This window comes from Nocardioides caldifontis (genome assembly GCF_008087345.1).
Lineage (GTDB): Bacteria > Actinomycetota > Actinomycetes > Propionibacteriales > Nocardioidaceae > Marmoricola_A > Marmoricola_A caldifontis.
Map to the genome: position 1 here is coordinate 227,244 of NZ_VHIB01000008.1, position 226,091 is coordinate 453,334.

Here is a 226,091-nt window from a genome sequence, read left to right on the forward strand (position 1 = left end):
ACGGCCCTTCAGGGCCGAGAGGGAGGAGTCTCCTCGGCGGTCCCTGATACATCGGCCGGGTCGTGGAATTCCTGAGGGAGGGCGCCGCCCGGACCGTCGGAGCGGACGGCCTCCTCGATCGACCGTTCGGACAACGGGCTGATCAGGAAGACGAGGGCGCCAAGGACCGCGAACAGCGGCCACACCCACTGCACGACGTCCGTGGTGAGCACGAAGGCCGCCTCGGCGGTGGCGCCCTCGGCGGCGTCGGCGAGCACCCGGGACGGGTCGTCGGGGCCCAGGGCGAGCCCGAGCTCGGCGGAGATCCACGACGCGAGGAACGCACCGGCGACCACCGCGAGGAGCGTGGCGACCTCGTCGGCGCGCCGCCAGGCGATCATCCCGACGCCCAGCAGCAGCCCACCGGCGGCGGCCAGCACGGAGTACCACGCGTCGGCGTCGAACTGCTGCGCCAGCGCCGCCTCGTCGCGGACCAGACCGGCCCCGGTGCGGGTCACGGTGACCGGGTCGACCAGCTGGGGCCACGCCAGGCCGGCGACGACGCCGAGGAGGACGGCTCCCGCGAGGACGACGAGCACGTCGACGACCAGGCGCGAGGGGTCCCGTCGCCGGTCCGGCACTGGCGCGCCGCTCACACCTGGCTCAGGCAGTGCGGGCCCAACAACGCCTTGAGGTCGGCGAAGAGGGCCGGGGTGGCCGACACCCGGAGCCGGTCGTCGAGCCTCATCACGGTGGTGGAGGTCCTGGTCATCAGCCGCAACCGTACTTCGGTGACTCCAGGGTGGGTGCCGAGGACGTCGCGGAGCTGGTCGACCACCGGCGGGGTGCACCGGGTGGACGGCATCGAGATCACTACCGGGCCGCTCGGCCCCTCGGTGAGGTCGGGGAGGGTGACCTCCTGGCCGTGGAGCTCGGGCTGGTCCTTCGAGCGCGAGAGCCGCCCCTTGACGACGACGATCGCGTCCTCGGTGAGCAGCGTGCTCGCCAGCTGGTAGGCGCTCGGGAAGAGCAGCACGTCGATCGCGCCCTCGAGGTCCTCGACGGTGATCATCGCCCAGGAGTCGCCGCGCTTGGTGATCTTGCGCTGCACCGACGTGACCAGCCCGGCGATCGTGATCGTCGACCCGTCGGGACGGTCCTCGTCGGCGAGGAGGTGGCCGATCGTGCAGTCAGCGGCGTTGGCGAGGATGTGCTCGACGCCCTGGAGCGGGTGGTCGGAGACGTAGAGCCCGAGCATGTCGCGCTCGTGGGCGAGCAGCGTCTGCTTGTCCCACTCCTCGATGTCGGGGACGGTCACCGTCACTCCCCAGGCCGAACCGCCCTGGTCCTCCTCGTCGAAGGCGCCGAAGAGCGAGTCCTGGCCGATCGCCTCGTTGCGCTTGATCTCGACGTACTGCTCCACCGCGGTCTCGTGGACGGTGACGAGCGCGCGGCGGCGGTGGCCCAGCGAGTCGAACGCGCCGGCCTTGGCCAGCGACTCGATCACGCGCTTGTTGCAGACGATCGGCTCGACCTTGGTGAGGAAGTCGTTGAAGTCGGTGTAGCGCCCCTTCTCACGGCGCGCGGAGACGATCCCCTCGACCACGTTGCCGCCGACGTTGCGGATCGCGTTGAGCCCGAAGCGGATGTCGGTGCCGACCGGGGTGAAGTTCGACTCGGACTCGTTGACGTCGGGCGGGAGGACCTTGATCCCCATGCGTCGGCACTCGTTGAGGTAGATCGCGGACTTGTCCTTGTCGTCCTTGACCGAGGTGAGCAGGGCGGCCATGTACTCGGCCGGGTAGTTCGCCTTGAGGTAGGCCGTCCAGTAGGACACCAGTCCGTAGGCGGCCGAGTGGGCTTTGTTGAACGCGTAGTCGGAGAACGGCAGCAGGATGTCCCACAGCGTCTTGACGGCGTCCATGGAGTAGCCGCGTTCGGTCATCCCCGCCGAGAAGGTCTCGAACTGCTTGTCCAGCTCGGCCTTCTTCTTCTTGCCCATCGCGCGGCGGAGCAGGTCCGCTTGTCCGAGCGAGTAGCCGGCCAGCTTCTGCGCGATCGCCATGACCTGCTCCTGGTAGACGATCAACCCGTAGGTCTCGCCCAGGATGTCCTCGAGCGGCTCGGCCAGCTCGGGGTGGATCGGCACCACCTGCTCGCGGCCGGTCTTGCGGCGTGCGTACTTGTTGTGGGAGTCGGCACCCATCGGGCCGGGGCGGTAGAGGGCGCCGACCGCGGAGATGTCCTCGAAGGTGTCCGGCCGCATGCTGCGCAGCAGCGCGCGCATCGGCCCGCCGTCGAGCTGGAAGACCCCGAGGGTGTCGCCGCGCTGCAGCAGCGCGTAGGTGGCCGGGTCGTCGAGCTGGAGCTCCTCGAGGACGACCTTCTCTCCACGGTTGGCCTCGATGTTGCGGATGGCGTCGTCGAGGACCGTGAGGTTGCGCAGCCCCAGGAAGTCCATCTTGATGAGGCCGAGCCGCTCGCAGGTCGGGTAGTCGAACTGCGTGATGACCGCGCCGTCCTGCTCGCGGCGCATCACCGGGATCACGTCGAGCAGCGGCTCGCTCGACATGATCACGCCCGCGGCGTGCACGCCCCACTGGCGCTTCAGCCCCTCGAGCCCGATCGCGGTGTCCACGACGGTCTTGACGTCGGGCTCGTTGTCGTAGAGCTGCCGGAACTCACCGCCCTCGCCGTAGCGCGGGTGGTTGGGGTCGAAGATCTGCTTGAGCGGGACGTCCTTGCCCATCACGGAGGCGGGCATCGCCTTGGTGATCCGGTCTCCCATCACGAACGGGTAGCCGAGGATCCGGGAGGCGTCCTTGACGGCCTGCTTCGCCTTGATCGTGCCGTAGGTGACGATCATCGAGACCCGGTCGTCGCCGTACTTCTCGGTGACGTACTTGATGACCTCCCCGCGCCGGCGCTCGTCGAAGTCGATGTCGAAGTCCGGCATCGAGACGCGGTCGGGGTTGAGGAACCGCTCGAAGATCAGCCCGTGCTCGAGCGGGTCGAGGTCGGTGATCCGCATGGCGTACGCCGCGATGGAGCCGGCGCCGGAGCCACGGCCCGGGCCGACCCGGATGCCGTTGTCCTTCGCCCAGTTGATGAAGTCGGCGACCACGAGGAAGTACCCCGGGAACCCCATCTGGGTGATGACGCCGATCTCGAAGTCGGCCTGCTTGCGGACCTTGTCCGGGATGCCGTCGGGGTAGCGGTACCGCAGCCCCTTCTCGACCTCCTTGACGAACCAGGAGTCCTCGGTCTCCCCCTCGGGGACCGGGAAGCGGGGCATGTAGTTGGCCGAGGTGTCGAACTCGACCTCGCACCGCTCCGCGATCAGCAGGGTGTTGTCGCACGCCTCGCGGAGCCCGTAGCGGTGCTCCCACAGCTCGCGCATCTCCGCGGGCGACTTCACGTAGTAGCTGTCGCCGTCGAACTTGAACCGCTTCGGGTCCGACATCGTGCTGCCCGAGGAGACGCAGAGCAGGTGCTCGTGGGAGGCGGCGTCCTCGGGGCGGACGTAGTGGGAGTCGTTGGTGGCGATCATCGGCAACCCGAGGTCCTTGGCGAGCCGCAGCAGCCCGTCACGGACCCGGGTCTCGATCGAGAGCCCGTGGTCCATCAGCTCGAGGAAGTAGTTCTCCGGGCCGAGGATGTCGCGGAACTCGGCTGCCGCCTCGCGGGCCTTGTCGTAGTTCCCGATCCGCAGCCAGGTCTGCACCTCGCCCGAGGGACACCCCGTGGTGCCGATCAGCCCCTCGGCGTGCTCGGCCAGCAGCTCGCGGTCGGCGCGGGGCTTGTAGAACTGCCCCTCGAGGCTCGCCCGGGAGGAGAGCCGGAAGAGGTTGTGCATCCCCGCGGTGCTCTCCGAGAGCAGCGTCATGTGGGTGTAGGCGCCGCCACCCGACACGTCGTCGTCGCCGCCGTTGTTCCACCGGACGCGGCGTCGCTCGAAGCGGGAGGTGTTCGGCGTGAAGTAGGCCTCCATGCCGATGATCGGCTTGACGCCGTGGTCCTTCGCCTTGGACCAGAAGTCGAACGCCCCGAACACGTTGCCGTGGTCGGTCATCGCGATGGCGTCCATGCCGAGCTCGGCGGTGCGCGCGAACATGTCGTCGAGCCGGGCCGCGCCGTCGAGCATGGAGTACTCGGTGTGGACGTGCAGGTGCACGAACCCGTCAGCCTTGGCTCCACCTGACATCGGCGAACTGCGCCCCTTCCCTCGGTCGGTCGTGCTTCCCGCGCGCCCCGCCGAGCACGGCGGAGCGACCGGGCTGAGCGGGCAGCCCCACCCTTGGGGGAAGACGCTCAGCGTACGCGACCGAGCGTGGCACCCCGCACCGACATTCCGTGGTCAGGCCGGGTCGGGCCAGACCATGCGGACGTCGGGCGCGCGCTCCTCGTTGCCGGAGCCGTCGGTGCGCTCGACCTCGACGAGCCCGTGCCGCCGGTAGAACCGGCGGGCCCCCGCGTTCGACTCGAAGACCCACAGCCCGAAGCCGCCCGGACGCAGCCCCCGGACGAGCTCGAGGAGCGCCGAGCCGACCCCGCCGCCGGCGTGGTCGGGGTGGACGTAGAGGTCGTCCAGCCACTCGGCGGTGAACCGGGCGTAGCCCACGACGGCACCGTCCTGCTCGGCCACCCAGGTCTCGTCGGCCGCGGTCCGGGCGGCCAGCCAGGCACGGACCTCGTGGTCGGGGTGGACCGGGGGCGGCATCGCGCCGGAGGCGGCTGCGGCGCGGCGGGCGGCGAGGTACACCCCGGCGACCTCGTCGGCGTCGTCCGGCTCGGCCGGCCGCAGCACGAGCCTGCGGTCAGTAGAGCTCACGGATGAGGTCCAGGGCGTGCTGGAGGTCCTCGGGGTACTCCGACTCGTACTCGACGTACTCACCGGACTCCGGGTGCTCGAACCCGAGGCGTACGGCGTGCAGCCACTGCCGGACCAGGCCGAGGCGCTCCGCGAGCACCGGGTCGCCGCCGTACAGCGGGTCTCCGACGCAGGGGTGCTTGAGCGCCTGCATGTGCACCCGGATCTGGTGGGTGCGCCCCGTCTCGAGGGTGACCTCGAGCAGGCTGGCGAACCGGTGCGCCTCGAGGGTCTCGTAGTGGGTGACGCTGTGCTTGCCGTCGGGCATCACCGCGAACTTGTGGTCGAACTTCGGGTGCCGGCCGATCGGGGCGTCGATCGTGCCGCGGAGCGGGTCCGGGTGCCCCTGGACGAGGGCGTGGTAGACCTTGTCGACCGTGCGCCGCCGGAAGGCGTTCTTGAGCCGGGAGTAGCCGTACTCCGACTTGGCGATCACCATGACGCCCGAGGTGCCGACGTCGAGCCGCTGCACGATGCCCTGGCGCTCGGACGCCCCGCTGGTGGCGATCCGGAACCCCGCGGCGGCGAGGTGGCCGACGACCGTCGGCCCCGACCAGCCCGGGCTGGGGTGGACGGCGACGCCGACCGGCTTGTCGATCACGACGAGCGCGTCGTCGTCGTGGATGATCTTGATCCCCTCGACGATCTCCGGCACCACCGCGACCGGGTCGACCGCGGCCGGGATCGCGATGTCGAGCACCGCACCGCCCCCGACCCGCTCGGACTTCGCGACGGTGTGGCCGTCGAGGTGCACCAGCTCCTGGGCGATCAGCTCGGCCGCGCGGCTGCGGGAGAGGCCGAACAGCCGGGAGATGACCGCGTCGACCCGCTCCCCCGCCAGGCTGTCGGGCACGTGTAGGGTCCGCCGGTCGACCGCGGCCCCCTCGCTCACGACCGCTCCCGGTCCGCCACCGACGCGGCGTCGCGGTCGTCCTCGGCCCGCTCGCCGCCGAGCGTGATCCCGCGCAGCGCCTGGAGGATGATCACGCCCGCCGCGACGTTGATGCAGATGTCGGCGACGTTGAAGACCGGCCAGTTGGGCAGCGCCAGGAAGTCGACGACGTGGCCGTGCATGAAGCTCGGTTCCCGGAAGACCCGGTCGGTCAGGTTCCCGAGCACCCCGCCGAGGAGGCACCCGAGGCCGAACGCCCAGAACCGGTCACCGAGCCGCCGGGCCAGGACCAGCACCACGACGACGGCGACCACCGCGACGACGGTGAGCACCGCGGTGAACGAGGTGCCCATGCTGAAGGCCGCGCCGGGGTTCCGCACCAGCCGGAGCTCGAGGAGCTCGCCGACGAGCGGCACGGGGTCCTGCGGGTCGAGGTGGCGCAACGCCAGCGTCTTGGTCAGCAGGTCCACGCCGTAGGCGAGGAGAGCGACGACGACGAAGATCGTGAGGGCTCGACGGGACGCGCGTCTTCGATCAGGGTCGCTGGGGTTCAGCGACGCTCCTCGCGCTGCTTGCATGTCAGGCACAGTGTCGCACGGGGGAACGCCATCAGCCGATTCTTGCCGATCGGCTGGCCGCAGCTCTCGCAGATGCCGTAGGTGCCGTCGGCGATCCGCTCCAGCGCGTGCTCGGTCTGGGTGAGCATCGTCCGGGCGTTGTTCGCCAGGCTCATCTCGTGGTCGCGCTCGAAGGTCGTCGACCCCACGTCGGCCTGGTCGTTGCCGGCGCCGTCGCCGGCGTCCCGCATCAGGTCGTCGAGCTCGCGCTCGGCCAGGTCGAGCTCCTCCTTGAGCCGCTCGACGTCGGCGGTGAGCTCGGCGCGCACCTCGTCGAGCTCCGCCTCGGTCCACGGCGACTCGTCGGCCTTGACGGCCAGCGTGGCCGGCGACTGCCGGGCCGCCGAGGAGGCGGCCTTGCGGATCCGGCTCCCGCCGCCCGCCGCCTTCGCGGCATCCGCGGTCTTCTTCGCCGTGCTCTTCTTCGTCGGGGCGGCCTTCTTGGTGGCCTGCGCGGTCGCCTTCTTCGCGGCCGGCGACCCCTTCTTCGCCGGTGCCGCGGGGGCCTTGCTCGCGGCCTTCTTCGCGCTCGACGTCGCGCTCGACGTCGCGCTCGAGGCCGCGCTCGTCCGCTTCGCCGTCGCCTTCTTCGCCGTCGCCTTCTTCGCGGTGGCCTTCTTCGCGGTGGCCTTCTTCGCGGTGGCCTTCTTCGCGGTGGCCTTCTTCGCCGTGGCCTTCCTCGCCGTGGCCTTCGTGGCCGACGCGGCGCCCTTGGTCGCCGCCTTGCCGGCCGCCTTCGTCGCCTTCGTCGCCTTGGTCGCGGTCTTCTTCGCCGCCGTCGCCTTCTTCGCGGTCCCCTGCTGGACCGGGGGCGTGGACCGCGTGCCGGAGCGCTTCGCGGCGGTCCCGGCGGCTGCCGCCTTCGAAGCAGTCTTCGAGGCGGTCTTCTTGCCCGCAGCGCTGGTCGCCGCCGACCGCGTGACCTTCGCCGGCGGAGTGGACTTCGTGACCGGCTTCGCCTGCTTGGCGGCCTTCTTGGCCGAGGTGGTCGTCTTCGAGGAGGTCGCGCCCCGACCGGCCCTCTTCGCCACCCCGGCGGTCACCCGCTTGGCGGCTCCGGCGGTCTTGCTGGCGAGCTTCCCGGCTGTCGTCCGAGCCATCGCGCACTCCTGTCGACGTCGTACTCGGTCGCCGGCAGCTCGTTCCCCCGAGTCGAACAACCTGACGAATGTGCGTCCCGTGCCGCACTTGCGCCGTGAGGATATGGCGCTCGTCACGTCCGGGCAACCGGCCACGCCCGGGTGACCCGCAATCGCCGCGACGGCGGCGACCGGCCTCTGGCACACTGGACGGAGTCGCAAGGCGTCGACGGGACGAGTACCTCCGAGCACAGCCGGCAGCGACCTGGGGACGGTGGAAGCCCAGGGGTGTTGTCCGGAGGGAAGATCACCCTGAGCCGCCGGAAGAGCGGGCCCACGGGCGCGGGTAGAACCGGCAGCGACGGCCAAGGAAGCGGGTGCCCGTCCGGGCACCAAGGAGGGTGGTACCGCGGGGCCGGGACACCGGGCTCGTCCCTTCGTCAGGTTTCGACAGGCTTGACCAGCCGAGCGAGAAGACGAAGAGGCCCCGTGAGCGAGTACCCCGCCGTTCCCCCGCAGGTCGACCTGCCCGCCCTCGAGCGCGACGTCCTGGCCTACTGGGAGGCGAACGACACCTTCGCCAAGTCGATGGCCGCGCGTGAGGGCGCCGACCCCTGGACCTTCTACGAGGGGCCGCCGACGGCGAACGGCGTCCCCGGCACCCACCACGTCGAGGCACGCGTCTTCAAGGACGTCTTCCCACGGTTCCGCACCATGCAGGGGTACCGCGTGGAGCGCAAGGGCGGCTGGGACTGCCACGGCCTCCCGGTCGAGCTGGCCGTGGAGAAGGAGCTCGGCTTCTCCGGCAAGCAGGACATCGAGGCGTACGGCGTCGCCGAGTTCAACGCGAAGTGCCGCGAGTCGGTCCTCCGCAACGTCGACATGTTCGAGGCGATGACCGAGCGGATGGGCTACTGGGTCGACATGGACGACCCCTACGTCACGATGTCGCCGCAGTACGTCGAGTCGGTGTGGTGGGCCCTCCAGCAGATCCACGCCAAGGGGCTGCTCGTCGAGGACCACCGGGTGGCGCCGTACTGCCCCCGCTGCGGCACCGGGCTGTCCGACCACGAGCTGGCACAGGGCTACGAGACCGTCACCGACCCGAGCGTCTACGTCCGGTTCCCGCTCACCAGCGGCCCCCTGGCCGGCCGCGCGGCGCTGCTGGTGTGGACGACGACGCCGTGGACCCTGGTCTCCAACACCGCGGTGGCGGCCCACCCGGAGGTCGACTACGTCGTCGCGACGGACGGTCGGGAGACGCTGGTCGTCGCCGAGCCGCTCGTCGAGAAGGCGCTCGGCGAGGGCTGGGAGGTCACCGACAGGTTCCGCGGGGCCGACATGGAGCGGTGGGAGTACTCCCGCCCGTTCGAGCTGCTGGAGTTCCCGCCGGCCGCCGACGGGGGCAGGTCGCACTACGTGGTGCTCGCCGACTACGTCACCACCGAGGACGGCACCGGGCTGGTCCACCAGTCCCCCGCGTTCGGCGAGGACGACATGCGGGTCTGCCGCTCGTACGGCCTCCCGGTGGTGAACCCGGTCCAGCCGGACGGCCACTTCGCCGACGGGCTGCCCCTGGTGGGCGGCGACTTCTTCAAGCACGCCGACGCCGCGCTCGTCCGCGACCTCGAGGAGCGCGGGCTGATGTTCCGGCACGTGGCGTACGAGCACTCGTACCCGCACTGCTGGCGGTGCCACACGCCGCTCATGTACTACGCCCAGCCGTCCTGGTACGTCCGCACGACGCAGCGCAAGGCGGAGCTCCTGCGCGAGAACGAGCGGACCAACTGGTACCCCGAGAACGTCAAGTGGGGCCGCTACGGCGACTGGCTGAACAACAACATCGACTGGGCGCTGTCGCGGCGCCGCTACTGGGGCACCCCGCTGCCGATCTGGCGGTGCGCCGACGACCACCAGGTCTGCGTGGGCTCGCTGAAGGAGCTCTCGGAGCTGACCGGCACCGACCAGTCCGGGCTCGACCCGCACCGCCCGTTCGTCGACGAGGTCGTCTTCGACTGCCCCACCTGCGGGGCCGAGGCGCGCCGCGTGCCCGACGTGATCGACGCCTGGTTCGACTCCGGCTCCATGCCGTTCGCCCAGTGGGGCTACCCGCACGTCGAGGGGTCGGCGGAGCGGTTCGAGAAGGCGTTCCCGGCCGACTTCATCTGCGAGGCGATCGACCAGACCCGCGGCTGGTTCTACACGCTGATGGCGGTCAACACCCTGGTGTTCGACCGCAACAGCTACAAGAACGTCGTGTGCCTCGGCCACATCCTCGCCGAGGACGGCCGGAAGATGTCGAAGCACCTCGGCAACATCCTCGAGCCGATCCCGCTGATGGACGAGCACGGCGCGGACGCGGTGCGCTGGTTCATGGCGGCCTCCGGCTCGCCGTGGGTCGCGCGCCGGGTCGGCCACGCGACGATCCAGGAGACGGTCCGCAAGGTGCTGCTGACCTACTGGAACACGGTCGCGTTCCACGTCCTCTACGCCCGTACGGCCGGGTGGACGCCGGGCTCGGCCGAGGCGCCGCGGGTGGCCGAGCGGCCGGTCCTCGACCGGTGGCTGCACGCCGAGACGGCCCGGCTGGTCGGCGTCGTGACCGAGGCCCTGGAGCGGTTCGACACCCAGCGGGTGGGCGCGGAGGTCAGCCAGTTCGTCGACGACCTTTCGAACTGGTACGTGCGCCGCTCCCGCCGCCGGTTCTGGAACGGCGACGTGGCCGCACTGACCACGCTGCACGAGACCCTCGACACTCTTACCCGCGTGATGGCGCCGCTCACGCCGTTCGTCACCGAGCGGGTCTGGCAGGACGTCGTGCGGTCGGTCGACCCGTCGGCCGCCGAGTCGGTGCACCTGGCCTCGTGGCCGGTGGCCTCCGCGGGTGCCGACGCGGCGCTGTCGGACGGTGTCGCGCTGGCCCGCCGGCTGGTGGAGCTCGGCCGGGCGGCGCGGGCGGACGCCAAGGTGCGGACCCGCCAGCCGCTGGCCCGGGCCCTGGTCCCCACCGCGGCGTACGAGCGGCTGGGCGAGGAGCTCCGCGCCGAGGTTGCGGACGAGCTCAACGTCGGCTCGCTCGAGCCGCTGTCGTCGGCCGGCGACCTGGTGGACCACAGCGCGAAGGGGAACTTCCGGGCGCTCGGCAAGCGGTTCGCCAAGCGGACCCCGCTGGTGGCGGCCGCGATCGCGGCCGCCGATGCGTCGGCTTTCGCCGCCGCGCTCGCCGCGGACGGCCGGGCGACCGTGGACGTCGAGGGCGAGGCCGTCGAGGTGCTCCCGGACGAGGTGATCCTCAGCGAGCGGCCGCGTGAAGGCTGGTCGGTGGTCAACGAGCAGGGCGAGACGGTGGCGCTCGACCTCACGTTGACCCCGGAGCTGGTGCGGGCGGGGCTCGCCCGCGAGGTGGTCCGGCTGGTGCAGGAGGCGCGGAAGTCGAGCGGCTTCGACGTCAGCGATCGGATCACCCTCGTCTGGCAGGCCGACGACGCGTCGGGCGACCTCGCCGCAGCGCTGCGGGAGCACCAGGCCGCGGTGGCGGACGAGGTGCTCGCGACGACGGTGACCGAGACCGCCCCGGACGGCGACCTGCGCCGCGACGACGACCTCGGGCTGAGCTTCGCGGTGGCGCGGGTCTGAGGAGCCGTCAGAGCCGGTAGACCGACACCTCCCCCGCCTTCACGGTGAACGTCACCCGCGCGCCGGGCGCCAGGTCGAGCTCGGCCGCCGCCTGGGCGGTGACGTCGGCGCTGACCTCGCCGGCGCGGAGCCGGATCCGGTCGCCGTGCGGCTCGACGTCGGTGACGACGCTGGCCAGCGCGTTGCGCGGGCTGCCGCCCGGGGGCTCGCGGAAGACCGACACCGCGCTCGGCGAGAAGACCGCCACCGCGGGGTCGCCGTCCGCGGGGGCGGGGCCGGTCGCCCGGCCGTGCACGGCGAGCCCGTTCGCGGTGTGGACGGCGTCGCCGCGCCAGGTCCCCCGGAGCAGGTTGAGCCCGGCGACGCGGGCGGCGAAGTCGCTCCGCGGCCGCGCGAGCACCTCGGCGGCCGGCCCGCGCTCGACGACACGCCCGCCGTCGACGACGACGACGGTGTCGGCGAGCAGGAGCGCGTCGAGCGCGTCGTGGGTGACCAGGAGGACGCTGCGCCCGGCGAGCACCCGGCGGAGCGTCTGGCGCAGCGCCGGGGTGACGGCGACGTCGAGCGCGGCCATCGGCTCGTCGAGGAGGAGCAGCCTCGGTTCGGCAGCGAGCGCCCGCGCGACCGCCACCCGCTGCGCCTGGCCGCCGGAGAGCTGGGCCGGGCGCCGGTCCGCGAGCTCGGCCACTCCCACTTCCGCGAGCCAGTGGTGGGCAGCGTCCCGGGCCTCGGCGCGACCGGCACCCCTGCTCCGCGGCGCGAAGGCCACGTTGTCCCGCACGGTCAGGTGCGGGAACAGCAGAGGGTCCTGGGCCATCAGCGCGACGTGCCGGTCGTGGGGCGGCACCCAGGCGCGCGCCGCCCCGGGGCCCGACGCGGCGAGGACCCGGCCGTCCAGGGCGACCCGCCCCGTGTCCGGGCGCAGCAGTCCGGCGGCGAGGGAGAGCACCGTCGACTTCCCGGCGCCGTTCGGTCCCAGCAGGGCGACAGTCTCCCCCGGCGCCACGGTGAGCGCGACGTCGACCCCGCGGTCGGCGACCTGCGCCTCAAGCTCGAGCGCCCCAGCGCGCGTGGCCGTCACAGGGCTGTCCTCCCCTGCCGCGCGAACCCGATCACCACGACCGCCACGACGACGAGGACCAGCGAGAGCGCGACGGCCGCGTCGGCATCGGTCTCCCGCCGCAGGTAGATCTCGAGCGGGAGCGTCCGCGTCACGCCCTGCAGGCTGCCGGCGAAGGTGATCGTCGCCCCGAACTCCCCCAGCGCCCGGGCGAAGGACAGCACCGCCCCGGACACCAGCCCCGGCAGCACGAGCGGCAGGGTGACCCGGCGGAACACGGTCGTGGGACGGGCTCCCAGCGACGCGGCGACCACCTCGTAGCGACGTCCCGCGGTGCGGAGCGCGCCCTCGAGGCTGACCACGAGGAACGGCAGCGCGACGAAGGTCTGGGCCAGCACGACGGCGACGGTGGAGAAGGCGACCTGGAACCCGAGCGCCTCGACGGTCTCGCCCAGCAACCCCCGGCGGCCGAACGTGTACAACAGGGCGATCCCCCCGACGACCGGGGGCAGCACGAGCGGCAGCAGGACCAGGGAGCGGAGCACCCCGAGCCCGGGGAGCTCGGTGCGGGCCAGGACCACGGCCATCGGGACGCCGAGCAGCAGGCAGAGCACGGTGCTCGCCGCCGAGGTCTGCAGGCTGAGCACCAGGGCGTCCCGGGATGCCTCGGAGGTGACGAGCTCGAGGAAGCTGCCCCACTCGACCCGCGAGACGACCGCCACCAGCGGCAGCAGGACGAACGCAGCCCCGACGAGGGCGGGGACGTGGATCCACCCCGGCACTCCGGGCTCGGGGCGGGCGCGCCGCGCGGTCACGGCGTCCCGAACCCGGCGTCGGCCAGGACCCGCCGCCCCTCGTCGCCGAGCAGCAGGTCGACGAACTCCCGGGCCAGCTCCGGCTCGTCGGCCTCCTCCAGGACCGCGACGGGGTAGGCGTTCTCCGCCGCGCCGGACTCCGGGAAGTCGATCCCCCGCACGGCGTCGCCGGCGGCGAGGACGTCGGTGACGTAGACCAGCCCGGCATCGGCCTCGCCCGAGCTGACCTTCGCGAGCACGTCGGTCACCGACTGCTCCTCGCTGACCGGTGCCAGGGTCACCCCGGCGGTCTCGGCGACTTCCTGCGCCGCTGCGCCGCACGGGACCTGCGGCGCGCAGACGACGAGCGCGAGGTCGCCTGCCGCGAGGTCCTCCAGGCTTTCCACGCCCGCCGGGTTGTCCGGGGGTACGGCGATCCGCATCGTGTTCGTGGCGAAGACCCGGGGCCCGCCCGCCACCAGCCCGTCGTCGACCGCCTTCTGCATGGTCGTCTCGTCGGCGGAGGCGAGGACGTCGGCCGGCGCACCGCCCTGGAGCTGTGCGACGAGGTCGGACGAGCCGGCGAACGCGAGCTCGACGTCGACGCCCTCGTGCTCGGCCTCGAACCGCTCTCCCAGCTGCTCGAAGGTCGCGGTCAGCGACGCGGCCGCGTAGACCACGAGCGTCGTACGCCCGTCGTCGCGGCCGCCGGCCCCGCACCCCGCGAGCCCCAGGACGACGGCGGGCACGAGCACCGGCACCAGCCAGCGGCTCACGCCCCGCCCTCCGCCGTCTCCACCACGACGTTGGTCGACTTCACGACCGCGACGGCGACCGAGCCCGGCTCGAGGCCGAGCTCCTCGACCGCCTCGCTCGACATCAGCGAGACCACCCGGAACGGCCCGCACTGCAGCTCGACCTGGGCCATCACCGCGTCCTTGCGGACGTCGGTGACCAGCCCGACGAGCCGGTTGCGGGCCGAGCTGGCGAGCCCGCCGGGCAGCGGCGGCGGCGCGGCGTGGCGGCGAGCGACCTGGGCGACCTCGAACCCGTCCACCACCTTCCGCCCGGAGCCGTCGGTCGCCGCGGTCAGCAGCCCCTGGTCGATCCAGCGGCGCACCGTGTCGTCGCTGACGCCGAGGTAGGCGGCGGCGTCTCGGATCCTCATCTGCGGCATGAGCAGCAGGATAGAGCCGCAACCACGGACTGTCCCACCGTGATGGTTCGATGGTGCGGAGCCAGGTCAGACCACGAAGGCCGCCAGTGCGGTCAGGAACTCCGTGCGACCCGGCTGGTTCTTCACCGTCTTGCCGCGCTCGCGGTCCAGCCACTCCTTCCACAGCCGCTGGTGGTCGGGACCGAGGGTGGCGCGGTAGTCACGGAGCCGGGCCAGTGCCTCCCGCCGGACGGCCGGGTCGGCGTTGGACCAGGGGAACACCTTCCGGGTCTCGACGACGCCGAGCAGCTCGAAGAAGGAGAAGGTCGCGGCCGCCATCGTCGGGGCCCGGCGGTGGAAGTCCTGGCTGAACCCCTCGACGTAGGCGAGCACCTCGGTGTCGGAGACCGCGTCCTGCGCGCCTTTGCTGACCAGGGCGAGGTCGAGGTCGGTCATCGTCCCGCGCTCGACCTGGGTCTCGAGCCAGGCGTCGAGCCCGACCTTCGCTCGTGACGCCTGCCAGCCACGCACCGCCTCGAGCACCTTCACCTTGTGCCAGGCATGCACCATCTCGTGGCGGACCGTGCGCAGCGACAGCCCCTTGTCGGCGTCGAGCGCGAGGGGCCCGAGGAGGATCGCGATGCCGACGTCCGGCGGCTGCTTCCTCGTCGGGCGGAGCCGGACGCCGAACGTGCCGTTGCGGTCCACCCACGCCGTGTGACCGGTCTCCGCGGGCTCGAGGGTGAGGTTCAGCCCCGGCTTCGCGGTCTTGCCGTCGGAGACCGGGATCGTCGTCAGGTCGAAGCCCGGGAGCTGCCGCATCCCGGCGGTCACCGCGATGTCGCGGAAGAGCGCCTCGTAGGCCGCCACGGTCGGCTTCGCCACCGCCGCCCGGTAGGCAGTGGTCCACTGCGCGGGCGTCAGGGTCCCGCTCGGCGTGAGCGTCGTGACGGGCGGGTTCTCGGGCGCGCGCTGGACCAGCCGACGACCCGCGTGACCGGCACCGCCGAGCAGCCGGGTGACCGCCCGGTTCCCGGCCTCCCGCTGCAACCGCAGCACCGCCTCGTGGGCGCTGACCGTGCGACCCGGGACGGGGTGGCGGCGCCGGTCCGCGACACGGTCGCGCCGCACCGGGAGCGGGGCCCGCACCTGCACCATCGCCCCAGCATGGCCGCTCCGGCGCCGCGCCGGAACGGACCTGTGGTCAGAGGTCGCGCTCGTAGGCGAGCATCAGCGGCCCGCCCTCCCCCTCGGTGCGCCGGAAGCCGGCCGCCTCGTAGAGTCGCTGGGCGAGCCCGTCCTCCTCGCTGGTGACGAGGAACGCGTAGTCGGCGCCCTGCTCCCGCGCGAGCTCCAGCGCCTCGGTGATCAGCTCCCGGCCGTACCCCTGGCCGCGGCGGTCGGGCACGACGTAGAGCTCGGCGAGGTAGGCCTCGCTCGCCGGGGTGAAGATCGAGGGCTGCACGCGCAGCACCGCGACGCCGACCGGTGCGTTGGTCGCACGGTCGCGGGCGAGGAGCACCACCACCTGGTCGGCGCCGACGAGGTCGGTCAGCCGGGCCGCGACCTCGGCGGGCGGGGGCGACGGCTCGTCGTACTCCCGGTTGAAGTCGTGGAGCAGCTGGCCGGCGGCCGCGAAGGAGCCGGCCGGCGACCCGGGGGTGAGCGTCTCGGCCACGAGCGTCAGCCCTGGTGGTGCTCGCCCTCGCCGCCGGCGTCGGGCGTCTCGCCCGCGCTCTCCGGCGCGACGTTCGAGCCGGCCTCGGCGTCCTCGGCAGCGTCATCGGCGGGGGCGGCGTCGCGGTCGGGGTGGCTCAGGTGCCCGCCGGCGCCCTGACCCTCGAGCGCGGCGAGCTGGTCCTCGAAGTAGGTGCGGAGCTCGGCGCGGTACTCGCGCTCGAACGTGCGCAGCTCGTCGATCTGCCCGGTGAGCTCGGTCCGCTGCCGCTCGATCTCGCCGAGCAGCTGCTCCCGCCGCTGCTCGGTCTCGGCGTCGAGCTCCTCGGCACGCGTCCGGGCGCTGCCGACGATCTGCTCGGCCTGCTGCTCGGCCTCCTCGACCAGCTGGTCGGCGTTGCGGCCGGCGAGCTCGAGAAGCCGGGTCGCGGCGGCGGACGCCTCGGCGGTCGTCGTGACCGTGAGGGTCTCCCGGGTCGGGGTCGATGTCACGGCCGCGGTGGCGGGGGGCGTGCCCGGGGTGGCTGCAGGGGTGGGTGCGACCCCGCCCGCGGTGGGCGGGGCGACCTCCGCCGCCTCTGCCTTCGCGGGCTCCTCGACGGGCGCGTCTGTCGGACCGACCGCAGGAGTGGCGTCCTCAGCGGGCGCCGGGGCACCACCTCCCCCGCGCAGCGCCTCGAGCTCCTTGGTCAGCCGGCGCAGCTCGGTCTCGACCTCGTCGAGGAACTGGTCGACCTCCGTCATGTCGTAGCCCTCGCGGAGCCGGACGGTCGTGAAGCGCTTGTTGCTGACGTCCTCGGGCGTCAAGGGCATGGGAGGTCACCTCGGCTGGTCGGGAAGGGGCTGGTCGACGTGCGGGGACGACGCTAGTCGACCCGGTCAGAAGAAGACGACGCGGTTCAGCTCGAGCAGCAGGTAGCAGGAGATCAGCACGATGATGAAGCTCGTGTCGAGCATGATCGAGCCGAGCCGCAGCGGAGGCACGAAGCGCCGGATGAACTTGATGGGCGGGTCGGTCGCGCTGTAGATGATCTCGAGCACCACGAGCACCGCGCCGCGGGGCTGCCAGTTGCGGGCGAAAACCTGGACCCAGTCGACGACGAACCGGGCGAACAGCAGGATCAGGAAGATCCTGAGCACCAGGTTGATGATCCCGCCGACTATCTCCACGAGAGCGAACCCTAACGAGGTGGGGGAAGCGGCAAGGTCAGCGGGGCGTCAGGACTGGTTGAAGAAGCCGTCCTCGGCGATGCGCTGCTTGTCCTCCGCGGCGACCGAGACGTTGGGCGGCGACAGCAGGAACACCTTGTTGGTGATCCGCTCGATGGTGCCGTGGACGGCGAAGACCAGCCCGGCCGCGAAGTCCACGAGCCGCTTGGCGTCGGCGTCGCTCATCTCCGAGAGGTTCATGATCACCGGGATGCCGTCGCGGAAGTTCTCGCCGATGACGCGGGCCTCGTTGTACGTCGTCGGGTGCAACGTCGTGATCCGGGACAGCTCGGCCAGCCGAGGGCCGGGGACCACGGTCGGCTGCTGCGCCACGGCGGTCGCGCCCGTGGGGCCGCCCGCACGGCGCCGCTCCGCCAGCTGGCTCACCGGAGCAGGACGGCGCTCCTGCTCGGGGGTCTCGGGCTCGAGCTCGTCGTACTCCTCGTCGTAACGACCGGAGTCCTCGAGGAGGCCCAGGTAGACACCCATCTTGCGCATCGCGCCGCTCATGAATTCGCTCCTGCCACGTCTGTCGCTGCTGTCCCGTAAGTGCCCGGCAGTCACCGTGAGGCTACCGCCGGGATGGTCTGTTTCCGAGGACCGCGCTGCCGACACGGACGTGTGTCGCGCCCGCCTCGACAGCGGCCTCGAGGTCCCCGCTCATGCCGGCGGAGACCCACGTCGCCGCCGGTTCCACCGTTCGTACGTCGCCCGCCACCCGGGCCAGCAGGGCGAACGCCTCCGCCGGGTCACCGCCGAGCGGCGCCACGCCCATCACTCCCCGGAGCCTGAGCCCCTCCGCCCCCTGCACCGCCGCCGCGAGCGCACCCGCCCCCGCCGGGGCCACCCCGCTCCGGCCGGTGCCCGAGCCGGGCGGGTCCAGGCTGACCTGGAGGAGCACGTCGAGCGGACGGTCGCGCTCGTGGGCGGCGCGGGTGAGCCCCGGGAGGAGCTTCGGCCGGTCGACCGACTGGACCACGTCCGCCCACCCCCCGACCGCCGCGGCCTTGTTGCTCTGCAGCCCGCCCACGAAGTGCCACGTGAGCCCCAGGTCGGCGCACTCCTCGCGCTTGGCGACCGCCTCCTGGTGGCGGTTCTCCGCGACGTGGCGGACGCCGAGCTCGTGGAGGAGCCGGACGTCGGAGGCCGGGAAGAACTTGGTGACCACGACGAGCGTGACCTCCTCGGCCGGGCGCCCGGCGGTGGCGCAGCTGCGTGCGATGCGCTCGTGGACGGCCGCCAGTCCGCGCGCGAGCTCGTCGCGTCGGTCGTTCACGGCCGCACCCAGACCAGCCCGGCGTGCCGGCCGGACTCCTCGCCCTCGCGGCGGAAGGAGTAGAACCGCTCGTCCTCGATCGTGCACGGGGTGAATTCCACGACCTCGGCACCGGCCTCGACCAGCTGTGCCCGGACACCGGCGCCGAGGTCGACCGCCGGGGTCCCCCACGAGGTCTCCGAGAAGGCGGCGGGCACGACCTCGGCCACCGAGGCGCGCATCGCGGCCGGCACCTCGTAGCACCGACCGCACGCGTGCGGGCCGATCCACGCGACCAGCTCGGTGGCGCCCCGCTCCCGCAGCGCGGCGACCGCGTTCGGCACCACCCCCGCGACCAACCCCTGACGCCCGGCGTGGGCCGCGGCCACCAGCCCGCGGACCGGATCGGCGACCATCACCGGCACGCAGTCCGCGGCCCGCGCCGCGAGCAGCCAGCCGGGCTCGTCGGCGACGACCCCGTCGCACTCCGGCTCGCCGACCCCCGGGTCCACGACGACGGTCGCGCCGTGCACCTGGTGCATCACCACGATCCCCCGCAGCCCGTCGAACGCGTCCCTCGCGACCGCGGCGGCCACCAGGTCGAGGTTCGCCGCCACCTCGGCCGTCAGCCTCGTGTGCTCCGCGGTGCGCGCGGCCACGTGGGCCGGGACCTTGAGGCTGAGCTCGGCGTACGGCCCCGTGCTGACGCCCCCGAAGCGGTCGGTGAAGGCGACCTCGACCGAGCCGCGGCGGTCCTGGAAGGCGAGCACGGGGCCGAGGCACCTCCTACTTCAGGAAGTCGGGCACGTCGAGGTCGTCCTCGACCGCCGGGCGGGCAGGACGGACCGACGACGGCGTCCCGGCCGGCCGCTGCTGGTCGCCACGCGCGGGCGCCGGAGCGGACGGGGTCGACCCGAACGACGGGCGCGCCGCCGGGGCGCTGGAGTAGCCCGAGGTGGTCGCGGGCTCCCGGCGCAGCGACGCCGCTGCCTGGCGGGTCTCCGCCTGGCTCTGGGACGGCATCGGCTCGCGTCGCGCCTGGTGCACCTCGTTGCGCCGCTTCGGCATCCCGCCGTCGAACCCGGCGGCGATCACGGTCACCCGCACCTCGTCGCCGAGAGCGTCGTCGATGACCGCACCGAAGATGATGTTCGCCTCGGCGTGTGCGGCCTGGGAGACCAGCGCGGCTGCCTCGTTGATCTCGAAGAGCCCGAGGTCCGAGCCGCCCGCGATCGACAGCAGCACGCCGTGGGCGCCCTCGATGGAGGCCTCGAGCAGCGGGCTGGACACCGCCATCTCGGCCGCCGCCACCGCGCGGTCCTCCCCCCGGGCCGACCCGATCCCCATCAGCGCGGAGCCGGCGTTCTGCATCACCGACTTCACGTCGGCGAAGTCGAGGTTGATCAGCCCCGGGGTGGTGATCAGGTCGGTGATGCCCGAGACGCCCTGGAGGAGCACCTGGTCGGCCTGCTTGAAGGCGTCGAGGACCGAGACGTTGCGGTCGCTGATCGAGAGCAGCCGGTCGTTGGGGATCACGATGAGGGTGTCGACCTCCTCGCGGAGCCCGGCGATCCCCTCCTCGGCCTGGTTGGCGCGACGGCGCCCCTCGAAGGCGAACGGCCGGGTGACGACACCGATCGTGAGCGCTCCGAGCGAGCGGGCGATGCGGGCCACGACGGGCGCGCCGCCGGTGCCGGTGCCACCGCCCTCGCCGGCGGTCACGAAGACCATGTCGGCGCCCTTGAGCACCTCCTCGATCTCCTCGGCGTGGTCCTCGGCGGCCTTGCCGCCGACGTCGGGGTTGGCGCCGGCGCCGAGGCCGCGGGTGAGCTCGCGGCCGATGTCGAGCTTGACGTCGGCGTCGCTCATCAGCAACGCCTGGGCGTCGGTGTTGATCGCGATGAACTCGACACCCTTGAGCCCCACCTCGATCATCCGGTTCACGGCGTTGACGCCACCGCCACCGATCCCGACGACCTTGATGACGGCCAGGTAGTTCTGCGGTGCTGCCACGGCAGGGTCCCTCTCGTTGTCCGCCCCCGGTGCTCCGGCGGCTACGTGTTGATCTGGTCTGGGGAAGAGGCCCTTCGGTGTGTCGCAACCCTAACCCTGAAGTAGAGGGTTATAGTTATGTCAACCTCGTGCCTGCGGAAGAAACTAGGCGAGCGCCGACCTCTCGCCGTCCCGACACGCAGGCGTGTCGACAAATGGCCCGGAATTCCCGGCGCGTCGGCGCACCCGGGCGTGTCGCGAGGCTGGTGTCCCGGGGCTACTTGCGGAGCGTGGGCCGCCCGGGCGCGGTGACGTCGTACTCCCGCGCCTTCTCCTCGAGCAGGAGGGTCAGCACCTCGGCCTTCTCCGCGCTCAGGTCCGCGCTCCCCCAGTGCACGACCGCGCCGCTGCGCAGCGTCAGGTCGATGGTGTCGATGGTGGCGACACCGACGTGCTGGACCCGTCCGAGCAGCTCGTCAGGCAGGGAGGAGACGACAGCGGCGGCCTCGGCGAGCGCGTCGGAGGAGGTGGTGGGCCGGAGCATCCGGACCTCCGGGAGCCCTTCGGGCTGCTCGTCGTAGCTCCGGAAGAGCATCCCGGTGGAGTCCATCCCCTCCCACTGCCCCTCGCGGGAGACCGCGGCCACGGCGGTGCGCTCGGTGACCTCGATCGTCACCCGGTCGGGCCAGCCGCGCCCCACCTCCACCGACCGTACGGCGGCCAGCGACTCCACCCTCGCCTCGATCGCGTCGAGGTCGACCCGGGCCAGCGGCACCCCCTCGGGGACCTGCGCCACCTCGGTCACCTCGGCGTCGCTGAGGAACGACGTCCCCCGGACCTCGGCGCCCTTGACCGCGAGCACGCTGCTGAGGAAGACCAACCAGACCAGCCCCGCGACCAGCCCGACCCCGAGGACCGCCAGCAGCAGCCGGAACCACAGCCGGCGGCGCAGCGCGCGGCGCCGGCGTAGGAACCGGCGCCGGCTCGCCTCGACGGGCGGCTCGACCGCGGAGGCCGCGGGGTGGGTCTGGGTCTGGGTGGGGGTCACGGGCGGTCCTCCTCGGGTTCGCGGAGCTCACCACGGCGCAGCCGCTCCTCGAGCAGCAGCAGCACCTCAGGCGCGACGAGCGTGACGTCACCGGCACCGAGCGTCAGGACGAGGTCGCCGGGGCGGGCCAGGTCGGCGAGCAGCTCGGGCGTCCTGGACCACGACGGCTCGAACCGTACGTGGTCAGCGCCGAGCGGGACGTTCGAGGCGACCATCGCCCCGTTGATGCCGGGCTCGGGGTCCTCGCGCGCGACGTAGACGTCCATGACGACCACCTCGTCGGCCGCGCCGAGCGCCTCGCCCATCGCGGGGCCGAAGATACGGGTCCGGGAGACCAGGTGCGGCTGGAAGGCCACGACGACCCTCCCCTCCCCTGCCAGCGAACGGGCGGCCTGCAGGTCGCCGGCGATCTCGTTGGGGTGGTGGGCGTAGCTGTCGTAGACCCGCACTCCGCCGACCTCGCCCTTCAGCTCCATCCGCCGGCGGGTCCCGGTGAACGACTCGAGCCCGCGCCGGAGCACCTCGAAACCGAAGCCGAGCCGCAGCCCCGCGCCGAGCGCCGCCATCGCGTCCAGGACGTAGTGGCGGCCGGGGATCTGGAGCCGGACCGTGCCCAGCCGGCGCCCGCTGTCGACGACGGCGAAGCTGGAGAACCGCCCGGAGAAGGTCAGCCCGACCGCGCGCAGGTCGGCCTCCGACGACTCGCCGACGGTGACGACCTCGATGCCGCGGTCCGCGGCGACCCGGGCCAGCTCCGCCGCGCCGGGGTCGTCGACGCAGGCGACGAGGTAGCCGCCGGGGCGGATCCGGTCGAGGAACGTCCGGAACGCCTCGTGGTAGGCCTCCTCGGAGCCGTAGTTGTCGAGGTGGTCGGCCTCGACGTTGGTCACCAGCGCGACGTCGGGCGAGTAGACGAGGAAGGCGCCGTCGCTCTCGTCGGCCTCGGCGACGAACAGCTCGCCGCTGCCGTCGTGGGCGTTCGCCCCGAGCTCGTTGAGCTCCCCGCCGATCGCGAACGACGGGTCGGCCCCGCAGTGCTGCAGCGCAACGGTGAGCAACGAGGTGGTCGTGGTCTTGCCGTGGGTGCCGGCGACCGCGACGACGCGGCGGCCCTGCATGACCGACTCCAGCGCGGCCGACCGCGGCAGCAGCCGCAGCCCTTGGCGCCGCGCCTCGACCACCTCGGGGTTGTCCTCGCGGACCGCCGTGGAGACCACCACGGTGTCGGCGTCGCGGACCTGCTCGGCGCGGTGGCCGACGTGGACCCGGGCGCCGAGGGCGCGCAGGGCCTCCAGCGTCCGCGACTCCTTGGCGTCGCTGCCGCTCACCGTGATGCCGCGGGCCAGCATGATCCGCGCGATGCCGGAGAGCCCGGCGCCGCCGATGCCGACGAAGTGGACGCGGCCGAGCCGGTCGGCGGGCAGCAGCTCGTCGGGCACCTCGACCCTCATCCGTGCCACCCCCCGGCGGCGAGCACCATCCGGGCGAGCTGCTCGTCGGCGTGGCGGGGCACGAGGTCGGCGGCGGCCGCCGACATCGCGGCGAGCCGGTCGCGGTCGGCGAGCAGGTCCGGGACGGTCGCGGCCACCCACTCGGGGGTCAGCGCTGCGTCGTCGACGAGCAGCCCGCCTCCGGCGTCGACGACCGGTCGGGCGTTCAGGGCCTGCTCGCCGTTGCCGATCGGCAGCGGCACGAACACCGCCGGCAGCCCGACGGAGGCCACCTCGGTCACCGTGTTCGCGCCCGCCCGGCAGACCACCAGGTCGGCCGCGGCGTAGGCGAGGTCCATGCGGTCGACGTACGGCAACACGACGTACGGCGGGGCACCCGGCGCCGGGTCGACGGCCGCCTCACCCGCGGGGCCGACGACGTGCAGGACCTGGACCCCGGCCCCGGCGAGCGTGGGCTGGGCGGCGGCCACGGCCCCGTTGATGCGGCGGGCCCCCTGGGAGCCCCCGGTGACGAGGAGGGTCGGACGGTCGGGGTCGAGCCCGAACTGCTCCCGCGCCTCCGCGCGCCTGGCGGGGCGGTCGAGGGTCGAGACCAGCCGTCGGATCGGCAGCCCGAGGTAGCGGCCGTGGCGCAGCCGGGTGTCGGGGAAGCTGGTGGCGACGTGCTCGGTGAACCGCGCGCCGAGCTTGTTGGCGATGCCCGGGAGGGCGTTGCCCTCGTGGACGACCAGCGGGACCCGGCGACGCCGGCCCGCGAGGTAGGCCGGGACCGAGACGTAGCCGCCGAACCCGACGACGACGTCGGGGCGGAGCCGGTCGACGACGTCGAGCGCCGCCCGGTAGGCCCCGCGGAGCCGGCCCGGCACCTTGAGCAGGTCGACGGAGGGCTTCCTTGGCAGCGGCACCGGCGGGACGAGCTCCAGCGGGTAGCCGGCCTCCGGGACCACCCGCACCTCGAGACCGCGCGGCGTGCCGAGGGCGGTGACCTCCGCGTCCGGCGCCAGGCGGCGCACCGCATCGGCGGTGGCGAGCAGGGGCGAGGTGTGGCCGGCGGTGCCGCCTCCGGCCATCAGCACCCGCAACGGCTCAGCCACGGCTGCGACGGGAGACCCCGCCCGCGGTCACGCCGTTGACCCGGCGCCTCCGCTTGTCGCGCAGCGCCGCCTGCGCGCCCGGCTCGTGGCGGGCGAACGAGACGAGGAACCCGAGCGCGACCAGCGAGGGCACCAGCGCGCTGCCGCCGTAGGAGACCAGCGGGAGCGGGATGCCGATCACCGGCAGCAGGGTGAGCACCATGCCGACGTTGATCATCATCTGGGCGCTGATCCACAGCGTGATGCCGGCCGCCATGTAGCGGGCGAACGGGTCCCGGGTGCGCCGCGCGACGCGGAACCCGGCGTACGCCAGGGTCAGGAAGAGCCCGAGCACGAGCAGCGTGCCGACGAGCCCGAGCTCCTCGCCGAGCACGGCGAAGATGAAGTCGGTGTGGGCGGCCGGGAGGTCGCCCCACTTCTGCTGGCTGGCGCCGATCCCCTTGCCGAACAGGCCGCCGCTCGACATCGCGAAGATCCCGTGGGCCGCCTGCCAACCGGCGCCCTGGAACGACGCGAACGGGTCGGCGAAGCTGGTCAGCCGCTCCATCCGCTCCTCGGAGGTGGCCGCGAGCCCGAGGGCGGCGGCGCCGGCCACGAGGATCGAGCCGACGAAGAGCCGGGTCGGCGCGCCGACCACCCAGAGCAGCCCCAGCACGATCGCCATGAGGACCAGCGCGGTGCCGAGGTCGTGGCCGAGGACGACCAGCCCGATGACCAGCCCCATGACGGGGACCACGGGGAACAGCGTGTGCCGCCAGTCCCCCAGGATCCGCTCCTTGGTGGCATAGATGCTCGAGCACCAGAGGATCACCGCCAGCTTGGCGAGCTCGGCGGGCTGGATCTGCACCGGCCCGAGGGCCAGCCAGTTCTTGTTGCCGTTGACGGTCACGCCGAGCGAGGTCTGGGTCAGTGCCAGGAGCACCACCGAGACCAGCAGCGCCGGCCACGCCAGCGCCTTGAGGAGCTTGTGCGGCAGCCGGACGGCGACCAGCACGCACGGCGCCGCGATGATCACCCAGGTGAGCTGCTTGAGGAACGTCGAGTAGCTGTTGCCGTAGAGCTCGTAGGACCAGACGCTGGACGAGCTCAGCACCATCACGAGCCCGATGACGAGCAGCAGCCCGGCCGAGCCGAGGAGCAGGTAGTACGACGTCAGCGGCCGGTCGAGCGACTCGCGCACCGTGGCCGTCCAGGCCGCCACCGGCGTCCGCCCGGTCCCTGGTCGCGTGACCGGGGGCTTGTCCGCCGTCGTCGTCACGTGGAGCCTCTCCGTCGCCGGTCCACCGCCTCCGCGAAGGCGTCCCCGCGGGCGCCGTAGTTCGCGAACATGTCCATGGACGCGCACCCCGGGGCGAGCAGCACGGTGTCGCCCGGCTGGGCGAGGTCGGCGGCCGCCCGGACCACGCGGTCCATCGCCCCAGTCTCGTCGTCGCCCACGTCGATCACCGGGACATCGGGCGCGTGTCGCCGCAGCGCGGCGGCGATCACGTCGCGGTCGCGGCCGAGGAGCACCGCTCCGCGCAGCCGCGACCGGGCGGCCTCCACGAGGTCGTCGAACGAGGCGCCCTTGGCGAGCCCGCCGGCGACCCACACCACGGACTCGTAGGCCAGCAGCGACGCCTTCGCGGCGTGCGGGTTGGTCGCCTTGGAGTCGTCGACCCAGCCCACGCCCCCGACCTGGCCGAGGTCGGCGATCCGGTGCCCGTCGGGGCGGAACTCGCGCAACGCCTGGCGCACCGCGACCGGGGGGACCCCGTGGGCGCGCGCCAGCGCCGCGGCGGCGAGCGCGTTGGCGATGAAGTGCGGCGCGTCGGAGGCGAGGTCGCCGACCGTGCAGAGCTCGGCGGCGCTGGTCCGCCGCTCCTCCACGAAGGCCCGGTCGGCGAGGACGTCGTCGACCAGCCCGACCATGCCGACTCCGGGGACGCCGAGGGTGAAGCCGATCGCCCGCGCGCCCTCGACGACGTCGGCGTCGCGGACCAGCTGCTCGGTGACCGGGTCGGCGACGTTGTAGACGCAGGCCCGCTCGACGTCCTGGTAGATCCGGCCCTTGTCCGCGGCGTACTCCTCGAGCGAGGAGTACCAGTCGAGGTGGTCCTCGGCGACGTTGAGCACCGCCGCGGACTCGCACTGCATCGAGGAGGTGTAGTGCAGCTGGAAGCTCGAGAGCTCGACGGCGAGCACGTCGTGGGGGGTCGGGTCCATGACCGCCTCGACGATGGGCAGCCCGACGTTGCCACAGGCCTGCGACCGCAGCCCCGCGGCACGCAGCATCGCGTCGAGCATCTGCACGGTCGTGGTCTTGCCGTTGGTGCCGGTGACGGCGAGCCACGGCGCCGGGTTGTCGGGGTGGCGCAGCCGCCAGGCCAGCTCGACCTCGCCCCACACCGGCACCCCACGGGCGCCGGCCGCGGCGAGCAGCGGGGCGTCGGGCTGCCACCCCGGCGAGGTGACGACGACGTCGACGTCCTCCGGGAGCTCGGCGGTCGAGCCGGGTCCCAGCCGCAGGGTGGCGCCGAGGATCTCGAGCAGCGTCGCCTTCTCGGCGCGCTCCCCCTCCGCCTCCGCGTCGTCGAGCACCGTCACCGAGGCGCCGAGGTGGGTGAGGTTGTCGGCGGCGGCGAACCCGGAGACGCCGAGCCCGGCCACGACGGCGCGGACCCCCTCCCAGGAGTCGGTGCGCCCCAGGGCGTGCGGGTCCCTCATGCGCCTGCCACCCACTCGGCGTAGAAGATCCCGAGCCCGGCGGCGACGCAGAGCCCGGTGATGATCCAGAACCGGATGACGACGGTGATCTCGTCCCACCCGCGCAGCTCGAAGTGGTGGTGCAGAGGTGCCATGCGGAACAGCCGTTTCCCCTTCGTCGCCTTGAAGTACCCCACCTGCAGCACCACCGACAGGGTCTGCATCACGAACAGCCCGCCGAGCACCACCAGCAGCAGCTCGGTGCGCGTCATCACCGCGAGCCCGGCGAGGACGCCACCGAGGGCCAGCGACCCGGTGTCGCCCATGAAGATCTTCGCCGGCGAGGCGTTCCACCACAGGAAGCCGAAGCAGGCGCCGGTCAGCGCCGCGGAGATGATCGCGAGGTCGAGCGGGTCGCGGACCTCGTAGCAGGTGTTGCCCGGGGTCAGCTCGCAGGACTGGTTGTTCTGCCAGATGTTCATGACGGTGTAGGCGGCGAACACCATCGTGGACGCGCCGGTGGCCAGCCCGTCGAGCCCGTCGGTGAGGTTCACCGCGTTGGACGAGCCCGCGATCATCAGCAGGATCAGCAGCACGACGAGCACCGCCGGCAGCTCCCACCGCTCCCAGTCACGGGTGAACGACAGGAACCGCGACGCCGGCGTCTGACCACGGTCGTCGGGGAACCGGAGCGCGAGGACCGCGAAGACAACGGCGACGACGACCTGGCCGGTCATCTTCGCGCGGCTGCGGAGGCCGAGGCTGCGCTGCTTGGCGATCTTGATGTAGTCGTCGAGGAAGCCGACCAGCCCCAGCCCGACCAGCAGGAAGAGCAGCAGCAGCCCCGAGGCGGTCGGGGTGCGGGTGGTCAGGAGGTTGGCCAGGAAGTAGGCCAGCACCACCGAGATGATGATGACCGTGCCGCCCATCGTGGGCGTGCCGCGCTTGGTGTGGTGGGTCGTGGGGCCGTCGTCACGGATCAGCTGGCCGTAGCCCTTGGCGACGAGGACCCGGATCGCCAGCACCGTGCCGAGCAGGGTCAGCACCATGGCCAGCCCGCCCGAGAGGAGGATCGCTCTCAACGGCCGGCTCCGTCGTCGAGCCCCTGGTCGAGGACGGCCGCGGCCACGAGGTCGAGCCGGGCGCCGCGCGAGGCCTTGAGCAGGACGACGTCGCCGTCGCGCAGCTCCCCGCGGAGCAGCGCGACCGCCGCCTCGTTGTCGTCCACGAAGACCGCCCTCTCCTCTCCCGACCCGGCCTCGGCTCGGGCCCCCTCACCGATCGCCCGGGCCGGAGCACCGACGGCGACGACCCGGTCGACGCCGAGCCGCACGGCCAGTCTGCCCACCGCCTCGTGCTCCGCCTCGCCCGACTCGCCCAGCTCCTTCATCTCGCCGAGCACCGCGATGGTGCGCCGACGCCGCGCCCGCGCGCCCCCTCCGATCGCGACCAGCGCCTTGAGCGCCGCGGCCATCGAGTCCGGGTTGGCGTTGTAGGCGTCGTTGACCACGGTGACCCCGTCACCGCGCTCGTGGACCTCCATGCGCCACTGCGACAACGTGCGTACGGCGGACAGCGACCGCGCCGCGTCGGCGAGCGGCACCCCCACGGAGAGGGCCGCGGCCGCGGCAGCAGCGGCGTTGACCGCCATGTGCTCACCGACCAGCTGCAACGCGACCGGGACCCGCTCCCCCGCGTGCTGGAGCACGACCGAGGCGTGCCCCCGCTCGTCGAGCCGCACGTCGGACCAGCGCAGGTCGGCACCGGCCGTGGAGCCGAACCGGAGCACCCGCGCGTCGGTCCGCGACGCCATCGCGTCGACGAGCGGGTCGTCGCCGTTGAGCACCGCGACCCCGTCGCCGGGCAGCGCCTCGACCAGCTCGCCCTTGGCCCGGGCGATGTCGGCCTGGGTGCCGAACTCGCCGAGGTGCGCCTTGCCGACGTTGAGGACCATCGCGACGTCGGGGCGGGCGACCTCGCAGAGCGTGCGGATGTGGCCGATGCCGCGGGCGCCCATCTCCAGCAGCAGGAACCGGGTGCCGGGGTCGGCGCGGAGCACGGTGAGAGGGAGCCCGAGCTCGTTGTTGAACGATCCGCGGGTGGCCACCGTCGGCGCCGCGTCGGCGAGCACCGCGGCGAGCAGGTCCTTGGTCGACGTCTTGCCCTGGGAGCCGGTCACGGCGAGGACCTGCACGTCGGGGAGCCGGGCCAGCACGTGCCGGGCGAGGGCGGTGAGCGCGGCACCGGGGTCGTCCACCACGACGGAGGGGACACCGACCGGTCGTGAGCCCAGGACCGCGGCGGCACCGGCCTCCACGGCGGAGGCCGCGTAGTCGTGGCCGTCGACGTGCTCGCCGACGAAGGCGGCGAACAGCCCGCCCGGCTCCACCGCGCGGCTGTCGATCGTCGCGGGCCCGGTGACACGGAGCCCTGTGCCGCCGTCCTCCGCGTCGTGCACCGTGCCGCCGACGACCTCGGACAGCTGCGCCAGGGTCATCGGGGTCATCGCGCCACCAGCTCCTCGATCGCCTCGCGGAGGACGACGCGGTCGTCGAAGGGGTGCACCACGCCCTGCACCTCCTGGCCGGTCTCGTGGCCCTTGCCCGCGACCACCAGGGTGTCCCCCTCGGTGGCGAGCGACACCGCGAACCGGATCGCGTCCCGGCGGCCGCCGACCTCGTGCACCTCCGCGGTGCCGTCACGGGCGCCGGCGAGGAGCTCGGCGCGGATCGCCGCCGGCTCCTCGGTGCGCGGGTTGTCGTCGGTGACGACGAGGACGTCGGCGAGCCGGGCCGCGATCTCCCCCATGAGGGGCCGCTTGCCGCGGTCGCGGTCTCCCCCGGCACCGATCACGATCACCAGCCGCCCCGCGGTCCGCCCGCGCAGGCTGGTCAGCACCGCCTCGACGGCGTCGGGCTTGTGGGCGTAGTCCACCACCGCGAGGAACGGCTGGCCGGCCTCGACCGGCTCCAGCCGACCGGGGACGCCGGGGATCCGCCCCAGGGCCGCGGTCACCTCCTCGACCGGGTAGCCGAGCTCCGCGAGCCCGGCGACGGCGCAGAGCGCGTTGGCCACGTTGAACTCGCCGGGCAGCGTGACCTCCGTGCGGTGCTCGCCGTCGGGGCCGCGCACGGTGAACTCCGAGCCGGTGGCGGTGGGCGCCACGTCGAGCGCGAGCCAGTCGGCGTCACGCCCCGTGGTCGAGAACGTCGTCGTCGGGACCAGCGCCCGCTCGGCGAGGATCCGGCCGTAGGGGTCGTCGACGTTGACGAGCGCGCGGCGGGCACGGGCCGGGGTGAAGAGCTCCGCCTTGGCCGCGAAGTACTCCTCCACGTCGGCGTGGAAGTCGAGGTGGTCGCGGCCGAGGTTGGTGAAGGCGGCGAGGTCGAAGACCACCCCGTCGACCCGCCCCATCACCAGGGCGTGGCTCGAGACCTCCATCGCGCACGCCTCGACCTCGCGCTCCCGCATCACCGCGAAGAGCGCGTGCAGCTCCGGCGCCTCGGGGGTGGTGAGTGCGGAGTGCACGTCCACGCCGTCGACGCGGGTCCCGACGGTGCCCACCACGGCCGCGCGCCGGCCCGCGGCCTGCAGCGCCGCCTCGGCCAGTCGGGTCGTCGTCGTCTTCCCCTGGGTGCCGGTGACGCCGAGGAGCCGCAGGGACGCCGCGGGGGCGCCGTACACCTGCGCAGCGAGGGCGCCGAGCACCGAGCGGGGCCGCGGCACGACGAGCACCGGCACCGCCACACCGGCCCCGCGGCACCGGTCGGCGCCGTCGGCGTCGGTCAGCACCGCGACCGCGCCGGCGTCCACCGCCTGCCCGGCGAACCGGGCGCCGTGGGTCGTCGCGCCCGGCGAGGCGACGTAGAGGTCACCGGGCTGGACCGCCCGGCTGTCGAGGGTCAGGCCGGTCACCTCGGCGTCGGCGAGGGCTGTGGCGTCGGCTCCGACGGTCGCCGCGAGCGACCGGAGCGGGGTGCGCGGAGGCTGCGCGGGACGGGGTGTGGTGACGTGGGCCATCACGGCGTGAACCTACCCGAGGGGCACCGCCGCGACCGGTGGTGGATCACTCCTCCGAGGAGGGCTGGCGCCCCCACTCGACCGGCAGCTCCGGGGACTCGCTGCCGCTCGGCGGCACCGCGTACTTCTGCAGCAGGTAGGCCATGATCTTGCGGAACGCCTTGCCGCCGGTGGTGCCGCCGCCCTGGCCGTCGGTGGGCTCGTGGACCACCACGTAGACGGTGAACCGCGGGTCGTCGGCGGGCGCGAACCCGGCGAACGAGACGGTGAACTTGCCCCCGGAGTAGCAGCCGCAGGCCGGGTCGACCATCTGCGCGGTGCCGGTCTTGCCGGCCACCCGGTAGCCCTCGATGGCGGCGTCCGGCGCCGTCCCCTCCTCGGGGTCGAGCACCATCTCCATCATCTCGGCGGTCTGCCGGGCAGCGTCCTCACTGATGACCCGGCGCTGCTCGGCCACCGACGAGCCGGTGACCTCGCCGGAGTGCGTCGTCGCCTTGCCGAGCACGACGCTGGGCTGCACGTAGACCCCGCCGTTGGCCACGGTGTTGACCGCGGCCGCCATCTGGACGGCGTTGACCGCAAGCCCCTGGCCGAACGCGATGTTGTCGCGGTTGATCTCCAGCCAGTCCTGCCAGGGCGGGAGAAGCCCGGCGGACTCGCCGTAGCCGGGGATGCCGGTGCGGGAGCCGAGGCCGAACGCCTTGAGGTAGCGGTGGAGCACCCGGCCCGGCATCTTCCGGGCCGCCATCACCGTGCCGATGTTGGAGGACTTCGCGATCACGCCGGTGAGCGTCAGCCGCTCGAGCCCGTGCTCCCAGTGGTCGCTGATCTCCTTGTCGGAGGACTTCAGCGTGCCGGGCACCCGCAGCTTGGTGTCCGGCTCGACGATGCCGGCGTCGATCAGCGCCGCGGCGGTGAGCACCTTCTCGACCGAGCCCGGCTCGTAGACGTCGCGGAACGCCTTCGAGGCGAGGCGTCCGATCTTGCGCTGCACCGTCGTGTTCGGGTCGTACGTCGGGTGGTCGGCCAGCGCGAGCAGCTCGCCGGTGCGGCTGTCGAGGACCACCGCGACGCCGGACTTGCCGCCGGCGTCCTCGACGGTCTGGCGCAGGACCCGCTGGGTGTACCACTGCAGGTCGCGGTCGAGGGTCAACGTGAGGTCCTCGCCGTCGACGGGCTCCGTGGTGCTGTTGTCGCCGAGCGGGATGCGGTTGCCGCCGCCCACGTCGTAGGTGGCCGAGCCGTCCTCGCCGGAGAGCAGCGGGTTGAACAGCTGCTCCGCGCCGCCGGCCGCGTCACCGAGTCCGTTGACGTAGCCGACGATGTTCGCGCCCACGTCCTTGGCGGGGTAGCTGCGCACCGGGTCGCGGCGGATGTCGAGCCCCTTGTAGCCGAGGTCCGAGAGCTCCTCGACGACCTCGACGGCCTTGGTGGTCGGGACGCGCCGGGCGATGTAGCGGAACCTGGTGTCGGGCCAGCGGAGGTTCTCGACGGTGTCGATGTAGGAGACCCCGAGCCGCTCGGTGAGGATCGTCGCGATCGCCGCGGCGTCGTCGGCGGTCTTCGTCGGGTCGGCCACGATCATCGAGCCGTCGAGCGACTCGGCCAGGGGGGTGCCGTTGCGGTCGAGGATCGAGCCGCGGGTGGCCGGGAGGAGCTCCTGCACCGCCCCGACGGCGCGCGCCCGTTCGGCGTACGTCCTGGCGTCGAGCCCCTGCAGCTGGAACAGCCGTACGGCGAACACCGAGACGACCATCGCGATCAGCAGGAAGCCGACCTGGAGCCGCACGGTGGAGACGCCGGATCGGCGCGTCCTGCGAGGGGCTGACCGGCCCCCCGGTCGTCGCTGCGCTGGCGCCATCAGCCAGTTGTATCCCGCTCGGACGGCAGGTCGTCCGAGGGCACGCCGTCGTCGTTCATGTCGGGGGTCTCGTCCACCACACCGCCGGTCCTACGGGGCTTGAAACCCGGCGGCTCCTGCGTCGGGATCGGCTCCAGCCGCTGGGCGTCCATCGGCGTCGCGGTCTTCGCCTCGCCGAGCTGCTTGCCGTCGGAGAGGCGGAGGAACGCGGGGCTCACCATCGGCACCATCCCGAGCGCCTGGGCCCGCGTGGCCACCCGCTGCGGGTCGCGCAGCTCGTCGAGCTCCATCTGCAACGACTGCTGCGTGGCGTGGAGCCGGTCGGCCCGGGCCTGCAGCTCGGTGGCGGTGAACGACATCTGCTGCATGTGGGTGTTGAACATCAGCAGCCCGACCACGCCGCCGAGCAGGACGAGGAAGACCAGCACCACGAACGGCACCCGCGGCGCTCGGCTGCGCCGGGGCACCACGGTCAGCCGGGCCCGCTCCACCGCCTGCTCGGCGAGGCGGGGCATCCTGCTGCGGGCGTGGCCCATCCATGCGCTCATCGGCGACCGGTCCCTTCTGGTCCACGGGGGTGGGGGTGCTTGCTGGTGGGTCGCGGGCGGCCCGGGCGGACCCGCTCGGCGGCGCGGAGCCGCACGGGGCGGGCCCGGGGGTTGCGGGCCACCTCCTCGGGGGAGGCCTGCTCGGCGCCGCGGGTGAGGAGCCGGAGGGTCGGCTGGTGCTCCTCCGGCACGACCGGGAGGTCGGGCGGGGCGGTGGTGCGGGTGTGCTCGGCGAACGCCTGCTTGGTGAGCCGGTCCTCGAGGGAGTGGTACGACATCACCACCACGCGGCCGCCGACGCCGACCGCGTCGACGGCGGCGGGGAGCGCCCGGCGCAGGACCGACAGCTCGTCGTTGACCTCGATGCGCAGCGCCTGGAAGGTGCGCTTGGCCGGGTTGCCGCCGGTGCGCCGTGTGGCCGCCGGGATCGCCGCTCGGACCAGCTCGACGAGCCGCTCCGAGCGGGTGAACGGCTCGTCGGCGCGCGCCGCGACGATCCGGTCGGCGATCCGGCGCGCGAACCGCTCCTCGCCGTAGTCGCGGAGGATCCGGGCCAGCTCCGCGGCCGGGTAGGTGTTGAGCACCTCGGCAGCCGTGAGCCCCGAGGTGTCGTCCATCCGCATGTCGAGCGGGGCGTCCTCGGCGTAGGAGAAGCCGCGCTCACGGAGGTCGAGCTGCATGCTCGAGACGCCGAGGTCGAACAGCACCCCGTCCACGTGGTCGAGCCCCTGGTCGGCCAGGACGTCGCCGATCTCGTCGTACACGGCGTGGACGAAGGTGACCCGCTCGCCGAAGGCGGCGAGCCGCTCCCGGCTCTGCTCGAGGGCGTGCGGGTCGCGGTCGATGCCGATCACTCGCGCCTGCGGACAGCGGTCGAGGACCGCCTCGGTGTGGCCGCCGAGGCCGAGGGTGGCGTCGACGAGGACCGACCCCGGGTGCTCGAGCGCCGGGGCGACGAGCGCGACGACCCGGTCGAGGAGGACCGGGACGTGGGCGGGAGCGGGCATCGTCCGGACGGCCCTCAGCCGGCCAACGAGAGGACGAGGGTGAGGGTGACGGCGAGGAGCACCGATGCCGCCGCCGAGAACGCGACGACCGCGAGGGCGTCGCGGGCCTCCTGGCGGACCCGACGCAGTGGCCTGCCGTGCTGGCCCTGGGCGAGGCTCATGGTGTCGACCCTTCATGTGCTGCTCGGTGCCGGGTGTGCGGGCTGGGGTTGGGCTAGTGGTGGAGGAACGTGGAGCGCCGGTGTCGCCGGGCCAGGTCCCCGCCCGCTCCCCCTGGGAAGCGGCCTTCTGGCACCGGGGAAGGTGTGCCAGACGACCGGGTGGAGCGGGCGTGAGACCTCGTCCTGCGAAACCGGCTGTGGAGTTGTGGTGGGCGGGAGGTGGAGCGGAGTGGGGGCTCAGATGCCGGGGATGACCTCCTCGGACAGCTCGGCGAAGGCCTCCTCCTGCTCCTCGCTGTAGGCGTTCCAGGCGGCCTCGTCCCAGATCTCGAGCCGGTTCATCGCGCCGATGACCACGACGTCCTTGTGGAGCGAGGCCCACTCGCGCAGCTTCGGCGGGATCGTGATCCGGCCCTGCTTGTCGGGGCGCTCGTCGGAGGACGCCGAGGAGAACATCCGCACGAAGTCACGGGTCGCCTTGTTGGAGACCGGCGCCTCGCGGAGCCGCTCGGTGAGCCGGTCGACCTCGGCCTGGGGCCAGACGTAGAGGCAGTGCTCCTGGCCCCTCGTCACCATCAGCCCTCCTGCCAGCTGGTCCCTGAACTTCGCCGGGAGGATCAGCCGGCCCTTGTCGTCGAGCTTCGGGGTGTAGGTGCCGAAGAACATCCGACACCTCCCGTGAGCGTGGGAAGGGCTCCCTTTCCTCCACTGCCCCCCACTTTACTCCACTTCCCCCCACCGTCAACGACTTCGGGCTCCACCGGTCCCCATTTCTGTCCGGGTTTCCGCTGGTGAGGTTGACTAGGAGCAGTGACAGGGGCCGGTGCAGCGACGACACCGCCGGCGCGGGAAGGGACGACGTGACCGAGCAGCACCTCCACGGGACGACGACGGGCGACGCGGGCACGGGCTCCGTGGGGGTCGCTCCGGCCGAGATCGAGGAGATCGCCCGCACCACCTCCGCGATCGCGGGCAGCATCAGCCGGGTCATCGAGGGGAAGCCCGACGTGATCCGCACGGCCCTCGTGGTGCTGCTCGCCGAGGGCCACCTGCTCCTGGAGGACGTGCCGGGCGTCGGGAAGACGATGCTGAGCAAGGCGCTGGCCCGCTCCATCGACTGCACCGTGCGGCGCATCCAGTTCACCCCGGACCTGCTGCCCAGCGACGTCACGGGCGTCTCGGTGTTCAACCAGGACACCCGGACCTTCGAGTTCCGGCCGGGCGGGGTGTTCGCCAACATCGTGGTCGGCGACGAGATCAACCGCGCCTCGCCCAAGACCCAGTCCGCGCTGCTGGAGTGCATGGAGGAGCGCCAGGTCACGGTCGACGGCGTCACCTACGAGCTCGACGCGCCGTTCATGGTCGTCGCCACCCAGAACCCGCTCGAGATGGAGGGCACCTACGCGCTCCCGGAGGCGCAGCGCGACCGGTTCATGGCGCGCGTCTCGATGGGCTACCCGGTCGAGGCGGCGGAGATCGCGATGCTCGACCACCACACCCGCGCCAACCCGCTCGCCGACCTCGAGCCGGTCACCGACGCGGCGACGATCGCGAAGCTCGTCGAGATCGTCACCCGGATCCACGTGGCCCCCACCGTGCAGCGCTACGCGGTCGCCCTGGCCACCGCGACCCGCCACTCCCCCGAGCTGCTCCTCGGCGCATCGCCCCGGGCCTCGCTGCACCTGGTCCGGGCGGCGAAGGCGGCGGCCGCGCTCGACGGCCGCGACTACGTCGTCCCCGACGACCTGCGGGCCCTGGCGGTGCCGGTGCTGGCGCACCGGCTGCTGCTCACCGTGGAGGCGGCGATGAGCGGCCGCACCACCGCGTCCGCGCTCTCGGCGCTGGTCGCCTCGGTACCGATGCCCACCCCGCCGACGTCGCCGAGCCACCGGTGACGCCATGAGGGCGGCGATGGGGGCCCTGACGACGCGGGGTCGCGCGTTCCTGTCCTCCGGCGTGACCGCCCTGCTCTGCGCCGCCGTCCTCGGTCTCGACGACCTCGCCCGCGTGGGGCTGCTGCTGGTGGCGCTCCCCCTGATCAGCGCGGTCGTGGTCTCGCGCGGCCGGCTGCGGCTCGGGCTGACCCGCACGGTCACCCCCTCCCGCACCGGCGTCGGCCAGGACGCGGTCGTGCGGCTCGCGCTCACCAACGACGGGCGTACACCGGCAGGGACGGTGCTCCTGGAGGAGCAGGTCCCCTACGTGCTCGGGGCCCGCCCTCGGTTCACCCTCGACCGGATGGGACCCCGGTGGCGGCGGACCGTGGAGTACCGCGTCCGCTCGGAGGTCCGCGGACGCTACCTGCTCGGCCCGATGACCGTGCGGGTGGACGACCCGTTCGGGCTCGTCGAGCTCCGCCGTACCTTCCAGTCGACGACGCCGCTGGTCGTCACCCCGCCGGTGACCGTCCTCCCGCCGATACCCCTCGCCGGGCTGTGGGCCGGCACCGGCGACAACCGGCCACGGGACTTCGCCGGCGGCAGCGCCGAGGACGTCACCGTGCGTGAGTACCGCCGCGGCGACGACCTCCGCCGCGTGCACTGGCGCTCGAGCGCGCACGCCGGTGAGTTGATGGTGCGCCGCGAGGAGCAGCCGTGGCAGTCGCGTGCCACCGTCTTCGTCGACAACCGGCGCCACGTGCACCGCGGCTCCGGCCCCGGCTCGTCCCTGGAGTACGCCGTCGCGTTCGCCGCCTCGGTCTGCCTCCACCTCGCGCAGCGCGGGTTCCAGGTGCGGCTGGTGACCGCCGCCTCGGCGGGCGGGGGCGACCAGGCGCACGCCGGCGGCACCCCCGACCACGCCTGGCACCAGCACGCCGCGGTCGCCGACGCAGGCCCGCTGCTCGAGTCGCTCGCCGTGCTCGCCGACGCGCCCACGGTCCGGATGGACACCGCGTGGCTGGCGGACTCCGGCGCGAGCGGGCTGCTGGTCGCGATCACCGGCGCCCTCGACACCTCCGACCAGCCCGCGCTCGGCCGGCTCCGGCACGCCGCGAGCACCCCGATGGCGGTGGTCCTCGACGTGGAGCGGTGGAGCCGCGGCGGCGACGCCGACGGCGCCCGCGCGGCCGAGCTGCTCACCGCCCAGGGGTGGCGTGCCGTCACCGCGGCCCCGGGCGACGACCCCGCGCGGGTGTGGCAGCGGCTCGGGCTCACCACGCACCGGCGCCGCACCGCCACCGCTGCGGAAGGAGCCCGACGATGAACCGGCACCACGCCCCGGCCCCGGCCTCCGTGGCCGCGGCGCTCCTCGCCGCCGCCACCACCTTCCTCACGCTGCTCTCCTGGGACGGCCTCTCCGACGACGCCAGCGCCTTCCTGGTGCCGCTGTTCTGGGTCTGCGCGGGGGTCGCGGGGCTCGGGTTGGTGCTCCGGTGGGGCCGGGTGCCCGTCCCGGTCGTGCCGCTGGTCCAGCTGGCAGTCATCGGGCTCGCCCTCCACCGCGCCTGGGTGCCGGAGGCGCCGCTGGGCGGTTGGCTGCCCGACGGCGACTCCGTCCGGGCCATCGGCGACCTGTTCCGCGCCGGCGCCGACGCGGCCGCCAGCCACCCCGCGCCCATCCCCCAGGAGGAGACGCGCTTCGCACCGGTGATGCTCGGCGTCGGGGCGCTGGTCGCCGTCTGCGTCGACGCGCTGGCCTGCACCTTCCGCCGGGTGCCGCTCGCCGGACTGCCGCTGCTGGCGGTCTTCACGGTCCCGGTCGCGATCAACGACGGCGTCCCGTGGACCGTCTTCGCCGCCGCAGCCACGGCGTTCGTCCTGCTCCTCTGCGCCGACCACGCCGGGCGGTTGAGCGGGTGGGGGCGCAACATCAGCCGGATGTCCCCCCGCGCCGACGACCTCGGGCGCACGGCGGACCCCGAGGCGGTCCACCACGACGTGCGGCTCGCGACCCTCTGGTCGCGCGCCTCCCGCGTGGGGCTCGCGGGGGTCGGCCTCGCGGTGCTCGCACCGGTGCTGGTGCCGGCGAGCAGCGGCTGGTTCGACGGTGGCGGGTCCGGGATCGGCAGCGGCAACGGCGACGTCCGGGTCGACAACCCGTTCGTGGACATGCAGCGGGACCTCGAGCGGCAGAGCGAGCGTGACCTGGTCAGCGCCGAGACCGATGCGCAGGACCCGTCGTACCTGCGGCTGACGGTGCTCGACGAGTTCGACGGCGAGCGGTGGGTACGCGCCGACCGCGAGGTGACCCCGGAGGTGAACCAGGCGTCCGGCGACAGCTTCCCGCTCCCGAACGGGCTGGAGGAGGACACTCCGCGGAGCCGTGAGCACTGGGAGCTGCGGCTGCTCGACGACTTCGACACCTCGTGGCTGCCGATGCCCTACCCGGCGGCCGCGGTCGACGTCGAGGGCGACTGGCGGTGGGACTCGCGCGCGCTCGACGTGCAGCTCTTCGACGGCGACCTGGACACCGACTGGCTGCAGTACGAGGTCGAGGCCCTCCGGCTGGAGCCCCGCGTCGAGCAGCTGGTGAACGCCGGTCCTCCCCCGCTGAGCATCTCCACGCCGTACACCGAGCTCCCGGAGGAGTTCCCGGAGTGGGTCGAGCAGCAGGCGCTCGACGTCACCGAGGGGGCACAGAGCCCGTTCGAGCGCGCCGTCATGCTCCAGGACTTCTTCCGGCGGACCGGCGGCTTCGAGTACTCCCTGCGGCAGAGCCCGGGCAGCAGCATCGAGTCGCTCGAGCTCTTCCTCGGCACCGGCCCCGGGAGCCGCACCGGCTACTGCGAGCAGTTCGCCTCGGCGATGACGATGATGGCTCGCAGCGTCGGCATCCCGGCCCGGATCGCGATCGGCTTCCTGCGCCCGGACACCACGAACAACGACAGCGGCTACGTCTACAGCACCCACGACCTGCACGCCTGGCCCGAGCTGTACTTCGACGGCGTCGGCTGGGTCCGGTTCGAGCCGACGCCGCAGGACCGGGCCACCGGGGTGCCGTCGTACACCGAGGGCGAGATCCCGGCGCCGCCGCGGACGCCGACGACCGACCCGACCGCCTCGGCGGAGGCGACCCCGACCCCCACCCCGACCGAGGGCGTCGACCGCGGGACCGCGACCTCGTCCGAGGAGCAGGGGGTGCCGGTGTGGCTGGTCGCGGCGCCGGTCCTGCTCCTGCTGGTGGGGCTGGCGCTCGCCCCCCGCTGGCTGCGCGGTGCGCAGCGCCGTCGCCGTTACGCCGCCGCGGGGCCGGACGTCGCCGCCGAGGGGGCGTGGGCGGAGGTGCGGGCGACCGCGCTGGACCTGGGGCTCGGCTGGGACGACGGGGCGACGCTGCGGACCCGGGCGCTCGCGCTCGCCGGTTGGCTCAGGTCGGTGGCGACCCGCCGTCGCAACGACGGGGTCGACCTCGACGCCGAGGGGGCCGTGCGGGCGCTCGAGGCGCTGGTCCTCGCGGTGGAGCGGTCGCGGTACTCCCGGACCGGGCTCTCGCCGGAGGGTGCGACGGGGCTCGCCGACCTCGCGCGCACGGTCACCGCGGCGATGCGGGGAGCGGCGTCGAGCCGCACCCGGCGTCGGGCAGAGTGGCTGCCGGCGTCGCTGTGGCGCGGGCGGACGGCGGCCACCCGGGGTGGTCGGGCGGCGCAGCGCGAAGGGGTGGAAGAGGCCGAGCGGGACCGCGTGTCGGTCTGACGTGGGCGGTCAGCCCGCGACGGTCAACCCCGGAGGGTCAGAAGCCGCCGTTCTGCTCGCGGCGGCGGCGCCACCGCTCCTCGAACCGCTCCATCATCGAGCCCTGCGGCTTCGGCGGCTTGGCCGCCTTGGGCTGGCGGGGGGCACGACCGCGGCGCACCTTGCCGCCGTCGATGACCCGCAGCGGCTGGTCGCCGCCGGCGGGGTGCTGGGGCTCCTCGCCCTGGAGCGGGGCACGGCTCTGGCCACGCCACGTGACCAGGGTCAGGTAGGCGGAGCCGAGCATGACGACGAAGCCGAGGACGGCGACCGGGTAGGTCTTGTAGATCGCGCCGGCCATGAGCATCCCGATGCCGACCAGGAAGACGAGGACGCCGAGCACCATCTGGCGGCGAGCATGCTGCCGCATGCGGGTTCCCCGCAGCGTGGAGGCGAACTTCGGGTCTTCCGCGACGAGCGCGCGCTCCATCTGCTCCAGCAGACGCAGCTCCTCTTCTGAGAGCGGCACGGTTTCCTCCAGGGCACGGTTCCTACTCAAGAGTCTAGGCACGGGATATCGGAGCCGGTAGCCGAGGAGGGAAATTGCTCAGGCCGAGGCCCGGCCGGCGAGGAGCGACGCGGGCTGGACCGCTGCCGAACCGAACCGGGAGACCGCGCGGTCGACCGCCTGGTCCGCCTCCGGCCAGCCGTGGTCCCGGTCGCCGAGGACGAGCTGGCGGTAGACGGTCGTGCGCGCCACCAGCCCCTCGAGCCGGACCCCGACCAGCCGGATCCGGGCCCGCTGGAGCCCGAGCCCCCGGAACAGCGCGGCCGCGGTCGCGTAGATCTCCCGCGTGACGTCGGTGGGCTCGGTCCGGGTGCGGGACCGGGTGATCGTGGTGAAGTCGGCGAACCGCACCTTCACGGTCACCGTCCGGCCCGCCAGCCCGGCCGCACGGACCCGCGCGCCCACCTTCGCGGAGAGGCGCAGCAGCTCGCGCAGCACCACCTGCGGGTCGTCGGTGTCGCGGCCGAACGTCTCGTCGGCGCCGGTGCTGCGCTCCGGGTCCTCCTCCACCCCGCGCCGTGGCGTCACGCTCCGGCGGTCCTCCCCCCAGGCGAGCCGGTGGAGCTGGCTCCCGGCCGCCGGCCCGACGGCTCGCTGGAGGGTGGACAGCGGGGTGTGGGCCAGGTCGCCGACGGTGCGCAGCCCGAGCCGGTGCAGCTGCTCGGCGGTCCGCTCCCCCACGCCCCACAGCTCCTCGACCGCCAGCGGGTGGAGGAAGGCGGTGGTCTGGTGGGCAGGGACGACGAGCACCCCGTCCGGCTTCGCCAGCCGGCTCGCGATCTTCGCCACGCCGATGGTGGCCGCGACCCCGACCGAGCAGGTGATCCCCTGCTCGTCGGTCACCCGCGCCCGGATCGACTCGGCGATCTCCTCCGGCGGGCCGAGCCGGCGGACCGCCCCGCGGACGTCGAGGAACGCTTCGTCGAGCGAGACCGCCTCCACCAGCGGGGTGACCTGGCGGAAGATCTCCATCACCGAGGTGGAGACCGTCGAGAAGGTCGTGTAGTCCGGCGCGAGGACGACGGCGTGCGGGCACGCCCGGCGGGCCCGGGTCATCGGCATCCCGGAGCGGACCCCGCTGCGCCGGGCGAGGTAGCTCGCGGAGAGCACCACCCCCCGGTGGCCACCCCCGACGATCACCGGCACGCCGGCGAGGTCGGGCCGGTCGCGGGTCATCACGGAGGCGTAGAAGGCGTCCATGTCGACGTGCAGGAGCCCGGCTCCGAGCGCACCGGTCACCGTCGGCGCCCCGAGGGACGGGCGGGCTGTTGCGCGGGGCGGTCAGCCCAGCCGGGCGAGCGCGTGGAGCTGGGTCGCGAGCGGGAGGTACTCCGGGCGGTCCGCCACGGCGTGCTCGAGCTCGGCCAGCGCCTCCGCGGCCCCCGGCTCGAGGTCGACGAGGGCCCCGGGCACCAGGTCGGCAAACACGCGGACCGCGTGGAGGGTGATCCCGCCGAACCCGGCGTCGGTGAGCAGCGCGGTGACCTCGTCGGAGGTGAACCGGTGCGGCGCCTCGTCGGCCGCGGGCGAGGTCGCGGTGAGCAGCTCGAGCGCCTGGCCGAAGTGGCCGGCCATCGCCCGGGCCACCACCGCGGCGTGGCGCTGGCCGACCAGCAGGCTGAGCCCGCCCCCGGGACGGAGCACCTCGGTGATCCCGGCGACCGCCGTGGCGGGGTCGTCGACGACCTCGAGCACGCCGTGGCAGAGCACCACGTCGACGCTGTCCCGGCCGAGGAGCTCGGGGACGGTCGCGAGCTCGCCCTGGACGGCGGTGATCCGGTCGGCGACCGCCGACTCCTCCGAGCGGCGACCGAGGGTGGCGAGGGCGTCGGGGCTGGGGTCGACCACGGTGACCCGGTGCCCCTGCTCCGCGACCCGGACGGCGAACCCTCCGGTGCCCCCGCCGACGTCGAGGACCTCCAGCGGGGAGCTGTCCAGGAGCGCGCTGAGCGCCTCCCAGACCACGGCGGTGCGGATCGCACTGCGCTGGGTGGCGACGTTCGGGCGGCCCGGCATGGCGCCCACCCTAGTGCTCCGGCGAGGGGGCGCCTCATGCGCCCGAGCTCCCCGGCGAGGAGTGCCACAGCTTCCGCGGAGCGCTCTCCCCCGCCGGTTTGACGTCGGCGTACGGCGAGAGCCGGAACCCGGTCGAGTGGACGAGCACCCGGCGCGCCTCCGGCTCCTCGGCCGCCGCTGCGGTGACCGGCGGGGCCATCAGCGCGTGCACCGCGTCGATCCCCTCGGCGCGCCAGGCCTCGTGGAGGGCGGCCAGCTCCCAGCACCCCGTCGCCCGCAACGACACCCCGCGCCGGCCGGTGCGGCGCAGCTCGCCACGGACGACCAGCAGCCACGAGTGGAACACCGTCGAGGCGTAGGGCCCCAACGCGTCCTCGAAGAAGGTCGCGTCGACCGGCCCCGTGCCGTCGTCGAGGGTCAGGAACACCACGCGCCGTCCGGACCGGATCGGTGGTGTCTGGGTAGCCACCTTGACCCCGGCGACCAGCAGCTCGGCCCTGCTCCGCGCGGAGAGCAGCCCTGCGGAGCGGGTCACCCCGAGCGCGTCGAGGAACGGGTCGTAGAACTCCACGACGTGCCGGCTGGCGTCGAGGCCGAGCACCTCGAGCTCCGCCCGGACCCGCTCGGCGGCGTCCATCTCGGGAAGCCCGCTGACCTCGCCGGTGTGCAACGCGTCGGCCGGCGCGTCGCCCAGGTCGAGGGTGAGCTGCACCGAGGAGACCGGCGGCGGGGTCCGGGGGGCCCGCGACTGGGCGTGGGCCCGCTCCCAGACGCCCTCGCGTCGCCGCGGGTCGCTGCTGTTGCGACCGGCGGCCGCCTCGAGCCGCTCGGCGGCGGGGCGGGCGGGTGGCCGACCGGCCACCCCACGGCCCCGCGCCGCGCCCGCCCGGTCGACCGCGCGGGTGTAGCGGTCCAGGTCGGCGACCTGGAGCAGCAGGTCGCGGCGGGTGACGGTGCCCCGGCGGTGCACCGTGCCGGGCTCGCCGATGCCGTAGACGGAGTCGAAGGCCCCGGCGACCACCAGCCGCTCGGCGACGGGTCGGGAGACGCGCGCCCGGTGCCAGAAGTCGGTGAGCGACTGGTAAGGGCGGGCCGCGACGATCCGCGCCACCTCGGCACCGGAGATCCCCTTCACCTCGGCGAGCGCCACCCGGATGCCGTAACCCTCGCCGACCCGCTCGACGGTGTACGCCTGCTCGCTGGCGTTGATGTCGAGCCCGAGCACCGCGATGCCGAACTGGCGGGCGTCGTCGAGGATCAGCCGCTTGGGGTACATCCCAGGGTCGTGGGTGAGCACCCCGGCCAGGAAGTGGGCCGGGTAGTGGGTCTTCAGCCACGCGGACTGGTAGGTCGGCAGTGCGAACGCCGCGGCGTGCGCCTTGCAGAACCCGAAGGAGCCGAAGGCCTCGATCACCTTCCAGACCGCGTCGACGACCGCGGCGGCGTAGCCCCGGGCGCGTGCGGCACCCTTGAACCAGCGGCGGGTCGCCGCCATCCCCTCCACGTCGCCGAGGGAGCGGCGCGCCTCGTCGGCCTCGGCGAGGGTGCACCCGGTGAGCTGGGCGACCATCTCGATGACCTGCTCGTGGTAGACGACCACCCCCCGGGTGTCGCCGAGGATCGGCCGCAGGTCCTCGTGGAGGTAGAAGGGCATCGCCCACCCCTGCTTCGCCTCGAGGTAGGGCGTGATCATGTCGCTCTTCACCGGCCCCGGCCGGAACAACGAGATGTCGGCGACCACGTCGGCGAACGACTCGATCCCGGACTTGCCGACCAGCTCGCGCTGCCCCGGCGACTCGATCTGGAAACAGCCGAGGGTGCGCGAGGAGCTGATCAGCTCGAAGGTGGCCGGGTCGTCGAACGGGACCTGCGCCTCGTCGTCGAGGTCGACGCGCACCCCGTCGACGCGCTCGACCTCGGCGACCGCGTGCGCCATCGCCGACTGCATCCGGATGCCGAGCACGTCGAGCTTGAGGAGCCCGAGCTCCTCGACGTCCTCCTTGTCGAACTGGCTCATCGGGAACCCGGCGAAGCTCGCCTCGACCGGGGTGCGGTCGAGCAGCGTGGCGTCGGAGAGCAGCACCCCGCACGGGTGCAGGGCGATGTGGCGCGGCAGCCCGTCGAGCCGCTCGACGAGCCGGAACAGCAGCCCGAGCCGCTCCTCCCCCAGCCCTGAGGCGCGCAGCTCGGGGAGCTCGCGCAGCGCCATCCGGGCGTCGCGGGCACGGATGTGCGGGAACGCCTTGGCGATCGCGTCGATCTCGCCCGGCGGCATCCCGAGCGCCGCACCGACGTCGCGGATCGCGTGGCGGACCCGGTAGGTGTCCATCATCGAGACCGCGACGCACCGCTCCCCGCCGTAGCGGTCGAGGACCGCCTCGTAGATCTCCAGCCGGCGGGCGGACTCCACGTCGATGTCGATGTCGGGGAGCGCCCTGCGCAGCGGCGACAGGAACCGCTCCATCAGCAGTCCGTGGCGCAGCGGGTCGACGCCGGAGATGCCGAGCAGGTAGTTGACCAGGCTGCCCGCGCCGGAGCCGCGGGCCGCCGAGCGGACCCCCATCGCGCGGATCAGGTCGCAGACGTCGGTGACGGTCAGGAAGTAGGAGGCGTAGCCCAGCTGCTCGATCAGCACGAGCTCGTCGTCGAGCCGCTTCCAGATGCGCTGCCGCGGGGCGTTGCCGTAGCGCCGTCCGATCGCGGCCTCGCAGCGACCCCGCAGCACCTGGTCCGCGGTCCCGACGCTCCCCGACCCGGCGGCCGTCACCTCCAGCTCGGGGAAGTGCACCTCCCCGATCCCGAGGTCGTCGTGCGGGTCGACCGCGCAGCGGTCCGCGACCAGCCGGGTGCGGGCCAGGAGCTCGCGGGCGGCTCCGGCACCCAGCCCGGCGAGGGTGCACACCTCGTCGGCGACCTCCGCCATCTCCTCGCCGGTCTTGAGGTACCCCTCGGCGTTGCCGCGGTCGACGTGACGCAGGTCGAGGGGGACCAGCCGGCGGGCGGCGTCGAGGACGTCGACGACGACGGCGTCGGCACGGTCGGCGTAGCGGACCACGTTGGTGAGCACCGCCGCGGTGCCGGTCGCGCGGGCGAGCCCGGCCATCCGCGCCGCGTGGCCGGCGGAGCCCGGGCCGCGGCCGGCCACCCGGTGGTCGACCAGCTCGACGGCGAGGTCGGCAGGGCCGAGCAGCTCGCGCCACCGGTGCAGGACCGCCTCGCCGAGGTCGGGGCGGGTCAGCGTCGTGGCCGCGCCGACCTCGGAGCCGGGGCCGAGCAGCACCACCACGTCGCGACCGGCGGCGTGCTCGGCGACCAGGTCGAGGGTGCACACCGGCTCCCCGCGCTCTCCGGCGAGGTGGGTGGCCGAGACCAGCCGGCACACGGCCGCCCAGCCACGCCGGCTGCCGGCCAGGAACGTCGCCCGCGGGAGGCGGTGGTCGCGGAAGGCGCCGCCGCGGACCGGGGTGCGGCCGCTCTCCTGCTGTCCGAGCCAGGGCCCCGGCACCAGCCCGGTCGGCGCCATCGCGAGGTCGACGCCGAGGACCGGCCGGATCCCCGCCTCGGCACAGGCCGTGGCGAACCGGACCGCGCCGTAGGTGCCGTCGCGGTCGGTCAGCGCGAGGGTGTCCATCCCGTGGTCGGCGGCGCGGGCGACGAGGTCGCGCGGTTGGGTGGCACCGTGCTGGAGGGAGTAGCCGGAGGCGACGTGGAGGTGGACGAACGGGTCGTGCACCGGCCGGTCCCCCTACCCCACCTGGAGGTACGCCGGCACGGGCAGGTGCCGGGTCAGCCCGAGCGACTCCTCGACGAGCCCGAGGAACCGGTCGGCGTCGCGCACCAGGTCGTCGGCCTCCCGCTCGGTCACCGCACGGCGGGACCCGGCCTCGGCAGCCGCCCGCTTCGCCGCTCCCGCCGAGAAGAACTCCGCCCACTCGGCGAACTCGGGAGCGACCTCGGCGAGCAGGACCCAGGCGTTGCGCTGCACGGCCCGGCCTCGGCGCGGGAGGGCCGGCCGCGCGCGGGCCGCCAGCAGTGCGGCCGTCGCCCGGAGCGCGGAGACATGGGCGTGCGCGTAGCGCATCCCCACGTCGGTGGTGGTGATCGCCTCCTGCAGCGAGGCGGCCGCGCGCTCGAGGTAGGCGAACGTCGCCGCGGGGACGTCGAACCCCGTCGGGGTGCTCGGGTGCGTCATCACGTCCCCCTCAGTCCGCGCAGCGGGAGAGGAGCCAGTGGCCCTGCCCCCAGTCGAAGGTCAGGTCGAACACGCCGCGGCCGGTGCCGGCGGCCGCCAGCCCGCGGGCGGCCTCGACGCGCCAGACCTCGCGCTCGGCAAGGAGGTCGGTCTGCACGGCATCCGGCTCGTCGGCACCGAGCACGGAGGCCGCTGCGACCGACTGCCACCAGGGGCCGGTCTCGACCCAGTGGGCCACCACGTCGCACACCTTCCACAACCGGCCGCGCCACAGGAACTGCTCAGGTCCCTCGACCTGTCCCCCCGTCCCGGGCACCACCCCACGGCGCACCTCCACGGGGTCGTCGTACTGCCGCATCTCCACCTCCGAGCGTCTCGTCCACCTGACGTCCCGACCCCGCTCGACCCCGCTGCCACCTCCCCCGGATCCCGTGGGAGAGTGCTCGGCGGAGATGGGGGTCGAGGTCACCTCCGCCGAGCTTTGTTCGAACACCTGTTCGAACGAGCTCCACGGTACACCGCGCTTCCGACCGCCCGTCAACCCCTGCCCCGGGCTGTGGAGAAGGGCCCTGCCGCCCCCACGGTCCGGACCGACGCGAGACGAGGGAGGCCCCGATGACCACCGTCCCCGACGGCACCGACAACCCGACCGACAGCGCGACCGACAGCACGGTCGCCCGACACCCGAGCGTGCGCACCTTCCGTGCCGCCTGGGAGGAGGCCGGCGGCACCGGCCGAATCGTGGTCCTCCCCGACTCCGTGCACACCGCTGCGCTGGCGGCGGAGGCGCTCGGCTGCGAGGTCGGCGCGATCGCCAACAGCCTGCTGTTCGACGGGGGCGGCCGGCCCGTCCTCATCCTCACCAGCGGCGCGCACCGGGTCGACACCGCGAGGGTCGCCGAGCGGCTCGGCCTGGACGCCCTGCGGCGCGCGAAGCCGGAGTTCGTCCGCGAGCACACCGGCCAGGTCATCGGCGGCGTCTCGCCGCTCGGCCACCCGGCGCCGGTCCCGACGTACCTCGACCCGGCGCTCCGGCAGTACGACGAGATCTGGGCGGCCGCCGGCCACCCGGCCACCGTCTTCAGCACGACCTACGACGAGCTCCGGGCGATGACCGGTGCGACCGAGGTCGAGGTCGACTGAGAGGGGTGGACTGACGTGGAGATCTGGGTCAACCCGGCCTGCTCGAAGTGCCGAGCGGCGACGGCCGCCCTCGACGAGGCCGGCGTCGAGTACACGGTCCGCCGCTACCTCGACGACCCGCCGAGCCGCGAGGAGCTGGCCGCGGTGCTCGACCGGCTCGGCCTCGAGCCGTGGGACGTCGCCCGGCCGAAGGAGACGAAGGAGGCCGGGCTCGCCGGCACACCGAAGGACGCCGGGCACCGCGACGCCTGGCTCGACGCCCTCGCGGCGAACCCGCGCATCCTCCAGCGGCCGATCATCACCGCCGACGACGGCACCACCATTATCGCCCGCGACGCCGACTCGCTGGCCCGGGTCCTCCCCCAGGGCTGACCGTGGCGCGCGTGGTCGTGGTCGGCGGCGGGCTCGGCGGCGTCGCGAGCGCCGTCCGGCTCGCCAAGCTCGGCCACGACGTCACCCTCGTCGAGCGGCTCCCCCAGGTGGGCGGGGCGATCGGGGTCGTCGAGCAGGACGGGTTCCGGTGGGACGCCGGCCCCGGGTCGACCGCGGTGCCGGCCGTGCTGCGCGACCTGTTCCGCAAGTCCGGGCGGCCGCTCGAGCGCGAGGCCGAGCTGGTCCCGCTCGAGCCGCTGCGGGAGCACCGGTTCCCCGACGGCACCCGGCTGGCGCTCCCGGGCGGGAGCCGCGGCGCCCAGCTGGCGGCGGTCGACGAGGCGCTCGGCCAGGGCCTGGGCAAGCAGTGGGTCGACCACGTCCACTCGTTCGCGGAGCCGTGGGACCACCTGCGCCGCGACCTCTTCGAACGACCGTGGTCCCCCGAGCTCGCCGCCGACGCGACCCGCGACCTGCTGCGCAGCCGCACGATGATGCACCGCGTCGTCACCAAGCGGTTCAAGGACAAGCGGCTGCGGGCGCTCGCCGTCCACCACGCCGTGGCCGGGGGCCACGACCCACGCAACGTGCCGGCCTGGTTGGGGCTGGTCGACTACCTGGAGCAGAACTTCGGCGCCTGGACCTTCGCCGACGGCTTCGGCAGCACCCTGGTCGCCTTGATGGCCAAGCGGCTGCGCGAGCGGAAGGTGACGGTGCTGACCGGCACCACCGCGCTCGACGTGGAGTCGGGGCCCGCCGGGCCCGTGGCCGTGCGCACCGACGCGGGACAGCTGGACGCCGACCAGGTGGTCGTCGCGATCGACCCGCGCCGGCTCCCGGCGCTCGCCGGCCACGTCGCCCGCACCATGCCCGCCCTCCCCCCGACCGTCACCCACCTCGGCCTCGCCCCGGGCGCCCCCGAGCTGCCCCGCGAGCTGGTGATCCACGACGACTACGTGCTCACCGTCCGCACCGACCACGTCGCCGAGGACGGCCGGACCTCCTGGACGGTGCTCGGGCGCGGCACCGTGTCGGAGGACCTCGTCGTCGCCCTGGCCCGCAAGCGGATCGACGTGCGAGAGCTCGTCGAGACGAGGGTCGACCGCTCCCCCCGCGACCTCGTCGAGCACCTCGGCGGCTCGCCGGCCGGGGTGCTCTGGCAGGGGCGCGGCACCGTCAAGGAGCGGCTCGGGACGGTCACACCCCTCCCCGGGGTCTACCTGGCCGGCGCGCACACGGGGGGCGGTGGCTGGGTACCCTTCGTCGGGCTGACCGCCGCGCTGGTCGCGCAGGTGGTCGGACCGGCCTGAGCGGCCGGTCAGCCGACGGGCAGGCTGAGGTTCGCGTAGATCTCGCGCGTCGCCTTGGAGCGGTTGAGCGTGTAGAAGTGCAGCCCCGGGGCGCCGCCGTCGAGCAGCGTCTCGCACAGCTCGGAGGCCACCTGGACGCCCTCCTTGCGGACCGCCGCGGGGTCGCCCTCGTGGCGGGAGACCCGCTCGACCACCTCGGCCGGGACGTCACGCCCGGAGAGCTCCGCCATCCGCCTGATCTGCCCCAGATTCGTGATCGGCATGATCCCCGGCAGGATCGGGATGTCCACGCCGGCAGCCCGGGACCGCTCGAGCAGCCCGAAGTAGTCGGAGGCCCGGAAGAACATCTCGGTGACCGCGAACTGCGCACCGGCGTCCTGCTTCGCCTTCAGCACCCGCACGTCCTCGTCAAGGCTCGGCGCCTCGCGGTGCCCCTCGGGGAACGCCGCGACACCGACGTGGAACGACCCGAGCGACCGCACCAGGGCCACCAGCTCGCTGGCGTAGGTCAGCCCGCCCTCGGTCGCGGTCCACGGGGTGCCCGGCCCGCCCGGAGGGTCGCCCCTGAGCACCAGCACGTTGTGGATCCCGGCGTCGGCGTACGCCCCGACGACCGAGCGGAGCTCCTCACGGGTGTGGCCGACGCAGGTCAGGTGGGCCATCGGGACCATCGTGGTCTCGCGGGCGATGCGCTTGGTGATCTCGACGGTGCGGTCCCGGGTGGTGCCACCCGCGCCGTACGTGACCGAGACGAAGGTGGGGCGCAGCGGCTCGAGCTCGCGCAGCGAGCGCCAGAGCACCGCCTCGCCCTCGGCGTCCTTCGGCGGGAAGAACTCGAACGAGAACGACTTGCCTCCCGAGGCGACGAGCTCCGGGACGGAGCCGGCCCCTCGCGACCCGGAGGGGTCCTTGGCGGTGCGGACCATGCGGCCAGGATAGGCGCGCGGCACCGGTCCGACCGACGTGGTCCGGCAGCCAGACACGTCACGGTGGCGGCTACGCTCGCCGGGTGCCCTCCGCCGCCACCGCCCCGTGGGACGAGGCCGCCTTCCGCGACAGGCTCCACGGCGTCCTCGACACCTTCGTGGACGAGCAGGCCGCCCGGCTCGCCCCGCTCGGGGCCGACGCCGGACGGCTCGTGGCCGCAGCACGCGACGCCGTGACCGGCGGCAAGCGGCTGCGGGCGATGTTCTGCCACTGGGGCTTCCGCACGGTCCGGGTGCCGCGCGACGCGGCCGAGGAGCAGGCGCTGTTGCGCGCCTGCGGCGCGCTCGAGCTGCTGCACGCCTCCGCGCTCGTCCACGACGACTACATGGACGCCTCCGACACCCGCCGCGGGCGGCCGGCGGTGCACCGCGCGTTCGAGGAGGCGCACCGCTCCGCGGCGTGGCGCGGCAGCCCCGAGCAGTACGGCGCCGCGGCCGCGATCCTCCTCGGCGACCTGCTACTGGTGTGGGCCGACGAGCTGCTGCGCACCTGCGGGTTCCCCACGGACGTGGTCGGCGCCGCCCTGCGCTGGTTCGACACGACCCGCACCGAGGTGATCACCGGCCAGTTCCTGGACGTCTCGGTGCAGGCCCGCGGTGACGCGGACGTTGAGCAGGCCATGCGGGTGCTGCGCTACAAGTCCGCGAAGTACTCCGTCGAGCGGCCGCTGCACGTGGGCGCCGCCCTCGCCGGGGGCGAGCCCGCGGCGTTCACGGCGCTCTCGGGCTACGGCCTCCCGCTCGGCGAGGCGTTCCAGCTCCGCGACGACCTGCTCGGGGTGTTCGGCGACTCCTCGGTGACCGGCAAGCCGGCCGGCGACGACCTCGTCGAGGGCAAGCGCACCGTGCTGGTCGCGCTGGCGCTCGCCGGGCTCGACGCCGACGAGGCGAAGCTCCTCGACACCTCCCTGGGCGGCCCGCTGTCCGAGGACGAGGTCGAGCGGCTGCGCGGGCTCATCGAGCGCTCGGGGGCCCAGGCGGAGGTGGAGCGGCGGATCGGCGCCCTGACCGACGAGTGCCTCGAGGCGCTGTCCGCCCCCGCGGTCGCGGTCGAGGCCCGCGAGGCGCTGCGCTCGCTCGCCCTGGCCGCCACGCAGCGCTCGGTCTGAGCCGGCCGTGGCCCGCGGCTTCGACTACGACCTCGACTACGCGAACCTCGACCTGCGCACGCACCCCGAGCTCTACCGGGTCGGCCGGGGCGAGCAGGGGGTGCTCCTGGTCCAGCCCTACAAGGACGAGCTGTTGCCGCTGTGGCGGTTCCGCACGCCCGAGCTCGCCGAGGAGAGCAGCGCCGCGCTGCTCGAGCGGTTCCACCGCTACCTCGACGAGGGCGACTTCGTCGGCGCGGACATGGCGCGGAAGTTCCTGCAGATGGGGTACACCCGGTCGCGGCGCTACGCCCGGCACCGCAGCGGCACGAAGTACGACGGCCCGGTGCCCGCCGAGAGGCGCGGCCGCAGTGGCGCCCACGGCCGCGAGGAGCTCCCCGTCGACGAGGACCCGGTCAAGGCGGCGAGCGCCGCGGTCTTCAAGGCTGCCTGGGACGAGGCGCGCGCCGACGAGCGCTACCAGGCGATGCGCGCCGAGCACCGCCGGCGCTACGGGTGACCTCCCCGGTCAGTGCTTGATCGGGAGCTCCTCGAGGTCGATCTCCGGCCCCTCGCCGCGCAGGACCACCGCGAGCGGACCGCCCTCCGACGCCGTCGCCCGTCGTCGGAACACCTCGACGGCCTTGCGGAACGTGCCCTCGTCCTGCCGGCACAACGGGCTCCAGCCGTCCCAGAGCAGCACCATGCCGTGGTCACCGACCTCCAGCCCGCCGAGGCAGTCGGCGAGCGACTCCACGTCGGAGGGCGGGTCGGCGTCGAGGCACGCGGCGGCGGACTTCAGGAACGACTCCTGGTCCTCGAGGGTCCAGCCGTCGAGGTAGCGGAACGTCCACCCGGCGTGCTCGACGGCGTGCTGCACGTCGGCGGCCGGTGCGGCGTTGTGCCACTGGTAGACGCCCGGAGGGGTGTGGCCCGCCAGGAGTGCTGCGAGTCCGCTCATCGTCACTTCCGTTCCCGCCCCGCGCGGGGCCGTGTGTCGTCCCTGCGGACCGACGGGCGCCGGCCCTCATCGCGACCATAGCCCGGGCGGCGCGGGGCAGAAAGGGGTCGGACGGGCCGGGTTGGCGGGAGCGCCGGTGAGGTCAGAAGGCCATCGCCTGGGCGCGGCGCTTGACCTCGGAGCCGCGGTTCTCGCGCAGCGCGTCGATCGGCCGGCCCGGCAGCGTGTCGTCCTCGCTGAACAGCCACTGGATGCTCTCGCGGTCGTCGTAGCCGCCGTCGTGGAGGACGGTGAGCAGCCCGGGCAGACCCTTGACGATGACGCCGTCCTGGACGAACGCGGCCGGGACCTGCTGGCCGGTGCCCGGCGCGGGGACGGCGGCCGCGAGCTGGTGCTCCTTGATCAGCTGGCGCACCCGGCTGACGCTGATCCCCAGCGCCTCGCCGCAGGCGGCCCAGTCGAGCCAGTCCCCCACGAGCGACTGCAGGTCGTCCTGGTCGGGGGTGTGGGTCGTGTCGGTCACGGCTCCACTGTGCCACCCGCCTAGTATCGGTACCTGCAGCCGGGCCCTGTCCGGCGTCACCGATCCGTTGGGAGGACGCCGTCGTGCAGAGAGGTGCCGACCCCGTGATCGGCCGCGTCCTCGACGGTCGCTACCGCGTCGACGAGCGGATCGCCCGCGGCGGGATGGCCACCGTCTACCGCGCGCACGACCTCCGGCTCGACCGGGTGTGCGCGGTCAAGGTCATGCACTCCGACCTCGGCGACGACCACGACTTCGGCGCCCGCTTCGTCCGGGAGGCGCACTCGGCCGCCCGGCTCTCGCACCCCAACGTCGTCGCGGTCACCGACCAGGGTGACGACGACGGCCGGCTCTTCCTCGTGATGGAGCACGTGCCCGGGCGCACGCTGCGCGACGTGGTCCGCGAGGAGGCGCCGATGGCCCCCCAGCGGGCGCTGGCGCTCCTCGAGCCGGTGCTGCTGGCGCTGGCCGAGGCGCACCGCTCGGGGCTCGTGCACCGGGACGTGAAGCCCGAGAACGTGCTGATCTCCGACGACGGCCGGATCAAGGTCGCCGACTTCGGGCTCGCCCGCGCCTTCGACGCCGACAACCAGCACACCGCGACCGGCGGGCTCCTCATCGGGACGGTGTCGTACCTCGCCCCCGAGCTGATCGTCGAGGGCCGGGCCGACCCCCGCTCCGACGTGTACGCCGCCGGGGTGCTGCTCTTCGAGATGCTCACCGGCCGGAAGCCCCACGAGGGCGAGGCGGCCATCCAGATCGCCTTCAAGCACGTCAACGAGGACATCCCCGCTCCGTCGTCGGTGGTCGACCGGCCCGTCCCGGCGTACGTCGACGCGCTGGTGCTCCGGGCGACCGCGCGCGAGCGCGACCACCGGCCCGCGGACGCCAAGGTCCTCCTCCACCAGGTGCGGAGGGTGCGCGCGGCCCTCGAGGCGGGCGACCTGGACGACCCCGAGCTGACCGCCGACCTGATGCCGACGCTGCCGGTGGTGCTCGACGACGACATCGACTACCGCTCCGGCCCCGAGGACACGGGCGGGACCGCGCAGGAGGGCACCGACGGGGCCGAGGACGCCACCGAGGACTCGCTCGGCCTCGACCTGCCGACCGTGGACCGCGAGCCCACCACGGTGATCGCCGGCGCGGGGGCCTCCCGCTCGACGGCCACGCGCTCTGCCGGCACCCGGGTCGGCACCGCCCCGCCGCAGTCACGCGGCCGTCGGCTCCCCGAGCAGCCCGGCCCGGTGCGGAGCCCGCTGTCGCGTCCGTCCGACGGCACCAGGCCCCCCGGCGGCTCCGGCGCCACTCCGGCCCGCCGCCCCCGGCGCAACCGCCGCGGCCTCGTCCTGCTGCTCGCGGTCGTGCTGCTCACCGCCCTGGTGGCGTACGCCGGCTGGTGGTTCGGCATCGGGCGCTACACCTCCACTCCGGCGGTCATCAACCTCAGCCTCGCCGACGCCACCGACAAGCTGGAGGCGGCCGGGCTCGACGTCGACGTCGTCGAGCGCGAGTTCTCCGAGACCGTCGTCGCCGGGTCGGTGATCAGCAGCGACCCGAGCGCAGGCTCGAGGATCCTCGAGGACGGCACCGTCGAGCTCGTCGTCTCCAAGGGGCGGGAGCGCTACGCGGTCCCCAAGCTGCGCGGCGAGCCGCTGGCCACCGCCCAGGGGCTGATCACCGAGGGCAACCTCACCGTCGGCGAGGTCACCGAGATCTGGCACGAGAAGGTCGCCGAGGGGATGGTCGTCTCCGCCGACCCGGCCCCCGGCACCCAGCTCCGCAAGGACACCGCGATCAACCTCGAGGTCAGCAAGGGGCCGAAGCCGATCAAGATCCCTGACCTGACCGGCCGGCCCGGCGACGAGGCCCAGGAACGGCTCGAGGGGCTCGGCTTCGACGTCGAGGTGAGCGAGGAGCACAGCGACGCCGTCCGCAAGGGGCGGGTGATCTCCCAGGACCCCGACGAGGGCAAGGGCTACCGCGACGACGTCATCCAGATCGTCGTCTCCAAGGGACCGGTGCTCGTCGAGGTGCCGCGGCTCAACGCCAAGTCGGTCGACGAGGCGACCGCCGAGCTGGCGGCCGTCGGCTTGAACATCGCGGTGGAGCGCACCGAGTTCTACGTCGGGCTCGAGCGCGTGGTCCGGCAGAGCCAGTCGGCCGGCGACGCCATCCCCAAGGGGTCCACCGTCACCGTCTACATCGTCTGAGCCGATGCCGCTGCGCAACGGGGAGCACGGGTACGGCGCCGTCACCAAGCTCCTCCACTGGCTCACGGTCGCGCTGCTCCTCGCCCAGGTCGCCGTCGGGCTGACGATGGACCCGCATGCCCACGAGACGGCCGCGGACGCGGCCGCCGACCGGGCCGACGCGCGCGCCGACGCGTTCGAGGAGCGTGGGGAGGACCGCGCCGAGCGGCAGGGGGACGAAGCCGAGGAGCGGTTCGAGGCCGAGGTCGAGCGGCGCGAGGAGCGGGCCGACCGGCTCGGTGACGGCGGCGACCACCGCGACGTCGCCGAGGCGCTCCTCAGCGGCGACGGGTGGAGCGACGGGCTGCAAGGGCTGGAGGTGCACCTCGTGCTCGGGTCCTTGCTGCTGCTCGTCGGCGTCACCCGCCTGGTCTGGCGGCGCACGACGCCGCTCCCGCCCTGGGCCGAGCACCTCGACGAGCGGGAGCGCCAGCTGGAGGGCTGGCTGGAGAAGGTGATGCTGGCCCTCCTCCTCGTCGTGCCGCTGACCGGGCTGCTCCTCGTGGTCGTCGACGACGACCTGCTGGTGCTCCACGTCGCCGCCCAGCTCCTGCTGCTGTCGGTGGTGGTCATCCACGTCGGGCTCGTGCTGCGCCACACCGTCGTACGACGGCACCGGCACCTGTCCCGGATGGTGTGAGGCGCCCCGGTTAGCCTGGAGCGGTGCCCCCCACCCTCGCCTCGGTCGCTGCTGCCCGGAACCCGGTCGGCACCCACATCAAGGTCGGCAAGGGGCTCGTCGAGGAGGTGCTCCCGAAGGCCGCCACGATCGGCGCCGAGGTGCTCCAGATCTTCACCGGCAACCCCCGCGGCTGGGCTCCTTCGAAGCCGGACGCCGGCAAGGACGCGGCGTTCCGGGCGGGGTGCGAGGCCGCCGGGATCAGGGTGTTCGTGCACGCGCCGTACCTCGTCAACGTCGGCTCCCCGACCCCGCTCACCTTCGAGCGGTCGGTCGCGGCCGTCGCCCACAACCTGATGCGCGCGGCGCAGACTGGCGCCGAGGGTGTGGTCGTGCACACCGGCTCCTGCGTCGGCGAGGGCGGATACGACGCCGCGATGCGCCAGGTGCGCGAGGGGCTGCTGCCGGTGCTCGACGCGCTGGGCGACGACGGCCCGTTCCTGCTGCTGGAGTCCACCGCCGGCCAGGGCCGTTCTCTGTGCGCGACGGTCGAGGACCACGCGGCGTACCTCGAGGCGCTCGACCACCACCCGCGCCTCGGCCTCTGCCTCGACACCTGCCACGTGTTCGCCGCCGGCGAGCCGCTCGACGAGCCCGGCGGGGCCACCGCGACGCTGGACCGGTTGCTGGACATCGCCGGCGCCGACCGGCTCAAGCTGGTGCACGCCAACGACTCGATGGACGTCCGCGGAGCCTTCAAGGACCGCCACCAGAAGATCGGCGACGGACACCTCGGACTCACGCCGTTCCGCGAGCTGCTCGCGCACCCGGCGACCGACGGGGTCCCGTTCGTCCTCGAGACACCGGGGTCGCGCGAGCTCGACGACCCGCAGATCCCGCTGCTCAAGCTGCTCCGCGAGGAGGCGGCCCTCCACCGGGACACGGAGGCGCGCGCGTCGTGAAGGAGCGCCCCACCACCCTGCTCGCCACCCTGGCGCTGCTGGCCGTCACCGCGACCTGGGGAAGCACGTTCTTCCTCATCCACGACCTGCTCGACCGGGTCCCCGTCCTCGACTTCCTCGCGGTGCGGTTCGCGGTGGCCACGGTCACCGTGGTGCTGCTCTTCCCCAAGGCGCTCGGCCGGCTCTCGGCCCGGGCCCGGTGGCAGGCCGCCGCGCTCGGCCTGGTGTACGGCGTCGCGCAGATCCTGCAGACCGAGGGCATCGGCCACTCCTCGGCCAGCGTGGCCGGGTTCATCACGGGGATGTACGTCATCTGCACCCCGCTCCTCGCCGCCCCCCTGCTGCGGCAGCGGATCGGCGGGGCCACGTGGCTCGCGGTCGTCGTCGCCGTGGTCGGACTGGCAGTGCTGTCGCTGCGCGGCTTCAGCGTCGGGTACGGCGAGGGGCTGGTGCTGGTCTCCGCGGTGCTGTACGCCCTCCACATCGTCGGCCTCGGGGCGTGGAGCCGGGCCGAGGACGCGATCGGGATGACGATCGTCCAGCTGGCCATGGTGAGCCTGGTGGCCTTCGTGGTGACCGCGCCCGACGGGGTCACCCTCCCGGACCGGCCCGGCGACTGGGTCAGCGTGCTCTACATGGCGGTGTTCGCCGCCGGCTTCGCGATGTGGGCGCAGACCTGGGCGCAGGCCCACCTGCCGCCGACCCGGAGCGCGATCATCATGACGATGGAGCCGGTGTTCGCGGCGTTCTTCGCGGTCCTGCTCGGCGGGGAGGACCTGACGACCCGGATGCTCGTCGGCGGCGGGCTCGTGCTCAGCGCGATGGTCGTCGTCGAGCTCGCCCCGCGCCGCAAGGTCGAGGCCGAGGTGCCGCACATCGCGGTGTGATTCAGCCCTTCAGGTCGAGCAGCCCACGCAGGCTCGCCTGGAGGATCACTGCTTGGGTGACTGCGTCGGGGAGGCTGCCCTCCTCGAGCAGGCTGCGCACGGTGTCGACGGGGAGAACAGCCACCTCGACAGCCTCGTCATCGCGAGCACCCGCGAGTGCCGCGCCGCCATCGACCTTCGCCGCGAACAGCCGGACGTGCCCGGCGAGCAGCCCCGAGTTCAGGTAGATCTGCCCCAGGTCGATCAGCTCGATGGCACTCCAGCCGGTCTCCTCGAGGAGCTCGCGCCGAGCGTCTGCCTCGGGTTCACCCTCACCGAAGCCCCGCGGCACCTCCCAGAGCCGCATGCCAACCGGGTAGCGGTCGACCTGGACCAGACCCACGCCTCCACCGACGAGCGGGAGCACAGCGACGCCCGGGACCCCGGCGCCTTCCACCACGCGGTTGTAGCGTCCGCGCCTTCCGTCCGGCCACTCGACCTCGTCGTAGTAGACGCGGACGTAGGGATTCTCTTCGTCGGCGTACTGCAGCCGCGACCGGACGCGGCGGATCCGGCTCGGCTCAGGCGTCACGGTCGAGGGCCCTCCTCCTGGGGAGCGCGACGTCCGTCGTGATGATGGCGGGGTTGCCGAGCGTTCGCCGGGCCACACCTTGCATCGGCCTGGCGCTCAACGAGACGACCGACTGCAGCGTCCCCACCCCGGACAGGTTCGCAAGATCGGCGCCCACCCCGGCGCCCTCCGCGGCTGTGCCCAGGTGTCGCTTCACCAGCTGGGAGAAGCGCCCCCATCGGCTCTGGTTCAGAGCTTCAGGGACCCGGCCGAGCAGTTCGTACTCCACCACCTGTGGCGTGACATCGCTGGCGAGCAACTCTTCCAAGCCCTCCATGGCACGGCGCAGAGCGGGACCCTGGTCGCGGCTCTCGTCTCGCCAACGGGCTAGGGCGTCCCGCTGTTCAGCGGCCCAGAGCCTCAGCTTCGCGTCCGAGACCAATGCGAGGCGCGCCATGAAGTCACTCGGCAAGGTGATGTCGCACAAGCCCTGCTCTGCCAACTCCTCCAACACGGTGTGGGGCACCGCAGAACCCGGCGACCGGCTCGCGGCGGAGATGGGGCGTAGCGGCAGGTCCCAGCTCGCCGCGAAGTCCTCGCATCCGTGCTGAACGCCGAAAGCGATGGTGAAGATCCGGTCGATGGACCGCTTGGCGGCCAGCCGGTCGAACCCATCCTCCAGCTCGGCTCGTGCTTTGCCGTAGGCCGCAGTCCGAGATCCGCCCTCGACGAGCATCGCTTTGAGCTCGGCCAACACGGCACCGAGCCGGGTGTCATCGCCGTCCTCTGGCAGCGGATCGTCCGACTCATGGCGATCGACGGCGTCCTGCATGTCCAGCGAGCCCAGGGAGTAAGGCTCGAAGACGACGAAGTCCGACGAGCTGTCCGCGATGGCGCACCACCGGCGCCAATGGCGACGAAGCCGCTCGCACTCCTCCGGCGCAACGCCGGCGGCGACGATGTTCTCCAGGACCTCGCCGAGGGAGGTGGGCGCTCGCTTCCCCATGGCCGCGGCCTGTTCCAGATGGCCCATGACCCGTGCTCGGTCGTCCTTCGGCAGCAGGGAGAACTCGAACGGCTTGATGTGCCCCGTGCGCGGATCCGTGAGGAGACCCACCAGCGACTGCTCGAGATCGCTGCCTCGTGTCCGGACGACGACAGGAGCGCCGTCTCCCATGAACGACACGGCCTCACCCAGCCGTGACGGGTCGGCTCCGGCGAACAGTGCCCCGTCGAGAAGCTGAGCGTCCGTGAGGATGACCTGGCCCGAGAGGATCAGGTCGAGCCGGAGCGTCGAGACGAGCAGCGCTCGCAGGATCGATTCGTTGCCGCCTGCCGCCTGAGCCCGCTCCCGTTGGCGCACGGAGTCGTACGCGGACGAGAACAGCCGTCTCCGGCGCGGGTTCTCGGGAGGGGCCGGGCGCACCATCCCGGAAGGCTATAGCTCGGGACTCCGGGCTCAGGCCTCGACGACCACCGGGATGATCATCGGCCGACGGCGGTGGGTGTTGCTCACCCAGCGGCCGATGACCCGGCGGATCGTCTGCTGCAGCTGGTGGGTGTCGTCGACGCCGTCGCGGAGCGCGGTGTCGAGAGCCTCGACGATCGGCTGCTTGATCTCGTCGAAGATCGAGTCGTCCTCGGCGAACCCGCGGGCGTGGATCTCGGGGCCGCTGGACACCCGGCCGGTCACGCTGTCGACCACCACGATCACCGAGACGAACCCTTCCTCGCCGAGGATCCGCCGATCCTTCAGCGAGGCCTCGGTGATGTCGCCGACCGACTGGCCGTCGACGAAGACGTAGCCGCAGGGCACCTTGCCGGCGATCTCGACCTTGCCGTCGACGAGGTCGACGACCACGCCGTCCTCGGCGACCACGACGTGCTCGTCGGGGATGCCGGTTGCCCGGGCGAGCGCCGCGTTGGCGAGCATGTGCCGGATCTCGCCGTGCACCGGCAGCACGTTGCGCGGCTTGACGATGTTGTAGCAGTAGAGGAGCTCGCCGGCGCTCGCGTGGCCGGAGACGTGCACCAGCGCGTTGCCCTTGTGGACCACGGTGGCGCCGAGCCGGGAGAGCCCGTTGATCACCCGGTAGACGGCGTTCTCGTTGCCCGGGATCAGCGAGGAGGCGAGCACCACGGTGTCGCCCTCCTCGATCGTCACGAAGTGGTGGTTGCGCTGCGCGATGCGGCTGAGCGCCGACAGCGGCTCCCCCTGCGAGCCGGTCGAGATCAGCACGATCCGCTCGGGCGGGTAGTCGCCGATGTCCCGGCTGTCGACCAGCGTGTCCGCGGGGACCTTGAGGTAGCCCAGGTCGCGGGCGATGTTCATGTTCCGGATCATCGACCGGCCGACGTACGCCACCTTGCGGCCGTGCGCGACCGCGGCGTCGAGCACCTGCTGCACGCGGTGCACGTGGGAGGCGAAGCAGGCGACGATGAGCCGTCCCTGGCTGCGGTGGAACACCCGGTCGATGACCGGTCCGATCTCCACCTCGGAGGTCGTGAACCCCGGGACCTCGGCGTTCGTGGAGTCCACCATGAACAGGTCGACGCCCTCCTCGCCGAGCCGTGCGAACGCCCGGAGGTCGGTGATCCGGCGGTCCAGCGGCAGCTGGTCCATCTTGAAGTCACCGGTGTGCAGCACCGTGCCGGCGCGGGTGCGGATCACCACCGCGAGGGCGTCGGGGATGGAGTGGTTGACCGCGACGAACTCGAGGTCGAACGGGCCGAAGGAGATCCGGTCGCCCTCGGCGACGACGTGCTGCGCGGTCTCCTTGAGCCGGTGCTCCTGCAGCTTGGGGCGGAGCAGCGCCAGGGTCAGCTTCGACCCGACCAGCGGGATGTCGCCGCGCTCGCGAAGGAGGTACGGCGTCGCGCCGATGTGGTCCTCGTGGCCGTGGGTCAGCACCAGCGCCTCGACCGCGTCGAGCCGGTCCCGGATCGCCTCGAAGTCCGGGAGGATCAGGTCGACCCCCGGGTGGTGGTCCTCGGGGAACAGCACTCCGCAGTCGACGATCAGCAGCCGGCCGTCGTGCTCGAAGACGGTCATGTTGCGACCGACCTCGCCGAGGCCGCCGAGCGGGATGACGCGGAGCCCTTCCTTGGGCAGCGGTCCGGGGGGCGGGAGCTCGAGGTGCGGGTGGCTCAAAGGGAGGTTCCTTCCAGGAGCCCGGCGGAGGTGAGCACCGTGCGGAGCTCCTCGACCAGGGCGTCGGAGGCCGGCACCAGGGGGAGCCGGACGTTGCGGTTGTCGAGGACGCCGAGCAGCTGCATGGCGGCCTTCGCCGTCATCGCGCCCTGCGCCCGCTGCATGACGACCTCGACGACGGGGACGAGGCGCTGGTACGTCGTGAGGGCGGAGGCCAGGTCACCGCGGGCGACGGCGTCGTACATCTCGGCGTACTGGCGTGCCGCGACGTGGCCGACGACGGAGACCACACCGGCGCCCCCGTGGGTCAGCCAGCCGAGGTTGAGCACGTCGTCGCCGGAGTAGAACGCGAGGCCGGTCTCCTGCATGATCCGCACCCCGCGGTAGAGGTCGCCCACGGCGTCCTTCACCGCGACGATGCGCTCGTCCTCGGCGGCCCGCGCGAAGGTATCCGGCGCGATGGTGATGCCGGAGCGGCCCGGGATGTCGTAGAGCATCACCGGCAGGTCCGCGGCCGCGGCGACGGCGCGGAAGTGCGCCAGCACGCCGTCCTGCGTGGGCTTGTTGTAGTAGGGCGTGACGACCAGGACACCGTCGGCGCCGATCTTCTGCGCCTGCTCGGCGAGCTCGACGGAGTGCGCGGTGTTGTTGGTGCCGACGCCGGCGACCACGGTGGCCCGGTCCCCGACGGCCTCGACGACCGCCCGGAGGATCAGCCCGTCCTCCTCGGTCGTGGTGGTGGGCGCCTCGCCGGTGGTGCCGGAGACGACGACCCCGTCGTTGCCGTGGTCCACGAGGTGCGCGGCGATCCGCGCGGTCCCGTCGAGGTCGACGCTGCCGTCGTCGTGGAAGGCGGTCACCATCGCGGTGAGGACGCGGCCGAGGGGACCGGGGGGTGGGACCGGTGCAGTCATGGGTTCCAGGCTATCGCCCGCGTGGCCCCGCACCGGCACCCGCGCCGCTGGAGGTCGCGAGGGAGGGCTGACCAGGGTCAGTGCGGGGGTCAGAGCTGGGGGGCGACCTTCTCCGCGACCAGCTCGAGGTGGTCGAGGTCGGTGAGGTCCAGAACCTGGAGGTAGAACCGCTGCGCCCCGGCCTCGGCGTACTTCCCGATCCGGTCGACGACCTCGTCGGGCGATCCGGCGAGCCCGTTGGCGCGGAGCTGGTCGACCGGCTGGCCGATCGCCTCGGCCCGGCGTCGCACCTCATCCTCGGTGGCGCCGCAGCAGAGCACCAGCGCGTTGGACCAGACGAGGTCACCGGGGTCGCGGCCGGCCGCCTCGCAGGCGGCGCGGACCCGTGCGAACTGCTCGTGGGTGTCCTCGACCGATCCGAACGGGAGGTTGAACTCGGCGGCGTAGCGGGCGGTCAGCTCCGGGGTGCGTCGCTTGCCGTAGCCGCCGATGATCACCGGCGGGTGCGGGGACTGCACCGGCTTCGGCAGCGCCGGCGAGTCGGAGACCGGGTAGAACCGCCCCTCGTGGCTGAACCGCTTCCCTCCAGGAGTCCGCCACAGCCCGGTGACGACGGCCAGCTGCTCCTCGAACCGGTCGAACCGCTCACGGACGTCCGGGAACGGGATGCCGTAGGCGGTGTGCTCCGCCTCGAACCACCCCGCACCGATCCCGAGCTCGACCCTGCCGCCGCTCATCGCGTCGACCTGGGCGACGGTGATCGCCAGGGGACCTGGGAACCGGAAGGTCGCCGACGTCATCAGGGTGCCGAGCCGGATGCGGCTGGTCTCCCGGGCCAGCGCGGCGAGCGTCACCCACGCGTCGGTCGGCCCAGGGAGCCCCTCGGTGCCCATCCCCAGGTAGTGGTCGGAGCGGAAGAACGCGTCGAAGCCGAGCTCCTCGGTCGCCTTCGCGATGCGGAGGAGGTCGTCGTAGGTCGCCCCCTGCTGGGGCTCGGTGAACACGCGCAGGTCCATGGGCCACACCTTGGCACCCGCAACCAACAGCCTCGTCAGCGGCGTCTCAGCGGCGTCTCAGCGGCGTCGCCAGGTGACGACCGTGTAGCCGTCGCGGAGGTCGCGGCTCGCGACCTCCCACACCGTCTCGTCGACGTCGGGGTAGCGCACGTCGCCCTCGGCACGCAGCGGCACCTCGGAGACCACCTGCTCGTCGGCGACCGGCAGCAGGGCGGCGTAGACCTGGGCGCCCCCGGCGACCATCACGTCCCCGTCGAGTCCGTCGGCGAGCGCCAGCGCCTCGTCGACGGTGTGGGCGACGAGGACGCCGTCGGCCGACCAGGCACGGTCGCGGGTGAGCACGACGGTGGTGCGGCCGGGCAGCGGCCGGCCGATGGAGTCGTACGTCGTGCGCCCCATCAGCAGCACGTGGCCGAGGGTGAGCGCCTTGAAGTGCTGCTGCTCCCCCGGCACCCTCCACGGGATCTCGGTCCCGTTGCCGATCACGCCGTTCTCCGCCACGGCTGCGACCAGGACGACGCGCTTGCCTCCCGGTGTCATGCGTGCGTCATGCGGGCGTCATACGGCGATGGGGGCCTTGATCCCGGGGTGCGGGTCGTAACCCTTGACCTCGATGTGCTCGAGCTCGAAGGCGTCGATCTCGGTCACCGTCGGGTCGAGCACCAGCACGGGGAGCTGCCGCGGCTCGCGGGTCAGCTGGAGCCGAGCCTGCTCGAGGTGGTTGGAGTACAGGTGCGCGTCGCCGAGCGTGTGCACGAAGTCCCCGGCCTCGAGGCCGGTCACCTGCGCCACCATGTGCGTCAGCAGGGCGTACGACGCGATGTTGAACGGCACGCCCAGGAACACGTCCGCCGACCGCTGGTAGAGCTGGCAGCTGAGCCGCCCGTCCGCGACGTAGAACTGGAACAGGGCGTGGCACGGGGCCAGCGCCATCTGAGGGATGTCGGCGACGTTCCACGCCGAGACGATGTGGCGTCGCGAGTCGGGGTCGCGACGGATCCCTTCGACGACCTGGGCCAGCTGGTCGACGTGCTGCCCGTCCGGGGTCGGCCACGAGCGCCACTGCCGCCCGTACACCGGGCCGAGCTCGCCGTCCTCGTCAGCCCACTCGTCCCAGATCGTCACGCCGCGCTCCTGGAGCCAGCGCACGTTGGTGTCGCCGCGCAGGAACCAGAGCAGCTCGGCGAAGACCGAGCGGGTGTGGATCTTCTTGGTCGTGACGAGGGGGAACCCCTCGGTGAGGTCGAACCGCATCTGGTGGCCGAAGACGCTGCGCGTGCCGGTGCCGGTGCGGTCGCCCTTCTCGACGCCCTCGTCGAGGATCCGCCGGAGGAGGTCGAGGTACTGCTGCACGGGCTCAACGTACACCTGCCGGCCGGCGTGCTCGGGGATGACGGGCGGCGGCACAATGGGTCCGGTGACCGACCTCCCGCTGACCCCCGGCCCCGACGTCTCGGTGCGGGTCGCCTGGGCCGACGACGCCCCCGGCGTCGCCGCCGTGCAGGTCGCCGCGTGGCGCCAGGAGTACGCCGGGGTGCTTCCGCAGGAGGTCCTCGACTCGTTCGACGCCGAGCAGTTCGCGGCCGCGTGGCACCAGGCGATGGCCCGTCCCTCGGACGCCCGCAACCGGGTCCTGGTGGCGCTGGAGCGCAACACCGTCAGGGGGTTCGCGGTGACCTCCCCCTCCCCCGACCCGGACTCGGACCCGGTCGCCGACGGCGAGCTGGCCGAGCTCGTCGTGGACCCCGCGCACCGTCGTGCGGGCCACGGCTCGCGGCTGCTGCAGGCCGGCGTCGACACGCTGCGGGCCGACAAGTTCGTGCGGGCCACCTTCTGGGTGGCCACGACCGACGACGTGCGCCGGCAGTTCCTCACCGAGGCGGGCTGGGCCGCCGACGGGGCGCACCGCGAGCTCGACCTGCACGGCGACGGGTCGGTGCGGGTCCGGCAGGTCCGGCTGCACACCGACCTCCGGCAGGACTGAACGGACTGACAACACTGTCGTTTCGTCCCGGTGCCGGCGGGTACCAACTCCTCGGCCGTCATGGCGACGGCGTCGGAGCGGACGGGGGATCGACGTGCGCGGGCTTCCTGCGAGGTACCGGACGACCACGTGGCTGATCGGTGTGGTGCTGGGCGCCGCACTCGGGGCCTGGCTGGTGGCCGTGGTCAGCGGCCTGGTGCTCACCGGCGAGGGGCTCGCGCTCGGCGCGCTCGCCGGTGCCGCCGTGGGGGTCGTCGTGGTGCACGCCTTCCTGACGGTGCTGTTCCACCAGGCCGCCGCACCGGACACGCCCGCGGTCGACAGGCATCCGCGCGTGGGCTGACCGCCCGTCCCCCGGCTCAGACGAGGTCGACCGACAGCGCCCGGTGGTCGGACATCGGGAGCTCGTGCACCGCGGTCGCCTCCACCCGGCCGACGTCACCGCGGGCGAGCACGTGGTCGAGCTGCTCGCGCGGCGCCTCCGCCGGGAACGTGTCGTGCACGACCAGCGGGCGCAACCCGGTGATCGACGCGGCGGGGCGCAGCTCCATGTTCAGGTCGCCGACGAGCAGCAGCGGCTCGACCCGCTCGAGCGAGCGCACCACCGTGCGGAGCTGACGTCTCCCCCACCAGCTGACGAACGAGACGTGCGTGTTCACGACGGTCAGCTCGCCGCGCGGTGTCTCCACGGCGGCGGCGACGGCGACCCGCGGCTCGTCGCGGACCAGCTCCGGGAGCAGGCTGCCCTTGAACCGCACCGGGACCCGGGTCGGGGTGCTGGCCAGCCGCACGACGTTCCACGACGCCACGGGGAGCCGGCTCAGCAGCGCGATGCCGTACGCCGCCGCGTCGGGCTGCTCCTCGCCGGTGGCCGCCATCCAGGTGCCGGGGCTCCCCGACAGGGCCGCGACGAACCTGTGCTCCTGAGCTCCCATCGCCTCCGCGGCGACCGCCGTGAGGTCGGCGTTGGCCGAGCGCGGCTGGTTGCGGTCCACCTCCTGGAGCGCGAGGACGTCCGCGTCGAGCTGCTTCACCGCCGAGGCGAAGCGGTCGACGTCCACCCGGTCGTCCACGGGCGAACGGCCGTGCAGGATGTTGAAGGTGGCGACCCGCATGGGTCACCCGTTCCCGGGTCGCTGCGCGGTTACGCCTCCGACGGGGCGGGGTACGGGGTGGCCATGCCGGCGGAGGAGCAGGAGAACCTCAGGGAGGCGCTGAAGCGCGTCGCGGTGACGCTCAAGCGCAGCGACCTCCCCTTCGCGCTCATCGGCGGCTACGCGGTGTGGGCGCGTGGCGGCCCCGAGCCGGAGCACGACGTGGACTTCATGGTCGCCGACGAGGACGCCGGCGCGGCGGCCGCGCTGCTCGCGGACGAGGGGTTCCAGGTCGTCCAGCCGCCGGAGGACTGGCTGTTCAAGGTCTACACCGACGGCGCGATGGTCGACGTGATCCACCGCGACTCCGGGGAGCCCGCGACCCGGGCGGTGGTCGAGGACGCCGACGAGATGGAGGTCTTGTCGATCCTGATGCCGGTGCTCTCCGGCACCGAGCTCGTCGTGCAGCGGCTCAACGCCATGGACGAGCACTCCTGCGACTTCGGCCGGCAGCTCCCGGTCGCCCGCGCGCTCCGCGAGCAGGTGGACTGGCAGCGGGTGCGCAAGGAGACCGCCCACAACGACTTCGCGGCGGCGTTCGTGTTCCTCCTCGAGCGGCTCTCGATCGTCGACGTGGAGTGACCCGGGGAGCCGCAGCGGGGACACGGCGGCTCGCCCGGCAGGCGGGCCCCGGGTAGGTTGCGCACTCGAGCGTCGACGCGCCGACGACCGGAGGACGTCCGATGAGAGCGAGCCAGGGCTGACCACGTGGCGCATCCCCTGACGGTGACCTGCTCCGACGTCGGCATGCTGGTCCGCGGCCACGCCGACGACCGGCTCGACCTCCTCTTCGACGGCCGGCTGCTGTGGTCGTTCCTGCCGGGCCGTGAGGGGCGCCCCGGCGGGGACGGCGGCTACCTCGTCCCGTGGCCGAGGGCGATCCGGCCGCGGCTCCACGGCGTGGCCTCCGTCGTCGTGACCAGCCCCGGCACCGGGGCCCGTGTCGACTGCGGTGAGGTCACCTTCGGCCGCGGTGGCGGCCGCGTCGACCTCCGCGACGAGGACGGCTTCCCCCTCGTGGTCGACAAGGGCGGCAGGCTCGAGCGCGCGTTCGCCACCCTGGGGCCCGAGGAGAAGGCCCTCCTCCTCGACGGTGTCCGGCGGACCCTCGAGGTCCTCGACCGGCACGGCCTGCCGGCGTTCCTCGCCAAAGGGTGCCTGCTCGGCGCGGTGCGTCAGGGCAGGCTGATCGACCACGACGTCGACGCCGACGTCGCCTACCTCTCCGCCCGGCACCAGCCGTTCGACGTGATACTCGAGTCGCTCCGGCTCGAGCGCCGCTTCCAGCGGCTCGGGTGGCGGACCCGGCGGATGACCGCGGGGTTCTTCAAGGTCTTCCCTCCGCGGGCCGACGGAGTGGAGCCCGCCATCGACGTCTTCGCCGCGTTCCGTCACGACGGCCACCTCTACGTCCTCCCGAACGTGCGTGCTCCGCTCGACGAGGACGTGGTGCTGCCGCTGTCGACGGTGACCGTCGAGGGGGTCACGCTGCCGGCGCCGGCCGACGTCGGGGCGCTGCTCGAGGCGACGTACGGCCCGGGGTGGCGGGTGCCCGACCCGACGTTCAAGTTCCGGCCACCCGTGAAGACGAAGCGCACCCTCGGGGGCTGGATGCGGGGCACCCGTCGCAACCTGCGCTACTGGGACGAGACGTACGCGCTGCAGGCCGGCTCGTCTCCCCGGGACCCGGCTCGGTTCGCGGACTGGGTGGCCGAGCGGGAGGGCGGCGGCGCCGTGCTCGAGGTCGGCTGCGGGGACGGCCGTGACGCGGTCCACCTCGCGGCGCAGGGGTTCACCGTGCACGCCACGGACTACTCCGAATCCGCGCTGGCGCTAGCGCGCGAGCATGCCCTGGAAGCGGGGCTCGACACCGTCCGGTTCGAGCGGCTCAACCTCCACGACCTCCGCCATGTGCTCGTGAAGGGCGCCCTGGCCGTCCGGACCACGGCCCCGACGGTCGTCTACGCGCGCAACGTGGTGGACGCCGTCGACCGCGCGGCGCGGCGGAACCTCGTGCGGCTGGCGAGGACGGTGCTGCAGCCCTCGGGCGGCCGGCTCTACCTCGAGCACCACACCGAGCGGCCTCGTCCGGGGCTCGGTGGCCCCTGGGTGCACGTCCCCGCCGAGGAGCTGGTGGCCGAGGTGCAGGCGGCCGGCTTCGTCGTCGAGCACCTGGAGGTGGGCCGCGGGCTCCAGGAGGAGCCGCGGGCCGAGGCGTGCGGCCACCGCCTGGTCGCCGCCGTCCCCGCACGGTGACCCCCACCACGTCGGACTCGGTCTGCCCCCGGGGCCCTCCAGGAGTGATCGGCGCGTCATGGTGCGGGAAACGGCTTGGGTCACCTGGCTCACGGGTAGATTTCCGCTCGACCTACCGCCACCTGAACTCTGGGGGAACTCTCGATGACACGCATGCCCACGGCCGCGAGCCGTGAGAACGGTGCGTCCCCCGCGGTGGACGGGGACGACGACCACCGCGCCTACTGGGAGGAGTTCTACGCCCGCAAGGCCGACGCCGTCCCCGCCGACCCGTCCGCCTTCGCGCGCTGGGTCGTCGGACGGCTCCCCCGTTGCACGGTCCTGGAGATCGGGTCGGGCACCGGACGCGACTCGCTGTTCTTCGCCGCCGAGGGCTACACCGTCCTCGGCTGCGACTACGCCGTCCCGGGGCTGCGGTACGCCGAGGACCAGGCGCGCCGGCGTGGGCTGGACCGGGTGACCTTCCAGCAGCTCGACCTCTACGACGACGAGCACGTCCTCGAGCGCGCCGACGCGATCGCGGGCTCGACAGCACCGGACGCGGTCTACGCCCGGTTCATGGTCCATGCCGTCAGCGACGAGGGGCGCCACAACCTCTTCCGCCTCGCCGGCCACGTGCTCGGCGAACGCCGCGGCCAGCTGTTCCTGGAGTTCCGGACCGCCCGCGCCGACCACGAGTTCGGCGAGCACTTCCGGCAGTTCGTCCAGCCGGCGCAGGTCGAGGAGGAGCTCCGCTCGTACGGCCTGGAGGTGGAGCACTGCGAGGAGGGGTTCGGCCTCGCGGTCCACAAGAACGAGGACCCGAAGGTCTGCCGCATCGTCGCCCGGGCGAAGGGCTGACCTGGTGAGCACGGCGGCGAAGCGCGTCGCGGGGGCCCGCAGGAGGCTCGCGCGTGCCCTCGGTGGCGCCCCGGAGCCGGCCCCTGCCCCGCGACCGGCGCCCGTCGGGGGGCCGGCGGGTCAGCGGGCACTCCGCCAGGTCGCCGCCCTGCGCAAGCGGGTGGACCGGCTCGAGGCCGAGCTGCAGGAGACCCGACAGCTCAACCGGCGGCTGGCCGAGGTGACCGACGTGGTCGCGGAGCTGCTGCTGCCGGGCGAAGGGCGTGACGAGGAGCGGCTGCGCGCCGCCCTCGAGGACTACGACCGCGGGATCTGAGGTGACCGACTCGCTGTCGGTCAGGTGCTCCGACGCCGGGCTCGAGGTCCGCGGCCACGACGACGCCCGGCTCGACCTCCACTTCGACGGCCGCTACCTCTGGTCGTTCCTGCCCAGCCGTGACGGGCGTCCCCTCGACGGCGGCGGCTACCTGGTCCCCTGGCCCAAGGTGATCCGGCCGCAGCTGCACGGCGTCGTGGACGTCGTGGTCTCCGGCCCTGACACCGAGGAGCGGGTCGACCTCGGCGAGGTGACGTTGGGTCGCGGCGGCGGCCGCATCGACCTTCGCGACGAGGAGGGCATTCCGCTCACGGTCGACAAGGGCGGGCGGCTCGAGCGCTCGTTCGCCGCGCTCGGCCCGGAGGAGAAGCAGATCCTCCTCGAGGGAGCGCGGCGCACCATCGAGGTGCTCGCCGACCGGGGGCTGCCGGCGTTCCTGGCCTTCGGCTGCCTGCTCGGCGCGGTGCGCGAGGGAAAGCTGATCGGCCACGACAACGACGCCGACGTCTCGTACCTCTCGGCCCACCACCACCCCTTCGACGTGATCCTCGAGTCGCTCCGCCTCGAGCGGCACTTCCAGACGCTCGGCTGGCGGACCCGGCGGATGTGGGCGGCGTACTTCAAGGCCTACCCGCCGCGCGACGACGGCATCGAGCCCGCGATCGACGTCTTCGCCGCGTTCATCCACGCCGGCCAGCTCTACGTGCTGCCGACCGTGCGGGCGCCGCTGCCGGAGAGCGCGATCGTCCCGTTGACGACGGTCACCACCGAGGGGGTCACGCTGCCGGCCCCGGCGGACGCCCCGGCGCTGCTCGAGGCGACGTACGGTCCGGGGTGGCGGGTGCCCGACCCGACGTTCAAGTTCAAGCCGCCCGCGATCACCAAGCGCACCCTCGGCGGCTGGATGCGTGGCACGCGGCGCAACCAGCGCTACTGGGACGACACCTTCACCCTCCGCGCCGACTCGGCCCCGCGCGAGCCGGCGGCGTTCGCGCGCTGGGTGGCGGAACGGGAGCCCGCGGGAGCGTTGCTCGAGGTCGGTTGCGGGAGCGGCCGCGACGCCGTCCACCTTGCTGCGCAAGGGTTCCGCGTGCTCGCCACCGACTACTCGGTCCCGGGGCTCCGGCTCGGTCGCGAGCGGGCGCAGCAGGCGGGCGTCGAGGACATCCGCTTCGAGCCGCTCAACCTCTACGACCTCCGTCACGTGCTCGTGAAGGGCGCCCTGGCTGCGCGGACGAACGCGCCGACCACGGTCTACGCCCGCAACGTCGTCGACGCGGTGAGCCGACCCGCCCGGCGCAACCTCGTGCGGCTCGCACGCACCGTCCTGCAGGGCTCCGGCGGTCGGCTCTACCTCGAGTACCACACCGAGCGGCCGCGTCCGGGGCTCGGCGGCACCTTCTGGGAGCACGCTCCCCCGGAGGAGTTGGTGGCCGACCTCGAGGCCGCCGGCTTCGTCGTCGAGCACCTCGACGAGGGTCTCGGGCTCGAGGAGGAGCCGCGCGACCGGGCACGTGCGTGCCGCCTGGTCGCAGCGCTGTCGGAGCCATGAGGGACCATGCGGTCCCATGAGCTCTCGTCCCCCGGACGGCGGCATCGTCCGTGACGGTGTCGCCGTCGGCATCGCCACCGGCGCCTACGGCCTCTCCTTCGGCGCCATCGCCGTCACCTCCGGGCTGAGCGTCGCGCAGGCCTGCGCCCTGTCCCTGCTGACGTTCACGGGTGCGTCGCAGTTCGCGCTCGTCGGCGTGGTGGCCGCCGGAGGCGCCCCGATGTCGGGGGCCGCGACAGCGCTGCTGCTGGGGACACGCAACGCGTTGTACGGCCTGCGGCTCGCGCCCCTGCTCGCGTGGACCGGCTGGCGGCGGCTCGGAGCAGCGCACCTGGTGATCGACGAGTCGACCGCGATGTCGGTCACGCGCGGCACGACCGAGGAGGCGCGCGTCGGCTTCCTCAGCGCCGGGCTGTCGGTGTTCGTGCTCTGGAACCTCGCCACCCTCATCGGCGCCGTCGCCGGGGAGTCGCTCGGCGACCCCGCCGACCTCGGCCTGGACGCCGCCGTCGGCGCAGCCTTCCTCGCGCTCCTCTGGCCGCGGCTGCACACACGCACGAACCAGGTGGTCGCGGTGCTCGCCGCCGCGGTCGCGCTCGGCGTCGTGCCGTTCACCGCCGCGGGCGTGCCGGTCCTCGCCGCAGGTGCCGTCGCCCTGCTGGCCGGCGTGCTGAGGAGCTCCCGCTGATGTGGACCGCGGTCATCGTCTCCGGGATCGGTTGCTACCTGTTGAAGATCGCCGGCATGTCAGTGCCGCCGAAGATCCTGCAGAACCCGCTGGTCGAGCGCGTCGCGGACCTGCTGCCGGTCGCGCTGCTCTCCGCGCTCATCGCCGTCCAGGTCTTCGCCTCCGGTCACGAGCTCGTGGTCGACGCCCGGCTCGTAGGGCTCGGTGTCGCGGTGGGGGCGCTGCTGCTGCGAGCCCCGTTCCTCGTCGTGGTCATCGCCGCGGCAGGGGCGGCCGCCTTGACGAGGTTGTGGTTCGGCGGCTGACGTTGCCAGCGGGCGGCTGAGCCTGTCGAGACCACCGAATCTCCAACCCTGCTTGGGGAAAACCGGTCTGCACCACTCCCGGGAACTGTCGGTGGCCGTTCGTAGCGTCCTGCCCATGAAGACCACCACCGGCGAGCCGTTCGAGCTCTTGACCACCCCTGTCCCTGCAGCCGGTGGGTCGACGACGGCGGGCGCACGGCTCGGGTCGGTCGAGTCGGTCGATTCGGTGGAGCCCGACGTCCTCGGGCTGGGCGCTCCGGCAGCGTTGGCGTTCATCTGGTCCCGCCGGGTCGCGCAGGACGCCGCGGCGGCCGAGGAGCTGCGGGGGTTGTGCCACTGGGCCGACCCGCACCGGGTCACCCCGGGCCGGGAGCTCGACGAGGGCGCGATCGACCCCGTGCTGCTCGCCCAGCCTCCCGCCGAGCACGAGGCCCAGGTCGCCGCCGCCAAGGCCAGGATCCTCGGGCAACCGGTCCCCGACTGGGCCACCGAACGGCTCACCTCCACCCCTGGGGAGCTCGGCGCCGAAGGACAGCTCCGCCTCGACGGCCAGGGCTGCTTCATGGTCCACGAGTTCGCGATCACCCACCTGGCCACCGAACTCGGGTTGACCGAGGCCGCCGCGCGGGCCCAAGTCGGCCAGTCGGTGGAGCTCCGCGACCGGCTGCCCCGGCTCTACCGGCAGGTGATGGCCGGGGTGCTGCCGGCCTGGAAGGGCCGCAAGATCGCCCAGCACACCCTCCCGCTCTCCGACGAAGCCGCCGCGTACGTGGATGCCCATCTCGCACCGTTCGCGCACATGCTGTCGGTGTGGCGGATCCTCAAGGCCGTCGACACCGCGATCACCCGCCACGACCCCGACCGCGCCACGGCCTTGGCCGAGGCCGCCGCGGAAGAACGCGGCGTGTGGGTCGACCACGGCCCCCACGGCCCCGCCGACCTCCCCGTCGCCGACAGCACCAGCCGGATCGAGGCCACCGTGGACACCCCGGACGCCCTGGCGTTCGAGGACACGATCGCCGCGGTGGCCGCTGTGCTGGCAGATCTGGGTCACCAGGGGTCGCTCGACGCCCGCCGCGCCAAAGCCGTCGGGGTGCTCGCCGACCCCCAGCACGCGCTCGAGCTGACCGGAGCCGCTGCGGAGAACGCAGCCATGGGTGAGCCGGCCGAGCAGATGCGGCCGAAGGTGCGGCAGCGCAAGCGGCTCGGCGGCACCACCCTCCACCTCCACCTGCACACCGCCGCGCTCGGCCAGCTGAGCCCGGTCGCCCGGATCGACGGCCTCGGACCCCGACCCGCTGCCGCGGTCCGGCAGTGGCTGGCCGGCCTCGCGCCCGGGGCCCAGGTCACCGTCACCCCGGTGGTCGATTTGGCGGAACGGATCAGTGTCGACGCCCACGAAGCCCCACCCATCCTGCGGGCCCAGATCGACCACCTCGACACCGGTTGCGTGTTCCCGTGGTGCGGCCGGCAGGGCAGGTACGACCTCGACCACATCACCGAATACGCAGATCCTGCGGACGGCGGGCCGCCCGGCCAGACCAACAGCCAGAACCTCGCGAAGCTGTGTCGCTACCACCACCGAGTGAAGACCCATACGGCCTGGGCCTACCTACAAGAACCCGACCCGGTCAATCACCTGGACCTCACCCCTGGGCAAGCGCTACACCATCGACCACACCGGCACCCAACGCATCCCCGACCTGCCCTCACCAGGGCCAGCCCCAGGCGCCGACCAGCCCGACTAGCGCGACGGGCACCGACCCGAGCCGAGCCCCGCACTGCAGACGGGCAGTGCGGGCCACCGGCATGCCATGAACCCGGGTGACCAGCTACCGGACCACCAGGCAGAAGGCGTGGCCGTCCGGGTCGCGGTACACCCGCCACGGCACCGCCGTCCCGTCCTGTGCGGGGCGAGGCGACCACCGCTCTGTCTCGTAGCGGCCGCCGGCGGCGAGCACCCGCTCGTGCGCGGCCTCCAGGTCGTCGACGAGCACGTCGACGTGCACGCCGCCCGAGCCGGGGTCGGCCGACTGCTGGAACGAGAGCCGTTGCCCGTGCGGCGGCGGTTCGAGGGTCCACCACCCGTCGTACCAGCGCACCGGCTCACCGCCGAGCAACCCGGCCCAGAACCGCGCCAGCCGTTCCGGGTCCGGCGAGTCGAGCACGACCTCGCGGACCCACCCGATCGGCGTCCCGGCCCCGGCCACGTCAGCCCCCGACCAGCCGACGCCGGAGCGAGTCACGCACCGCCGGCCACTCCTCGGCGACGACGGAGAACATCGCGGTGTCCCGCACCGTCCCGTCCGCGCGCCGCTGGTAGCGCCGCAGCGTCCCCTCGTACGTCGCTCCCAGCCGGGCGATCGCGCGTTGCGACCGGATGTTCCGCACGTCGGTCTTCAGCTGCACCCGCCCCGCCCCCGACGACTCGAAGGCCTGGGTGAGGAGCAGCAGCTTCACCTCCGGGTTGACCACGCTCCCCCACACCGCCGGCGCGTAGGCGGTCGACCCGACCTCGAGCCGGGCATCCGCGACCGAGACGTCGAGGTACGACGAGGTCCCCACCACGGCCCCCTCGGGGAGCCCGCCGACCGGACGCCGCAACCGCACCACCCAGGGCACCTGACCCGCCGCGAGCGCGTCACGCAGCCGGTCCGCCCACGCCGACGGGCTGCCCCGCCGCCCCGCGACGTGCTCCCAGACCGCGTCGTGGTCGAGCGCCTCGAAGAGCGGTGCCGCGTCGCGCTCGGGGTCGGCGACGGACAACGAGACCCACGACCCGGTCAGGGTGGTGGTGGCCGGCGGGACCCGCATCGGCGGCCACGGGACGTCGTCCGGCCGCGCGTCGGTGACCGGCACGAAGGGGGTGGCCACGCCCGTCACCCGATCTCGATCCGTCCGTCGGCGTCGAGCGGAAAGGTCGGGTTGTAGCAGAGCTCCCACAGGTGCCCGTCGGGGTCGGCGAAGTAGGCGGAGTAGCCGCCCCACTCCATCCGCACCGGCGCCTTGACGATCCGGGCACCGAGCGCAGCGACCTCCTCGACCGCGGCGTCCACGTCGGCCTCGGACGGCAGGTTCACGGCGTACGTCGACCCGCGGAACTCCTGCGGCGGAGCCACGACGAGCCCGGCGTCCGCCGCGAGCTCGTGGGCCGGGAACAGCCCCACCCAGCTGCCGCTGGTGCGGAACCAGACGATCCCGTCCTCCCGGCGCCCGCGCATCTCCCAGCCGAGCCCGGAGTAGAACGCGATCGAGCGGTCGAGGTCGCTGACGCCGAGGGTGAGGATGACGAAGTTCGGGGCGACCATGGCTCCTCCTCAGGAACGGGTTCAGTCCAGCGGCAGGAAGTGCTCGAGCCCCACGGTGAGCCCGGGCCGGGACGCGATGGTGCGGAGCCCGAGGAGGACGCCGGGCGTGAAGCTGGCCCGGTCCATCGAGTCGTGACGGATCGTCAGGGTCTCTCCCAGCCCGCCGAGGACGACCTCCTGGTGGGCGACCATGCCGCGGATCCGCAACCCGTGCACGCGGATCCCGTCGACGTCCGCGCCGCGGGCTCCTTCGAGCGCGGTCGACGTCGCGTCCGGGACCGGTGGCAGCCCGGCCTCACGGCGGGCACGGGCGACCAGCTCCGCGGTCCGGCGGGCGGTGCCGCTGGGCGCGTCGGCCTTCTCGGGGTGGTGCAGCTCGACGATCTCGACCGACTCGAAGAACTGCGCCGCCTCGGCGGCGAACCGCATCATCAGGATCGCGCCGATCGAGAAGTTCGGGGCGACCAGCACCCCGGTCCCCGGCGAGCCCTCGAGCCAGGTGCGCACCTGCGCGAGCCGGTCCTCGTCGAACCCGGTGGTGCCGACCACGCAGTGGATCCCGTGGTCGATGCAGAACTCCAGGTTGTCCATCACCACGTCGGGGTGGGTGAAGTCGACGACGGCCTGGGCGCCGGTGGTCACCAGCGCGTCGATGTCGTCGTCCTTGTCGACCGCCGCGACGAGCTGGAGTTCCCCCGCGGCCTCGACGGCCTTGCAGACCTCGCGCCCGACCTTCCCCTGGGCACCCAGCACACCGATCTTCGTGATACTCACGGCCGCCAACCTACCGCCGCGCACGGAGGCGGGGGTCAGAGGCCGGCGGCGCTCCGGATCGTGCGGACGGCCCCGGCGACGTCGACCTGCGCGGTGTCGACCACGACCCGGTCACGCGACCACGGCTCGTACTCGCGGTCCTCGATCTCCTGCCAGGTCGGTCGGCGGAGCCCCGGGACGTCGATCGTGCGCCCCTCGGCACGGCGGCGGTGCTCGGCGGCGTCGGAGCAGACCACCTCGACCTCGACGAGCCGCGCGCCGGCACGAGAAGCGACGTCGCGCCAGCCCTCGCGCGATGAGGCAACCGGGTTCACCGAGTCCGCGCCCACGTGGAGCCCGTGGCGCAGCTGGTCGGCGGCCACGTCCTGGCCCACGGCGTACCCGGGCGGCAGCTCCCAGCCGTTGGTCGCCTCGAACCGCCCCTCCGAGCGGGCGATCGCCGTCTCGATCGTGTCGACGCGCACGTGGACGGCACGCACGGAGCGCGCCAGTGCCGCCGCGACGGTGCTCTTCCCGGTCGCCGGGAGCCCTCCCAGCACGACGAGGACGGCCCCGCCCGCCGGGGAGCTCAAGGCTGCTCGGGCCCGACCACGACCAGCGTCTCGGGCTGCCGGAAGAGCGACCGCGCGAGCGCGTGCACGTCGTCGAGGGTGACCGCGTCGATCCGCCCGATCACCTCGTCGATGCTCGGCAGGTCGTCGTACAGCAGCTCGGCCTTGGCGATGCGCGACATCCGCGACGCGGAGTCCTCGAGGCCGAGCACCAGCCCTCCGCGAAGCTGCCCCTGTCCGCGCACGAGCTCCTCCTCGGTGAGCCCCTCGTCGGCCACCGCGCGCAGCTCCTCGCGCACGACCGAGAGCACGTCGTCGAGCTTGCCCGGCAGGCAGCCGGCACCGACGCAGAACGAGCCCGCGTCGGTGTAGTGGTTGGCGTAGGAGTAGATCGAGTACGCCAGGCCGCGCTTCTCGCGCACCTCCTGGAACAGCCGCGACGACGGTCCCCCGCCGACGGCGGCGTTGAGGATGCCGAGCGCGTAACGGCGCTCGTCGGTGCGGTTGATCGCGTTGACGCCGAGCAGGACGTTGACCTGCTCGAAGGGACGGGTGGTGTGCGCGCTCCCGGCAGCCCCCCGCTTGAACCGGGCGGCGCGCCGCGGCGGCGCGGGCCTCGCGTGGCGGTCGGTGAGCAGCGGCGCGAACGCCTTCCGCACCTGCCGTACGACGGTCGTGTGGTCGACGTTGCCGGCGACCGCGACCACCATCTGCTCGGGGCGGTACCACTGCCGGTAGAACCGGTGGACCTGCGCGCGCGTCAGCCGGCTGATCGACGCCGCGGTCCCTGCGATCGGCCGCCCCAGCGGGGACGACGGCCACGCGGTCTCCGCGAAGAGGTTCGTCGCGACGTCCTCGGGGTCGTCGTCGTGCATGGCGATCTCGTCGAGGATCACCTCGCGCTCCGCCTCGACGTCGTCGGGGTGGATGGTGGAGCTGCTCAGCATGTCGCCGAGCACGTCGACCGCGAGCGGCAGGTCGACGTCGAGCACCCGCGCGTGGAAGCAGGTGTACTCCTTGGCGGTGAAGGCGTTGAACTCACCGCCGACCGCGTCGAGCGACGCGGAGATCTCCAGCGCGGAGCGCTGCGGAGTGCCCTTGAACAGCAGGTGCTCGAGGAAGTGGCACGCCCCGGACAACGTCGGGGTCTCGTCGCGCGAGCCGACGCCGATCCAGACGCCGATGCTCGCGGAACGCACCCCGGCCATCGCCTCGGTGACGACCCGCAGCCCTCCCGGCAGGACGGTCCGGCGGACCGTGGAGACCACGGATCCGCCGGCGTCCTTCTCGGTCAGGAGGGTGCGGGTCGTGCCGGGCTTCTGCTGGTCGGCCGTCAGCACGGCCGACCGGTCACGCTGGTGGTGCAGGTGACGGGGTTCGTCACTCGGCAGCCTCGTCGGACCCCTCGGACGCGCCCTCGGACTCGGACTCCTCGACCACCGGGACGAGCGACAGCTTGCCGCGGTCGTCGATCTCGGCGATCTGGACCTGGACCTTCTGGCCCACCGACAGCACGTCCTCGACGGCCTCGACCCGCTTGCCGCCGGCCAGCGAGCGGAGCTTGCTGATGTGCAGCAGCCCGTCCTTGCCCGGGAGCAGCGAGACGAACGCCCCGAAGTTCGTCGTCTTCACCACGGTGCCGAGGTAGCGCTCGCCGACCTCGGGCATCGTCGGGTTCGCGATCGCGTTGACGGCCTGGCGGGCGGCCTCGGCGGCCTCGCCGTTGGTGGCGCCGATGTAGATCGTGCCGTCGTCCTCGATGCTCAGCGACGCACCGGTGTCGTCCTGGATCTGGTTGATCACCTTGCCCTTGGGGCCGATGACCTCACCGATCTTGTCGACCGGGATCTTCACGGTGATGATCCGCGGCGCGTTGAGGCTCATCTCGGCGGGCTCGTCGATCGCCTCGGCCATGACGTCGAGGATCGCCATGCGGGCGTCGCGGGCCTGGGTCAGCGCGCCGGCCAGCACCTCGGCGGGGATGCCGTCGAGCTTGGTGTCGAGCTGCAGCGCGGTGACGAACTCGCGGGTGCCGGCGACCTTGAAGTCCATGTCGCCGAAGGCGTCCTCGGCGCCCAGGATGTCGGTCAGCGCGACGTACTCCGTCTTGCCGTCGACCTCGTCGGAGATCAGCCCCATCGCGATGCCCGCGACCGGCGCCTTCAGCGGCACACCGGCCTGGAGCAGCGACAGCGTCGAGGCGCAGACCGAGCCCATCGAGGTCGAGCCGTTGGAGCCCATCGCCTCGGAGAGCTGACGGATCGCGTAGGGGAACTCCTCGCGGCTCGGCAGCACCGGCAGCAGCGCCCGTCGGGCGAGCGCGCCGTGGCCGATCTCGCGCCGCTTCGGCGAGCCGACGCGGCCGGTCTCACCGGTGGAGAACGGCGGGAAGACGTACTTGTGCATGTAGCGACGCGTCTTCTCCGGGGAGAGCGTGTCGAGCTTCTGCTCCAGCGTCAGCATGTTCAGCGTGGTGACGCCCAGGATCTGGGTCTCGCCGCGCTCGAACAGCGCCGAGCCGTGCACCCGCGGGATCACGCCGACCTCGGCGGTCAGGGTACGGATGTCGGTCAGGCCGCGGCCGTCGATGCGGACCTTGTCGCGGATGACCCGCTGGCGGACCAGCTTCTTGGTGACCGAGCGGAACGCCGCGCCGATCTCCTTCTCGCGGCCCTCGAACTGCGGGCCGACCTGCGCCAGCACCGAGTCCTTGACCTCGTCGAGCTTCGACTCGCGCTCCTGCTTGCCGGCGATCTTCAGCGCCTCGGCGAGCGGGGTGGAGGCAGCGGCCTCGACGGCGTCGTAGACGTCGTCCTCGTAGTCGAGGAAGATCGGGAACTCCTGGACCGGCTTCGCGGCCTGCTTGGCGAGCTCCTGCTGGGCCTCGACGAGCTGCTTGATGAACGGCTTGGCAGCGTCGAGACCGCCGGCGACGACCTCCTCGGTCGGGGCCTGCGCGCCGCCGCGGACCAGCTCGATGGTCTCCTCGGTGGCCTCCGCCTCGACCATCATGATCGCGACGTCACCGGTGTCGGTGACCCGACCGGCGACGACCATGTCGAAGACGGCCCGCTCGAGCTGGCTGTGGCTCGGGAACGCGACCCACTGGCCGTCGATCAGCGCGACGCGGACGCCGCCGACCGGGCCGGAGAACGGGAGCCCCGAGAGCTGGGTGGACATCGACGCGGCGTTGATGGCGAGCACGTCGTAGGGCTGGTCGGGGTCGAGCGCCATCACGGTGATGACGACCTGGACTTCGTTGCGCAGCCCCTTCTTGAAGGTGGGGCGCAGCGGCCGGTCGATGAGCCGGCAGGTGAGGATCGCGTCCTCGCCCGGACGCCCCTCGCTGCGGAAGAACGAGCCGGGGATCTGGCCCACGGCGTACATCCGCTCCTCGACGTCGATCGTCAGGGGGAAGAAGTCGAAGTGGTCCTTGGGGTGCTTGCCGGCGGTCGTCGCCGACAGCAGCATCGTCTCGTCGTCGAGGTACGCCGTGACGGAGCCGGCGGCCTGCCGGGCGAGCAGCCCGGTCTCGAACTTGACGGTGCGGGTGCCGAACTGACCGTTGTCGATCACGGTCTCGACGGCGGAGATGACGGGTCCCTCCATGGGATGTCCCTTTCTGGTCGCCCAGTCCCTTGACATGGGCCGACCCGGTTCGCGGAGCGATCACGCGAGGGCGCCTGCGGCTGGTGTCGGGGACACCTGAGCCGGTCTTCGATCGAGGCCTGCGGGACCTGGCGGAACCAGGGGCCCGAGGGCCACTACCGAGGACCGGGCCGGACGTCCGCGGTCGCTCCTGAGTGGTGTGCTGTTGAGTTGTGGTTGGTGCGGTGGTGCTCGCCCGAAAATAGCCGGAAGCGGCCGCCTGGTGTCAGGCAGCCGCTCCGAGCCGTCCGGGACGACAGGTCATCGACGCAGTCCGAGCCGCTCCACGATCGAGCGGTAGCGGTTGATGTCCTGCTTCTGCATGTAGTTCAGCAGCCGACGACGGCGACCGACCAGGAGGAGCAGACCACGACGGGTGTGGTGGTCGTGCTTGTGCTCCTTGAGGTGCTCGGTCAGGTGCGAGATGCGGTGGCTCAGGAGGGCCACCTGGACCTCGGGAGAGCCGGTGTCGCCCTCGGACAGGCCGTACTCGGCGATGATCTGCTTCTTGGTCTCGGCGTCAGTACCGGTGGACACGGGTGATCGACGTTCCTCTCGAGGTCGTTGCGCGGCGCGCCGGGGCCTGTTCACCCGGGCACTCTGGGTCCGCGGCCGTTCTACGGCAACTTCACAAGACTACCAACGACCGCCCGAGATCCCGAATCGGCGACCTGCTCGCGACGACCGCCCCCGGCTCAGCCGTCGATCACGGCGCGCACCGCGGCCCGCGCCTCCTGCGGGTCCGCGGCCGCGAGGGCGGCCTCCGCTGCCCGCGCACACTGCTCCGAGGAGACCCGTTCCAGCTGCGCCCCCACCGCGCGTACGGCGGCCGAGGCCATCGACAGCGACGTGACGCCGAGCCCCACGAGCACGACCGCGAGCGCCGGGTCGGCCGCCGCCTCGCCGCAGACACCGACGGGCTTCCCGGCCGCCTTCCCCGCCTCGGCGGTCATCGCGACGAGCCGGAGCACCGCGGGCTGCCAGGGGTCGGTGAGGTGGGCGAGGTCGGTGGCCATCCGGTCCGCGGCCATGGCGTACTGCGTCAGGTCGTTGGTGCCGATCGACAGGAAGTCGACGACCTCGAGGATCCGGTCCGCGAGCAGGGCCGCGGAGGGCGTCTCGACCATCACCCCGGCCTTGAGCCCGTGCGCGCGCACCTTCGCCGCGAACTCCTCCGCCTCGGCGACGGTGGCCACCATGGGGGCCATCACCCAGGTGTTGGTGCCGGTCCGCTCGGCGGCCTTGGCGATCCCTTCGACCTGCCGGTCGAGGAGCCCCGGGTTGGAGAAGGAGAGCCGGAGGCCGCGGACGCCGAGGGCCGGGTTCTCCTCCCCCTTCAGCGTGGCGTAGGCGATCGGCTTGTCGGAGCCGGCGTCGAGGGTGCGGACCACGACGGTGCGGCCGTCGGCGAACGGCGCCAGCACCTCGGCGTACACCTGGGCCTGCGCCTCCGCGTCGGGCTCGTCGGGCCGGTCGAGGAAGCAGAGCTCGGTGCGGAACAGCCCGACGCCCTCGACGGGCCCCTCGGCAGCGGTACGCGCGGAGGAGCCGTCGGCGACGTTCGCCATCACCTTCACGGCGACGCCGTCCGCGGTGCGGGCCGGGCCGGACCACGAGGCGAGCGTCTCCTGCCAGGCCTTCGCGTCGGCCACCCGGCGCTGGGCCTCCTCCTCGTCCGGGGCCGCCTCGACGCTCCCGGTCGCGCCGTCGACGAGGACGCGCACGCCCGGCTGCAGCGCGGTGACGCCGGCGGCGCCGACCACGCACGGGATGCCGAGCTGACGGGCGATGATCGCGGTGTGGCTGGTCGGGCCGCCCTTCTCGGTGACGATCGCGACGACCGTCGAGGGGTCCAGCGCCGCGGTGTCGGCGGGTGCGAGGTCCTCGGCGACCAGCACCGACGGCTCCTCCGGAGTGGGCAGCCCGGGCTCGGGGGCGCCGACGATCCGCGCGGTGAGCCGGCGGCGGATGTCCTGCAGGTCGGTGACCCGCTCGGCCATCAGCCCGCCCATCTTCGTGAACAGGTCGGTGAACTGGTCGACCGCTCCGTCGAGCGCCGTGAGCAGCGGGTTCCCCGCCCGGAGCCGCTTGCGCACCTCGCCGCGGAGCCCCTTGTCCCGGACCAGACCGGCGGTGGCCACCAGCACCTCGGCGGCGGCCCCGGATGCGTTGCTCGACCGGGCGACGAGCGAGTCGGCGACGACGGTCACCGCGGCGTCGTACTCCTCGAGGGCCTGGTCCGGGTCGACCTCGCCACGCGCGGCGTACGCACGCACGGCCTCGGTGTCGACGTCGGTCCGGACGACCGCGACCGGACCGAGCCCGACGCCAGGCACGACAGGGGTGCCGGACAGCGGGCCGGAGGGGGTCGACGAGGTGGGGCGTTCGGCGGTGGTGGGACTGCTCATGGCGCGAATGTAACCTGGGTCACCCCTTGACAGTCAACACGTTCGGGCATAGAACAACAGAAACACAGACGCCGATCCGGCGTCGGCGACCGGGAAGGACCTGATGTACGCCGAGGAACGTCAGCAGGCCATCGCCGGGCTGGTCGCCCAGACCGGCCGGGTGTCGGTGAGCGAGCTCGCCGAGAGGTTCTCGGTGACCACCGAGACCGTCCGCCGCGACCTCTCCTCGCTCGAGCGTGCCGGACTGGTCCGCCGGGTGCACGGCGGGGTCGTCCCGGCCAACGCGCTGAGCCTCCTGGAGCTCGCGGTGAGCGACCGCGACCGGAGCAGCGCCGAGCAGAAGGACCGCATCGCGGCCGCCGCGGTCGAGCTGGTGCCCGAGCACGGCTCGGTCGTCCTCGACGCCGGCACCACCACCGCCCGGCTCGCCTCGCGGCTCCCCAGCGACCAGCGGCTCGACGTCCTCACCCACGCCGTCCCGATCGCCGCCAGGCTCGCCGGCCAGGCCAACCTGACGCTGCGGCTGCTGCCCGGCCGGGTCCGCACCACGACCCAGGCCGCGGTCGGCGCCGAGACCGTCGAGGCGATCGCCCGGCTCCGCACCGACGTCGCCTTCGTCGGCACCAACGGCATCTCGGTCGAGCACGGGCTCTCCACGCCGGACCACAGCGAGGCCGCCGTCAAGCGGGCGATCGTCGGCGGGGCCCGCCGGGTCGTGCTGCTCGCCGACGCCGACAAGATCGGCAAGGAGCACCTGGTGCGGTTCGCCGACGTCGGTGAGGTGCACGTCCTCGTGACCGACGACCGCGCGACGCGGGACCAGCTCGAGCCGTTCGAGAAGCTCGGGGTCGAGGTGCGGATCGCATGATCGTCACCCTCACCGCCAACCCGAGCTTCGACCGGACCATCGCGCTGTCGTCGGCGCTCGAGCGCGGCGGCGTGCTCCGCGCGGACTCCGTCCTCGAGCAGGCCGGCGGCAAGGGGGTCAACATCTCGCGGGTCGCCACGCTCGCCGGCGTCCCGTCGGTCGCCGTCTTCCCCGCCGCCGCCGACTCGCCGTTCACCGCCGAGCTCGAGAGCCAGGGCATCACCTGCCGGCCGGTCACGCCGACCGGACCGATCCGGGTGAACCTGACGCTCACCGAGCCCGACGGCACCACGACCAAGATCAACAGCTCCGGCTCCGACGCCGACGAGCACCTGCTGCAGCGGCTCCGCGACGCGCTCGGCCGGGCGGCGTCCACGGCGAGCTGGGTGGTGCTCGCCGGGTCGCTGCCGCCGGGGACCCCCGAGGAGTGGTACGCCGAGGTGGCTGCCGCTCTCGCCGACAGCCCCGCCTCGGTGGCGGTGGACACCTCCGAGCGGCCGCTGCTCGCCCTCGCCGAGCGGCTCCCGACCACCCGGCCGGCCGTCCTCAAGCCCAACGCCGGGGAGCTCTGCATGATCACCGGCGACGATCCCGCGACCGTCGAGGGCGACCCGCTCGCCGCCGCCACCGCGGCCCGCCGGCTGGTGGCCGACGGCGCGGGTGCCGTGCTGGTGACGCTCGGCGGGGCCGGCGCGGTCCTGGTCGACCGCGAGTCCGCGTGGCACGCCACCCCGCCGCCGGTCGACGTGGTGAGCACGGTCGGCGCGGGCGACTCGAGCCTGTTCGGCTACGTGCTCGGGGACCTCCGGGGGCTCGACCCGGCGGACCGGCTGCGGCTCGCCGTCGCCTACGGCACCGCGGCCGCCGGCCTACCCGGCACCACCATGCCGTCGCCCCGGCAGACCCGTCCCGACGCCGTGGCGGTCACCCCTCTCCCGCTCGAGCCCCTGCCCACCCCCGACCCGGGCCGCGCCGCGGCCGACGTCGCCACCCCGACTGCCTGAGGACCCCATGAACGCACCCATGATCGAGGCTGCCCTCGTGCGGCTCGACGCCGACCTCGGCGCCGACAAGGAGGCGGTGATCCGTTCCCTGGCCGGCATCGTGGCCGAGGCCGGACGCACCACCGACGCCGACGGCCTCGCCGCCGACGCTCTCGCCCGTGAGGCGACCTCCGCCACCGGGCTCCCCGGCGGCATCGCGATCCCGCACTGCCGCACCGAGCACGTCGCCGACCCCACGCTGGTCTTCACCCGGCTCTCCCCCTCGCGCGACTTCGGCGCCAAGGACGGGCCGGCCGACCTGGCCTTCCTCATCGCCGCGCCCGCCGGCGGCGATGCCACCCACCTGCAGCTGCTCACCAAGCTCGCGCGGGCCCTGGTGAAGAAGGAGTTCACCGACGCGCTGCGGGCGGCGACCACCGCGGACGAGGTGGTCCGGCTCGTCGGAGAGGTCGTCGACCCGGAGGGCGCAGTGTCACCGGCCCCGGCCCCGGCCCCGGCCCCGGCCCCGGCTCCGGCTCCGGCTGAGGCAGCGGAGCCCGCGGACGCCACGCCCGCACGGACCCGCCGGCTCGTCGCCGTCACGGCCTGCCCCACCGGCATCGCGCACACCTACATGGCCGCCGAGGCCCTCGAGGCCGCCGCCCAGCGCGCCGGCGTCGAGATCGCCGTCGAGACCCAGGGCTCCGCCGGCTCCACCCCGCTCCCCTCCTCGACCATCGCGGAGGCCGACGCGGTCATCTTCGCCACCGACGTCGGCGTGAAGGATCGCACCCGCTTCGCCGGCAAGCCCGTCGTGGCCTCCGGCGTCAAGCGCGCCATCGACGACTCCGACGCGATGGTGCGCGAGGCGCTCGCGCACGCCGACGCCCCCGACGCCCCGCGGGTCGAGGGGACCGCCGCGGCCGACGAGCCGCGCGGGAGCACGGGCACGGAGCCGTGGGGCGTGCGGATCCGCCGGATCCTGATGACCGGCGTCTCGTACATGATCCCGTTCGTCGCCGCCGGCGGTCTGCTCATCGCCCTGGGCTTCCTGTTCGGCGGCTACGAGATCACCGGCCCCGCCGGCGACATCGTCGCGGGCAACACCTTCCTCGACCTGCCGAGCGTGAGCGAGAACGGGCTCGACCACGCGCTGTTCGGCTCGTCCTTCTTCGCCTACCTGGGCGCGCTCTGCTTCGCGCTGGGGTCCACCGCGTTCAAGTTCCTGGTGCCCGCGCTCGCCGGCTACATCGCCTACGCGATCGCCGACCGTCCCGGCATCGCCCCGGGGTTCGTCATGGGCGCGCTCGCGGTCGACCTCGGCGGGTTCGGCACCCCGCAGACCGGCTTCCTCGGCGGCATCATCGGCGGCGTCCTCGCCGGGGTGATCGCGGCGTGGATCGGCGGGTGGCGGATCCCGGCCTGGATGCGCGGGCTGATGCCGGTGCTGGTCATCCCGCTGCTCACCACGCTGGTGGCCGGCTTCGTCATGGTCGTCGTCCTCGGCAAGCCGCTGGGCAACCTGATGGACGCCCTCAACGACGGGCTCACCAGCATGTCCGAGGGCGGCGCCGGCGTCGTGCTCGGCGTCGTGCTCGGCCTGATGATGGCCTTCGACATGGGCGGCCCGCTGAACAAGACCGCGTACCTGTTCGCCACCACCGGGCTCGCCGCCGCGGCCGAGGCCACCGGCGACGCACCGCAGCTGAAGGTGATGGCCGCGGTCATGCTCGCGGGGATGGTGCCGCCGCTGGCGCTCGCGCTGGCGACCGTCGTACGGCCGCGGTTGTTCACGCCGGTGGAGCGCGAGAACGGCAAGGCCGCCTGGCTGCTCGGCGCCTCGTTCATCACCGAGGGCGCGATCCCGTTCGCGGCCGCCGACCCGGTCCGCGTGATCCCGTCGATCATGGCCGGCAGCGCGGTGACCGGAGCCCTGTCGATGGCGTTCGACGTGACGCTGCGCGCCCCGCACGGCGGCATCTTCGTGCCGTTCGCCGTCGGCGGGATCGGGTGGTTCTTCGTCGCGCTCGTCGCCGGCGTGCTCGTCTCCGCCGCCTGCGTGCTCGCCCTCAAGCAGCTCTCCGGCGACGCCGCGGAGGTCGAGCGGCTCGCCGGCTCCACCGCCTGACCCCGTCCCTGCCCGACCCACCACCACAGGAGATCCAGATGCCCACCCAGACCGTGAACGTCGGTTCCGCCGTCGGGCTCCACGCCCGTCCCGCCGCCCTCATCGCCGAGGCGGCCTCCGAGCTCGACGCCGAGGTGACCCTCGCCGTCCCCGGTGGCGAGCCTGTCGACGCCAGCTCGGCGCTGCTGATCATGACCCTCGGCGCCGGCAAGGGCGACCCGGTCGAGGTCAGCAGCGACGACGAGGCGGCGCTCGCCAAGATCGCCGACATGGTGCAGCAGGACCTCGACGCCTGACCCGGTCCTAGCGGCCGTCGGTGCGCCACTCCGGCGGCGGGGGCACGTCGCCCGGAGCCTCGCGGGGCACCGCCGGGAAGGGCATGGTCGGCGTGGCGTCGACGGTCCCGTCACGGGGCGCCTCCGGCGGCGCCGCGGCACGCGCCCGCTCCGCCCGTACGGCGGTGTAGGCGGCGCGCACGCCGGCGGCTCGTTCGAGCTCCCGCAGGAACCCCACGTAGAACTGGCCGCGGTAGGCGTCGTCGGTGATCAGCGACACCGTGAAGTAGAGCCCGGAGAACGCCCCCAGGAACACCGACACCTGGATCAGCTCGGGCGTCACCGTCGGCAGCCACGAGAGCGCGTCGACGTCCTCCGCGGTCCACGCCTGCTGCACGTCGTGGGTCATGGTGAGCGCGCCGAACAGCACGAAGAAGACGAAGACCGTCGCCGCCAGCAGCAGCACCTGCACCGCCTGCGAGATCAGCAGCGCGGCCAGGAGGTTGGCCCGCTCGAACCGGCGCGGCACCACGTCGGCGCTGAGCGCCCCGGGGTGCTCGGCGGCGAGCCGGCGCGCCTCGTGCTCGATCGGCGTGCCGGTCGAGACCTCGAGGACCCGTGCGTCGTCGAGCTCGTCGTCGACCCGGTCGACCTCCTCGGGCAGCCGGGTCAGGAAGAACCCCAGCCCGATCGCGGTGAAGAGCAGCACGGTCAGCCACAGCACGCCACCGTCGAGGTGCGCGGCGACCTGCCACACCTCGGCGTTGATGAACAGGAACGTGACGAAGATCAGCAGCAGCGGCAGGGCGCGGCTGACCATCGGCAGCAGCCGGCGCAGCTGCCCCAGGGTGCGCCCCACCGCCCAGGTGACGATCGGCCGCGCCCGGAGCGCGGTCACCCCGTAGCCCAGGACGAAGAGGATCCCGACCGTCAGCCACAGGGCCGGACCGAGCGCGACGCTCTCCGCGGCCCACGCGAGCAGCACGCCGAGCACGACGGCGGCGAGCCCCCAGCCCGCGGCGTGCGGCAGGAGGCGGCGCGGCTCGAGGGCACGGCGGGCCGCCGCCCGCTCGGACGGCACGAAGTAGGGAAGCCCGTGGCGGACGAACCACACCTCGGTGGCGTGCAGGGGGTCGTCGGCCGGGCCGGCGACATGGCTCACGCGGTGCCCTCTCCTGCGCCCTCTCCTGCGCCCTCTCCCACGCGGAGGAGCTCCCGGGTGCGCTGCACGTCGTCGGCCATCGCCTCGAGCAGCGCGTCGACGCCGTCGAACCGGACCATCCCGCGCAGCCGCTTCACGAAGACCACCTCGACCTCACGGTCGTAGAGCTCGAGGTCGTCGCGGTCCAGCACGTAGGCCTCGACGCGACGCTCCCGCTCCCCCGCGAACGTGGGGTTGGTGCCGACGCTCACCGCCGCGGGCAGCGGGGTCCCGTCCCCGTCGGCGACGATGCGGAGCCAGCCGGCGTACACGCCGTCGGCGGGTGCGGCGGTCGACCCGGTGGCGATGTTCGCCGTGGGGTAGCCGAGCTCGTGGCCGCGGGCGTCGCCGCGTCGCACCGTGCCGCGCACCGTGACCGGACGGCCGAGCGCCTCGGCGGCTCCCTCGACGTCGCCGCCGGCGAGGCACATCCGGACGTAGGTCGAGGACCAGACCTGCGGTCCGCCGTCGAGCGGGATCCCCTCGGCGGTGAAGCCGTGCTGCTCGCCGAGCTCCCGCAGCGTGGCGACGTCGCCGGCGGCCCGGCTGCCGAAGCGGAAGTTCGCGCCGACAACGACCCCCGCGACGTGGAGCTTGTCGACCAGGACGTCGACGACGAAGCGCTCGGGTGACCACTGCGCGATCTCCCGGCTGAACGGCAGCACCAGCACGTCGTCGACGCCGGCGGCGCCGAGCAGCTCGACCCGCTGCTCGATGCTCGAGAGCATCACCGGTGCGTGCTCGGGGCGCAGGACCGCGATCGGGTGGGGGTCGAAGGTGACCGCGACGACGCTGTCGACGCCGAGCTGGTCGGCGACCTCACGGGCACGCGCGACCACGTGCCGGTGGCCGAGGTGCACGCCGTCGAAGTTGCCGACCGTGGCCACCGAGCGGCCCAGGTCGGCAGCCACGTCGTCCAGCGAGCGCCACACCCGCATCCGGTCCCCTCCTCGGGCTGGTCCGCCGTTCGGTCCGAGGGGAAGCCTGCCACATGGGCTCACCGCGCTCGGACGGGCGTCAGACGAAGACCGCGACCGGTCGCGCCGGCTGGCCCTCGCCGTCCCCGCGGCGGTAGAGCGCCAGGAACGCCCCGTCGGGGCCGAGCACCGCCACCGGCCGGCCGTCAACGGGCGCCTCGATCGGCAGCCCCTTCCCGTGGCCGACGGCGGTGGCCGAGGGTGCGTCGACTGTGACCGTGGGGAAGAACCGCGCGGCAGCGTCGGCCATCGGCAGCGGCTCCACGGCGCCGGCCTCCTGCAGCCGCGCCAGCGGCGTCGCCTCGTCGAGGCCGATCCCGCCCACGGCGGTCCGGCGCAGCGCGGTCAGGTGGCCGCCCACACCGAGCGCGGCGCCGAGGTCGCGGGCCAGCGCCCGGACGTAGGTGCCGGTCGTGCAGTGCACCGACACGTCGACGTCGAGGTGGTCGCCGGCGCGACGGACGTCGTGCACCAGCAGCTCGTGCACGGTGACCGACCGGGCCGCGAGCTCGACCTGCTCCCCCGCGCGGGCACGGGCGTAGGCCCGCCTCCCGCCGACCTTGACCGCCGACACCGACGACGGCACCTGCTGCAGCTCGCCGACGAACCCCGCGGCGCAGCGGCGGACCGCCTCCTCCTCGACCCCGTCGACCGGGGTGCTGGAGAGCAGCTCGCCCTCCGCGTCGTCGGTCGTGGTGGCGGCGCCGAGCCGGACGGTGGCGTCGTACCTCTTGTCGGCGAGCGCGAGGTGGCCGAGCAGCCGGGTGGCCTTCTCGACGCCGAGCAGCAGCACGCCGGTCGCCATCGGGTCGAGCGTGCCGGCGTGGCCGACCTTGCGGGTGCGGGCCAGCCGGCGCACGCGCGCGACGACGTCGTGCGAGGTGAGCCCCGCGGGCTTGTCGACGACGACCAGCCCCGAGACGGCGGTCACTCGTCCTCGTCGTCCTCGACGTGGGGCTTGCGGTAGGGGTCGGCGTCCCCGGCGTACGTCGCCCCGGCGGCCGCGGCCGCCACCTGTGCGTCGGACTCGCGCACCTTCTCGAGGAGCTCCTCGAGGTGGCGCGCGTTCTCGGGCAGCGCGTCGTGGATGAACTCCAGCGTCGGCACGTGGCGGGTGCCGAGCTGCTTGCCGACCTCGGACCGGATCAGCCCCTTGGCCGACTCGAGCGCGGCGGCCGAGGCCGCCACCTGCTCCTCCTCACCGAAGACGGTGTAGAAGATGCTGGCGTGCTGGGTGTCGCCGCTGACCCGCACGTCGGTCACCGTCACGAAGCCGAGCCGCGGGTCCTTGATCCGCCGCTCGAGCATCTCGGCCACGGTCACCTGGATGCGGTCCGCGATCTTGCGCACACGCGGGTTCGTCATGTCGTTCCTCTTCCACCGTCAGCACGTGCAGGGGCGGGGGGGGGGGGGGGGGCGGGGCCCCCCCCCCGACCGGTGGTCACGCCCGGGGGATCTCCCGCATCTCGAACGCCTCGACCACGTCACCGTGCTTGATGTCCTGGTAGTTGCGCAGGACAAGACCGCACTCGAAGCCCTCGCGGACCTCGGTGACGTCGTCCCTCTCCCGGCGCAGCGACGCCAGGTCGAGGTTGTCCGCCACGACGTTGCCGTCGCGGAGGAGCCGCACCTTGGCGTTGCGCCGGATGACACCGCTGGTGACCATGCAGCCGGCGATGTTGCCGATGCGGCTGGAGCGGAAGATCTCGCGGATCTCGGCCTGGCCGAGCGTGACCTCTTCGTACTCCGGCTTGAGCATCCCCTTGAGGGCCGCCTCGATCTCCTCGATGGCCTGGTAGATCACCGAGTAGTAGCGGATCTCGACACCCTCGCGGTCGGCCACCTCGGTCGCCTTGCCCTGCGGGCGGACGTTGAAGCCGATGATGATGGCGTCGGACGCGGCGGCCAGCATCACGTTGGTCTCGGTGATCGCACCGACACCGCGGTCGATGACGCGCAGCGACACCTCGTCGCCCACGTCGATCTTGGCCAACGAGTCCTCGAGGGCCTCGACCGAACCGGACACGTCGCCCTTGAGGATGAGGTTGAGCTCCTGGCGCTCGCCCTCCTCCATGGACTTCATGAAGTCCTCGAGGGTACGGCGGACGCGGCGCTGGGCCTGGAGGGCCGCACGCTCGCGGGCCTCCCGCTTCTCGGCGATCTGGCGGGCGATCCGGTCGTCCTCGACGACCAGGAAGTTCTGCCCCGCACCCGGCACCGCGGTGAGCCCGAGGACCATCGCGGGACGCGACGGGTCGGCCTCGTCGATGTTGTCGCCGTGCTCGTCGAGCATCGCGCGGACGCGGCCGTAGGCCGGCCCCGCCACGAGCGAGTCCCCGACCCGCAGGGTGCCGCGCTGCACCAGGACCGTCGCGACCGGACCACGGCCACGGTCGAGGTGCGCCTCGACCACGATGCCCTGGGCGTCCTGGTCGGGGTTGGCCCGGAGGTCCAGCGAGGCGTCGGCGGTGAGCACGATCGCCTCGAGCAGCCCCTCGAGGTTGATCCCGGCCTTCGCGGAGACGTCGACGAACATGGTGTCGCCGCCGTACTCCTCGGGGACCAGGCCGTACTCGGTGAGCTGGCCGCGGACCTTCGCCGGGTCGGCCTCGGGGAGGTCGACCTTGTTGACCGCGACCACGATCGGCACGCCGGCGGCCTTGGCGTGGTTGAGCGCCTCGACCGTCTGCGGCATCACGCCGTCGTTGGCCGCGACCACCAGCACCGCGATGTCGGTCGCCTGCGCACCACGGGCACGCATGGCGGTGAACGCCTCGTGACCCGGGGTGTCGATGAAGGTGATCCGACGCTCGTCGCCGTCGACCTCGGTGGCCACCTGGTAGGCACCGATGTGCTGGGTGATCCCGCCGGCCTCCTTCGCGACCACGTTGGCGTCGCGGAGGGCGTCGAGCAGCTTGGTCTTTCCGTGGTCGACGTGACCCATGACGGTGACGACCGGCGGCCGCACCGCGAGGTCGGCCTCGTCGCCCTCGTCGGAGCCGAACTCCAGGTCGAAGGACTCGAGCAGCTCGCGGTCCTCGTCCTCGGGCGAGACGACCTGCACGTTGTAGTTGAGCTCCTCGCCGAGCAGCTCCAGCGTGGCGTCGTTGACCGACTCGGTGGCGGTCACCATCTCGCCGAGGTGGAACAGCATCTGCACCAGCGAGGCGGGGTCGACGCCGACCTTCTCGGCGAAGTCGGTCAGCGACGCGCCGCGCGCGAGGCGAACGGTCTCACCGTTGCCCTTGCGGACGCGCATGCCGCCGATCGTCGGCGCCTCCATGTTGTCGAACTCTTGCCTGCGCTGCCGCTTCGACTTGCGACCGCGGCGCGAGGGGCCGCCGGGCCGACCGAACGCTCCCTGGGTGCTGCCGCGCTGACCGGGACGGCCACCGCCACCGGGACGGCCGGGAGCCCCACCGGGGCCACCACCGAAGCCGGGACGTGCACCGGGACCGCCGCCGGGGCGACCGGCACCGGCACCGGCACCTGCACCCGGACGACCCGGAGCGCCACCACGACCGCCGGGGCCGGGGCGACCGCCCGGGCCACCCTGACCACGGCCGGCCGGGCCGAAGGTGGAGGGGGACTTCGGCATCATCGCCGGGTTGGGGCGTGGCATGCCGGGACGCGCGCCCGGCAGGCCACCGGTGCGGCCCGGACCGCCGTCACGGGCCGCCGGCGGACGCGGGGCGCCTCCGGCGGGCGCGCCCGGAGCCGGCGCAGGACGTCGGCCCATGCCCTGGGTCGACGAGAACGGGTTGTTGCCCGGACGCGGGGCGCCGGGACGGGGACCACCGCCGGGGCGCGGCGCGGGACGGCCCTGGGCGCCACCGGGGCCGGGACGACCGGCGCCCGGCGAGACCGGACGGGCCGGCTGCTCGGGCGCGGGAGTCTCGGCACGCGCCGCCGGAGCCGCCGGCTGGGCCGGGGTCTCGGGCTGCGCGGATGCGGCCGGCTCGGCCGGCTGCGGGGTCGGCTGAGCGGTCGGCTGGGCGGTCGGCTGGGCGGTCGGCTGGGGAGCCGGACGCGGACCCGGCCGGGGGCCGGTCGGGCGGGTCGGCGCGGTGCCGGTCGAGGCCGGCGGAGCAGCCTCGACGGACGCCTCCTGCGCGGCTGCAGGGGCGGGGGCGGCGCTCGCGGAACCCGGGGCCGGTGCGGCCTGGGCTCCCGCGGAGGACGCCGCGGGCTTGGACGACTTCTTGGCCGCCTTGGCCTCGGCGGCGGCGCGGAGCTCCGCGCCGAACTTGTCGTTGAAACGCTTGACGACAGGGGGCTCGACCGTCGACGACGCCGACTTGACGAACTCGCCCATCTCTCCGAGCTTGGCCAGGACGACCTTGCTCTCGACTCCGAGCTCCTTGGCGAGCTCGTGGACTCGGACCTTAGCCACGCTTCTCCTTCTGGTCCGAGCCCCTGATGGATCGGACCGTTAGCTGGTGTGCACGCTCATCGGGAAGTACTCATCGAGTGCTCATGAGCTGCTGCTCCATCTTCTGTCGGTCAACGGTTGGTCGGGGCCACGGTTCAGTGCGGCTCCACGGCTGCCCACTCTTGCACATGCTCCTCGAGCCGCTTCGTCCCGAGCCCCTGTGACACCCGGAGGGCGCGTGGGAGGGCGCGGCGACGGAGGGCCAGCTCGAGACACTCGGGCGTCGGGTGCAGGTGCGCCCCACGGCCAGGTGCCCGCCGCCTCGGGTCGGGGATCGCCTCCCCGCCTTCGGCAACGACTCTCAGCAGGTCGGCCTTGGCCGCTCGGCGCCGGCACCCGACGCAGGTGCGGACAGGCTCGGAAACCATCGTCAGCACATCTCGTCGAGGTAGGGGTGGAGCGGCCAACGGCCAGTCTACTCCCGCGGACGCCACCCACCCAATCGACGCCCGCCCCGCCGGATCCCGCCGAGCCGTCGCATCTTCACCGCTGATCCATGCCGAGCCGTCGCATCTTCACCGCCGACCGGTTCCGAGTCGGCCCATCCGGCCGTCCGGTCGGCGAGGTCGGGTCCGCGGTCCGGCGTACCGGCGGACACGCCGACGTGAAGATGCGACGACTCGCGGGTCGAACGCGGTGAAGATGCGACGACTCGCGGGTCGAACGCGGTGAAGATGCGACGACTCGCGGGTCAGGGCTGGTCCGGGGCGACCTTGGGGGCCTCGTCGGAGCGGATGTCGATCCGCCACCCGGTGAGCCGGGCGGCGAGACGGGCGTTCTGCCCTTCCTTGCCGATCGCGAGGGACAGCTGGTAGTCCGGCACGACCACCCGCGCCGCGCGGGCGGCGGCGTCGACGACCTCGACGCTGCTGACCCGGGCCGGCGACAGGGCGTGGGCGACCAGCTCGGCGGGGTCGTCGGACCAGTCGACGATGTCGATCTTCTCGCCGTGCAGCTCGTGCATCACGTTGCGCACCCGCTGCCCCATCGGCCCGATGCAGGCGCCCTTGGCGTTGACGCCCGACACGGTGCTGCGGACCGCGATCTTGCTCCGGTGGCCCGCCTCGCGGGCGATCGCGCAGATCTCGACGGTGCCGTCGGCGATCTCGGGCACCTCGAGCGCGAAGAGCTTCTTCACCAGGTTGGGGTGGCTCCGCGAGAGGTGGACCTGCGGCCCGCGCATCCCGCGGCGCACGCTCACCACGATCGCCTTGATCCGGGTGCCGTGCTCGTAGCGCTCCCCCGGCACCCGCTCCGCCACCGGCAGCAGCGCCTCGAGCCGGCCGAGGTCGACGAGCACGTCGTTGGGGTCACGACCCTGCTGGATGGTGCCGCTGACCAGGTCGCCCTCGCGGCCGGAGAACTCGCCGAACTTCACGTCGTCCTCGGCGTCCCGCAGCCGCTGGAGGATGACCTGCTTGGCGGTGGTCGCGGCGATCCGGCCGAACCCTTCGGGGGTGTCGTCGTACTCCCGGACCACCTCGCCCTCGGCGTCCACCTCCGCGGCGTACACCGTCACGCGGCCGGTCTTGCGGTCCACGTGGGCGCGGGCGCGCTGCTGCGCGCCGGGCGTCTTGTGGTACGCCGTCAGCAGCGCCTGCTCGAGGGCGTCGATGAGGATGTCGAAGCCGATCTCCTTCTCGCGCTCGAGGGCGCGGAGCAGGGTGAGGTCGATGTCCATCGGCTCAGCTCTCCTTCCGGTTGAACTCGACCTCGACGTGCGCCTTCGCGACCTGGGACAGCGGCAGCTCCCGGGGGGCGCCGTCCACGTCGAGCAGCACGGAGTCGTCGTCGTTGGACTGGATGCGCCCGCGCACGGTCTCGCCGTCCTGCGTGCGGACCTTCACGAGCCGGCCGGCGTTGCGGCGCCAGTGCCGGGGCAGCGTCAGCGGGCGGTCGGTCCCCGGCGAGGTGACCTCCAGCGTGTAGGGCTGCTCCCCCATCACGTCGGAGGCGTCGAGGAGCCGCGAGACCTCCTTGGTCGCCTCGGCGACGTCGTCCATCGTGACGCCGCCGTCCTTGTCGACCGCGACCCGGAGGAGGCGGCGGCGCCCCGCGGGGGTGAGCTCCAGCCCCTCGAGGTCCAGCCCCATCTCGAGGAGCGGCGGTGTGAGCTCCGAGACGAGTCGGTCCTTGGTCTGGTCGGTGGCCACCGGACTTCCTCCTCTGCTGTTGTCGGGCCGACGATAGCCGATCGGGTCACGTCCGATCCTCTCGCTGCGTGCCGGACCGGGCCGCCCCGAGGGGACGGCCCGCGGGCGCGCTGGCTGGCGCGCTGGCGGGCGCGCTGGTGGGGGCGCTGGCTGGCGCGCTGGTGGGGGCGCTGGCGGGGGCGCTGGCGGGGCCCGAGCGTTGTACGGTGCGCCCATGCGGCCCTCCCGAGTCGCCGACCCGCAGACCGGCACCATCGCCGGCCGTGCCGTCGGCAGCACCCTCGTGGCCGCGCTGCTCCTGACCCTCGCTGCCTGCTCGGGCGACGACGCGGACGAGCCCGCGGCCGAGCCCCCGCCGTCCTCGTCTCCCCCGCCCGCCACGCCGGTCGACGGGAGCGCCGAGGAGGAGCCCGAGGAGCCGCCCACCCCGCCGGTGGCCGCGGACACCCGCCACGCGCGGGAGGCCTTCGTGCGGTTCGTCGTGGACGCGTGGGGCTACGCCCTCCGGCACAACGACCCCTCGGTGGTCACGGACCTGAGCCCGCGCCCGAAGCAGCCGTGCGCCGGCTGCCCCGAGCTGGCCCAGGAGCTCGCCCGGCGGAGCGAGGACGGGTGGCACGTCGACTTCCCCGGCGCCGAGGTCCGGCGGGTCCGGCTCGCCCCCGGCAGCGTCCCGGGCACGGTCCTCGGCACGGCGACGATCGACGTGCCGGCGTCGGTGTCGTACTTCGACGACGGGTCGGTGCGCAACACCAACGAGGAGCACCGGGGCACGACCTTCGAGGTGCTCACCCGCCGGGACGGCGAGGGCTTCGCCCTGCTCGGGTTCCAGGTCCGGTGAGCGCCGTACGACGCGCACCGGCCCTCGGCCGACGCGGGGTGACCGCCGGGCTGCTGGCCGCCGTGGCCGTGCCGCTCGTGGCCGCGTGCGACGACGGCGTCGACCTGCCGCGGCTCCCGGAGCTCGGTCCCGACCCCGACGAGCCGCTGCTCGCGGCCGCGCTACAGGCCGAGCGCGAGCTCGTCGCCACGGTCCGCCGCACCGTCCGGCGGCACCGCTCGCTGCGCCCCCTGCTGAGCCCCACCGCCGACGTGCACGACGCGCACGTCGCGCTGCTCGCGGAGGCGGCCGACGGCTCTCCCCCGCCGGCGGCGCCGGGGGCACGCGTCCCCGCCGCGCCCCGCGCCGCGCTCCATGCCCTGATGGACCGCGAGCGGACCCTCGCCGAGGCCCACGTGCAGCGCGCGCTGGCGGCCCGGAGCGGCCCCTTCGCCCGCATCGTCGGTGTCCTCGCCGCGGCGGCCACCCAGCAGTCGGTGGTGCTCGCCGAGGCCGCGAACGACCTGCGGGCAGGCCGCCGGTGAGACCGCTCGAGGCGCTCCAGGCCACGCTCGCGGCCGAGCACGCCGCCGTCCACGCGTACGGCGTCGTCGGCGGCCGGCTCCCCTCCGCCGACAACCCGGCGCTCGCCGAGCGGTTCCGGTCGGCCTACGAGGCGCACCGGGGCCGCCGCGACTGGCTGCGCTCCCGGATCGCGGACCGTGGCGCCGACCCCAGCCCGGCGGCCCTGGGCTACTCGGTCCCCGTCGAGGGCCGCGACCCGGTCGAGCTCACGTCGGTCGCGCGGGGCGTCGAGGAGCGGTGCGCCGCCGTCTACGCCCAGCTCGTCGCCTCCTCGACCGGTGAGGACCGGCGTTGGGGGCTGGACGCGCTCACCAGCACGTCGGTGCTGCTGCTGTCGCTGGGTGCGGAGCCGACCGCGTTCCCGGGCGCGCCCGAGCTCTGAGCGCCCGGTCACCACAGGCGCCGGCCGTCGCGCGTGGCGAGGCGCAGCCAGCGGTACCCGTACCCCTCCAGGCAGGCGGTCAGCCGGCCACCGGACTCGAGGCCGGCGGGCCCCGACCCGAGGACGTGCAGCAGCTCCAGCTCGTCCGAGTCGTCGACCGTCAGCCGCACCTCGCGCGGCTCCGGCCCGAGGTTGTGGAGCAGGAGCAGCCGGCGGTCGCCCCAGCGGCACTCGTGCGCCAGCACCTCCTTGTGGGGCTGGTCGTGCAGGTGCAGCTCCGCCCACCCCAGCTCGGGCGACTCCCGGTACACCCGCACCAGCGTCTGGAAGAACGCCAGCAGCGAGTCCGGGTCCTGCCGCTGCCCGGCCACGTTGACGTGCTCGGGCCCGAACCGGCCTGCGGTCGGACGGCGCGGGAGCCGGTCGGGGGACGCGCGCGAGAAGCCGCCGTTGGGTCCGTCGGCCCACTGCATCGGAGAGCGCACGGCCATCCGGCCGTCGAGCTCGAGGTTCTCCCCCATCCCGATCTCCTCGCCGTAGAAGAGCACCGGCGTCCCGGGGAGCGAGAACGTCAGGCTGTAGACGAGCCGCACCCGCCGGTCGTCACCGTCGACCATCGGCGGCACCCGCCGCCGCAGCCCGCGTCCGAACAGCTGGAGCTCGTCCTCGGGACCGAATGCGGCGAAGACCTCCGCTCGCTCGTCGTCGGACAGCCTGTCCAGCGTCAGCTCGTCGTGGTTGCGCGCGAACACGCCCCACTGCGAGTGGACGGGCAGCCGCGGCCGCCGGTCCAGCGCGTCGGCGAGGGGCCGGGCGTCCTCGCGCGCGAGCGAGAGGTACATCCGCTGCATCGCCGTGAAGTCGAAGATCATGTTCAGCTGGTCGCCGTCGCCCTCGCCGAAGAAGGAGACCTGGTCGTCGTACGGGAGGTTGACCTCGCCGAGCAGCATCGCGTCGCCGCGGCGGCGCCCGATGAAGGCGCGCAGGTCGCGCAGGTAGTCGTGCGGGTCGCGCCGGCCGCCGTCGGCGGGTTCGGCGGGTTCGGCGGCGGAGCCGTCGAGGAGCGACGGCACCGCGTCCACGCGGAAGCCGGACACCCCCAGCTCGAGCCAGAAGCCGAGGACCTTCGCGATCTCGTCGCGCACCCTGGGGTTCGCGATGTCGAGGTCCGGCTGCTGGCGGTAGAACGAGTGCAGGTAGTACTCGCCGGTGTGCTCGTCGAGCTCCCAGACGCTGTCCTCGGCGTCGGGGAAGACCACCTGGTCGCTGGTGTCCGGAGGCGGGTCCGACCGCCACACGTAGAAGTCGCGGTACGGCGACTCCTTGCTCGACCGTGCGTCGAGGAACCACGGGTGCTGGTCGGAGGTGTGGTTGACGACGAGGTCGATGATCACCCGCATCCCGCGGTCGCGGGCGGTCCGGACGAGCTCGACGAAGTCGCCGTGGTGGCCGAGCCGCGGGTCGACGCCGTAGTAGTCCGTGATGTCGTAGCCGTCGTCGCGCCCCGTCGTGGGGTGGAAGGGCATCAGCCACAGGCAGGTGACGCCGAGGCCGGCGAGGTAGTCGATGCGCTCGGTCAGCCCCTGGAAGTCACCGACCCCGTCGTCGTCCCAGTCCATGAAGGTCTGCACGTCGAGGCAGTAGACGACCGCCGTCTTCCACCACAGGTCGCTGGTCTCGCCGAAGTCCACGGCTCACCTGCCCAGCTGTGGGAGGACGTGAGCGCCGAAGGCGTCGAGGTACGCCGTCTGCTCCTGCCCGACGTGGTGCAGGAAGAGGTCGTCGAAACCGAGGTCGAGGTACTCCTGGAGCCATTCGGCGTGCTGCCCCAGGTCCGAGGAGACCCGCACCGCTTGTCGTACGGCGTCCACGGTCACGTGCTCGCTGACGGTGTCGAAGACCTCCGGGGTGTCGATGTCCCAGGTGGCGGGCGGACCGAAGACGTTGCTGCGCCACTGCTCGTGGGCGATCGCCTCCGCCTCCTCCTGCGTCGGCGCCCACGACAGGTGGACCTGTAGCCGCACGGGGCCGCGGCCGCCCGCCTCCCGGTAGGCGTCGACCATCCGCCGGAGGTGCTCGTGCGGCTGGTTCAGGGTGACCAGCCCGTCCGCCCACTCGGCGGACCGCCGGGCGGTCTCCACGCTCACCGCGGTCGCCACCAGCGCAGGCGAAGGGTCTGGCGGCGCCCACAGGCGGGCTCGGTCGACGACGACCAGCCCGTGGTGGGTCACCTCCTCGCCCGCCAGCAGCCGCCGGATCACCTCGACGCACTCGCGGAGCCGCCGGTTCCGGGTCTCCTTGTCCGGCCAGCCGTCGCCGGTGATGTGCTCGTTGACGGCCTCCCCCGAGCCGAGCGCCGTCCAGAACCGGCCCGGGAACATCGCGCCCAGGGTGCTGATCGCCTGCGCCACCACCGCCGGGTGGTAGCGCTGGCCCGGGGCGTTGACGACGCCGAACGGCAGCCCCGTGCTCGCCAGCGCGGCACCCAGCCACGCCCACGCGAACCCCGACTGGCCCTGACGGGCGCTCCACGGGTTGAAGTGGTCGGAGCACATCGCGGCCGTGAAGCCGACCTGCTCCGCGTGCTTCACGTCCTCGAGCAGCCGGCCGGGACCGACCTGCTCGTGGGACGCGTGGAACCCCAGCAACGGTGCGGGCATCGGGCCCTCCCTTCCCTCGCCAGCGCCTACCCGGCGCCGCCGGAGGGAAAACGGCCGCCACCCCCGAGGGACGGCCGGAAGGTCAGCGCCAGCGGCGGACGATCTCCTCCACCTCGGCGAGCCGGTGCGCGACGGCGTCCGGCTCCCCCTCCGTGTGGCCGAGCTGCTCCGCGGGGATGTCGGAGTGCGGCACCAGGACCGTCCGCATCCCCACCTGCGACGCGCCCCAGATGTCGTCGAAGGGCCGGTCGCCCACGAAGACGCACCGGGTCGGGTCGTCGACCCCGACGGCCTCCATGGCGGCGCGGAACGTCTGCGGCGCGGGCTTCGTCCACGGCACCTCGCTGGTGTAGACCGCCCCGTCGATCAGCTCGAGGACCCCGTCGCGCGCGAAGAAGCCGTCGTGCCAGGACCGCGGCCAGATGGTGTTCGACAGCACCCCGACCCGGATCCCGTCGGCGCGCAGCGCCTCGAAGAGCGGGCGGACGTCGGGGTCGGTGACCGTGTGCGGCTCCCAGAACTCCTGGTACGCCGTCAGCCGCGCCTCGTCGTGGGTGAGCCCGGCGTGGGCGAACACGTCGGCGATCGTCGCGCTCGTCTGGCTGTCCTTCGCCCGGCTCCACACCGCCTGGTTCGCGGCGTGCAGGGCGAGGTGCGCCTCGGGGTGCCCGTCGATCGCGGCCATCGCGAGCGCCTCGGCCTCGGAGTGGAAGTCGATCGAGTGCCAGGGGGTGAGGGTGCCGCCCCAGTCGAAGATGACCGCGTCGACACCGCGACGGGGCTCAGCCACCGGGGCCTCCCCGGACCACCTCCGCGACGTGCTCCACGGCGTCCTCGACGCGGACCTCGACCTTGCTCCCGGAGGCCCGGTCGCGGACCTCGACGACCCCGTCGGCCAGCCCCTTGCCGACCACGACGATGGTCGGGACCCCGACGAGCTCGGCGTCCTTGAACTTCACGCCCGGGGAGACCTTCGCGCGGTCGTCGTACAGCACGGTGACGCCGCGTCCGGCGAGCTCGTCGGCGATGCGCGCGGCGGCGTCGAAGACCGCGGTGTCCTTGCCGGTCGCCACGAGGTGGACGTCGGCGGGCGCGACCTCGCGCGGCCAGACCAGCCCGATGTCGTCGAGGGTGCTCTCCGCGATCGCCGCGACGAGCCGCGACGGGCCGATGCCGTAGGAGCCCATCGTGACCGTGACCAGCTTGCCGTTCTCGTCGAGCACCTTGAGGTCGAGCGCCTCGGCGTACTTCGTCCCGAGCTGGAAGATGTGGCCGATCTCGATGCCCCGGGCCGCCTCGAGGGTGCCGCCGCGCCCGGCGGCGGCGCACTCGGGGCAGATGTCGCCGGGCTTGACCTCCGCGGCCTCGATCGTGCCGTCGGGCGTGAAGTCACGTCCGGCGACGACGTCGATCGCGTGGCTCCCGTCGACGTCCGCACCGGTCACCCACCGGGTGCCCTCGACGATCCGCGGGTCGACGAGGTAGCGGATCCCGGACGGGCTCTCCTCGCCCAGCGCGGACGCGCCGATGTACCCCTTCACCAGCGTCGGGTGCGCCTCGAAGTCGGCCTCGGTGAAGGGCGCCACCTCGGCAGGCTCGACCTGCGCGGCGAGCCGCTTCTCGTCGACCTCCCGGTCGCCGGGGACGCCGATCGCCAGCGGCTCGCGGGTGCCGTCGGGGTGCACCAGCACCACGAGCACGTTCTTGAGCGTGTCCGCGGCAGTCCAGGGGCGGTCCTCGCGCGCGTGGTGGGCGTTGAGGAAGTCGACCAGCGTCTGGATCGTCGGCGTGTCAGGGGTGTCCTCGGCGTGCGCGGCGGGCACGCCGTCATGGGGCTGCGCGGGCGGCACCGGCACGCGCACCGCCTCGACGTTGGCGGCGTAGTCGCACGTCGTGCACCGCACGTAGGTGTCCTCGCCGACCTCGGCGTTGGCGAGGAACTCCTCGCTCGCCGAGCCGCCCATCGCGCCCGACATCGCGCGGACCACGACGTAGGAGAGGCCGAGGCGGTCGAAGATCCGGATGTACGCCGCACGGTGCCGGTCGTACGACGCCTGGAGCCCGGCCTGGTCGACGTCGAAGGAGTAGCTGTCCTTCATGACGAACTCGCGACCGCGGAGCAGCCCGGCCCGGGGACGCGCCTCGTCGCGGTACTTCGTCTGGATCTGGTAGAGCGCGAGCGGGAGGTCCTTGTAGGAGGAGTACAGGTCCTTCACCAGGAGGGTGAACATCTCCTCGTGGGTCGGCCCGAGGAGGTAGTCGCCGCCCTTGCGGTCCTTGAGCCGGAACAGGCTGTCGCCGTACTCCGTCCAGCGGTTGGTCGCCTCGTAGGGCTCCCTGGGCAGCAGCGCCGGGAAGTGCACCTCCTGCGCGCCGATCGCGTCCATCTCCTCGCGGATGACGTTCTCGACGTTGCGCAGGACCCGGTAGCCCAGCGGAAGCCAGCTGTAGATCCCGGGAGCGTTGCGGCGGATGTAGCCGGCCCGCACCAGCAGCCGGTGGCTCGGCACCTCGGCCTCGGCCGGGTCCTCACGCAGGGTCCGGAGGAACAGCGTGGACATCCGGAGGACCGACGACCGGTGGTGAGACATGCGGGTCAGGCTACCGAGCGCGACCGACGCCCCCCGAACCGGTTTCCCGCGGCTAGGCTCCCCGGGTGACCCGCACCCTCCCCCGAGACGTCGCCCTGCTCGCCGGCATCTTCACCGTGTCCGGCACCGTCCACCTCGTGAACCCCGACGTGTTCCGGCCGCTGATGCCCTCGTGGGTGCCGAAGCACCGCGAGGTGATCCTGGGTTCCGGCGTCGCCGAGCTCGCCTGCGCCGCGGGGCTGGTGCTCCCCGCGACCCGTCGACCGGCGGGGCTGGCGAGTGCGGTGCTGCTGGCCGCGGTGTTCCCCGGCAACGTGAAGATGGCGGTCGACGCGCAGCGCACCCGGAGCACGGCGTACAAGGCGGCGACGCTGGCGCGGCTCCCGCTGCAGCTGCCGATGATCCGGTCCGCGCTCAAGGCCTACCGCGGTTGAGTCGGCAGGGCGCGTCGGGTCGTCAGAACATGATGGTCGTGAACGTGGCGGTCTGCCGGAAGCCGACCCGTTCGTAGACCCTGCGCGCGGGGGTGTTGTGCTCGTTGACGTAGAGCGAGACCACCGGCGCGACGTGGCGCAGCGCGAGCTCGACGACCGCCGCCATCCCGACCACCCCGAGCCCCTGCCCGCGGAACTCCGGGTCGACGTAGACGCCCTGCACCTGGCAGGCGTGCGGTGACGCCGCGGCCACCTCGGCCTTGAAGAGCACCCGCCCGTTGTCGATCCGGGCGAAGGACCAGCCGCGCGAGACCAGCTGGGCGACCCGGGCCCTGTAGAGGGACGCGCCGCCGTGCTCCTCGGGGGAGACGCCGACCTCCTCGGTGTACATCGCCACGCACGCCGGGTAGAGCACGTCGAGGTCGGCCATCGTGCACCGGCGGACGGCGGGGTCGGGGCGGACCGCCGGCTCGCCGGCGATCTCGAGGTGCGGCTGGCCGCGGCGCACCTCACGCGGCGGCGCCCAGGTGTGGCGCAGCCGCTCCCACATCGTCTCGACCGCGTCCTCGGGGCCGAGGATCGTCGAGCAGCGGCGCCCCTGCGAGAGGGCCCGCCCGGCGAACTGCTCGGCGGCCGCGGTGTCGGCCATCGCCGGGATCAGGTTCGCCGCGGAGTGGCAGACGGAGAGCAGGGTGTCGCCCTCGTAGCAGCCCCAGACCTCGCCGTTGAGCCACCGCGGCTGGAGCTGGGTCGTGCGGGCGCGGTAGTCGGTGACGACGTTGACCACCGGGTCGCGCGCGAGCAGCCCGGTGACCTCGGGGAGGTCGTCGGGCCCGAGGACGCGCAGCGAGCGCTGCGTGCGGAGCACGTGCGCACCATAGCCCCCCGAGGGGGTCCCAAACGCAGGTCAGCCCACGGAGACCGAGGGCTCGGCGCCCTCGACGCTCTCCATCCCCTCGGCGATCCGCATGGCCTCCTCGATCAGCGTCTCGACGATCTGCGACTCGGGGACGGTCTTGACGACCTCGCCCTTGACGAAGATCTGTCCCTTGCCGTTGCCGGAGGCGACGCCGAGGTCGGCCTCGCGGGCCTCGCCGGGCCCGTTCACGACGCACCCCATGACCGCGACGCGGAGCGGCACCTCGAGCCCGTCGAGGCCGGAGGTGACCTCCTCGGCGAGCTTGTAGACGTCGACCTGCGCGCGGCCGCAGGAGGGGCAGGAGACGATCTCGAGGCGGCGCGGCCGCAGGTTCAGCGACTCCAGGATCTGCAGCCCGACCTTGACCTCCTCGACCGGCGGCGCCGACAGCGAGACCCGGATCGTGTCGCCGATCCCCTTCGACAGCAGGGCCCCGAAGGCCACCGAGGACTTGATGGTCCCCTGGAACGCGGGCCCGGCCTCGGTGACGCCGAGGTGCAGCGGCCAGTCGCCGGCCTCGGCGAGCATCTCGTAGGCGCGGACCATCACGACCGGGTCGTTGTGCTTGACCGAGATCTTGAAGTCGTGGAAGTCGTGCTCCTCGAAGAGGCTCGCCTCCCACTTCGCCGACTCGACGAGGGCCTCGGGGGTGGCCTTGCCGTACTTCTTCAGCAGCCGCGGGTCGAGCGAGCCCGCGTTGACGCCGATCCGGATCGAGGTGCCGCGGTCCTTCGCGGCGCGCGCGATCTCCTTGACCTGGTCGTCGAACTTCTTGATGTTCCCCGGGTTCACGCGTACGGCGGCGCAGCCGGCGTCGATCGCGGCGAACACGTAGCGGGGCTGGAAGTGGATGTCGGCGATCACCGGGATCTGCGACTTCTGGGCGATCGCGGGGAGCGCGTCGGCGTCGTCCTGGCTGGGGCAGGCGACCCGCACGATGTCGCAGCCGGAGGCGGTCAGCTCGGCGATCTGCTGGAGGGTGCTGTTGACGTCCGCGGTCAGCGTGGTGGTCATCGACTGCACCGAGATCGGGGCGTCCCCACCGACGAGCACGTTGCCGACCTTGATCTGCCGGCTCTTCCGCCGGGGGGCGAGCACCGGCGGCGGGGCGGCGGGCATGCCGAGGCTGACCGAGGTCACAGACTGCTCCTTCGAGGGGGTTGGCTCACCCCCGATCCTAGGCGGCGGGGCGTAGCGCGACGGCCGAGCGGCAGGTCAGGTGACCTGGATCGGCACGACGAGGTCGCCGACGATCAGCACGAACCCCATGACCAGCAGCACGCTGGCCACCACGTAGGCGACCGGCAGCAGCTTGGCGACGTCGACGAACCCGGGGTCGGGGCGGCGGCGGACCCGGGCCCAGCCGCGGCGGACGGCCTCGTAGAGCGCGCCGGCGATGTGCCCGCCGTCGAGCGGCAGCAGCGGGATGAAGTTGAACATCCCGACGAAGAGGTTCAGCCCCGCCAGCAGGCTGGCGAGGAAGACGACCCGCTCGACCGGGGTCGTCTCGGTGTTCGAGGTCACCTCGCCGGCGATCCGGCCGGCGCCGACGACGCTGACCGGGCTGTCCACGGAGCGCTCCTCGACGCCGACGATCGCCTTGGCCACCCCCCACACCCGCACCGGCAGCTCGCCGAGCGCCTCGAGGGTGTTCCAGGTCATCGCGCCCATCTGCTCGGTGGTGTAGAGCAGCCCGTGGGTCTCCCGCTCGGGGGTCGTGGTGACGCCGAGGAACCCGGCCTGGACGGTCTTCTCGAGGTCGTCGAGCGACCGCACGGTGTTGACCGTGGTGTCGGTGGTCGTGGTCAGCTCGCGACCGTCGCGCTCGTAGCCGATCACGGCCTCGCCGTCACGGTTCGCCCGGATCAGGTCGACGAGCTGGTCCCAGCTCTCGACGGTGGTGCCGTTGAAGGTGAGGATCCGGTCGCCCGGGCGGAGCCCCGCCTCGGCGGCAGGCGACGCGGGGTCGTCGGCGGTGCAGTCGCGGCCGGCCTCGTCGGAGGGGATCACGCAGGCGGAGACGGTGTTGACGGTGGTGGTCGGCTCCTGGACGCCGTACAGCCCGAAGATCGCAGCGAACAGCCCGAAGGCGATGACGAGGTTCACCGTCGGCCCGCCGGCCATCACGATGACCTTCTTCCACCAGGGCAGCCGGTAGAACAGCCGGTCCTCGTCGCCGGGCCCGACGAGCTCGTACTCCGCCGAGCGGGCGTCGGAGACCAGCTGGGAGAACATCCCGGTGTTGCTGGCCCGCGGGCGGCCGAGCTCGTCGTCGGGGTCGGGGGGCAGCATCCCGACGAGCTTCACGTAGCCGCCGAGCGGCAGCGCCTTGACGCCGTACTCGGTCTCGCCGCGGCGGGTGGACCACACGGTGCGTCCGAAGCCGACGAAGTACTGGGTGACCTTCACGCCGAACTTCTTGGCGGGGTACATGTGCCCCACCTCGTGGAGCCCGATCGAGACCGCGACGCCGACCACGAAGACGACCACGCCCAGCACGTACAGCAGCACGGTCACAGCCCGGTCTCCCTCGTCGCCTCACGCCTGGCCCAGGCGTCCGCGGCCAGCACGTCGTCGACGTCCAGCCCCTCGTTCGAGCGTACGTCGTGGCGACCGAGCACGGCATGGATCGTGGGGACTATGTCCGTGAACCGCAACGCACCGCGGCGGAAGGCGTCGACGCAGACCTCGTTGGCGGCGTTGTAGACCGCCGGGGCGGTGCCTCCGGCGGCGCCGGCCTCCTTGGCCAGCCGCACCGCGGGGAACGCCTCGTCGTCGAGCGGGAAGAACTCCCAGGTCTCCGGTCTCGTCCAGTCGACCGCGGGCGCCGCGTCGGGCACCCGGTCGGGCCAGGCCATGCCGAGCGCGATCGGGATCAGCATCGACGGCGGGCTGGCCTGCACGACCGTGGAGCCGTCGACGAACTCGACCATCGAGTGCACCACCGAGGTCGGGTGGACCACGACCTCGATGCGGTCGAACGGCACCCCGAAGAGCAGGTGCGCCTCGATCACCTCGAGCCCCTTGTTGACCAGCGTCGCGGAGTTGATCGTGACCACGGGCCCCATCGACCAGGTCGGGTGGGCCAGCGCCTGCTCGGGGGTCACGTCGTGCAGCTCGGCGGCGGTGCGGCCGCGGAAGGGCCCGCCCGACGCGGTGAGCACCAGCCGGCGGACCTCCTCGGGGCTCCCGGAACGGAGGCACTGGGCCAGCGCGCTGTGCTCGGAGTCGACCGGCACGATCTGCCCGGGGCGCGCCCGGCCGGTGACGACCGGGCCGCCGATGATCAGCGACTCCTTGTTCGCCAGCGCCAGCGTGGTGCCCGCCTCGAGGGCGGCAAGGGTCGGCCGCAGCCCGACGGCCCCCGTCATCCCGTTGAGCACGACGTCGCAGGGCAGCCCGGCGGCCTCGACGGAGGCCGCCTCACCGGTCCCGACGTACGCCGGAGCGAACTCCTCGGCCTGCTCGCGGAGCAGGTCGGGGCGGGTGCCCCCGGCGGTGAGCCCCACGACCCGGAACCGGTCGGGGTTGCGGCGCACCACGTCGAGGGCCTGGGTGCCGATCGACCCGGTGGAGCCCAGGACCACCACGTCGCGCCGCTCGCTCCTGGCTCGGGTCATCCGTTCGGCTCCTCCGGGTGGTCACTTCGCGTCTTCGGCCCCCGCGGGGCCCGGCGCGACCGTACCCTGACCGAAACGGACATCTCGGACAGTACGGCTTCCGTACGAGGGCGGCACCATGAGCGTCAGCACGATCGGTCAGCGCATGAGCGCTGCCGCGCTGCGCCACGTGCTGGCGACGGTCCTGGTGTTCCTGTCGATCTTCTACTACTTCTACGGCCCGCCGATCACCGACCGGCTCGCCCGCGCCGCCCACGACCGGTGCAACGAGCTCACCGGCAGCAGCTACCGCAACTACGTGCTCCAGTGGCGCACCACGACCTACCAGTCCCTCGACGTCCCGCACTGGCAGTGCCACAGCCTGAGCGAGCCTGGCAGGGCCTGGGACCTCGGCTGGTGGGTCAGCTTCTGACCTCGAGCCGACCCGTGTGGCGCTCCCCGGCGGTCAGTCGTCGCGCATCCCCCAGGGCGAGCCGTACTCGGTGAGCAGGTCGAGGAACGGCACCGCGTCGAACGCCTCCGGGCCGAGGACGCCCGCCCCGGACCAGGTGCCGCTGGCGAGCAGCTCCAGCGCCACGACCGGGTTGACCGCGGTCTGCCACACCACGCACTGGTGGCCGTACTCGCGCATCGACCACTCGTTGTCGACCACGTGGTAGAGGTACGTCGACCGTGGCCGGCCGTCCTTGCCCTTGCCGGTCACGTGCAGCCCGGCGCAGGTCTTGCCCCGCATCCGCTCCCCCAGGCCGGCCGGGTCGGGGAGGCAGGCCGCCACGACGTCGCGGGGTGCCACCTCCACCAGGGTTCCTGAGCTCGTCGACGGGACACGCACCTTGTCCGTGCGGTCGAGGCCGAGCTTGTGCAGCGTCTTGAGCACGCCGATGAACTCGTCGCCGAGGCCGTACTTGAACGTCGCCCGCTTGCAGTCGACCCACCTCGGCATGAGGAGCACCTCCTCGTGCTCCACGTTGACGCACTCGACGGGGCCGATGCCCTCGGGGAAGTCGAAGACCTCCGGCTCGCTGAACGGCGGCGTGGTGAACCAGCCCCGCTCCTTCTCCCACACCACCGGCGGGTTGAGGCACTCCTCGATCGTGGTCCAGATCGAGAAGCTCGGGGCGAAGATCGGCTCGCCGTCCTCGCCGAGCACCTCGAGGTTCGCCCCGTCGCGCGTGCCGAGCTCGTCGATCTCGGAGAACAGGTGGTCGGCGGCGTACCTCGCGAACACGTCGGAGAGCCCCGGCTCGACACCGATCCCGACGAGGGCGAGCCGGCCCGCCCGCTCCCACTCCTCGGCCTTCGCGAACTGCTCGTCGCCGAGCTTCACCCCCACCTCGGAGTACGGCGTGGTGGGGTGCGGCCTCGACAGGCTCATCGCCATGTCGAGGTAGTGAGCGCCCGCTGTCGCGGCCCCGTCGAAGATCGGCATCACGAACCGCGGGTCGACCGCGTTCATGACGTGGGTGATCCGGTGCTCCTCCACCAGCGCCTGCACCGACGCCGCGTCGGAGGCGTCGACCCGGGCGGCGGTGAACCGGGCGTCGGCGGCCGCCGCCTTCTGCGCCCGCGCCTCGTCGTAGTCGGCGACGACGAGCGTCTCGAAGAAGTCGCGGCGGGCGACGATGGCGGCGAACGCACCGCCGACACCGCCGGCACCCACGAGCAGGATCCGCACCGTCACTCCCCGATGAAGGACATCACGTGCTTGATGCGCGTGTAGTCCTCGAGGCTGTAGGCGGACAGGTCCTTGCCGTGGCCGGAGTACTTGAAGCCACCGTGCGGCATCTCGGACAGGAACGGGATGTGGGTGTTGATCCACACGCAGCCGAAGTCGAGCCGCTTGGCCATCCGCATCGCCCGGCCGTGGTCCTTGGTGAAGACCGAGGACGCGAGGCCGTACTTCACGCCGTTGGCGAAGCGCAGCGCCTCGGCCTCGTCGGTGAACTTCTGCACGGTGATCACGGGGCCGAAGATCTCCTCCTGGATCTGCGGGTCGTCCTGGTGGAGCCCGGAGAGCACGGTGGGCTCGAAGAAGTAGCCCTGCTCGCCCTGGCGGTGGCCGCCGGCCTCGACCTTCGCGTGGTCGGGCAGCGACTCGACCATGCCGGTGACCCGCTGGAGCTGGTTGGCGTTGTTGAGCGCGCCGTAGAGGATGTCCGGGTCGTCGGGCATCCCGGTGCGGGTGTTGCGGGCCTGCTCGGCGAGCGCAGCGACCACGTCGTCGTACACCCCGGGAGCGGCGAGCACGCGGGTGGCCGCGGTGCAGTCCTGGCCGGCGTTGAAGTAGCCGGCGGTCGCGATCGCCTCGGCCGCGGCGGCGACGTCGGCGTCGTCGAAGATGACGACCGGTGCCTTGCCGCCGAGCTCGAGGTGGGTCTGCTTCAGCTGGGTCGCCGCAGAGGCCGCGACCTCCATCCCCGCACGGACCGAGCCGGTGATCGCCACCATCTCGGGGATCTGGTGCTCGACGATCGCCCGGCCGGTGTCCCGGTCGCCGCAGACGACGTTGAAGACGCCCGGCGGCAGGAACTCCTGGGCCAGCTCGGCGAGCATCGTGGTCGTTGCCGGCGTGGTGTCCGACGGCTTGAGCACGATGGTGTTGCCGGCGGCAAGGGCCGGCGCGATCTTCCAGATCGCCATCATCAGCGGGTAGTTCCACGGCGTCACCTGGCCGACGACGCCGATCGGCTCGCGGCGCACGAAGGACGTGTGGTCCTTGAGGTACTCCCCTGCCGACTTGCCCTCGAGGAGCCGGGCGGCGCCGGCGAAGAAGCGCAGCTCGTCGACCGACGGCGGCAGCTCCTCCTCCTCGGTGAGGTGGATCGGCTTGCCGGTGTTCTCGCACTCGGCCTTCACGAACTCCGCCGAACGCTTCTCCAGCGCGTCGGCCATCTTCAGCAGCGCGACCTGGCGCTCCGCGGGAGTCGTCTCGCCCCAGCTCTCGAAGGCGGCCTGCGCGGCCTTCATCGCCCGGTCGACGTCCTCGGCCGAGGAAGCGGGGGCGGTCGCGTAGACCTGCCCCGTCGCGGGGTTGATCACGTCGTAGGTCTCGCCGGAGGCGGCGTCCACGAGCTCACCGTTCACCACGTTGCGGAAGTTCTGCGTCATGGCCGGAGCCTAGTCAGGATCGCCCTCGGAAGGGTAGGCCGCCCCGCCACCGATTCCGAAGGAAACTGCGGGCATCGACAGACGAGGACACACCGCGAGTGGCGCCAGGACGACTGATTCACTTGCTACTCCGACGCGGGCAGTCCAAGATGGGAGGACCCCCTTCACCCAGGAGCAGCTGTGTCGTCACACCCCCAGACCCCCGACCTGCAGGCCGCCGCGCGCGACAACCTGTGGATGCACTTCACCCGGATGTCGACCTACCAGGACCACGAGGTCCCGGTCATCGTCCGGGGCGAGGGCCCCTACGTGTACGACGCCCAGGGCCGGCGCTACCTCGACGGCCTCGCCGGGCTGTTCGTGAGCCAGCTCGGCCACGGCCGCACCGACATCGTCGAGGCGATGTCGAAGCAGGCCTCGGAGCTGGCGTTCTTCCCGCTGTGGTCCTACGCCCACCCCGCGGCGATCAAGCTCTCCGAGCGCATCGCCTCGATGACCCCGGGTGACCTCAACCGGGTCTTCTTCACCACCGGCGGCGGCGAGGCCGTCGAGTCCGCGTGGAAGCTGGCCAAGAACTACTTCAAGGTCACCGGCCGCCCCTACAAGCACAAGGTGATCAGCCGCGCGATCGCCTACCACGGCACCACCCAGGGCGCCCTGTCGATCACCGGGCTGCCGCCGCTGAAGGCGCCGTTCGAGCCGCTGGTCCCCTCGACGTTCCGGGTTCCGAACACCAACATCTACCGGGCACCGCTGCACGGCGACGACCCCGAGGCGTTCGGCCGCTGGGCCGCCGACCAGGTCGCGGTCGCGATCGAGAACGAGGGCCCGGAGACGGTGGCCGCGGTCTTCCTCGAGCCGGTGCAGAACTCCGGCGGCTGCTTCCCGCCACCGCCCGGGTACTTCCAGCGGGTCCGCGAGATCTGCGACGAGTACGACGTGCTCCTGGTCTCCGACGAGGTGATCTGCGCCTTCGGGCGGCTGGGTGAGTACTTCGGCGCAACCCGCTACGGCTACCAGCCCGACATCATCACCTGCGCCAAGGGGCTGACCTCCGGCTACGCCCCGCTCGGCGCGATGATCGCCTCCGACCGGCTGATGGAGCCGTTCCTCGAGGGTCACGAGACGTTCCTGCACGGCTACACCTTCGGCGGCCACCCGGTCTCCGCGGCGGCCGCGCTCGCGAACCTCGACGCCTTCGAGCGCGAGGGGATCAACGCCCACGTCCGCGACAACGAGGGCGCCTTCCGGGCCACCCTCGAGCGGCTGACCGACCTGCCGATCGTCGGTGACGTCCGTGGCGACGGGTACTTCTACGGCATCGAGCTGGTCAAGGACAAGGCGACCAAGGAGACCTTCTCCGACGACGAGGCCGAGCGGCTGCTCCGCGGATTCTTGTCGAAGGCACTGTTCGAGGGCGGCCTTTATTGTCGCGCTGACGACCGCGGCGACCCGGTCATCCAGCTCTCGCCGCCGCTGATCTGCGACCAGCAGCACTTCGACGAGATCGAGGAGATCCTCCGCAAGGTCCTGACCCAGGCGTGGCAGCTCCTCTGACGACTTGGACGTCCCGGCGAGGGGTGGGATGGCGGCGGCCCCGTGCAGAGCGAGAGCTCGGTGCGGGGCCGCTGCCCGTCGTCCTGCCCCTCAGACCGCCGGGCGGTCGACCGGGTGGCGCGTGACGCAGTAGGCGCGGCCCGTGGGGTCGAGGAGCACGACCCACTCGGGCGTCCGGCGTACCTCCGTGGCGCCGAGCACGACGTGGCGCCCGGCCTCGACCAGGTAGTCGTCGGCGCCGAGGTCGAGGTGGCCGGTGACCACGGACTGCTCGTCGTCGAGCCGCTGCAGCAGCACCTGGATCGAGAGGTTCCCCGGGCGGCGCAGCCGGCGGAACTCGTCGTCGGGGTCCTGGTCCACCAGCTCCCAGCCGGTGAGGTCGGCCCAGAACCGGCACTCGTCATCCCACCGCGACGGCGGGATGTCGAGGCAGACCTGGTCGACCTTGCTCCGCCCGCCGGGCCAGGTCGCCGGAGGGGCCGGCCGTGACGCGGGGTGCGGGACGACGCAGAACGTCATGCCGCCCGGTGACCCGCAGACGACGTACCCCTCGTCGAGGTAGCTCGCCGTCGCGCCCAGCTCCTCGGCATGCGCGGCGAGCCCGCGCACGTCGTCGCTGTGCAGGTCGAGGTGGAGCCCGCCCGGCGCCGACTGCACCACGGTCTGCAGCTTGAGGTGCGGGTCGCCCTCCCCCGGCACCAGCGAGGTGAACTCGCCGCGGGGCCCGCGCGGGTCCGATGGGTGGTAGCCGGTGACCCTGGACCAGAAGGTCTCCGCCTCCTCCGCGTGCTCCTCGGGGGTGTCGAGGAACCCGGTGACCCACCGGACCTGCCCGGTGCGGGGTGCGTGGGCTGGCTGCGTCATGGGCCGAGGCTACAAGCGGCGCACGCGACTCAGCTCATGCCCGCGAGCTCGGCCAGCCGCGCCATGCCCGGGCCGACCGCCTCGCGGAACCGCTCGACGGCCGTCGTGAGGGCCGGGGTGGGCGCCCTGCCGGGCGGGATCGCGGCGGGGTTGAGCGAGACGGTGTCGGCCCACGCCTTGACCTCCGGGGCGGCGCCGAAGGCGAGCGACGCGCGCCCGCCGAGCACCTGCATCCGTGCCCAGTCCTTCGGCGTGTTCGAGTACGGCGACGGTGGGCACAACGCGTTCTTCCGGTCGTCACCGCCGGTCGTCGCCTCGACGAACCCGATCAGGGAGGCCCCGAAACAGGGGAACCCCGTGCGGACCGGCTGGAGCGTGATCCCCCGGTCCTGCCAGATCGGCACCAGCGGCCGTTGCGGCAGCCCCGAGGCCGCGCAGTGCACGACGACCGAGCCCGGCGGCACCGCGACCTCCCCCTCGTCGAGCACCAGCCGTCCCGGCTCCACCCGGCGCAGGTGGCCGAGCCGGACCACGCGCTCGATCGTGCGCAGCAGGTCGAGCTCCCACCGCCCGAGGGTCGGGGTCTTCGCCATCGTGGGCGTCACGGAGCGGTCGACGCGGAGCATGATCCCGGCGTCCTCGAGCCTGAGGAAGAGGTCGTCGGGATCGCGTGCCGCGGTCGCGGCGGCCATCGTGTCGGCGGCCATCCCGATGAACACCGCGGGGTCCGGCTGCACCACCGCCCGGTCGAGCATCCACGGGTCGCGCGGGCGCACCCAGGTGATCGCGTCGGGGTCGACGCCGTTGCCGAGCAGCCACACGCACGCGTCCGTGGCGGTCTTCCCCGAGCCGACCACGACGTACGTCGGCGGCGGCGCGTCCAGCCGCACGAGGTCGTTGACGGCGACCACGTGGGCGTCTTCGCCGACCTCGAACGGCGGCGGCGTCGTGGCCGGGATCGAGGGCGCGAGGTAGTGCGCGTCGACGACCCGGCGGGCGCGGACCTCGCGTCGCTCGCCGGAGACCCGCGAGACGAGGACCCCGTCACCCAGGTGCTCGGTGGCGGGCAGGAACCGGACCTTGCCCGAGGCGATCAGCCGCTCGCGCAGCACCCGCTCGTAGTAGGCGCAGATCTCCGCGGCCGTGGCGCGCTCGTGCAGCCCGGCCTCCGGCCCCTCGTGCTGCACCCGCCCCCCGCCGAGGAGGGTGGAAGGGACGCCGTAGAAGGCCGACGCCTGGTGCAGCCGGACGAAGGGGTAGGCGTCCAGCCAGTGGCCGCCCACCCCGTGGCGCCGGTCGACCAGCACGACGTCGACGTCGGCGTGGTCGACGAGGGCGTCGGTGAAGGCCATCCCTGCCGCCCCTGCCCCGACCACCAGGTAGTCAGCCACCAGTGGGGCCATGTGCCGATGCTGACCCCGGCGCCAGGGGCGGTCAATCGCCCGTTCGGCTCAGCTCTTGGGCTGGGCGGGGTTGGTCGGGTCGCCGTGGGACGGCGGGTTCACCGGAGGGCCCTCGGTGACCGCGGGGCCGTCCTGCTCGTTCGGCGGGCCCTTGGTGGGGTCCTCGTCGTTCTGCTTGTCAGGGTCTGCGTTGAGCGGTCCGCCCATGACGACCTCCTCGTCTCGGGTGCGTGTCGGTCCCTTTCCGCGTACCCGCGGTCGGCGAGCCGGACACCTCCGGCGACCTCTCGTGGGAACCGACCATGGCCGTGCCACGCTGGCGCCATGACCGAATCCTCCCCCGTCGTCGTGGTGACCGGCGCCAACGGCTTCGTCGGCTCCCGGACGGTGACCGCGCTCGCCGGGCGGGGCGCCACCGTCCGCGCCGTCGTACGCCGCCCCGGGACCGCCCCCGAGCTCGCCGGCGTCGAGGAACGCGTCGGCGAGTTCTTCGACCCCCGGCTCGCCGAGGACGTCGTCCGCGGCGCGACCGCGGTGGTGACGACGGTGCACCCGATGGGGAGCGACCGCGACACCCAGCAGCGCATCGGCGTCGAGGGCACGCCGGTGCTCGCCCGGGCCGCCCGGGACGCCGGTGTCGGACGGCTCGTCCACCTGTCGACGGCGGCGGTCTACGACCGCTCCGCGTCGGCGGGTGACGTGGACGAGCACTCCCCGCTCGTCGGAGCGGACGCCAACGACTACGCGGCCACGAAGCGCGACACCGACGCCGCGCTCGGCGACGTCGACGGGATCACGCGGGTCCTGCTACGGCCGCCGGCCATCCTCGGCGCCGGGGAGCGGTCGGTGTGGAACACGCTGCGTCCCGCCGACATCCGCGCGGACGCGGAGGCCCGGCGTGCGAACCCCGACCGGTCGTTCGCCTGGGTGCACGTCGACGACCTGGTCACGCTCGCTGCGGACCTCGCCACCGGCAGGGTGGCGACCGCCGACGCCCCGGAAGCAGGACCGCTCGAGGGCGGGTGCACGCCCGTCAACGTGGCAGCCGGCCCGGCCACCGCGCGCGACTACTTCGGCACCGTCACGCAGGCGCTGGGGGTCGACCCGGTCTGGGAGGACGGACCCGCGTGGACCGGCCGTGTCGTGGCCGACCGGGCGCGCGGCTGGGGGTGGCGCCCGACCGTGGAGCTCGCGGAGGCGCTGGCGGAGCTCAGCCGGGGGCTCCGGGGTCCAGCCTGACCGTCATGGTCACCGTGAGCTCGTCGCCGGGCGCGAGGGCGTTCGGCCTGCGCACCGCGTCCTTGACCGGCAGCAGGTAGCCGCCGTCCTTCGGGAAGAGCGACGTCGTGAACGTGACGTCGCCGATGCGCGCCTCCACCGGCACCACGCCCCAGCCGTACGACGCCATCGCGGCGACCTCGCGCACGTCCTCGCACTCCTGTGCCGGCACCGGGACGAAGAAGTACGGCGCCGGCCCCCGCCACTCGACGAGGACGCCGGTGAACGAGAGCTCCATGCTCACTCCCCCCGCTCCTGGGCCGCCCGCCGCGCCCGGGCCCGGCGCTTCCCCTCGTGCATGGCCTGCACCCGCGCCACCGGGATCGCGCGGCCTTCCTCGACGAGCACGTCGGGGAGCGGCTGGGCGGCCGGCATCAGCTCCGCCCACGGGTCGGCGTCGCCGAGCCTCGCCCGCGCGGTCCGCAGCGTGAGCTCCGGCGGCGTGACGGAGGCGAGCTCCTCCCAGGCGAGCGGGAACGACACCGGCGTGCCGGGACGCACCCGCGGGCTGTAGGCCGCGACCACGGTCGCGCCACCCGCGCGGGTGGCGTCGAGGAACACCTTCCCGCCCCGGTCCTCCTTCAGGTAGGCCGTCGTGGCGAGCCCGGGGTCGAGCCGCTCGGCACGCGCGGCCAGGGCCCGGGTCGCCGCGGCGGCCACGTCGACCGGCGTCTCCTCGATCGGGACGAAGACGTGCACCCCCTTGGCCCCGCTGGTCTTGACCGCGCCGGCCATCCCCAGCCCGTCGAGCGCCTCGCGGACCAGGTGGGCGGCGGCGACCGCTGCGGGGAAGGCGCTTCCCGGGGGCGGGTCGATGTCCAGCACGACCGCGTCCACGCGGTCCCACCGGTCGGCGCGGACCAGGGTCGGGTGGTACTCGACCGCCCGCTGGTTGGCGAACCACAGCAGCGACCGGCGGTCCTGGCAGAGCGCGTAGGTGACCTGCCGGTGGGACGACTCGGCCCAGTACGACAGCCGCTGCATCCACTCCGGGGTGTACTTCGGGAGGTTCTTCTGCATGAACGGTTGCTGGCCGCGCAGCACCCGGACCACCGACAGCGGCCGGTCCCGCAGCCCCGGGAGGATCCGCTCGTGGACCGCGTCGAGGTAGTCGACGAGCTCTCGCTTCGTCGCCTCCGCACCGTCGAACAGGGGCTGGTCGAGGTTGGTGAGCGCGACGCCGTCGCGCTCCTCGTCCGTGCTCACCCGGGCCACCCTGCCACGGCGAGGCTGCGCGGGGCAGGATGAGCAGCCCATCCAGGTGACGAGAGGCCCGTCGATGAAGCTGCACGAGTTCCCGCGCTACCCGCTGACCTTCGGACCGAGCCCGGTGCACCGGCTCGCCCGGCTGACAGAGCACCTCGGCGGCGCGGAGGTCTGGGCGAAGCGCGAGGACGTGAGCAGCGGCCTGGCGTACGGCGGCAACAAGGTCCGCAAGCTCGAGTACATCGTCCCCGACGTGCTCGCCAGCGGCGCCGACACGTTGGTGTCGATCGGCGGCGTGCAGTCCAACCACACCCGCCAGGTGGCCGCGGTCGCCGCGCACCTCGGTTTGAAGGCGCGGCTCGTGCAGGAGAAGTGGGTGCCGTGGGACGACCCGGTCAACGACCGCGTCGGCAACATCCTGCTCTCGCGGATGATGGGTGCCGACGTGCGTCTCGACCCGTCGGGCTTCGACATCGGCATCCGCCGCTCGTGGGAGGAGGCGCTGCACGACGTCGAGGAGAGCGGCGGCACGCCGTACCCGATCCCGGCGGGGGCGAGCGAGCACCGGCTCGGCGGGCTCGGGTTCGCGAACTGGGCCTTCGAGGTGGCCGAGCAGGAGAAGGCGCTCGGCGTCCACTTCGACACCATCGTGGTCTGCACGGTGACCGGCTCGACGCACGCCGGCATGGTGGCCGGGTTCGCCGCGCTCGAGGAGCTCACGGGCGTCGGTCGCCGGGTTCTCGGCATCGACGCCTCGGCCACGCTGGAGAAGACCCGTGACCAGGTGGAGCGGATCGCCCGGCACACCGCCGAGCTGATCGAGCTCGGCCGGGACCTGCGCGACGACGAGCTGCAGCTCCTCGAAGGGTGGGCCGGCGACCTGTACGGCATCCCCGTCGAGTCGACCATGGAGGCGATGCGGCTCGGCGCCCAGCTGGAGGCGATGATCACCGACCCGGTCTACGAGGGGAAGTCGCTCGCCGGTCTGATCGACCTCGTCAAGGGCGGGGAGATCCCGCGCGGGTCGACGGTGCTCTACGCCCACCTCGGCGGGCAGCAGGCGCTCAACGCGTACCACTCGCTCTGGCCCTGACCCGGAGCCGCGGCTAGCTGCGTTCGGCCCGCCGCAGGCCGTGCTCGGGGGTCCACCACTCGACGACGAGCAACGTCGCCGCCTCGTCGAGGTGGGTGGGGACGACCTCGAGGACGTCGGCCCTGAACAGCTCGGCCTCCTCCGCCGTGCCGAGGGAGACCGCCCGCCCGGCGACCTTCGCCTCGCCGGGCCACCGCGCCTCCGCACCCTCGACCGGGTCGACGGTGGCGCTGTGCAGCGCGAACCGCGGGTCCCGTCGGAGGTCGGCGCCCTTGCGTGAGCCCGCCATCGACCCGAACGTCAGCTCACCCTCGGCGAAGGCCGCCTCGATGCCGGAGATCCGCGGCGACCCGTCCACGCGAAGGGTCGCGATCGTCTTGTGGCGGTGGGCGTCGAAGAGCCGCCGCACGCGTTGCGCGAACGCCGGCTCGGCCTCCTCGAGCACGGCCCACCGCACCACCTCGACTCCCCCTCAGGCCATCCGCAGGAACGCCAGGTGCTGCTCGTACTGGTCGAGGCAGTCGTGGATGACCTGGTTCTCGGTGAACCCCATGACGTCGTAGTCCTGGCCGCCGCCGTCGAGGTGCACCTCGAGCCGTGCGTAGCGGTCACGGTCGCCGATCATGCGTCCGCCGTACGTCGGGACCGCGGACTCGGTCACGACCACCCGGTAGACGAACGGGTGCTCCGGGTCCTCGGTGCGCAGCTCGCACCACGGGAGGGCCGGTCCGTCGCCGTCCAGCGGGGCCGCCGGTCGCTCGCCGCCGCTCGTCACGACCACGGCGAGCCCGCGCGCCTCCATGTCGGCCGCGACCTCGCGCAGGGCCGGCGCGACGACCTGTTCGAGGTGGTCGGTGGCGTCCTGGACGTCGACGAAGTTGAGGGCTCGTGCCAGCCGCGCGCGCCAGGCGCCCCGGCTCTCGGTCGCCGCACGCGCGGACAGCATCGTCGGCAGGTGGTGCACGGCCGAGTCAGCCCGGCGGGCCTCGACCCGCAGCGCCTTGTGCAGCCCCCACATGACGAGCACGAGGACGAAGGCGAAGGGCACGGCGAAGATGATCGTGGCGTACTGCAGCGCGGTGATGCCGCCGACCACCAGCATCGCGATCGTGAGCAGGCCGGTGATCGCGGCCCAGACGATCCGCATCCACGGCGCCGCGTCGTCCTGCACGCTGCGGAGCCGCGAGCTGAGGTTGCCCATCACCAGGGCGCCGGAGTCCGCCGAGGTCACGTAGAACAGCAGCCCGATGAAGATCGCGAGCACGATCAGGAACCCCGACGCCGGGTACTCCTCGAGCAGGGTGAAGAACCCGGAGCCGTCGAACTCCTGCGCCTGCGCGGCGAACGCGTCGTCACCGCCCCGGACCCGGTCGAGGGCGGCGTTGCCGAAGATCGAGATCCACATGACGATGTAGGTGAACGGGATCACCATCGTCCCGGCCACGAACTGTCGGATCGTGCGGCCCCGGCTGATGCGGGCGAGGAAGAGGCCGACGAACGACGCCCAGGCGATCCACCAGGCCCAGAAGAACAGGGTCCACAGCGACATCCACTCGTCGTTGTCGACGAACGCGAAGGTCTCCATCGTCTTCGCCGGGAAGGTGCGCACGAAGTCGCCGACGTTCGTCACCACCGCGTTGAGGATGAACGTCGTCCTCCCGGTGACGAGCACCCAGGCGGCCAGCCCGAGCGCGAGCACCACGTTGAGCTGCGACAGGAACCGGATCCCCCGGTCGACACCGGTGGTCGCCGACACCGCTGCCATCGTCACGGCGAGCACCGCGAGCGCGATCTGGGCGCCGTTGCCGACCGGGACGTCGAAGGCCTGGTTGAGCCCCACGTTGAGGAAGACCACGCCGATGCCGAGGCTGGTGGCCACCCCGAACACCGTGCCGAGGACGGCCGCGGTGTCCACGGCGTGGCCGAGCGCGCCGTCGATCCGCTTGCCGAAGATCGGGTAGAGCGCGGACCGCACCGCGAGCGGGAGGTTCTGCCGGTAGGCGAAGTAGGCGAGCGCCAGCCCCATGACCGCGTACATCGCCCACCCCGTGACGCCGTAGTGGAATAGCGTCCACACGGTCGCCTCGCGGGCCGCCCCGACCGTCCCTGGCTCACCGCTCGGCGGAGCCATGTACTGCGTGACGGGCTCGACGACGGAGTAGAACATCACGTCGGTGCCGATCCCGGCGGCGAACAGCATCGAGGCCCAGGCGAAGGTCGAGAACTCGGGACGGGAGTGGTCCGGGCCGAGCCGCACGTGGCCGTAGCGGGGAGACCCCGAGGAAGATGACGAAGACCAGGATGGCCGTCGCCAGCGCGATGTAGAACCAGCCGAACCCCGTCGTCACGCGTTCGACGACCTCGGCGATCGCGCTCTCCGCGCGCTCGGGGGCGACGATCGCCCACAGCGCCATCACGGTGACGCCCACCGCGGAGCCCAGGAAGACGGGCCACCTCGCGAGCGGTCCGCCCCACCGACCGGGGGGCGGCTCCTCGACAGGGCTGGCCGGGGTGCGGGTCTCGGTGCTCACAGGCCTTCTCCTTCTGTGCCCGGGCACGGCGCGTGGGGGTGGTCCCGAGCGTGGGTGCACCGCTCCGCCGCGGCATCAGGATGCCCGACGCCGCGCTCGAGCGGGAAGGGTCGGCCGCCGCTCCAGCCAGTCGGTGACCGGTCAGCGACGCAACGCACCGAAGGGATCGGCGGCCCCGGGCCAGTAGCTGGACCACTCCTGCCAGAGCTTCCGCGGCGATGACGACGTCGGTGACACCGCTGATGGCCTCGCCCATCAGCCGCCCCTCCTCGGGGCCGAGCTGAACCCCAACGCCTCGCTGATCACCGGGGTGGTCTGCGGCGTGCGGGTGCAAGAGGTCGAGGACCCGCTGATGCGGAAGATCCGCTACCTCGACAAGCTCGTCGACGAGCTGGCGAAGGGCAAGGCGATGGAGAAGGTCCTCCGCAGCTGAGGCTCGGGCGTCCGGCCCGCCGCTCAGCCGCGCGCCGGGGCCTCGCGGACCCGCCGCAGGACCGAGCCGCCCACGACCATCGACAGCGCGAGCACGAACATGATCGTGCCGATCACGTTGACCTGCATCGGCACACCGCGCTGCGCCGCACCCCAGACGTACATCGGGAACGTGACCGTCTGCCCCGACGTCAGGTTCGTGATGATGAAGTCGTCGAAGGAAAGCGAGAAGCTCAGCAGCGCCGCCGCGACGATGCCGGGCACGACCAGCGGGAACGTCACCCGCCAGAACGTCTGCCACTCGGTGGCGTAGAGGTCTGCCGCCGCCTGCTCGAGCCGGGGGTCGAGCCCCGCGAGCCGTGCCTTCACCGTGATCACCACGAACGACAGGCAGAACATCACGTGGGCGATGAAGATCGTCCAGAACCCCAGCTGCCCCGCGAACCCGGCGTTCACGAACAGCGCGAGCAACGAGGACCCCAGCACGATCTCCGGCGAGGCCATCGGCAGGAAGATCAGCACGTTCGACGTCGAGCGGCCACGGAAGTGGTGGCGCACCATCGCGAACGCCATCAGGCTCCCCAGCAGGGTGGCGAGCCCGGTCGCCATCAGCCCGATCTGGATGCTCTTCCCGACCGAGGAGCACATCTGGTACGGGTCGCAGATCGACGTCCAGTTGTCGAGGGTGAAGCCGTCGAAGTCGTATCCCAGCCGGCTCGCCGGGTCGTTGAACGACATCAGCACCACCACGACGATCGGGGTGCAGAGGTAGGCCAGCACGAGCAGCCCGAAGAGCATCACGCCGTGCGCGCCGAGCCAGTTCCTGATCGCGCTCATACCAGCTCGTCCGTCCCGCTGCGCCGCACGTACACCGCCACCAGCGCGACGATCGCGACCATCAGCATCACCGACAGCGCCGACGCGGTCGGCAGCACGCTCGCCTGGAAGAGGTCGTTGATGTCGTTGCCGATCATCCGGGTCCGCGGGTTGCCCAGCAGCTCGGAGTTGATGAAGTCACCGGCTGCGGGGATGAAGGTGAGCAGCGTGCCGGCGACGATGCCGGGCATCGCCAGCGGCACCGTCACCAGCCGGAACGCGGTGAACGGCGAGGCGTAGAGGTCGGCGGCCGCCTCCACCAGCCGGACGTCCAGCCGCTCGAGGCTCGCGTAGAGCGGGAGCACCATGAACGGCAGGAAGTTGTAGGTCAGCCCGGTGATCACCGCGGCCGGCGTCGCCAGCAGCCGCAGGTCGTCCGGGACCAGCGGCAGGGCCTGGAGGGCGTTGACCACCCAGCTGTCGTCACCGAGGAGCAGCTTCCACGACAGCGTCCGCAGCAGGAAGCTGGTGAAGAACGGCGCGATGACGGCGACCAGCATGAGGTTGCGCCAGCGTCCCGCCTTCAGCGCGATCGCGTAGGCGAGCGGGAACCCCAGCAGCAGGCAGGCGATCGTCGCAGTCAGCGCGTAGAGGAAGGACCGGACGAACGTGGAGCCGTACTCCGACAGGGCGTCGGCGTAGTTCTGCACGTGCCCGGTCATCGAGTATCCGGTGGCCAGCGACCCGGACGGGTCGTACAGGCTGCTGCTCACCAGCGTCACCAGCGGCACGAGGAAGAACAGCAGGAGCCACACCGTGCCCGGCAGCATCAGCAGGTAGCCGGTGATCCCGCGGCGCTCGGTGCCCGGGTCGGTCGCCTGCACGTCGGGGGTGCCCCCGGTCGGCCCGGGGACGTGGCTCAGGGCGCTCACCGCGCCCTCACTCCCCGTCGCCGAGCTCGGCCCCGGCCCTCACGTCCTGGCGCGCGTCGAGCAGGAAGGTGTGCTCGGCCAGCCAGGTCAGGTCGACGTCGTCGCCGACCGCGAACGGCCGCCGCTCACCGGTGTTCTGCTCGAAGGCCATCAGCTCCTGGCCCGAGGCCATCCGGACGAGGTACTGCGTGCTCACGCCGACGAAGCTGACGTCGCTGACCCGGCCGCCGGAGAGCCGGTTGAGCTCCTCCTGGCGCCCCTCCCCGGGGCGCTGGAGGATGACCTTCTCGGGGCGTACGCCGACCCAGACGTCGCCCTCGAGGTCGCGGGAGGTGACCTTCGAGGCCCGCACGGTCGTGCCGAGCACCTCGGTGAGGAACTCGTCTCCCTGCTTGGACTTCACCACCCCGGAGATCAGGTTCGACTGGCCGAGGAAGTTCGCCACGAAGGTCGACCGCGGGTGGCCGTAGAGCTCCTCCGGCGCGCCCATCTGCTCGATCACGCCGGCGTTCATCACCGCGATGGTGTCGGCCATGGTCATGGCCTCCTCCTGGTCGTGGGTGACGTGGATGAAGGTGATGCCGACGTCGGTCTGGATCCGCTTCAGCTCCAGCTGCATCGCGCGGCGCAGCTTCAGGTCGAGCGCGCCGAGCGGCTCGTCGAGGAGGAGGACCCGGGGCCGGTTGATCAGGGCCCGGGCCAGGGCGACCCGCTGCTGCTGACCGCCGGAGAGCTGCGCCGGCCGGCGTGCGGCGTACTGCTGGAGCTCGACGAGCTCGAGCATCTCGCCGACCTTGGTGCGCAGCTCGCCCTTCGACACCTTGCCCTGGCGGCGCAACCCGAAGGCGACGTTGTCCTCGACGGAGAGGTGCGGGAAGAGCGCGTAGCTCTGGAACACCGTGTTGACCGGGCGTCGGTAGGGCTTGAGGTCGGTGATGTCGTCACCACCGAGCAGGATGCGGCCGGCGGTCGGCCGTTCGAGCCCCGCCACCATCCGCAGCGTCGTCGTCTTGCCGCACCCCGAGGCGCCGAGCAGCGCGAAGAACGCGCCCTCCGGGACCTGCAGGTGCAGGTCGTCGACCGCGACGAAGTCACCGAACCGCTTGGTGACCCCTTGGATCTGAAGGTCGGCCCCGCCTCCGCTCAGGCCACCCGCCTGCTCCACCATGTCTCTCCCTGTCACTCCCCCCGCTCACCTGGACGCTCTCGAGGCTGCTCCCGCAGGTCAGCCGATCGCCTGCGAGAACTCCGTCTCGTACTTGCGGGCCGTCTCCTCGTCGAGCGACATGAAGGCGAAGGTCTGCGCCATGAACTCCTCGTCGGGGAAGATCAGCGGCGCGTCGACGAGCGACGGGTCGATCTTCTCCATCGCCTCCTTGGCACCCTGCACCGGGCAGATGTAGTTGACCCATGCGGCCAGGGTCGCGGCCACCTCCGGGTCGTAGTAGTAGTTCATCAACGCCTCGGCGTTGGCTTTGTGGTCCGCCCGGTTCGGCACCATCATGTTGTCGGACCACAGCGAGAGCCCCTCCTCGGGGACGACCCACTTGATGTCGGGGTTGTCGTACTGCATCGCGATCACGTCGCCGGACCACGCCTCGCACGCCACGAGGTCGCCCTTGTTGAGGTCGTCGACGTAGTCGTTGCCGGTGAAGCGGCGCACCTGCCCGCTGGTCACCGCCTTCTCGAGCTCCTCGATGGCCTGGCCCCACTCGTCGTCGCTGAAGTCGCTCGGGTCGGCGCCCACGACCTTGAGCATGAACCCCATCGTGTCGCGCATCTCGGTCAGGAGGCTGATCCGGCCGCTGATGTCCGGGTTGGTCAGCAGCTCCTCGAAGCTGCCGATCTCGCCGGTGTACTTGGAGTTGTAGGCGATCCCGGTGAACCCGCTCTGCCACGGGACGCTGCGCTTGCGGCCCGGGTCCCACGCGACGTCCTGGAGGTTCGGCACCAGGTTGGCGTCGACGTTGGGCAGGTTGTCGTGGTCGAGCTCCTGGATCCAGCCGAGGTCGATCATCCGGGCAGCCATCCAGTCGGTCATCACGATGATGTCCCGGCCGATCGGTTCGCAGGCGCCGAGCTGGTTCTGCACCTTGGCGAAGAACTCGGTGTTGTCGTTCACGTCGGTGTTGTAGTTGACCTGGATGCCGGTCTGCTTCTCGAACGCCTCGAGCGTCGGCATCCTCTTGCCGTCGACGTCGATGTACTCCGGCCAGTTGGAGAAGTTGACGACCTTCTCCGAGTCGGACTTGTCGGTGCTCGTGCACTCGTCGCTCTCCACCTTCGCGGCTTCGGTGCCGCACGCCGCCAGCAGCCCCGGGAGGCCGACGCCGAGGCCGCCGATCGCGGCTCCACGGACGAAGCCGCGACGGCTGAGGTCCGGCACGGGGAAGGACAGGCGCGGAGCGCGTCGAGTGCTGCGGTTCATCGGCAGTTCCCTCCGGTGGTCTCGGTGAGGTGCGAGGAATCCTCGCATGACACCCCCGTCACGCCAAGCGGATCCGTCGCTTTGTGGCGCGAAGCCTACGGAATCGTGAGGTGTCCGTGACAGAGGGTCTTTTGACGCCGGGCGGGGGTGGTGCCAGGATCGGCCGCGTGACAAGGCCGTCCGGACGCAACGGTCGCCCTCGCGCGGCCCTCGACGACGTTTCCAAGGCCATCATCGAGCAGCTGCAGCAGGACGGCCGACGCTCGTATGCCTCCATCGGCAAGGTCGTCGGGCTCTCCGAGGCCGCCGTCCGCCAGCGGGTCCAGCGGCTCATCGACAACGGCGTCATGCAGGTGGTCGCCGTGACCGACCCGCTCGAGCTCGGCTTCAGCCGCCAGGCGATGATCGGCGTCCGCGCGACCGGCGACCTCGGTCCGGTCGCCGACGCCCTGGTCGAGATGGACGAGGTGGACTACGTCGTGGTCGCCGCCGGGTCGTTCGACATCCTGGTCGAGGTGGTCGCCGAGAGCGACGAGCACCTGCTCGACATCGTCTCGAAGCGGATCCGCGCGATCCCGCAGGTGCTGAGCACCGAGACCTTCGTCTACCTCCAGCTGCGGAAGCAGACCTACTCGTGGGGCGTCCGCTGAGCAGTCCGGCCGCCCCTTCGTCCTGCTGGCAGTCCCTGTCGTTCTGGCACGCCACCGCGGGCGAGGACTGGACACCGCGACCGCCGCTCGCCCACGACACGGACGCCGACGTCGCGATCGTCGGCGCGGGCTACACCGGGCTCTGGACCGCCTACTACCTCCTCCGCGAGGACCCGTCGCTCCGGGTCGTCGTCCTCGAGGCCGAGGCCGCGGGGTACGGCGCCTCGGGCCGCAACGGCGGATGGTGCTCGGCCCTCTTCCCCATGGGGACCGACCGGCTCGCCGCGCTCCCGGGCTCCGACCGCGAGGCCGCCATCGCGCTCCACCGGGCCATGCGCGCCACCGTCGACGAGGTCCTCGCGGTCGTGGCGACCGAGGGGATCGACGCGGACGCGGTCAAGGGCGGCACCGTGTCGGTCGCGCGGACCCCGGCCCAGCTGCAGCGGGCCAGGGAGGAGCTGGAGCACGCGCGGTCGTGGGGCCGCGGCGAGGACGAGCTCCGGCTCCTCGACCCCGTCGAGACCGCCGAGGTGGTCCGGCTCTCCGACGCCCTCGGCTCGCTCTACACCCCCGACTGCGCGACGATCCACCCCGCCAAGCTGGTCCGGGGGCTCGCCCGCACCGTCGAGCGGCTCGGCGCCCGGATCCACGAGCGCACCCGCGCCCTCCGGCTGGACCCCGGCGCGGTCGTCACCGACCACGGCACCGTGCGGGCCGACGTCGTCGTACGGGCCACCGAGGGGTACACCCCGCTGCTCGCCGGCCACCACCGCGCCCTCGTCCCGGTGCACTCCCTGGTCGTCGCCACCGAGCCCCTGACCGACGAGCAGTGGGACCGCGTCGGGCTGCACGGCCGGCCCACCTTCACCGAGCAGCGGCACCTGGTCGTCTACGGCCAGCGGACCCGCGACGGGCGGCTGGTGTTCGGCGGTCGTGGGGCGCCGTACCACTTCGGCTCGCGGGTCGGCGAGGGCCACGACGAGAAGGTCTGGACCGCGCTGCGCGCGACGCTGCGGGAGTACTTCCCGGTCCTCGAGGACGTCGCCTTCACCCATGCCTGGGGCGGCGCGCTCGGCGTGCCGCGCGACTGGTGCGCCTCGGTGGGGCTCGACCGGCGGACCGGGTTCGCCTGGGCCGGCGGCTACGTCGGCGACGGGGTCAGCACCACCAACCTCGCCGGCCGCACCCTCCGCGACCTCGTGCTCGGACGGGACACCGAGCTCACCCGGCTGCCCTGGGTGGACCACCGCTCCCCCACCTGGGAGCCCGAGCCGCTGCGGTGGCTCGGCATCAACGCGGGGCTCCGCGCCGCCACCGTCGCGGACCGCGAGGAGGCACTCACCCGGCGGCCGAGCAAGGTGGCCGCCCTGCTGGCACCGCTCACCGGCCACTGACGGGCGCGGCGCTCACTCCCGCCGGAGCACCGGGCGCAGCGTGTCGAGCACCGCCGGGTCCTCGATGGTCGAGGGCGGTGTGGGCTCGTGGCCGTCGGCGATCTCGCGCATCGTCTTGCGGAGGATCTTCCCCGACCTGGTCTTCGGGAGCCCGCCCACCACGGTGACGTCCTTGAACGCCGCCACCGGGCCGACCTCGTCGCGGACCCGGGCCACCAGCTCGCGCGCGACGTCGTCGGGGTCGGTCGTCACACCGGACTTCAGCACGACGAACCCTCGGGGCACCTGGCCCTTCATCGGGTCGGCGACCCCGATCACCGCGCACTCCGCGACCGCCGGGTGCCCGGCCAGCGCCGCCTCGATCGCGCCGGTCGACAGCCGGTGGCCGGCGACGTTGATGACGTCGTCGGTGCGGCCCATCACGAAGACGTAACCGTCCTCGTCGACGTAGCCGCCGTCGCCCGAGACGTAGTGCCCCTCGAAGGTCGAGAGGTACGACGAGACGTAGCGCTCGTCGTCGCCCCAGAGCGTCGGCAGGGTCCCCGGCGGCATCGGCAGCCGCAGGCAGATCGCACCCTCGGTGCCCGGCGGCACCTCGCGGCCCTCGGTGTCGAGCACCCGCACGTCGTACCCCGGGACCGGGACGGACGGGGAGCCCGGCTTCAGCGGCATCGGCTCGAGGCCGCGGAGGTTCGCGGCGATCGGCCACCCGGTCTCGGTCTGCCACCAGTTGTCGACCACCGGGATCCCTAGCCGGTCGGTCGCCCACTGGTAGGTCTCGGGGTCGAGCCGCTCGCCGGCGAGGAACAGGATCTTCAGCGAGGACAGGTCGTGGTCGCGGATCAGCGTGCCGTCGGGGTCCTCCTTCTTGATCGCCCGGATCGCGGTCGGCGCGGTGAACAGCGCGCGAACCCCGTGCTCGGCGACCACCCGCCAGAACGCGCCGGCGTCGGGGGTGCCGACGGGCTTGCCCTCGTAGACGATCGTGGTCGCCCCGGCGATCAGCGGCGCGTAGACGATGTAGGAGTGGCCGACGACCCAGCCGACGTCGGACGCGGCCCAGAAGACGTCGCCGGCGCGGGTGTCGTAGACGTTCGGCAGCGACCAGGCCATCGCGACCGCGTGGCCGCCGTTGTCGCGGACGATCCCCTTCGGCTTGCCGGTGGTGCCCGAGGTGTAGAGCACGTAGAGCGGGTCGGTCGCCGCCACCTCGACGCACTCGGCGGGGTCCTCGGCGCCGGCGCGCATGACGACGTCCCAGTCGAGGTCGCGCCCCTCGACCATCGACGCCTCGGCCTGCGGCCGCTGCTTGACCACGACCGCGACCGGCTCGTGCTCGGCCATGTCGAGGGCACGGTCGAGGAGCGGCTTGTACTCCACCACCCGGCTTGGCTCGATCCCGCACGACGCCGCGACGACCACGGTGGGGCGGGCGTCGTCGATGCGGACCGCGAGCTCGTGGGCGGCGAAGCCGCCGAAGACGACCGAGTGGACGGCGCCGAGCCGGGCGCAGGCCAGCATCGCGACGACGGCCTCCGGGATCATCGGCATGTAGACGACGACCCGGTCACCCTTCGCCACCCCCAGACCGCGCAGGGCCCCGGCGAACGCCGCGACCTGCTCCAGCAGCTCCGCGTAGGTGAGGGTCCGCTTCGACCCGGTGACCGGGCTGTCGTGGATGATCGCCGGCTGGTCGGCGCGCCCCTTCACGACGTGGCGGTCGAGCGCGTTGTAGCAGGTGTTCAGCGTCGCGTCGGGGAACCAGCGGTAGAACGGCGGCGCGGAGTCGTCGAGGACCTTCGACGGCTTCTTGATCCAGTCGACGAGGGCGGCCTGCTCGGCCCAGAACCCCTCGGGGTCGGCGATGCTGCGGTCGAAGACGTCGCGGTAGCTCGTCATGGGCTCCATCCTCTCCTCACCCGGGCGGGTCGGCCCAGCCCGTCAGCACAGCCCGTCAGCCGAGCCCGTTCGCCGCGGTGTTCGCGGGCTTGTCGCGGTCGTCGAGCCACTCCTCGAAGAACCCGTCGAGCTCCTCGCCGGAGATCTCCTCGGCCAGCTGCCGGAACTGCCGGCCGGTGACGTTGCCGTGGGCGTTGTCCTGGGCCCAGCGGCGGAGCAGCGTCGAGAGGTCGGCGTCGCCGATGACGTTGCGGAGCGCCGCGAGGGTCATCGCGCCGCGCTCGTAGACCGCCCAGGCGAAGATGTGCCGAGCGCCGGGGGCGCCGATCCTGGTCCGCCAGTACTTCGCGCGGGCCGGGTAGGCGCCGTACGTCGCCCGCAGCCACCGGTCCGTCGAGGGCCCGCCGTGGGTCTCGGACCACCGCCACTCGGCGTAGGTGGCGAACCCCTCGTTGAGCCAGATGTCGCGCCACCGCCGCAGCGCCACCGAGTCCCCGAACCACTGGTGGGCCATCTCGTGCACGAGCAGCGAGATGTCGGCGACGCCCCAGCCGACCGGGTAGACGGGTCGGCTCTGCGTCTCGAGCGCGAAGTCGGCGTCGACGCCCGGAGCGACGCCGCCGATCGAGGTGAACGGGTAGTCGCCGAACTCCGACTCGAGCCAGCGGGTCACCTCACCGGTGCGCTTCAGCTGCTTGAACCAGCGCTGGCGTGCCTTGGGGCGCAGCTGCTTGGTGACCGCGTAGACGTAGGGCCGCCCCCGGTCCTTGCCGCTGCGGAGCGCCAGCTCACCGGCGGAGAAGAACGCGGCGTAGGTCGTCATCGGGTCCTTCATCCGCCACCGCCACGTGGTCCACGCCTTGGTGGTGCGACGGCCGACCAGCTCGCCGTTGCTGATCGCCTCGCGGCCGCGCGGGACCCGGATCGCGATGCGGTAGGTCGCCTTGTCCGCGGGGGTCTCGTTGGCGGCGAACCACCACGGGCCGATCTGGGGCTCGCCCATCGCCAGCCCCTCGCCGCGCTCCTGGAAGAACGGGCTGCCGTAGCCCGGGACCCGGGTCTTCGACGGGTTGCCGTGGTAGCGGACCTCGACCTGGAACCGCTGACCGGCGTCGAGCGGGCGGAGCGGGCGGACCCGCAGCGTGTGCTGGTCGGGCTTGCGGAACTTCGCCTTGCGGCCGTCGACGAGGACGGCGTCGGCGTCGAGCGCGAGGTCGAGGTGGAACGCTCGCAGGTCGCGCGAGGCGACCGCGTGCACGACGGTCCGGCCGGAGAGGTTGCCGTTGCCCGGGCGGTAGGTGTTCTTGATGGCGTAGTGGCGGACGTCGTAGCCGCCGTTGCCGTCCTTGGGGAAGTAGGGATCCCCGCCGGACGGGCTGCCCACCCCGGGCGCCGCTGAGTCCCTGACGGCCGCGGCCGACGGCACGACGGCCGGGGCGGCGAGGAGGGCGGCGGTCACCGCCCCGACGAGGGAGCGGCGGAGCAAGGAGCGGGTCATCGGAGTCCTCGGTGCGAAAAGGAGTTGCGGGCGCGACGGTCGACCGCGACGCTACACGTCGTCGCGTTCGGAAGGGACCCACCGCGGTCCCCTGTGGAGAGGAGGAGCCCATGGCTGTCCGGCACTGCTGCCTGCCCTCGTCCCTCCCTCTCCCGACCGGAGCCCTCCGTTGTCCGAAGCACCTGCACGACCCTTCGAGCTGACCTTCTCCTTCACCGCCACCGACGACCTCGACGAGGGGCAGCGGTGGAGCACCTACTGGGACGTCGAACGTTCCTGCCGCGGCCCCGAGCCGCTCCCTGCCTGGGTGGTCACCGACCGCGCCGCGGTCGACACCGAGCTCGGCGTCCTCAAGACCGGCAAGGAAGCCGACGTGCACCTCCTCCGCCGGGCGGTCCCCGGCACCGACGGCGTCCTGCTCGCCGCCAAGCGGTACCGCTCCGAGGAGCACCGCACCTTCCACCGCAGCACCGCCTACACCGAGGGGCGCCGGATGCGGAACACCCGCGACACCAGGGCGCTGGCCAAGGGCACCCGGCACGGCCGGGCCGTCGCCTCCGGCCAGTGGGCGGCCGCCGAGTGGGACGCGCTCGTGCGGTTCTGGGCCGCCGGCGTGCCGGTCCCCTACCCGGTCCAGGTCGACGGCACCGAGCTGCTCATGGAGCTGGTGACGCACGACGGCGCCCCGGCACCCCGGCTGGCGGCCACCCGGCCCGACCGAGCGCTGCTCGCGTCGTACTTCGAACAGCTCCGGGAGGTCCTCGGGGCGCTCGCCCGGGCCGGGCTCGCGCACGGCGACCTGTCGCCGTACAACGTGCTGGCCGCCGGGGAGCGGCTGGTGGTCATCGACCTGCCGCAGGTGGTCGACATCGTCGCGAACCCGTCGGGGCCGGAGTTCCTGCTCCGCGACTGCCGGAACCTGTGCACGTGGTTCCGCCGTCGTGGGCTGGACGTCGACGAGGACGCGCTCTTCGGCGAGACGATCGCCCAGGCCTGGTGAGCCCTACTGGGCCGCCAGCTGCCCGCAGGCGCCGTCGATCTCCCGACCCCGGGTGTCCCGCACGGTCGTCGGGACGCCCTTGGCCTGGAGGCGGCGGACGACCTCGCGCTCGTCCTCGCGGCGGCTCGCGGTCCACTTCGAGCCGGGGGTCGGGTTGAGCGGGATGAGGTTCACGTGCACCCACCCCCAGTCGCCGTACGACGTGAGCACGTCGGCGAGCAGGTCGGCCCGCCAGGCCTGGTCGTTGACGTCCTTGATCAGGGCGTACTCGATCGAGACGCGTCGCTTGGTCCGCTCCGCGTAGCGCCACGCGGCGCCGACGGCCTCGTGGACCTTCCACCGGTTGTTGATCGGCACCAGCTCGTCGCGGAGCTCGTCGTCGGGGGCGTGCAGCGACAGCGCGAGCGTCACCGGGATCCCCTCGTCGGCGAGCTGCTCGATGCGCGGGACGAGGCCGACCGTGGAGACGGTGATCCCGCGTGCCGACATGCCGAGGCCGTCGGGGGTCTTGTCGGTGAGCCGCCGGACCGCGCCGATGACCGCCTTGTAATTGGCCATCGGCTCGCCCATGCCCATGAACACCACGTTGGAGACCCGGCCCGGGCCGCCGGCGACCTCGCCGCGCGCCAGGGAGCGGGCGCCGGCGACGACCTGCTCGACGATCTCGGCGGTGGACATGTTGCGCTGCAGCCCGCCCTGGCCGGTCGCGCAGAACGGGCACGCCATCCCGCAGCCGGCCTGCGAGGAGACGCACATCGTGGCTCGGTCGGGGTAACGCATGAGGACGGACTCGACGAGCGCGCCGTCGAACAGCTTCCAGAGCGTCTTGCGGGTGGCGCCCTTGTCGGTCTCGAGGGTGCGCAGCGGCTCCATCAGCGGGGGCAGCAGCCCGGCGACGAGCTGGTCGCGCTCCGCAGTCGGGAGGTCCGTCATCTCCGCCGGGTCCTCGACGAGGCGGCCGAAGTAGTGCGTGGAGAGCTGCTTGGCGCGGAACCCGGGGAGCCCGAGGCCGCTCACCAGCTCCTTGCGCTCGGCGGGGGTGAGGTCGGCGAGGTGGCGCGGCGGCTTGCGGCGGCCGCGCGGCTCGTCGAAGACGAGCGGCAGGGTCCGCGGCTGCTCGGGGGCGCTGGACGGGGCGGGGGCTTCAGGCATGACGCTCCATTCTCCCAGGTCGGGGAAGGGCACCGCCCCGCTCGAGAGGAGGGCGCTCCGCCGGCCTCAGAGCCCGGCCGTGGACGAGACGTCGACCAGGTAGTAGAGCACCAGCCACGTCGGGGCGACGGTGGCGAGCAGCGAGTCGAGCCGGTCCATCAGCCCGCCGTGGCCGGGGACGATCTGCGACATGTCCTTGATGCCGAGGTCGCGCTTGATGACCGACTCGAACAGGTCGCCCAGCGTCGCGGTCACCACCGCCAGGGCACCCAGCAGGACCCCGACCCACCAGTCGCCGTCGAGCAGGTAGGTCACGCAGAGCCAGCCGACGACCATGCAGGAGACCGCCGACCCGGCGAAACCCTCCCAGGACTTCTTCGGGGAGATGACCGGCGCCATCGGGTGCCGGCCGAGGAGCACGCCCGCGGCGTAGCCGCCGATGTCGGAGGCGATCGTCACCAGGATGAAGGTGAGGACCCGCCAGACGCCGTCGTCGGGGCGCAGCAGGAGCACCACGAAACCGGCGAGGAACGGCACGTAGACCGCGGTGAAGACCCCCGCCGTGGCGTCGCGGACGAAGCCGGCCACGCCCAGCCGGAGCCGCCACAGCATCACCGCGAGGGCGGTGACCGCCAGGGCGGTGGCCAGCGGCGGAGCACCTCCGAACCACGCCCCGAAGAGCATCGCGGCCGCTCCGGCGTACAGGGGCTCGACGGGGAGCCGCACCCCCGCGCTCGCGAGGCCTCGGCCGAGCTCCCAGATGCCGACGCAGATCGCCGCGCAGGCCAGGAAGACGAACGGGAAGCCGTCGAAGGTCGCGAGGCAGAGCGCGATGGCCGCGAGCAGCACCACCGCCGACCCGATCGCGGCGGGGAGGTTCCGCCCGGCACGACTCGTGGAGGACGCGGCCTTCGCCGCCCCCTCCGAGGGGGTCGTCATCGGGCCCCGCTCATACTTCGAGGAGCTCGGCTTCCTTGTGCTTGAGCATGTCGTCGATCGCGTCGACGTGCTTCTTGGTGAGCGCGTCGAGCCGCTTCTCCGCACCGGTGACGTCGTCCTTGCCGACCTCGCCGTCCTTCTCGAGCTTGTCGAGGGTCTGCTTGGCGTGGCGGCGGATGTTGCGGACCGAGACCCGCCCCTCCTCGGCCTTGGAGCGCGCGACCTTGATGTAGTCCTTGCGCCGCTCCTCGGTGAGCTCGGGGAGCACGACGCGGATGTTGCGGCCGTCGTCGGTCGGGTTGACGCCGAGGTCGGAGTCGCGGATCGCCTTCTCGATCGAGCCCATCGCACCCTGGTCGAACGGGCTGATGATGATCACGCGGGCCTCGGGCACCGTGAACGACGCCAGCTGCTGCAGCGGCGTCGGGTTGCCGTAGTAGTCCGCGAGGATCTTGTGGAACATCGACGGGTGGGCGCGGCCGGTGCGGATGGCGGCGAAGTCCTCCCGGGTCACCGAGACCGCCTTGTCCATCTTCTGCTCGGCTTCCTTGAGCGTCTCGTTGATCACCGTGCGTTGCTCCCTTGCCTCGTCGTCCGTGCGTGGTGCGTCTGGTCCGGTCGTGGTGGTGCTGCGGGGCGGCGCGCCGTCCTGGCCGACACCGGGCAGGCACAGGGCCGGCCCGCCGGGCTCACACGTCGCGCGTGATCGTCGTCCCGATCTTCTCACCCTGCACGACGCGGGCGATGTTCCCGTGCTCGGAGAGGTTGAAGACCACCATGTCGATGTCGTTGTCGCGGCAGAGGCTGATCGAGGTCGCGTCGGCGACCTTCAGCCCCCGGGTGAGGAACTCGTCGTAGGTCAGCTGGTCGAACTTCACCGCGCTGCGGTCCTCGTTGGGGTCGGCGTCGTAGACGCCGTCGACCCCCTGCTTGCCCATGAGGATCACCTGGCAGCCGGTCTCGAGCGCGCGCTGGGCGGCGACGGTGTCGGTGGAGAAGTAGGGCATCCCTGCACCGGCGCCGAAGATGACGACCCGCCCCTTCTCGAGGTGCCGGATTGCGCGCCGCGGGATGTAGGGCTCGGCGACCTGGCCCATCGTGATCGCGGTCTGGACACGCGTCTGGACCCCCTGCTTCTCCAGGAAGTCCTGGAGCGCGAGGCAGTTCATCACCGTGCCGAGCATCCCCATGTAGTCGGCACGCGCCCGCTCCATCCCCCGTTGCTGCAGCTCGGCGCCGCGGAAGAAGTTGCCGCCACCGGTGACGATGGCCACCTGGACGCCGGAGCGGACCACCTCCGCGATCTCGGCGGCGATGCCGCTGACCACGTCGGGGTCGACGCCGACCTTGCCGCCCCCGAAGACCTCGCCGGACAGCTTCAGCAGGACCCGCTTGTAACCCGTCACCGTGACTCCTCCACCGGACGCGAGAAGGCCGGTCGGCGGGGCGTCGTCCTGACACCCTCCACCAACCGGCCTCCTCGTCGTCTCACACGTCTGGCGTGAACCCTAGTGGACTCAGGCGCCGACCTCGAAACGGGCGAAGCGCGTGACCGCGACCCCCGCTGCGTCGAGGACCGCCCCGACGGACTTCTTGTTCTCGGTCACCGAGGGCTGGTCGAGCAGCGCGACCTCCTTGTAGAAGCCGTTGAGCCGCCCCTCGACGATCTTCGGCAGCGCCTGCTCCGGCTTGCCCTCCTCGCGGGCGGTCGCCTCGGCGATCTCGCGCTCCTTGGCGACGACGTCCTCGGGGACCTCGTCACGGGAGACGTACGTCGGACGCATCGCCGCGACCTGCATGGCAGCGCCACGGGCGGCCTCGGCGTCGTCGCCGGTGTACTCCACGAGCACGCCGACGGCCGGCGGCAGGTCGGCCGCGCGACGGTGCAGGTAGACGACCGTCTGGCCGTCGAAGTAGGCGACCCGGCCGAGCTCGATCTTCTCGCCGATCTTGACGGCGAGCTCGGACACGGCCTCCCCGACGGTGCGGTCGCCGAGCGAGACGCCCGCGAGCGTCTCGGCGTCCGCCGCGCCGTTGGCGGCGGCCGCCTCGGCGATCTTCTGCGCGGTCTCGACGAACTCGGGGTTCTTGGCGACGAAGTCGGTCTCGCTGCGGAGCTCGACCAGGGCGCCGCCCGAGCTCGCGACGAGCCCGGCGGTGGCCTCGCGCTCGGCGCCGCGGGCCTTGGCCTTCGCCTGACCCTTGACGCGCAGCAGCTCGATGGCCTTGTCGAAGTCGCCGTCGGTCTCGCTGAGCGCCTTCTTGGCGTCCATCATCCCGGCGCCCGTGAGGTCACGGAGCTTCTTGACGTCGGCAGCAGTGATGGGCATGAGTGCGTGTTGCTCCTCTGGCTGGTGTGAGGTGAGGGGTCCTGTGGACCCGCTCAGCCCTGCTCGGACGGGGCGGCCGACTCGGCGGCGGGCTGGGCCGCCTCCGGCTCGGAGGTGCCCTCCGAGCTCGCACCGGTCGCCTCCGAGGCGGGGGTGGACTCGGTGGCCGGGTCGCCACCGGTGGCGGCGACGGCGGCACCCTCGGCCTCGCCGGCGAGGAGCTCCCGCTCCCACTCCGGCAGCGGCTCCTCGGCACCGAGCTCGGCGCCGGTCTCGGCCTCGCCCGAGCGGACGCCCGCACGTGCCATGAGCCCGTCGGCCACCGCGTCGGCGACGACGCGGGTCAGCAGGGTGACGGCGCGGATCGCGTCGTCGTTGCCCGGGATCGGGAAGTCGACCTCGTCGGGGTCGCAGTTGGTGTCGAGGATGCCGATGATCGGGATGCGCAGCTTGCGCGCCTCCTCCACCGCCAGGTGCTCCTTCTTGGTGTCGACGATCCAGACCGCCGAGGGAGTCCGGGTCATCTCCCGGATGCCGCCGAGGGTCTTGTCGAGCTTGTCGCGCTCCCGCTTCATCTGCAGGAGCTCCTTCTTCGTGCGCCCGGAGCCGGCGACGTTGTCGAAGTCGACCTCGTCGAGCTCCTTGAGCCGGTTGATCCGCTGGTGCACGGTCTGGAAGTTGGTGAGCATGCCGCCCAGCCAGCGCTGGCTGACGTAAGGCATGCCGACGCGGGTCGCCTGCTCGGCGATCGCCTCCTGGGCCTGCTTCTTCGTGCCCACGAACATCACGGTGCCGCCCTTGCTGACGGTGTCCTTGATGAACGCGTAGGCGCGGTCGATGTAGGCCAGCGACTGCTGGAGGTCGATGATGTAGATCCCGTTGCGCTCCGTCATGATGAAGCGCTTCATCTTCGGGTTCCACCGACGGGTCTGGTGCCCGAAGTGGACGCCGCTCTCGAGGAGCTGGCGCATGGTGACGACGGCCATGGCCTTCGACTCTCTTTCTCGTGACACCGGGCGCGCCTCCGTGCCGGCTGCCCGCGCCACCGCAGGGCGGTGACCGGCGTCCGGCCGCGGCTCGCGCGGACGGTGTCTGTTCTCGGTTGTCGCGGGCCGCGGTCGCGGCCCGCCCTGACACCCGGCAGGAGCGCCACCTGGTCGACTCCGGGGAACCGACCGGACCGAGGCGCTCCGCCCGCGGGCCCGGGGCGGTGAGGCTCCGGACGCTGTGCGGTTGGACGGGCGTGCGATAGTCGACCCGCTCACGCGAGTCGCCACCGGCCAGTCTAGCCGACGCCCGGAGCCCTCGCGAACCGGCAGCAGCACCGGCCGACGTGCTTCCACAGCCCGCTGACGCCAGGCCCCGTCCACGGCCTCACGCGGCCACCTGGTCCGCCCGCGCCGGGCGGCGGACGCTGCCCCGATGGAGCCCATCTCGCGCCGCGCCCGTCTCGCCCTGCCGGCCTCCCTGGCCGCCTCCGTCGCCACCCTGGCCTGCCTCTGCGCCGCCGCCCCTGGTGCCGTCGCGATGCCGGCGCCCGAGCCCGACGTCGGGCCGCCCGGGCAGCTCGTCCACCCCTCGCCCCGCCCCCTCGCGGCGGCTCCCTCGGAGCAGCCCCGGGGCGAGTGGCCGCTGCAGCCCCGTCCCGAGGTCGCGGAGCACTTCGATCCACCGGAGGTGCGCTGGGGCTCGGGACACCGCGGCGCGGACCTCCGGGGACGGGTCGGCCAGCAGGTCCACGCGGCGCTCGCCGGGACGGTCTCGTTCGCGGGACGGGTCGCCGGGACGCCGGTGGTGGTCGTGGACCACGGCGGCACCCGGACGACGTACCAACCGGTGCTGGCGACCGTCAGCCGCGGCGACGAGGTCGTGGCGGGCCAGGTCGTGGGCCGGCTCGGCTGGGCCGGCACCCACTGCTCCCCTGCGGCCTGCCTGCACTGGGGCTGGGTCCGCGGGGAGACCTACCTCGACCCGCTGCTGCTCGTCGGCGCCGCCCCGCGCCCGGTCCGCCTCCTCCCGCTCTGAACCGCCTCCGGCCGCTTCCGGCCGCTTCCTGGCGCGCGTCGTCCGCGTCGAGCCGCCCCTCGTGGCGCGTCGTCCGCGTCGAGCCGCCCGTTCTGGCGCGCTCAGGCGCGCGGGTGCGCCTGGTGGTACGCCGCCCGCAGCCGCTCGCTCGAGACGTGGGTGTAGATCTGCGTGGTCGCCAGAGAGGCATGCCCGAGCAGCTCCTGGACGCTCCGCAGGTCGGCGCCGCCCTCGAGGAGGTGCGTCGCGGCGGTGTGGCGCAACCCGTGGGGCCCGAGGGACGGCGCACCGGGCACCTCGTCGAGCCGCGCGTGCACCAGCGTCCGCACGGCCCGCTGGTCGATCCGGCCGCCCCGGCTCCCCAGGAAGAGTGCCGGCCCCGACCCTTCGCGCGCCAGCGCGGGGCGCCCGTCGGCCAGCCAGTGACGCAGGGCCCGCTCGGCGGGCAGACCGTAGGGGACGACCCGTTCCTTGCGTCCCTTGCCGAGCACCCGCACCACCCGGCGGCCGTCGTCGAGGTCGTCGACGTCGAGGCCGCACAGCTCGCCGACGCGGATCCCGGTCGCGTACAGCAGCTCGATGATCGCGAGGTCACGCAGCCCACGGGGGCCGTCGGTGGTCGCCCGCTCCGCGGCCGCGTCGAGCAGCAGTCGCACCTCGTCCTCGCGCAGGGCCGGCGGCAGCACCCGCCCGGCGCGCGGGGAGCCGAGCACCGAACCGGGGTCGTGCGGGAGGACGCCGGTGCGGGCCGCCCAGGCGGTGAACACCCGGACCGCGGTCGCGCGGCGCGCGATCGTGGTCCGGCTGCGCCCCCTCGTCTGCTGCGAGGCCAGCCAGCTCCGGAGCGTGCGGAGGTCGAGGGTGTCGAGCTCGGCGTGGCCGTAGGCGACGGCGTGGCGCATCATCGCCTCCACGTCGGCGACGTAGGCGCGCAGCGTGTGCGGGCTGACGTCGCGCTCGGAGCGGAGGTGGCGCTCGTAGTCGGCCAGGACGCGCGCGAACCCCTCCGGCAGGGGCGGTGTCTCCTCCGACGCGTCGCTGGCCACGGTCACACGGTAGGAGCCGACGGGCGGCCGCGACGCCTCCCCACGCCGCGGCCGCGCACGCCGGGGGCTCGCCCGGCCGGGGTCGGGTCAGTCCAGCCGTCGCCCGGAGCGCCGCCACCGTCCCTCGGCGCCGTCGACCCATCCGGCGGCCCGGAGCCGCTCCAGGGAGGCGGTCACGGTGCCGACCGACAGCCCGGCCGTGCGTGCCACGGCGGTGGTCGGTGCCGGGCGGACGAGGGGCACCGCGTCGAGCACCCGGAGCTCGTCGTGGGCCAGGAGGTCGCGGGGCCGCACCGGGGCGCGCTGCACCGGGAACAGCTGCTCCCCCACCGGCGCGACCAGCTCGAGGACGTGCTCCCCGCGGGTCACCAGCGACGCCGCCCCCGACCTCACGAGCTCGTGGACGCCCTCCGACGGCGCGCTCGTGGCCGGGCCCGGCACCCCCATCAGCAGCCGGTTGAGCCGGGTCGCCCAGGTGGCGGTGTTCAGCGCGCCGCTGCGCACCGCCGCCTCCACGACGACCGTGCCGGTGCTGAGCGCGGCGATCAGCCGGTTGCGGCCGAGGAACCGCACCCGGGTCGGCGAGCACCCCGGCGGCAGCTCGGAGACGACCAGGCCGACCTCCGCCAGATGGTCCAGCAGGGCGCGGTGCGCCGTCGGGTACGCGCGGTCGACGCCGCACGCGAGGACCGCCACCGTCGGACCCCCACCGCCGATCGCGCCACGGTGCGCCGCGTAGTCGATGCCGAACGCGGCGCCCGAGACGACCGTGACCCGGTGGCGGGCGAGCCGTGCGGACAGGTCGGCGGCGACGTCGGTGCCGTAGGTCGTGGCCGACCGTGACCCCACGACGGCGACAGCGGTCTCGCACGCGTCCCGCAGCCGCAGCGGGCCGCGCAGCCACAGCCCGAGCGGCGCCCCGGCCAGCCGGTTGAGCGGCTCGACCAGGTCGAGGTCCGCGAGCTGCTCGGGCCACTCGTCGTCGCCAGGGACGACGAACCGGATCCCCCGCCGGCGCGCGTCGTCGAGGACCCGACCGGGGGCGACGCCGGCGAGCCGCTCGGCGGCGTCGCTGCGCAGCCCCTCGAGGTCGGTGTCGGCGAGCAGCCGGTCGTGCACCTCGACGGCGCCGAGCGCGGCCACGAGGCGGGCGACCCGCGGGTCACCCGGCTCGCTGACCAGGTTCAGCGCCGCGCGGGCCAGGCGTTCCTCGTCGGTCGCGGCGGTCATCGGGCGTCCCCGCCGGTGCGCACCGACGGTGCGGCCGCCGTGGGAGTCGCGAGGGCGCTCACGGGCAGCGGCTCCCCGGCGCGGAGCCGGAGGGCGGTGTCCACCTCCGCGGTCCCGGGCTCGTCGAGCCCGCGCAGGTCGGCCACCGTCCACGCCAGCCGGTGCACACGAGCAGCGCCCCGGCGAGTCAGCCGCCCCTCGCCCAGGTGCTGGTCGACGAGCCCCTGCCCGGGCGCCGGCAGGGGCCACCGCACGGCGAGCTCCGAACCGGGCACGTCGCCGTTGACCCGCCACGGCGTGCCGGCGTACCGCACCGCTTGGCGCTCCCGTGCCACCTCCACCCGGGCCCGCACCTCGGCGGTGGACTCCGGACGGTGGAGCGGGTTCCGCAGCTCGTGGGGACGCACCGGCGACAGGTGGCGGACCACGTCGATGCGGTCGGTCACCGGGCCGCTGACCCGGTCGCGGTAGCTGCGCCGCCGGACCTCGCTGCACGTGCAGCGGCTCTCCCGCACGTCGGGGTGGTAGTCCCCGCAGGGACACGGGTTCGCCGCGAGCACGACCGTGGTCCGAGCAGGGAAGGTGGCGACCTCGTCGCCGCGGGCGATCGTCACCTCGCCGTTCTCGAGGGGCTGGCGCAGGGCGTCGATGAGGTCGACGCCGAAGAGCGGGAACTCGTCCAGGAAGAGCACCCCGTGCAGCGCCCGGCTGATCTCGCCCGGGTGGACGCGCCCGGTCCCGCCGCCGAGGACGCTGGCCTTCGACGCGGTGTGGTGCGGGGCGCGGAAGGGTGGCCGGGTCTGCACCGGCCCGTCGAGCTCGCCCGAGAGCGACCGCACCGCCGCGAGCTCGAGCGCCTCCTCGGCGGTGAGGTCCGGCAGCAGCCCGGGCAGCCGCTCGGCGAGCGTCGTCTTGCCGGCACCCTTGGGGCCGCTCAGCAGCAGGTGGTGGCCACCTGCGGCGGCGACCTCGAGCGCGAAGCGGGCGTCCGCCATCCCGTGCACGTCGCGCAGGTCGAGCTCCTCCGCTCGCCGCTCGCCGCGCCAGGTCAGCAGCGAGCCGCCGGACGGCGGGGCGACCGGCGGCTCGTCGGGAGGCTCGTGGCCGCGCAGTGTCGCGATCGCCTGGCGCAGCGAGCGGACGCCGACCACGGTCATCCCCGGCACCATCGCCGCTTCCTCCACGTGGAGGTCGGGCAGCATCACCGTCGAGAACCCGGAGGCACGCGCGGCGAGCACCATCGGCAGGACCCCGGGCACCGCGCGCAGCCGCCCGTCGAGGGTGAGCTCGCCCAGCATCACGATGCCGTCGACGGAGCCCTTGGGCACCGCCTCGTCCGCGGCGAGCACCGCGACCGCGATCGCGAGGTCGAAGTGCGAGCCCCGCTTCGGCAGGTCGGCCGGCGACAGCAGGACCGTCACCCGCCGGGTCGTCGGCCAGTCGAAGCCGCTGTTCACCATCGCCGTGCGGCACCGGTCGCGGGCCTCGTTCACCGAGGCGTCCGGACGGCCGACGAGCGTGGTGGTGATCAGCCCCTGGGCGACGTCGGCCTGCACGTCGACGACGTGTCCCGAGACGCCCTCGAGCGTCACCGTGCGTGTCGTGGCCCACCCCATCAGCCGACGCCCCGCACGTGCTGGACGCCCTTGTCGCCACCCCGGTCGAGCTGGACGCCGACGACGTCGAGCCGGACCTCGGGCGGTCGCACGTCGTGGTCGGCGAGCCAACGCGCCGCCAACCTGCGCAGCCGCGCGAGCTTCGCCGGCGTCACCGCCTCGAGCGGGCCGCCGAAGGCAGCCGACGCCCTCGTCTTCACCTCGCAGAAGACCAGCACGCGCCCGTCGCGGAGCACCAGGTCGAGCTCCCCCAGGTCGCACCGCCAGTTGCGGTCGAGCACCACCATGCCGAGCCCGGACAGGTACTTCGCCGCGCGCTCCTCACCGTAACCGCCGGTCGCCATCCGTTGCTGTGCCGTCACCATTCGCACACCTCCTGCCCGAACGGTGGCGTGCGGCGGCGACCGGCCGCGGCGGGGCGCAGGTCGCTGTGGAGGCGGTGCCGGGTCGTGCGGCTGGGGACGTCCTGCGGCCGGTGCCGCCAGGAACCGTCAGCTCTTCGGCAGCTCCAGGTCGGACTGCGCGAGCTCCTCGACGTTGACGTCCTTGAAGGTCAGCACCTTGACGTTCTTGGCGAAGCGGGCCGGGCGGTACATGTCCCAGACCCAGGCGTCGGTCATCGTGACCTCGAAGAACACCTCGCCGGCCTCGGTGCGGGCCTTCACGTCCACCTGGTTGCAGAGGTAGAAGCGCCGGTCGGTCTCCACGACGTACTTGAAGATGCCGACGACGTCGCGGTACTCCCGGTAGAGCTGCAGCTCCATCTCGGCTTCGTACCGCTCCAGGTCCTCGGCACTCATCGGGCCTCCTCCAGCTCGCGCTCCGCGACGTCCGTCGACGCCTGCGGCCCTCCGGTGTCGTCCCCAGTCTGACGTGGCACGTCGTCGCGCAGGACGGCGACACCCTCCTGGTTCTCCACCCGCCGGACGTTGACGAACCGGCGGCGGTGGATCGGGCAGGGTCCGAGCCGTTCGAGCGCCTCGGTGTGGCTCGCGGTGATGTACCCCTTGTGGGTCTCGAAGTCGTACTCCGGGTAGCGCTGGTGCCACTCCCGCATCAGCCGGTCCCGCGTCACCTTCGCGAGCACGGACGCCGCCGCGATGCACGCGGCGACCCGGTCGCCCTTCCAGACCGCCAACCCGGGGACGTCGAGCCCGTCGACCGGGAACCCGTCCGTCAGGACGTACGCCGGCCTCGTGTCCAGCCTGGCCAGGGCCCGTCTCAACGCCTCGACGTTCGCGACGTGCATCCCGAGCCGGTCGCACTCGTCGTGGGGCACCACGACGACCGACCAGGCGACCGCCCGCCGTACGACCTGCTTGTAGCACCGCTCGCGGGCCTGCTCCGTGAGCAGCTTGGAGTCGGCCAGCCCGGGCACGACCCCACGGTCGCCCGGAGGCAGGATCGCGGCGGCGGCCACCAGGGGCCCGGCGCAGGCGCCGCGGCCGGCCTCGTCGACGCCGGCCACCGGGTCGAGCCCGTGCCGCCGGAGGGCCCGTTCGTAGCCGTAGAGCCCGGCGTCCCGGCGGATCGTCAGCCCGCGGGGCAGCTCGCTCACGGTGCCTCCACGGCCTCGAAGGTCTCGGGGCGGTTGAGCATCTTCGCGTGGCCGAGGGGCCAGACGACGGAGAAGACCTTGCCGACGACGTTCTCCTCGGGCACGAAGCCGCCGCCGGGGTCGCCGAGGTGGAACCGGCTGTCGGCGGACTGGGAGCGGTTGTCGCCCATCACCCAGAGGTACCCCTCGGGCACCTCCTGCTCGAAGGTCCGCTCGGAGGGGCGCTCGCCGGCGGCGAGGTAGCCGCGCTCGTCGAGCGGCGTGCCGTTGACGGTGACCCGGCCCCGGCGGTCGCAGCAGGCGACGGTGTCGCCGCCGACGCCGATCACCCGCTTGACCAGGTGACCGCCGCTCGGGAAGAGCCCGAACACCTCGAGCGTCTTGCTCACGACGTTGTCGGGGCTCGGAGCGTCGGAGTCGTCGAGCCACCCGCCCGGGTCGGCGAACACCACGATGTCGCCGCGCTCGGGCCCGGCACTCCCCCAGTAGGAGACCTTCTGGACGAGGATGCGGTCGTTGAAGACCAGCGTGTCGTTCATCGAGCCCGACGGGATGTAGAACGCCTGGAGGAACAGGGCCTTGATGCCGACGGCGAGGACCAGCGCGACACCGAGCAGCAGCGCGAGCTCCTGCCAGAACGACAGGTGGCGCTTCTTCGACTGCTCGGGCTCCTGCCACGGCCGCAGAGGCCGCTCGCCACCGGGATCTTCGCCCCCGAGCGGCTCCTCACGGTCGTCCGGCTGGCTCACGCGGCGACCCTACCTGGCACGTGACGGGCTCCGGTCTCCGGAGGCACGCGTCCGGCTGGGTCAGCTGGAGGCCTCGCGCTTCTCCTTGATCTTGGCGGCCTTGCCGCGGAGGTTGCGCAGGTAGTAGAGCTTCGCGCGGCGCACGTCTCCGCGGGTCACGACCTCGATGTGGTCGATGATCGGGGTGTGCAGCGGGAAGGTCCGCTCGACGCCGACGCCGAACGAGACCTTGCGGACGGTGAAGGTGCGACCCACACCGGAGCCCTGGACGCGGATGCACACGCCCTGGAAGACCTGGACGCGCGAGCGGTTGCCCTCGACGACCTTGACGTGCACCTTCAGGGTGTCGCCGGCGCGGAACGCGGGGATGTCGTCGCGCTTCGAGGCGGCTGCGATCGTGTCGATGACGTTGGTCATGGGGGTCTCCTCGTCGGCGCCACAGGTCGCCCACGGACGTGGGTCGATGCTTGCTGGTGTCCGTCCTCGCCTCGCGCGGCTCGCCCCCTGTGGCAGGTGCGCCGCCGACCGTCGCTCGACGCGATCCCGTCGGGAGGCCACGGACCAAGGGTCGATTCTGCCACACCGGTGGCAGCGGCCGGAAATCGAGCGCTCAGCCCCGGGGCCGGCGCCGCCTGGTCAACGTCGCCACCCGCGTCCCGGTGGCCCCGACCGTCTCCTCGCCCCGGACCGAGTAGCCGGCCCGCCGGTAGAGCCGGAGGTTGCCGGCGGCCGCCGCATCGGTGCGCAGCCGGAACGTCGCCACCCCGTCGGGTGCCAGCGCCTCACCCTCGGAGAGCAGGAACGTGCCGATCCCCCGGCCGCGCAGGTCGGGCGCGACCATGAGCAGCGAGAGCTGCCAGACCGTGCCGTCGTCCGCGGGCCGTCCGCTGACCGCGCCGACCAGCCGACCACCCACGCGCAGCACGAGCGTGGTCCCCCCGAGGACCTCCTCGGCCAGCGCGTCGAGCGGCTCGCGCAGCGGGGGGTCGAAGCAGGCCCACTGCAGGGTCATGAGCTCCCCGAGGTCCGCCCGTCGGGCGGGCCGCAGCTCGACGGCGCCGGCCGCCAGCCGGTCGGTTAGCTCCGTAGCCACGACCACCCCGGAGGCGTGCAGCAGGTCGGGCCGACGCTCCGCGGTGCGCCGCTCGGCCTGCCGGCGGCGCCAGGCCGCGATGCGCGCGTGGTCGCCGGAGAGCAGCACGTCGGGGACCTCGAGTCCCCGCCAGGTCGCGGGCTTGGTGTAGACGGGGTACTCCAGCAGCCCCTCGGCGCCGTGCGACTCCTCCGCGAGCGATTCCTGGTTGCCCATGAAGCCCGGGAGCAGCCGCACGACCGCCTCGAGCACCACCAGCGCGGCGGCCTCGCCGCCGTTGAGCACGTAGTCGCCGACCGACACCTCGAGGACCCGCATCCGCGTCCGGGCGTGGTCGACCACCCGCTGGTCGATCCCCTCGTATCGGCCGCAGGCGACCACCAGGTGCGGCTCTCGGGCCAGCTCGGCGGCGAGCCGCTGCGTGAAGGGCACGCCGGAGGGGGTCGGGACGACGAGGACCGCGTCGTCGCCGGGGACCAGGGCGTCGAGCGCCTCGCCCCAGGGCTCGGGCTTCATCACCATCCCGGCGCCGCCGCCGTAGGGGGTGTCGTCGACCGTCCGGTGGCGGTCGTGGGTCCACTGCCGCAGGTCGTGCACGTGAAGGTCGAGGAGCCCCTTGGCCCGCGCCTTTCCCGGCAGCGAGAGGTCGAGCGCGTCGAGGTAGGCCGGGAAGATCGACACGACGTCGACCCGCACGCTCAGCGCTCTCCCTCGTCGTCCTCGAGCGGCTCGAGGAGCCCCGGCCGGTCGGCCACGACGACGCGCCCGCCGTCGAGGTCCACCTGGGGCACCAGCGCCGTCACGAACGGCACGAGTGCGTCCTCGTGCCCGGAGCGACGTACGACGAGGAGGTCCTGGGCGCCGTGGTGGAGCACCTCGGCGAGCGTGCCGACGGCGCGGCCGTCGGTCGTCACCACGTCGAGCCCGACCAGCTGGTGGTCGTAGAACTCCTCGGGGTCATCGGGCCGCTCCTCCGCGCTGACCGTGGCGAGCAGCAGACAGCCCCGCAGCGCCTCGGCGGCGGGGCGGTCGGGCAGCTCCTCGAAGGTGACGAGGAGCCGGTCCTGGTGCGTGCGCGTCGAGCGCACCGTCAGGTGGGAGTACGCCGGAGCGGCCCCCTGTCGCGGGGGGCGGAGCGCCAGTCGGGCGCCGTCGGCGAACCGGCGGTCCGGCTCGTCGGTCCGGGGCTCGACGGAGACCTCCCCCCGGACGCCGTGCGGCCGCCCGACGCGGCCGACCACGACCTCGCCGGGCCCGGCGCCGCCCTCGACCGGAGTGGTCAGCGCCGCCGGTCCACGTCGACGAAGTCGATCCGCGCGCCGTTGCGGCCGCCGAGCGCGTTGACGACCGTCCGGAGCGCGGTCGCGGTGCGCCCGTTGCGGCCGATCACCTTGCCGAGGTCGTCGGGGTGGACCCGGACCTCGAGCAGCGAGCCGCGGCGCAGCTGCTTGTCACGGACGACCACCTCGTCCGGGTGCTTCACGATGCCCCGGACGAGGTGCTCGAGTGCCTCGGAGAGCACGGGGCTCAGCCCTCGGTGCCCTGGGCCGGCGTCTCGGTGCCGGCGTCACCCTCAGGGACGGCGTCGGTCGCGGCGGCATCGGGAGCGGCGGCCGCGTCCTCGGCGCCCGACTCCGGAGCAGCAGCGGCCTTCTTCGCCGGCGCCTTCTTGGTGACGGCCTCGCCGCCGAGCTCGCCCTGGGACTCCTTGAGGATCTCGTTGAAGACGTCCTGCTTGGACTTCCGCTCGGGAGCGGTCTTCAGGGTCCCCTCGGTGCCCGCCTCGCCCTTGAACGCCTGCCAGTCGCCGGTCACCTTGAGGATGGCGGCGACGGCCTCGGTCGGCTGCGCGCCGACGCCCAGCCAGTACTGCGCCCGCTCGGACTTGACCTCGATCAGCGAGGGCTCCTCCTTGGGGTGGTACTTGCCGATCTCCTCGATGACGCGGCCGTCGCGCTTGGTGCGGGAGTCGGCGACGACGATGCGGTAGTACGGCGCGCGGATCTTGCCCATGCGCTTCAGGCGAATCTTGACGGCCACGAGTGTGGTGTCTCCTCAACGATTGTTTGACGGGTGGGCGTCCCGGGTCAGGTGGGGAACCGGCCGGTCGGCGCCGTGGGGCCTGCCCGACACCGGATGAGAGGGTCCGGTCGGGCGGGACTCAACGGGTCATTCTGCCAGACGAAGGGGCACCGACCGAAATCGGCGGCCGGCGACCGGTCCCGGCGGGCGGCTCAGCGGACGACCGAGCCGCGCAGCACCACCCGGCGCGGGTGCTTGAGGATCGCCAGGTCGTCGAGCGGGTCGGTGTCGTAGACCACGAAGTCCGCCTCGGCCCCCTCGTCGAGGGTGGCCGAGAGCCCCAGCCAGGCCCGGGCACGCCACGAGGCCGCGCCGAGCGCCTCCTCCGCGCTCATCCCGTAGCGGGCCAGCTCGATGACCTCCGCGGCGATCAGCCCGTGCGGCAGCACGCCACCGGCGTCGGTGCCCGCGTAGATCGGCACCCCCGCCTCGTGGGCGGCGCCGATGGTCTCCCGGCGCCGCTGCCAGAGGTCCAGCATGTGCGAGGAGTACGCCGGGAACTTGGCCGCACCGGCCGCGGCGTACTGGGGGAAGTTGTCGAGCTGCACGACCGTCGGGACGAGCGCGGTCCCCTGGCTGGCCATCAGGTCGATCATCGGCAGCGACAGCCCGGTGCCGTGCTCGATGCAGTCGATCCCGGCCTCGAGGAGGTCCACGAGGGCCTCCTCGCCGAAGACATGTGCAGTGACGCGGGCGCCGTGGGCGTGCGCGACTCCGATGGCCGCCTCGAGGGCCTCACGGGGCCAGAGCGGCTGCAGGTCGCCGGCGTCGCGGTCGATCCAGTCCCCCACGAGCTTGACCCAGCCGTCGCCGCCGCGGGCCTCCCGCGCGACGTAGTCCGGGAGCTGGTCGGGCTCGATCTCGTGGCCGTAGCCGCGCAGGTAGCGCTTGGGGCGCGCCAGGTGGCGGCCGGCGCGCACCAGTCGGGGCAGGTCGTCGCGCTCCTGGATCCAGCGGGTGTCTGCCGGGGAGCCGGCGTCGCGGAGCAGCAGCGCACCGGCGTCGCGGTCGGCGAGCGCCTGCCGCTCCTGCTCGTCGGTGTCGACGGCGCCGCCGGAGCCGAGGCCGACGTGGCAGTGGGCGTCGACGAGCCCCGGCACGATCCACCCCTCGGCCACCAGCTCGGCGTCCGGCTGGGGCTCGTAGGTCACGTGCCCGTCGACGACGTACAACCGGCGGTGCTCGCCCTCGGGGAGGACGGGGCCGCGGACCTCGAGCGCCTGCGTCACCTGCACCTCACTTGTCGAGGAACTTCGCGACCTCGGGCGGCAGGTTGAACTGCGAGGGGTCGAAGTCCGGCTGCTGGTCCCCGTCCTGGGGCAGGCCGAACGGGTTCGCCGGCGCGGCCGCGGCCTTCTCCGACGCGGCCTTCTGCTGCTCGGCCCGCTTGGCCGGGTTGCCGGAGCCGCGCTTGGCCTTGCCCTTCTTGGGCGCCTGCTTGCCCTTGCGCTTGCCGGGGCCCGGCATCCCCGGCATCCCGGGCATCCCGCCGCCCTTGGCCATGCTCATCATCATCTTGCGGGCCTCGAAGAACCGCTCGACGAGGAGGTTGACCTCCGAGACGTGGACACCGGAGCCCTTCGCGATGCGGGCCCGCCGCGACCCGTCGATGATCTTGGGGTTGGCCCGCTCCCCCGGGGTCATCGACCGGATGATCGCCTGGATCCGGTCGATCTCGCGCTCGTCGAAGTTCGCGAGCTGGTCACGGAACTGCCCCATCCCGGGCAGCATCCCCATGATCTTCGACAGCGAGCCCATCTTGCGGATGGCCTGCATCTGCTCGAGGAAGTCGTCGAGGGTGAACTCGCCGCCCTGGCCGGTGAGCTTGGCGGCGGCCTTCGCGGCCTGGTCGGCGTCGAACGCCTTCTCGGCCTGCTCGATCAGGGTGAGCACGTCACCCATGTCCAGGATGCGCGAGGCCATCCGGTCGGGGTGGAAGAGGTCGAAGTCGGTGAGCTTCTCGCCGGCGGAGGCGAACATGATCGGACGGCCGGTCACCGAGCGGATCGACAGCGCCGCACCACCGCGCGCGTCGCCGTCGAGCTTGGTGAGCACCACGCCGTCGAAGCCGACGCCGTCGAGGAACGCCTGGGCGGTGTTGACCGCGTCCTGGCCGATCATCGCGTCGACGACGAAGAGGATCTCGTCGGGGTCGACCGCGTCGCGGATGTCGGCGGCCTGCTGCATCATCTCGGCGTCGACACCGAGGCGACCCGCGGTGTCGACGATCACGACGTCGTGGAGGGTGCGGCGCGCCTCGGCGACACCCGCCCGCGCCACCGCGACCGGGTCACCCACGCCGTTGCCCGGCTCGGGGGCGAACACGGTGACGCCCGCGCGCTCGCCGTTGACCTGGAGCTGGTTGACCGCGTTGGGGCGCTGGAGGTCGGCGGCGACGAGCATCGGGCTGCTGCCCTGCCCCTTGAGCCAGAGCGCGAGCTTCGCGGCGAGCGTCGTCTTGCCGGCGCCCTGGAGGCCGGCGAGGAGGATCACGGTCGGCGGGTTCTTCGCGAACCGGATCCGACGGGTCTCGCCGCCGAGGATCTGGACGAGCTCCTCGTGGACGATCTTGACGACCTGCTGGGCCGGGTTGAGCGCCTGGCTGACCTCGGCGCCGCGGGCCCGCTCCTTGACCGAGGCGACGAACTGCTTCACGACCGGCAGCGCGACGTCGGCCTCGAGCAGCGCGATGCGGATCTCGCGCGCGGTGGCGTCGATGTCGGCGTCGGAGAGCCGTCCCTTGCCCCGGAGGTTCTTGAAGGTGTCCGCGAGGCGGTCGGAGAGGGTGGCGAACACTGCAGTCTGTCCTCAGGGTCGTCCGGCGGGTCACGCGCCGGACGTGCTGCGTCGGCAGCCGTCCCGGGCGCGGTCAGGCGTCCAGGGTACTGGCGCGCTCCAGCGCCTGGCGCACCGCGTGTGCCGCCGAGGCGGCCCGCTCGTCGGTCAGCCCCCCGGCTCCGGGCTCCTGCACGTAGAACACGTCCACCGCCTGCGGACCGATCGTCGTGACGTGCGCGGAGCGCACGCTGAGGTCCATCGCGGCCAGGGCCCGGCAGGCCAGGAACACGACGCCATGGGTGTCCTCCGTGCGCACCTCCAGGACCGTCGCGTCGTCGGACGCGCCGTGGCGCACGAGCACCGTCGGAGGCAGCCCCCCGCTGCCGACCCGCACCCGCCGGGCGGGGTCCGCGCTGCCGCGGACGACGGCCCCCAGCCGCTCGGCGACGACCGCCGGGTCGAGGTGGCCCCCGTCGGTCTCCCAGTCGGAGACCGCCACCCCGTCCACCGTCCACGCGCGGGCCGCACGGACGCCGGCACGCAGCAGCGCGAGGGTGCCCGCCACGTCGGCCATCAGCCCCACCCGGTCGGCGGCGGTGACGCGCACCCGGCAGCCGTCCTCGCGCGGCTCGGTCTCCACGCACGCGCCGTCGCCCTCCGGGAGCACCGCCGGCAGCGCCGGCTCCTGCTCGTGCCCCCGCTCCCCCGGGGCCGCGAGCAGCGCGGCCCGGGCTCGGGCGGCCAGCCGGCGGACCAGCGTCTCCCGCCAGCTCGTCCACGCCTGGGGCGACGTCGCCCGCGCGTCGGCCTCGGTCAGCACCTCCAGCAGGTCGAGGGTCTCCAGGTCCGGCACCAGGCGTACGACGGTCTCGACGGTGACCGGGTCGTCGAGGTCCCGGGTCGTGGCCGTCTCCGCGAGCAGCAGGTGGCGTCGCACCAGCCCGGCGACCGTGGCCACGTCGGCCGGCGCGAACCCCATCCGGGTCGCCACCGCCGCGGCGACCGGCTCGCCGGCGACGCTGTGGTCCTGCCGTCCGCCCTTGCCGACGTCGTGCAGCAGGGCCGCGACCAGCAGCAGGTCGGGGCGGGCCACGCGCCGGATCAGCCGCGACGCCTCGACGCAGCTCTCCACCACGTGCCGGTCGACGGTGAACCGGTGCACCGCGGAGGCGTGCGGCAGCAGGCGGATCCGCTGCCACTCCGGGAGCACCGCGTCCAGCGCCCCGGTCTCGTCGAGGGTCTCCCACACCGGCAGCAGCCCCCGCCCGGAGGCGAGGAGCCGCACCAGGAGGTCCCGGGCCTCGGCAGGCCACGGGTCGGGCAGCGGCGCGGACGAGCGGGCGAGCCGCGCCGCGGTCGGGGGCGCCAGCATCAGCCGGCGCTCGGCGGCGACGGCGGCGGCCCGCAGCAGCAGCACCGCGTCCTGCGCAGGGTCGGCGCCCCGGTCGAGCACGACCTCGCCGCCGGACAGCGCGACCCCGTCGGCCACCCGCTCCAGCTGCGGCCGACGGGACGTCGCGCCGCGGGGGCGGGGCGCGAGCAGCTGCTCGACGCGGCTCCACGTCACCCGCGACAGGTGGGTGGTGCGCCGGCCCAGCTCGCGCAGCCGCTGCTGCGCCTCGTGCTCGTCGGCCAGCCCGAGCCCCTCGGCGAGCGCGCCCCAGAGCTCCGGGGTGACCCGGTCGGTGGCGCGGCCGGCGTGCGCCTGCAGCACGTCGCGGATGTCGAGGAGCTGGAGGCGGCACCGCTCGAGGTCGGCCTGCGGGACGTCCACGAGCCACGTCGCCACCAGCGCGTTGAGGACGGTGGCGTCCCGCAGTCCGCCGGTCGACTCCTTCAGGTCCGGCAGCGCGGCGTGCGCCAGCTCCCCCACCCGGGCGGCCCGCTCGCGCACGAGGTCGCGCAGCCGGGGCAGGTTCGCCCGGGCGTCGCGCCGCCACCTCGCCCGTACGTCGGTCCGCAGCCTGAGCGAGACCGACGTGTCACCGGCCAGGTGGCGGGCGTCGAGCAACCCCAGCGCCACCCGCACGTCGGCCGCCGCGGCCTCGGTGACCTCGGGGAGGGCGCGCACGGAGTGGTCGAGGTCGACGCGGGCGTCCCAGAGCGGGTACCAGAGCTGCTGCGCCAGCTTGCCGACGTCCGCCGCCGCGTCGTGCACCAGCACCACGTCGAGGTCGGAGTGCGGCGCCAGCTCTCCACGGCCGTAGCCGCCCACCGCCACCAGCGCGACGCCGGGCATCCCGTCGCCCCCGGCCGACGAGAAGGCCGACCGGCAGAGCCGGTCGGCCTCCTCGGTGCGCGCGGCGCGCTCGGTCGCGGTCAGAGGGCTGCCTCGTCACGGTCGCCGGTGCGGACCCGGACCACCGTGTCGACCGGGCTGACCCAGACCTTGCCGTCGCCGATCCTCCCGGTGGCCGCCGACTTGGTGATCCGCGTGACCACCTCGTCCACGTCGACGTCCTCGACGAGGATCTCGACCCGCACCTTCGGCACCAGCGCGATGTCGTACTCCGCGCCCCGGTACACCTCGGTGTGGCCCTTCTGGCGGCCGTAGCCGCTGACCTCGCTGACGGTCATCCCGGTCACCCCGAAGGCCTCGAGCGCGACCCGGACGTCCTCCCACTTGTGCGGCTTGATCACCGCGGTCACGAGCTTCATGCCATCGTCCCTTCCTTGGTGGAGGTGGTCGCCTCCGAGCCCTCCGCGGTCTCCGCGGTGGCACCGGACGGGGCACCCGCCGGCGCCGTCGCCGCGGCCACGACCCCGGACCTGTTCACGAGGCCGCCGCCCCGGTTGGTGAGGTCGTAACCGGACTCACCGTGCTCGACGAAGTCGATCCCCTCGACCTCGTCCTCCTCGTCGATCCTCCAGCCCATCGTGACCTTGATCAGCAGCCCGACGACCAGGGTGGCCACCGCGGACCAGAGCATCGCGAAGAGCGCCACGACGACCTGCACCACCAGCTGCTTGACCCCGTCGCCGTACAGCAGGCCGCCGGAGGTGGCGAGGAAGCCGATGCCGACGGTGCCGACGAGACCGCCGACGAGGTGGACCCCCACGACGTCGAGGGAGTCGTCGTAGCCGAAGCGGTACTTCAGCCCGACGGCCAGGGCGCAGAGCGCACCGGCGACGACACCGAGGATCATCGACCCGACCGGGGAGAGCGAGCCGCAGGCCGGCGTGATCGCGACCAGACCCGCGACGACACCGGAGGCCGCGCCGAGCGAGGTGCCCTTGCCGTCGCGGACCTTCTCCACGAGCAGCCAGCCGATGATCGCGGCGGCGGTGGCGAGGGTGGTGTTGAGCCAGACCAGCCCGGTCTCGGTGGTGAACTGCGCGAGCATCTCCTCCTCGTCGCTGCTCGCGAAGACGATCGAGCCGACGTTGAAGCCGAACCAGCCGAACCAGAGCAGCCCGGCGCCGATCATCGTCAGCGGCAGGTTGTGCGGCTTCATCGGCTCCTTGCCGAAGCCGAGCCGCTTGCCGATGAGGAGCGCGAGCACGAGGCCCGCGACACCGGCGTTGATGTGCACGACCGTGCCGCCGGCGTAGTCGACCGGCGCGACCTCGGCGCCGCCGTCACCGCTGAAGAACAGGTCGGCGAGTCCGTTCTCGACACCGCTCAGGAAGCCGCCGCCCCAGACCATGTGGGCCAGCGGGAAGTACGACAGCGTCACCCACAGCGGCAGGAACACCAGCCACGAGGAGAACTTGACGCGGTCCGCGATCGCGCCGCTGATCAGCGCCGCGGTGATCACCGCGAACGTGAGCTGGAAGGCGACGAAGACGTAGTTGGCCGGGTCGGTGTCGGACAGGCCGAACTGGTTGAACGGGTCGGCGAAGAGCTGGAGGACCTCGCCACCCGCCTCCCCGTCGACGTCGGGGATGCCGCTGCTGTAGGACATCGACCAGCCCCACAGCGCGTACACGATGGCGATGACGCCCATCGCGCCGAACGACATCATCATCATGTTGAGCACTGACTTGGAGCGGCTCATGCCGCCGTAGAACAAGGCCAGCGCCGGCGTGGTCATCATCAGCACCAGGGACGCCGACATCAGCATCCAGGCGTGGTAGCCGTCCATGGGACCTCCGGGAGTCGCGGTCGGGATGCCGACCGGTCTGTGGCAGGGGAGGTACCGCGGTGCCACCTCGTCGTGCGCCGCAGCCGTCCTCCGGGTGCGACACACGATGGTGCGGGGAGGTTTCGGTTCCGAGCGGCTGGTGTTGCGTCCTCGTGACAGGTGGCCGCCCGGTGTTACGTCGAGGTAACGCCGTCACACGAGGGTGCGGGGCCGAGCGGCCCGGCTCAGGCGCCGGGCCGAGCGCCGCGCGAGGGCCGGCTCAGCCCTCGCCGAGAAGTGCGTCGACGAACGCGCCCGGGTCGAAGGGCGCCAGGTCGTCGGGGCCCTCGCCGAGCCCGACGAGCTTGACCGGGACGCCGAGCTCGCGCTGCACCGCGACGACGATGCCACCCTTGGCGGACCCGTCGAGCTTGGTGAGCACGATGCCGGTGACGTCGACGACCTCGCTGAAGACGCGCGCCTGGATCATGCCGTTCTGGCCGGTCGTCGCGTCGAGGACGAGCAGCACCTCGCTGACCGGTGCCTGCTTCTCGACGACGCGCTTGACCTTGCCGAGCTCGTCCATCAGCCCGGCCTTGTTCTGCAGCCGCCCCGCGGTGTCGACCAGGACGACGTCGGCCTCCTGCTCCATGCCGGTGCGCACCGCCTCGAAGGCGACGCTCGCCGGGTCGGAGCCCTCGGGGCCGCGGACCGTGGGGACGCCGACGCGCTCGCCCCAGGTCGTGAGCTGCTCGGAGGCCGCGGCGCGGAACGTGTCGGCCGCGCCGAGCACGACCTGCTTGTCCTCGGCGACCAGCACCCGGGCGAGCTTGCCGACCGTGGTGGTCTTGCCGGTGCCGTTGACCCCGACGACCATCATCACCGAGGGCTTGCCGTCGGTGCGCTGCGCGGCGAGGCGGCGGTCCATCGTCGGGTCGACCAGCGCGAGGAGCTCCTCGCGGAGGACGTCACGTGGCTTCCCCGCGGCACCGCCCTCGACCCGGAGCCGGGTGCGCAGCCGCTCCACCAGCTCCTGGGTGGGGCCGACGCCGACGTCGGCGGTCAGCAGGCTGTCCTCGATCTCCTCCCAGGTGTCCTCGTCGAGCCGGTCGCGGGAGAGCAGCGCGAGCAGCCCGCGGCCGAGCGCGCCCTGGGAGCGGGAGAGCCGCTGCCGCAGCCGGACCAGCCGGCCGGCCGCGCTCTCGGGGCGCTCGAGGGCCGGGGCGGCCGGCTCCGGCTCGGTGACGACCTCGGGCGCCTCGGTCGGCGCCTCGGTGGGCGCCTCCACCTCCGGCTCCGGAGGCGCGATCGTGCCGGTGCCCGCACCTCGCTCGAGGTCGGGACGGCGACGGGAGCGTCGTACGCCGGACGTGACGAGCCCGGCGACCGTGACGACGGCGACGACCGCCAGGACGATGATCAGGTAGAGGAGCTCACCCACGGCGGCCATCCAACCAGAGGCGCCCCCGGGTCCCGGCGGGCAGCAGGGCGGCGCGCATCCGCGCGAGCACCCGCCCCGACCGCGCTGGGATCGGCAGCTCGTCGCGGTGCGGGTAGGCGACGACGAGGACGACGGTGAAGGCGATCCCGAGGATCGCGAGCATGGCGACGAGGGCCCAGAGCACCGAGAAGACTCCTGGTGGGACGAGTGGTTCGGGGACACGGCACGCGCCCACCCGTGCTGGGGCGGTGCCGGAGGTGACCGGGGGACCCCGGCCGGCTCCTCCATGGTGCCACCCGTCCGCAGGTGCCCCGCGGGGGTCAGGCGGGGACGGTCACCCCGGCGTGACCGACCTCACGCTCCCCCGCCGGGGCGGTGGAGCCGCTCGGCGACGGCGCGCACCTCATCCGGCAGGGGTACGACGGGCCGCTGACCGTCGTCCCGGGTGTTGTCGACGTAGACGTGCACGAACCGGCCCTCGGCCGCGGCCTCGTCACCGGGCCCCTGGAACAGCCCGATCCGGTAGACGACGGACGAGCGGCCGACACGGTCCACGACGAGCCCGAGGTCGACCGGCGCCGGGAAGGTGAGCTCGCGGAAGTAGCGGCAGGAGACCTCGGCGACCACCCCCACCGCCGGGAGCAGCCGGATGTCGACGCCGGTCTCCTCGAGCAGGTGGGCGTTGACCGCGGTGTCGATGAGCTCGAAGTACACCGCGTTGTTCATGTGGCGGTAGACGTCGATGTCGGCCCAGCGGGTGGTCGCGGTCCGCCAGGCGACGTAGTCGTCGCGCACCGGGCGGGGCGGGCGCTCCTCCGTCACGCCGGTCCCGTCATGCGGGCTGGGCCTCGCGCAGCCGCTGGCTGATCACCGCCGAGACCCCGTCGCCGCGCATCGTGACGCCGTAGAGCGCGTCGCCGATCTCCATCGTGCGCTTCTGGTGGGTGATCACGAGCAGCTGGCTGTTCTCCCGCAGCTCCTCGTAGATCTCCAGGAGCCGCCCGAGGTTGGTGTCGTCGAGCGCCGCCTCCACCTCGTCGAGGATGTAGAAGGGCGACGGTCGTGCCTTGAACAACGAGACCAGGAACGCCACCGCCACCAGCGAGCGTTCGCCGCCGGAGAGCAGCGAGAGCCGCTTGACCTTCTTGCCCGGCGGCCGGGCCTCGACCTCGACGCCGGTCGTGAGCATGTTCGACGGGTCGGTGAGCACCAGCCGCCCCTCGCCGCCGGGGAAGAGCCGGGCGAAGACGTGGTCGAAGGCGTCACGGACGTCCTCCCACGCCTCGGTGAACACCTGCTCGACCCGCTCGTCGACCTCCTTGACGATGTCGAGGAGGTCCTGGCGCGTGCGCCGCAGGTCGTCGAGCTGCTCGCTGAGGAACTGGTGGCGCTCCTCCATCGCGGTGAACTCCTCGAGCGCGAGCGGGTTCACCTTCCCGAGCTGGGTGAGGGCGCGCTCCGCCGCGCGCAGCCGCTTCTGCTGCTCCTCGCGGACGAACGGCACCGGCTCGGCCTCCTGGGGCACTCCCGCATCGTCGACGACGAACACCGGGACGGGCAGGTGCGGGCCGTAGTCGGAGACGAGCGCCTCGGCCTCCAGCCCGAGCTCCTCCAGCGAGCGCTCCTCGAGCTGCTCGAGCCGCATCCGCTGCTGCGCCCGCGCGAGCTCGTCGCGGTGCACGCTGTCGACCAGCTCGGCGTGCTGCTTCTCGAGCTCCCGCAGCCGGCCCCGGACCTCGCGGAGCTCCTCCTCGCGCCCGCGCCGCTGCTGCTCGACGGCCTCCCGGCGGGCGGCCGCCGCGGTCAGCGACCGCTCCAGGCGGGCGAGCACGACCTCGGCGCCGCGTGCGACGGCCTCGCCGACCTGTCCCTCCTGCCGCACCCGCTCGCGGTGGGCCAGCGCCCGGGCGCGCGCCTGCCGCTCCTGCTCGGCCGACCGGCTCAGGGCGTCCGCCCGTCCGGCGAGGGCCCGGGCCCGCTCCTCCGCGGTGCGCAGCAGCAGCCGGGCCTCGGTCTCGGCGGCGCGGGCCGCCTTCGCGGCCTCGGCCAGCGGCTCCCGGTCGTCCTGGTCGGGCTCCTCGGTCTCGTCGGCCTGCGCGGCGGCGAGCCGCTGCTCCAGCTCGGCGAGCCCCGCGAGGTCGGCGTCGCGGGCCTCCTCGGCGCCGGCGATGGCACGGGCGAGCCGCTCGGCCTCACCCTTCGCCGACCGGGCCTGCGCGCCGTACTGCGCCAGCTCCTCGGCGACCGCCGCGAGGTGCGCGTCGGACTCGTGGAGCCGGGCCAGGGCCACGTCGACCCGCTGCTGGGCCTCGTGGCGCTCCTGCTCCAGACGGTTGAGGGTGAACGCGAGCCGCTCGCACGAGTGGGTCACCGCGGTGAGCTGCTCGGTCGCCTCGTCGACCGCCGCCTGCACCTCGAGGAGGCTGGGCGCCGACGACGACCCGCCGGCCACCAGGTGGCTGCCGACGAGGTCGCCCTCACGGGTGACCGCGATGACCTCCGGCAGCGCGGCGACGGTGGACCGGGCGGCGTCGAGGTCGTCGACGACCGCGACCCGGGCCAGCACCCGGCTCAGCGCGCCTCGGAGCTCCTCGGGGCACGCGACGACGTCGGTGGCGTAGACCGCGCCAGGCGGCAGGGCCGGCCAGGAGCTCGGGTCCCCGGAGGCACCGGCGACCAGGATCGCGGCGCGGCCGAGGTCCTCCTCCTTGAGCCGGACGACCGCGTCGAGCGCGGCGCCGACCTCGGTCACGGCGAGCGCGTCTGCGGCCGCTCCGAGCGCGGCGGCGACGGCGGCCTCGTACCCGGGCCGCACGCTCAGCAGGGCGGCCACGGAGCCGAGCAGCCCGGAGACCGGCTCGGTCGCGGCGAGCAGCGCACCGGCGCCGTCCTTGCGGTTCAGCCCCATCTCGAGCGCCTCGCGGCGCGCGGTCAGCGCGGTGCGCTCGCGATCGGCGGCCTGCGCCTCCTCGCGGGTCTTGGCGAGCCGCTCCTCCACGTCCTGCAGGGCCGCGGCGGCGCCCTCGTGCTCCGCGTCGAGCCCCTCCTCCCCCGCGTCGAGCCCGGCCACCTGGGTCTCGAGCGCAGTGAAGTCCCGCTCGGCGCGGGCGACGCGGGCCAGGGCCTCCTCACGGGCCTGGGTGAGCCGCCCGATCTCGTCCTCGGCCGCAGCCGCGCGGCTCCGCTTCGCGTTGACCTGGCCCTGGAGCCGGGCCAGCCCCTCGCGCCGGTCCGCCGCGGCCCGGTGCGCCGCCGCCACGCGGCGCTCCTCGGCGGCATGCTCCTGCTCCGCCTGCTGTCGGCGGGCGAGGGCCTCGTCGAGGGCGGTCCGGCGGGAGGCGACCTCCGCCTCGATCTCGCGCTCCTGCTCCCGCACCCGGGCGGCCTGGGCCAGCAGCTCGTCGGGGTCGCGGCCGGCCGGCACCTCGGGCTCGGCGGCCGCGTTGCGCACCCGCTCGGCGGCCAGCGACCGGACCCCCTGGACCCGCTCGCGGAGCCCGGAGAGGGCGAACCAGGTCTCCTGCGCCTTCGCCAGCGCCGGGAGGTCCTCCCGCAGGTCGGCCTCGAGGGCCGCCTCCGCCGCGCGCGCCTCCGCGACCGCGCGCTCCACCTCGGCCTGCCGCTCGAGCAGCGCCGACTCGTCGGCGAGCTCCTGCTCCAGCGCGTTGCGGACGGTGACCAGCTCGTCGGCGAGCAGCCGTGCCTTCGCGTCGCGGGCGTCGCTCTGCACGACCGCCGCCTTGCGGGCGACCTCCGCCTGGCGGCCGAGCGGCTTCAGCTGGCGGCGGATCTCGGAGAGCAGGTCGCCGAGCCGGGTCAGGTTGCCCTCGGTGGAGTCGAGCTTGCGGAGCGCCTTCTCCTTGCGCTTGCGGTGCTTGAGGACGCCCGCAGCCTCCTCGATGAAGCCGCGCCGGTCCTCGGGGGTGGCGTGCAGGATCGAGTCGAGCTGCCCCTGCCCGACGATCACGTGCATCTCGCGCCCGATGCCGGAGTCGGAAAGGAGCTCCTGGACGTCGAGGAGCCGGCAGGACTGCCCGTTGATGGCGTACTCCGAGCCGCCGTTGCGGAACATCGTCCGGCTGATCGTGACCTCGGCGTAGTCGATCGGCAGCGCGCCGTCGCTGTTGTCGATGGTCAGCGCCACCTCGGCGCGGCCCAGCGGAGGACGACCGGAGGTGCCGGCGAAGATGACGTCCTCCATCTTGCCGCCGCGCAGCGACTTGGCGCCCTGCTCGCCCATCACCCAGGCGAGCGCGTCGACGACGTTGGACTTGCCCGAGCCGTTGGGGCCGACGATGCAGGTGATCCCCGGCTCGAGCTGGAGGGTCGTCGCGGAGGCGAAGGACTTGAACCCGCGGAGGGTCAGGCTCTTCAGGTACACGTGGGCTCCTCACCAGTGAGATCCCGCGCCCAGGGGGGAAGCCAGCGCAGCCGCTCGGTCAGCGCGGCTCACCCTACCCGCCGCCTCCCCCGCATCCGCGGAGCCCGCCGCGTGCCGCCGGAGCTCGTCACGCCACGTCACAACACCGTCACGAACCGGCCCCGGGCCCCTCGCGCCTGCTGTCCGCACGGGTCCCGAGATGGTTGAGTGCAGGACGAGCCGGGCACTTCCCCGCCCGGACGACCGCACGTCACTCGGGAGATCTCGTGACACCACTTCCCCGTCCCTCGTCCCGCGGGCGGCACGGCGCCCGCCGTACGCCCACCCCGACCGCCCGTACCGCGCTCGCCGGACTCGTCGCCGTCGCCGTCGCCTCCGCGCCCCTCGCGCTGGCCGGCGGCGCCGCCGCCGCCCCGGAGCGCTCGCCCGACGGCACGTCGGAGACCGCGCCGGACGCGGCCCCCGGAGTCGACACGGCCCCGGCCGAGAAGCCCCGCAAACCCAAGCGGAAGCCGCCGCTCAAGCTCCAGCTGCTGGCGCTCAACGACTTCCACGGCCAGCTCGAGCAGGTCAGCCCGACCAGCTCCTCCGGCAACGTCAACGGCACCCCCGCCGGCGGCGTGGCCTATCTCGCCAGCCACCTTCGTGAGCTTCGCCAGGAGGCGCGCGCCAAGGGGTGGCGGAGCATGACGGTCGCCGCCGGTGACCTGATCGGTGCGACGCCGCTGCTCTCGGCCGCGTTCCACGACGAGCCGACGATCGAGGCGATGAACATGCTCGGCCTCGACGTCGCCTCGGTCGGCAACCACGAGTTCGACGAGGGGTACCGCGAGCTGCTGCGGATGCAGCGCGGCGGCTGCCTCGCCGACGGCGACGGCGCCGCGAACCAGAACTCCTGCCCCGACCCGACCCGCCCGTTCACCGGCGCGGACTTCCAGTACCTCGCGGCGAACGTGAAGTACGCGAGCAACGGCAAGACGATCCTGCCGCCGTTCTCCGTCCGCAAGGTCCGCGGCGTCAAGGTCGGGTTCATCGGCATGACGCTGGAGAACACCCCGAACATCGTCACCAAGGCCGGTGTCCAGGGGCTCCGGTTCACCGACGAGGTGCGCACGGTCCGGCAGCTCATGCCCAAGCTGCGCAAGCGCGGCGTCAAGTCGATCGTCGTGCTGCTGCACGAGGGCGGCGTGCCCGAGGACCGCAGCCAGTACGTCGGCTGCGCCGGCGTCAGCGGCGACGGCTACGACATCGCCCGCCGGCTCCCGGCCGCCGTCGACCTGGTCGTCTCCGGCCACACCCACGAGGGCTACACCTGCACCGTGCGCGACCCGAAGGGGAACCCGCGGCTCTTCACCAGCGCCGAGTCGCTGGGGCGCATCGTCACCGACATCCGGCTCCGAGTCGACCGGTCCACCGGCGACGTCATCCGGCCGAAGGTCGGCGCCTTCAACCACCTGGTCCGCAACGCCGACGGGACCGCACCGCGGCCCGCGCTGCTCCGGCTGATCGACCGCTACACCACGCTCGTGGAGCCCATCGCCAACGAGGTGCTCGGCGAGCTCGCGCCGGCAGGGACGCAGAACGCCCTGCCCAAGCCGGGGACGGTCACCGAGGACTTCGCCCTCGGCAACCTGATCGCGGACTCGCAGCTCGCCGACGACAGCGTGGTCACCGACGCCGGCGACCCGGTCATCGCGTTCATGAACCCGGGCGGGATCCGCACCAGCCTGGAGGAGAACGCGCAGGGCGAGGTGACGTACGGCGCGGCCTTCGCGGTCCAGCCGTTCAACAACTACGTCACCTCGATGACCCTCACCGGCGAGCAGGTGCTGGCCGTCCTCGAGGAGCAGTGGAACGGGCTCAACGAGGGCAGCCCGAAGGTGCTCCAGGTCGCCGGGCTGAGCTACACCTACGACGCCGGTGACGCCGCTGCGGCGGGCACCGACGCGGTCGTCGACGGCAGCGTCGAGGTCGACACCGACGGCGACGGGGTGACCGACACGCCGCTCGACCCGGCCGAGGAGTACCGCGTCGTGGTGAACAGCTTCCTCTCCGACGGAGGGGACGGCTTCGGCACCCTCGCCGAGGGGACCGACAAGTACATCGGCGGGCTCGACATCGACGCGCTCGCGGAGTACCTCGGGATCAACTCCCCGTACACCCCGCCGGCCGAGGACCGGATCACCGTCCAGCCCTGACCCCGGACGACAGGAAGCCCGCCGCGCCCCTCGGGGCTCGGCGGGCTTCTTCGTTGCGGTGTCGTCGCCTCAGGCGGGCTGCATGTGCTCCTCGGGCACCGTCAGGAGCGACTCCGAGCTCACGGACGCGGCGAGCGCGTCGTTCTCGGACTGGAGCCGCATGACGTGGGCCTCGAGATCAGCGACCCGCTGACGCAGACGACGGTTCTCTCCGGTGATCTGGGCAACGACGCGGGGGTCGGTGCCGTTCATGTACCCGACGAGGGCCTTCGCCATTGTGTGTCCTCCGCTGATGTGTTCGGACGCACCCTTGATCCGGCTCGGTCAGAGCCAGGAAAAAGGTGGGTGCGATCCAGGGTCCCACACCCCCCACGCAGGGTCAATCCCGGCGGGAAGCGCCCCCACGGGGGGCCGTCCGGGGGGTCCTGGGACGGCGCTGGCAGACCGGGCAGAAGTACGACGAACGGTTCATGAACGGCGCCCGCTCGACGGCCGCGCCGCACCGCCGGCACGCCCTCCCCTCCTGGCCGTAGACCGCCAGCGAACGGTCGAAGTAGCCGCTCTCGCCGTTGACGTTGACGTAGAGCGCGTCGAACGACGTCCCGCCCTCGAGGAGCGCGGCCCGCATCACCTCGCGGACCCCCTCGAGCAGCTCGCGCACCTGGCGTGCGGTGAGCCGGGTGCCGAGCCGGTCGCCGTGCAGCCCGGCGCCCCAGAGGGCCTCGTCGGCGTAGATGTTCCCGACCCCGGACACCACGGTCTGGTCGAGCAGGATCCGCTTGATCCCGGAGCTCCGGCGCCGCACGCGTCGGACGAATTCCGCCTCGTCGAAGAGCGGGTCGAGGGGGTCGCGGGCGATGTGCGCGATCTCGGAGGGCAGCTCCGCCCCGCCCGTGGAGACCGAGAGGCCGCCGAACATCCGCTGGTCGACGAAGCGCAGCTCGCGTGCCGGACCGGGGCCGGCGAGGCCGAACCTGACCCGGAGGTGCCGCTCGGGCACCGCGTCGGGCGGCTGGACGAGGAGCTGGCCGCTCATCCCGAGGTGGGCGAGCAGCGCGTCGCCGCTGTCGAGCGGCAGCCAGAGGTACTTCCCGCGCCGGCGGGCGTCCTCGACGGTGCGTCCGGTCAGCGCCGCCACGAAGTGGTCCGCGCCGGCGAGGTGGCGACGGACGGGACGCGGGTGGAGCACCTCCACCTCGGTGATCCGCCGGCCGACGACGTGGTCGGCCACCCCGCGCCGGACCACCTCGACCTCGGGGAGCTCAGGCATCCGGGGCTACGGCCGGCCGTTCGTCTCGTCGGGCGTGGGCACCGGCACGCCGCCACCGACCTTCGCGACGATCTCGCGGTAGGCGGTCTCGGCGGCCTGCTGCTCCGCCTCCTTCTTGGAACGGCCCTTGCCGTGGCCGTAGCGGCCGTCGCCGACCTTGACCTGGGCCGTGAAGGTCTTCGCGTGGTCGGGTCCGTCGTCCTCGATGAGGTACTCCGGCACCCCGAGGGAGTGCTCGGCCGACAGCTCCTGGAGGCTCGTCTTCCAGTCCAGCCCGGCCCCGAGCCCGGCGGCCTCGGCCATCAGCGGGTCGAAGAGCCGGTGCACCACGTCACGGGCGGTCTCGAAGCCGCCGCTGAGGTAGACCGCACCGATCACCGCCTCGACGGTGTCGGAGAGGATCGAGGCCTTCGTGCGGCCGCCGGTGATCTCCTCGCCGCGCCCGAGCTTGACGTGCTCGCCCAACCCGATCGTGCGGGCGACGTCGGCGAGGGCACGGGCGTTGACCACCGCGGCCCGCAGCTTCGCCAGCCGTCCCTCGGTGAGGTCCGGGTGGGTGCGGTACAGCGTCTCGGTGACGACCAGCCCGAGCACGGAGTCCCCGAGGAACTCCAGCCGCTCGTTGGTCGGCAACCCGCCGTTCTCGTAGGCGAACGAGCGGTGGGTCAGCGCCCGGTCGAGGAGGCCGGGCTCCAGCACCGGGTCGCCCAGGGCATGGCAGAGCTCGGCGTACTGCTTCTGCTCGACCTGTTCGGACACCGAAGCGCCAGCGTCGCGGGTCAGAGCACCGGCCGCTGGTTGGCGCGCGCGCCGTACTGGCCGCACTGCGGGCAGGCGCGGTGCGGGAGGTGCTTGGCACCGCAGGCCGGGTTGGCGCAGGTCACCAGGGACGGCGCCACGGCCTTCCACTGGGAGCGGCGGTGACGGGTGTTGCTCCGCGACATCTTCCGCTTCGGGACAGCCACTTCTCTACTCCTCTGTCAGGCCGCTGGTGCGACCGCTGGTCGTGCTGGTCGGCCCTTGCGGACCCGCGTCCTGCTGCTCGGCCAACTGTTGCAGAGCGGCCCACCGTGGGTCGATCTGGTCGTCGTGCGTGTGGTCCGGCGCGTCGGCCAGCCGGATGCCGCACTCGGAGCACAGCCCCGGACAGTCCTCCTGGCACAACGGCTGGAACGGCAGTGCGAGCACCACCGCGTCCCGCAGCAGTGGCTCGAGGTCGAGCAGGTCACCGTGGAGCCGGCTGGTCTCGCCGTCCTCGGTCTCCTCCTCCTGCGTGTCCCCGTCGTCGTAGACGAACAGCTCCTGGAAGTCAGCGGTGATGCCACTGCTGATCTCCTCCAGGCACCGGACACACTCGCCGGCCAGCACCGCCTGGGCGGTCCCGGTGACGAGCACGCCCTCGACGACCGCCTCGAGCCGGATGTCGAACTCGATCGGCGAGCCCTCGGGGACGCGCAGCACCTCGATACCGAGATCTGCCGGCGCCGGCGCTGTCAGCGACCGCTTGCGCTCCGACCCCGGGCGGCGGCCGAGCTCGCGGGTGTCGAGCACGAGCGGCGCTCTCGGGTCGAGACGCACGGGTTCACTTCCATCGTCGGCAGACAGATCACGATCCCCATCCCGGCGACGGGTGCCGCCGACACGAGGACCGTCGACCAGGATACCGGTGGGGCACACCGGGGACCAAACCGCGCGGTCCGGGCGTGCTGCCCGGGGCTAGCCGCGGTTCGCCCGCCGCTCCCCCCGCCGCTCCGCCCGCCGCTCCCCGAGCCGTTCACCCAGCCGGGCGAGCACCTTCGGCGGCACCAGGTGCGCGACGTCGCCCCCGAAGGCGGCGACCTCCTTCACCAGGCTGCTGGCGAGGAAGGAGTACTCCGGGCTGGTGGGCACGAAGACCGTCTCGACCGCCGCGAGGCTGCGGTTCATCTGGGCCATCTGGAGCTCGTAGTCGAAGTCGCTGACCGCGCGCAGCCCCTTCACGATCGCGACGATGTCGCGGTCGCGGCAGAAGTCGGTGAGCAGCCCCTCGAACGCCTCGACCCGGACGTTCGGCAGCTCCTCGACCGCCTCGGTGATCATCTCGATCCGCTCCTCGGCGGTGAACAGCCGGTTCTTCGACTGGTTCACGCCGACGGCGACGACGACCTCGTCGAACAGCGACGAAGCGCGCCGCACGATGTCGAGGTGGCCGTTGGTGACCGGGTCGAACGACCCCGGACAGGCGGCTCGGCGCACGGGCGGCTCCTCCGGCTGGTGGGTGGTCGCGACCGTACCAGTGGTCAGTCCGGGGGCGTCCCGGACCACTCGGCACGGGCGAGCGCGGTCTCGCCGTACCTCTTGACCTTGGCGGGCAGGTAGCCGTCCGGCCACGCGACGTCGGCGCCGCGCGAGGACCGCTCGACGACGACGAGCGCACCGGCCGCCAGCCAGCCGCGGCCGAGCGCCTCGAGATCGGCGACCACCACCCCCTCCTCCACGGCGTACGGCGGGTCGAGGAACACGACGTCGAACGGGCTCGAGGGGCGTCCGGCGAGGTAGCGGGCGACCGGCAGCCGGACGACCTCCACGCCGGTGAGCCCGAGCGTCGCGGCGTTGGCGGAGGCGACCGCGGCGGCCCGGCGGTCGTGCTCGACGAGCGTGACGGCGTCGGCACCTCGCGACCTGGCCTCGAGGCCGACCGCGCCCGACCCGGCGTACAGGTCGAGGAAGCGGAGGCCGTGCAGGGTGCCGACCGCGGCCTCCACGGCGCTGAACAGCGCCTCGCGGACCCGGTCGGAGGTGGGCCGGGTCCCGGCGCCCTCGGGTGCACGGATCCGCCGCCCGCCGACGGAGCCGCCGATGATCCGGGTCACGCCTTGTCCAGGTACTCGGCCATGTCGGAGCGGAGCAGCCGCTCCACCTCGCGGCGCAGCGCGGGGCTGCCCTCGAGGACGGGGTCCTCGTCCACCAGCCGGGCCGCCGCGGCACGGGCAGCCTCGATGACGTCGCCGTCCTTGACCACCGACAGCAGCTGTAGCCCGCCGCGGGCGCCGGACTGGCGGCTGCCGAGCACGTCGCCCTCGCGGCGGAGCTCGAGGTCGAGCTCGGCGAGGCGGAACCCGTCGGTGGTGGAGGCGACCGCGTCGAGTCGGGTGCGGGCGCCGGAGCCCGCGCGGGCGCCGGTCACCAGCAGGCAGAGCCCCGGGTGGCCGCCGCGCCCCACCCGGCCGCGGAGCTGGTGGAGCTGGGAGATCCCGAACCGGTCGGCGTCGAGGAGCACCATCGCGGTCGCGTTGCCGACGTCGACGCCCACCTCGATGACGGTCGTGGAGACCAGCACGTCGACGTCGCCGGCCGCGAACGCCTGCATCGTCGCGTCCTTCGCCTCCGGCGCCATCCGGCCGTGCAGCACCCCGACACGCAGCCCGGCGAGCGGCCCCTCCTCGAGGGCGGGTGCCACCTCCTCGACGGCCGCGAGCGGCGGGCCCTTGCGCTCCTCCTCGTCGAGCGGCGGCTCGACCTCGTCGTCGTCCTTGTCGTCGCCCGAGATCCGGGGGCAGACGACGTAGACCTGGTGCCCCTTGGCAACCTCCTCGCGCACCCGGGCCCAGACCCGGTCGAACCAGGCGGGCTGGTCGGCGAGGGGCACGACGGTCGTCTGGATCGGGCTCCGGCCGGCGGGGAGCTCGGTCAGCGAGGAGGTCTCGAGGTCGCCGAAGACGGTCATCGCGACCGTCCGCGGGATCGGGGTGGCCGTCATCACCAGCTCGTGCGGCGTGCGGCCGGCCCCCTTCGCCGCCAGCGCGGCGCGCTGCTCCACTCCGAACCGGTGCTGCTCGTCGACGACCACGAGGCCGAGGTCGGCGAACTGCACGACGTCCTCGAGGAGCGCGTGGGTGCCGATGACGATGCCGGCCTCGCCCGAGGCGATCTCGAGGAGCACCGCCCGGCGGGCGGCGGCGGGCATCGACCCGGTGAGCAGCGCCACCTTCGTCGCGGCGTCGTCGGCGCCGAGCTCGCCGGCTTTCGCGAGGTCACCGAGCATCCGGGTCAGCGAGCGGTGGTGCTGCTGGGCGAGCACCTCGGTGGGCGCCAGCAGCGCCGCCTGGCCGCCGGAGTCGACCACCCTGAGCATCGCCCGCAGGGAGACCACGGTCTTGCCGGAGCCGACCTCGCCCTGGAGCAGCCGGCGCATCGGGTGGGGCCGGGCGAGGTCGGCGAGGATCTCCTCCTCGACCGCGCGCTGCCCGGCGGTGAGGTCGAACGGCATCCGGGCGTCGAAGGCGTCGAAGGCGCCTCCGTCGCGGCCGGTGCGCGGCTCGGCCGCCACCTCGGCCTGCTCCCGTCGGCGCAGCGCGAAGGCGACCTGGGTGACGAGCGCCTCGTCGAACTTCAGCCGCTTGGTCGCGGCGCCGACCTGCCGGCGGTCCTCAGGACGGTGGATCCACCGGATCGCGGTCGCGGCGTCGAGGAGACCGTGCTCGTCGCGGAGCCAGGTGGGGATGCGTTCGGGGACGTCGGTGACGATGTCGAGGACCGGTCGGACGACCTTGCGGACCTCGTCGGCGGTGAGCGCGCCGCCCACCTTGTAGACGGGTAGCAGCGAGAAGCCGGTCTCGGCCTCGTCGATGAACGGCTGGATCAGCTCCCAGCGCTGCTTCTTGAACCGGTTCTGCTCGGCGCGCCCGGAGGCGACGACCCGCCTGCCGCGGTGCAGCTTCTCCACCCGGTCCTTCGCCATCGACTCGTAGGGGTCGAAGAAGGTCATCCACAGCGATGCCTCGGCGAGCCGGGTCTCCACCTCCGTTCGGAACCTCCGCTTGCCGGTGCGCTTGTCCTGGTAGGTGTGCACCGTCGCGCCCACGACCTCGACGACCACGGAGGCCTGCTCGCCCGCCACCAGCTCGTGGACCGAGTCGACGGCGTCGAGGTCGAGGTAGCGCCGTGGGTACCAGGTCAGCAGCTCACCCACGGTCTCCAGCCCGAGGATCTCCTCGACCTTGCCGGGGCCGCCGGCGCTCGCCTTCTTGCCCTTGCGCCGGTCCCGCGCGTCGAAGTCGCGGAACCGGTCGTCCCAGGAGAGGCCGACCGTCTGGTCCGTGACCATCACTCGACCCCGAACAGCAGCGGGTAGCGCTCCTGTCCCCCGTCGTAGAGCTGGACCTCGACCGTCGGATGGACCTGCTGCAGGTGCTCGACGCACCGGCGCGCGGCCTCCTCGCCCCCCGCACCCGAGATCACCGTGAACAGCTCGCCGCCGCCGCCCAGCATCAGCGCGATCACCTGCCGCGCCACGTCGACGAGGTCGTCGCCGACCACGACGAAGTCGCCCTCGACCGCACCGAGCACGTCCCCGGGCTCGCACAGCCCCGCCGTGGTGATCGCCTGCTTGACCGCCACCGTCACCGCGCCCGACCGGGCGTGCCGCGCGGCCGCGGCCATCTCGACGAGGTCGTGGTCGAAGGGGCGCTCGGGGTCGTGGACGGCCAGTGCCGCGATCGCCTGCACCTGGGCGGTCGTGGGGATGACCGCGGCCCGGATCCCCTCGTCGCGGGCGAGCCGGGCCGCCGCCTCAGCGGCGGGCACCACGTCGTGGGCGTTCGGCACCAGCGCCACCTCGGCCGCACCGGTCGCCCGCACCGCCTCGAGCAGCTCGCCGGTCGACGGACGGCGGTCGAGGCGGGCCTCGACGACGTGCGCCCCGGCCTCGCCGAAGGTGGCGGCCAGCCCGCCGCCGAAGCAGATGACCACGACCGCGCGCCCCTGCCGCTGGTCGCGCTTGAGCTCCTTCTTCTGATCCTTCTTGTGCTCCTTCTGCTCCTTCCTCTGCTCCCGGCGCTGCTTGCGCCGCCGGCGCCGGTCGGCCTCGTCCCGGGCCCGCCGCTCCGTCGCCCGGGCGACCTGCTCGGCGAAGTGCGTGACCCGGACCCGGTGCGGCCGCCCGGCCTCGATCCCGGCCTCGATCGCGGCCCCCACGTCGTCGACGTGCACGTGGACGTTCCAGAGCCCCTCGCCGCCGACGACCACCAACGAGTCGCCGAGCGGTGCGAGCGCCTCGCGCAGCGCCGGGACCCGGTCGTCGGGGGCGTCGAGGAGGTACATCACCTCGTAGGCCGGCCCCTCCTCGGTCAGGTCGTCGGTGGGGACCCCGGCACCGCGCTCGGCGAGCTTGCGGCCGCTGCGCCGGACCTCGCGGTCGAGCCTGCGTCGGCGCCGGTCGGTGCGGCGGCGGCCGGTGAACGCCGCCTCCGCGGCCTCGAGCACCAGGCACAGCCCCCGGCCTCCGGCGTCGACGACGCCGGCGTCGCGGAGCACCTCGAGCTGCTCGGGGGTGTGCACCAGGGCTTCCGCGGCCGCCTTCGCCGCGGCCGCGAACAGCTCCTCCACCCCCGCGTCGGGGTCCTTCGCAGCCTCCACCGCGGCGTCGCTGGCGGCCCGGGCGACGGTGAGGATCGTCCCCTCGACCGGGGTCCCGACCGCGGCGTAGCTCGCCTCGGTGGCCAGCACCATCCCGTCGGCCAGCACGTCGGCGGGACGCTCCTCGACCCCCGCGCGGCCGATGCGACGCAGCAGCGCCCCGACGAGCTGGGCGGTGATCACGCCGGAGTTGCCGCGCGCTCCGAGCAGGAACCCCCGCCGGTAGGCGCGCATCGTCGTGACGAGGTCGGCGCCCTCCTCGCCGCCCTGCTCCTCCAGCGACTCGAGCAGCGCCGCGTGGGCGCTCTCGAAGGTGAGGAAGAGGTTGGTGCCGGTGTCGCCGTCGGGCACCGGGTACACGTTGAGCGCGTCGATCTCCTCGCGCGCCGCGGCCAGCTGCTCGAGCGCCAGCGTCGAGAAGCGGCGCAGCGGACCGATCCCGAAGCGGGTGGTCCCCGCCTGCGGGACCGCCTGGCCCTCGACCGGCACCGGTACCTCCTCGCCCCGTAGCCTGCTGAACGTGGGGTCAGGGTAACGGGGCCCACCCCCGGTCAGCCGACGTCGCGGCGGACGGCCGATTTGGGTCGCGCGTCCCGGATCGGATACGCTAGCGCGGTTGTCCGGCCATGATCGTGGCTCCGGACCTTCCTCGATCTCGACGTTCCCAGGAGTTCACGGTGGCTGCCGTCTGCGACATCTGCGCCAAGGGCCCGGGCTTCGGCAACAACCGGCCGTGGTCCCGGAAGATCACGAAGCGCCGCTTCGACCCCAACATCCAGCGGGTCCGCGCGACCGTCAACGGTTCGCCCAAGCGGCTCAACGTGTGCACCGGCTGCCTCAAGGCCGGCAAGGTCACCCGCTGACCCGAGCGACCCTCAGGAGAGCCGCCCCTCGGGGCGGCTCTCCTGCTTTTGCGCCCGTTCCTGCGCTCAGAAGTGGCGCCACCCCGGGTCCCCGTCGTACGACGCCCCGTCGACCGTGACCCCCTCCCCCTCGGCCACCGACCCCACGACCGTCCACCCCTCCGGGACCCCGGCGTCCGCGGGGAACGTCGCGACCAGCGCGTGGTCGTCCCCGCCGCCGAGGACGAACGTCAACGGGTCGACCCCGAGCGCCGCCCCGACGGACTGGAGCGGCTCGTCGAGGGTGAAGGCGTCGGTGCGCAGGTCCACGGCGACGCCGCTGGCGGTGGCCACGTGGCCGACGTCGGCGACGAGTCCGTCCGACACGTCCACGAGCGAGGTCGCGCCCGCGGCCCGGGCCTGCTCCCCCGCGCCGTACGGCACCTGGGGGCGGCGGTAGGCCTCCACGACCGCACGCGGCGACCGGAAGCCGCGGCCGAGCACGGCGAGCCCGGCGGCCGCCCACCCCTGCCGTCCGCGGAGTGCGACGACGTCGCCGGGCCGGGCGCCCGAGCGGAGCACCGGATCCCCCTCCACGACACCGAGCGCCGTGACCGAGAGGACCAGCAGGTCGCTGCGGGTCACGTCGCCGCCGACCACCGACGCCCCGACCAGGGCGCACTCCTCGGAGATGCCGGTCGACAGCGCGTCCGCCCAGCCGGCCTCGAGCTCGGCGGGGGCGGCGAGCCCCACCGTGACGGCCGTCGCCCGACCTCCCATCGCGTTGACGTCGGAGAGGCTCTGCGCGGCGGCGCGGTGGCCGACGTCCTCCGCGGTCGCCCAGTCGCGACGGAAGTGCCGGCCGTCGACGAGGAGGTCGGTGGTCACCACCACCCGCCCGCCCGGGACGAGGAGCTCCGCGGCGTCGTCGCCGGGGCCGACCGTGACCTCCGGCCCCATGGTCAGCCCCCGGGTCACCAGGTCGATGAGGCCGAACTCGCCGACCTCCCCGAGGGTCGCGGAGGGGTTGCTGCGGTCGGGGCGGGAGCCGGCGGTCATGGCGCCCATTCAAACGAGCCGAGCCGCACCTCCGCGGGGGCGGGGGTCCCGGACGGTTCCCGGCCCACGAGGTGCGCGGTAGGTTGATCCCGGCCTCGCCGCCCACGGGGAGGCTTCCCCGTCGCCACGCACCCGCACGCAGACAGGAGCCCGACATGGTCGTCCAGGCCTACATCTTGATCCAGACCGACGTCGGCAAGGCGGCCGAGGTCGCAGCCGCCATCGCCGAGATCAAGGGCGTCACGCTGGCCGAGGACGTCACCGGCCCCTACGACGTCATCGTCCGCGCCGAGGCGAGCAACGTCGACGAGCTGGGCCGGCTCGTGGTGGCGAAGGTCCAGGGCGTCGATGGGATCACCCGCACGCTGACGTGCCCGGTGGTGCACATCTGAGCAGGTCGCGAGGACGGCGCCCCTCCCTGCGGGGACGGGGCGCCGTCGCACGTACGACGCGCGCGCTCCCGGCCCTCGTGGGCGTCGTGTGCCTCGTGGGGCTCGTCGGCTGCGGTCCCGGCACCGTCGAGGTCGACCCGCCGGAGCCGGAGGGCAGGGCGGCCGCGGCGTGCGCCTCCCTGGTCGACGCGCTGCCCCAGCAGGTCGCCGACCTCGACCCCCGCGAGGTCGAGCCGGCCGATGCGCTCGGCGCCGCCTGGGGCGACCCGGCGATCGTGCTCACCTGCGACGACCAGCCGCCGGCCGGCTTCGACGAGCTCTCGAGCTGCACGACGGTCGAGGACGTCGACTGGTACCTCCCCGAGGAGCAGGTGGAGGTCGACGACCCCGGCGACGTCACGATGTCCACGGTGAACCGCGAGGCGTTCGTCCACGTGCAGCTCCCGGCGGAGCACTGGCCGCCGGCCACCGCGATGGTCGACCTGGCCGACGCGATCTCGTCGACCCTGGAGGTCTCCCCGACCCTCGAGGGCGCAGGGCCCTGCCTCTAGCCCACCCTCCGGCCCTGCGTCCGGCCCTGCCTCAACGCAGCCCGGTCGGGCGCTGCAGCGCGAGCCGGAGGAGCCGGTCGACCAGGTCGGGGTAGGCGAGGCCGGAGGCCGCCCACATCCGCGGGAACATCGAGGTCGGCGTGAACCCCGGCATCGTGTTGATCTCGTTGACCGCCAGCCGGCCGTCGGCGAGGAGGAAGAAGTCGACCCGGGCGAGCCCCTCGCAGGACAGCGCCTCGAAGGCCGCGACCGAGAGCGCCCGCACCTCGTCGGCGACCGTGGGGTCGAGGTCGGCCGGCACGTCGAGCCGGGTGGACTCCTCGGGGAGGTACTTCGCGGCGAAGTCGTAGAAGTCGTGGTCGCCCTGGACGACGATCTCCGCCACCACGCTGGCCTCGGGCAGCTCGCCGCCGAGGCTCTCCAGCACCCCGCACTCGATCTCGCGGGCGCCCTCCCCGGCGGCCGCCTCGACGACCACCTTGGGGTCCCAGCGCCGCGCCTCCTCGACGGCGGCGTCGAGCTCGTCGCGCGACCGGACCTTGCTGATGCCGATCGAGGAGCCACCCCGGCAGGGCTTGACGAAGACCGGGTAGCCGAGCGCGTCGACCTCCGCGCGGCAGGCGTCGGGGTCGGAGCGCCACTCGCGGTCGGTGATGACGGCGTAGGGCAGCACCGGCAGCCCGGCGGACTCGAAGACCACCTTCATGTAGTGCTTGTCCATGCCGACCGCCGAGGCGAGCACGCCGGCCCCGACGTAGCGGACGTCGGCGATCTCGAGCAGCCCCTGGATGGTGCCGTCCTCGCCGAAGGGGCCGTGCAGCACGGGGAAGACGACGTCGACCCGGCCGAGCGTGGCGGGCACGTCGCCCTGCGGGTGGACGACCAGCGAGCCGGCGAGCCCGTCCTGGGCGATGGAGAGCACCGGGAGGGTCCCGTCGACCTCCGGCAGCTTGTCGGGGTCCTCGATCGCCAGCCGCGAGGTGTCACCGTCCTCGAGCACCCAGCGGCCGTCCTTCGCGATGCCGATGGGCACCACGTCGTACTTCTGCGGGTCGATGGAGGCGAGCACGCTCCCCGCGGTGACGCACGAGATGGCGTGCTCGCTGGAGCGGCCACCGAAGAGCACCGCCACGCGGGGCCTGACGGGACCGGTGCCGGCGTCGTCCGGGGCACTGAGGTCGCTCATGGTGAGCCGACCCTACCGGCCTACGCTGGCGGCATGTCGCTGCCCACGCCCCCCGACCGCCCCTCCGACGAGCCTCGCTGGTCGCCCGCCACGCTGGCGGTGACGGTCGGCCGGCCGCCGCACGAGCCCGACCAGCCGCTGAACTCCCCGGTGACGATGGCCTCGACGTACGTCGCGGGCGGCGACCTGGAGTACGGCCGCTACGCGAACCCCACGTGGACGGCGTTCGAGGAGGCCCTGGGCGCGCTCGAGGGCGGCCGGTGCCTGGCCTTCGCCAGCGGGCTCGCCACCGCCGCGACGATCCTCGACCTCGTCGGCAACGGGGCCACCGTGGTGGCCCCGCGGCACGCCTACAACGGCACCGTGATGCAGCTGGCCGAGCTCGAGGCCCGGGGCCGGCTGACCGCCCGCCTCGTCGACGTCACCGACCTCGACGCGGTGGTGAAGGCCTGCGACGACGCGGCTCTGGTCTGGCTCGAGTCCCCGACGAACCCCGCGCTGGAGGTCGTCGACCTCGAGGCGGTGATCGAGGCGGCGCACCGGGCCGGGGCGTACGTCGTCGTCGACAACACCTTCGCCACGCCGCTGCTCCAGCGCCCGCTCGAGCTCGGGGCCGACCTCGTGGTGCACTCCGCCACGAAGTTCATCGCCGGCCACAGCGACGTGCTGATGGGCGCGGTGGTCACCCGGTCCGACGAGCTGTTCACCGTCCTCAAGCAGCGCCGCGACCTCGTCGGCAACGCTCCCGGCCCGTTCGAGGCGTGGCTGGCGCTCCGCGGGCTGCGCACCCTGCACGTCCGGCTGGAGCGTGCCCAGGCCAATGCCGCCGAGCTCGCGCGCCGCCTCGGCGACCACCCGGCCATCGAGGAGGTCCGCTACCCCGGGTTCGGCGCGATCATCTCCGTGGTGGTCGCCCAGGGCGCCCTGGCCGCCGACCTGCTCACCCGCTCGACGCGGCTGTGGGTCCACGCCACCAGCCTCGGTGGGGTCGAGTCGACGTTCGAGCGGCGCCGCCGCTGGAAGACCGAGCCGGTCACGATCCCCGACGGGCTGGTGCGGCTCTCGGTCGGCATCGAGGACGTCGACGACCTGTGGGCCGACCTCGCCGGGGCGCTGGAGGCCCTCCCCCGGCCGTCGACCGGCGGCTGACCCTGCCAGGATCTGCTCCATGAGCGTCATCAAGATCAACGCGATCACCGTCGACCCCTCCAGCGGCGACGAGCTCGCCCACCGGTTCGCCGCCCGTGCCGGCGCGGTCGACGACCAGGACGGCTTCGAGGGGTTCGAGCTCCTCAAGCCCACCGACGACCGGACCACCTGGCTGGTGATCACCCGGTGGCGGGACGAGGCCGCGTTCGAGGCGTGGGTCGACGGCCCCGCGTTCGCGAAGGGGCACCGCGGCGAGGGCGCCGGGGAGGGCCACGGCCATGGTCACGGTCACGGTCACGGCCATGGTCACGGCCATGGCCACGGTCATGGTCATGAGGGCGGCGACGCGCCGCGTCCCGTCGGCGTCAGCAGCGAGCTGTGGTCCTACGTGGTGGCCGGAGGCTCCGCCCCGCAGGGCTGAACCGTCGTCAGTCGCGCTCGTGCTTGGTCTCGCGGCTGAGGAAGCTGTCCATCATCTCCTGCGTCGTCATCTCGCCGGTGATCACGGCGTGCACCGCCTCGGTGATCGGCGCGTAGATGTCGTGGCGCTGCGCGAGGGCGAGCAGCGAGCCGCACGACTTCACACCCTCCGCGACCTGGCGGGTCGAGGCGGTGATCTCCTCGGTGGTCATCCCCTGCCCGAGCTTCTCGCCGAAGGTGCGGTTGCGGGACAGCGGTGAGGAGCAGGTGGCCACGAGGTCGCCGAGTCCGGCGAGCCCCATGAGCGTCAGCGGGTCGGCGCCCAGCTTCATCGCCAGCCGCGCGGTCTCCGCCAGCCCGCGGGTGATCAGCGAAGCCGTGGTGTTGTCGCCGAACCCGAGCCCGACGGCCATCCCCACGGCCAGCGCGATGACGTTCTTGTAGGCGCCGCCGAGCTCGCACCCGACGACGTCGACGCTGGAGTACGGGCGGAAGTTGGGGCCGTGCAGCCACTCGCGGAGCCGGGCGGCGACCGCCTCCTCCTGGCAGGCGACGACGCTGGCGGCCGGCTCACGGTTGGCGATCTCCCGCGCCAGGTTGGGTCCGGACAGCACCGCGATCCGGTCGGGGCCGGCGCCGGTGACCTCCGCGATCACCTCGCTCATCCGCTCGAGGGTGCCGAGCTCGACGCCCTTCATCAGCGAGAGCATCACGGCGTCCCGGGGCACGACCTCGGCCCAGTCCTGGAGGTTCTCCCGCAGCCGCTGGGACGGGACCGCGAGCACGACGAGCCCGGCGCCGTCGGCGGCCTCGGCGGGGTCGTGGGTGGCCCGGATCGTCCCGGGCAGCTCGATCCCCGGCAGGTAGTCGGGGTTCTCGTGCTTCTCCGTGATCGTCGCGCAGAGGTCCTCGCGGCGCCCCCAGATCGTCACGTCGTGGCCGGCGTCCGCGAGCACCAGCGAGAACGCCGTGCCCCACGAACCTGCACCGAAGACGGCGGCGTGGGTCATCTCGACTCCTCCTCCTGCGACGCGTTCACCGGGTCCTCCGCCTCGACAGCGCGCGGCGGCGCTTGCGCTCCGCCTCGGCGCGGGCGTGCGGGTTCCCCGTCAGCCGTACGCCGGCCCGGCGCATGTCGAACCGCTCGGCCGGCGGCTCCTCCTCGCGGATCTCGGCGAGCAGCGCGGTGATCGCATCCATGATCCGGTCGGTGGCGATCCGGAGGTTCTCCGGGGTGATCGGCTGCCCGCGCAGGTCGTCGAGGTCGACGGGGTCGCCGACGTTGGCGTGGACGGTGTGCCGAGGGAAGAGCCGGGGGCGCTTCGCGTAGGGGTAGAGGATCTCGTGGGCGCCCCACTGGGCGACCGGGATCACCGGCACCCCCGCCGTCAGCGCGATGCGGGCGGCGCCGGTCTTGCCGGCCATCGGCCAGAGGTCCGGCTGGCGGGTCAAGGTGCCCTCCGGGTAGACCACCACGAGCCGCCCGCGCTGGACGGCGTCGACGGCCGCGGAGAACGCCTTGGCGGCGTCGGTGCTCTGCCGGTAGACAGGGATCTGGCCGGTGTTGCGCAGCACGGCCCCGACGAAGAAGACGTCGAAGAGCCCGGCCTTCGCGAGGTAGCGCGGGAGCCGGCCGTGGTCGTAGACGATGTGCGCGAAGGTCAGCGGGTCGACGTGGCTGACGTGGTTGGCGGCCAGCACCGCGCCGCCCTCGGCCGGGATCTTCTCGCCACCGGTCCAGCGGTGCCGGGTCAGGAGCAGCAGCGTCGGCTTCACGATGGCGACCGCGAGGAGGAACCCCCAGCCGCGTCGTTCGCGCATCCGGCGTGGCTTGCCCAACGCGCCCTCCTTCCTCTGCACCCTGTGAGGGTCGTCGGCGGGCGAAGCGCAGAGCGTCCTGCCACCAGGCCGCACGAGACCGTGTGTGGGCTCTGACACTACTGCGTGGTCACCGCGATCTCGTGCCCTGGCAGGATCGGCAGCGATGAACCCGCAGTCCGCTCCTCCCGTCGACACCTCGGCCGGGCACCGCCGCTTCGGCGTGGTGGTGCCGGTGAAGCCGTTGCGGGTGGCCAAGTCCCGTCTCGCTCCCCTCGGCGACGAGCTCCGCCGCGAGCTGGTGGCCGCCTTCGCGGTGGACACCGTCGTGGCGGTGTCCGAGTCGCCGTCGGTCGGCGGCGTCCTGGTCGTGACCGACGAGGTCGGGCTCGCGCGGGAGCTGCAGGAGCTCGGCGTCGCGGCCGTCCCGGACGGCACCAGCGGCGACCTCAACGCCACGTTGCAGCAGGGGGCGGCCGAGCTGGTGCGCCGCCGCCCGGACCTGGCACCGGTGGCGATGTGCGCCGACCTGCCGTGCCTGCGGTCCGACGAGCTGACCGCGACGCTCGCGGGGTGCACGCCCGGCTCCGCGGCCTTCGTGCCGGACGCCGCCGGCACCGGCACGACGCTCTACACCGCTCCCGACCTCGAGCGGTTCCGCCCGAGGTTCGGCCCCGGATCGAGGGGCGCCCACGAGACGGCGGGGGCGCTGCCGCTTGCCGCTCCTCCGTCGCTCCGACGCGACGTGGACACCGCCGAGGACCTCGAGGCGGCGCGGGAGCTGGGGGTCGGGGCACGGACGGGGTGGGTGCTCACCCGGTTGCTGCCGCGCCCGTCCTGACGACGGACCGAGCCGTGGGGCCGGCGGACGCCGGCCCCACGGACCAGGTCAGGACTTCTTGGCCGTGCGCTTGCTGGTGCTCTTCGAGGCCGACTTCTTCGCCGGCGCCTTCTTGGCGGTGGTCTTGCTCGCGGTCGACTTGCTGGCCGACTTCTTCGCGGCGGTCGACTTGCTCGCCGAGGTCTTGCTGGCCGTCGACTTGGCCGTCGACTTCTTCGCCGCGGTCGACTTGCTCGCGGTGGACTTCGCCGGCGAGGACTTCTTGGCCGCCGTCGACTTGGCCGTCGACTTCTTCGCCGCGGTCGACTTGCTCGCGGTGGACTTGGCCGGCGAGGACTTCTTCGCCGCGGTCGACTTGCTGGCGGTCGACTTGCTGGTCGACTTCTTCGCCGCCGTCGACTTGCTCGCCGTCGACGACTTCTTCGCGGTGGACCGCGAGCCGGTCGCCTTCTTGGCCGCCGCAGCACCGGTGGACGCAGCAGCCGACGCGGCCTGCCGTGCGGGGGCGGTCGCCTTCTTGGCGAGGTCGCCGGCCTTCGGCAGCTTCGGCAGCTTCTTGGCGCCGGAGACGACGTTCTTCAGGTCCGCACCCGCGGTGAACTTCGGGATGGCGGTCTTCTTGGCCTTGATGCGCTCGCCCGTGCGCGGATTGCGCACCCACCGGGACTCGCGCACCCGCTTCTCGAACGAGCCGAACCCGGTGATCGCCACCTTCTCGCCCCGGGCGACCTCGCGGGTGATCACGTCGAGCACGGACTCGAGCGCATGCTGCGCCTGCTTCCGGTTCCCTTCGTAGCGTGTCGACAGAGCGTCGATCAGCTGAGTCTTGTTCACTGGCTTCCCTTTCGTGAACGACCAGAGCCGAACCCCTGCTCGGCGTTTCGTTGCACGCTAGGCAAAACTCGCTTCACTCACAACGACATCGGACCGATTTCGCGCGACTAATCCGAGCCGTTTTCCGCTCTGTTGACCCGCTTCCGGGACCTCCGGCCATCCCCGCGCTCACCTGCAGGTTCGTCCGCCGGAGCCGCATCGTGGCCGAATTCCCAGGCAGGTAAGGGAAAACCCCGACACCGGGTGCTTTCGCACCGGTGCCGGGGCGTCCGGAACGCGTCGTTTCAGAGGGTCACGGGCTTCCAGGGGAAGCGACTGGACTCATACGCCGTGATCGCGTCGTCGTGGGTCAACGTGATGCCGATGTCGTCGAGTCCGTTGAGCAGCCGGTAGCGCGTGTAGTCGTCGATCCGGAACGGCGCGACCACGTCGCCGGCACGGACCTCGCGGCTCTCGAGGTCCACCGTCACCGGGGTCGTCGGGTCCGCCTCGACCTTCGCCCAGAGCACCTCGACCACCGACGGGTCGACCTCGGCCGCCAGCAGCCCGGCCTTGCCGGCGTTGCCCCGGAAGATGTCCGCGAACCGGCTGGAGATCACGACCCGGAAGCCGTAGTCCATCAACGCCCACACCGCGTGCTCGCGGGAGGAGCCGGTGCCGAAGTCGGGCCCGGCCACGAGGATGCTCACGCCGGCGTGCTCCGGCTTGTTGAGCACGAAGTCCGGGTCGTTCCTCCAGGCGCTGAAGAGGCCGTCCTCGAAGCCGGTCCTGGTGACCCGCTTGAGGTAGACCGCCGGGATGATCTGGTCGGTGTCGACGTTGCTGCGGCGCAGCGGCAGCGCCGTGCCGGTGTGGGTCTTGATCGCTTCCATGTCGGGTCCTTCGTCGTCGTCCGTGGTCGCTCGGTCGTTGCGGGCGGTCAGTCCAGGTCGGCGGGGCTGGCGAGGTGGCCCGCCACCGCGGTCGCGGCCGCGACCGGCACCGACACGAGGTGGGTGCGCCCGCCCTTGCCCTGCCGGCCCTCGAAGTTCCGGTTGGACGTCGAGGCGCTGCGCTCGCCGGGCGCCAGCTGGTCAGGGTTCATGCCCAGGCACATCGAGCACCCCGCGCCGCGCCACTCGGCCCCCGCTTCGAGGAAGACCTTGTCCAGCCCCTCCTCCTCGGCCTGGAGGCGGACCCGGACCGAGCCGGGGACGACGAGCAGCCGGGTGCCCTCGGCGACCTTGCGCCCCTTGACCACCTCGGCGGCGAGCCGCAGGTCCTCGATGCGGCCGTTGGTGCAGGAGCCCACGAACACGGTGTCGACGGCGATGTCGCGCATCGGCGTCCCGGGCGTCAGAGCCATGTACTCCAAGGCTTTCGCCGCGGCGACGCGGTCGGACTCCTCGGCGAAGTCGTCCGGCGAGGGAACCGTCGACCCGAGCGGGACGCCCTGGCCGGGGTTGGTCCCCCAGGTCACGAACGGCGTGACCTCCGCGGCATCGATCACGATCTCCTTGTCGAAGGTCGCGTCGCCGTCGGTGACCAGCGTCTGCCAGTGCGCCACCGCGGCGTCCCAGTCGGCGCCCTTGGGGGCCTCGGGCTTGCCCTCGATGTAGTCGAAGGTGGTGCTGTCGGGCGCGATCATGCCCGCCTTGGCGCCCCACTCGATCGACATGTTGCACACCGTCATCCGGCCCTCCATGGAGAGCTCGCGGATGGCCTGGCCGCGGTACTCCACCACGTAGCCCTGGCCGCCGCCGGTGCCGGTGCGGCTGATCAGCGTGAGGATCAGGTCCTTCGCCGTCACGCCCTCGGGGAGCGAGCCGTTGACGGTCACCGCCATCGTCCTCGGCCGGGCCTGCGGCAGCGTCTGGGTGGCCAGGACGTGCTCCACCTCCGACGTACCGATGCCGAACGCGAGGGCGCCGAAGGCGCCGTGCGTCGAGGTGTGCGAGTCGCCGCAGACGATCGTCATGCCCGGCTGCGTCAGCCCCAGCTGCGGGCCGACGACGTGCACGATGCCCTGCTCGACGTCGCCCAGCGGGTGCAGCCGCACGCCGAACTCCGCGGCGTTCTTGCGCAGCGTCTCGACCTGGGTGCGGCTCACCGGGTCGGCGATCGGCTTGTCCAGGTCGAGGGTCGGCACGTTGTGGTCCTCGGTGGCCAGCGTCAGGTCCGGGCGACGCACGCGCCGGCCGGCGAGCCGCAGCCCGTCGAAGGCCTGGGGGGAGGTGACCTCGTGGATGAGGTGGAGATCGATGTAGAGGAGGTCAGGCTCCCCCTCGGCCCTGCGGACGACGTGCTCGTCCCACACCTTCTCTGCGAGCGTCTTGCCCATGGTTCCTCCTCGACCGACGTGCTGGCGCCGGAGGGATCTCCCTCCGCCGTGCGGGGCGCCTTCCTCGAGTGTGTGACGGGCGCCGCCTCCCTGCCGGCGCCTCCTGCTTGCATATCACTATGCGAGACGCCATTATCAGAGTATGGACAACTCTAGCGGAGTGGGCGTGCTCGACAAAGCCGCCCTCGTGCTCACGGCACTCGAGTCCGGACCGGCGACGCTGGCCGGGCTGGTCGCCGCGACCGGGCTCGCCCGGCCGACGGCCCACCGGCTCGCCGTGGCCCTCGAGCACCACCGGCTGGTGGCCCGCGACATGCAGGGCCGGTTCGTCCTCGGCCCCCGGCTCGCCGAGCTCAGCGCCGCCGCCGGTGAGGACCGGTTGCTCGCGGCCGCCGGCCCCGTCCTCGCGCGGCTGCGCGACATCACCGGCGAGAGCGCCCAGCTGTGGCGCCGCCAGGGCGAGCACCGCGTCTGCGTGGCCGCCGCCGAGCGCCCCTCGGGGCTCCGCGACACCATCCCGGTGGGCTCGCAGCTGACGATGCGGGCGGGCTCCGCTGCGCAGGTGCTGCTGGCCTGGGAGGACCCCGAGCGGATGCACCGCGGCCTCCAGAACGCCGCCTTCTCCGCGACCGCGCTCTCCGCGATCCGCCGTCGGGGCTGGGCCCAGTCGGTCGGCGAGCGCGAGGCAGGCGTCGCCTCCGTCTCCGCTCCGGTCCGCTCCCCCTCCGGGAAGATCATCGCGGCGGTCTCGGTCTCCGGCCCCCTGGAGCGGCTGACCCGCCAGCCCGGCCGGATGCACGCCCCCGCGGTGCTCGCCGCCGCGGAGCGGCTCTCGGAGTCCCTGCGCCGCTCCTCGGAGTGACCCCCCGGGACAGCCCAGGAACGACTCAGAACAACGTGACGGCCTCGTGCGCGAGGAGCCACTCCTTGCGCGCGAGCCCGCCGCCGTAGCCGGTGAGCCCACCGGCCGCACCCAGGACCCGGTGGCACGGCACGACGATCGCCAGCGGGTTCCGGCCGTTCGCGAGCCCCACCGCCCGCGCCCCGTGGCCGGTCAGCCCGAGCCGGCCCGCGAGCTCGCCGTACGACGCGGTCGTGCCGTAGGGCAGCGTGCGCAGCTCCGCCCACACCCGTTGCTGGAACGGGGTCCCGTCCGGCGCGAGCGGAAGGTCGAACACCTCGAGCGCCCCGTCGAAGTACGCCGTCAGCTGGGCGGCGGCGTCCTTCAGGACCGGGTCGTCGTCGCCGCGCGCCCCGAGCGGTCGGGCATCGGCCCGGGCAGCGAACCGCTCGACGGTCGCCCGGTCCTCGGGGTCGGCCGGGGCGCCCTCCATCGGCCCGAGGAAGGCGACCGCGGTGAGCGCACCGCCGTGGACCACGAGCCGCAGCTCGCCCACCGGCGACGGGAGCGTCGTCCACATGCGTGTGACGCTACTCGCACCCACCGACAACCCCGCCCTGATGTGTCTTGAGCCGCCCTCGTCGTTTCGACGAGCTCGACCACCTCGGCACCTCCTGGCGCGGTGTCACACCCCACACAGCACGAGAGCCCCGGTCCCAGCGGGACCGAGGCTCTGTGGTGTCTTGCGATTTCCTGCGATGTACCCCCGACCGGATTCGAACCGGCGCTACCGCCTTGAGAGGGCGGCGTGCTAGGCCGCTACACAACGGGGGCCCTGTGAAGCGATCGGAACTCTAGCCGAGACCGGGGAACCGACCAAATCGCTGGGGTACTAGGACTCGAACCTAGACTAACGGAGCCAGAATCCGTCGGGCTGCCAATTACCCCATACCCCATGGGACGTGGCTCCTTGCGAAGCCTGGACGAGGATACACGTCCGTCTCGCCAGTCACAAAAGGGACGGCTGCTGGCGGCTCGCCGCCGGTGAGGCCGGCGGCCTGGTGCGGGTCTGCACCCCCATGCGCTGCGCCACGGCGGCCACCAGGGCGGCGTAGACGAGCGACTGGGTCAGGCTCACCGGCACGTTCCACCAGTTCGCCTCCGGGGCGCTGAGCGCCTGCGAGAGGTCGCCGAACGCGACCGCCCACCCCATCGCCAGGTAGTTGTTGAGGACGTGCAGGGCGATGCCCGCCTCGAGGCCGCCGGTGCGGATCACGAGCCACGCCGCGATCACCCCGAAGACGAAGCGGTCGAAGAACACCGGCGGCTCGAACTGCAGGTGTGCGACCGCGAAGAGCAGCGCGGTGACGACGATCGTGATCCACCGGTTGCGCAGCAGCGAGCCGGTCGCCTGGAGGAGGTAGCCGCGGAAGGCGTACTCCTCCCCCGCCGCCTGCAGCGGCGTGGTGAGGACGATGATCACGACGAGCGCGAGCATCGTGCCGTTCCACGGGTTGGTGCCGTCGGAGGAGCTCGCACTCTCCGGGGTCGGCAGGAACAGCCCCATGACGAAGGACACCGTCAGGGCGACGACGGAGAGCCCCAGGCAGACGAAGAGGAACTTCCAGCGGAGCTTGGGCACCACCGACGACAGCCACCGCGGGCGCAGCGAGTGCAGCACCCGGACCAGCCCCCACGTCCAGAGGATCAGCGACCCGAGCGCGAGGTTGAGGTAGAGCAGCCCCGACGGCGTGAGCTCCTGGGTCAACGTGCGCTCGAAGCGGTTGCCCAGGTCCGCGGTGCCGCCCTCGACGAGCAGCCCGATCCCCAGCACCGGCAGGAAGACCAGCGGCAGCAGGATGCTCATCGCCACGGGGATCGTGATGATCCCGAGCACCGGCTTCCACCAGCGGTAGGTCCACGTCCGGTACATCTCGTGGTACTCGCGCGGCTCCGCGTGCGGGAACGACGGTCGCGGCGGCGCCGGCGCCCAGCCCTGCTGCGGGTACGGCGCGGGGTACGGCTGGTGGTACGGCTGCTGCGGGTACGCCGGGTAGGGCTGCTGCCCCTGCGGGCCGGGCCACGGCTGTCCCTGCGGGTACGGCGACGAGCCCGACGGCACCTCCGGGTGCTCGGGCGGACCGGCGGACGTCACGCCCGCCCCGCGTCCTCGAGCCGCGCCAACGAGCTCTCGCGCCCCAGCAGCTCGAGGGACTCGAAGAGCGGCGGCGAGACCCGCCGACCGGTCACCGCGACCCTCACCGGACCGAAGGCGTTGCGTGGCTTGAGCCCCAGCCCGTCGATGAGGGCGGTGCGCAGCGCCTCCTCGATCGACGCGGTGTCCCAGGTGGAGAGGGCCGCCAGCGCGTCGTGGGCGGCCTGCACGACCGCCCGGCCGTCGTCGGTCGCGAGCAGCTTGGCGGTGTCGGCCGGGTCGCGCGTGAACGCACGGTCGTCGACCAGCAGGAAGCCGACCATCTCGACGGCCTCGCCGAGGGTGCCCATCCGCTCCTGCACCAGCGGCGCCGCCGCACCGAGCAGCCGGCGCTGCTCCTCGGTGACGTCCTCGCCGAGGATGCCGGCCCGCTGCAGGTAGGGCACCATCCGCTCGGCGAGCTCGTCGACCGAGAGGGCGCGCAGGTGCGTCGCGTTGATCGCCTCGGCCTTCTTGAGGTCGAACCGCGCCGGGTTGGGGTTCACGCGGGCGATGTCGAACGCGGCGACCATCTCGTCCATGGAGAAGATGTCGCGGTCCTCCGCGATCGCCCACCCCAGCAGGGCCAGGTAGTTGAGCAGCCCCTCCGGCAGGAAGCCGCGGTCGCGGTAGCCGAGGAGGTTCGACTCGGGGTCGCGCTTCGAGAGCTTCTTGTTGCCCTGGCCCATCACGTAGGGCAGGTGGCCGAACCGCGGCGGCGTCCCGTCACCGATGCCGATCTCCCCGAGCGCCTCGTAGAGCGCGATCTGGCGCGGCGTCGACGACAGCAGGTCCTCGCCGCGCAGCACGTGGGTGATCTCCATCAGCGCGTCGTCGACGGGGTTGACCAGCGTGTAGAGCGGGTGCCCGTTGCCCCGCACCAGCACGTAGTCCGGCACGTGCTCGGGCTGGAAGGTGATCTCCCCGCGGACCAGGTCGTCGAAGGCGATCGCACGGTCCGGCATCCGCAGCCGGACCACCGGTCGCCGGCCCTCGGCCTCGTAGGCGGCGACCTGCTCCGCCCTCAGCTCGCGACAGTGGCCGTCGTACCCCGGTGTGCGGGCCTCCTTGCGCGCCCGCTCGTTGCGCTCGTCGAGCTCCTCCTGCGAGCAGTAGCAGCGATAGGCCCGGCCGGCCTCGAGCAGCCGGCGCGCGACGTCGGCGTACACGTCGAACCGCTCGGACTGCCGGTACGGCGCGTGGGGACCGCCGATCTCGGGGCCCTCGTCCCAGCTGAACCCGAGCCAGTCCATCACCTCGAGCAGCGTCTCGTAGGACTCCTGGGAGTCCCGCGCCGCGTCGGTGTCCTCGATGCGGAACACGAAGGTGCCGCCGTGGTGGCGGGCGAACGCCCAGTTGAACAGCGCCGTCCTTGCCAGCCCCACGTGGGGCGACCCCGTGGGCGAGGGGCAGAACCGGACTCGTACGGCGGACTTCTCGCTCATCGACCCTTCACTGTGCTGATGGGGCGAGCGCGTCGGCTCCGCCGCCACGCTGCCGCCCGTCGTTGACTGCTGATGGGGCGAGCGCGTCGGCTCCGCCGCCACGCTGCCGCCCGTCGTTGGATCAGCCACGGCGCGCGACCCGGTTGGTCAGCGTGCCGATGCCCTCGACGACCACGTCCACCTCGTCGCCGACCTCCATCGGTCCCACCCCGTCGGGGGTGCCGGTGAGGATCACGTCGCCGGGCAGCAGCGTCATCACGGAGCTGACGTGCGCGACGAGGGTCGGCACGTCGAAGATCAGGTCCTTGGTGCGACCGTCCTGCTTGAGGTCGCCGTTGAGGAAGGTCTGCACCCGCAGGTCGCTGACGTCGAGCTCGGTCTCGATCCACGGCCCCAACGGGCAGAAGGAGTCGAACCCCTTGCCGCGGGTGAACTGCACGTCGCTGCGCTGCAGGTCGCGCGCGGTCACGTCGTTGCCCACGGTGTAGCCGTGGATCACGTCCGCGACCTTCTCCTTCGGGACGTCGCGGCAGATCCGCCCGATCACCACCGCCAGCTCGCCCTCGAAGTGCACCTCGGAGGACTGGTGGGGGTAGAAGACCGGGTCGCCGGGGCCGACGACCGAGGTGTTCGGCTTGAGGAACATCAGCGGCTCGGCGGGGACGTCGTTGCCCATCTCGGCGGCGTGGGCGGCGTAGTTGCGGCCGATCCCCACGACCTTGCTGCGGGGCAGCACCGGCGCGAGGAGCCGGACGTCGGCGAGCCGGTGCTGCTCCTCGGTCGGGTGCATGCCGACGTAGAGCGGGTCGCCCGCCAGCGCGACGACAGTGGCGTCGGGGTCCAGCTCGCCGTGCTCGTCCAGGTCGCCGCTGACGACGCCGTAGCGGGGGTCGTCACCGGTGGTGAATCTCGCGATACGCACCCGGCGAGCCTACCGGCGGGAGCAGCACCGGGCTCTCGTTACCCTCGAGGCTGTGGAGAGGGCGACGACAACGGCGACGCGACCCGCCGCACCCCTCCCCGTCCTGGCGCGAGAGGAGTGGGAACCGCTCGCCCGCCGGCACGCCGCGCGCGTCGACGTCTCGGTCCAGCCGCACCTCGAGCGGCGTCGCCGCGGGGTCCGCCACCCCGTCGAGGACTTCCTCTTCGACTACTACAGCCACCGACCGGCAGCCCTGCGCCGCTGGCACCCCGGCCACGGCGTCGTGCTCGCCGACGCCCCGGAGCACCGCTCCACCAAGGCGTACGTCGAGGTGGCCGGCGGCGTGACGGTCGACGACGGCTTCGTCGAGCAGCGGCGCACGCTCGTCTCCTCGATCCGCACGCTCCTCGCCGCGACCGAGCGGCGGACCCCGACGCTGGGATGCTTCGGGATGCACGAGTGGGCGATGGTCTACCGGCTCCCGCAGGACGACGTCCGCCATGCCGCGTGGCCGCTGCGGCTCGGTCCGGAGGGGACGGACGCGGTCGTCGAGGGGCACCGGATCAGCTGCTCGCACTTCGACGCGTTCCGGTTCTTCACCGAGGAAGCGCGCCCCCGCAACACCTTGCAGCCCGGGCGTGACGACCGGCCGGCGTTCGAGCAGCCGGGGTGCCTGCACGCCGGGATGGACCTCTACAAGCACGCCTTCCGGCTCTCCCCGATGGTCGGCTCGGACCTGGTCGCCGACTGCTTCGAGCTGGCCCGCGACATCCGGGTCCTCGACATGCGGGCGTCGCCGTACGACCTGTCGGGGCTGGGCTACGAGCCGGTCCGCGTCGAGACCGCCGAGGGCAAGCAGGAGTACGTCGCCGCCCAGCGGGTGTTGGCCGAGCGCGGCCGACCACTGCGCCGCCGGCTGGTCGAGGCCTGTGACCGGCTCCTGGCCGTGGCCGCATGACCGGCGACCTCACCGACGTCCCCGGGATCCGGGTCGGCCACTGGTCCGACCGCACGGGGCTGACCGGCTGCACGGTGGTGCTGCTCCCCGACGAGGGCACCGCCGCCGGCGTGGCTGTCCGCGGCGCCGCACCCGGCACCCGGGAGACCGACCTGCTCGACCCGGGCGCGATGGTGCCCGGGGTGCACGCCGTGCTGCTGACCGGTGGTTCCGCCTTCGGGCTCGCAGCGGCCGACGGGGTGCTGCGCCGGCTCGAGGAGCGCGGCGTCGGGCTGGAGACCGGCGCGGGTCCGGTGCCGATCGTCCCCGCCGCGGTCCTCTACGACCTGACGGTGGGGTCGGCGGAGGCTCGCCCGGACGCGGCGGCGGGGTACGCCGCCTGCCGGGCCGCGGAGGAGCAGCGGCCCTGCGGCAGCGGGCAGGTGGGCGCCGGCACCGGTGCGCGGGTCGGCAAGCTCTTCGACCCGCAGGACCCCGCCCCCGGCGGCCTCGGCACCGCCTCGCTCCCCCTGCCCGGTGGCGGCACGGTGGGCGCGGTCGTCGCCGTCAACGCCCTCGGCGACGTCGTCGACGAGGACGGTCGGGTGCTCTCGGGCCACGGCACCGCGGCCAGGCTGCTGGCGGAGGGGATGCCGGAGCTGCCGCCGGTCGGCGGGGCGAACACCACGCTGGCCCTGGTCGCCACCGACCTGGCGCTGACCAAGGCGCAGGCCGGTCGGCTCGCCTCGGTCGCCCACGACGGGTTCGCCCGGGCGATCCGGCCGGTGCACACGTCGTACGACGGGGACACGGTGTTCGCGGTCTCGACCGGGCAGGTCGAGACCGCACCGGAGCAGCTGCTCGTGCTGGAGACCGCGGCCGCCGAGGTGGTGGCCCGGGCGGTCCGCGCGGCGGTGACCGGCTAGCTCAACGGCTGCTCGCCGTGGCGGCGCAGTCCGAAGACCACACCGTCGACGAGCGCCTCCCACGACGCCTCGATCACGTTGCCGCCGACGCCGACGGTGACCCACGACGACTCGCCGTCCGAGGTCTCGATGAGCACCCGGGTGACCGCGTCGGTGCCGTGCCCCTGGTCGAGGATCCGCACCTTGTAGTCGATGAGCTCGAACTTCCCGACCTCCGGGTACGCCTGCCCGATCGCCTGCCGCAGCGCGTGGTCGAGGGCGTTCACCGGGCCGTTGCCCTCCCCGACCGCGATGATCCGGCTGCCGCCGGCCCGCAGCTTCACGATCGCCTCGGCGGCCGCCTCGTTCTCCACCGAGCTGGTGATCGCGCGCCACGACTCGACCTCGAAGTACGCCGGACGCTGCCCCTGCACCTCCTCCACGAGGAGCAGCTCGAACGACGCGTCGGCGGCCTCGAAGGTGTAGCCGGCCGACTCCATCGCCTTGACGCGCGCGGTGACCCGGGTGACCAGCTCTTTGTCCTGCGAGAGGTCGAAGCCGAGCTGGGCGCCCTTCAGCTCGATGCTGGCGCGGCCGGCCATGTCCGAGACGAGCAGCCGCATGTCGTTGCCGACACCGGCCGGGTCCATGTGCTGGTAGAGGTTGGGGTCGACCTTGATCGCCGACGCGTGCAGCCCGGCCTTGTGGGCGAACGCGCTGACGCCGACGTAGGGCTGGCGCGCGGCGGGCGGCACGTTGGTGACGTCGGCGACCGCGTGGGCGACCCGGGTGGCCTCGCGGAGGCTGCCGCTGGGCAGCACCGGGCGGCCGAGCTTGAGCTCGAGGTTCGCCACCACCGTGACGAGGTCGGCGTTGCCGGTGCGCTCGCCGTAGCCGTTGAGCGTGCCCTGCACGTGCGTCGCGCCTGCCTCCACCGCGGCCAGCGAGTTCGCCACCGCGCACCCGGTGTCGTTGTGGCAGTGGATACCGACGCGCACCCCGGTGGTCGTGACGACGTCGTCGACCACGTCGGCGACCCACCCCGGGAGCATCCCGCCGTTGGTGTCGCAGAGCGCGACGACCTCCGCACCGGCCTCCGCGGCGACCCGTAGCGCCTCCAGCGCGTAGGCCCGGTTGCTGCGGTAGCCGTCGAAGAAGTGCTCGGCGTCGAGGAACACCCGCTGCCCCTCGGTGCGGAGGTGCGCCACGGTGTCGCGGATCATCGCGAGGTTCTCCTCGAGGGTGGTCCGCAGGGCGAGCTCGACGTGGCGGTCGTGGGACTTGGCGACCAGGGTGACCACCGACGCACCCGAGTCCCGGAGCGCGGCGACCAGCGGGTCGTCGGCGGCGGCGACGCCGGCCCGGCGGGTCGCGCCGAAGGCCGCGAGCTGCGCGTGCTCGAGCTTCAGCTCGTCCTTGGCGCGCCGGAAGAACTCGGTGTCCTTCGGGTTGGCGCCCGGCCAGCCGCCCTCGATGAACCCGACCCCCAGCTGGTCGATGTGCCGCGCGATGTGCAGCTTGTCGAGCACGGAGAGGTTGAGCCCCTCCTGCTGCGCGCCGTCGCGGAGCGTGGTGTCGTAGACGTGGAAGTCGTTCATCGTCCTGTCCTGCTCTTCGGGGAACTCTCCGAGCGTGCCAGACCGTGGCGCGGTCCGTGACCGCGTCTCGGGGATCGGGGTCAGATCCGGCCCTGGAGCGGCCCCGGCAGGGCGCCGCGCAGCTGTGACCACGGTGCTGCGTCGGTGGGCCACCACTCCACGCCGCCGCCGGCGGCGGAGACGACCAGCCCGGCGGCCACGGCCACCGCGAGCACCGCCGCGCCCCACCCGACCGGGGCGTGCCGGGCCAGCGCCGTCGCGCCCTGGCCGACCGGGCGCCGGAGCCGGCGCGACCCCGGGCCGCACCAGACCGCGAGTACCGTCACCACACCGCCGACCCAGAGGGCGTCCCGTCCCGCCATCCCGCCGACGACCAGGAGCGCGACGGTGAAGGCGGTCGCGACCGCGGCGGTCAGCAGGTTGAGGACCGAGGCGGTCGCCATCAGCACCGTGTGCCACGGGAACGTCGCGACCCCGCGCGGGGCGTCGCTCCACCGGCGGCCGCGGAAGACCCGGCGGCGCCAGAGCGACTCCTGGGTCCTGGCGAGGCCGCGGAGCCCGGCGACGAGGACGAGCAGGAGGAGGTAGGTGACGTAGGGAGCGAGCCGGTAGGCCGCGACCACTCCGACCGTGAGCGCGCCCATGAGCAGCGCGCGGCGGAGCCGGCCCGGGGCGTCGAGCCGCTCCCCTGCGGCGGGCTGGGCGGCCGGGTGCTGGGCGTAGGGGTACGGCTGGGCCGGTGGCCGGTGGCCGTTCGGCTGGCCGGGGAACGGGGCCTGCTGCGGTCCGGCGTGCTGGACGGGCTGCTGGCCCGGGTGCTGGCCCGGGTGCTGGACGGGCTGCTGGCCCGGGTGCTGACCCGGGTAGGGCCTGGCGTACTGCCCCGGCGACGCGTAGGGCGGCGGTGGGAACCCCTGCCCAGGCTGGGCTCCCGTGCGGTACGCCGGCGCACCGGCCGGGGCGGCCGGGAACCGGGACGTGGGCGACGGCGTCGGGGCGATCGTCGTCGGCGTCACGGTGGTCGGCGTCGGCGTGGGGGCGATGGAGGTGGGGTCCGCGGCCAGCCCCGTCGGCGCCGCGGGGAGCACGCCGGTGCGGTCGGCCGGGGCGGGCTGCGGCGCGTCGGCGACGACCTCGCTGGCCGGCTCCTCCCGGGCGACGGTCTGCCAGGGCATCGTGAGGTCGGGCGCGACCGGCGGCGGGACGGTGGCGAGCAGCGAGGTCGGGAGCTCCGCCTCGGTCAGCTCCTCGGCGAGCGCCTCGAGCTCCTGGACGGCCTCGGCGACGGTGGGTCGGTCGAGCGGCTCGGTGGCGAGGCAGTCGGCGAGCAGCGCGCGGAGCTCGACGGGCACGTCCCGCAGGTCGGCCTGGCCGCGACGCGTCCGGTCGAGGATCGCCATCGTGTGGCCTCGGCCGTAGGGCGGCCGCCCGGTCGCGGCGTACGCCGTGGTGGCAGCCCAGCCGTGCACGTCGGTGGCCGCGGTCGCGTGGTCGCCGTACAGCACCTCGGGGGCGAGGTAACCGGGCGTCCCGAGCACGGTGCCGGCCATCGTGAGCCGCGGGTCCTCGGCCAGCCGGGCGAGCCCGAAGTCGATGAGGATCGGCGAGCGGCCCTCCATCACCACGTTCGTGGGCTTGAGGTCGCGGTGCAGCACCCCGGCGGCGTGCACGTCGCGGACCGCCTCGAGCAGCCGGCGGCCGGTGTGAAGCAGGTCCGCGAGCCGCAGCGGCCCGTCGCGCTCGACGGTCTCGTGGAGGGAGTGGCCGGGGACGTACCGCGTCACCACGTAGGGGTGCTCGCCCCACGGATCGGCGTCGAGGACCTCGGCGACGTGCGGGCTCTGCACGTGGCGCAGCGATGCGACCTCGCGCTCGAGGCGGCGGCGCCCCTCCTCGTCGCCGACCACCTGCGGACGCAGCACCTTGAGCGCCACCCGGCGCCCCTCGTGGTCCTCGGCGAGGTGGACGACCCCCATGCCGCCCTCGCCGATCGGGACCAGGAGGCGGTAGCGACCGATGGTGCGCGGTCCCGGTCCGGTCCGGTCAGCGGGAGTCGAGGTCACCCCGTCACGGTAACGCGCCGCCTCCCGCGAGCCGGCGCATCCTGCCGTCAGAACGCGTCGAACGGTGCGGCGTAGCGGAACGGGCCGGACGTCCCCGACCAGGCGGTGAGCGGCCGGACCTGGAAGTAGTCGCCCCACGCCGGGTCCGGGGCGGTGATCTGCAACGACGCCGCCGGGACGAAGCCGAAGCGCCGGTAGAAGGCCGGCTCACCCACCAAGCCGACCAGCGACTCCTCCAGCGCGTCGGCGGCACCGAGCACGGCGTGCATCAACGCGGTGCCGGTCCCCGCGCCCTGCCGCCGCGGCGTGACGCTCACCGGCCCCAGCCCCAGTGCGGGCTCGTCCCCGACCCACGCGCGAGTGGCGACGACGTGGCCGACCACCACGTCCTCCTCGACCGCGACGAGCGACAGCGCGGGGATCCATCCCTCGTCGTCGCGCAACCAGGACACGAGCGTCGCCTCCCCCGGCACCCCGTCCTCCTCGACGGGCGGGGCGCTGTGCGGCGCGTCGCGGAACGCCTCGGCCGTGACGGCGCGGATCGCAGCGACGTCCGCGGGGAGCTCGCGCCGGATGATCACGGAGCAACCGTCGAGCCCGGGGCTCGTGCGCGTCAACCGCGCCGGGGCGTCAGAGGACGCGGTGCAGCCAGCCGAAGGTGTCCTCGGCGCGGCCGTACTGGATGTCCACCAGCCCCTGGCGGATCCGCTGGGTCACCGGGCCGGCGTCGCCGTCGACGGAGCAGTCGACCTCGCCGTCGCTCCAGACCAGCCGGCCGATCGGGGTGATGACCGCCGCCGTGCCGCAGGCGAAGACCTCGGTGATCCGTCCGGACGTCACGCCGTCGCGCCACTCGTCGATGGAGAACCGCCGCTCCTCGACCTTGTGGCCGAGCACCCCGGCGAGCTCGATGATCGAGCCGCGGGTGACGCCCTCGAGGATCGTGCCGGTGAGCTCGGGGGTGACGATCGTGCCGTCGTCGTGCACGAAGTAGAGGTTCATGCCGCCGAGCTCCTCGACGTACTTCCGCTCGAGGGCGTCGAGGAAGACCACCTGGTCGTAGCCGTGGTCGATCGCCTCCTGCTGCGGCGCGAGCGACGCGGCGTAGTTGCCGCCGGTCTTCGCCGCACCCATCCCGCCGGTCGCGGCACGGGTGTAGTGCTCGCTCACCAGGATCGAGACGGGCTTGATGCCGCGCGCGAAGTACGCCCCGGCCGGCGACGCGATCACCATGTAGGTCACGTGCTTCGACGGCCGCACCCCGAGGAACTTCTCCGAGGCGAACATGAACGGCCGCAGGTAGAGGCTCATCTCGCCCTCGGCGCCGGGCACCCACCGCTCGTCGACCTTCACCAGCTCGTCGACGGTGGCGACGAAGTCCTCGACCGGCAGCTGCGGCAGCGCCAGCCGGCGAGCGGAGCGCGCGAGCCGCTCGCCGTTCATCTCCGGCCGGAAGGTCCACACCGAGCCGTCGGCGTGCCGGTAGGCCTTGAGCCCCTCGAAGATCTCCTGCGCGTAGTGCAGCACCGCGGTCGCCGGGTCGAGCGACAGCGGGCCGTACGCCGTGATCCGGGCGTCGTGCCACCCACGCTCGGGGGTCCACTCCGCGGTGAGCATGTGGTCGGTGAAGTGGGTGCCGAAGCCCGGGGCCGCCAGGATCTCGGCGAGCCGGTCGTCACTGACGAGGTCGTTGCTGCGGTGCACCGCGATGTCGAGCGCGCTCATGGCTGCACGGTACTTCTTTCGTCGGTCGTCGGGAGGGGCGGACGGCGGCTCCCGGTGAGGAGCCGTCAGCCGGCTACTCGCGCCGCGATCGCGTCGCCGACCTCCGAGGTACGCCGGGGCTCGGGCCCGCGCTCGGCGAGGTCGGCGACGACCGCCTCCTCCACGCGCCGGGCCGCGTCCTCGAGCCCGAGGTGGTCGAGCATCAGCGCGGCCGAGAGGATCGCCGCGGTCGGGTCGGCCTTCTGCTGCCCGGCGATGTCCGGCGCGGAGCCGTGCACCGGCTCGAACATGCTCGGCGTGGTGCGGTCGGGGTTGACGTTGCCGCTGGCCGCGAGGCCGATGCCTCCGGTGACGGCGGCGGCGAGGTCGGTGATGATGTCGCCGAACAGGTTGTCGGTGACGATCACGTCGAACCGCGCCGGGTCGGTCGCCAGGAAGATCATCGTCGCGTCCACGTGCAGGTAGTCGACGGTGACGTCGGGGAACTCCTTCGCCACCTCGCCCACGACCCGGGTCCACACCGCGCCCGCGTGCACGAGCACGTTGGTCTTGTGGACCAGCGTGAGCTTCTTGCGCGGTCGGCGCCGGGCGCGGGCGAACGCGTCGCGCACGACCCGCTCGACCCCGAAGGCGGTGTTGAGGCTGACCTCGGTGGCCACCTCGTGGGGCGTGCCGGCGCGCACGGTGCCGCCGTTGCCGGTGTAGGGGCCCTCGGTGCCCTCACGGACGACGACGAAGTCCACCTCGCCCGGGTCGGCGAGCGGCGAGGGCACGCCCGGGTAGATCCGGGAGGGCCGGAGGTTGACGTAGTGGTCGAGGTCGAAGCGGAGCCGCAGCAGGAGCCCGCGCTCGAGCAGCCCCGGCGGGAGGTTCGGGTCGCCCGGCTTCCCGCCCACCGCGCCGAGCAGGATCGCGTCGTGCTGCCGGATCTCGGCGAGCACGGAGTCAGGGAGCACCTCGCCGGTCGCGAGGTAGCGCTCGGCACCCAGGTCGTAACGGTTGGTCTCGACCTTCACCGTGGACGGGGTCACGGCCGAGAGCACCTTGAGGGCCTCGGTGGTGACCTCCTGGCCGATGCCGTCGCCGGGGACGACGGCGAGCCGGAGGGACTGGGGCTGCGGGGACGCGGTCATGGGGCCGGAGCCTAGTTGTCGTCCGGCCGCTCTCCGTCGGCGTCTCGCTGCTCGGGTGCCCCGGCCATCGCCATCGCGGGCGGGGTCGGCTGCCAGTAGCGGGGGCGCCGCACGGCGCGCGGCTCGTCGTCCTCACGGTGCCGGGCGGGGCCCCACTCGGGGTAGAAGTCGTACATCGTCCTGGTCCTCGTTCGCTGTCGTTCCGTGGACCGTGGCGGAAGCGGACCGAGCGGTCCTCGAGTGGTTGCTTCTTCGTTCGCCACGGGGTCGCAGGGCCGACAACGCGTACACCGCGGCGAGGTGGCCCTACGAGAGGTGGGCCTCGCCGCGGCGGCGGATGGCTACGAGGAAGAAGCACGACATGGTGCGACCAACTGTAGGAGCGCCCTTGCGCGGAGCGCACGACCTTTCGCACCCTTTCTCACATGATGGACGCGCCACTCGCCATCCGGACCCAGAGCCGCCCGTGGGCGAGGATCGGGTCATGAGCGCGCCACCCGAGGTACCCGACGTCGTCCGCCGGGCCTTCGACGTCTCGCGGCGACGCGGGTTCGTGTCCTTCTGCCGCAACGAGACCGGCCGGCTGCTCGCCACCCTGGCGGCCTCGCGCGGCGGCACGCTCGCCGAGTTCGGCACCGGCACCGGCGTCGGCACGGCGTGGCTGCGCAGCGGCATCCGCGACTGCTCCCGCATCGTCAGCGCGGAGCTCGACTCCAAGCTCGCCGGGGCCGCGGCGGAGATCTTCGTCGACGACGACCAGGTCGAGGTGGTCGCCGCGGACTGGTCGACGCTGCGCGACCGCGGCCCGTTCGCGCTGCTCTTCCTCGACGCCCGCGAGCCGAAGGACAGCGGCCCCGACGCGGTCGTCGACCTGGTCGAGCCCGGCGGCCTCGTCGTGCTCGACGACTTCACGCCCTGCGAGTCGTGGCCCCCGGTGTACGGCGGCCGCGTGGACACCCTGCGCGAGGAGTGGCTGACCGACGAACGGTTCACCACCGTCGAGGTGATGGTCGCCTCCGACACCGCCGTGCTCATCGCGAGCAAGCGCTGAGGCCGGACGTTCACCACGAGGGGCGGAAGGCGCCGTGCCCCACCGGGCGGTGGACCAGGAACCACGCGTCGTACACGTCCTGGGCCGGCGGCCGCGGCTCGAGCCGCACGACCGCCCGGGGCAGGAACAGCTGCACCAGGGGGCCGATCGAGACCGCGTAGAGCACCGTGCCGACCCCCACGGTCCCGCCGAGCAGGAAGCCGGTGACGAGGACCACGACCTCGAGCGTCGTGCGGACCAGCCGCACGCTGCGACCGGTGCGGCGCACCAGCCCGGTCATCAGCCCGTCGCGCGGGCCGGGGCCGAGCTGTGCGCCGATGTAGAGCGCGCCGGCCAGTCCGTTGAGGACGATGCCGCCCACCAGGAGCGCGGCGCGGCCGGCCGTCGAGCCGGGCGTCTGCAGCACCGCGAGCGTCAGGTCGGTGGCCACACCGATGACGAGCGCGTTCGCGATCGTGCCGAGCCCGGGCCGCTGACGGAGCGGGATCCAGAGCAGCAGCACGGCCAGCCCGACGACGATGACGATCGCGCCGAAGGAGAGCGGCAGCCAGTGGGCCAGCCCCTCGTGGAGCACGTCCCACGGGTCGAGCCCGAGGTGCGAGCGGAGCATCATCGCCATGCTGGCGCCGTAGAGCACCAGCCCCAGCATCAGCTGGGCGAGGCGGCGCGGCAGCCGGGGGGCGCGCAGCTGCTCGAGGGCGGAGAGGTTGGCCAGCTCGTTCATGCAGGCCACTCTGGCCATCAAGTGGCCTGGTGCGAAATAGCCAATCGTGGAACAGTGGCCTCATGGACAGACGGATCACCGCCGAGCGCACCGCCATGCTGATCGGCGGGGCCGTCGACCGCGCGCCGGCGTACCTCGGGATCGCGGAGGCGCTGCGGATCCTCATCGCCGACGGCCGCATCCCTCCCGAGACGCGGCTGCCGAGCGAGCGGGAGCTGACCACGAAGCTCGGCGTCAGCCGCACCACGGTCACGAGGGCCTACTCGCTGCTCCGCGAGAGCGGCCACCTGGTCTCCCGCCAGGGCTCCGGGAGCGTCACCCAGCTGCCGTCGTCGGCGCACGTCGGCGACCTGCTGCTCAACCCCGAGGCGCCACCCGGCCGCATCGACCTCACCTGCGCCTCCCCCACCGCACCGCCGGGGATCATGCAGGCCTACGAGGCTGCGCTCGCCGAGCTTCCCGCGCACCTCCCGCTCACCGGCTACTACCCGTCGGGGCTGCCGTTGCTGCGGCAGGCGATCGCCCGGCGGTACGCCGAGCGGGGGCTGCCCACCGAGCCCGAGCAGGTGCTGGTGACGTCCGGGGCGCTCGCCGCGATGGCCGTGGTGGTGCGGGCCTTCGTGGACCGCGGCGACCGTGTGCTCACGGAGAGCCCGTCCTACCCCAACGTGCTCGCTGCACTCCGCGACGCCGGCGCACGGCTCTTCGGGGCCGACGTCGAGCAGCGGGGTTGGGCCACCTCGAGCGTCCTCGACGCGGTGCGCCAGGTGCGGCCGGCGGCGGCGTACCTGATGCCGGACTTCCACAACCCGACCGGCCAGCTCATGGACGACGACGAACGGGCCGCGCTCGCGACCGCGCTGCGCCGGGCACGCACCCTCACGGTCGTCGACGAGACGATGGTCGAGATCGCCATCGACGAGGTCGTGACGCCGCTGCCGTTCGCAGCGCACCTCCCCGACGCGATCAGCATCGGCTCGGCCAGCAAGGCGTTCTGGGGCGGGCTGCGCATCGGCTGGGTCCGCGCCCCCGAGCGCCGGATGGCCGCGCTCGTCTCGGCGCGGCTCACCCTGGACCTCGGGGCACCGGTGCTCGAGCAGCTCGTGCTCTTGAACCTGATGCAGCGGCGCGAGGAGGTGCTGGAGCTCAAGCGGCGCCGGCTGCGGGAGTCGCGCGCGGCGCTGGTGGCCGCCCTGGCGGCGAAGCTGCCGGACTGGCGGTTCCAGGTGCCGGCGGGTGGGCTCAGCCTCTGGTGCGAGCTGCCGCGCCCGGTCTCCTCGGCGCTCACGCAGGCCGCGGCGGACCATGGCGTGCAGCTCGCCGCCGGGCCGCTGTTCGCGCCGGAGGGCGGGCTGGAGCGGCGCGTGCGGCTGCCCTACAGCCAGTCCCCGACCGCGCTCGCCGACGCCGTCGACCGGCTCGCGAGGGCGTGGGAGGAGGGGCTCCCCCGGCGCACGACCAGACGGCGTGTGCCGGCGCTCGTCACCTGAGCGGCCCGGTCACCCGCATCATTCCGACAGGTCGACCGCCCGCACCGACACCGCGTCGATCGCGCGCCGGATCTCCTCGAGGGTCTCGTGCGGGATCGCGTCGTCGACCGACAGCGCGACGAGGGCGTGGCCGCCCTGGTGGTCGCGGCAGACCTGCATCCCCGCGATGTTGACATGGGCCCGGCCGAGCAGCTGCCCGACCGTGCCGACCATGCCGGGGCGGTCCTCGTAGCGGAGGAACGCCAGGTGCTCGGTCGGCTCGACGTCGACCGGGTAGCCGTCGACCTCGACGAGCCGCTCGCGCTGCGCGATGCCGATCAGCGTGCCGCTGCAGGAGACCTGGCTGCCGTCGGCGAGGGTGCCCCGGATCGTGATCAGGTTGCGGTGGTCGGGGCTCTCGGGCTCGGTCACCAGCCGGACGGCGACCCCTCGCTCGGCGGCGAGGAGCGGGGCGTTCACGTAGGAGACCGACTCCTCGACGATGTCGGCGAAGATCCCCTTCAGCGCGGCGAGCTCGAGCACCTTGACGTCGTACTGCGTGATCTCGCCGCGGACCTCGACGTCGACCTGCTGCGCGACCTCGCCGGCGAGCGCGGTGAAGATGCGCCCCAGCTTCTCGGTGAGCGGGATGCCGGGGCGGACGTCCTCGGCGATCACGCCGCCCTGCACGTTGACCGCGTCGGGGACGAGCTCGCCGCTGAGGGCGAGGCGGACCGAGCGCGCGACCGCGATGCCCGCCTTCTCCTGCGCCTCGTCGGTGGAGGCGCCGAGGTGCGGCGTCGCGACGACGTTGTCCAGCTCGAAGAGCGGGCTGTCGGTGCACGGCTCCTTGGCGTAGACGTCGACACCGGCCGCGGCGACGCGGCCCTCCCGGAGCGCGTTGTAGAGGGCCTGCTCGTCGACGATCCCGCCCCGGGCGGCGTTGACGAGCACCAGCGACGGCTTCACCTTGTCCAGCTCGTCCTTGCCGATCAGCCCCACGGTCTCGGGGGTCTTCGGCAGGTGCACGGAGATGAAGTCGGACTCGACGAGCAGCTCGTCGAGGCTGACCAGCCGCACCCCCATCTGCGCCGCGCGCCCCGCCTGCACGTAGGGGTCGTAGGCGATGACCTTCATGCCGAAGGCGCTCAGCCGCTGGGCGACGAGGACGCCGATGCGGCCGAGGCCGACGATGCCGACGGTCTTCTCGTAGAGCTCGATGCCGGTGTACTTGCTCCGCTTCCACTCCCCGTTGCGGAGGGCGGCGCTGGCGGGCGCGATGTGGCGCGCGGCGGCGAGCATCAGCCCGACGGCGAGCTCGGCGGCGGAGACGATGTTGGAGGTCGGCGCGTTGACCACCATCACGCCGTTCTGCGTGGCGGTCTTGACGTCGACGTTGTCGAGGCCGACGCCCGCGCGGGCGACCACCTTGAGCCGCGGGGCGGCAGCGAGCGCCTCGGCGTCGACCTTGGTCGCGGAGCGGACCAGCACCGCGTCGACGTCGCCCAGGGCCGGAAGGAGCTCGGCGCGGTCGGCGCCGTTGGCGTGCCGGACCTCGAAGTCGGGGCCGAGCGCGTCGATGGTGGCGGGGCTCAGCTCTTCGGCGATGAGTACGACGGGCTTGCTCACTCTGGTTCCTCAGGTGGTGTCGGTCGGCCGTGACGGTCGGCCAGGCAGGGGTCCGCGGGTGCGCGGACGACCGTGCACGACGTTGTGCCCGACGCCAGACTGTACCCCTGGCACCGCCGCCGGACCTGCTGCCGTCTCAGACCGCGCAGCCGTCGGGGCCGCAGACGGTGCCGTCCGCGAGCATCTGCAGCCCGGGGTGGCTGTCGTCCCAGGCACGCTGCAGCAGCTCGGAGAAGACCCCGGTCGGCTGGGCGCCGGAGACGCCGTAGCGCCGGTCGACCACGAAGAACGGCACCCCGGTCGCGCCGTACGCGCGGGCCTGGTCGATGTCCGCGCGCACCGCGCCGACGTGCTCGTCGCCGGCGAGGACGGCGTCGACGCGGACGGCATCGAGCCCGGCACCGACCGCGACCTCACGGAGCACCTCGTGGTCCCCCATCGAGCGGCCGCGGAGGAAGTACGCCGCCAGCAGCCGCTCCTTCAGCTCGCGCTGGAGCGCCGGACCTCCTTGCGCCAGTGCCTCGTGCAGCAGCCGGTGGGCGTCGACGGTCTTGGTGTGGGTGGCGTGCTCGTAGTCGAACTCCAGCCCGACCTCGGCGGCGATCACGGCGACGCGGTCCATCATCGGGCGGACGGCGTCCACCCCGCCGCCGTACTTGCGCCCGAGCGCCTCGGCGACCGACTCGGTGCCGACCTGCGGCGCGGTCGGGTCGAGCTCGAAGGAGCGGAAGACGACGTCGACCTCGTCGGCGTGCTCGAAGGAGGTCAACGCCTCCTCGAGGCGGCGCTTCCCGATGTAGCACCACGGACAGACGACGTCGGACCAGATCTCGATGAGCATGTCCGCTTCAACCGTTCACGCGGTGCGGATGTTCCCTGCTCACCCCGCGTAGCGGTAGGCGCCGAGCGGCAGGTCGGACATCGTGTGCCAGCGGTAGTGCCCCTCCCCGCGCGTGACCTGCACCTGCCGCAGCCGGTCGCAGGTGACCTCGACCGGCGGGAGCTGCTCCCCCGCGACGAGTGCCGCCAGCCGGTCCTGGTCGGTCGCGGTGTTGGCGTAGCCGAGCGTCACGTGCGGGCGGAACGCCTCCTCCGCGTCGGCGAGCGGCAGGCCGTGGGCCTCCCCCGCCTCGCGGACGACGTCGCGGAGCCGGACCACGTCGTCGTACGGCTGGGCGACCAGCACCACCGAGTCCTCCATCAGCGCGATCGGGCCGAGCGACAGGTGCACCTGCGGCCGTCTCGCCAGCTCCCGGCGCACATCGGCACCTGCGGCCCGGAACGCGGTGGGGTCGACGGTGTCGACGAACCCGACGTCGGCGAGCGTCAGGTGCAACCACCGTGCCGGCACGACGTCGAGGGCGCAGGCGCCGAGCGCCTCCTCCGCGGCGGCCGCGCGGGCCGCGACCTCGGGCCGCTCCTCGAAGGTGAGGTACCACAGCAGCCGCTCGCGACCGCCGGTCCAGTCGGGGCGGTACGACGTCCAGTGGTCCAGCAACGTGTCGACGGCGGGCCAGTCGTGCTCCGACGGCATGAGCGGTCCTTCCCTCCGGATGGCGGCGCCCCCGTCCACGATCCTCCCGACAGGATCACCCGTTCCGGCGCCCGCCACACCGCGTTCCCGCCGAGTCGTCGCATCTTCACGCCGGATCTGTCCCGAGTCGTCGCATCTTCACAGGGAAAGCGACGCTCCGGCGGCAGGTGCAGGCCTACACTGGCCGACCCGACGGAAGGGCACGCCATGCTCCTCGACACGCTCCTGGTCGCAGCGGGCGGTCTGGCGGGCGGCGCCGTCGTGGTCTCGCGGATCCGTGACCGTGTCGACGACCGCCGCGCAGCCCGGCGGCGGGAGGCCGAGGAGCTGGCGGCGGCGAGCAGCTGGTGCGGCTGGACGCGCGGCTCGGCGACGTCGACCTCGACGAGGACGCGCGCCACGACTACCGCACGGCGCTCGAGGCGTACGAGCGGGCACTCCGCGCGGCCGACGGGCTGCAGAGCGTCGACGAGCTCAGCCGGGTCGTGGACGCCCTCACGATCGGCCGCTACGCGCTGGCGTGCGTGGTGGCGCGCGTCGAGGGCACCGAGCCGCCGGCACGCCGCACCCCGTGCTTCTTCAACCCGCAGCACGGCCCGGCCTCGACCACCGTGCTCTGGACCCGGCCCGGCCACGGCACCCGCGAGGTCCCGGTCTGCACGCAGGACGCCGCCCGGCACGCCGCGGGCGAGAAGCCGGAGGTGCGGACGGTGAAGGTCGACGGGCGGCCGCTGCCCTACTACGAGGTCGGTGCGCTGATGCGGCCGTACTCCCGCGGCTACTTCCCCACGACCGTCACCGAGGCCCGGCGCGACGCCAAGGCGCAGGCGGCCCTGTGGGACCAGCAGGGCGGCGGCATGACCCACGGCTTCTGACCGACCGAGCCGGCGCTTCCTGCGGCAGGAAGCGCCGGCTCGAGGTGCTGCGAGTGGCAGGAGCGCCGGCTCGCGGGGGGTCAGCCGCGGGTGGCGGTCCCCTCGGTGTAGTCGGAGTCGTGGCTCTTCACCCACGACATCAGCTTGCGGAGCTCGCGACCGGTGGCCTCGATCGGGTGCTGCTCACCCTTGGCACGCAGCTCCTTGAACTCCGGGGCACCGGCGTCCTGGTCGTCGATGAACCGCTTGGCGAAGGAGCCGTTCTTGATGTCGTCGAGGACGGCCTTCATGTTGTCCTTCACGTGCGGGTCGATCACCCGGGGGCCGGAGACGTAGTCGCCGTACTCCGCGGTGTCGGAGACCGACCAGCGCTGCTTGGCGATGCCGCCCTCGTACATCAGGTCGACGATCAGCTTCAGCTCGTGGAGGCACTCGAAGTAGGCGACCTCCGGCTGGTAACCCGCCTCGACGAGGGTCTCGAAGCCGTACTGCACCAGCTGCGAGGCGCCGCCGCAGAGCACGGCCTGCTCGCCGAAGAGGTCGGTCTCGCACTCCTCGGTGAAGGTGGTCTTGATGCCGCCGGCACGCAGGCCGCCGATCCCCTTGGCGTAGGACAGCGCGAGGTCCCAGGCCTTGCCGGACGCGTCGGTCTCCACCGCGACCAGCACCGGGACACCACGGCCCTCGGCGAACTCGCGGCGCACCAGGTGACCGGGACCCTTCGGAGCGACCATGCAGACGTCGACGCCCTCGGGCGGGGTGATGTAGCCGAAGCGGATGTTGAAGCCGTGGCCGAAGAACAGCGCGTCGCCGGGGACGAGGTTCGGCTCCACAGCCTCCTTGTAGAGGTTCCGCTGCACGTGGTCCGGCGCGAGGATCATGATCAGGTCGGCCTCCTCGCAGGCCTCCGCCGGCGTGAGCACCTTGAGCCCCTCGGCCTCCGCCTTGGCGCGGCTCTTCGAGCCCTCCGGCAGACCGACGCGGACGTCGACGCCGCTGTCACGGAGGGACAGCGCGTGCGCGTGCCCCTGGCTGCCGTAGCCCAGGATCGCCACGTGGCGGCCCTGCACCACCGACAGGTCGGCGTCGTCGTCGTAGAACATCTCAGCCACGGGTGGGCTCTCCTTCGTGTGGTTCTTCTCGGGGGTTGTGATGGGTCAGCCGGCGGCCGGGGCCGCCGGGACGGGCACGGGCTTCAAGGTGCGCTCGCTGATCGACCGCGAGCCGCGACCGATCGCGACCATGCCCGACTGCACGAGCTCGCGGACGCCGTACGGCTCCACCATGGTCAGGAAGTCCGCGAGCTTGTCGGTGTTGCCCACGATCTGGATGGTGATCGCGTCGGTGGCGACGTCGACGACCTTGGCGCGGAAGAGCTGGACGACCTCGAGGACCTGCCCGCGCGTGCTGGCGGTGGCCTTCACCTTCACCAGCATCAGCTCGCGGTTGACCGACTGGGTCGGGTCGAGCTCGACGATCTTGATCACCTCGACGAGCTTGTTGAGCTGCTTGGTGACCTGCTCCAGCGGCGAGCTCGCGACGTCGACGACGATCGTCATGCGGGAGACCTCGGGATGCTCGGTCGGGCCGACGGCGAGGCTGTCGATGTTGAAGCCGCGGCGGCTGAAGAGGCCGGCCACCCGGGCGAGGACGCCTGGCTTGTTCTCCACCAGGACCGAGAGCGTGTGCTTGCTCATCTCACTTCCCACCCTCGAGGTCGTCGTCCTCCCACGTCGGGGCCATGTCCCGCGCGGTCTTGATGTCGTCGTTGCTGGTGCCGGCGGCGACCATCGGCCACACCATGGCGTCGCGGTTGACCCGGAAGTCGACGACCACCGGGACGTCGTTGATCTCCATCGCCTTCTGGATCGTGGAGTCGACGTCGTCGGGCGACTCGCAGGCGAGACCGACGCAGCCGTAGGCGTCCGCGAGCTTCACGAAGTCGGGGATGCGCTTCGACTGCAGGTCGGTGTTGGAGTAGCGCTCGTTGTAGAAGAGCGTCTGCCACTGCCGGACCATCCCGAGCGACTCGTTGTTGATCACCGCGATCTTGACCGGGATCCCCTCGATCGCACAGGTGGCCAGCTCCTGGTTGGTCATCTGGAAGCAGCCGTCGCCGTCCACCGCCCACACGGTGGTGTCCGGGCGACCCACCTTCGCGCCCATCGCCGCCGGGACCGCGAACCCCATGGTCCCGAGGCCGCCGGAGTTGATCCAGGTCTGCGGCTTCTCGTAGCCGATGAACTGGCTGGCCCACATCTGGTGCTGGCCGACGCCGGCGACGTAGATGGAGTCCGGACCGGCGATGTGGCCGAGCCGCTCGAGGACGTACTGAGGGGCGAGCGAGCCGTCGGTGGGCTTGTCGTAGCCGAGCGGGTAGCGCTTCCGCACCCCCGCCAGGTAGTGCACCCAGCCCTCGTAGTCGCCCTGGCGCCCTGCGTCGTGCTCGGCCTGGAGCGCGACGACGAGGTCGGCGATCACCTCGCGGCAGTCGCCGACGATCGGCACGTCGGCGAAGCGGTTCTTGCCGATCTCGGCCGGGTCGATGTCGGCGTGGATCACCTTCGCGTTCGGCGCGAACGAGTCGAGCGCGCCGGTGACCCGGTCGTCGAACCGCGCCCCCAGGCTGATGATCAGGTCGCTGCGCTGCAGGGCGCCGACGGCCGCCACCGTGCCGTGCATGCCCGGCATGCCGAGGTGCTGCGGGTGCGAGTCGGGGAAGGCGCCGCGGGCCATCAGGGTGGTGACGACCGGGATGCCCGTGAGCTCGGCGAGGGTGCGGAGCTCCTTCGCGGCCCGGGCCCGGATCACGCCGCCACCGACGTACAGCACCGGCTTGCGGGACTCGGTGATCAGCCGCGCGGCCTCGCGCACCTGCTTCGAGTGCGGCCGGGTCACCGGGCGGTAGCCGGGCAGGTGCAGCTCGCTCGGCCAGGCGAACGACGTCCGCGACTGCAGGGCGTCCTTGGAGACGTCGACGAGCACCGGACCGGGGCGACCGGTGGAGGCGATGTGGAACGCCTCGGCGATCGTGCGCGGGATGTCCGCGGCGTCGGTGACCAGGAAGTTGTGCTTGGTGATCGGCATCGTGATGCCGCGGATGTCCGCCTCCTGGAAGGCGTCGGTCCCGATCGAGCCGCTGGCCACCTGGCCGGTGACGGCGACGACCGGCACCGAGTCCATGTGCGCGTCGGCGAGCGGCGTCACCAGGTTGGTCGCGCCGGGGCCCGAGGTCGCCATGCAGACGCCGACCCGGCCGGTGGCCGCGGCGTACCCCTGTGCGGCGTGACCCGCGCCCTGCTCGTGGCGCACGAGGATGTGGCGGAGCTTGACGGAGTCGAAGAGGGGGTCGTACGCCGGCAGGATCGCCCCGCCGGGGATCCCGAAGACGTGCTCGACCCCGGCCGCCTCCAGCGACTTGATGAGGCTCTGCGCCCCCGTCACCGACTCCGTAGCAGCGGGCTGCTCGCTCATGGTGCCTACTTCCGTGTCGTTCCGGCCCAACAAAAAACCCCCGCAGCCCGGAGGCAAGCGAGGGGTGACGCGCGCGCTGTCAGCTGGTGTCAGCCGGCGCGTCGCGTCGATACGAGTACCTGGGTACGCATGGTGCCACGGTCCCTTCCCGAGCTCCCCGGCGTCAAGCCGGTTCCCTCCGCGTCTCAGTTGATGGTACGCCGGTCCCGTGATCCGGACGATCAGGGGTCCAGGTCCGAGCGGGTCAGCCCTTCCGGGTGGCGCACCAGGAACTCCCCCAGGTCGAGCAACGACTGGAGGTCCGCCCCCGAGGCGTTGAGCCGCCGACGGTAGCGGTTGGCGACGTCGAAGAGCTCCGCCTCGGTGGTGCCGAGGAACTCCGCGCGCCGGGCCAGCACGTTCGGTGGCTCGGGCTCCCCCTCCAGCAGGTGCCGGTAGAGCACTGCCATCCGGTACCGGAGCGCCGCCGACATGGGCGCGTCCACGATCCCCTGGGCGTCGCGCAGCCCCGAGGCGCCCGAGTCGATCGTGCTGTCGACCGCGTAGGCGATCCGCTGGTCGTCGAGCCGGCGGCTGCGGATGCTGACCGACACCGCGAACGGCTTGTCCAGCCCGCTCCACTGCAGCCGGTGCTCCCCGCGCTGGAGCATCACGACCGCGCCCGGCTTCCAGGTGGCCGCACCGCCCTGCACCCAGTCGTTCTCGACCTGCATCCGCACCCGCGAGGCGTTGGTGACCAGCCACCCGTCGGGCACGGCGGTGAAGCACGCCAGCTCGGCCGGCGCCCACGGCGCCGGGAAGACCAGCCCGTGTCGCTCCCGTCGGCCGACCGTGGCGGTCGTGCGCCGGGGCAGCCGCCACTGGCGACCGGAGGCCCCGCCACCCCGCACGACGACGAGCCCCACCAGGTGCGGCAGCGCGGGAGCCGACGAAGGTCCGGGCAGCGCAGCACGCGGCGCGGCGACGGTGGCGGACCTCATGCCCCACCCATCGGCAGCCCCGCGGGGGAGCTGAGGGCTCAGCCACCTGGGCGGTAACCGCAACTGGTGGAGGACGACACGTCTGCCCGCCCCGAACCTGTCGTTCCTTACCAGTTCCCGTCGGCGACGCTCAGCCGGTGGGCAGCGGGTCGTCGTCGAAGGCGGGGAGCCCGTCGATGCTGGTGCGGTTCTTCTTGCGGCGGTACTCGACGACCCCGTCCGGCCCGCGCCGCTCCATGTTCGGGGTGAGGATGTCCCGCTCCCCCACCGGCTCGAGGAGCGGCAGGGAGTAGCCGCACGACGACGACACCCGGGTGACGTCCACGACGATCACCGCGCGGGCGGCCGGGTTGTCGGGGAACCGCGGCGCCCACGCGGCGTACTCCTCGTCGTAGATCGTGACGACGCGACCCCGTCCGTGCAGCCGTACGACGTTGGGCGACCGCGAGAACGAGCAGAACATCAGGACGATCCGGCCGTTCTCGCGCACGTGGGCGATCGTCTCCGCGCCGCTGGCCGTGAGGTCGAGGTAGGCGACCGTGTGGTCGTCGACCACCGTGAAGGTGTCTGCCAGCCCCTTGGGCGAGATGTTGACGTGCCCGTCGGAGCCGGCGGGCGCCGTGCCCACGAAGAACACCTGCTGCTCGGCGATGAACGACCGCAGCCGCTCGTCGATCCGGTCGTGGACCTTGCCCATGCGCCTCTCCTCAGCCGTCGGCCCGAGTGAACACCAACCCCGCGGCCAGCGCGTCGGCGGTGTCGCAGAACCGGTGGTCCCCCTGCCCCTCCCAGGCGAGCTGGTGCCAGACCACGTCGCCGTCGGGAGCGCGGAAGAGGTGGCCCACCGCCTCGATCCTCGCCCCCGTGTCGGGGTCCACCTCGCCCTCCTGGTGCACCCGGAGCGCAGGGCCCACCGGGAGCTGCTCCTCCGTGACCTCGGCGGCGGCACCGGCGAGGTACTCCTCCACCCAGGCCTGCAACGACCTCCGTCGCGGCCACCCCGACAGGCTCATCGTCAGCAGCGCCTCGACCGGCCCGTCGAACTCGGTCCGCAGCACGGCTGCGTCGACGACGCCGGGCATCTCCTCCACGACGTCGCACCACCCGGTGACCTCGGCGGCCAGGCGGCCCGCCTCGTCGGCCGGCATCGGGCGACCGAGCGCGGCCGGGGCACCGTCGGCGAGGAACGTCGCGACGGCGGCGCGGAGGTCGTCGCGGTCGGAGCCGACGGGGAGCGGGTACCACTCGGGACCCAGCTCACCGCCGACGCTCCAGCCGCGGCGCCTCCTCCGGCCGAGCAACGGCGTCAGCCGCAGACCGCGCCGTGGGCCGCGGACTGCACGACCTTGGCGTACTTGCCGAGCACCCCGCGGTCGTACTTCGGCGGCCGGGGCGCCCAGCCCTCCTTGCGGGCGGCCAGCTCGTCCTCGGGGACGTCGACGTCGAGCAGCCCGTTGGCCACGTCGAGCCGCACGCGGTCGCCGTCGCGGAGGAACGCGATGGGGCCGGCGTCGACCGCCTCGGGCGCGATGTGGCCGACGCAGAGCCCTGTCGTGCCGCCGGAGAAGCGGCCGTCGGTGATCAGCAGGACGTCCTTGCCGAGCCCCGCGCCCTTGATGGCGCCGGTGATCGCGAGCATCTCGCGCATCCCCGGGCCGCCCTTGGGCCCCTCGTAGCGGATCACCACGACGTCGCCGTGCTGGATCTCGCCCTTCTCCAGGGCGTCCATCGCGGCGCGCTCGCCGTCGAAGACCCGGGCCGGTCCCTCGAAGACCTCGTCGTCGAAGCCGGCGCTCTTCACCACCGCGCCCTCGGGGGCCAGCGACCCCTTGAGGATGGTGATCCCGCCGGTGCGGTGGATCGGCTCGGAGAGCGACCGGATGATGTCGCCGTCGGCGGCCGGGGGGCTCAGCTCCTCGAGGTTCTCGGCCATCGTCTTGCCGGTAACCGTGAGCGTGTCGCCGTTCAGCAGCCCCGCGTCGAGGAGCAGCTTCATGACCACGGGGATCCCGCCGATCTTGTCGACGTCGTTCATGACGTAGCGGCCGAACGGCTTGAGGTCACCGAGGTGCGGCACCTTCGCGCCGATCCGGGTGAAGTCGTCGAGGGTGAGGTCGACCTCCGCCTCGCGCGCGATCGCGAGCAGGTGGAGCACCGCGTTCGTCGAGCCGCCGAGCGCCATGACGACGGCGATGGCGTTCTCGAACGCCGGCTTGGTCATCACCTGTCGGGCCGTGATCCCCTGGCGGAGCATGTTGACGACGGCGGCACCGGAGCGGTGCGCGAACCCGTCGCGGCGGCGGTCGACGGCCGGCGGAGCCGCCGAGCCCGGAAGCGACATGCCGATCGCCTCGGCGACCGACGCCATCGTGTTGGCGGTGTACATCCCGCCGCAGGCGCCCTCGCCCGGGCAGATCGCGCGCTCGATGCGGTCGACCTCCTCGCGGCTGATCCGGCCGGCGAGGCAGGCGCCGACGGCCTCGAACGCGTCGATGATCGTGACGTCCTGGCCGTCGACCTGGCCGGGCATCGTGGAGCCGGCGTACAGGAAGACCGACGCGAGGTCGAGCCGCGCCGCGGCCATCAGCATCCCGGGCAGCGACTTGTCGCAGCCCGCGAGGAGCACCGAGCCGTCGAGCCGCTCGGCCATCATCACGGTCTCGACGGAGTCGGCGATCACCTCACGGGAGACCAGGGAGAAGTGCATCCCCTCGTGGCCCATCGAGATGCCGTCGGACACCGAGATCGTGCCGAACTCGAGCGGGTAGCCGCCGGCCGCGTGGACGCCGTTCTTGACCGCCTTCGCGAGCCGGTCGAGCGAGAGGTTGCACGGGGTGATCTCGTTCCACGACGAGGCCACGCCGATCTGCGGCTTGGCGAAGTCCTCGTCGCCGAGCCCGACGGCGCGGAGCATGCCCCGGGCGGCGGCCCGCTCGAGGCCGTCCGTCACGTCGCGGGAGCGCGGCTTGATGTCCACGCCGGGGGCAGCGCCGTCAGAGCTCGGGCGCGCGTCGAGACCGGGAGTGTCAGGCATGAGGGGATTCTACGAGCGCCGCGACGGGCGAGCGCCCCGCGTCCGCGGCGACCGGCAGCACCGGGCCGCCGTTTCCCGTAGCGTCCCCCTGTGGTCGGCGGCGTGACGTGGTGGCGCGGGCTGGCGAAGGACTGGTACACCTCCCTGCCCGTCTGGCAGGTCCGGGTGGCGCTGGGTGTCCTCCTCGCCGGCTCCAACGCCGTGGGCATCGGCGTCGCCTACACGCTGCTGTTCCTCGTCGTACCGATGCCGGACGTGGACCGCGGCCAGCTGACCGAGTGGGACAACCTGGCGCTCGCGGGGGCATACGTCCTCGTCGCCGGCGGGCTCGGGATCCGCCAGGCCTGGCGGACGCTCCACCCGGTCGTCACGATGCTCCGGCCCGGCCACGCGCCGACCCCGGACGACCGCCGCGACGTGCTCGCCGCGCCCCGGCGGGTCTTCGTCTACCAGGCCTCGCTCTGGGCGATCGGCTCGCTGGTCTTCTTCGGCAGCAACCTCCGCCACTCGGTCGACCTGGCGTTGTCGGTGCTGTTCGTCGTCGGTCTCGCCGGCTGGACCACGAGCTGCCTGACCTACCTGTTCGCCGAGCGGGCGCTGCGGCCGGTGGCGCGACGCGTGCTTTCGCAGGGGTTCCCGAGCCGGCGGTACGTGCGCAGCGTCGCCGGCCGCACCCTCTTCGCCTGGGCGCTGGGCTCGGGCGTCTCGATGCTGGGAGTCGTGACGGTCGGGATCACCACGGCCGTCGAGCCCCGACCGGTCACCGCCATGGACCTCGCGATCTCGGTGATCGTGCTGGGCGGGATCGCCCTGCTGGTCGGCTTCCTGACGATCTTCGTCGCCGCCCGCGCGAGCAGCGAACCGATCCGCAACCTCCGCGAGGCGGTGGCCCGCGTCGAGCGCGGCGACCTCGACGTCGAGGTCGGCATCTACGACGGCACCGAGATCGGGATGCTCCAGTCCGGCTTCAACCGGATGGTGCAGGGGCTCCGCGAGCGCGAGGAGATGCGTGACCTGTTCGGCCGCCACGTCGGGGCCGACGTCGCGCGGCGGGCCCTCGAGGGCGGCGTGCGGCTCGGTGGGGAGTCCCGCGACATCGCGGTGCTCTTCGTCGACATCATCGGCTCGACGTCGCTCGCCGAGAACCGGCCGCCGGAGGAGGTGGTCGGGCTGCTCAACCGGTTCTTCGAGGTGGTGATCGACGTCGTCCACGAGCACGACGGGTGGATCAACAAGTTCGAGGGCGACGCCGCGCTCGCGGTCTGGGGCGCCCCGGCCGAGCTCGAGGACAAGCACACCGCGGCGCTGGCGGCCGCGCGGGTGATGAGCCGGCGGTTGGCCGACGAGGTGCCGGAGATCGCCGCCGGCATCGGCGTCTCCTGCGGTACGGCGGTCGCCGGCAACGTCGGGACGCACGAGCGCTACGAGTACACCGTCATCGGCGACCCGGTGAACGAGGCGGCCCGGCTGACCGGCCACGCCAAGAAGGTGCCCGCCCGGGTGGTCGCCAACTGCGGGCTCGTCGGCTCCGCCGCCCCCGAGGAGGCGCGGCACTGGCGCGAGCTCGAGCCGATCACGGTCCGGGGCCGGAGCGAGCCGACCCGGATCGCGACGCTGGCGTCCTAGAGCGTCGCTGGCCTCCTAGAGCGTCGCCGCCCGCACGCAGAGCACGTCCGGGAGGTGCTCGATGACCGGCACCCAGGTCTCCCCCTCGTCCGGGCTGGCGTAGACGCTGCCGTCGCGGCTGCCGATGTAGACCCCGACCGGGTCGCCGTCGTCGACGCACATCGCGTCCCGCATCACCCCGGCGAAGAAGGTGTCGGGCAGCCCCTTGCCCTGCTCCTGCCAGGTCTCCCCCGCGTCGGTCGAGCGCCAGACCCGGCAGGCCCGGTCGGGCGGGAACCGACGGTAGGAGCTCTCCAGGGGGAACAGCCAGACCGTGCCGTCGACCCGCGGGTGGGCGACCACGGGGAAGCCGAACTCCGCCGGGAGCCCGTCGGCGATCGACGTCCAGGACGTCCCCTCGTCGTCGCTGCGGTAGACGCCGCCGTGGTTCTGGGCGTAGAGCACCTCGTGGCGGGTGGCCGACCGTGCCACCTTGTGGACGCACTGCCCCCACTCGGGGTAGCTCACCTCGTCGGGCATGAACTCGGCCTTGATCCCCTTGTTGGCCGGCTCCCACGACGCCCCGCCGTCGGTGGTGCGGTAGACCCCGCCCGTCGACATCGCGACGTGCACCCTCGCCGGGTCGGTGGGGTGCGGCAGCAGCGTGTGGATCGCCTGGCCGCCGCCCCCGGGCTCCCACTGCGGGCGGTGCGGGTGGTCCCAGAGGCCGCGCACCAGCTCGAAGGTCTCGCCCCGGTCGGTCGACCGCCAGAGTGCCGAGGGCTCGGTGCCGGCGTACACGACGTCGGGCTCGGCCGCAGACGGCGCCAGCGCCCAGATCGCGGCCACCGCCGTGTCCGTGTCCGGCGGGAAGACGACGCCGCCGGTCGGGGCGGCCTGCCAGCTCTCGCCCAGGTCGTCGGAGTGCTGCACCTGCGGCCCGATGTGCCAGTGGCGGCTGGACATCAGCAGCCGCGGGGTGGCGCCGCGCTTGTCGATCGCGACCGCGTGCACCTCGCCCATCACGTCGTCGGGACCCGAGACGTCCCAGCGCTCGCGGTCCTCGCTGCGGGCCACCCACAGCCCCTTGCGCGTCCCGATCATCAGCACGGTCCCCGGCATGGCTCCTCCACGGCTCTTCTCGGCGCGGCCCGCCCCGGGTGCGAGGGCTCCGCACGACGCTACGCCCGCCCCCGGACCCGTGCCACCCCTCGACGGAGGGCAGTTCACGCAACCGTCACGTCGCGTTGACACCTCGGCAGCGTGCGGTGCCTAGCGTCGTCGGCGAGCCGGACCCCACTCCCGGACCGGCGGTCTCGGAGGAGAGAGCATGACGTCACCGCGATCGCTCGTCCGGTGGGCCCTCGCCTGGCCGGTGCAGAGCCAGCAGCAGGCCCGCCGCAACGCCCTGGTCGCCGGCACCGCGCTCGCTCGGGTGCGTCAGGAGCGCGACGAGGTCGAGGAGTTCCTGGAGGCACTGGCGCGGCAGCGGGCCGCCGACACCCGTGCGCCTGCCCGTCAGGCCGTCGGAGGGTGAGCCCGACCCACCACGCGTGATCTCGCGCACCAATCACGTGAGAACCAGGTCGGTCGGGGCACACTGTCGAGCATGTCCGTCGTGTCCGGCCTCCCCGGCGAGCCGCGTGCGTCTTCGCCCGTGTCGTCGCAGCGGCTCGGGCGACCCCGGCTGAAGCCAGCCCCGAGCCGGAAGCGCGTCCGCTTCCACAAGGTGCGCAGCGCCGACGGCACCCTCGTCGAGGCGTGGACGAACGGCGCCGACGGCCCCACGGTGCTGGTCTGCAACGGGCTCGGCACGAACCCCTACGCCTGGCCCGAGCTCCTCTCCCCCGACTGCGGCCTCCGCGTCATCTCCTGGAACCACCGCGGCGTCGGGCGCAGCGCCCGCCCCGAGGACGAGTCCCGGGTCGGTGTCGACGCCTTCGTCGAGGACGCGATCGCGGTGCTCGACGACGCCGGCGTCGACACCTGCGTCGTCGCGGGCTGGTCGATCGGCGTGAACACCGCGTTCGAGCTCGCCGTCCGCCACCCCGAGCGGGTCTCCGGGCTGTTCGCGGTCGCAGGGGTGCCGGGCGGCACGTTCGCCTCGATGGGTGCTCCGCTGCTCATCCCCCGTCCGCTGCGGGAGCCGATCGTCAAGGGCGTCGCGCACGGCATGCGGCTCGGCGGTCCGGTGCTGACCCCCGTCGTACGACGGCTGCCGATCGGTCCGGTGACCTCGACGGTGCTGCGCTACAGCGGGTTCATGTTCCCCTCGGCCAAGGGTGCCGACGTGCGCCGGGCGGTGCGGGAGTTCCTGACCACGCCGGTCGACTGGTACGGCCACCTCGCGCTCGCCGCCGCGGAGCACGGCCGGGTGTCGCTGTCCGGCATCGACGTCCCCGCCGCGTTCGTCGCCGGCCGGTTCGACCTGATGGCCTCCCACCACGACATGCGTACGGCGGCCGAGCGGATGGGCGACGCCGAGTACACCAACCTCCTCGGCAGCCACTTCCTCACCCTCGAGCGGCCGGAGCTCGTGGCGAGGCTGCTCCGCGAGTTCGTCGAGCGCGTCGAGGGCTGACCCCTCCTTGTCAGCGCCGGTTCGGGCGCTGGAGCCGGTCGAGGAACGCCTTGAGCACCGCCTCGCGGAGCTCCGGCGACGCCAGGTCGAGCAGCGCGTTGACCTCGGCCATCCGGTCCGGGACGACGGAGGAGCCCGCCGGGTCCAGCCCGGCGGCGGCGAGCAGCCCGTCGAACTCCTCGTCGCCGAGGTGGTCCGGGTCGAGCGCGGCGACGACCTCCGCGACGCCGGGGTCGACCTGCACCGGCCCCCGCTCGCGGGCCACCGCGACCGCGTCGGCGAACGCCGCGAGGAGCTCGTCGAGGCTGTCGGTCGTGGCCGCCGACAACGTGAGGTGGAGGTTCGGCGGGTGGCCGGCGAACCGCATCTGCGGCTGCACGAACCAGCCCCGCGCGGCCATCTCGTCGGCGATCGTGAAGACGTCGCAGCTGCCGTCGGTCTCCACCGCCACCAGCGTCGAGTCAGGGCGCACCGGGAGCCGCAGCCCCTCGATGGCGCCCAGCCCCTCCACCAGCCGGTCGACGCCGTCGAGGACCCGGGTCGTGAGCCGCTCGTACCCTGCGTCGCCGATGGTCCTCACCACCGCCCAGGCCGCGGCCAGCGGCGCACCTGACCTCGTGGACTGCATCGTGGAGTTCAACATCGTGTAGCCGGGCCAGCGGGCGCTGGCGAAGAGCTGCGAGCGGCGGTGCGCCGGGCTGCGGTGCAGCAGCAGCGAGGCGCCCTTCGGGGTGTAGCCGTACTTGTGCAGGTCGACCGAGATGCTCGTGACGCCGTCGACCGCGAACGTCCACGGCGGCACCGAGCGTCCGAGCCGCGCCGCGTACGGCAGCACCCAGCCGCCGATGCACGCGTCGACGTGGCAGCGCACGCCCCGCTCCTGCGCGGCCGCGGCGACGTCCGCGACGGGGTCGACGACCCCGTGGGCGTACGACGGGGCCGAGACCGCGACCAGGACGGTGGAGCCGTCGATCGCGTCGGCCATCGCCGCGGGGTCGGGGCGGAAGTCGTCGCCGACGTCGACCAGCACCGGCTCGACGCGGAAGTAGTGCGCGGCCTTGTGGAACGCCGCGTGCGCCGTCGACGGGATCACCATGCGCGGGCGGTCCACGTCGGGCCGGGAGTCGCGGGCGCTCTGGACGGCGAGCAGGACCGACTCCGTGCCGCCGCTGGTGACCGAGCCGACGACGGTGTCGGGCGCGTCGAGGAGGTCGGCGGCGAAGCCGACGAGGTCGTTCTCCATCTCCCGCAGGGACGGGAAGGCCGTCGGGTCGAGGCCGTTGGAGTCGGCGAACGCCGCCACCGCCTGGCGGGCCACGTCGTCGGCGTCGGCGAGCCCGCTGTCGTAGACGTAGGCGAGGGTCCGGCCGCCCTTCGTGGGCAGGTCGCCCTCCTGGAGCGTGCGGAGCCGGGCGAGGACGTCGCTGGGCGTCATGCGGTGGGTTCCTCCTGGTGGGAGTGGGCAGCCAGGGCCGCCTCGACGTCGCGTGCGGTCAGGGAGTAGCGGCTCAGCCACCCCAGCGAGAGCAGGACGAGCGCGGCCGGCAGCAGCGAGAAGCCGAGGGTGACGGCCGTGACCGCGGAGTCCGGCTGCACGGCGGTGCCCTCGGTGGAGGAGACGTAGCCGCCGGCGGCGAGCACGAGCGCGAACACACCCGGCCCGAGCGCGAGGCCGAGCGTCTCCCCCGCCGTCCACACGCCGGTGTAGACGCCGGCCCGGTTCTCCCCCGTGCGGTGGGCGTCGACAGCGGCGGCGTCGGGGAGCATCGCCATCGGGAACACCTGCGCGCCGGCGTACCCGACACCGACCAGCCCGGTGGCGACGTACACGAGGGCCGGCGGGAGCCCCTGGGCGCCGACGAGGAGGAGCGCGCCCGCGGCGAGCACCACCGACGCGGCGACGTACCCGGCCTTCTTGCCTAGCCGCGCGCCGACCCGCTCCCAGACCGGGGTGAGGAGCAGCGCCGGCCCCACGAAGCAGACGAACAGCACGGTCGCCGCGCCCTCGCGCTCGAGGACCACCCGCGCCACGTAGTCGACACCGGCGAGCATCGCGCCGACCGCCAGCGCCTGCACGACGAAGGTGGTGAGCAGCAGCCGGAAGTCGCGCGCCGACGCGACGACCTTGAGCTGGTCGCGGAGCGAACCGCCGGCCGGCTGCACCGTGCCGGTGGGCGCGCTGCGGGTGCCGCGGTGGACGCCGACCACCCCGACCACGATCACCAACGCGACGGCGACGCCCATCAGCCGGTAGCCGTCGCGACCACCGACCGCGTCCCGGATCGCCGGTGCGCTGGCGCCGGTGAGCAGGATCGTCAGGGCGAGCAGCGCGACGCGCCACGTCATCAGCCGCGTGCGCTCCTCGTAGCTGTCGGTGATCTCCGCCGGCATCGCGACGAACGGCACCTGGAAGAACGCGTACGCCGTCGCGCAGGCGAGGAAGAGCACCAGCACCCAGACCGTGTCGAGCGCCTGCGACCCGAGTGGCGGTCCGGCGAAGAGCAGGGCGAAGCAGGCGGCGAGGGCGAGCCCGGCCTTGAGCAGGTAAGGGCGACGGGGACCGCGGGGGTCGGTGCTGCGGTCGCTGATCCGGCCGGCGATCGGGTTGAGCACCACGTCCCAGGCCTTCGGCAGGAACACGACCACCCCGGCGAGCGCCGCCGCGACCCCGAGCGTGTCGGTCAGGTACGGCAGCAGCATCAGCCCCGGCACCGTGCCGAACGCGCCTGTCGCCACCGACCCGGACCCGTAGCCGATCCGCACGCCGGTGGGCAGCGGTGCGGTCGCGCGCACGGCGCCCGGGGAGGTCACGGAGGCAATCTAGACGGTCAGGGCGTCTTCCCTAGGCTGCATGCATGAAGGCGTTGTCGGTCCTCGCGCTCGTCATCGCGCTGCTGCTCGCCGCGTGCTCCTCCGACGAGCCGGTCGGCGACCCCGACGCGCTCGGCTCCGCACCCTCCGCTCCCCAGCCCTCGACCAGGACCGCGGAGCCGCAGCAGACGCTGGAGGCCTCTCCCTCGGTCGGCCGCCCGACCGTGGTGCGGACCGTGGCCTCCGGGCTGGAGGCTCCGTGGGGGCTGGCGTTCCTCCCCGACGGCACGGCGCTGGTCAGCGAACGCGACACCGCGCGGATCCTCGCGCTCGAGGGGCCGCGCAACAACCGGGTGCGCGAGGTCGGCACGGTCGACGACGCCAGCCCGCAGGGCGAGGCCGGCCTCCTCGGGCTCGCCGTCTCCCCGTCGTACGACGAGGACCGGCTGGTGTACGCCTACGTCAGCACCGCCGACGACAACCGCGTCGTCCGGATGGAGTACGACGGTCGCCGGCTCGGCACCCCCGAACCGGTGCTGACCGGGATCCCCAACGGGTTCACCCACGACGGCGGCCGGCTGCTCTTCGCAGACGACGCCACCCTCTTCGTCTCCACCGGCGAGTCGGGCGAGCCGTCGTTGTCGCAGGACGCCGACTCGCTCGGCGGGAAGGTCCTGCACATCACGACCGACGGCGACCCCGCGCCCGACAACCCGCGGGACGGCTCGCCGGTGTGGTCGATGGGCCACCGCAACGTGCAGGGGCTCGCGTTCGACGACGACGGCCGGCTGTGGGCGACCGAGTTCGGCCAGAACACCTGGGACGAGCTGAACCTCGTGGAGAAGGCCCGCAACTACGGCTGGCCGCTGGTCGAGGGGCGCGGCGAGGGCGACGACTACCGCAACCCGCACGTCACCTGGCGCACCACGGAGGCCTCGCCCTCGGGGCTGGCGTTCGCCAACGGCTCCCTGTGGGCCGGCGCGCTCCGGGGCGAACGGCTCTGGGAGGTCCCGGTCACCGCGGACGGCACCGGCAAGCCGACCGACTGGTTCGTCGGGAGCTACGGCCGGGTGCGGACGGTCGTGGTCGCCCCGAACGGCAACCTCTGGATCACGACGAGCAACCGCGACGGCCGCGGCGACCCGGCCCCGCAGGACGACCGGATCCTCGAGGTCGCCCTCCCCGACTGACCCGCCGCCCTGCCGACCCGTCGCATCTTCATCCGGTTCAAGCGCCGAGTCGTCGCATCTTCACCGCTCTCAAGCGCCGAGCCGTCGCATCTTCACCGCTCTCGGGTGCCGAGGCGGCGCGTCCTCCCCGGGATCGCGGGCCGGGCCGCGACCACGACGCAGGATGTGCCGACTAGACGGCATTCCGCGTGAAGATGCGACGGCTCGGCGGGAAGTCGGCGTGAAGATGCGACGGCTCGGCGGCAAACCGGCGTGAAGATGCGACGGGTCGGCGGTCAGGGGGCGAGGACCTGGAAGAGCAGGTGGTCCTGCCAGCGCCCGGCGATGCTGAGGTACGCCGGCGCCATCCCGATCCGGACGAACCCGTTCCGCTCCAGCACCTTCTGGGACGCGGTGTTGTGGAGCAGCGTCGCCGCCTGGAGGCGGTGCAGCCCGAGCTCGCCGAACGCCAGCTCCTTCGCCGCCGCGACGGCCGAGGTGGCCAGACCGCGGCCGTTCGCCGACTGCGCGATCCAGTAGCCCAGGTTGGCCGACTGGAAGGCCCCTCGCACGATGCCGGTGACGTTGAGCCGGCCGACGATCTCGCCGTCGTCGTCGAGGACCACAAGCGGGTGGCCCAGCCCCAGCTCGTGCTCGGTCAGCGCGGCGCGGAGCGCGGCGAGCTGCCCCTCCTCGGTGAAGAACGAGTCCGGTCGCACGGGCTCCCACGGTGTGAGGAACTCGCGGTTGGCGCGCAGCAACGAGGCGATCGGCCCGGCGTCGTCGGGCGTGACGAGCCGGACCCGCACGGTCAGCTCAGCTTCTCGACGATGAGCTCGCGCACCCGGCCGGCGTCGGCCTGGCCGCGCATCTCCTTCATCACCGCACCGATGAGCGCACCAGCCGCCTGCACCTTGCCGCCCCTGATCTTCTCGGCGACGTCAGGATTGGCGGCGATCGCACGGTCGACCGCCTCGGAGAGCGCCCCCTCGTCGGAGACGACCGCAAGCCCACGCTTCTCGACCACCTCGTCCGGCTCGCCCTCGCCGGCGAGCACGCCGTCGAAGACCTGCCGGGCGAGCTTGTCGTTGATCTTCCCCTCGTCCACGAGCGCCTGGATCCGGGCCACCTGCGCGGGAGTGATCGCGAGCGCCGACAGCTCGACGCCCTGCTCGTTGGCCCGCCGCGCCAGCTCGGAGAGCCACCACTTGCGAGCCGCCTGCGGCGACGCACCTGAAGCAATTGTCGATGCGACAAGATCGAGCGCACCCGCGCCTACGGTGTCGCGCATCTCGAGGTCTGAGAACCCCCACTCGGCCTGCAGCCGACGGCGGCGCTCGGCGGGCGGCTCGGGCAGCGTCGCCCGCAGCTCCTCCACCCACTCGCGCGACGGGGCCACCGGAGCGAGGTCGGGCTCAGGGAAGTAGCGGTAGTCCTCGGCGTCGGACTTCTCCCGCCCCGGGGACGTCGTCCCGGTGTCCTCGTGGAAGTGGCGGGTCTCCTGCACCACCCGCTGGCCCGAGTCGAGGATCCCGGCGTGCCGGCTGACCTCGTAGCGGACCGCCCGCTCCACCGAGCGGAACGAGTTGACGTTCTTGGTCTCGCTGCGGGTGCCGAGGGTCGTCACGCCGTGCGGCCGCAGGGACAGGTTCACGTCGGCGCGCAGGGACCCCTGGTCCATCCGCACGTCGGAGACGTCGAGGGCCAGCATCAGGTCGCGCAGCTGCTGGACGTACGCCCGGGCCACCGCCGGCGCCTTGCCGCCCGGCACGAAGATCGGCTTGGTGACGATCTCGATCAGCGGGATCCCGGCCCGGTTGTAGTCGAGCAGCGAGTGCTCCGCCCCGTGGATCCGCCCGGTCGCGCCGCCGACGTGGGTGGACTTGCCGGTGTCCTCCTCCATGTGGGCGCGCTCGATCTCGATCCGGTAGGTCTCCCCGTCGACCTCGACCTCGGTCCACCCGTCGAACGCGATGGGCTCGTCGTACTGCGAGGTCTGGAAGTTCTTCGGCATGTCCGGGTAGAAGTAGTTCTTCCGCGCGAACCGGCACCATTCCGCGATCTCGCAGTTCAGCGCCAGCCCGATGCGGATCGCCGACTCCACCGCCTTGCCGTTCACCACCGGCAGCGAGCCCGGGAGCCCCAGGCACACCGGGCAGACGTGGGTGTTCGGCTCGCCACCGAACGTGGTGGGGCAGCCGCAGAACATCTTCGTCGCGGTGTTGAGCTCGACGTGCACCTCGAGCCCCATGACCGGCTCGTAGCGGGTCAGCGCCTGCTCGAAGGGCACCAGCTCCGGCTGGGTGAGCGTCATGCCGACACCTCCTCGGTGGCCGACGGGGCGAGCAGCGGGCCGCCCCACTTCTCGAGCAGCAGCCGCTCGAGCGCGGCGGCCGCGTTGTAGAGCCGGTCGTCGGCCTGCAGCGGCGCGAGGAACTGCACCCCCACCGGGAGGCCGTCCTCCGCGAGCCCCGCGGGCAGCGAGAGCCCCGGCACGCCTGCCAGGTTGGCCGGGATCGTCGCGACGTCCTGGAGGTACATCGCCAGCGGGTCGTCGAGCTTCTCCCCCATCCGGAACGCCGTCGTCGGCGCGGTGGGCGAGACGAGCACGTCGGCCTGCTCGAAGGCACGGCCGAAGTCGCGCGCCACCAACGCACGGACCTTCTGCGCCGAGCCGTAGTAGGCGTCGTAGTACCCGCTCGACAGCGCGTAGGTGCCGAGGATGATGCGTCGCTTCACCTCGTCGCCGAACCCGGCGTCGCGGGTCGCGGCCATCACCTGCTCGGCGCTCGGGTCGTCGACGCCCTCGGGGAAGACCCGCAGCCCGTAACGCATCGCGTCGAACCGCGCGAGGTTCGACGACACCTCGCTCGGCATCACCAGGTAGTACGCCGCCAGCGCGTGCGCGAAGCTCGGGCACGACACCTCGACGACGGTCGCCCCGGCCTCGGTGAGCAGCTGGACGGACTCCTCGAACCGGGCCTGCACCCCGCTCTGGAACCCCTCGCCGCCGAGCTCCTTGACCACGCCGATCCTCAGCCCGGCCACGTCCCCACGCCGGGCGGCCTCGACCACCGGCGGCACCGGCGCGTCGATCGAGGTCGAGTCGAGCGGGTCGTGGCCGCCGATCACCTCGTGGAGCAGCGCGGCGTCGAGCACGGTCCGGGTCACGGGGCCGGCCTGGTCGAGGCTGCTCGCCATCGCGACGATGCCGTAGCGCGAGACACCGCCGTAGGTCGGCTTGACGCCGACGGTGCCGGTGAGCGCCCCGGGCTGACGGATCGAGCCGCCGGTGTCGGTGCCGATCGCGAGCGGCGCCAGCCGCGCGGCGACCGCCGCGGCCGAACCGCCGCCCGAACCACCCGGGGTGCGCTCGGTGTCCCACGGGTTCCGGGTCGGGCCGTACGCCGAGTGCTCGGTGGACGAGCCCATCGCGAACTCGTCGAGGTTGGTCTTGCCGAGGATCGGGAGCCCGGCGCGACGCAGCCGCGTGACCACGGTGGCGTCGTACGGCGGCACCCAGCCCTCGAGGATCCGCGACCCCGCCGTGGTGGGCTGGCCGACGGTGCAGAGCAGGTCCTTCACGGCGACCGGGACTCCGTCGAGCGGCGAGGCCGGCGAGGCTGCGGAGCGCCGCTCGTCGGCCTCGGCAGCCGCGGCGAGCGCCCCTTCGGCGTCGACGTGGAGGAACGAGCCGAGCGTGCCGTCGAGGGCCTCGATGCGGTCGAGGCAGGCGCGCGTCGCCTCGACCGAGGTCGTCTCCCCGGCCGCGAGCGCGTCGGCCAGCTCGGCCCCGGTCAGCTCGGCCAGGTCAGTGGTGCCGCCCATGCCGGCGCTCACTCCTCACCCAGGATCTTGGGGACCATGAACCGCTGCTCCTCGCTGGCCGGAGCACCGGCGAGCGCGGCCTCGGGGGTCAGGCACTCGTGCACGACGTCCTCGCGGAACACGTTGCGCAGCGGCGTCGGGTGGCTCATCGGTTCGACCTCCCCCGCGCCCTCCAGCGCCTGCGACACGGTGGCCACGGACTCGATGATCTTCGGGAGCTCCTGGCCGAGCCGGTCGAGCTCGTCGTCGTCGAGCTGGATCCGGGCGAGCCCGGCCAGGTGCGCGACGTCGTCACGGGTGATCTCAACGGACATGGGCGCCATCCTACGGAGCGCGCCCGTGGTTGGATCGGGCGGATGACCGCGCCCCGACCGCCCTCCCCACGCGCCGACGACGCGCTCCTCGACGACGAGCTCACCCAGCTCGAGGCGTTCCTCGAGGACCACCGCGAGGGCATCGCGGCGCTGGTCGACGGGCTGACCGAGGACGAGGTACGCCGCAAGCTGGTCCCGTCGCTGACCACGGTGCTCGGGCTGGTCAAGCACGCGGCGTACGGCGAGCGGACGTGGTTCCAGGTCTCGCTCGAGGGGCGGACCCCTGCGGAGGTCGGCCTCCCGGAGGAGATGGACGACTCGTTCCGGCTCGACGAGGACGACACGATCGCGTCGGTGGTGGCCGACTTCCGGGCCGCCTGCGAGGAGTCACGGGCCGTCGCAGCTGGGCACGGGCTCGACGACGTCGTCGCGCACAACTGGCGCGACCCGCTGTCGTTCCGGTGGATGCTGCTGCACCTCAACCGGGAGCACGCCCGCCACCTGGGGCACGGAGACATCCTCCGGGAGCAGCTGCTGGCCGGCCGGTTCTAGCCGGCCGGCCGGGGTGCTCAGGGCTGCTCGACGATGCGGATCGCCTCGACCATCGCGTCGACGTCGCGGACCACGTCCTCCGAGCCGCTCTGCTCGACGTCCACGACGACGCGGTGGCCGGCCACGTCGAGGATCCACAACCGCTGGACCTCCCCGGCGCCGACGAACCGCGGACCGCCGGCCCCGGTCCGCCAGAGGTCGTACCGGTCGTCCGCGCAGCCGCCCGGCGCCCCTGGCTCCGGCGTGGTCAGCTCGAGGTAGAGGCCGTCGTGCCCGCCGATGGTGACGGGGGTCGGACTGCTGGCCCGGGTGCGCTCCTGTGCCGCGAGCGCCCGCGCGAGGTCGGCGGCCGACGGGCCGGGATCCTCCCCCAGGTCCCCGCGGTCGCACGGGTCCCCCATGACGCGCGTGGCCGTGTAGAGGCCGAGACCCGCGGAGTCACCGGGTTCCAGGACCGCGGAGCCTCCCCACGCTTGGAACCCCGAGGGGACCTCGAGGACCGCGCGGGGCGTCGCCGGGCCGCCGCCGTTGAACTGGGCCACGTAGGTGCCCGGTGCGATCCGCCCTTCCCTCGGCAGCGGTGTCGCCCCCTCCGACCCGGCCGGACCGGGCTCCTCGGTCACCGTCCCGCCCTGCAGGGCGGACGGCAGCCACACGGCCCCGACGGCGACGGCCGCCGCGACCAGTGCTCCCGCGCCGACGTACCTGACCCGCCGCGCCTTGCGGCGGCGCTGCACCTTCAGCATCACGACCTCCTCGGCGTGCTCGAGTGCAGGTCGGAGCTGCTCGGTGTTGGCCCGGAGCCCGTGACGGATGCGGTCCTCAACCGACATCGCCGGCCACCTCCGTCTCCTCCCCGAGCAGCACCGCGAGCCGGGCGCGCGCCCGGTGGAGGTGCTGCTTCACCGTGGACGGGGACACGTCGAGCAGGAGCGCCACCTCGGCGACCGGGCGGTCCTCGAGGTAGTAGAGGGCCACCGCGGCGCGCTGCCGTGGTGGCAGTTCCCCCAGGGCGCGGTGGAGGTCGACGTCGACCACCGGGTCGTCGACCGGCCGGTCGTCGAGGTCGACCACCGACGTGGTGCGCCGGCGTCGTGCCTGGCGCACCGCCATCCGTACCGCGACGGCGTGGACCCATGCCTGCGGCTGCTCGACGGGCTCGATCCCGTCCCACCTCTCGTAGAGCCGGACGAACGCGTCCTGGGCGACCTCCTCGGCGAGGCCACGCTCCCGGACGATCACGAACGCGGTGCGGACGACCGCCGGGTAGGTCGTCCTGAAGACCCACTCGTAGTCCGGGTGCACCGGGTGCTCCACGCCCCGCTCCCTGCCCTCCAACGTCTGCACACCAGTGAAGGGCAGCCGGAGGGCGGTGGGGTTGACACCGGGTGCGATGGTCCAGCCCAGGGCGCCGTCAGCGCAGGGTCTGCAGCCCGCCCGGTCCGGCGCCGGACGGCCCGCCGTCGCGTCTTGCTCGGCTCACTCCTCGACGGTCGCGACCTCCCGGGCCGCGTCGGGCCCCTGCTCGAGGAGCACCCGGAACCCGTCCTCGTCGAGGACGGGGACCTTGAGCTGCACCGCCTTGTCGTACTTCGACCCCGGCGCCTCCCCGACCACCACGAACGCGGTGTTCTTCGACACCGAGGACGCCGCCTTGCCACCACGGGCGAGGATCGCCTCCTTGGCGGCGTCGCGGCTCCACTCCTCGAGCGAGCCGGTGACGACGATCGAGAGCCCCTCCAGGGTCCGGGGCGTGCTCTCGTCGACCTCGTCCTCGAGGGAGACGCCGGCGGCCCGCCACTTCTCGATGATGTCGAGGTGCCACGACGCGTCGGGGTCGTCGAACCAGCGGCGGATCGACTCCGCGATCGTCATGCCGACGCCCTCGACGCCGGCGAGCTCCTCGACGCTCGCCTCGCGGATCCGGTCGAGCGAGCCGAAGTGGGTGGCCAGCGCCCGGGCCGCGGTCGGCCCCACGTGGCGGATCGACAGCGCCACCAGCACCCGCCACAGCGGCCGCCGCTTGGCCTCGGCGAGGTTCGCCAGCAGCCGCTGGCCGTTCGCCGACAGGACGGGGCCGTCCCCTTCGCCCTTCTTGGGCGCGCGGGTCAGCAGCGGCACCTTCAGCAGCTCCGCCTCGGTCAACCCGAAGAGGTCGCCCTCGTCGTGGACCACGCCGGCCTGCAGCAGCGCGATCGCCGCCTCGTAGCCGAGCACCTCGATGTCGAACGCGCCCCGGCCTGCGACGTGGAACAACCGCTCGCGGAGCTGGGCCGGGCAGGAGCGCTGGTTGGGGCAACGGATGTCGGCATCGCCCTCCTTCTCCGGCCGCAGCTCCGTCCCGCACTCGGGGCAGTGCGTCGGCATCACGAACTCGCGCTCGGAGCCGTCACGAAGGTCGACGACCGGTCCGACGATCTCCGGGATCACGTCGCCGGCCTTGCGCAGCACGACGGTGTCGCCGATCAGCACCCCCTTGCGCTTGACCTCGGACGCGTTGTGGAGGGTGGCCATCTCCACCGTCGAGCCCGACACGACCACCGGCCGCATCACGCCGTACGGCGTCACCCGACCTGTCCGCCCGACGTTCACCCGGATGTCGAGCAGCTCGGTGTTGACCTCCTCGGGCGGGTACTTGAACGCGATCGCCCAGCGGGGCGCGCGTGAGGTGGAGCCGAGCCGCCGCTGCAGCGACACCTGGTCGACCTTGACCACGACGCCGTCGATCTCGTGCTCGACGTCGTGGCGGTGCTCGCCGTAGTAGGTGATGAACTCCTCGACCGCCTTCAGGTCGGGCACCACCTTGACCCGGTCGGAGACCGGC

At 73.2% G+C, this 226,091-nt stretch carries 219 protein-coding genes, 2 tRNA genes and 2 pseudogenes (1 of these 223 only partly in view); 58 read left to right on the forward strand and 165 right to left on the reverse strand.

The features are described from left to right. Positions 1-8 precede the first annotated feature (8 nt). The 6 genes from FIP57_RS15350 to FIP57_RS24450 form a co-directional block, all read right to left on the reverse strand. Positions 9-635: a hypothetical protein gene (locus FIP57_RS15350; protein WP_148574407.1), complete on the reverse strand. Its 627-nt coding sequence runs from the start codon at positions 633-635 to the stop codon at positions 9-11. Further along, entirely contained in the window at positions 632-4,183 is a 3,552-nt protein-coding gene (dnaE, locus tag FIP57_RS15355) for a DNA polymerase III subunit alpha (RefSeq protein ID WP_148574408.1), read from the reverse strand. Before dnaE ends, FIP57_RS15350 begins: the two co-directional genes overlap by 4 nt. A 153-nt stretch (positions 4,184-4,336) precedes the next feature. Next, entirely contained in the window at positions 4,337-4,810 is a 474-nt protein-coding gene (locus FIP57_RS15360; RefSeq protein WP_238993501.1) for a GNAT family N-acetyltransferase, read from the reverse strand. After that, positions 4,797-5,741 carry an RluA family pseudouridine synthase gene (locus FIP57_RS15365; protein WP_148574409.1) on the reverse strand — a complete coding sequence of 315 codons (945 nt, stop codon included), beginning with the start codon at positions 5,739-5,741 and terminating at the stop codon, positions 4,797-4,799. The genes FIP57_RS15360 and FIP57_RS15365 overlap by 14 nt, the downstream gene beginning before the upstream one ends. Beyond that, a complete protein-coding gene (lspA, locus tag FIP57_RS15370) occupies positions 5,738-6,319 on the reverse strand; it encodes a signal peptidase II (protein WP_148574410.1) in 582 nt (193 codons plus the stop codon). The genes FIP57_RS15365 and lspA overlap by 4 nt, the downstream gene beginning before the upstream one ends. Next, complete coding sequence (locus FIP57_RS24450; protein ID WP_148574411.1) at positions 6,292-7,458, reverse strand: TraR/DksA C4-type zinc finger protein; 1,167 nt, start codon at positions 7,456-7,458, stop codon at positions 6,292-6,294. The genes lspA and FIP57_RS24450 overlap by 28 nt, the downstream gene beginning before the upstream one ends. Before the next feature lie 468 nt (positions 7,459-7,926). On the opposite strand from FIP57_RS24450, the gene ileS reads away from it, so the two are divergent. After that, positions 7,927-11,073 carry an isoleucine--tRNA ligase gene (ileS, locus tag FIP57_RS15380; RefSeq protein WP_148574412.1) on the forward strand — a complete coding sequence of 1,049 codons (3,147 nt, stop codon included), beginning with the start codon at positions 7,927-7,929 and terminating at the stop codon, positions 11,071-11,073. A 7-nt stretch (positions 11,074-11,080) separates the two neighbouring features. On the opposite strand, the gene FIP57_RS15385 is transcribed toward ileS, so the two are convergent. The 25 genes from FIP57_RS15385 to mraZ form a co-directional block, all read right to left on the reverse strand. Then, complete coding sequence (locus FIP57_RS15385) at positions 11,081-12,154, reverse strand: sulfate/molybdate ABC transporter ATP-binding protein (RefSeq protein ID WP_148574413.1); 1,074 nt, start codon at positions 12,152-12,154, stop codon at positions 11,081-11,083. Continuing rightward, positions 12,151-12,948, reverse strand: coding sequence for an ABC transporter permease (locus FIP57_RS15390; protein ID WP_148574414.1), 798 nt, complete (start codon positions 12,946-12,948; stop codon positions 12,151-12,153). The genes FIP57_RS15385 and FIP57_RS15390 overlap by 4 nt, the downstream gene beginning before the upstream one ends. Then, the gene (modA, locus tag FIP57_RS15395; RefSeq protein ID WP_148574415.1) at positions 12,945-13,703 is read right to left on the reverse strand and encodes a molybdate ABC transporter substrate-binding protein; all 759 of its coding nucleotides are present in this window, start codon (positions 13,701-13,703) and stop codon (positions 12,945-12,947) included. The genes FIP57_RS15390 and modA overlap by 4 nt, the downstream gene beginning before the upstream one ends. Then, positions 13,700-14,104, reverse strand: a complete 405-nt coding sequence (locus tag FIP57_RS15400; protein ID WP_148574416.1) for a TOBE domain-containing protein — start codon at positions 14,102-14,104, stop codon at positions 13,700-13,702. The genes modA and FIP57_RS15400 overlap by 4 nt, the downstream gene beginning before the upstream one ends. 66 nt (positions 14,105-14,170) lie before the next feature. Continuing rightward, positions 14,171-15,241, reverse strand: coding sequence for a hypothetical protein (locus FIP57_RS15405; RefSeq protein WP_148574417.1), 1,071 nt, complete (start codon positions 15,239-15,241; stop codon positions 14,171-14,173). Between the two features lie 46 nt (positions 15,242-15,287). Further along, positions 15,288-15,761 (reverse strand): GNAT family N-acetyltransferase, encoded by a 474-nt coding sequence (locus tag FIP57_RS15410; RefSeq protein WP_203231290.1) that lies wholly within the window; start codon positions 15,759-15,761, stop codon positions 15,288-15,290. A gap of 5 nt (positions 15,762-15,766) precedes the next feature. Beyond that, entirely contained in the window at positions 15,767-16,573 is an 807-nt protein-coding gene (locus FIP57_RS15415) for a DivIVA domain-containing protein (protein WP_148574418.1), read from the reverse strand. A 66-nt stretch (positions 16,574-16,639) separates the two neighbouring features. Continuing rightward, positions 16,640-16,930: a YggT family protein gene (locus FIP57_RS15420; protein ID WP_148574419.1), complete on the reverse strand. Its 291-nt coding sequence runs from the start codon at positions 16,928-16,930 to the stop codon at positions 16,640-16,642. A gap of 48 nt (positions 16,931-16,978) precedes the next feature. Further along, positions 16,979-17,479 (reverse strand): cell division protein SepF, encoded by a 501-nt coding sequence (locus FIP57_RS15425; RefSeq protein ID WP_148574420.1) that lies wholly within the window; start codon positions 17,477-17,479, stop codon positions 16,979-16,981. A gap of 61 nt (positions 17,480-17,540) precedes the next feature. Continuing rightward, positions 17,541-18,245: a YggS family pyridoxal phosphate-dependent enzyme gene (locus FIP57_RS15430; protein WP_148574421.1), complete on the reverse strand. Its 705-nt coding sequence runs from the start codon at positions 18,243-18,245 to the stop codon at positions 17,541-17,543. Beyond that, positions 18,242-18,994, reverse strand: coding sequence for a purine nucleoside phosphorylase YfiH/LACC1 family protein (locus FIP57_RS15435; RefSeq protein WP_148574422.1), 753 nt, complete (start codon positions 18,992-18,994; stop codon positions 18,242-18,244). Before FIP57_RS15435 ends, FIP57_RS15430 begins: the two co-directional genes overlap by 4 nt. A gap of 16 nt (positions 18,995-19,010) precedes the next feature. Beyond that, on the reverse strand, positions 19,011-20,237 hold the full coding sequence (gene ftsZ, locus FIP57_RS15440; RefSeq protein WP_148574423.1) for a cell division protein FtsZ: 1,227 nt from the start codon (positions 20,235-20,237) through the stop codon (positions 19,011-19,013). Positions 20,238-20,493: 256 nt separating this feature from the next. After that, complete coding sequence (locus tag FIP57_RS15445; RefSeq protein ID WP_148574424.1) at positions 20,494-21,264, reverse strand: cell division protein FtsQ/DivIB; 771 nt, start codon at positions 21,262-21,264, stop codon at positions 20,494-20,496. Further along, positions 21,261-22,715 carry a UDP-N-acetylmuramate--L-alanine ligase gene (gene murC / locus FIP57_RS15450; RefSeq protein WP_148574425.1) on the reverse strand — a complete coding sequence of 485 codons (1,455 nt, stop codon included), beginning with the start codon at positions 22,713-22,715 and terminating at the stop codon, positions 21,261-21,263. The genes FIP57_RS15445 and murC overlap by 4 nt, the downstream gene beginning before the upstream one ends. Then, positions 22,712-23,797: an undecaprenyldiphospho-muramoylpentapeptide beta-N-acetylglucosaminyltransferase gene (murG, locus tag FIP57_RS15455; protein ID WP_148574746.1), complete on the reverse strand. Its 1,086-nt coding sequence runs from the start codon at positions 23,795-23,797 to the stop codon at positions 22,712-22,714. Before murG ends, murC begins: the two co-directional genes overlap by 4 nt. Before the next feature lie 4 nt (positions 23,798-23,801). After that, positions 23,802-25,067, reverse strand: coding sequence for a putative lipid II flippase FtsW (ftsW, locus tag FIP57_RS15460; RefSeq protein ID WP_148574426.1), 1,266 nt, complete (start codon positions 25,065-25,067; stop codon positions 23,802-23,804). Then, positions 25,064-26,515 (reverse strand): UDP-N-acetylmuramoyl-L-alanine--D-glutamate ligase, encoded by a 1,452-nt coding sequence (gene murD, locus FIP57_RS15465; protein ID WP_148574427.1) that lies wholly within the window; start codon positions 26,513-26,515, stop codon positions 25,064-25,066. Before murD ends, ftsW begins: the two co-directional genes overlap by 4 nt. Further along, the gene (gene mraY / locus FIP57_RS15470; RefSeq protein ID WP_148574428.1) at positions 26,512-27,576 is read right to left on the reverse strand and encodes a phospho-N-acetylmuramoyl-pentapeptide-transferase; all 1,065 of its coding nucleotides are present in this window, start codon (positions 27,574-27,576) and stop codon (positions 26,512-26,514) included. Before mraY ends, murD begins: the two co-directional genes overlap by 4 nt. Further along, positions 27,573-29,000, reverse strand: coding sequence for a UDP-N-acetylmuramoyl-tripeptide--D-alanyl-D-alanine ligase (locus tag FIP57_RS15475; protein ID WP_148574429.1), 1,428 nt, complete (start codon positions 28,998-29,000; stop codon positions 27,573-27,575). Before FIP57_RS15475 ends, mraY begins: the two co-directional genes overlap by 4 nt. Further along, positions 28,997-30,514 carry a UDP-N-acetylmuramoyl-L-alanyl-D-glutamate--2,6-diaminopimelate ligase gene (locus FIP57_RS15480; protein ID WP_148574747.1) on the reverse strand — a complete coding sequence of 506 codons (1,518 nt, stop codon included), beginning with the start codon at positions 30,512-30,514 and terminating at the stop codon, positions 28,997-28,999. Before FIP57_RS15480 ends, FIP57_RS15475 begins: the two co-directional genes overlap by 4 nt. Positions 30,515-30,560: 46 nt before the next feature. Continuing rightward, on the reverse strand, positions 30,561-32,303 hold the full coding sequence (locus FIP57_RS15485) for a peptidoglycan D,D-transpeptidase FtsI family protein (RefSeq protein ID WP_238993502.1): 1,743 nt from the start codon (positions 32,301-32,303) through the stop codon (positions 30,561-30,563). 71 nt (positions 32,304-32,374) lie between these two features. Continuing rightward, positions 32,375-32,923, reverse strand: coding sequence for a cell division protein FtsL (ftsL, locus tag FIP57_RS15490; protein ID WP_148574431.1), 549 nt, complete (start codon positions 32,921-32,923; stop codon positions 32,375-32,377). After that, positions 32,920-33,930, reverse strand: coding sequence for a 16S rRNA (cytosine(1402)-N(4))-methyltransferase RsmH (gene rsmH, locus FIP57_RS15495; protein ID WP_148574432.1), 1,011 nt, complete (start codon positions 33,928-33,930; stop codon positions 32,920-32,922). The genes ftsL and rsmH overlap by 4 nt, the downstream gene beginning before the upstream one ends. Positions 33,931-33,944: 14 nt before the next feature. After that, the gene (locus FIP57_RS23290) at positions 33,945-34,091 is read right to left on the reverse strand and encodes a hypothetical protein (RefSeq protein ID WP_162529827.1); all 147 of its coding nucleotides are present in this window, start codon (positions 34,089-34,091) and stop codon (positions 33,945-33,947) included. A gap of 237 nt (positions 34,092-34,328) precedes the next feature. Next, positions 34,329-34,757: a division/cell wall cluster transcriptional repressor MraZ gene (mraZ, locus tag FIP57_RS15500; RefSeq protein ID WP_148574433.1), complete on the reverse strand. Its 429-nt coding sequence runs from the start codon at positions 34,755-34,757 to the stop codon at positions 34,329-34,331. Between the two features lie 269 nt (positions 34,758-35,026). On the opposite strand from mraZ, the gene FIP57_RS15505 reads away from it, so the two are divergent. From FIP57_RS15505 to FIP57_RS15515, 3 genes are read left to right on the forward strand one after another with little or no spacing between them, the layout of a single operon-like run. Beyond that, complete coding sequence (locus tag FIP57_RS15505; RefSeq protein ID WP_420846701.1) at positions 35,027-35,986, forward strand: AAA family ATPase; 960 nt, start codon at positions 35,027-35,029, stop codon at positions 35,984-35,986. 16 nt (positions 35,987-36,002) lie between these two features. Beyond that, complete coding sequence (locus FIP57_RS15510; RefSeq protein WP_238993503.1) at positions 36,003-37,295, forward strand: DUF58 domain-containing protein; 1,293 nt, start codon at positions 36,003-36,005, stop codon at positions 37,293-37,295. Then, positions 37,292-39,724: a transglutaminase TgpA family protein gene (locus FIP57_RS15515; RefSeq protein WP_148574436.1), complete on the forward strand. Its 2,433-nt coding sequence runs from the start codon at positions 37,292-37,294 to the stop codon at positions 39,722-39,724. The genes FIP57_RS15510 and FIP57_RS15515 overlap by 4 nt, the downstream gene beginning before the upstream one ends. A 37-nt stretch (positions 39,725-39,761) precedes the next feature. Here FIP57_RS15515 and FIP57_RS15520 read toward each other — a convergent pair whose 3' ends face one another. The 6 genes from FIP57_RS15520 to FIP57_RS15545 all read right to left on the reverse strand — a co-directional run bounded on the left by FIP57_RS15520 (position 39,762) and on the right by FIP57_RS15545 (position 46,837). Next, entirely contained in the window at positions 39,762-40,232 is a 471-nt protein-coding gene (locus FIP57_RS15520; protein WP_148574437.1) for a DUF3040 domain-containing protein, read from the reverse strand. A gap of 78 nt (positions 40,233-40,310) precedes the next feature. Further along, positions 40,311-41,510, reverse strand: a complete 1,200-nt coding sequence (gene dinB / locus FIP57_RS15525) for a DNA polymerase IV (RefSeq protein WP_238993504.1) — start codon at positions 41,508-41,510, stop codon at positions 40,311-40,313. A 42-nt stretch (positions 41,511-41,552) separates the two neighbouring features. After that, complete coding sequence (locus FIP57_RS15530; RefSeq protein ID WP_148574438.1) at positions 41,553-42,287, reverse strand: methyltransferase domain-containing protein; 735 nt, start codon at positions 42,285-42,287, stop codon at positions 41,553-41,555. A gap of 34 nt (positions 42,288-42,321) precedes the next feature. Continuing rightward, positions 42,322-46,020, reverse strand: coding sequence for a DNA polymerase III subunit alpha (locus FIP57_RS15535; protein ID WP_148574439.1), 3,699 nt, complete (start codon positions 46,018-46,020; stop codon positions 42,322-42,324). A gap of 12 nt (positions 46,021-46,032) precedes the next feature. Continuing rightward, positions 46,033-46,479, reverse strand: coding sequence for an SAV_6107 family HEPN domain-containing protein (locus FIP57_RS15540; protein WP_148574440.1), 447 nt, complete (start codon positions 46,477-46,479; stop codon positions 46,033-46,035). Between the two features lie 10 nt (positions 46,480-46,489). Then, the gene (locus FIP57_RS15545; RefSeq protein WP_148574441.1) at positions 46,490-46,837 is read right to left on the reverse strand and encodes a DUF6504 family protein; all 348 of its coding nucleotides are present in this window, start codon (positions 46,835-46,837) and stop codon (positions 46,490-46,492) included. Between the two features lie 257 nt (positions 46,838-47,094). On the opposite strand from FIP57_RS15545, the gene FIP57_RS15550 reads away from it, so the two are divergent. From FIP57_RS15550 to FIP57_RS15560, 3 genes are read left to right on the forward strand one after another with little or no spacing between them, the layout of a single operon-like run. Continuing rightward, complete coding sequence (locus FIP57_RS15550; protein WP_148574442.1) at positions 47,095-47,622, forward strand: YbaK/EbsC family protein; 528 nt, start codon at positions 47,095-47,097, stop codon at positions 47,620-47,622. 15 nt (positions 47,623-47,637) lie between these two features. Further along, positions 47,638-47,994 carry an ArsC/Spx/MgsR family protein gene (locus tag FIP57_RS15555; RefSeq protein ID WP_148574443.1) on the forward strand — a complete coding sequence of 119 codons (357 nt, stop codon included), beginning with the start codon at positions 47,638-47,640 and terminating at the stop codon, positions 47,992-47,994. A gap of 2 nt (positions 47,995-47,996) precedes the next feature. Continuing rightward, entirely contained in the window at positions 47,997-49,304 is a 1,308-nt protein-coding gene (locus tag FIP57_RS15560) for a phytoene desaturase family protein (RefSeq protein WP_148574444.1), read from the forward strand. Positions 49,305-49,312: 8 nt separating this feature from the next. On the opposite strand, the gene metF is transcribed toward FIP57_RS15560, so the two are convergent. After that, positions 49,313-50,230, reverse strand: a complete 918-nt coding sequence (gene metF / locus FIP57_RS15565) for a methylenetetrahydrofolate reductase [NAD(P)H] (protein WP_148574445.1) — start codon at positions 50,228-50,230, stop codon at positions 49,313-49,315. An 83-nt stretch (positions 50,231-50,313) separates the two neighbouring features. Here metF and FIP57_RS15570 point away from each other — a divergent pair, with 83 nt between their 5' ends. Both FIP57_RS15570 and FIP57_RS15575 read left to right on the forward strand, forming a co-directional pair. Beyond that, positions 50,314-51,399 carry a polyprenyl synthetase family protein gene (locus FIP57_RS15570; RefSeq protein ID WP_148574446.1) on the forward strand — a complete coding sequence of 362 codons (1,086 nt, stop codon included), beginning with the start codon at positions 50,314-50,316 and terminating at the stop codon, positions 51,397-51,399. A 7-nt stretch (positions 51,400-51,406) separates the two neighbouring features. Then, positions 51,407-51,898, forward strand: coding sequence for a DUF4385 domain-containing protein (locus FIP57_RS15575; protein WP_148574447.1), 492 nt, complete (start codon positions 51,407-51,409; stop codon positions 51,896-51,898). Between the two features lie 9 nt (positions 51,899-51,907). Here the strand turns inward: FIP57_RS15575 and FIP57_RS15580 are convergent, their stop codons facing one another. Then, positions 51,908-52,339 carry a barstar family protein gene (locus FIP57_RS15580; RefSeq protein WP_148574448.1) on the reverse strand — a complete coding sequence of 144 codons (432 nt, stop codon included), beginning with the start codon at positions 52,337-52,339 and terminating at the stop codon, positions 51,908-51,910. Between the two features lie 142 nt (positions 52,340-52,481). Next, positions 52,482-52,862, reverse strand: coding sequence for an Rv2175c family DNA-binding protein (locus FIP57_RS15585; RefSeq protein ID WP_203231291.1), 381 nt, complete (start codon positions 52,860-52,862; stop codon positions 52,482-52,484). Between the two features lie 83 nt (positions 52,863-52,945). Here FIP57_RS15585 and FIP57_RS15590 point away from each other — a divergent pair, with 83 nt between their 5' ends. From FIP57_RS15590 to FIP57_RS15605, 4 genes are read left to right on the forward strand one after another with little or no spacing between them, the layout of a single operon-like run. After that, entirely contained in the window at positions 52,946-55,075 is a 2,130-nt protein-coding gene (locus FIP57_RS15590) for a Stk1 family PASTA domain-containing Ser/Thr kinase (protein ID WP_238993505.1), read from the forward strand. Positions 55,076-55,079: 4 nt separating this feature from the next. Then, positions 55,080-55,754 (forward strand): cytochrome b/b6 domain-containing protein, encoded by a 675-nt coding sequence (locus FIP57_RS15595; protein WP_148574449.1) that lies wholly within the window; start codon positions 55,080-55,082, stop codon positions 55,752-55,754. 23 nt (positions 55,755-55,777) lie between these two features. Next, on the forward strand, positions 55,778-56,695 hold the full coding sequence (locus FIP57_RS15600) for a deoxyribonuclease IV (protein ID WP_148574450.1): 918 nt from the start codon (positions 55,778-55,780) through the stop codon (positions 56,693-56,695). Then, a complete protein-coding gene (locus tag FIP57_RS15605) occupies positions 56,692-57,582 on the forward strand; it encodes a DMT family transporter (protein ID WP_148574451.1) in 891 nt (296 codons plus the stop codon). The genes FIP57_RS15600 and FIP57_RS15605 overlap by 4 nt, the downstream gene beginning before the upstream one ends. 1 nt (position 57,583) lies before the next feature. On the opposite strand, the gene FIP57_RS15610 is transcribed toward FIP57_RS15605, so the two are convergent. The 7 genes from FIP57_RS15610 to FIP57_RS15640 form a co-directional block, all read right to left on the reverse strand. Next, on the reverse strand, positions 57,584-58,153 hold the full coding sequence (locus FIP57_RS15610; protein WP_162529828.1) for an NUDIX hydrolase: 570 nt from the start codon (positions 58,151-58,153) through the stop codon (positions 57,584-57,586). Continuing rightward, the gene (locus tag FIP57_RS15615; protein WP_148574453.1) at positions 58,143-59,561 is read right to left on the reverse strand and encodes a hypothetical protein; all 1,419 of its coding nucleotides are present in this window, start codon (positions 59,559-59,561) and stop codon (positions 58,143-58,145) included. Before FIP57_RS15615 ends, FIP57_RS15610 begins: the two co-directional genes overlap by 11 nt. Before the next feature lie 30 nt (positions 59,562-59,591). After that, the gene (locus FIP57_RS15620; protein ID WP_148574454.1) at positions 59,592-61,283 is read right to left on the reverse strand and encodes a ribonuclease J; all 1,692 of its coding nucleotides are present in this window, start codon (positions 61,281-61,283) and stop codon (positions 59,592-59,594) included. Beyond that, positions 61,280-62,197, reverse strand: a complete 918-nt coding sequence (dapA, locus tag FIP57_RS15625) for a 4-hydroxy-tetrahydrodipicolinate synthase (protein WP_148574455.1) — start codon at positions 62,195-62,197, stop codon at positions 61,280-61,282. Before dapA ends, FIP57_RS15620 begins: the two co-directional genes overlap by 4 nt. 89 nt (positions 62,198-62,286) lie before the next feature. Then, the gene (locus FIP57_RS15630) at positions 62,287-63,213 is read right to left on the reverse strand and encodes an LLM class F420-dependent oxidoreductase (RefSeq protein WP_148574456.1); all 927 of its coding nucleotides are present in this window, start codon (positions 63,211-63,213) and stop codon (positions 62,287-62,289) included. A 57-nt stretch (positions 63,214-63,270) separates the two neighbouring features. Continuing rightward, a complete protein-coding gene (locus tag FIP57_RS15635; protein ID WP_148574457.1) occupies positions 63,271-63,753 on the reverse strand; it encodes a dihydrofolate reductase in 483 nt (160 codons plus the stop codon). Positions 63,754-63,771: 18 nt separating this feature from the next. Next, positions 63,772-64,566, reverse strand: coding sequence for a thymidylate synthase (locus FIP57_RS15640; protein WP_148574458.1), 795 nt, complete (start codon positions 64,564-64,566; stop codon positions 63,772-63,774). 64 nt (positions 64,567-64,630) lie between these two features. Between FIP57_RS15640 and FIP57_RS15645 the strand changes: the two genes are divergently transcribed. Further along, the gene (locus tag FIP57_RS15645; protein WP_238993506.1) at positions 64,631-65,197 is read left to right on the forward strand and encodes a GNAT family N-acetyltransferase; all 567 of its coding nucleotides are present in this window, start codon (positions 64,631-64,633) and stop codon (positions 65,195-65,197) included. Between the two features lie 94 nt (positions 65,198-65,291). Beyond that, entirely contained in the window at positions 65,292-65,540 is a 249-nt protein-coding gene (locus FIP57_RS15650; RefSeq protein ID WP_148574460.1) for a hypothetical protein, read from the forward strand. A gap of 16 nt (positions 65,541-65,556) precedes the next feature. Here FIP57_RS15650 and FIP57_RS15655 read toward each other — a convergent pair whose 3' ends face one another. Continuing rightward, on the reverse strand, positions 65,557-66,312 hold the full coding sequence (locus FIP57_RS15655; protein ID WP_148574461.1) for an endonuclease/exonuclease/phosphatase family protein: 756 nt from the start codon (positions 66,310-66,312) through the stop codon (positions 65,557-65,559). A gap of 63 nt (positions 66,313-66,375) precedes the next feature. Between FIP57_RS15655 and FIP57_RS15660 the strand changes: the two genes are divergently transcribed. From FIP57_RS15660 to FIP57_RS15695, 8 genes are all read left to right on the forward strand, one after another. Beyond that, positions 66,376-66,933 carry a nucleotidyltransferase family protein gene (locus FIP57_RS15660; protein WP_148574462.1) on the forward strand — a complete coding sequence of 186 codons (558 nt, stop codon included), beginning with the start codon at positions 66,376-66,378 and terminating at the stop codon, positions 66,931-66,933. Between the two features lie 126 nt (positions 66,934-67,059). Then, positions 67,060-68,607, forward strand: coding sequence for a class I SAM-dependent methyltransferase (locus FIP57_RS24110; protein WP_148574463.1), 1,548 nt, complete (start codon positions 67,060-67,062; stop codon positions 68,605-68,607). A 144-nt stretch (positions 68,608-68,751) separates the two neighbouring features. Then, positions 68,752-69,447 (forward strand): SAM-dependent methyltransferase, encoded by a 696-nt coding sequence (locus FIP57_RS15670; protein ID WP_148574464.1) that lies wholly within the window; start codon positions 68,752-68,754, stop codon positions 69,445-69,447. 4 nt (positions 69,448-69,451) lie between these two features. Further along, on the forward strand, positions 69,452-69,763 hold the full coding sequence (locus FIP57_RS15675) for a DUF6752 domain-containing protein (RefSeq protein ID WP_148574465.1): 312 nt from the start codon (positions 69,452-69,454) through the stop codon (positions 69,761-69,763). A 1-nt stretch (position 69,764) separates the two neighbouring features. After that, complete coding sequence (locus FIP57_RS15680; RefSeq protein WP_148574466.1) at positions 69,765-71,315, forward strand: class I SAM-dependent methyltransferase; 1,551 nt, start codon at positions 69,765-69,767, stop codon at positions 71,313-71,315. A 16-nt stretch (positions 71,316-71,331) separates the two neighbouring features. Then, the gene (locus FIP57_RS15685) at positions 71,332-72,003 is read left to right on the forward strand and encodes an AzlC family ABC transporter permease (RefSeq protein WP_148574467.1); all 672 of its coding nucleotides are present in this window, start codon (positions 71,332-71,334) and stop codon (positions 72,001-72,003) included. Further along, entirely contained in the window at positions 72,003-72,308 is a 306-nt protein-coding gene (locus FIP57_RS15690) for an AzlD domain-containing protein (RefSeq protein WP_148574468.1), read from the forward strand. Before FIP57_RS15685 ends, FIP57_RS15690 begins: the two co-directional genes overlap by 1 nt. Before the next feature lie 115 nt (positions 72,309-72,423). Beyond that, a complete protein-coding gene (locus tag FIP57_RS15695) occupies positions 72,424-74,136 on the forward strand; it encodes an HNH endonuclease signature motif containing protein (protein ID WP_148574469.1) in 1,713 nt (570 codons plus the stop codon). Between the two features lie 4 nt (positions 74,137-74,140). Here FIP57_RS15695 and FIP57_RS15700 read toward each other — a convergent pair whose 3' ends face one another. From FIP57_RS15700 to ptsP, 9 genes are all read right to left on the reverse strand, one after another. Continuing rightward, the gene (locus FIP57_RS15700; protein ID WP_203231292.1) at positions 74,141-74,554 is read right to left on the reverse strand and encodes a VOC family protein; all 414 of its coding nucleotides are present in this window, start codon (positions 74,552-74,554) and stop codon (positions 74,141-74,143) included. Then, a complete protein-coding gene (locus tag FIP57_RS15705) occupies positions 74,520-75,182 on the reverse strand; it encodes a GNAT family N-acetyltransferase (protein ID WP_238993507.1) in 663 nt (220 codons plus the stop codon). The genes FIP57_RS15700 and FIP57_RS15705 overlap by 35 nt, the downstream gene beginning before the upstream one ends. Positions 75,183-75,187: 5 nt before the next feature. Continuing rightward, entirely contained in the window at positions 75,188-75,616 is a 429-nt protein-coding gene (locus FIP57_RS15710; protein WP_148574470.1) for a VOC family protein, read from the reverse strand. A gap of 21 nt (positions 75,617-75,637) precedes the next feature. Further along, the gene (gene dapB, locus FIP57_RS15715) at positions 75,638-76,384 is read right to left on the reverse strand and encodes a 4-hydroxy-tetrahydrodipicolinate reductase (RefSeq protein WP_148574753.1); all 747 of its coding nucleotides are present in this window, start codon (positions 76,382-76,384) and stop codon (positions 75,638-75,640) included. Positions 76,385-76,425: 41 nt separating this feature from the next. Continuing rightward, positions 76,426-76,962, reverse strand: a complete 537-nt coding sequence (locus FIP57_RS15720) for a P-loop nucleotide/nucleoside kinase family protein (protein WP_148574471.1) — start codon at positions 76,960-76,962, stop codon at positions 76,426-76,428. Continuing rightward, positions 76,959-78,281: a M16 family metallopeptidase gene (locus tag FIP57_RS15725; RefSeq protein ID WP_148574472.1), complete on the reverse strand. Its 1,323-nt coding sequence runs from the start codon at positions 78,279-78,281 to the stop codon at positions 76,959-76,961. The genes FIP57_RS15720 and FIP57_RS15725 overlap by 4 nt, the downstream gene beginning before the upstream one ends. A gap of 40 nt (positions 78,282-78,321) precedes the next feature. After that, on the reverse strand, positions 78,322-80,550 hold the full coding sequence (locus FIP57_RS15730) for a polyribonucleotide nucleotidyltransferase (protein ID WP_148574473.1): 2,229 nt from the start codon (positions 80,548-80,550) through the stop codon (positions 78,322-78,324). A gap of 300 nt (positions 80,551-80,850) precedes the next feature. Continuing rightward, positions 80,851-81,126 carry a 30S ribosomal protein S15 gene (rpsO, locus tag FIP57_RS15735; protein ID WP_148574474.1) on the reverse strand — a complete coding sequence of 92 codons (276 nt, stop codon included), beginning with the start codon at positions 81,124-81,126 and terminating at the stop codon, positions 80,851-80,853. Between the two features lie 158 nt (positions 81,127-81,284). Beyond that, entirely contained in the window at positions 81,285-82,997 is a 1,713-nt protein-coding gene (ptsP, locus tag FIP57_RS15740; protein WP_148574475.1) for a phosphoenolpyruvate--protein phosphotransferase, read from the reverse strand. A gap of 103 nt (positions 82,998-83,100) precedes the next feature. On the opposite strand from ptsP, the gene FIP57_RS15745 reads away from it, so the two are divergent. The 4 genes from FIP57_RS15745 to FIP57_RS15760 are packed head-to-tail and all read left to right on the forward strand — an operon-like array spanning position 83,101 to position 87,272. After that, positions 83,101-83,865, forward strand: coding sequence for a DeoR/GlpR family DNA-binding transcription regulator (locus FIP57_RS15745; protein ID WP_148574476.1), 765 nt, complete (start codon positions 83,101-83,103; stop codon positions 83,863-83,865). Beyond that, positions 83,862-84,869, forward strand: a complete 1,008-nt coding sequence (locus FIP57_RS15750; protein WP_148574477.1) for a 1-phosphofructokinase family hexose kinase — start codon at positions 83,862-83,864, stop codon at positions 84,867-84,869. The genes FIP57_RS15745 and FIP57_RS15750 overlap by 4 nt, the downstream gene beginning before the upstream one ends. A gap of 7 nt (positions 84,870-84,876) precedes the next feature. Then, complete coding sequence (locus FIP57_RS15755; RefSeq protein WP_148574478.1) at positions 84,877-86,976, forward strand: PTS fructose transporter subunit IIABC; 2,100 nt, start codon at positions 84,877-84,879, stop codon at positions 86,974-86,976. 38 nt (positions 86,977-87,014) lie between these two features. Then, positions 87,015-87,272, forward strand: a complete 258-nt coding sequence (locus FIP57_RS15760; protein ID WP_148574479.1) for an HPr family phosphocarrier protein — start codon at positions 87,015-87,017, stop codon at positions 87,270-87,272. Between the two features lie 7 nt (positions 87,273-87,279). On the opposite strand, the gene FIP57_RS15765 is transcribed toward FIP57_RS15760, so the two are convergent. The 8 genes from FIP57_RS15765 to rimP form a co-directional block, all read right to left on the reverse strand. After that, positions 87,280-88,413 (reverse strand): hypothetical protein, encoded by a 1,134-nt coding sequence (locus FIP57_RS15765; RefSeq protein ID WP_203231293.1) that lies wholly within the window; start codon positions 88,411-88,413, stop codon positions 87,280-87,282. Beyond that, positions 88,410-89,390 (reverse strand): bifunctional riboflavin kinase/FAD synthetase, encoded by a 981-nt coding sequence (locus FIP57_RS15770; RefSeq protein ID WP_148574480.1) that lies wholly within the window; start codon positions 89,388-89,390, stop codon positions 88,410-88,412. The genes FIP57_RS15765 and FIP57_RS15770 overlap by 4 nt, the downstream gene beginning before the upstream one ends. Before the next feature lie 79 nt (positions 89,391-89,469). Beyond that, positions 89,470-90,360, reverse strand: coding sequence for a tRNA pseudouridine(55) synthase TruB (gene truB / locus FIP57_RS15775; protein ID WP_148574481.1), 891 nt, complete (start codon positions 90,358-90,360; stop codon positions 89,470-89,472). Continuing rightward, positions 90,357-90,794 (reverse strand): 30S ribosome-binding factor RbfA, encoded by a 438-nt coding sequence (gene rbfA, locus FIP57_RS15780; protein ID WP_148574482.1) that lies wholly within the window; start codon positions 90,792-90,794, stop codon positions 90,357-90,359. The genes truB and rbfA overlap by 4 nt, the downstream gene beginning before the upstream one ends. A 76-nt stretch (positions 90,795-90,870) precedes the next feature. Further along, positions 90,871-93,822 (reverse strand): translation initiation factor IF-2, encoded by a 2,952-nt coding sequence (gene infB / locus FIP57_RS15785; protein WP_148574483.1) that lies wholly within the window; start codon positions 93,820-93,822, stop codon positions 90,871-90,873. A 134-nt stretch (positions 93,823-93,956) separates the two neighbouring features. Beyond that, on the reverse strand, positions 93,957-94,229 hold the full coding sequence (locus tag FIP57_RS15790) for a YlxR family protein (protein ID WP_148574484.1): 273 nt from the start codon (positions 94,227-94,229) through the stop codon (positions 93,957-93,959). 323 nt (positions 94,230-94,552) lie between these two features. Beyond that, positions 94,553-95,542: a transcription termination factor NusA gene (gene nusA, locus FIP57_RS15795; RefSeq protein WP_148574485.1), complete on the reverse strand. Its 990-nt coding sequence runs from the start codon at positions 95,540-95,542 to the stop codon at positions 94,553-94,555. Between the two features lie 4 nt (positions 95,543-95,546). Continuing rightward, a complete protein-coding gene (gene rimP, locus FIP57_RS24115) occupies positions 95,547-96,014 on the reverse strand; it encodes a ribosome maturation factor RimP (protein WP_148574486.1) in 468 nt (155 codons plus the stop codon). A gap of 214 nt (positions 96,015-96,228) precedes the next feature. Here rimP and FIP57_RS15810 point away from each other — a divergent pair, with 214 nt between their 5' ends. From FIP57_RS15810 to FIP57_RS23300, 3 genes are read left to right on the forward strand one after another with little or no spacing between them, the layout of a single operon-like run. After that, a complete protein-coding gene (locus tag FIP57_RS15810; protein ID WP_148574488.1) occupies positions 96,229-96,855 on the forward strand; it encodes a hypothetical protein in 627 nt (208 codons plus the stop codon). Next, a complete protein-coding gene (locus FIP57_RS23295) occupies positions 96,852-97,379 on the forward strand; it encodes a hypothetical protein (protein ID WP_162529829.1) in 528 nt (175 codons plus the stop codon). The genes FIP57_RS15810 and FIP57_RS23295 overlap by 4 nt, the downstream gene beginning before the upstream one ends. Then, positions 97,376-97,801 carry a ferritin-like domain-containing protein gene (locus FIP57_RS23300; RefSeq protein WP_162529830.1) on the forward strand — a complete coding sequence of 142 codons (426 nt, stop codon included), beginning with the start codon at positions 97,376-97,378 and terminating at the stop codon, positions 97,799-97,801. Before FIP57_RS23295 ends, FIP57_RS23300 begins: the two co-directional genes overlap by 4 nt. An 8-nt stretch (positions 97,802-97,809) precedes the next feature. Here the strand turns inward: FIP57_RS23300 and FIP57_RS15820 are convergent, their stop codons facing one another. The 4 genes from FIP57_RS15820 to FIP57_RS15835 form a co-directional block, all read right to left on the reverse strand. Further along, a complete protein-coding gene (locus tag FIP57_RS15820; protein WP_148574490.1) occupies positions 97,810-99,492 on the reverse strand; it encodes an alpha-amylase family protein in 1,683 nt (560 codons plus the stop codon). A gap of 3 nt (positions 99,493-99,495) precedes the next feature. After that, positions 99,496-100,461 (reverse strand): TIGR03885 family FMN-dependent LLM class oxidoreductase, encoded by a 966-nt coding sequence (locus FIP57_RS15825; protein WP_148574491.1) that lies wholly within the window; start codon positions 100,459-100,461, stop codon positions 99,496-99,498. A gap of 82 nt (positions 100,462-100,543) precedes the next feature. Beyond that, the gene (locus FIP57_RS15830) at positions 100,544-101,251 is read right to left on the reverse strand and encodes an HAD family hydrolase (protein WP_148574492.1); all 708 of its coding nucleotides are present in this window, start codon (positions 101,249-101,251) and stop codon (positions 100,544-100,546) included. Then, on the reverse strand, positions 101,244-103,052 hold the full coding sequence (locus FIP57_RS15835; RefSeq protein ID WP_238993508.1) for a proline--tRNA ligase: 1,809 nt from the start codon (positions 103,050-103,052) through the stop codon (positions 101,244-101,246). The genes FIP57_RS15830 and FIP57_RS15835 overlap by 8 nt, the downstream gene beginning before the upstream one ends. A gap of 65 nt (positions 103,053-103,117) precedes the next feature. On the opposite strand from FIP57_RS15835, the gene FIP57_RS15840 reads away from it, so the two are divergent. Beyond that, complete coding sequence (locus tag FIP57_RS15840; RefSeq protein WP_148574493.1) at positions 103,118-103,486, forward strand: DoxX family protein; 369 nt, start codon at positions 103,118-103,120, stop codon at positions 103,484-103,486. Positions 103,487-103,508: 22 nt separating this feature from the next. Here the strand turns inward: FIP57_RS15840 and FIP57_RS15845 are convergent, their stop codons facing one another. The 4 genes from FIP57_RS15845 to FIP57_RS15860 all read right to left on the reverse strand — a co-directional run bounded on the left by FIP57_RS15845 (position 103,509) and on the right by FIP57_RS15860 (position 108,025). Further along, on the reverse strand, positions 103,509-104,354 hold the full coding sequence (locus tag FIP57_RS15845) for a GNAT family N-acetyltransferase (protein ID WP_148574494.1): 846 nt from the start codon (positions 104,352-104,354) through the stop codon (positions 103,509-103,511). A 39-nt stretch (positions 104,355-104,393) separates the two neighbouring features. Then, complete coding sequence (gene ispG, locus FIP57_RS15850; protein WP_148574755.1) at positions 104,394-105,524, reverse strand: flavodoxin-dependent (E)-4-hydroxy-3-methylbut-2-enyl-diphosphate synthase; 1,131 nt, start codon at positions 105,522-105,524, stop codon at positions 104,394-104,396. Positions 105,525-105,620: 96 nt separating this feature from the next. After that, the gene (locus tag FIP57_RS15855) at positions 105,621-106,922 is read right to left on the reverse strand and encodes a M50 family metallopeptidase (RefSeq protein ID WP_148574495.1); all 1,302 of its coding nucleotides are present in this window, start codon (positions 106,920-106,922) and stop codon (positions 105,621-105,623) included. Further along, a complete protein-coding gene (locus FIP57_RS15860; protein ID WP_148574496.1) occupies positions 106,919-108,025 on the reverse strand; it encodes a 1-deoxy-D-xylulose-5-phosphate reductoisomerase in 1,107 nt (368 codons plus the stop codon). The genes FIP57_RS15855 and FIP57_RS15860 overlap by 4 nt, the downstream gene beginning before the upstream one ends. 118 nt (positions 108,026-108,143) lie before the next feature. On the opposite strand from FIP57_RS15860, the gene FIP57_RS15865 reads away from it, so the two are divergent. Continuing rightward, positions 108,144-108,437, forward strand: coding sequence for a hypothetical protein (locus FIP57_RS15865; protein ID WP_148574497.1), 294 nt, complete (start codon positions 108,144-108,146; stop codon positions 108,435-108,437). Positions 108,438-108,470: 33 nt separating this feature from the next. Here the strand turns inward: FIP57_RS15865 and FIP57_RS15870 are convergent, their stop codons facing one another. Beyond that, complete coding sequence (locus FIP57_RS15870) at positions 108,471-109,700, reverse strand: saccharopine dehydrogenase family protein (protein WP_148574498.1); 1,230 nt, start codon at positions 109,698-109,700, stop codon at positions 108,471-108,473. Positions 109,701-109,702: 2 nt separating this feature from the next. Continuing rightward, positions 109,703-111,133 carry a gamma-aminobutyraldehyde dehydrogenase gene (locus FIP57_RS15875; protein WP_148574499.1) on the reverse strand — a complete coding sequence of 477 codons (1,431 nt, stop codon included), beginning with the start codon at positions 111,131-111,133 and terminating at the stop codon, positions 109,703-109,705. Between the two features lie 180 nt (positions 111,134-111,313). On the opposite strand from FIP57_RS15875, the gene FIP57_RS15880 reads away from it, so the two are divergent. Next, a complete protein-coding gene (locus FIP57_RS15880; protein ID WP_148574500.1) occupies positions 111,314-112,690 on the forward strand; it encodes an aspartate aminotransferase family protein in 1,377 nt (458 codons plus the stop codon). 90 nt (positions 112,691-112,780) lie between these two features. Here FIP57_RS15880 and FIP57_RS15885 read toward each other — a convergent pair whose 3' ends face one another. The 3 genes from FIP57_RS15885 to FIP57_RS23305 are packed head-to-tail and all read right to left on the reverse strand — an operon-like array spanning position 112,781 to position 115,164. Then, entirely contained in the window at positions 112,781-113,554 is a 774-nt protein-coding gene (locus tag FIP57_RS15885; RefSeq protein ID WP_148574501.1) for a VOC family protein, read from the reverse strand. 29 nt (positions 113,555-113,583) lie between these two features. Then, entirely contained in the window at positions 113,584-114,957 is a 1,374-nt protein-coding gene (locus FIP57_RS15890) for an NAD(P)-binding protein (protein WP_148574502.1), read from the reverse strand. A 48-nt stretch (positions 114,958-115,005) separates the two neighbouring features. After that, positions 115,006-115,164: a hypothetical protein gene (locus tag FIP57_RS23305; protein ID WP_162529817.1), complete on the reverse strand. Its 159-nt coding sequence runs from the start codon at positions 115,162-115,164 to the stop codon at positions 115,006-115,008. A gap of 117 nt (positions 115,165-115,281) precedes the next feature. On the opposite strand from FIP57_RS23305, the gene FIP57_RS15895 reads away from it, so the two are divergent. Next, entirely contained in the window at positions 115,282-116,196 is a 915-nt protein-coding gene (locus tag FIP57_RS15895; RefSeq protein ID WP_148574503.1) for an NAD-dependent epimerase/dehydratase family protein, read from the forward strand. Here FIP57_RS15895 and FIP57_RS15900 read toward each other — a convergent pair. Together FIP57_RS15900 and FIP57_RS15905 are read right to left on the reverse strand one after the other, a co-directional pair. After that, positions 116,168-116,473, reverse strand: coding sequence for a DUF1905 domain-containing protein (locus FIP57_RS15900; RefSeq protein WP_148574504.1), 306 nt, complete (start codon positions 116,471-116,473; stop codon positions 116,168-116,170). The two genes, FIP57_RS15895 and FIP57_RS15900, sit on opposite strands and share 29 nt — an antisense overlap. 2 nt (positions 116,474-116,475) lie before the next feature. Then, on the reverse strand, positions 116,476-117,441 hold the full coding sequence (locus tag FIP57_RS15905) for a DNA polymerase domain-containing protein (protein ID WP_148574505.1): 966 nt from the start codon (positions 117,439-117,441) through the stop codon (positions 116,476-116,478). 73 nt (positions 117,442-117,514) lie between these two features. Between FIP57_RS15905 and FIP57_RS15910 the strand changes: the two genes are divergently transcribed. Next, positions 117,515-118,534, forward strand: coding sequence for a 1-aminocyclopropane-1-carboxylate deaminase (locus FIP57_RS15910; protein WP_148574506.1), 1,020 nt, complete (start codon positions 117,515-117,517; stop codon positions 118,532-118,534). Between the two features lie 13 nt (positions 118,535-118,547). On the opposite strand, the gene FIP57_RS15915 is transcribed toward FIP57_RS15910, so the two are convergent. The 3 genes and pseudogenes from FIP57_RS15915 to FIP57_RS24610 all read right to left on the reverse strand — a co-directional run. Next, on the reverse strand, positions 118,548-118,994 hold the full coding sequence (locus FIP57_RS15915) for a pyridoxamine 5'-phosphate oxidase family protein (protein ID WP_148574507.1): 447 nt from the start codon (positions 118,992-118,994) through the stop codon (positions 118,548-118,550). A 12-nt stretch (positions 118,995-119,006) separates the two neighbouring features. Next, positions 119,007-120,797, reverse strand: a pseudogene (gene betT / locus FIP57_RS15920) (choline BCCT transporter BetT); the annotation flags it as partial. Positions 120,798-120,810: 13 nt separating this feature from the next. After that, positions 120,811-121,125 (reverse strand): annotated as a pseudogene (locus tag FIP57_RS24610) (BCCT family transporter); the annotation flags it as partial. Between the two features lie 220 nt (positions 121,126-121,345). On the opposite strand from FIP57_RS24610, the gene FIP57_RS15925 reads away from it, so the two are divergent. Beyond that, positions 121,346-121,498, forward strand: a complete 153-nt coding sequence (locus FIP57_RS15925) for a DUF2200 family protein (protein WP_338039935.1) — start codon at positions 121,346-121,348, stop codon at positions 121,496-121,498. Between the two features lie 23 nt (positions 121,499-121,521). On the opposite strand, the gene FIP57_RS15930 is transcribed toward FIP57_RS15925, so the two are convergent. From FIP57_RS15930 to FIP57_RS15945, 4 genes are read right to left on the reverse strand one after another with little or no spacing between them, the layout of a single operon-like run. Next, entirely contained in the window at positions 121,522-122,334 is an 813-nt protein-coding gene (locus tag FIP57_RS15930) for an ABC transporter permease (protein WP_148574508.1), read from the reverse strand. Continuing rightward, positions 122,331-123,245 carry an ABC transporter permease gene (locus tag FIP57_RS15935; protein ID WP_238993509.1) on the reverse strand — a complete coding sequence of 305 codons (915 nt, stop codon included), beginning with the start codon at positions 123,243-123,245 and terminating at the stop codon, positions 122,331-122,333. Before FIP57_RS15935 ends, FIP57_RS15930 begins: the two co-directional genes overlap by 4 nt. Before the next feature lie 7 nt (positions 123,246-123,252). Beyond that, positions 123,253-124,413 (reverse strand): ABC transporter ATP-binding protein, encoded by a 1,161-nt coding sequence (locus tag FIP57_RS15940; RefSeq protein ID WP_148574509.1) that lies wholly within the window; start codon positions 124,411-124,413, stop codon positions 123,253-123,255. A gap of 57 nt (positions 124,414-124,470) precedes the next feature. Continuing rightward, positions 124,471-125,673, reverse strand: coding sequence for a polyamine ABC transporter substrate-binding protein (locus FIP57_RS15945; protein WP_162529831.1), 1,203 nt, complete (start codon positions 125,671-125,673; stop codon positions 124,471-124,473). A 167-nt stretch (positions 125,674-125,840) separates the two neighbouring features. On the opposite strand from FIP57_RS15945, the gene FIP57_RS15950 reads away from it, so the two are divergent. Then, the gene (locus FIP57_RS15950; protein WP_203231296.1) at positions 125,841-126,323 is read left to right on the forward strand and encodes an Lrp/AsnC family transcriptional regulator; all 483 of its coding nucleotides are present in this window, start codon (positions 125,841-125,843) and stop codon (positions 126,321-126,323) included. Next, positions 126,308-127,717, forward strand: coding sequence for an NAD(P)/FAD-dependent oxidoreductase (locus FIP57_RS15955; RefSeq protein WP_238993510.1), 1,410 nt, complete (start codon positions 126,308-126,310; stop codon positions 127,715-127,717). The genes FIP57_RS15950 and FIP57_RS15955 overlap by 16 nt, the downstream gene beginning before the upstream one ends. Positions 127,718-127,729: 12 nt before the next feature. On the opposite strand, the gene FIP57_RS15960 is transcribed toward FIP57_RS15955, so the two are convergent. Together FIP57_RS15960 and FIP57_RS15965 are read right to left on the reverse strand one after the other, a co-directional pair. Beyond that, positions 127,730-129,616 carry a propionyl-CoA synthetase gene (locus FIP57_RS15960; RefSeq protein WP_148574510.1) on the reverse strand — a complete coding sequence of 629 codons (1,887 nt, stop codon included), beginning with the start codon at positions 129,614-129,616 and terminating at the stop codon, positions 127,730-127,732. A gap of 55 nt (positions 129,617-129,671) precedes the next feature. After that, positions 129,672-131,114 (reverse strand): M1 family metallopeptidase, encoded by a 1,443-nt coding sequence (locus FIP57_RS15965; protein WP_148574511.1) that lies wholly within the window; start codon positions 131,112-131,114, stop codon positions 129,672-129,674. Between the two features lie 169 nt (positions 131,115-131,283). Between FIP57_RS15965 and FIP57_RS15970 the strand changes: the two genes are divergently transcribed. Then, positions 131,284-132,114 (forward strand): serine protein kinase RIO, encoded by an 831-nt coding sequence (locus FIP57_RS15970; protein WP_148574512.1) that lies wholly within the window; start codon positions 131,284-131,286, stop codon positions 132,112-132,114. A 3-nt stretch (positions 132,115-132,117) separates the two neighbouring features. On the opposite strand, the gene rlmN is transcribed toward FIP57_RS15970, so the two are convergent. The 6 genes from rlmN to rpsB all read right to left on the reverse strand — a co-directional run bounded on the left by rlmN (position 132,118) and on the right by rpsB (position 137,521). Beyond that, entirely contained in the window at positions 132,118-133,266 is a 1,149-nt protein-coding gene (gene rlmN / locus FIP57_RS15975) for a dual-specificity RNA methyltransferase RlmN (protein WP_148574513.1), read from the reverse strand. 66 nt (positions 133,267-133,332) lie between these two features. Then, positions 133,333-134,205: a phosphatidate cytidylyltransferase gene (locus tag FIP57_RS15980; RefSeq protein ID WP_148574514.1), complete on the reverse strand. Its 873-nt coding sequence runs from the start codon at positions 134,203-134,205 to the stop codon at positions 133,333-133,335. Between the two features lie 10 nt (positions 134,206-134,215). Next, the gene (frr, locus tag FIP57_RS15985; protein ID WP_238993551.1) at positions 134,216-134,770 is read right to left on the reverse strand and encodes a ribosome recycling factor; all 555 of its coding nucleotides are present in this window, start codon (positions 134,768-134,770) and stop codon (positions 134,216-134,218) included. Between the two features lie 124 nt (positions 134,771-134,894). Beyond that, positions 134,895-135,611 carry a UMP kinase gene (gene pyrH, locus FIP57_RS15990; protein ID WP_148574516.1) on the reverse strand — a complete coding sequence of 239 codons (717 nt, stop codon included), beginning with the start codon at positions 135,609-135,611 and terminating at the stop codon, positions 134,895-134,897. A gap of 111 nt (positions 135,612-135,722) precedes the next feature. After that, positions 135,723-136,535, reverse strand: a complete 813-nt coding sequence (gene tsf / locus FIP57_RS15995; protein WP_148574517.1) for a translation elongation factor Ts — start codon at positions 136,533-136,535, stop codon at positions 135,723-135,725. 53 nt (positions 136,536-136,588) lie between these two features. Beyond that, on the reverse strand, positions 136,589-137,521 hold the full coding sequence (gene rpsB, locus FIP57_RS16000; RefSeq protein ID WP_148574518.1) for a 30S ribosomal protein S2: 933 nt from the start codon (positions 137,519-137,521) through the stop codon (positions 136,589-136,591). 436 nt (positions 137,522-137,957) lie between these two features. Between rpsB and FIP57_RS16005 the strand changes: the two genes are divergently transcribed. Beyond that, a complete protein-coding gene (locus FIP57_RS16005; protein ID WP_238993511.1) occupies positions 137,958-138,560 on the forward strand; it encodes a M23 family metallopeptidase in 603 nt (200 codons plus the stop codon). Between the two features lie 101 nt (positions 138,561-138,661). On the opposite strand, the gene FIP57_RS16010 is transcribed toward FIP57_RS16005, so the two are convergent. The 21 genes from FIP57_RS16010 to smc all read right to left on the reverse strand — a co-directional run bounded on the left by FIP57_RS16010 (position 138,662) and on the right by smc (position 160,598). Beyond that, on the reverse strand, positions 138,662-139,606 hold the full coding sequence (locus FIP57_RS16010) for a tyrosine recombinase XerC (RefSeq protein WP_238993512.1): 945 nt from the start codon (positions 139,604-139,606) through the stop codon (positions 138,662-138,664). Positions 139,607-139,693: 87 nt separating this feature from the next. Beyond that, positions 139,694-140,836 (reverse strand): DNA-processing protein DprA, encoded by a 1,143-nt coding sequence (gene dprA, locus FIP57_RS16015; RefSeq protein WP_148574520.1) that lies wholly within the window; start codon positions 140,834-140,836, stop codon positions 139,694-139,696. Then, positions 140,833-142,428 carry a YifB family Mg chelatase-like AAA ATPase gene (locus tag FIP57_RS16020; RefSeq protein ID WP_238993513.1) on the reverse strand — a complete coding sequence of 532 codons (1,596 nt, stop codon included), beginning with the start codon at positions 142,426-142,428 and terminating at the stop codon, positions 140,833-140,835. Before FIP57_RS16020 ends, dprA begins: the two co-directional genes overlap by 4 nt. Before the next feature lie 23 nt (positions 142,429-142,451). Further along, the gene (locus FIP57_RS16025; protein WP_275266168.1) at positions 142,452-142,814 is read right to left on the reverse strand and encodes a YraN family protein; all 363 of its coding nucleotides are present in this window, start codon (positions 142,812-142,814) and stop codon (positions 142,452-142,454) included. 129 nt (positions 142,815-142,943) lie between these two features. Beyond that, the gene (locus FIP57_RS16030) at positions 142,944-143,252 is read right to left on the reverse strand and encodes a DUF2469 domain-containing protein (RefSeq protein WP_148574523.1); all 309 of its coding nucleotides are present in this window, start codon (positions 143,250-143,252) and stop codon (positions 142,944-142,946) included. Further along, a complete protein-coding gene (locus FIP57_RS16035) occupies positions 143,249-144,010 on the reverse strand; it encodes a ribonuclease HII (protein ID WP_148574524.1) in 762 nt (253 codons plus the stop codon). Before FIP57_RS16035 ends, FIP57_RS16030 begins: the two co-directional genes overlap by 4 nt. Continuing rightward, the gene (gene lepB, locus FIP57_RS16040; protein ID WP_238993514.1) at positions 144,007-144,759 is read right to left on the reverse strand and encodes a signal peptidase I; all 753 of its coding nucleotides are present in this window, start codon (positions 144,757-144,759) and stop codon (positions 144,007-144,009) included. Before lepB ends, FIP57_RS16035 begins: the two co-directional genes overlap by 4 nt. Positions 144,760-144,819: 60 nt before the next feature. Beyond that, positions 144,820-145,176, reverse strand: coding sequence for a 50S ribosomal protein L19 (rplS, locus tag FIP57_RS16045; RefSeq protein WP_148574525.1), 357 nt, complete (start codon positions 145,174-145,176; stop codon positions 144,820-144,822). Between the two features lie 193 nt (positions 145,177-145,369). Continuing rightward, entirely contained in the window at positions 145,370-146,548 is a 1,179-nt protein-coding gene (gene trmD, locus FIP57_RS16050; RefSeq protein ID WP_148574526.1) for a tRNA (guanosine(37)-N1)-methyltransferase TrmD, read from the reverse strand. A 2-nt stretch (positions 146,549-146,550) separates the two neighbouring features. Next, positions 146,551-147,093 (reverse strand): ribosome maturation factor RimM, encoded by a 543-nt coding sequence (gene rimM / locus FIP57_RS16055; protein WP_238993515.1) that lies wholly within the window; start codon positions 147,091-147,093, stop codon positions 146,551-146,553. A 38-nt stretch (positions 147,094-147,131) separates the two neighbouring features. Continuing rightward, a complete protein-coding gene (locus FIP57_RS16060) occupies positions 147,132-147,374 on the reverse strand; it encodes an RNA-binding protein (protein WP_148574528.1) in 243 nt (80 codons plus the stop codon). Between the two features lie 5 nt (positions 147,375-147,379). Next, positions 147,380-147,892, reverse strand: coding sequence for a 30S ribosomal protein S16 (gene rpsP, locus FIP57_RS16065; protein WP_148574529.1), 513 nt, complete (start codon positions 147,890-147,892; stop codon positions 147,380-147,382). Between the two features lie 194 nt (positions 147,893-148,086). Then, the gene (locus tag FIP57_RS16070) at positions 148,087-149,163 is read right to left on the reverse strand and encodes an amidohydrolase family protein (RefSeq protein ID WP_148574530.1); all 1,077 of its coding nucleotides are present in this window, start codon (positions 149,161-149,163) and stop codon (positions 148,087-148,089) included. Positions 149,164-149,170: 7 nt separating this feature from the next. Beyond that, positions 149,171-150,730, reverse strand: a complete 1,560-nt coding sequence (gene ffh / locus FIP57_RS16075; protein ID WP_148574531.1) for a signal recognition particle protein — start codon at positions 150,728-150,730, stop codon at positions 149,171-149,173. A 73-nt stretch (positions 150,731-150,803) separates the two neighbouring features. Continuing rightward, positions 150,804-153,035, reverse strand: coding sequence for a [protein-PII] uridylyltransferase (locus FIP57_RS16080; protein ID WP_148574532.1), 2,232 nt, complete (start codon positions 153,033-153,035; stop codon positions 150,804-150,806). After that, the gene (locus tag FIP57_RS16085) at positions 153,032-153,370 is read right to left on the reverse strand and encodes a P-II family nitrogen regulator (protein ID WP_148574533.1); all 339 of its coding nucleotides are present in this window, start codon (positions 153,368-153,370) and stop codon (positions 153,032-153,034) included. The genes FIP57_RS16080 and FIP57_RS16085 overlap by 4 nt, the downstream gene beginning before the upstream one ends. After that, on the reverse strand, positions 153,367-154,797 hold the full coding sequence (locus FIP57_RS16090; protein WP_148574534.1) for an ammonium transporter: 1,431 nt from the start codon (positions 154,795-154,797) through the stop codon (positions 153,367-153,369). The genes FIP57_RS16085 and FIP57_RS16090 overlap by 4 nt, the downstream gene beginning before the upstream one ends. A gap of 259 nt (positions 154,798-155,056) precedes the next feature. Further along, positions 155,057-156,217 (reverse strand): signal recognition particle-docking protein FtsY, encoded by a 1,161-nt coding sequence (gene ftsY, locus FIP57_RS16095; protein WP_420846700.1) that lies wholly within the window; start codon positions 156,215-156,217, stop codon positions 155,057-155,059. Then, positions 156,210-156,401: a hypothetical protein gene (locus tag FIP57_RS16100; protein WP_148574536.1), complete on the reverse strand. Its 192-nt coding sequence runs from the start codon at positions 156,399-156,401 to the stop codon at positions 156,210-156,212. Before FIP57_RS16100 ends, ftsY begins: the two co-directional genes overlap by 8 nt. A 170-nt stretch (positions 156,402-156,571) precedes the next feature. Continuing rightward, positions 156,572-157,039, reverse strand: coding sequence for an acyl-CoA thioesterase (locus FIP57_RS16105; RefSeq protein WP_148574537.1), 468 nt, complete (start codon positions 157,037-157,039; stop codon positions 156,572-156,574). A 10-nt stretch (positions 157,040-157,049) separates the two neighbouring features. Beyond that, on the reverse strand, positions 157,050-160,598 hold the full coding sequence (smc, locus tag FIP57_RS16110; protein WP_148574538.1) for a chromosome segregation protein SMC: 3,549 nt from the start codon (positions 160,596-160,598) through the stop codon (positions 157,050-157,052). A 266-nt stretch (positions 160,599-160,864) separates the two neighbouring features. Here smc and FIP57_RS16115 point away from each other — a divergent pair, with 266 nt between their 5' ends. Continuing rightward, positions 160,865-162,796: a bifunctional metallophosphatase/5'-nucleotidase gene (locus FIP57_RS16115; protein WP_203231298.1), complete on the forward strand. Its 1,932-nt coding sequence runs from the start codon at positions 160,865-160,867 to the stop codon at positions 162,794-162,796. Between the two features lie 69 nt (positions 162,797-162,865). Here FIP57_RS16115 and FIP57_RS16120 read toward each other — a convergent pair whose 3' ends face one another. The 9 genes from FIP57_RS16120 to FIP57_RS16160 form a co-directional block, all read right to left on the reverse strand. After that, positions 162,866-163,072: a hypothetical protein gene (locus FIP57_RS16120; protein WP_148574539.1), complete on the reverse strand. Its 207-nt coding sequence runs from the start codon at positions 163,070-163,072 to the stop codon at positions 162,866-162,868. A gap of 103 nt (positions 163,073-163,175) precedes the next feature. Further along, a complete protein-coding gene (mutM, locus tag FIP57_RS16125; protein WP_148574540.1) occupies positions 163,176-164,066 on the reverse strand; it encodes a bifunctional DNA-formamidopyrimidine glycosylase/DNA-(apurinic or apyrimidinic site) lyase in 891 nt (296 codons plus the stop codon). A gap of 6 nt (positions 164,067-164,072) precedes the next feature. Beyond that, a complete protein-coding gene (rnc, locus tag FIP57_RS16130) occupies positions 164,073-164,825 on the reverse strand; it encodes a ribonuclease III (RefSeq protein WP_275266169.1) in 753 nt (250 codons plus the stop codon). A 20-nt stretch (positions 164,826-164,845) separates the two neighbouring features. Continuing rightward, on the reverse strand, positions 164,846-165,031 hold the full coding sequence (gene rpmF, locus FIP57_RS16135) for a 50S ribosomal protein L32 (protein ID WP_148574542.1): 186 nt from the start codon (positions 165,029-165,031) through the stop codon (positions 164,846-164,848). Positions 165,032-165,035: 4 nt separating this feature from the next. Next, positions 165,036-165,644 (reverse strand): YceD family protein, encoded by a 609-nt coding sequence (locus FIP57_RS16140; RefSeq protein WP_238993516.1) that lies wholly within the window; start codon positions 165,642-165,644, stop codon positions 165,036-165,038. Positions 165,645-165,782: 138 nt separating this feature from the next. Continuing rightward, positions 165,783-166,301, reverse strand: coding sequence for a pantetheine-phosphate adenylyltransferase (coaD, locus tag FIP57_RS16145; protein ID WP_148574543.1), 519 nt, complete (start codon positions 166,299-166,301; stop codon positions 165,783-165,785). A gap of 44 nt (positions 166,302-166,345) precedes the next feature. Then, a complete protein-coding gene (gene rsmD, locus FIP57_RS16150) occupies positions 166,346-166,918 on the reverse strand; it encodes a 16S rRNA (guanine(966)-N(2))-methyltransferase RsmD (RefSeq protein ID WP_148574544.1) in 573 nt (190 codons plus the stop codon). Then, positions 166,915-169,152 (reverse strand): ATP-dependent DNA helicase RecG, encoded by a 2,238-nt coding sequence (locus FIP57_RS16155; RefSeq protein ID WP_148574545.1) that lies wholly within the window; start codon positions 169,150-169,152, stop codon positions 166,915-166,917. The genes rsmD and FIP57_RS16155 overlap by 4 nt, the downstream gene beginning before the upstream one ends. Next, the gene (locus FIP57_RS16160; protein ID WP_238993517.1) at positions 169,152-170,951 is read right to left on the reverse strand and encodes a DAK2 domain-containing protein; all 1,800 of its coding nucleotides are present in this window, start codon (positions 170,949-170,951) and stop codon (positions 169,152-169,154) included. Before FIP57_RS16160 ends, FIP57_RS16155 begins: the two co-directional genes overlap by 1 nt. A gap of 188 nt (positions 170,952-171,139) precedes the next feature. Between FIP57_RS16160 and rpmB the strand changes: the two genes are divergently transcribed. Then, entirely contained in the window at positions 171,140-171,325 is a 186-nt protein-coding gene (gene rpmB, locus FIP57_RS16165; protein WP_148574546.1) for a 50S ribosomal protein L28, read from the forward strand. Positions 171,326-171,391: 66 nt separating this feature from the next. Here the strand turns inward: rpmB and FIP57_RS16170 are convergent, their stop codons facing one another. Further along, positions 171,392-172,363, reverse strand: a complete 972-nt coding sequence (locus tag FIP57_RS16170) for a thiamine-phosphate kinase (RefSeq protein ID WP_148574547.1) — start codon at positions 172,361-172,363, stop codon at positions 171,392-171,394. A 155-nt stretch (positions 172,364-172,518) separates the two neighbouring features. Between FIP57_RS16170 and FIP57_RS16175 the strand changes: the two genes are divergently transcribed. After that, a complete protein-coding gene (locus FIP57_RS16175) occupies positions 172,519-172,755 on the forward strand; it encodes an Lrp/AsnC ligand binding domain-containing protein (protein ID WP_148574548.1) in 237 nt (78 codons plus the stop codon). A 77-nt stretch (positions 172,756-172,832) separates the two neighbouring features. Then, positions 172,833-173,306 (forward strand): DUF3515 domain-containing protein, encoded by a 474-nt coding sequence (locus FIP57_RS16180; RefSeq protein ID WP_162529832.1) that lies wholly within the window; start codon positions 172,833-172,835, stop codon positions 173,304-173,306. Between the two features lie 31 nt (positions 173,307-173,337). Here FIP57_RS16180 and FIP57_RS16185 read toward each other — a convergent pair whose 3' ends face one another. After that, on the reverse strand, positions 173,338-174,492 hold the full coding sequence (locus FIP57_RS16185; protein WP_148574550.1) for a D-alanine--D-alanine ligase family protein: 1,155 nt from the start codon (positions 174,490-174,492) through the stop codon (positions 173,338-173,340). Between the two features lie 33 nt (positions 174,493-174,525). On the opposite strand from FIP57_RS16185, the gene FIP57_RS16190 reads away from it, so the two are divergent. Both FIP57_RS16190 and FIP57_RS16195 read left to right on the forward strand, forming a co-directional pair. Next, positions 174,526-175,641 carry a trans-sulfuration enzyme family protein gene (locus FIP57_RS16190; protein ID WP_148574551.1) on the forward strand — a complete coding sequence of 372 codons (1,116 nt, stop codon included), beginning with the start codon at positions 174,526-174,528 and terminating at the stop codon, positions 175,639-175,641. 19 nt (positions 175,642-175,660) lie between these two features. Then, a complete protein-coding gene (locus FIP57_RS16195; RefSeq protein ID WP_148574552.1) occupies positions 175,661-176,062 on the forward strand; it encodes an antibiotic biosynthesis monooxygenase family protein in 402 nt (133 codons plus the stop codon). Positions 176,063-176,069: 7 nt separating this feature from the next. On the opposite strand, the gene FIP57_RS16200 is transcribed toward FIP57_RS16195, so the two are convergent. Then, a complete protein-coding gene (locus tag FIP57_RS16200; RefSeq protein ID WP_148574553.1) occupies positions 176,070-177,071 on the reverse strand; it encodes an NAD(P)H-dependent glycerol-3-phosphate dehydrogenase in 1,002 nt (333 codons plus the stop codon). Positions 177,072-177,096: 25 nt separating this feature from the next. Beyond that, entirely contained in the window at positions 177,097-177,921 is an 825-nt protein-coding gene (locus tag FIP57_RS16205; protein WP_238993518.1) for a lysophospholipid acyltransferase family protein, read from the reverse strand. A gap of 124 nt (positions 177,922-178,045) precedes the next feature. Here FIP57_RS16205 and cofC point away from each other — a divergent pair, with 124 nt between their 5' ends. Beyond that, on the forward strand, positions 178,046-178,720 hold the full coding sequence (gene cofC, locus FIP57_RS16210) for a 2-phospho-L-lactate guanylyltransferase (RefSeq protein WP_148574554.1): 675 nt from the start codon (positions 178,046-178,048) through the stop codon (positions 178,718-178,720). Between the two features lie 48 nt (positions 178,721-178,768). Here the strand turns inward: cofC and FIP57_RS16215 are convergent, their stop codons facing one another. From FIP57_RS16215 to leuC, 3 genes are all read right to left on the reverse strand, one after another. Then, on the reverse strand, positions 178,769-179,554 hold the full coding sequence (locus FIP57_RS16215) for an HU family DNA-binding protein (protein WP_148574555.1): 786 nt from the start codon (positions 179,552-179,554) through the stop codon (positions 178,769-178,771). Between the two features lie 284 nt (positions 179,555-179,838). Beyond that, complete coding sequence (leuD, locus tag FIP57_RS16220; protein ID WP_148574556.1) at positions 179,839-180,426, reverse strand: 3-isopropylmalate dehydratase small subunit; 588 nt, start codon at positions 180,424-180,426, stop codon at positions 179,839-179,841. 47 nt (positions 180,427-180,473) lie between these two features. Then, positions 180,474-181,874 carry a 3-isopropylmalate dehydratase large subunit gene (leuC, locus tag FIP57_RS16225; protein WP_148574557.1) on the reverse strand — a complete coding sequence of 467 codons (1,401 nt, stop codon included), beginning with the start codon at positions 181,872-181,874 and terminating at the stop codon, positions 180,474-180,476. 142 nt (positions 181,875-182,016) lie between these two features. On the opposite strand from leuC, the gene FIP57_RS16230 reads away from it, so the two are divergent. Beyond that, the gene (locus FIP57_RS16230) at positions 182,017-182,736 is read left to right on the forward strand and encodes an IclR family transcriptional regulator (protein ID WP_148574558.1); all 720 of its coding nucleotides are present in this window, start codon (positions 182,017-182,019) and stop codon (positions 182,734-182,736) included. A gap of 25 nt (positions 182,737-182,761) precedes the next feature. Here FIP57_RS16230 and FIP57_RS16235 read toward each other — a convergent pair whose 3' ends face one another. The 6 genes from FIP57_RS16235 to FIP57_RS16260 form a co-directional block, all read right to left on the reverse strand. Next, positions 182,762-183,295 (reverse strand): methylated-DNA--[protein]-cysteine S-methyltransferase, encoded by a 534-nt coding sequence (locus FIP57_RS16235; RefSeq protein WP_148574559.1) that lies wholly within the window; start codon positions 183,293-183,295, stop codon positions 182,762-182,764. Positions 183,296-183,476: 181 nt separating this feature from the next. Then, positions 183,477-183,549 (reverse strand) — tRNA-Glu (locus FIP57_RS16240). A gap of 50 nt (positions 183,550-183,599) precedes the next feature. Continuing rightward, positions 183,600-183,671, reverse strand: a tRNA-Gln gene (locus FIP57_RS16245). A 53-nt stretch (positions 183,672-183,724) separates the two neighbouring features. Further along, complete coding sequence (locus tag FIP57_RS16250; RefSeq protein WP_148574560.1) at positions 183,725-184,870, reverse strand: CPBP family glutamic-type intramembrane protease; 1,146 nt, start codon at positions 184,868-184,870, stop codon at positions 183,725-183,727. Beyond that, positions 184,867-186,354 carry a glutamate--tRNA ligase gene (gene gltX / locus FIP57_RS16255; RefSeq protein WP_148574561.1) on the reverse strand — a complete coding sequence of 496 codons (1,488 nt, stop codon included), beginning with the start codon at positions 186,352-186,354 and terminating at the stop codon, positions 184,867-184,869. The genes FIP57_RS16250 and gltX overlap by 4 nt, the downstream gene beginning before the upstream one ends. Before the next feature lie 121 nt (positions 186,355-186,475). Further along, the gene (locus FIP57_RS16260) at positions 186,476-187,276 is read right to left on the reverse strand and encodes a fumarylacetoacetate hydrolase family protein (protein ID WP_148574562.1); all 801 of its coding nucleotides are present in this window, start codon (positions 187,274-187,276) and stop codon (positions 186,476-186,478) included. Between the two features lie 52 nt (positions 187,277-187,328). Between FIP57_RS16260 and FIP57_RS16265 the strand changes: the two genes are divergently transcribed. Together FIP57_RS16265 and FIP57_RS16270 are read left to right on the forward strand one after the other, a co-directional pair. Next, positions 187,329-188,234 (forward strand): 3-methyladenine DNA glycosylase, encoded by a 906-nt coding sequence (locus FIP57_RS16265; protein ID WP_238993519.1) that lies wholly within the window; start codon positions 187,329-187,331, stop codon positions 188,232-188,234. Continuing rightward, positions 188,231-189,139: a P1 family peptidase gene (locus tag FIP57_RS16270; RefSeq protein WP_148574563.1), complete on the forward strand. Its 909-nt coding sequence runs from the start codon at positions 188,231-188,233 to the stop codon at positions 189,137-189,139. The genes FIP57_RS16265 and FIP57_RS16270 overlap by 4 nt, the downstream gene beginning before the upstream one ends. Here FIP57_RS16270 and cimA read toward each other — a convergent pair. From cimA to FIP57_RS23310, 6 genes are all read right to left on the reverse strand, one after another. After that, entirely contained in the window at positions 189,136-190,716 is a 1,581-nt protein-coding gene (cimA, locus tag FIP57_RS16275; protein ID WP_148574564.1) for a citramalate synthase, read from the reverse strand. The two genes, FIP57_RS16270 and cimA, sit on opposite strands and share 4 nt — an antisense overlap. Before the next feature lie 80 nt (positions 190,717-190,796). After that, complete coding sequence (locus FIP57_RS16280) at positions 190,797-192,779, reverse strand: serine/threonine-protein kinase (protein WP_148574565.1); 1,983 nt, start codon at positions 192,777-192,779, stop codon at positions 190,797-190,799. A 47-nt stretch (positions 192,780-192,826) separates the two neighbouring features. Further along, positions 192,827-193,360 carry a GNAT family N-acetyltransferase gene (locus FIP57_RS16285; RefSeq protein WP_148574566.1) on the reverse strand — a complete coding sequence of 178 codons (534 nt, stop codon included), beginning with the start codon at positions 193,358-193,360 and terminating at the stop codon, positions 192,827-192,829. A gap of 49 nt (positions 193,361-193,409) precedes the next feature. After that, positions 193,410-194,504, reverse strand: a complete 1,095-nt coding sequence (locus tag FIP57_RS16290; protein WP_148574567.1) for a branched-chain amino acid aminotransferase — start codon at positions 194,502-194,504, stop codon at positions 193,410-193,412. A 65-nt stretch (positions 194,505-194,569) separates the two neighbouring features. Further along, a complete protein-coding gene (locus FIP57_RS16295) occupies positions 194,570-195,637 on the reverse strand; it encodes a 3-isopropylmalate dehydrogenase (protein ID WP_148574568.1) in 1,068 nt (355 codons plus the stop codon). Between the two features lie 11 nt (positions 195,638-195,648). Then, on the reverse strand, positions 195,649-195,813 hold the full coding sequence (locus FIP57_RS23310) for a hypothetical protein (RefSeq protein WP_162529833.1): 165 nt from the start codon (positions 195,811-195,813) through the stop codon (positions 195,649-195,651). Positions 195,814-196,121: 308 nt separating this feature from the next. On the opposite strand from FIP57_RS23310, the gene FIP57_RS16300 reads away from it, so the two are divergent. After that, positions 196,122-196,688 (forward strand): O-methyltransferase, encoded by a 567-nt coding sequence (locus tag FIP57_RS16300; RefSeq protein WP_148574569.1) that lies wholly within the window; start codon positions 196,122-196,124, stop codon positions 196,686-196,688. A gap of 10 nt (positions 196,689-196,698) precedes the next feature. Here FIP57_RS16300 and yczE read toward each other — a convergent pair whose 3' ends face one another. Then, on the reverse strand, positions 196,699-197,412 hold the full coding sequence (yczE, locus tag FIP57_RS16305) for a membrane protein YczE (protein WP_238993520.1): 714 nt from the start codon (positions 197,410-197,412) through the stop codon (positions 196,699-196,701). Positions 197,413-197,474: 62 nt separating this feature from the next. Between yczE and yczR the strand changes: the two genes are divergently transcribed. Continuing rightward, positions 197,475-198,902, forward strand: a complete 1,428-nt coding sequence (gene yczR / locus FIP57_RS16310) for a MocR-like transcription factor YczR (protein WP_148574570.1) — start codon at positions 197,475-197,477, stop codon at positions 198,900-198,902. Positions 198,903-198,920: 18 nt separating this feature from the next. Here yczR and serA read toward each other — a convergent pair whose 3' ends face one another. The 3 genes from serA to FIP57_RS16325 all read right to left on the reverse strand — a co-directional run bounded on the left by serA (position 198,921) and on the right by FIP57_RS16325 (position 202,044). Continuing rightward, positions 198,921-200,510: a phosphoglycerate dehydrogenase gene (serA, locus tag FIP57_RS16315; protein ID WP_148574571.1), complete on the reverse strand. Its 1,590-nt coding sequence runs from the start codon at positions 200,508-200,510 to the stop codon at positions 198,921-198,923. Between the two features lie 136 nt (positions 200,511-200,646). Further along, positions 200,647-201,351: a DsbA family oxidoreductase gene (locus tag FIP57_RS16320; RefSeq protein WP_148574572.1), complete on the reverse strand. Its 705-nt coding sequence runs from the start codon at positions 201,349-201,351 to the stop codon at positions 200,647-200,649. Between the two features lie 39 nt (positions 201,352-201,390). Further along, positions 201,391-202,044: a 2'-5' RNA ligase family protein gene (locus tag FIP57_RS16325; RefSeq protein ID WP_148574573.1), complete on the reverse strand. Its 654-nt coding sequence runs from the start codon at positions 202,042-202,044 to the stop codon at positions 201,391-201,393. Positions 202,045-202,391: 347 nt separating this feature from the next. Between FIP57_RS16325 and FIP57_RS16330 the strand changes: the two genes are divergently transcribed. Further along, complete coding sequence (locus FIP57_RS16330; RefSeq protein WP_148574574.1) at positions 202,392-202,919, forward strand: hypothetical protein; 528 nt, start codon at positions 202,392-202,394, stop codon at positions 202,917-202,919. 80 nt (positions 202,920-202,999) lie between these two features. Here the strand turns inward: FIP57_RS16330 and ilvC are convergent, their stop codons facing one another. The 7 genes from ilvC to ilvD form a co-directional block, all read right to left on the reverse strand. Further along, positions 203,000-204,031: a ketol-acid reductoisomerase gene (ilvC, locus tag FIP57_RS16335; RefSeq protein WP_148574575.1), complete on the reverse strand. Its 1,032-nt coding sequence runs from the start codon at positions 204,029-204,031 to the stop codon at positions 203,000-203,002. Between the two features lie 45 nt (positions 204,032-204,076). Then, the gene (ilvN, locus tag FIP57_RS16340; protein ID WP_148574576.1) at positions 204,077-204,616 is read right to left on the reverse strand and encodes an acetolactate synthase small subunit; all 540 of its coding nucleotides are present in this window, start codon (positions 204,614-204,616) and stop codon (positions 204,077-204,079) included. 1 nt (position 204,617) lies between these two features. Then, positions 204,618-206,393: an acetolactate synthase large subunit gene (locus FIP57_RS16345; RefSeq protein ID WP_148574577.1), complete on the reverse strand. Its 1,776-nt coding sequence runs from the start codon at positions 206,391-206,393 to the stop codon at positions 204,618-204,620. A gap of 221 nt (positions 206,394-206,614) precedes the next feature. Further along, positions 206,615-207,373, reverse strand: a complete 759-nt coding sequence (locus tag FIP57_RS16350) for a hypothetical protein (protein ID WP_148574578.1) — start codon at positions 207,371-207,373, stop codon at positions 206,615-206,617. A gap of 130 nt (positions 207,374-207,503) precedes the next feature. Beyond that, positions 207,504-208,070 carry a pyridoxamine 5'-phosphate oxidase family protein gene (locus tag FIP57_RS16355; protein WP_148574579.1) on the reverse strand — a complete coding sequence of 189 codons (567 nt, stop codon included), beginning with the start codon at positions 208,068-208,070 and terminating at the stop codon, positions 207,504-207,506. A 10-nt stretch (positions 208,071-208,080) separates the two neighbouring features. Continuing rightward, positions 208,081-208,674, reverse strand: a complete 594-nt coding sequence (locus FIP57_RS23315) for a hypothetical protein (protein WP_162529834.1) — start codon at positions 208,672-208,674, stop codon at positions 208,081-208,083. 5 nt (positions 208,675-208,679) lie between these two features. Then, complete coding sequence (gene ilvD / locus FIP57_RS16365; protein ID WP_148574580.1) at positions 208,680-210,407, reverse strand: dihydroxy-acid dehydratase; 1,728 nt, start codon at positions 210,405-210,407, stop codon at positions 208,680-208,682. 90 nt (positions 210,408-210,497) lie between these two features. On the opposite strand from ilvD, the gene FIP57_RS16370 reads away from it, so the two are divergent. Then, the gene (locus tag FIP57_RS16370; RefSeq protein ID WP_203231299.1) at positions 210,498-212,033 is read left to right on the forward strand and encodes an adenylate/guanylate cyclase domain-containing protein; all 1,536 of its coding nucleotides are present in this window, start codon (positions 210,498-210,500) and stop codon (positions 212,031-212,033) included. Positions 212,034-212,048: 15 nt separating this feature from the next. Here the strand turns inward: FIP57_RS16370 and FIP57_RS16375 are convergent, their stop codons facing one another. After that, positions 212,049-213,134: a WD40/YVTN/BNR-like repeat-containing protein gene (locus FIP57_RS16375; protein WP_148574581.1), complete on the reverse strand. Its 1,086-nt coding sequence runs from the start codon at positions 213,132-213,134 to the stop codon at positions 212,049-212,051. Positions 213,135-213,342: 208 nt separating this feature from the next. On the opposite strand from FIP57_RS16375, the gene FIP57_RS16380 reads away from it, so the two are divergent. Both FIP57_RS16380 and FIP57_RS16385 read left to right on the forward strand, forming a co-directional pair. Then, positions 213,343-213,549 carry a hypothetical protein gene (locus FIP57_RS16380; RefSeq protein ID WP_148574582.1) on the forward strand — a complete coding sequence of 69 codons (207 nt, stop codon included), beginning with the start codon at positions 213,343-213,345 and terminating at the stop codon, positions 213,547-213,549. A gap of 72 nt (positions 213,550-213,621) precedes the next feature. Continuing rightward, positions 213,622-214,593 carry an alpha/beta fold hydrolase gene (locus FIP57_RS16385; RefSeq protein WP_148574583.1) on the forward strand — a complete coding sequence of 324 codons (972 nt, stop codon included), beginning with the start codon at positions 213,622-213,624 and terminating at the stop codon, positions 214,591-214,593. Positions 214,594-214,603: 10 nt separating this feature from the next. Here FIP57_RS16385 and FIP57_RS16390 read toward each other — a convergent pair whose 3' ends face one another. Together FIP57_RS16390 and FIP57_RS16395 are read right to left on the reverse strand one after the other, a co-directional pair. Further along, entirely contained in the window at positions 214,604-216,028 is a 1,425-nt protein-coding gene (locus FIP57_RS16390) for a pyridoxal phosphate-dependent decarboxylase family protein (protein WP_148574584.1), read from the reverse strand. Continuing rightward, a complete protein-coding gene (locus FIP57_RS16395) occupies positions 216,025-217,404 on the reverse strand; it encodes an MFS transporter (protein ID WP_238993521.1) in 1,380 nt (459 codons plus the stop codon). Before FIP57_RS16395 ends, FIP57_RS16390 begins: the two co-directional genes overlap by 4 nt. A 44-nt stretch (positions 217,405-217,448) precedes the next feature. On the opposite strand from FIP57_RS16395, the gene FIP57_RS16400 reads away from it, so the two are divergent. After that, positions 217,449-218,594 (forward strand): PQQ-dependent sugar dehydrogenase, encoded by a 1,146-nt coding sequence (locus tag FIP57_RS16400; RefSeq protein WP_148574585.1) that lies wholly within the window; start codon positions 217,449-217,451, stop codon positions 218,592-218,594. Between the two features lie 275 nt (positions 218,595-218,869). Here the strand turns inward: FIP57_RS16400 and FIP57_RS16405 are convergent, their stop codons facing one another. From FIP57_RS16405 to gatC, 4 genes are read right to left on the reverse strand one after another with little or no spacing between them, the layout of a single operon-like run. Then, a complete protein-coding gene (locus tag FIP57_RS16405; protein ID WP_238993522.1) occupies positions 218,870-219,382 on the reverse strand; it encodes a GNAT family N-acetyltransferase in 513 nt (170 codons plus the stop codon). 2 nt (positions 219,383-219,384) lie between these two features. Further along, positions 219,385-220,887, reverse strand: a complete 1,503-nt coding sequence (gatB, locus tag FIP57_RS16410; protein WP_148574587.1) for an Asp-tRNA(Asn)/Glu-tRNA(Gln) amidotransferase subunit GatB — start codon at positions 220,885-220,887, stop codon at positions 219,385-219,387. Continuing rightward, the gene (gene gatA / locus FIP57_RS16415) at positions 220,884-222,401 is read right to left on the reverse strand and encodes an Asp-tRNA(Asn)/Glu-tRNA(Gln) amidotransferase subunit GatA (protein ID WP_148574588.1); all 1,518 of its coding nucleotides are present in this window, start codon (positions 222,399-222,401) and stop codon (positions 220,884-220,886) included. Before gatA ends, gatB begins: the two co-directional genes overlap by 4 nt. Positions 222,402-222,409: 8 nt before the next feature. Continuing rightward, positions 222,410-222,715 (reverse strand): Asp-tRNA(Asn)/Glu-tRNA(Gln) amidotransferase subunit GatC, encoded by a 306-nt coding sequence (gatC, locus tag FIP57_RS16420; RefSeq protein ID WP_148574589.1) that lies wholly within the window; start codon positions 222,713-222,715, stop codon positions 222,410-222,412. Positions 222,716-222,757: 42 nt separating this feature from the next. Here gatC and FIP57_RS16425 point away from each other — a divergent pair, with 42 nt between their 5' ends. After that, positions 222,758-223,267: a DinB family protein gene (locus FIP57_RS16425; RefSeq protein ID WP_148574590.1), complete on the forward strand. Its 510-nt coding sequence runs from the start codon at positions 222,758-222,760 to the stop codon at positions 223,265-223,267. A 17-nt stretch (positions 223,268-223,284) separates the two neighbouring features. Here FIP57_RS16425 and FIP57_RS16430 read toward each other — a convergent pair whose 3' ends face one another. The 3 genes from FIP57_RS16430 to ligA form a co-directional block, all read right to left on the reverse strand. Then, positions 223,285-224,100 carry a hypothetical protein gene (locus tag FIP57_RS16430; RefSeq protein WP_148574591.1) on the reverse strand — a complete coding sequence of 272 codons (816 nt, stop codon included), beginning with the start codon at positions 224,098-224,100 and terminating at the stop codon, positions 223,285-223,287. Continuing rightward, complete coding sequence (locus FIP57_RS24345; RefSeq protein WP_162529835.1) at positions 224,090-224,584, reverse strand: RNA polymerase sigma factor; 495 nt, start codon at positions 224,582-224,584, stop codon at positions 224,090-224,092. Before FIP57_RS24345 ends, FIP57_RS16430 begins: the two co-directional genes overlap by 11 nt. A gap of 162 nt (positions 224,585-224,746) precedes the next feature. Then, positions 224,747-226,091, reverse strand: the 3' portion of a protein-coding gene (gene ligA / locus FIP57_RS16440) for an NAD-dependent DNA ligase LigA (RefSeq protein ID WP_148574593.1). 809 nt of this gene lie beyond the right edge of the window; the window shows 1,345 of its 2,154 coding nt (coding positions 810-2,154); the start codon falls outside the window, past its right edge; its stop codon occupies positions 224,747-224,749.

Excerpts from the sequence above, each read along its gene's own strand:
- dnaE (WP_148574408.1), bottom strand. The coding sequence starts at position 4,183 with ATGTCAGGTGGAGCCAAGGCTGACGGGTTCGTGCACCTGCACGTCCAC.
- lspA (WP_148574410.1), bottom strand. The coding sequence starts at position 6,319 with ATGCAAGCAGCGCGAGGAGCGTCGCTGAACCCCAGCGACCCTGATCGA.
- FIP57_RS24450 (WP_148574411.1), bottom strand. The coding sequence starts at position 7,458 with ATGGCTCGGACGACAGCCGGGAAGCTCGCCAGCAAGACCGCCGGAGCC.
- FIP57_RS15400 (WP_148574416.1), bottom strand. The coding sequence starts at position 14,104 with ATGCCGCAGATGAGGATCCGAGACGCCGCCGCCTACCTCGGCGTCAGC.
- FIP57_RS15405 (WP_148574417.1), bottom strand. The coding sequence starts at position 15,241 with ATGGTGCAGGTGCGGGCCCCGCTCCCGGTGCGGCGCGACCGTGTCGCG.
- FIP57_RS15415 (WP_148574418.1), bottom strand. The coding sequence starts at position 16,573 with ATGCCCTTGACGCCCGAGGACGTCAGCAACAAGCGCTTCACGACCGTC.
- FIP57_RS15425 (WP_148574420.1), bottom strand. The coding sequence starts at position 17,479 with ATGAGCGGCGCGATGCGCAAGATGGGTGTCTACCTGGGCCTCCTCGAG.
- murC (WP_148574425.1), bottom strand. The coding sequence starts at position 22,715 with ATGAGGGTCGAGGTGCCCGACGAGCTGCTGCCCGCCGACCGGCTCGGC.
- murD (WP_148574427.1), bottom strand. The coding sequence starts at position 26,515 with ATGAGGGACCCGCACGCCCTGGGGCGCACCGACTCCTGGGAGGGGGTC.
- FIP57_RS15475 (WP_148574429.1), bottom strand. The coding sequence starts at position 29,000 with ATGACCCCGATGACCCTGGCGCAGCTGTCCGAGGTCGTCGGCGGCACG.
- FIP57_RS15480 (WP_148574747.1), bottom strand. The coding sequence starts at position 30,514 with ATGGCCCACGTCACCACACCCCGTCCCGCGCAGCCTCCGCGCACCCCG.
- ftsL (WP_148574431.1), bottom strand. The coding sequence starts at position 32,923 with ATGAGCGCATGGATGGGCCACGCCCGCAGCAGGATGCCCCGCCTCGCC.
- rsmH (WP_148574432.1), bottom strand. The coding sequence starts at position 33,930 with ATGCCCGCTCCCGCCCACGTCCCGGTCCTCCTCGACCGGGTCGTCGCG.
- FIP57_RS23290 (WP_162529827.1), bottom strand. The coding sequence starts at position 34,091 with ATGAGCCTCGCCCAGGGCCAGCACGGCAGGCCACTGCGTCGGGTCCGC.
- mraZ (WP_148574433.1), bottom strand. The coding sequence starts at position 34,757 with ATGTTCTTCGGCACCTACACCCCGAAGCTCGACGACAAGGGCCGGCTG.
- FIP57_RS15510 (WP_238993503.1), top strand. The coding sequence starts at position 36,003 with ATGGGGGCCCTGACGACGCGGGGTCGCGCGTTCCTGTCCTCCGGCGTG.
- FIP57_RS15515 (WP_148574436.1), top strand. The coding sequence starts at position 37,292 with ATGAACCGGCACCACGCCCCGGCCCCGGCCTCCGTGGCCGCGGCGCTC.
- FIP57_RS15530 (WP_148574438.1), bottom strand. The coding sequence starts at position 42,287 with ATGCCGGGCCGCCCGAACGTCGCCACCCAGCGCAGTGCGATCCGCACC.
- FIP57_RS15540 (WP_148574440.1), bottom strand. The coding sequence starts at position 46,479 with ATGACGCACCCGAGCACCCCGACGGGGTTCGACGTCCCCGCGGCGACG.
- FIP57_RS15545 (WP_148574441.1), bottom strand. The coding sequence starts at position 46,837 with ATGCGGCAGTACGACGACCCCGTGGAGGTGCGCCGTGGGGTGGTGCCC.
- FIP57_RS15550 (WP_148574442.1), top strand. The coding sequence starts at position 47,095 with ATGACCACCGTCCCCGACGGCACCGACAACCCGACCGACAGCGCGACC.
- metF (WP_148574445.1), bottom strand. The coding sequence starts at position 50,230 with ATGGTCCGCACCGCCAAGGACCCCTCCGGGTCGCGAGGGGCCGGCTCC.
- FIP57_RS15580 (WP_148574448.1), bottom strand. The coding sequence starts at position 52,339 with ATGAGCGGACTCGCAGCACTCCTGGCGGGCCACACCCCTCCGGGCGTC.
- FIP57_RS15595 (WP_148574449.1), top strand. The coding sequence starts at position 55,080 with ATGCCGCTGCGCAACGGGGAGCACGGGTACGGCGCCGTCACCAAGCTC.
- FIP57_RS15615 (WP_148574453.1), bottom strand. The coding sequence starts at position 59,561 with ATGGTGCGCCCGGCCCCTCCCGAGAACCCGCGCCGGAGACGGCTGTTC.
- dapA (WP_148574455.1), bottom strand. The coding sequence starts at position 62,197 with ATGACTGCACCGGTCCCACCCCCCGGTCCCCTCGGCCGCGTCCTCACC.
- FIP57_RS15630 (WP_148574456.1), bottom strand. The coding sequence starts at position 63,213 with ATGGACCTGCGCGTGTTCACCGAGCCCCAGCAGGGGGCGACCTACGAC.
- FIP57_RS15635 (WP_148574457.1), bottom strand. The coding sequence starts at position 63,753 with ATGACACCGGGAGGCAAGCGCGTCGTCCTGGTCGCAGCCGTGGCGGAG.
- FIP57_RS15655 (WP_148574461.1), bottom strand. The coding sequence starts at position 66,312 with ATGCGGGTCGCCACCTTCAACATCCTGCACGGCCGTTCGCCCGTGGAC.
- FIP57_RS15660 (WP_148574462.1), top strand. The coding sequence starts at position 66,376 with ATGCCGGCGGAGGAGCAGGAGAACCTCAGGGAGGCGCTGAAGCGCGTC.
- FIP57_RS15670 (WP_148574464.1), top strand. The coding sequence starts at position 68,752 with ATGACACGCATGCCCACGGCCGCGAGCCGTGAGAACGGTGCGTCCCCC.
- FIP57_RS15685 (WP_148574467.1), top strand. The coding sequence starts at position 71,332 with ATGAGCTCTCGTCCCCCGGACGGCGGCATCGTCCGTGACGGTGTCGCC.
- FIP57_RS15690 (WP_148574468.1), top strand. The coding sequence starts at position 72,003 with ATGTGGACCGCGGTCATCGTCTCCGGGATCGGTTGCTACCTGTTGAAG.
- FIP57_RS15695 (WP_148574469.1), top strand. The coding sequence starts at position 72,424 with ATGAAGACCACCACCGGCGAGCCGTTCGAGCTCTTGACCACCCCTGTC.
- FIP57_RS15710 (WP_148574470.1), bottom strand. The coding sequence starts at position 75,616 with ATGGTCGCCCCGAACTTCGTCATCCTCACCCTCGGCGTCAGCGACCTC.
- FIP57_RS15730 (WP_148574473.1), bottom strand. The coding sequence starts at position 80,550 with ATGGAGGGACCCGTCATCTCCGCCGTCGAGACCGTGATCGACAACGGT.
- ptsP (WP_148574475.1), bottom strand. The coding sequence starts at position 82,997 with ATGAGCAGTCCCACCACCGCCGAACGCCCCACCTCGTCGACCCCCTCC.
- FIP57_RS15745 (WP_148574476.1), top strand. The coding sequence starts at position 83,101 with ATGTACGCCGAGGAACGTCAGCAGGCCATCGCCGGGCTGGTCGCCCAG.
- FIP57_RS15750 (WP_148574477.1), top strand. The coding sequence starts at position 83,862 with ATGATCGTCACCCTCACCGCCAACCCGAGCTTCGACCGGACCATCGCG.
- FIP57_RS15755 (WP_148574478.1), top strand. The coding sequence starts at position 84,877 with ATGAACGCACCCATGATCGAGGCTGCCCTCGTGCGGCTCGACGCCGAC.
- FIP57_RS15760 (WP_148574479.1), top strand. The coding sequence starts at position 87,015 with ATGCCCACCCAGACCGTGAACGTCGGTTCCGCCGTCGGGCTCCACGCC.
- FIP57_RS15770 (WP_148574480.1), bottom strand. The coding sequence starts at position 89,390 with ATGCGGGTGTGGCGCTCGCTGGACGACGTGGCTGCCGACCTGGGCCGC.
- rbfA (WP_148574482.1), bottom strand. The coding sequence starts at position 90,794 with ATGACGAACCCGCGTGTGCGCAAGATCGCGGACCGCATCCAGGTGACC.
- FIP57_RS15790 (WP_148574484.1), bottom strand. The coding sequence starts at position 94,229 with ATGGTTTCCGAGCCTGTCCGCACCTGCGTCGGGTGCCGGCGCCGAGCG.
- nusA (WP_148574485.1), bottom strand. The coding sequence starts at position 95,542 with ATGGACATCGACCTCACCCTGCTCCGCGCCCTCGAGCGCGAGAAGGAG.
- FIP57_RS15810 (WP_148574488.1), top strand. The coding sequence starts at position 96,229 with ATGCGGCCCTCCCGAGTCGCCGACCCGCAGACCGGCACCATCGCCGGC.
- FIP57_RS15825 (WP_148574491.1), bottom strand. The coding sequence starts at position 100,461 with ATGCCCGCACCGTTGCTGGGGTTCCACGCGTCCCACGAGCAGGTCGGT.
- FIP57_RS15835 (WP_238993508.1), bottom strand. The coding sequence starts at position 103,052 with ATGTCTCACCACCGGTCGTCGGTCCTCCGGATGTCCACGCTGTTCCTC.
- ispG (WP_148574755.1), bottom strand. The coding sequence starts at position 105,524 with ATGCCCGCCGCCCCGCCGCCGGTGCTCGCCCCCCGGCGGAAGAGCCGG.
- FIP57_RS15860 (WP_148574496.1), bottom strand. The coding sequence starts at position 108,025 with ATGACCCGAGCCAGGAGCGAGCGGCGCGACGTGGTGGTCCTGGGCTCC.
- FIP57_RS15865 (WP_148574497.1), top strand. The coding sequence starts at position 108,144 with ATGAGCGTCAGCACGATCGGTCAGCGCATGAGCGCTGCCGCGCTGCGC.
- FIP57_RS15875 (WP_148574499.1), bottom strand. The coding sequence starts at position 111,133 with ATGACGCAGAACTTCCGCAACGTGGTGAACGGTGAGCTCGTGGACGCC.
- FIP57_RS15885 (WP_148574501.1), bottom strand. The coding sequence starts at position 113,554 with ATGACGCAGCCAGCCCACGCACCCCGCACCGGGCAGGTCCGGTGGGTC.
- FIP57_RS15890 (WP_148574502.1), bottom strand. The coding sequence starts at position 114,957 with ATGGCCCCACTGGTGGCTGACTACCTGGTGGTCGGGGCAGGGGCGGCA.
- FIP57_RS23305 (WP_162529817.1), bottom strand. The coding sequence starts at position 115,164 with ATGGGCGGACCGCTCAACGCAGACCCTGACAAGCAGAACGACGAGGAC.
- FIP57_RS15895 (WP_148574503.1), top strand. The coding sequence starts at position 115,282 with ATGACCGAATCCTCCCCCGTCGTCGTGGTGACCGGCGCCAACGGCTTC.
- FIP57_RS15900 (WP_148574504.1), bottom strand. The coding sequence starts at position 116,473 with ATGGAGCTCTCGTTCACCGGCGTCCTCGTCGAGTGGCGGGGGCCGGCG.
- FIP57_RS15910 (WP_148574506.1), top strand. The coding sequence starts at position 117,515 with ATGAAGCTGCACGAGTTCCCGCGCTACCCGCTGACCTTCGGACCGAGC.
- FIP57_RS15930 (WP_148574508.1), bottom strand. The coding sequence starts at position 122,334 with ATGAGCGCGATCAGGAACTGGCTCGGCGCGCACGGCGTGATGCTCTTC.
- FIP57_RS15940 (WP_148574509.1), bottom strand. The coding sequence starts at position 124,413 with ATGGTGGAGCAGGCGGGTGGCCTGAGCGGAGGCGGGGCCGACCTTCAG.
- FIP57_RS15945 (WP_162529831.1), bottom strand. The coding sequence starts at position 125,673 with ATGAACCGCAGCACTCGACGCGCTCCGCGCCTGTCCTTCCCCGTGCCG.
- FIP57_RS15960 (WP_148574510.1), bottom strand. The coding sequence starts at position 129,616 with ATGACGAGCTACCGCGACGTCTTCGACCGCAGCATCGCCGACCCCGAG.
- FIP57_RS15965 (WP_148574511.1), bottom strand. The coding sequence starts at position 131,114 with ATGACCCGCTCCTTGCTCCGCCGCTCCCTCGTCGGGGCGGTGACCGCC.
- rlmN (WP_148574513.1), bottom strand. The coding sequence starts at position 133,266 with ATGCCTGAAGCCCCCGCCCCGTCCAGCGCCCCCGAGCAGCCGCGGACC.
- FIP57_RS15980 (WP_148574514.1), bottom strand. The coding sequence starts at position 134,205 with ATGACGACCCCCTCGGAGGGGGCGGCGAAGGCCGCGTCCTCCACGAGT.
- tsf (WP_148574517.1), bottom strand. The coding sequence starts at position 136,535 with ATGCCCATCACTGCTGCCGACGTCAAGAAGCTCCGTGACCTCACGGGC.
- rpsB (WP_148574518.1), bottom strand. The coding sequence starts at position 137,521 with ATGGCCGTCGTCACCATGCGCCAGCTCCTCGAGAGCGGCGTCCACTTC.
- FIP57_RS16005 (WP_238993511.1), top strand. The coding sequence starts at position 137,958 with ATGGAGCCCATCTCGCGCCGCGCCCGTCTCGCCCTGCCGGCCTCCCTG.
- dprA (WP_148574520.1), bottom strand. The coding sequence starts at position 140,836 with ATGACCGCCGCGACCGACGAGGAACGCCTGGCCCGCGCGGCGCTGAAC.
- FIP57_RS16030 (WP_148574523.1), bottom strand. The coding sequence starts at position 143,252 with ATGAGTGCCGAGGACCTGGAGCGGTACGAAGCCGAGATGGAGCTGCAG.
- rplS (WP_148574525.1), bottom strand. The coding sequence starts at position 145,176 with ATGACCAACGTCATCGACACGATCGCAGCCGCCTCGAAGCGCGACGAC.
- FIP57_RS16085 (WP_148574533.1), bottom strand. The coding sequence starts at position 153,370 with ATGAAGCTCGTGACCGCGGTGATCAAGCCGCACAAGTGGGAGGACGTC.
- FIP57_RS16090 (WP_148574534.1), bottom strand. The coding sequence starts at position 154,797 with ATGGACGGCTACCACGCCTGGATGCTGATGTCGGCGTCCCTGGTGCTG.
- FIP57_RS16120 (WP_148574539.1), bottom strand. The coding sequence starts at position 163,072 with ATGGCGAAGGCCCTCGTCGGGTACATGAACGGCACCGACCCCCGCGTC.
- mutM (WP_148574540.1), bottom strand. The coding sequence starts at position 164,066 with ATGCCTGAGCTCCCCGAGGTCGAGGTGGTCCGGCGCGGGGTGGCCGAC.
- FIP57_RS16155 (WP_148574545.1), bottom strand. The coding sequence starts at position 169,152 with ATGGTCACGGACCAGACGGTCGGCCTCTCCTGGGACGACCGGTTCCGC.
- FIP57_RS16170 (WP_148574547.1), bottom strand. The coding sequence starts at position 172,363 with ATGACCGCCGGCTCCCGCCCCGACCGCAGCAACCCCTCCGCGACCCTC.
- FIP57_RS16175 (WP_148574548.1), top strand. The coding sequence starts at position 172,519 with ATGGTCGTCCAGGCCTACATCTTGATCCAGACCGACGTCGGCAAGGCG.
- FIP57_RS16185 (WP_148574550.1), bottom strand. The coding sequence starts at position 174,492 with ATGAGCGACCTCAGTGCCCCGGACGACGCCGGCACCGGTCCCGTCAGG.
- FIP57_RS16190 (WP_148574551.1), top strand. The coding sequence starts at position 174,526 with ATGTCGCTGCCCACGCCCCCCGACCGCCCCTCCGACGAGCCTCGCTGG.
- FIP57_RS16195 (WP_148574552.1), top strand. The coding sequence starts at position 175,661 with ATGAGCGTCATCAAGATCAACGCGATCACCGTCGACCCCTCCAGCGGC.
- FIP57_RS16200 (WP_148574553.1), bottom strand. The coding sequence starts at position 177,071 with ATGACCCACGCCGCCGTCTTCGGTGCAGGTTCGTGGGGCACGGCGTTC.
- cofC (WP_148574554.1), top strand. The coding sequence starts at position 178,046 with ATGAACCCGCAGTCCGCTCCTCCCGTCGACACCTCGGCCGGGCACCGC.
- leuD (WP_148574556.1), bottom strand. The coding sequence starts at position 180,426 with ATGGAAGCGATCAAGACCCACACCGGCACGGCGCTGCCGCTGCGCCGC.
- leuC (WP_148574557.1), bottom strand. The coding sequence starts at position 181,874 with ATGGGCAAGACGCTCGCAGAGAAGGTGTGGGACGAGCACGTCGTCCGC.
- FIP57_RS16230 (WP_148574558.1), top strand. The coding sequence starts at position 182,017 with ATGGACAACTCTAGCGGAGTGGGCGTGCTCGACAAAGCCGCCCTCGTG.
- FIP57_RS16235 (WP_148574559.1), bottom strand. The coding sequence starts at position 183,295 with ATGTGGACGACGCTCCCGTCGCCGGTGGGCGAGCTGCGGCTCGTGGTC.
- gltX (WP_148574561.1), bottom strand. The coding sequence starts at position 186,354 with ATGAGCGAGAAGTCCGCCGTACGAGTCCGGTTCTGCCCCTCGCCCACG.
- FIP57_RS16270 (WP_148574563.1), top strand. The coding sequence starts at position 188,231 with ATGACCGGCGACCTCACCGACGTCCCCGGGATCCGGGTCGGCCACTGG.
- cimA (WP_148574564.1), bottom strand. The coding sequence starts at position 190,716 with ATGAACGACTTCCACGTCTACGACACCACGCTCCGCGACGGCGCGCAG.
- FIP57_RS16290 (WP_148574567.1), bottom strand. The coding sequence starts at position 194,504 with ATGAGCGCGCTCGACATCGCGGTGCACCGCAGCAACGACCTCGTCAGT.
- FIP57_RS16295 (WP_148574568.1), bottom strand. The coding sequence starts at position 195,637 with ATGACCGCGTCCCCGCAGCCCCAGTCCCTCCGGCTCGCCGTCGTCCCC.
- FIP57_RS23310 (WP_162529833.1), bottom strand. The coding sequence starts at position 195,813 with ATGTACGACTTCTACCCCGAGTGGGGCCCCGCCCGGCACCGTGAGGAC.
- FIP57_RS16300 (WP_148574569.1), top strand. The coding sequence starts at position 196,122 with ATGAGCGCGCCACCCGAGGTACCCGACGTCGTCCGCCGGGCCTTCGAC.
- yczE (WP_238993520.1), bottom strand. The coding sequence starts at position 197,412 with ATGAACGAGCTGGCCAACCTCTCCGCCCTCGAGCAGCTGCGCGCCCCC.
- yczR (WP_148574570.1), top strand. The coding sequence starts at position 197,475 with ATGGACAGACGGATCACCGCCGAGCGCACCGCCATGCTGATCGGCGGG.
- FIP57_RS16320 (WP_148574572.1), bottom strand. The coding sequence starts at position 201,351 with ATGCTCATCGAGATCTGGTCCGACGTCGTCTGTCCGTGGTGCTACATC.
- FIP57_RS16325 (WP_148574573.1), bottom strand. The coding sequence starts at position 202,044 with ATGCCGTCGGAGCACGACTGGCCCGCCGTCGACACGTTGCTGGACCAC.
- ilvN (WP_148574576.1), bottom strand. The coding sequence starts at position 204,616 with ATGAGCAAGCACACGCTCTCGGTCCTGGTGGAGAACAAGCCAGGCGTC.
- FIP57_RS16345 (WP_148574577.1), bottom strand. The coding sequence starts at position 206,393 with ATGAGCGAGCAGCCCGCTGCTACGGAGTCGGTGACGGGGGCGCAGAGC.
- FIP57_RS16350 (WP_148574578.1), bottom strand. The coding sequence starts at position 207,373 with ATGAGGTCCGCCACCGTCGCCGCGCCGCGTGCTGCGCTGCCCGGACCT.
- FIP57_RS16355 (WP_148574579.1), bottom strand. The coding sequence starts at position 208,070 with ATGGGCAAGGTCCACGACCGGATCGACGAGCGGCTGCGGTCGTTCATC.
- ilvD (WP_148574580.1), bottom strand. The coding sequence starts at position 210,407 with ATGCCTGACACTCCCGGTCTCGACGCGCGCCCGAGCTCTGACGGCGCT.
- FIP57_RS16375 (WP_148574581.1), bottom strand. The coding sequence starts at position 213,134 with ATGCCGGGGACCGTGCTGATGATCGGGACGCGCAAGGGGCTGTGGGTG.
- FIP57_RS16380 (WP_148574582.1), top strand. The coding sequence starts at position 213,343 with ATGACGTCACCGCGATCGCTCGTCCGGTGGGCCCTCGCCTGGCCGGTG.
- FIP57_RS16385 (WP_148574583.1), top strand. The coding sequence starts at position 213,622 with ATGTCCGTCGTGTCCGGCCTCCCCGGCGAGCCGCGTGCGTCTTCGCCC.
- FIP57_RS16390 (WP_148574584.1), bottom strand. The coding sequence starts at position 216,028 with ATGACGCCCAGCGACGTCCTCGCCCGGCTCCGCACGCTCCAGGAGGGC.
- FIP57_RS16400 (WP_148574585.1), top strand. The coding sequence starts at position 217,449 with ATGAAGGCGTTGTCGGTCCTCGCGCTCGTCATCGCGCTGCTGCTCGCC.
- gatB (WP_148574587.1), bottom strand. The coding sequence starts at position 220,887 with ATGACGCTCACCCAGCCGGAGCTGGTGCCCTTCGAGCAGGCGCTGACC.
- gatA (WP_148574588.1), bottom strand. The coding sequence starts at position 222,401 with ATGGGCGGCACCACTGACCTGGCCGAGCTGACCGGGGCCGAGCTGGCC.
- gatC (WP_148574589.1), bottom strand. The coding sequence starts at position 222,715 with ATGTCCGTTGAGATCACCCGTGACGACGTCGCGCACCTGGCCGGGCTC.
- FIP57_RS16425 (WP_148574590.1), top strand. The coding sequence starts at position 222,758 with ATGACCGCGCCCCGACCGCCCTCCCCACGCGCCGACGACGCGCTCCTC.
- FIP57_RS16430 (WP_148574591.1), bottom strand. The coding sequence starts at position 224,100 with ATGTCGGTTGAGGACCGCATCCGTCACGGGCTCCGGGCCAACACCGAG.